Origin of the sequence: Pseudomonas sp. UBA7530, from assembly GCF_002479365.1 — a bacterium.
GTDB lineage: Bacteria > Pseudomonadota > Gammaproteobacteria > Pseudomonadales > Pseudomonadaceae > Aquipseudomonas.
On record NZ_DLMS01000001.1, the window covers coordinates 54,268 to 282,582 of the forward strand.

General features: G+C 62.8%; 204 protein-coding genes, 4 tRNA genes and 1 pseudogene (2 of these 209 cut by a window edge). 108 read left to right on the top strand and 101 right to left on the bottom strand.

The window, feature by feature from the left end; all coding sequences use genetic code 11:
• Positions 1 to 383, top strand: the 3' portion of a protein-coding gene (locus tag B2U07_RS00290; RefSeq protein ID WP_275545142.1) for a DUF3429 domain-containing protein. Its footprint begins 85 nt before the window's first position; 383 of the gene's 468 nt are visible here — the last part of the coding sequence; its start codon lies beyond the left edge, outside the window; its stop codon occupies positions 381 to 383.
• On the opposite strand, the gene B2U07_RS00295 is transcribed toward B2U07_RS00290, so the two are convergent.
• The 4 genes from B2U07_RS00295 to B2U07_RS00310 are packed head-to-tail and all read right to left on the bottom strand — an operon-like array spanning position 351 to position 3,775.
• Positions 351 to 902, bottom strand: a complete 552-nt coding sequence (locus B2U07_RS00295; RefSeq protein WP_275545141.1) for an AAA family ATPase — start codon at positions 900 to 902, stop codon at positions 351 to 353. The genes B2U07_RS00290 and B2U07_RS00295 overlap by 33 nt on opposite strands.
• A complete protein-coding gene (gene pnuC / locus B2U07_RS00300; RefSeq protein WP_275545140.1) occupies positions 899 to 1,468 on the bottom strand; it encodes a nicotinamide riboside transporter PnuC in 570 nt (189 codons plus the stop codon). Before pnuC ends, B2U07_RS00295 begins: the two co-directional genes overlap by 4 nt.
• A gap of 50 nt (positions 1,469 to 1,518) precedes the next feature.
• Positions 1,519 to 2,133, bottom strand: a complete 615-nt coding sequence (locus B2U07_RS00305; protein WP_275545139.1) for a hypothetical protein — start codon at positions 2,131 to 2,133, stop codon at positions 1,519 to 1,521.
• Between the two features lie 7 nt (positions 2,134 to 2,140).
• Positions 2,141 to 3,775, bottom strand: coding sequence for a methyl-accepting chemotaxis protein (locus B2U07_RS00310; protein WP_275545138.1), 1,635 nt, complete (start codon positions 3,773 to 3,775; stop codon positions 2,141 to 2,143).
• Positions 3,776 to 4,026: 251 nt separating this feature from the next.
• Between B2U07_RS00310 and B2U07_RS00315 the strand changes: the two genes are divergently transcribed.
• Positions 4,027 to 4,857 (top strand): undecaprenyl-diphosphate phosphatase, encoded by an 831-nt coding sequence (locus tag B2U07_RS00315; RefSeq protein WP_275545137.1) that lies wholly within the window; start codon positions 4,027 to 4,029, stop codon positions 4,855 to 4,857.
• Entirely contained in the window at positions 4,836 to 5,576 is a 741-nt protein-coding gene (locus B2U07_RS00320; RefSeq protein ID WP_275545344.1) for a DUF1294 domain-containing protein, read from the top strand. The genes B2U07_RS00315 and B2U07_RS00320 overlap by 22 nt, the downstream gene beginning before the upstream one ends.
• On the opposite strand, the gene B2U07_RS00325 is transcribed toward B2U07_RS00320, so the two are convergent.
• Complete coding sequence (locus B2U07_RS00325; protein WP_275545136.1) at positions 5,562 to 5,915, bottom strand: MmcQ/YjbR family DNA-binding protein; 354 nt, start codon at positions 5,913 to 5,915, stop codon at positions 5,562 to 5,564. The two genes, B2U07_RS00320 and B2U07_RS00325, sit on opposite strands and share 15 nt — an antisense overlap.
• 11 nt (positions 5,916 to 5,926) lie before the next feature.
• Complete coding sequence (locus B2U07_RS00330; RefSeq protein ID WP_275545135.1) at positions 5,927 to 6,715, bottom strand: AadA family aminoglycoside 3''-O-nucleotidyltransferase; 789 nt, start codon at positions 6,713 to 6,715, stop codon at positions 5,927 to 5,929.
• Between the two features lie 117 nt (positions 6,716 to 6,832).
• On the opposite strand from B2U07_RS00330, the gene B2U07_RS00335 reads away from it, so the two are divergent.
• Positions 6,833 to 8,689, top strand: coding sequence for a diguanylate cyclase (locus B2U07_RS00335; RefSeq protein ID WP_275545134.1), 1,857 nt, complete (start codon positions 6,833 to 6,835; stop codon positions 8,687 to 8,689).
• A 69-nt stretch (positions 8,690 to 8,758) separates the two neighbouring features.
• On the opposite strand, the gene B2U07_RS00340 is transcribed toward B2U07_RS00335, so the two are convergent.
• The 4 genes from B2U07_RS00340 to B2U07_RS00355 all read right to left on the bottom strand — a co-directional run bounded on the left by B2U07_RS00340 (position 8,759) and on the right by B2U07_RS00355 (position 15,687).
• A complete protein-coding gene (locus B2U07_RS00340; protein ID WP_275545133.1) occupies positions 8,759 to 10,147 on the bottom strand; it encodes an efflux transporter outer membrane subunit in 1,389 nt (462 codons plus the stop codon).
• Positions 10,144 to 13,323 (bottom strand): efflux RND transporter permease subunit, encoded by a 3,180-nt coding sequence (locus B2U07_RS00345; RefSeq protein ID WP_017360948.1) that lies wholly within the window; start codon positions 13,321 to 13,323, stop codon positions 10,144 to 10,146. The genes B2U07_RS00340 and B2U07_RS00345 overlap by 4 nt, the downstream gene beginning before the upstream one ends.
• A 27-nt stretch (positions 13,324 to 13,350) precedes the next feature.
• A complete protein-coding gene (mexE, locus tag B2U07_RS00350) occupies positions 13,351 to 14,589 on the bottom strand; it encodes a multidrug efflux RND transporter periplasmic adaptor subunit MexE (RefSeq protein WP_017360947.1) in 1,239 nt (412 codons plus the stop codon).
• 183 nt (positions 14,590 to 14,772) lie between these two features.
• Positions 14,773 to 15,687, bottom strand: coding sequence for a LysR family transcriptional regulator (locus B2U07_RS00355; RefSeq protein WP_232106201.1), 915 nt, complete (start codon positions 15,685 to 15,687; stop codon positions 14,773 to 14,775).
• A gap of 217 nt (positions 15,688 to 15,904) precedes the next feature.
• Between B2U07_RS00355 and B2U07_RS00360 the strand changes: the two genes are divergently transcribed.
• The 3 genes from B2U07_RS00360 (at position 15,905) to B2U07_RS00370 (ending at position 19,231) form a co-directional block, all read left to right on the top strand.
• The gene (locus tag B2U07_RS00360; RefSeq protein ID WP_296275404.1) at positions 15,905 to 16,927 is read left to right on the top strand and encodes a zinc-dependent alcohol dehydrogenase family protein; all 1,023 of its coding nucleotides are present in this window, start codon (positions 15,905 to 15,907) and stop codon (positions 16,925 to 16,927) included.
• Positions 16,928 to 16,985: 58 nt separating this feature from the next.
• A complete protein-coding gene (locus tag B2U07_RS00365) occupies positions 16,986 to 17,876 on the top strand; it encodes a chemotaxis protein CheV (protein ID WP_275545132.1) in 891 nt (296 codons plus the stop codon).
• 491 nt (positions 17,877 to 18,367) lie between these two features.
• A complete protein-coding gene (locus tag B2U07_RS00370) occupies positions 18,368 to 19,231 on the top strand; it encodes an AraC family transcriptional regulator (protein WP_296270222.1) in 864 nt (287 codons plus the stop codon).
• Positions 19,232 to 19,274: 43 nt separating this feature from the next.
• Here the strand turns inward: B2U07_RS00370 and B2U07_RS00375 are convergent, their stop codons facing one another.
• On the bottom strand, positions 19,275 to 20,480 hold the full coding sequence (locus B2U07_RS00375; protein WP_275545130.1) for an NAD(P)/FAD-dependent oxidoreductase: 1,206 nt from the start codon (positions 20,478 to 20,480) through the stop codon (positions 19,275 to 19,277).
• Between the two features lie 121 nt (positions 20,481 to 20,601).
• Here B2U07_RS00375 and B2U07_RS00380 point away from each other — a divergent pair, with 121 nt between their 5' ends.
• Complete coding sequence (locus B2U07_RS00380) at positions 20,602 to 22,101, top strand: PLP-dependent aminotransferase family protein (protein ID WP_275545129.1); 1,500 nt, start codon at positions 20,602 to 20,604, stop codon at positions 22,099 to 22,101.
• A 36-nt stretch (positions 22,102 to 22,137) separates the two neighbouring features.
• Here B2U07_RS00380 and B2U07_RS00385 read toward each other — a convergent pair whose 3' ends face one another.
• Positions 22,138 to 23,391, bottom strand: coding sequence for an OprD family porin (locus tag B2U07_RS00385; RefSeq protein WP_275545128.1), 1,254 nt, complete (start codon positions 23,389 to 23,391; stop codon positions 22,138 to 22,140).
• A 118-nt stretch (positions 23,392 to 23,509) separates the two neighbouring features.
• Between B2U07_RS00385 and B2U07_RS00390 the strand changes: the two genes are divergently transcribed.
• Positions 23,510 to 23,650: a hypothetical protein gene (locus B2U07_RS00390; protein ID WP_275545127.1), complete on the top strand. Its 141-nt coding sequence runs from the start codon at positions 23,510 to 23,512 to the stop codon at positions 23,648 to 23,650.
• Between the two features lie 85 nt (positions 23,651 to 23,735).
• On the opposite strand, the gene B2U07_RS00395 is transcribed toward B2U07_RS00390, so the two are convergent.
• Genes B2U07_RS00395 through imuA form a run of 3 tightly spaced genes read right to left on the bottom strand, consistent with a single transcriptional unit; the run spans position 23,736 to position 28,835 of the window.
• Positions 23,736 to 26,804: an error-prone DNA polymerase gene (locus B2U07_RS00395; protein WP_275545126.1), complete on the bottom strand. Its 3,069-nt coding sequence runs from the start codon at positions 26,802 to 26,804 to the stop codon at positions 23,736 to 23,738.
• Positions 26,801 to 28,210 carry a Y-family DNA polymerase gene (locus B2U07_RS00400; protein WP_275545125.1) on the bottom strand — a complete coding sequence of 470 codons (1,410 nt, stop codon included), beginning with the start codon at positions 28,208 to 28,210 and terminating at the stop codon, positions 26,801 to 26,803. Before B2U07_RS00400 ends, B2U07_RS00395 begins: the two co-directional genes overlap by 4 nt.
• Positions 28,211 to 28,217: 7 nt before the next feature.
• Positions 28,218 to 28,835, bottom strand: a complete 618-nt coding sequence (gene imuA, locus B2U07_RS00405; RefSeq protein WP_275545124.1) for a translesion DNA synthesis-associated protein ImuA — start codon at positions 28,833 to 28,835, stop codon at positions 28,218 to 28,220.
• 187 nt (positions 28,836 to 29,022) lie between these two features.
• Between imuA and B2U07_RS00410 the strand changes: the two genes are divergently transcribed.
• Complete coding sequence (locus B2U07_RS00410; RefSeq protein ID WP_275545123.1) at positions 29,023 to 29,349, top strand: hypothetical protein; 327 nt, start codon at positions 29,023 to 29,025, stop codon at positions 29,347 to 29,349.
• Positions 29,346 to 29,765 (top strand): DUF1810 domain-containing protein, encoded by a 420-nt coding sequence (locus B2U07_RS00415; protein WP_275545122.1) that lies wholly within the window; start codon positions 29,346 to 29,348, stop codon positions 29,763 to 29,765. Before B2U07_RS00410 ends, B2U07_RS00415 begins: the two co-directional genes overlap by 4 nt.
• Positions 29,766 to 29,768: 3 nt before the next feature.
• Here B2U07_RS00415 and pdeM read toward each other — a convergent pair whose 3' ends face one another.
• From pdeM to B2U07_RS00440, 5 genes are all read right to left on the bottom strand, one after another.
• Positions 29,769 to 30,449 (bottom strand): ligase-associated DNA damage response endonuclease PdeM, encoded by a 681-nt coding sequence (gene pdeM / locus B2U07_RS00420; RefSeq protein WP_275545121.1) that lies wholly within the window; start codon positions 30,447 to 30,449, stop codon positions 29,769 to 29,771.
• A 10-nt stretch (positions 30,450 to 30,459) separates the two neighbouring features.
• A complete protein-coding gene (locus tag B2U07_RS00425; RefSeq protein ID WP_275545120.1) occupies positions 30,460 to 33,069 on the bottom strand; it encodes a ligase-associated DNA damage response DEXH box helicase in 2,610 nt (869 codons plus the stop codon).
• A complete protein-coding gene (locus B2U07_RS00430; RefSeq protein ID WP_275545119.1) occupies positions 33,069 to 34,727 on the bottom strand; it encodes an ATP-dependent DNA ligase in 1,659 nt (552 codons plus the stop codon). Before B2U07_RS00430 ends, B2U07_RS00425 begins: the two co-directional genes overlap by 1 nt.
• A complete protein-coding gene (locus B2U07_RS00435; protein ID WP_275545118.1) occupies positions 34,724 to 35,731 on the bottom strand; it encodes a ligase-associated DNA damage response exonuclease in 1,008 nt (335 codons plus the stop codon). Before B2U07_RS00435 ends, B2U07_RS00430 begins: the two co-directional genes overlap by 4 nt.
• Positions 35,732 to 35,875: 144 nt before the next feature.
• Positions 35,876 to 37,003 (bottom strand): hypothetical protein, encoded by a 1,128-nt coding sequence (locus tag B2U07_RS00440; protein ID WP_275545117.1) that lies wholly within the window; start codon positions 37,001 to 37,003, stop codon positions 35,876 to 35,878.
• Between the two features lie 399 nt (positions 37,004 to 37,402).
• On the opposite strand from B2U07_RS00440, the gene B2U07_RS00445 reads away from it, so the two are divergent.
• Both B2U07_RS00445 and B2U07_RS00450 read left to right on the top strand, forming a co-directional pair.
• Positions 37,403 to 38,449 (top strand): GlxA family transcriptional regulator, encoded by a 1,047-nt coding sequence (locus B2U07_RS00445; RefSeq protein WP_296276264.1) that lies wholly within the window; start codon positions 37,403 to 37,405, stop codon positions 38,447 to 38,449.
• 469 nt (positions 38,450 to 38,918) lie between these two features.
• Positions 38,919 to 39,248, top strand: a complete 330-nt coding sequence (locus tag B2U07_RS00450; RefSeq protein ID WP_296275412.1) for a hypothetical protein — start codon at positions 38,919 to 38,921, stop codon at positions 39,246 to 39,248.
• A 315-nt stretch (positions 39,249 to 39,563) separates the two neighbouring features.
• Here the strand turns inward: B2U07_RS00450 and B2U07_RS00455 are convergent, their stop codons facing one another.
• On the bottom strand, positions 39,564 to 39,746 hold the full coding sequence (locus tag B2U07_RS00455) for a hypothetical protein (protein ID WP_254347793.1): 183 nt from the start codon (positions 39,744 to 39,746) through the stop codon (positions 39,564 to 39,566).
• Positions 39,746 to 39,925 (bottom strand): hypothetical protein, encoded by a 180-nt coding sequence (locus tag B2U07_RS00460; protein ID WP_254347792.1) that lies wholly within the window; start codon positions 39,923 to 39,925, stop codon positions 39,746 to 39,748. The genes B2U07_RS00455 and B2U07_RS00460 overlap by 1 nt, the downstream gene beginning before the upstream one ends.
• Positions 39,926 to 40,048: 123 nt before the next feature.
• Between B2U07_RS00460 and B2U07_RS00465 the strand changes: the two genes are divergently transcribed.
• The 8 genes from B2U07_RS00465 to B2U07_RS00500 all read left to right on the top strand — a co-directional run bounded on the left by B2U07_RS00465 (position 40,049) and on the right by B2U07_RS00500 (position 45,542).
• On the top strand, positions 40,049 to 41,179 hold the full coding sequence (locus B2U07_RS00465) for a phage/plasmid replication domain-containing protein (protein WP_296275419.1): 1,131 nt from the start codon (positions 40,049 to 40,051) through the stop codon (positions 41,177 to 41,179).
• Entirely contained in the window at positions 41,176 to 41,487 is a 312-nt protein-coding gene (locus B2U07_RS00470) for a hypothetical protein (protein ID WP_254347788.1), read from the top strand. The genes B2U07_RS00465 and B2U07_RS00470 overlap by 4 nt, the downstream gene beginning before the upstream one ends.
• A complete protein-coding gene (locus B2U07_RS00475; protein WP_296275422.1) occupies positions 41,484 to 41,837 on the top strand; it encodes a hypothetical protein in 354 nt (117 codons plus the stop codon). Before B2U07_RS00470 ends, B2U07_RS00475 begins: the two co-directional genes overlap by 4 nt.
• A gap of 202 nt (positions 41,838 to 42,039) precedes the next feature.
• Positions 42,040 to 42,252, top strand: coding sequence for a hypothetical protein (locus B2U07_RS00480; RefSeq protein ID WP_296275424.1), 213 nt, complete (start codon positions 42,040 to 42,042; stop codon positions 42,250 to 42,252).
• 11 nt (positions 42,253 to 42,263) lie between these two features.
• Complete coding sequence (locus B2U07_RS00485) at positions 42,264 to 42,488, top strand: major capsid protein (RefSeq protein WP_024308264.1); 225 nt, start codon at positions 42,264 to 42,266, stop codon at positions 42,486 to 42,488.
• Positions 42,489 to 42,625: 137 nt separating this feature from the next.
• Positions 42,626 to 44,047 (top strand): virulence factor TspB C-terminal domain-related protein, encoded by a 1,422-nt coding sequence (locus B2U07_RS00490; protein ID WP_296275427.1) that lies wholly within the window; start codon positions 42,626 to 42,628, stop codon positions 44,045 to 44,047.
• Complete coding sequence (locus tag B2U07_RS00495) at positions 44,047 to 44,352, top strand: DUF2523 domain-containing protein (protein WP_254347781.1); 306 nt, start codon at positions 44,047 to 44,049, stop codon at positions 44,350 to 44,352. Before B2U07_RS00490 ends, B2U07_RS00495 begins: the two co-directional genes overlap by 1 nt.
• Before the next feature lie 2 nt (positions 44,353 to 44,354).
• On the top strand, positions 44,355 to 45,542 hold the full coding sequence (locus tag B2U07_RS00500; RefSeq protein ID WP_296275431.1) for a zonular occludens toxin domain-containing protein: 1,188 nt from the start codon (positions 44,355 to 44,357) through the stop codon (positions 45,540 to 45,542).
• A gap of 287 nt (positions 45,543 to 45,829) precedes the next feature.
• On the opposite strand, the gene B2U07_RS00505 is transcribed toward B2U07_RS00500, so the two are convergent.
• The 4 genes from B2U07_RS00505 to B2U07_RS00520 all read right to left on the bottom strand — a co-directional run bounded on the left by B2U07_RS00505 (position 45,830) and on the right by B2U07_RS00520 (position 51,113).
• A complete protein-coding gene (locus tag B2U07_RS00505) occupies positions 45,830 to 48,670 on the bottom strand; it encodes a hybrid sensor histidine kinase/response regulator (protein ID WP_275545096.1) in 2,841 nt (946 codons plus the stop codon).
• A gap of 347 nt (positions 48,671 to 49,017) precedes the next feature.
• Positions 49,018 to 49,566, bottom strand: a complete 549-nt coding sequence (locus tag B2U07_RS00510; protein ID WP_275545095.1) for a peroxiredoxin family protein — start codon at positions 49,564 to 49,566, stop codon at positions 49,018 to 49,020.
• Positions 49,567 to 49,578: 12 nt separating this feature from the next.
• Entirely contained in the window at positions 49,579 to 50,199 is a 621-nt protein-coding gene (locus B2U07_RS00515) for an isochorismatase family cysteine hydrolase (RefSeq protein WP_275545094.1), read from the bottom strand.
• Between the two features lie 89 nt (positions 50,200 to 50,288).
• Complete coding sequence (locus tag B2U07_RS00520) at positions 50,289 to 51,113, bottom strand: hypothetical protein (protein ID WP_275545093.1); 825 nt, start codon at positions 51,111 to 51,113, stop codon at positions 50,289 to 50,291.
• Positions 51,114 to 51,406: 293 nt separating this feature from the next.
• On the opposite strand from B2U07_RS00520, the gene B2U07_RS00525 reads away from it, so the two are divergent.
• Positions 51,407 to 53,470 (top strand): PAS domain S-box protein, encoded by a 2,064-nt coding sequence (locus B2U07_RS00525; protein ID WP_275545092.1) that lies wholly within the window; start codon positions 51,407 to 51,409, stop codon positions 53,468 to 53,470.
• 151 nt (positions 53,471 to 53,621) lie between these two features.
• A complete protein-coding gene (locus B2U07_RS00530) occupies positions 53,622 to 53,960 on the top strand; it encodes a hypothetical protein (RefSeq protein ID WP_296275438.1) in 339 nt (112 codons plus the stop codon).
• A gap of 15 nt (positions 53,961 to 53,975) precedes the next feature.
• Here the strand turns inward: B2U07_RS00530 and B2U07_RS00535 are convergent, their stop codons facing one another.
• Both B2U07_RS00535 and B2U07_RS00540 read right to left on the bottom strand, forming a co-directional pair.
• Positions 53,976 to 54,374: a response regulator transcription factor gene (locus B2U07_RS00535; protein WP_275545090.1), complete on the bottom strand. Its 399-nt coding sequence runs from the start codon at positions 54,372 to 54,374 to the stop codon at positions 53,976 to 53,978.
• 78 nt (positions 54,375 to 54,452) lie between these two features.
• A complete protein-coding gene (locus tag B2U07_RS00540) occupies positions 54,453 to 55,082 on the bottom strand; it encodes a response regulator transcription factor (RefSeq protein ID WP_275545089.1) in 630 nt (209 codons plus the stop codon).
• A gap of 361 nt (positions 55,083 to 55,443) precedes the next feature.
• On the opposite strand from B2U07_RS00540, the gene B2U07_RS00545 reads away from it, so the two are divergent.
• The 5 genes from B2U07_RS00545 (at position 55,444) to B2U07_RS00565 (ending at position 60,169) form a co-directional block, all read left to right on the top strand.
• A complete protein-coding gene (locus B2U07_RS00545; RefSeq protein WP_275545088.1) occupies positions 55,444 to 55,959 on the top strand; it encodes a hypothetical protein in 516 nt (171 codons plus the stop codon).
• Positions 55,960 to 56,045: 86 nt separating this feature from the next.
• A complete protein-coding gene (locus B2U07_RS00550; RefSeq protein ID WP_275545087.1) occupies positions 56,046 to 56,870 on the top strand; it encodes an alpha/beta fold hydrolase in 825 nt (274 codons plus the stop codon).
• Between the two features lie 53 nt (positions 56,871 to 56,923).
• The gene (locus B2U07_RS00555; RefSeq protein ID WP_275545086.1) at positions 56,924 to 57,490 is read left to right on the top strand and encodes a cysteine hydrolase family protein; all 567 of its coding nucleotides are present in this window, start codon (positions 56,924 to 56,926) and stop codon (positions 57,488 to 57,490) included.
• Positions 57,491 to 57,588: 98 nt separating this feature from the next.
• Entirely contained in the window at positions 57,589 to 59,025 is a 1,437-nt protein-coding gene (locus B2U07_RS00560) for a catalase (RefSeq protein WP_275545085.1), read from the top strand.
• Positions 59,026 to 59,116: 91 nt separating this feature from the next.
• Positions 59,117 to 60,169: an aldo/keto reductase gene (locus B2U07_RS00565; protein ID WP_296275444.1), complete on the top strand. Its 1,053-nt coding sequence runs from the start codon at positions 59,117 to 59,119 to the stop codon at positions 60,167 to 60,169.
• A gap of 264 nt (positions 60,170 to 60,433) precedes the next feature.
• Here B2U07_RS00565 and B2U07_RS00570 read toward each other — a convergent pair whose 3' ends face one another.
• Together B2U07_RS00570 and B2U07_RS00575 are read right to left on the bottom strand one after the other, a co-directional pair.
• Complete coding sequence (locus B2U07_RS00570; protein WP_296275446.1) at positions 60,434 to 60,898, bottom strand: low affinity iron permease family protein; 465 nt, start codon at positions 60,896 to 60,898, stop codon at positions 60,434 to 60,436.
• A 70-nt stretch (positions 60,899 to 60,968) separates the two neighbouring features.
• The gene (locus B2U07_RS00575) at positions 60,969 to 61,466 is read right to left on the bottom strand and encodes a ferritin-like domain-containing protein (protein ID WP_296275449.1); all 498 of its coding nucleotides are present in this window, start codon (positions 61,464 to 61,466) and stop codon (positions 60,969 to 60,971) included.
• A 384-nt stretch (positions 61,467 to 61,850) separates the two neighbouring features.
• Here B2U07_RS00575 and B2U07_RS00580 point away from each other — a divergent pair, with 384 nt between their 5' ends.
• Positions 61,851 to 62,324, top strand: coding sequence for a hypothetical protein (locus B2U07_RS00580; RefSeq protein WP_296275451.1), 474 nt, complete (start codon positions 61,851 to 61,853; stop codon positions 62,322 to 62,324).
• A 172-nt stretch (positions 62,325 to 62,496) separates the two neighbouring features.
• Here the strand turns inward: B2U07_RS00580 and B2U07_RS00585 are convergent, their stop codons facing one another.
• A complete protein-coding gene (locus tag B2U07_RS00585) occupies positions 62,497 to 63,372 on the bottom strand; it encodes a manganese catalase family protein (RefSeq protein ID WP_296275453.1) in 876 nt (291 codons plus the stop codon).
• Positions 63,373 to 63,806: 434 nt separating this feature from the next.
• Here B2U07_RS00585 and B2U07_RS00590 point away from each other — a divergent pair, with 434 nt between their 5' ends.
• On the top strand, positions 63,807 to 64,151 hold the full coding sequence (locus B2U07_RS00590) for a hypothetical protein (RefSeq protein ID WP_296275455.1): 345 nt from the start codon (positions 63,807 to 63,809) through the stop codon (positions 64,149 to 64,151).
• 203 nt (positions 64,152 to 64,354) lie between these two features.
• Here the strand turns inward: B2U07_RS00590 and B2U07_RS00595 are convergent, their stop codons facing one another.
• Together B2U07_RS00595 and B2U07_RS00600 are read right to left on the bottom strand one after the other, a co-directional pair.
• Positions 64,355 to 65,317 carry a bifunctional GNAT family N-acetyltransferase/nucleoside diphosphate kinase regulator gene (locus B2U07_RS00595; protein WP_296275457.1) on the bottom strand — a complete coding sequence of 321 codons (963 nt, stop codon included), beginning with the start codon at positions 65,315 to 65,317 and terminating at the stop codon, positions 64,355 to 64,357.
• Positions 65,318 to 65,713: 396 nt separating this feature from the next.
• The gene (locus B2U07_RS00600; protein WP_296275459.1) at positions 65,714 to 66,223 is read right to left on the bottom strand and encodes a ferritin-like domain-containing protein; all 510 of its coding nucleotides are present in this window, start codon (positions 66,221 to 66,223) and stop codon (positions 65,714 to 65,716) included.
• A 281-nt stretch (positions 66,224 to 66,504) separates the two neighbouring features.
• On the opposite strand from B2U07_RS00600, the gene B2U07_RS00605 reads away from it, so the two are divergent.
• Positions 66,505 to 67,986, top strand: a complete 1,482-nt coding sequence (locus B2U07_RS00605) for an FAD-dependent oxidoreductase (RefSeq protein ID WP_296275460.1) — start codon at positions 66,505 to 66,507, stop codon at positions 67,984 to 67,986.
• Positions 67,987 to 68,009: 23 nt separating this feature from the next.
• On the opposite strand, the gene B2U07_RS00610 is transcribed toward B2U07_RS00605, so the two are convergent.
• The 3 genes from B2U07_RS00610 to B2U07_RS00620 form a co-directional block, all read right to left on the bottom strand.
• Positions 68,010 to 68,444: a PA2169 family four-helix-bundle protein gene (locus tag B2U07_RS00610; RefSeq protein ID WP_275545075.1), complete on the bottom strand. Its 435-nt coding sequence runs from the start codon at positions 68,442 to 68,444 to the stop codon at positions 68,010 to 68,012.
• A 92-nt stretch (positions 68,445 to 68,536) separates the two neighbouring features.
• Positions 68,537 to 69,001, bottom strand: coding sequence for a ferritin-like domain-containing protein (locus tag B2U07_RS00615; protein ID WP_296272468.1), 465 nt, complete (start codon positions 68,999 to 69,001; stop codon positions 68,537 to 68,539).
• A 127-nt stretch (positions 69,002 to 69,128) separates the two neighbouring features.
• Positions 69,129 to 69,680, bottom strand: a complete 552-nt coding sequence (locus B2U07_RS00620) for an ATP-dependent Clp protease proteolytic subunit (protein WP_197855706.1) — start codon at positions 69,678 to 69,680, stop codon at positions 69,129 to 69,131.
• A gap of 417 nt (positions 69,681 to 70,097) precedes the next feature.
• Between B2U07_RS00620 and B2U07_RS00625 the strand changes: the two genes are divergently transcribed.
• Positions 70,098 to 70,511 carry a CopD family protein gene (locus B2U07_RS00625; RefSeq protein WP_296275462.1) on the top strand — a complete coding sequence of 138 codons (414 nt, stop codon included), beginning with the start codon at positions 70,098 to 70,100 and terminating at the stop codon, positions 70,509 to 70,511.
• A gap of 79 nt (positions 70,512 to 70,590) precedes the next feature.
• Here the strand turns inward: B2U07_RS00625 and B2U07_RS00630 are convergent, their stop codons facing one another.
• Positions 70,591 to 71,049 (bottom strand): DUF2231 domain-containing protein, encoded by a 459-nt coding sequence (locus B2U07_RS00630; protein ID WP_197855849.1) that lies wholly within the window; start codon positions 71,047 to 71,049, stop codon positions 70,591 to 70,593.
• 147 nt (positions 71,050 to 71,196) lie between these two features.
• Here B2U07_RS00630 and coxB point away from each other — a divergent pair, with 147 nt between their 5' ends.
• From coxB to B2U07_RS00660, 6 genes are all read left to right on the top strand, one after another.
• A complete protein-coding gene (coxB, locus tag B2U07_RS00635) occupies positions 71,197 to 72,087 on the top strand; it encodes a cytochrome c oxidase subunit II (protein ID WP_197855848.1) in 891 nt (296 codons plus the stop codon).
• The gene (ctaD, locus tag B2U07_RS00640; RefSeq protein ID WP_296275464.1) at positions 72,084 to 74,615 is read left to right on the top strand and encodes a cytochrome c oxidase subunit I; all 2,532 of its coding nucleotides are present in this window, start codon (positions 72,084 to 72,086) and stop codon (positions 74,613 to 74,615) included. Before coxB ends, ctaD begins: the two co-directional genes overlap by 4 nt.
• A complete protein-coding gene (locus B2U07_RS00645; RefSeq protein WP_197855703.1) occupies positions 74,615 to 74,968 on the top strand; it encodes a hypothetical protein in 354 nt (117 codons plus the stop codon). Before ctaD ends, B2U07_RS00645 begins: the two co-directional genes overlap by 1 nt.
• Positions 74,969 to 75,425: 457 nt before the next feature.
• Positions 75,426 to 75,743, top strand: coding sequence for a hypothetical protein (locus tag B2U07_RS00650; RefSeq protein WP_197855702.1), 318 nt, complete (start codon positions 75,426 to 75,428; stop codon positions 75,741 to 75,743).
• A 103-nt stretch (positions 75,744 to 75,846) separates the two neighbouring features.
• A complete protein-coding gene (locus tag B2U07_RS00655) occupies positions 75,847 to 76,203 on the top strand; it encodes a hypothetical protein (protein ID WP_296275467.1) in 357 nt (118 codons plus the stop codon).
• A 419-nt stretch (positions 76,204 to 76,622) separates the two neighbouring features.
• Positions 76,623 to 76,952 (top strand): four-helix bundle copper-binding protein, encoded by a 330-nt coding sequence (locus tag B2U07_RS00660; protein ID WP_296275469.1) that lies wholly within the window; start codon positions 76,623 to 76,625, stop codon positions 76,950 to 76,952.
• 196 nt (positions 76,953 to 77,148) lie between these two features.
• On the opposite strand, the gene katE is transcribed toward B2U07_RS00660, so the two are convergent.
• Positions 77,149 to 79,287, bottom strand: coding sequence for a catalase HPII (gene katE, locus B2U07_RS00665; protein ID WP_296275471.1), 2,139 nt, complete (start codon positions 79,285 to 79,287; stop codon positions 77,149 to 77,151).
• 276 nt (positions 79,288 to 79,563) lie between these two features.
• Here katE and B2U07_RS00670 point away from each other — a divergent pair, with 276 nt between their 5' ends.
• Entirely contained in the window at positions 79,564 to 80,088 is a 525-nt protein-coding gene (locus B2U07_RS00670) for a DUF4142 domain-containing protein (RefSeq protein WP_197855699.1), read from the top strand.
• Positions 80,089 to 80,137: 49 nt separating this feature from the next.
• Here the strand turns inward: B2U07_RS00670 and B2U07_RS00675 are convergent, their stop codons facing one another.
• Positions 80,138 to 80,620, bottom strand: coding sequence for a CinA family protein (locus tag B2U07_RS00675; RefSeq protein ID WP_197855698.1), 483 nt, complete (start codon positions 80,618 to 80,620; stop codon positions 80,138 to 80,140).
• A 232-nt stretch (positions 80,621 to 80,852) separates the two neighbouring features.
• Between B2U07_RS00675 and glgA the strand changes: the two genes are divergently transcribed.
• The 11 genes from glgA to B2U07_RS00730 all read left to right on the top strand — a co-directional run bounded on the left by glgA (position 80,853) and on the right by B2U07_RS00730 (position 96,956).
• Positions 80,853 to 82,388, top strand: a complete 1,536-nt coding sequence (gene glgA / locus B2U07_RS00680) for a glycogen synthase GlgA (protein ID WP_197855697.1) — start codon at positions 80,853 to 80,855, stop codon at positions 82,386 to 82,388.
• A 23-nt stretch (positions 82,389 to 82,411) separates the two neighbouring features.
• Positions 82,412 to 84,142 carry a malto-oligosyltrehalose trehalohydrolase gene (treZ, locus tag B2U07_RS00685; RefSeq protein ID WP_296275472.1) on the top strand — a complete coding sequence of 577 codons (1,731 nt, stop codon included), beginning with the start codon at positions 82,412 to 82,414 and terminating at the stop codon, positions 84,140 to 84,142.
• Positions 84,139 to 86,193 (top strand): 4-alpha-glucanotransferase, encoded by a 2,055-nt coding sequence (gene malQ, locus B2U07_RS00690; protein ID WP_275545065.1) that lies wholly within the window; start codon positions 84,139 to 84,141, stop codon positions 86,191 to 86,193. The genes treZ and malQ overlap by 4 nt, the downstream gene beginning before the upstream one ends.
• Complete coding sequence (locus B2U07_RS00695) at positions 86,186 to 88,957, top strand: malto-oligosyltrehalose synthase (RefSeq protein WP_296275475.1); 2,772 nt, start codon at positions 86,186 to 86,188, stop codon at positions 88,955 to 88,957. The genes malQ and B2U07_RS00695 overlap by 8 nt, the downstream gene beginning before the upstream one ends.
• A complete protein-coding gene (locus tag B2U07_RS00700) occupies positions 88,947 to 89,201 on the top strand; it encodes a DUF2934 domain-containing protein (RefSeq protein WP_013715573.1) in 255 nt (84 codons plus the stop codon). Before B2U07_RS00695 ends, B2U07_RS00700 begins: the two co-directional genes overlap by 11 nt.
• Before the next feature lie 10 nt (positions 89,202 to 89,211).
• Positions 89,212 to 91,332 carry a glycogen debranching protein GlgX gene (gene glgX / locus B2U07_RS00705; protein ID WP_296275477.1) on the top strand — a complete coding sequence of 707 codons (2,121 nt, stop codon included), beginning with the start codon at positions 89,212 to 89,214 and terminating at the stop codon, positions 91,330 to 91,332.
• Between the two features lie 1,008 nt (positions 91,333 to 92,340).
• Positions 92,341 to 93,609, top strand: coding sequence for a zinc-dependent alcohol dehydrogenase (locus tag B2U07_RS00710; RefSeq protein ID WP_296272592.1), 1,269 nt, complete (start codon positions 92,341 to 92,343; stop codon positions 93,607 to 93,609).
• A gap of 16 nt (positions 93,610 to 93,625) precedes the next feature.
• Complete coding sequence (locus B2U07_RS00715) at positions 93,626 to 94,414, top strand: endonuclease/exonuclease/phosphatase family protein (RefSeq protein WP_197855691.1); 789 nt, start codon at positions 93,626 to 93,628, stop codon at positions 94,412 to 94,414.
• Complete coding sequence (gene clsB, locus B2U07_RS00720) at positions 94,411 to 95,613, top strand: cardiolipin synthase ClsB (protein ID WP_296275480.1); 1,203 nt, start codon at positions 94,411 to 94,413, stop codon at positions 95,611 to 95,613. The genes B2U07_RS00715 and clsB overlap by 4 nt, the downstream gene beginning before the upstream one ends.
• Positions 95,610 to 96,605: a lysylphosphatidylglycerol synthase domain-containing protein gene (locus B2U07_RS00725; RefSeq protein WP_296275482.1), complete on the top strand. Its 996-nt coding sequence runs from the start codon at positions 95,610 to 95,612 to the stop codon at positions 96,603 to 96,605. The genes clsB and B2U07_RS00725 overlap by 4 nt, the downstream gene beginning before the upstream one ends.
• Before the next feature lie 129 nt (positions 96,606 to 96,734).
• Complete coding sequence (locus tag B2U07_RS00730; protein WP_197855688.1) at positions 96,735 to 96,956, top strand: hypothetical protein; 222 nt, start codon at positions 96,735 to 96,737, stop codon at positions 96,954 to 96,956.
• Positions 96,957 to 97,012: 56 nt separating this feature from the next.
• Here B2U07_RS00730 and B2U07_RS00735 read toward each other — a convergent pair whose 3' ends face one another.
• A complete protein-coding gene (locus B2U07_RS00735; protein WP_296275485.1) occupies positions 97,013 to 99,478 on the bottom strand; it encodes a glycogen/starch/alpha-glucan phosphorylase in 2,466 nt (821 codons plus the stop codon).
• Between the two features lie 183 nt (positions 99,479 to 99,661).
• On the opposite strand from B2U07_RS00735, the gene B2U07_RS00740 reads away from it, so the two are divergent.
• From B2U07_RS00740 to B2U07_RS00755, 4 genes are all read left to right on the top strand, one after another.
• Positions 99,662 to 100,087 (top strand): hypothetical protein, encoded by a 426-nt coding sequence (locus B2U07_RS00740; RefSeq protein WP_296275487.1) that lies wholly within the window; start codon positions 99,662 to 99,664, stop codon positions 100,085 to 100,087.
• Between the two features lie 2 nt (positions 100,088 to 100,089).
• On the top strand, positions 100,090 to 101,178 hold the full coding sequence (locus B2U07_RS00745) for a DUF3182 family protein (RefSeq protein ID WP_419096312.1): 1,089 nt from the start codon (positions 100,090 to 100,092) through the stop codon (positions 101,176 to 101,178).
• Entirely contained in the window at positions 101,175 to 101,945 is a 771-nt protein-coding gene (locus B2U07_RS00750; RefSeq protein ID WP_296275491.1) for an alpha/beta hydrolase family protein, read from the top strand. Before B2U07_RS00745 ends, B2U07_RS00750 begins: the two co-directional genes overlap by 4 nt.
• Positions 101,946 to 102,010: 65 nt before the next feature.
• Positions 102,011 to 102,424, top strand: coding sequence for a CBS domain-containing protein (locus B2U07_RS00755; protein WP_197855684.1), 414 nt, complete (start codon positions 102,011 to 102,013; stop codon positions 102,422 to 102,424).
• Positions 102,425 to 102,720: 296 nt separating this feature from the next.
• Here the strand turns inward: B2U07_RS00755 and glgB are convergent, their stop codons facing one another.
• From glgB to B2U07_RS00775, 4 genes are all read right to left on the bottom strand, one after another.
• Complete coding sequence (glgB, locus tag B2U07_RS00760; RefSeq protein ID WP_275545056.1) at positions 102,721 to 104,883, bottom strand: 1,4-alpha-glucan branching protein GlgB; 2,163 nt, start codon at positions 104,881 to 104,883, stop codon at positions 102,721 to 102,723.
• Entirely contained in the window at positions 104,880 to 108,185 is a 3,306-nt protein-coding gene (gene treS, locus B2U07_RS00765) for a maltose alpha-D-glucosyltransferase (RefSeq protein WP_275545055.1), read from the bottom strand. The genes glgB and treS overlap by 4 nt, the downstream gene beginning before the upstream one ends.
• 16 nt (positions 108,186 to 108,201) lie before the next feature.
• Positions 108,202 to 110,184: an alpha-1,4-glucan--maltose-1-phosphate maltosyltransferase gene (locus B2U07_RS00770; RefSeq protein WP_275545054.1), complete on the bottom strand. Its 1,983-nt coding sequence runs from the start codon at positions 110,182 to 110,184 to the stop codon at positions 108,202 to 108,204.
• 158 nt (positions 110,185 to 110,342) lie between these two features.
• A complete protein-coding gene (locus B2U07_RS00775) occupies positions 110,343 to 110,855 on the bottom strand; it encodes an MgtC/SapB family protein (protein ID WP_197855680.1) in 513 nt (170 codons plus the stop codon).
• Between the two features lie 171 nt (positions 110,856 to 111,026).
• Here B2U07_RS00775 and B2U07_RS00780 point away from each other — a divergent pair, with 171 nt between their 5' ends.
• On the top strand, positions 111,027 to 111,407 hold the full coding sequence (locus B2U07_RS00780) for a Rho termination factor N-terminal domain-containing protein (protein ID WP_197855679.1): 381 nt from the start codon (positions 111,027 to 111,029) through the stop codon (positions 111,405 to 111,407).
• A 264-nt stretch (positions 111,408 to 111,671) separates the two neighbouring features.
• On the opposite strand, the gene B2U07_RS00785 is transcribed toward B2U07_RS00780, so the two are convergent.
• From B2U07_RS00785 to B2U07_RS00805, 5 genes are all read right to left on the bottom strand, one after another.
• Positions 111,672 to 111,872 carry a metallothionein gene (locus tag B2U07_RS00785; protein ID WP_197855678.1) on the bottom strand — a complete coding sequence of 67 codons (201 nt, stop codon included), beginning with the start codon at positions 111,870 to 111,872 and terminating at the stop codon, positions 111,672 to 111,674.
• A complete protein-coding gene (locus tag B2U07_RS00790) occupies positions 111,869 to 112,291 on the bottom strand; it encodes a hypothetical protein (RefSeq protein ID WP_275545053.1) in 423 nt (140 codons plus the stop codon). The genes B2U07_RS00785 and B2U07_RS00790 overlap by 4 nt, the downstream gene beginning before the upstream one ends.
• 71 nt (positions 112,292 to 112,362) lie before the next feature.
• A complete protein-coding gene (locus tag B2U07_RS00795; protein WP_197855676.1) occupies positions 112,363 to 112,707 on the bottom strand; it encodes a YgaP family membrane protein in 345 nt (114 codons plus the stop codon).
• A 111-nt stretch (positions 112,708 to 112,818) separates the two neighbouring features.
• Positions 112,819 to 113,985 (bottom strand): zinc-dependent alcohol dehydrogenase, encoded by a 1,167-nt coding sequence (locus B2U07_RS00800; protein ID WP_275545052.1) that lies wholly within the window; start codon positions 113,983 to 113,985, stop codon positions 112,819 to 112,821.
• A gap of 57 nt (positions 113,986 to 114,042) precedes the next feature.
• Complete coding sequence (locus tag B2U07_RS00805) at positions 114,043 to 115,179, bottom strand: carboxylate-amine ligase (RefSeq protein ID WP_275545051.1); 1,137 nt, start codon at positions 115,177 to 115,179, stop codon at positions 114,043 to 114,045.
• Positions 115,180 to 115,342: 163 nt separating this feature from the next.
• On the opposite strand from B2U07_RS00805, the gene B2U07_RS00810 reads away from it, so the two are divergent.
• A complete protein-coding gene (locus B2U07_RS00810) occupies positions 115,343 to 116,743 on the top strand; it encodes an iron-containing redox enzyme family protein (RefSeq protein ID WP_275545050.1) in 1,401 nt (466 codons plus the stop codon).
• A gap of 15 nt (positions 116,744 to 116,758) precedes the next feature.
• Positions 116,759 to 117,727: a class I SAM-dependent methyltransferase gene (locus tag B2U07_RS00815; RefSeq protein WP_296275499.1), complete on the top strand. Its 969-nt coding sequence runs from the start codon at positions 116,759 to 116,761 to the stop codon at positions 117,725 to 117,727.
• Between the two features lie 39 nt (positions 117,728 to 117,766).
• On the opposite strand, the gene B2U07_RS00820 is transcribed toward B2U07_RS00815, so the two are convergent.
• The 9 genes and pseudogenes from B2U07_RS00820 to gorA all read right to left on the bottom strand — a co-directional run bounded on the left by B2U07_RS00820 (position 117,767) and on the right by gorA (position 123,909).
• Positions 117,767 to 118,237, bottom strand: a complete 471-nt coding sequence (locus tag B2U07_RS00820; protein WP_197855671.1) for a hemerythrin domain-containing protein — start codon at positions 118,235 to 118,237, stop codon at positions 117,767 to 117,769.
• A 78-nt stretch (positions 118,238 to 118,315) separates the two neighbouring features.
• Positions 118,316 to 118,465: pseudogene (locus B2U07_RS00825) on the bottom strand (general stress protein); the annotation flags it as partial.
• Positions 118,466 to 118,577: 112 nt separating this feature from the next.
• Positions 118,578 to 119,432 (bottom strand): SDR family oxidoreductase, encoded by an 855-nt coding sequence (locus B2U07_RS00830; RefSeq protein WP_275545048.1) that lies wholly within the window; start codon positions 119,430 to 119,432, stop codon positions 118,578 to 118,580.
• Positions 119,433 to 119,458: 26 nt separating this feature from the next.
• Positions 119,459 to 120,322 carry a UTP--glucose-1-phosphate uridylyltransferase GalU gene (gene galU, locus B2U07_RS00835; protein ID WP_197855668.1) on the bottom strand — a complete coding sequence of 288 codons (864 nt, stop codon included), beginning with the start codon at positions 120,320 to 120,322 and terminating at the stop codon, positions 119,459 to 119,461.
• Positions 120,323 to 120,481: 159 nt separating this feature from the next.
• Positions 120,482 to 120,649 (bottom strand): general stress protein, encoded by a 168-nt coding sequence (locus B2U07_RS00840; RefSeq protein ID WP_197855667.1) that lies wholly within the window; start codon positions 120,647 to 120,649, stop codon positions 120,482 to 120,484.
• 112 nt (positions 120,650 to 120,761) lie between these two features.
• Positions 120,762 to 121,217: a DUF421 domain-containing protein gene (locus tag B2U07_RS00845; protein ID WP_275545047.1), complete on the bottom strand. Its 456-nt coding sequence runs from the start codon at positions 121,215 to 121,217 to the stop codon at positions 120,762 to 120,764.
• Between the two features lie 10 nt (positions 121,218 to 121,227).
• Entirely contained in the window at positions 121,228 to 121,719 is a 492-nt protein-coding gene (locus tag B2U07_RS00850; protein ID WP_275545046.1) for a hypothetical protein, read from the bottom strand.
• A 200-nt stretch (positions 121,720 to 121,919) separates the two neighbouring features.
• Positions 121,920 to 122,543: a trimeric intracellular cation channel family protein gene (locus B2U07_RS00855; protein WP_197855666.1), complete on the bottom strand. Its 624-nt coding sequence runs from the start codon at positions 122,541 to 122,543 to the stop codon at positions 121,920 to 121,922.
• A 7-nt stretch (positions 122,544 to 122,550) separates the two neighbouring features.
• Positions 122,551 to 123,909, bottom strand: coding sequence for a glutathione-disulfide reductase (gene gorA, locus B2U07_RS00860; protein ID WP_275545045.1), 1,359 nt, complete (start codon positions 123,907 to 123,909; stop codon positions 122,551 to 122,553).
• 69 nt (positions 123,910 to 123,978) lie between these two features.
• On the opposite strand from gorA, the gene B2U07_RS00865 reads away from it, so the two are divergent.
• On the top strand, positions 123,979 to 124,413 hold the full coding sequence (locus tag B2U07_RS00865; RefSeq protein WP_275545044.1) for a VOC family protein: 435 nt from the start codon (positions 123,979 to 123,981) through the stop codon (positions 124,411 to 124,413).
• A gap of 193 nt (positions 124,414 to 124,606) precedes the next feature.
• Here the strand turns inward: B2U07_RS00865 and galU (B2U07_RS00870) are convergent, their stop codons facing one another.
• Complete coding sequence (gene galU, locus B2U07_RS00870; RefSeq protein ID WP_197855663.1) at positions 124,607 to 125,446, bottom strand: UTP--glucose-1-phosphate uridylyltransferase GalU; 840 nt, start codon at positions 125,444 to 125,446, stop codon at positions 124,607 to 124,609.
• A gap of 41 nt (positions 125,447 to 125,487) precedes the next feature.
• Positions 125,488 to 126,849, bottom strand: a complete 1,362-nt coding sequence (locus B2U07_RS00875) for a UDP-glucose dehydrogenase family protein (protein WP_275545043.1) — start codon at positions 126,847 to 126,849, stop codon at positions 125,488 to 125,490.
• Positions 126,850 to 127,078: 229 nt separating this feature from the next.
• Between B2U07_RS00875 and B2U07_RS00880 the strand changes: the two genes are divergently transcribed.
• Both B2U07_RS00880 and B2U07_RS00885 read left to right on the top strand, forming a co-directional pair.
• A complete protein-coding gene (locus tag B2U07_RS00880) occupies positions 127,079 to 128,872 on the top strand; it encodes a thiamine pyrophosphate-requiring protein (protein WP_275545042.1) in 1,794 nt (597 codons plus the stop codon).
• A gap of 17 nt (positions 128,873 to 128,889) precedes the next feature.
• Positions 128,890 to 129,864 carry an SDR family oxidoreductase gene (locus tag B2U07_RS00885; RefSeq protein WP_275545041.1) on the top strand — a complete coding sequence of 325 codons (975 nt, stop codon included), beginning with the start codon at positions 128,890 to 128,892 and terminating at the stop codon, positions 129,862 to 129,864.
• A 9-nt stretch (positions 129,865 to 129,873) separates the two neighbouring features.
• On the opposite strand, the gene ligD is transcribed toward B2U07_RS00885, so the two are convergent.
• From ligD to B2U07_RS00900, 3 genes are all read right to left on the bottom strand, one after another.
• Positions 129,874 to 132,402, bottom strand: a complete 2,529-nt coding sequence (gene ligD, locus B2U07_RS00890; RefSeq protein ID WP_275545040.1) for a DNA ligase D — start codon at positions 132,400 to 132,402, stop codon at positions 129,874 to 129,876.
• A 15-nt stretch (positions 132,403 to 132,417) separates the two neighbouring features.
• Positions 132,418 to 133,278: a Ku protein gene (locus B2U07_RS00895; protein WP_275545039.1), complete on the bottom strand. Its 861-nt coding sequence runs from the start codon at positions 133,276 to 133,278 to the stop codon at positions 132,418 to 132,420.
• A 94-nt stretch (positions 133,279 to 133,372) separates the two neighbouring features.
• Complete coding sequence (locus tag B2U07_RS00900) at positions 133,373 to 133,597, bottom strand: PLDc N-terminal domain-containing protein (protein ID WP_197855657.1); 225 nt, start codon at positions 133,595 to 133,597, stop codon at positions 133,373 to 133,375.
• Positions 133,598 to 133,783: 186 nt separating this feature from the next.
• Between B2U07_RS00900 and B2U07_RS00905 the strand changes: the two genes are divergently transcribed.
• Positions 133,784 to 134,668, top strand: a complete 885-nt coding sequence (locus B2U07_RS00905; RefSeq protein WP_275545038.1) for a DUF72 domain-containing protein — start codon at positions 133,784 to 133,786, stop codon at positions 134,666 to 134,668.
• A gap of 20 nt (positions 134,669 to 134,688) precedes the next feature.
• On the opposite strand, the gene ubiT is transcribed toward B2U07_RS00905, so the two are convergent.
• Genes ubiT through ubiU form a run of 3 tightly spaced genes read right to left on the bottom strand, consistent with a single transcriptional unit; the run spans position 134,689 to position 137,031 of the window.
• Entirely contained in the window at positions 134,689 to 135,150 is a 462-nt protein-coding gene (gene ubiT, locus B2U07_RS00910; RefSeq protein ID WP_197855655.1) for a ubiquinone anaerobic biosynthesis accessory factor UbiT, read from the bottom strand.
• The gene (locus B2U07_RS00915; RefSeq protein WP_275545037.1) at positions 135,147 to 136,034 is read right to left on the bottom strand and encodes a U32 family peptidase; all 888 of its coding nucleotides are present in this window, start codon (positions 136,032 to 136,034) and stop codon (positions 135,147 to 135,149) included. Before B2U07_RS00915 ends, ubiT begins: the two co-directional genes overlap by 4 nt.
• Before the next feature lie 7 nt (positions 136,035 to 136,041).
• Complete coding sequence (gene ubiU / locus B2U07_RS00920; protein WP_275545036.1) at positions 136,042 to 137,031, bottom strand: ubiquinone anaerobic biosynthesis protein UbiU; 990 nt, start codon at positions 137,029 to 137,031, stop codon at positions 136,042 to 136,044.
• A 191-nt stretch (positions 137,032 to 137,222) separates the two neighbouring features.
• On the opposite strand from ubiU, the gene B2U07_RS00925 reads away from it, so the two are divergent.
• Positions 137,223 to 137,459, top strand: coding sequence for a DUF3079 domain-containing protein (locus B2U07_RS00925; protein WP_296275508.1), 237 nt, complete (start codon positions 137,223 to 137,225; stop codon positions 137,457 to 137,459).
• 53 nt (positions 137,460 to 137,512) lie between these two features.
• Here B2U07_RS00925 and norR read toward each other — a convergent pair whose 3' ends face one another.
• Entirely contained in the window at positions 137,513 to 139,042 is a 1,530-nt protein-coding gene (gene norR, locus B2U07_RS00930; RefSeq protein ID WP_296275510.1) for a nitric oxide reductase transcriptional regulator NorR, read from the bottom strand.
• Between the two features lie 137 nt (positions 139,043 to 139,179).
• On the opposite strand from norR, the gene ytfE reads away from it, so the two are divergent.
• Positions 139,180 to 139,863, top strand: a complete 684-nt coding sequence (ytfE, locus tag B2U07_RS00935) for an iron-sulfur cluster repair protein YtfE (protein WP_275545034.1) — start codon at positions 139,180 to 139,182, stop codon at positions 139,861 to 139,863.
• Positions 139,864 to 139,930: 67 nt separating this feature from the next.
• Here ytfE and B2U07_RS00940 read toward each other — a convergent pair whose 3' ends face one another.
• The 4 genes from B2U07_RS00940 to B2U07_RS00955 form a co-directional block, all read right to left on the bottom strand.
• Positions 139,931 to 141,115 (bottom strand): NnrS family protein, encoded by a 1,185-nt coding sequence (locus tag B2U07_RS00940; protein WP_275545033.1) that lies wholly within the window; start codon positions 141,113 to 141,115, stop codon positions 139,931 to 139,933.
• A gap of 106 nt (positions 141,116 to 141,221) precedes the next feature.
• Entirely contained in the window at positions 141,222 to 141,947 is a 726-nt protein-coding gene (locus B2U07_RS00945) for an anaerobic ribonucleoside-triphosphate reductase activating protein (protein ID WP_275545032.1), read from the bottom strand.
• A gap of 67 nt (positions 141,948 to 142,014) precedes the next feature.
• Positions 142,015 to 142,164: an anaerobic ribonucleoside-triphosphate reductase gene (gene nrdD, locus B2U07_RS00950; RefSeq protein WP_197855647.1), complete on the bottom strand. Its 150-nt coding sequence runs from the start codon at positions 142,162 to 142,164 to the stop codon at positions 142,015 to 142,017.
• Positions 142,165 to 142,195: 31 nt separating this feature from the next.
• Entirely contained in the window at positions 142,196 to 144,214 is a 2,019-nt protein-coding gene (locus B2U07_RS00955) for a ribonucleoside triphosphate reductase (RefSeq protein ID WP_296275518.1), read from the bottom strand.
• Positions 144,215 to 144,427: 213 nt separating this feature from the next.
• Between B2U07_RS00955 and B2U07_RS00960 the strand changes: the two genes are divergently transcribed.
• Together B2U07_RS00960 and B2U07_RS00965 are read left to right on the top strand one after the other, a co-directional pair.
• Complete coding sequence (locus tag B2U07_RS00960; RefSeq protein WP_275545030.1) at positions 144,428 to 144,835, top strand: antitoxin Xre-like helix-turn-helix domain-containing protein; 408 nt, start codon at positions 144,428 to 144,430, stop codon at positions 144,833 to 144,835.
• A complete protein-coding gene (locus B2U07_RS00965; protein ID WP_275545029.1) occupies positions 144,835 to 145,530 on the top strand; it encodes an RES family NAD+ phosphorylase in 696 nt (231 codons plus the stop codon). Before B2U07_RS00960 ends, B2U07_RS00965 begins: the two co-directional genes overlap by 1 nt.
• A gap of 161 nt (positions 145,531 to 145,691) precedes the next feature.
• Here B2U07_RS00965 and B2U07_RS00970 read toward each other — a convergent pair.
• From B2U07_RS00970 to B2U07_RS01000, 7 genes are all read right to left on the bottom strand, one after another.
• Positions 145,692 to 145,778, bottom strand: a tRNA-Leu gene (locus B2U07_RS00970).
• Positions 145,779 to 145,899: 121 nt separating this feature from the next.
• Positions 145,900 to 145,973, bottom strand: a tRNA-Cys gene (locus B2U07_RS00975).
• 38 nt (positions 145,974 to 146,011) lie between these two features.
• Positions 146,012 to 146,087, bottom strand: a tRNA-Gly gene (locus B2U07_RS00980).
• 67 nt (positions 146,088 to 146,154) lie between these two features.
• Positions 146,155 to 146,715 (bottom strand): CDP-diacylglycerol--glycerol-3-phosphate 3-phosphatidyltransferase, encoded by a 561-nt coding sequence (gene pgsA, locus B2U07_RS00985; RefSeq protein ID WP_197855643.1) that lies wholly within the window; start codon positions 146,713 to 146,715, stop codon positions 146,155 to 146,157.
• A gap of 33 nt (positions 146,716 to 146,748) precedes the next feature.
• Positions 146,749 to 148,572: an excinuclease ABC subunit UvrC gene (uvrC, locus tag B2U07_RS00990; RefSeq protein ID WP_275545028.1), complete on the bottom strand. Its 1,824-nt coding sequence runs from the start codon at positions 148,570 to 148,572 to the stop codon at positions 146,749 to 146,751.
• A gap of 2 nt (positions 148,573 to 148,574) precedes the next feature.
• Positions 148,575 to 149,219, bottom strand: coding sequence for a response regulator transcription factor GacA (gacA, locus tag B2U07_RS00995; protein ID WP_024308165.1), 645 nt, complete (start codon positions 149,217 to 149,219; stop codon positions 148,575 to 148,577).
• A 163-nt stretch (positions 149,220 to 149,382) separates the two neighbouring features.
• Positions 149,383 to 149,470: transfer RNA gene (locus tag B2U07_RS01000), tRNA-Ser, on the bottom strand.
• Between the two features lie 163 nt (positions 149,471 to 149,633).
• Here B2U07_RS01000 and B2U07_RS01005 point away from each other — a divergent pair.
• From B2U07_RS01005 to B2U07_RS01035, 7 genes are all read left to right on the top strand, one after another.
• Positions 149,634 to 150,302, top strand: coding sequence for a Bax inhibitor-1/YccA family protein (locus tag B2U07_RS01005; protein ID WP_197855641.1), 669 nt, complete (start codon positions 149,634 to 149,636; stop codon positions 150,300 to 150,302).
• A gap of 115 nt (positions 150,303 to 150,417) precedes the next feature.
• Positions 150,418 to 150,810: a sulfurtransferase complex subunit TusD gene (tusD, locus tag B2U07_RS01010; RefSeq protein WP_275545027.1), complete on the top strand. Its 393-nt coding sequence runs from the start codon at positions 150,418 to 150,420 to the stop codon at positions 150,808 to 150,810.
• Positions 150,811 to 151,170, top strand: a complete 360-nt coding sequence (gene tusC / locus B2U07_RS01015; RefSeq protein ID WP_275545026.1) for a sulfurtransferase complex subunit TusC — start codon at positions 150,811 to 150,813, stop codon at positions 151,168 to 151,170.
• Positions 151,170 to 151,469: a sulfurtransferase complex subunit TusB gene (gene tusB / locus B2U07_RS01020; protein WP_275545025.1), complete on the top strand. Its 300-nt coding sequence runs from the start codon at positions 151,170 to 151,172 to the stop codon at positions 151,467 to 151,469. Before tusC ends, tusB begins: the two co-directional genes overlap by 1 nt.
• Positions 151,466 to 151,801, top strand: coding sequence for a TusE/DsrC/DsvC family sulfur relay protein (locus B2U07_RS01025; protein WP_275545024.1), 336 nt, complete (start codon positions 151,466 to 151,468; stop codon positions 151,799 to 151,801). The genes tusB and B2U07_RS01025 overlap by 4 nt, the downstream gene beginning before the upstream one ends.
• Positions 151,798 to 152,781: a glycosyl transferase family protein gene (locus tag B2U07_RS01030; protein WP_275545023.1), complete on the top strand. Its 984-nt coding sequence runs from the start codon at positions 151,798 to 151,800 to the stop codon at positions 152,779 to 152,781. Before B2U07_RS01025 ends, B2U07_RS01030 begins: the two co-directional genes overlap by 4 nt.
• 85 nt (positions 152,782 to 152,866) lie before the next feature.
• Positions 152,867 to 153,868 (top strand): glutathione S-transferase family protein, encoded by a 1,002-nt coding sequence (locus B2U07_RS01035; RefSeq protein WP_275545022.1) that lies wholly within the window; start codon positions 152,867 to 152,869, stop codon positions 153,866 to 153,868.
• Positions 153,869 to 153,955: 87 nt separating this feature from the next.
• Here B2U07_RS01035 and cysG read toward each other — a convergent pair whose 3' ends face one another.
• The 6 genes from cysG to ftsK form a co-directional block, all read right to left on the bottom strand.
• Complete coding sequence (gene cysG, locus B2U07_RS01040; RefSeq protein WP_275545021.1) at positions 153,956 to 155,344, bottom strand: siroheme synthase CysG; 1,389 nt, start codon at positions 155,342 to 155,344, stop codon at positions 153,956 to 153,958.
• A gap of 169 nt (positions 155,345 to 155,513) precedes the next feature.
• A complete protein-coding gene (gene serS / locus B2U07_RS01045; protein WP_275545020.1) occupies positions 155,514 to 156,794 on the bottom strand; it encodes a serine--tRNA ligase in 1,281 nt (426 codons plus the stop codon).
• A 123-nt stretch (positions 156,795 to 156,917) separates the two neighbouring features.
• Complete coding sequence (gene crcB, locus B2U07_RS01050; protein WP_275545019.1) at positions 156,918 to 157,298, bottom strand: fluoride efflux transporter CrcB; 381 nt, start codon at positions 157,296 to 157,298, stop codon at positions 156,918 to 156,920.
• Entirely contained in the window at positions 157,295 to 158,620 is a 1,326-nt protein-coding gene (locus tag B2U07_RS01055; protein WP_275545018.1) for a replication-associated recombination protein A, read from the bottom strand. The genes crcB and B2U07_RS01055 overlap by 4 nt, the downstream gene beginning before the upstream one ends.
• 3 nt (positions 158,621 to 158,623) lie before the next feature.
• Positions 158,624 to 159,250 carry an outer membrane lipoprotein chaperone LolA gene (gene lolA, locus B2U07_RS01060; protein WP_275545017.1) on the bottom strand — a complete coding sequence of 209 codons (627 nt, stop codon included), beginning with the start codon at positions 159,248 to 159,250 and terminating at the stop codon, positions 158,624 to 158,626.
• A gap of 115 nt (positions 159,251 to 159,365) precedes the next feature.
• A complete protein-coding gene (gene ftsK, locus B2U07_RS01065; RefSeq protein WP_275545016.1) occupies positions 159,366 to 161,771 on the bottom strand; it encodes a DNA translocase FtsK in 2,406 nt (801 codons plus the stop codon).
• 194 nt (positions 161,772 to 161,965) lie between these two features.
• Here ftsK and trxB point away from each other — a divergent pair, with 194 nt between their 5' ends.
• The 4 genes from trxB to infA all read left to right on the top strand — a co-directional run bounded on the left by trxB (position 161,966) and on the right by infA (position 164,764).
• Positions 161,966 to 162,916 (top strand): thioredoxin-disulfide reductase, encoded by a 951-nt coding sequence (trxB, locus tag B2U07_RS01070; RefSeq protein WP_275545015.1) that lies wholly within the window; start codon positions 161,966 to 161,968, stop codon positions 162,914 to 162,916.
• Positions 162,917 to 162,966: 50 nt separating this feature from the next.
• On the top strand, positions 162,967 to 163,647 hold the full coding sequence (gene aat, locus B2U07_RS01075) for a leucyl/phenylalanyl-tRNA--protein transferase (protein WP_296275524.1): 681 nt from the start codon (positions 162,967 to 162,969) through the stop codon (positions 163,645 to 163,647).
• A 53-nt stretch (positions 163,648 to 163,700) separates the two neighbouring features.
• Positions 163,701 to 164,408, top strand: a complete 708-nt coding sequence (locus B2U07_RS01080; protein WP_275545013.1) for an arginyltransferase — start codon at positions 163,701 to 163,703, stop codon at positions 164,406 to 164,408.
• Positions 164,409 to 164,545: 137 nt separating this feature from the next.
• Complete coding sequence (gene infA / locus B2U07_RS01085) at positions 164,546 to 164,764, top strand: translation initiation factor IF-1 (protein ID WP_002553999.1); 219 nt, start codon at positions 164,546 to 164,548, stop codon at positions 164,762 to 164,764.
• Positions 164,765 to 164,853: 89 nt separating this feature from the next.
• Here the strand turns inward: infA and clpA are convergent, their stop codons facing one another.
• Together clpA and clpS are read right to left on the bottom strand one after the other, a co-directional pair.
• The gene (clpA, locus tag B2U07_RS01090) at positions 164,854 to 167,124 is read right to left on the bottom strand and encodes an ATP-dependent Clp protease ATP-binding subunit ClpA (protein WP_275545012.1); all 2,271 of its coding nucleotides are present in this window, start codon (positions 167,122 to 167,124) and stop codon (positions 164,854 to 164,856) included.
• Positions 167,125 to 167,153: 29 nt separating this feature from the next.
• Entirely contained in the window at positions 167,154 to 167,516 is a 363-nt protein-coding gene (gene clpS / locus B2U07_RS01095; RefSeq protein WP_275545011.1) for an ATP-dependent Clp protease adapter ClpS, read from the bottom strand.
• 231 nt (positions 167,517 to 167,747) lie between these two features.
• Between clpS and cspD the strand changes: the two genes are divergently transcribed.
• The gene (gene cspD / locus B2U07_RS01100; protein WP_275545010.1) at positions 167,748 to 168,017 is read left to right on the top strand and encodes a cold shock domain-containing protein CspD; all 270 of its coding nucleotides are present in this window, start codon (positions 167,748 to 167,750) and stop codon (positions 168,015 to 168,017) included.
• A gap of 92 nt (positions 168,018 to 168,109) precedes the next feature.
• Here the strand turns inward: cspD and icd are convergent, their stop codons facing one another.
• The gene (gene icd / locus B2U07_RS01105; RefSeq protein ID WP_197855622.1) at positions 168,110 to 169,366 is read right to left on the bottom strand and encodes an NADP-dependent isocitrate dehydrogenase; all 1,257 of its coding nucleotides are present in this window, start codon (positions 169,364 to 169,366) and stop codon (positions 168,110 to 168,112) included.
• A 357-nt stretch (positions 169,367 to 169,723) separates the two neighbouring features.
• On the opposite strand from icd, the gene B2U07_RS01110 reads away from it, so the two are divergent.
• The 12 genes from B2U07_RS01110 to B2U07_RS01165 all read left to right on the top strand — a co-directional run bounded on the left by B2U07_RS01110 (position 169,724) and on the right by B2U07_RS01165 (position 182,859).
• Positions 169,724 to 171,952: an NADP-dependent isocitrate dehydrogenase gene (locus B2U07_RS01110; RefSeq protein WP_275545009.1), complete on the top strand. Its 2,229-nt coding sequence runs from the start codon at positions 169,724 to 169,726 to the stop codon at positions 171,950 to 171,952.
• Between the two features lie 155 nt (positions 171,953 to 172,107).
• Positions 172,108 to 172,548, top strand: a complete 441-nt coding sequence (locus B2U07_RS01115) for an NUDIX hydrolase (protein WP_275545008.1) — start codon at positions 172,108 to 172,110, stop codon at positions 172,546 to 172,548.
• 118 nt (positions 172,549 to 172,666) lie between these two features.
• Positions 172,667 to 173,779, top strand: a complete 1,113-nt coding sequence (gene mnmA, locus B2U07_RS01120; RefSeq protein WP_275545007.1) for a tRNA 2-thiouridine(34) synthase MnmA — start codon at positions 172,667 to 172,669, stop codon at positions 173,777 to 173,779.
• Positions 173,776 to 174,396, top strand: a complete 621-nt coding sequence (hflD, locus tag B2U07_RS01125) for a high frequency lysogenization protein HflD (RefSeq protein ID WP_197856520.1) — start codon at positions 173,776 to 173,778, stop codon at positions 174,394 to 174,396. The genes mnmA and hflD overlap by 4 nt, the downstream gene beginning before the upstream one ends.
• Positions 174,397 to 174,398: 2 nt before the next feature.
• A complete protein-coding gene (locus B2U07_RS01130; RefSeq protein ID WP_275545006.1) occupies positions 174,399 to 175,262 on the top strand; it encodes a DMT family transporter in 864 nt (287 codons plus the stop codon).
• Between the two features lie 148 nt (positions 175,263 to 175,410).
• Positions 175,411 to 176,781, top strand: coding sequence for an adenylosuccinate lyase (gene purB / locus B2U07_RS01135; protein WP_275545005.1), 1,371 nt, complete (start codon positions 175,411 to 175,413; stop codon positions 176,779 to 176,781).
• Between the two features lie 78 nt (positions 176,782 to 176,859).
• Complete coding sequence (locus B2U07_RS01140; protein WP_275545004.1) at positions 176,860 to 178,026, top strand: cupin domain-containing protein; 1,167 nt, start codon at positions 176,860 to 176,862, stop codon at positions 178,024 to 178,026.
• Positions 178,019 to 178,444 carry a GNAT family N-acetyltransferase gene (locus tag B2U07_RS01145; protein WP_197856516.1) on the top strand — a complete coding sequence of 142 codons (426 nt, stop codon included), beginning with the start codon at positions 178,019 to 178,021 and terminating at the stop codon, positions 178,442 to 178,444. Before B2U07_RS01140 ends, B2U07_RS01145 begins: the two co-directional genes overlap by 8 nt.
• An 8-nt stretch (positions 178,445 to 178,452) precedes the next feature.
• Positions 178,453 to 179,094: a histone acetyltransferase HPA2 gene (locus tag B2U07_RS01150; protein ID WP_275545003.1), complete on the top strand. Its 642-nt coding sequence runs from the start codon at positions 178,453 to 178,455 to the stop codon at positions 179,092 to 179,094.
• A complete protein-coding gene (locus tag B2U07_RS01155) occupies positions 179,091 to 179,900 on the top strand; it encodes a secretin N-terminal domain-containing protein (protein ID WP_275545002.1) in 810 nt (269 codons plus the stop codon). Before B2U07_RS01150 ends, B2U07_RS01155 begins: the two co-directional genes overlap by 4 nt.
• A 556-nt stretch (positions 179,901 to 180,456) precedes the next feature.
• Positions 180,457 to 182,052: an isocitrate lyase gene (locus tag B2U07_RS01160; RefSeq protein ID WP_197856513.1), complete on the top strand. Its 1,596-nt coding sequence runs from the start codon at positions 180,457 to 180,459 to the stop codon at positions 182,050 to 182,052.
• 144 nt (positions 182,053 to 182,196) lie between these two features.
• Entirely contained in the window at positions 182,197 to 182,859 is a 663-nt protein-coding gene (locus tag B2U07_RS01165; RefSeq protein ID WP_275545001.1) for a hypothetical protein, read from the top strand.
• Positions 182,860 to 182,899: 40 nt separating this feature from the next.
• On the opposite strand, the gene B2U07_RS01170 is transcribed toward B2U07_RS01165, so the two are convergent.
• Entirely contained in the window at positions 182,900 to 184,288 is a 1,389-nt protein-coding gene (locus B2U07_RS01170) for a pectin acetylesterase-family hydrolase (protein WP_275545000.1), read from the bottom strand.
• A 571-nt stretch (positions 184,289 to 184,859) separates the two neighbouring features.
• Between B2U07_RS01170 and B2U07_RS01175 the strand changes: the two genes are divergently transcribed.
• The 13 genes from B2U07_RS01175 to nuoN all read left to right on the top strand — a co-directional run bounded on the left by B2U07_RS01175 (position 184,860) and on the right by nuoN (position 199,863).
• Positions 184,860 to 185,273 carry an NADH-quinone oxidoreductase subunit A gene (locus tag B2U07_RS01175; RefSeq protein ID WP_013715479.1) on the top strand — a complete coding sequence of 138 codons (414 nt, stop codon included), beginning with the start codon at positions 184,860 to 184,862 and terminating at the stop codon, positions 185,271 to 185,273.
• A 10-nt stretch (positions 185,274 to 185,283) separates the two neighbouring features.
• Positions 185,284 to 185,961 (top strand): NuoB/complex I 20 kDa subunit family protein, encoded by a 678-nt coding sequence (locus B2U07_RS01180; protein WP_013715478.1) that lies wholly within the window; start codon positions 185,284 to 185,286, stop codon positions 185,959 to 185,961.
• A 62-nt stretch (positions 185,962 to 186,023) separates the two neighbouring features.
• Positions 186,024 to 187,805, top strand: coding sequence for an NADH-quinone oxidoreductase subunit C/D (gene nuoC, locus B2U07_RS01185; RefSeq protein WP_296275531.1), 1,782 nt, complete (start codon positions 186,024 to 186,026; stop codon positions 187,803 to 187,805).
• A 2-nt stretch (positions 187,806 to 187,807) separates the two neighbouring features.
• Positions 187,808 to 188,302 (top strand): NADH-quinone oxidoreductase subunit NuoE, encoded by a 495-nt coding sequence (gene nuoE, locus B2U07_RS01190; RefSeq protein ID WP_419096303.1) that lies wholly within the window; start codon positions 187,808 to 187,810, stop codon positions 188,300 to 188,302.
• The gene (gene nuoF, locus B2U07_RS01195; protein WP_275544998.1) at positions 188,299 to 189,660 is read left to right on the top strand and encodes an NADH-quinone oxidoreductase subunit NuoF; all 1,362 of its coding nucleotides are present in this window, start codon (positions 188,299 to 188,301) and stop codon (positions 189,658 to 189,660) included. The genes nuoE and nuoF overlap by 4 nt, the downstream gene beginning before the upstream one ends.
• Positions 189,661 to 189,719: 59 nt before the next feature.
• Positions 189,720 to 192,443: an NADH-quinone oxidoreductase subunit NuoG gene (gene nuoG, locus B2U07_RS01200; protein WP_275544997.1), complete on the top strand. Its 2,724-nt coding sequence runs from the start codon at positions 189,720 to 189,722 to the stop codon at positions 192,441 to 192,443.
• Positions 192,440 to 193,432: an NADH-quinone oxidoreductase subunit NuoH gene (gene nuoH / locus B2U07_RS01205; RefSeq protein ID WP_275544996.1), complete on the top strand. Its 993-nt coding sequence runs from the start codon at positions 192,440 to 192,442 to the stop codon at positions 193,430 to 193,432. The genes nuoG and nuoH overlap by 4 nt, the downstream gene beginning before the upstream one ends.
• Before the next feature lie 11 nt (positions 193,433 to 193,443).
• A complete protein-coding gene (gene nuoI, locus B2U07_RS01210; protein ID WP_275544995.1) occupies positions 193,444 to 193,992 on the top strand; it encodes an NADH-quinone oxidoreductase subunit NuoI in 549 nt (182 codons plus the stop codon).
• Positions 193,993 to 194,152: 160 nt separating this feature from the next.
• Complete coding sequence (gene nuoJ / locus B2U07_RS01215; RefSeq protein WP_275544994.1) at positions 194,153 to 194,662, top strand: NADH-quinone oxidoreductase subunit J; 510 nt, start codon at positions 194,153 to 194,155, stop codon at positions 194,660 to 194,662.
• Positions 194,659 to 194,967, top strand: coding sequence for an NADH-quinone oxidoreductase subunit NuoK (gene nuoK / locus B2U07_RS01220; RefSeq protein WP_275544993.1), 309 nt, complete (start codon positions 194,659 to 194,661; stop codon positions 194,965 to 194,967). Before nuoJ ends, nuoK begins: the two co-directional genes overlap by 4 nt.
• On the top strand, positions 194,964 to 196,814 hold the full coding sequence (gene nuoL / locus B2U07_RS01225; RefSeq protein WP_275544992.1) for an NADH-quinone oxidoreductase subunit L: 1,851 nt from the start codon (positions 194,964 to 194,966) through the stop codon (positions 196,812 to 196,814). The genes nuoK and nuoL overlap by 4 nt, the downstream gene beginning before the upstream one ends.
• 15 nt (positions 196,815 to 196,829) lie before the next feature.
• Positions 196,830 to 198,359 carry an NADH-quinone oxidoreductase subunit M gene (gene nuoM, locus B2U07_RS01230; protein ID WP_275544991.1) on the top strand — a complete coding sequence of 510 codons (1,530 nt, stop codon included), beginning with the start codon at positions 196,830 to 196,832 and terminating at the stop codon, positions 198,357 to 198,359.
• A 19-nt stretch (positions 198,360 to 198,378) separates the two neighbouring features.
• Positions 198,379 to 199,863: an NADH-quinone oxidoreductase subunit NuoN gene (gene nuoN / locus B2U07_RS01235; protein ID WP_275544990.1), complete on the top strand. Its 1,485-nt coding sequence runs from the start codon at positions 198,379 to 198,381 to the stop codon at positions 199,861 to 199,863.
• A 110-nt stretch (positions 199,864 to 199,973) separates the two neighbouring features.
• Here nuoN and tam read toward each other — a convergent pair whose 3' ends face one another.
• Positions 199,974 to 200,735: a trans-aconitate 2-methyltransferase gene (tam, locus tag B2U07_RS01240; RefSeq protein ID WP_275544989.1), complete on the bottom strand. Its 762-nt coding sequence runs from the start codon at positions 200,733 to 200,735 to the stop codon at positions 199,974 to 199,976.
• A gap of 308 nt (positions 200,736 to 201,043) precedes the next feature.
• Here tam and B2U07_RS01245 point away from each other — a divergent pair, with 308 nt between their 5' ends.
• A complete protein-coding gene (locus tag B2U07_RS01245; protein ID WP_275544988.1) occupies positions 201,044 to 202,051 on the top strand; it encodes a TRAP transporter substrate-binding protein in 1,008 nt (335 codons plus the stop codon).
• 24 nt (positions 202,052 to 202,075) lie between these two features.
• Here B2U07_RS01245 and B2U07_RS01250 read toward each other — a convergent pair whose 3' ends face one another.
• From B2U07_RS01250 to B2U07_RS01290, 9 genes are all read right to left on the bottom strand, one after another.
• Positions 202,076 to 204,124 (bottom strand): putative bifunctional diguanylate cyclase/phosphodiesterase, encoded by a 2,049-nt coding sequence (locus B2U07_RS01250; RefSeq protein ID WP_275544987.1) that lies wholly within the window; start codon positions 204,122 to 204,124, stop codon positions 202,076 to 202,078.
• Between the two features lie 154 nt (positions 204,125 to 204,278).
• A complete protein-coding gene (locus B2U07_RS01255; protein WP_275544986.1) occupies positions 204,279 to 205,757 on the bottom strand; it encodes an efflux transporter outer membrane subunit in 1,479 nt (492 codons plus the stop codon).
• On the bottom strand, positions 205,754 to 208,858 hold the full coding sequence (locus B2U07_RS01260; protein ID WP_275544985.1) for a multidrug efflux RND transporter permease subunit: 3,105 nt from the start codon (positions 208,856 to 208,858) through the stop codon (positions 205,754 to 205,756). The genes B2U07_RS01255 and B2U07_RS01260 overlap by 4 nt, the downstream gene beginning before the upstream one ends.
• 85 nt (positions 208,859 to 208,943) lie before the next feature.
• Positions 208,944 to 212,036 carry an MdtB/MuxB family multidrug efflux RND transporter permease subunit gene (locus B2U07_RS01265; RefSeq protein WP_275544984.1) on the bottom strand — a complete coding sequence of 1,031 codons (3,093 nt, stop codon included), beginning with the start codon at positions 212,034 to 212,036 and terminating at the stop codon, positions 208,944 to 208,946.
• Positions 212,033 to 213,262, bottom strand: coding sequence for an MdtA/MuxA family multidrug efflux RND transporter periplasmic adaptor subunit (locus B2U07_RS01270; RefSeq protein WP_275544983.1), 1,230 nt, complete (start codon positions 213,260 to 213,262; stop codon positions 212,033 to 212,035). Before B2U07_RS01270 ends, B2U07_RS01265 begins: the two co-directional genes overlap by 4 nt.
• A gap of 222 nt (positions 213,263 to 213,484) precedes the next feature.
• Positions 213,485 to 213,985, bottom strand: a complete 501-nt coding sequence (tpx, locus tag B2U07_RS01275) for a thiol peroxidase (RefSeq protein ID WP_197856494.1) — start codon at positions 213,983 to 213,985, stop codon at positions 213,485 to 213,487.
• 162 nt (positions 213,986 to 214,147) lie between these two features.
• On the bottom strand, positions 214,148 to 217,828 hold the full coding sequence (locus B2U07_RS01280; RefSeq protein ID WP_275544982.1) for a translocation/assembly module TamB domain-containing protein: 3,681 nt from the start codon (positions 217,826 to 217,828) through the stop codon (positions 214,148 to 214,150).
• The gene (locus B2U07_RS01285) at positions 217,825 to 219,552 is read right to left on the bottom strand and encodes an autotransporter assembly complex protein TamA (protein ID WP_275544981.1); all 1,728 of its coding nucleotides are present in this window, start codon (positions 219,550 to 219,552) and stop codon (positions 217,825 to 217,827) included. The genes B2U07_RS01280 and B2U07_RS01285 overlap by 4 nt, the downstream gene beginning before the upstream one ends.
• 68 nt (positions 219,553 to 219,620) lie before the next feature.
• Complete coding sequence (locus B2U07_RS01290; protein WP_275544980.1) at positions 219,621 to 220,265, bottom strand: GNAT family N-acetyltransferase; 645 nt, start codon at positions 220,263 to 220,265, stop codon at positions 219,621 to 219,623.
• 131 nt (positions 220,266 to 220,396) lie between these two features.
• Between B2U07_RS01290 and xthA the strand changes: the two genes are divergently transcribed.
• The 4 genes from xthA to B2U07_RS01310 all read left to right on the top strand — a co-directional run bounded on the left by xthA (position 220,397) and on the right by B2U07_RS01310 (position 224,033).
• Complete coding sequence (gene xthA, locus B2U07_RS01295) at positions 220,397 to 221,209, top strand: exodeoxyribonuclease III (RefSeq protein ID WP_296275542.1); 813 nt, start codon at positions 220,397 to 220,399, stop codon at positions 221,207 to 221,209.
• Between the two features lie 101 nt (positions 221,210 to 221,310).
• Positions 221,311 to 222,693, top strand: a complete 1,383-nt coding sequence (locus B2U07_RS01300; RefSeq protein ID WP_296275544.1) for a phosphate ABC transporter substrate-binding/OmpA family protein — start codon at positions 221,311 to 221,313, stop codon at positions 222,691 to 222,693.
• A 161-nt stretch (positions 222,694 to 222,854) separates the two neighbouring features.
• Positions 222,855 to 223,844, top strand: coding sequence for a TerC family protein (locus B2U07_RS01305; RefSeq protein WP_275544977.1), 990 nt, complete (start codon positions 222,855 to 222,857; stop codon positions 223,842 to 223,844).
• A gap of 9 nt (positions 223,845 to 223,853) precedes the next feature.
• Positions 223,854 to 224,033: a hypothetical protein gene (locus tag B2U07_RS01310; protein ID WP_296275546.1), complete on the top strand. Its 180-nt coding sequence runs from the start codon at positions 223,854 to 223,856 to the stop codon at positions 224,031 to 224,033.
• A gap of 61 nt (positions 224,034 to 224,094) precedes the next feature.
• Here B2U07_RS01310 and B2U07_RS01315 read toward each other — a convergent pair whose 3' ends face one another.
• Complete coding sequence (locus B2U07_RS01315; protein ID WP_296275548.1) at positions 224,095 to 225,324, bottom strand: acyl-CoA dehydrogenase; 1,230 nt, start codon at positions 225,322 to 225,324, stop codon at positions 224,095 to 224,097.
• A gap of 150 nt (positions 225,325 to 225,474) precedes the next feature.
• Here B2U07_RS01315 and B2U07_RS01320 point away from each other — a divergent pair, with 150 nt between their 5' ends.
• Complete coding sequence (locus B2U07_RS01320) at positions 225,475 to 226,407, top strand: LysR family transcriptional regulator (RefSeq protein WP_275544975.1); 933 nt, start codon at positions 225,475 to 225,477, stop codon at positions 226,405 to 226,407.
• Between the two features lie 216 nt (positions 226,408 to 226,623).
• Here the strand turns inward: B2U07_RS01320 and B2U07_RS01325 are convergent, their stop codons facing one another.
• Positions 226,624 to 227,058 (bottom strand): DoxX family protein, encoded by a 435-nt coding sequence (locus B2U07_RS01325; RefSeq protein ID WP_296275550.1) that lies wholly within the window; start codon positions 227,056 to 227,058, stop codon positions 226,624 to 226,626.
• A gap of 105 nt (positions 227,059 to 227,163) precedes the next feature.
• Positions 227,164 to 228,315: the 3' portion of a transglycosylase SLT domain-containing protein gene (locus B2U07_RS01330; protein WP_296275553.1), read on the bottom strand. Its footprint extends 264 nt past the window's final position; only the last 1,152 of its 1,416 coding nucleotides appear in the window; its start codon lies beyond the right edge, outside the window; its stop codon occupies positions 227,164 to 227,166.

Genomic DNA, 228,315 nt, shown 5'->3' on the forward strand with positions numbered 1-228,315 from the left:
TGGGCATCTGGGTGATTCCCTTGGGCTGGCGACCCTTCGTGCTGGATGCCTTGCTGGATTTCTCGGCAGTGATCCTGGCCTTCATGGGTGCCATTCACTGGGGCTTGGCGATGCGCGCGGAAGAGACCGACGAGAATGCCAAGCTGCAGCTGGGGCTCTCGGTGATTCCGCCTATGCTGGGGTGGGCCGCCCTGGCTGGCGGACTGCCGATGGGGGTATCGCTGCTGATCTTCCTGTTCGCCTTCATCGGTCTGTACCTGGCCGATATGCACGCAGTACGCGTCGGGCTGGCACCGCAATGGTATCCGGCACTACGCACGCCGTTGACGCTGGTGGTGTGCCTGAGCCTGCTAGTGGCCTGGGCCAGCGTGCTGGTCAGTTGAACCGAGCAGCGCTGCGACCTGCTCAAGCGCTGCCTCGCGCCGTTCGCGCCAACTGCCGGACAGCTCGCTGAAGGGCTGGTCGTGTTTCAGCAGCCAGTCCCGACAGGCCTGATGAAAAGTCTGGCGCTCAGCCAGTTGCGGCTGGCAGCGCTGGCCATCCTCGACCCAGGGCACGCCCGCTGGGTCGAGCAGCAGATGCTGATCGTAGTGACGTGCAAGCAGCTCGATTTCCAGCCAACCTGGGCAATTGCCGAACAGAAATTGGCTCCACAGCATGTTGCTCAACAGGTGCGTGTCGAGAATCAGCAGCGGGGGGCTGGCTGCTCGCGCGGCATCCTCCCAAGTCAATTGCCCGCGGGCGATCTCGGCGATATCGGCATAGCAGGTATCGCGCTGCTGCTCGTCGATGAAGTGGCGCACATATTCGCCGACCACCACGCCACCGAAGCGCGTCTGTATTTCTTCTGCCAGCCAGCTCTTGCCGCTGGACTCCGGCCCCGTCAGCACCAGTACTTTCATGATGCGTACTGCAGGGCCGGATCGCGGCGCCAGCTCAGCCAGCCGCTGACGGCCAGGGCGGTGAAGGCGGCGTAGAGAGCAGCGGTGAGATACAGCTCGCTATACAGGAAGAACGCCACGTAGCAGAGGTCCACGACCACCCAAAGCAGCCAGCATTGCAGGCGTTTTTGCGCCATCCATAACTGCGCGACCAGGCTGAAGGCGGTCAGTGCCGAATCCAGCCAGGGCGAGCTGGCGTCTGTGTAGGTGGCCATCAGATAGCCGAGCAGCCAGGCGCCGAGCGCGCCGATCAGCAGGCCGGCGGCAACTGCGGGGAGTCCCAGGCGGCTGACCTTGCGCCCATCATGACGCTCACCGCCTCGGGTCCATTGCCACCAGCCGTAGAGCTGCAGTGCAGCGAACAGCAACTGCAGAAGCAGGTTGGAATACAGCCGCCAGTCGTAGAACAGCCAGGCGTAGAGCAGCACCATGACCAGGCCGATGGGCCAGCACCAGGGGTTCTGCCGGACGGTTAGCCAGACCGCGACGATGCCGAGCCCGGCAGCAATGAGTTCGAGCCAGGACATGCGGCGTCCTCAAGCGGGGAAAGGGTAGCGATTGTACTGATGTGGAGGGCTCAGCACACCAGGCTGTCGGCCTGCCGGTAGAGCATCAGCAGCTTGCGCGTGATGGTCTGCTGGATGTCGTCGCGTTCGAAGCTCGACAATCGTTCCAGACGCGCCAGTTGCAGGCGGTGCAGGTGAATGTAGGGCATTTGCTGGTCGAACTCGCGCAGATCGCCCTTCATCAGCACGGGTAGGAACAGATCGCCGATTTTCTTCTGGTTGCTGATGATCTGCGCCAGTGCCGGTTTGAATGGCATGGTCTTGGGCGCCGGCCCGCCATCCCTGATCTGGGTGCTGAGCAACAGCCCGGGTTTGCCCAGCACCTTGCCCGGCAGCACGCACAGGCCCGTCTTGCGAATGGCCTGGCTGTCGATGCCGTGCAGGGTGTCGTGGAACGCATAAGGGTTAGGCAGCACCACCATCTTGCGCCCGAGATCGCTGGGGAAATGCAAGCTGTAGTTGGTGTACAGCTGCCCCACCGACTCGGAATAGACGCACAGGCGGTTCTCGAACAGCTTGATGAAGCGCTCGGCCAGTTCGCGGCGGGCCATGCTGTCCAGGTCCCAGACCAGGTCCTGGTTCTGCGGCCGACTGAAATCGACCTCCTGATGTTGCATGCTGCTCATGCCTGCCTCATACACGGAATTGCCCGAGCAGGCGGTTGAGCTGGTCGGCCAGTTGCTTGAGGTGCTGACTGGCCGCACTCGACTGTTCGGCGGCTTCGGCTGTGTTGTGAGCCAGCGCCGCCGTCTGCGTGACGTTCTGGTTGATGTCTTCCACCACGTGCGACTGCTCCAGAGTGGCACTGGCGATCGAGGCGTTGAGCCCGGTCAGGTTGCGCAGCGACTGGGCGATCTGGGCAAGGCTTTCACCGGCCTGGCTGGCCTGTTCCACGGTCAACTGGGAAGCGCGGCTGCTGTCATGGATCACCTTGACCGCGGCCTCCGAGTTGCCTTGCAGGCGTTCGATCATGCCCTGGATTTCGGCCGTGGACTGCTGGGTACGTTGCGCCAGCAGCCGCACCTCATCGGCGACTACGGCGAACCCGCGGCCCTGTTCGCCTGCGCGTGCCGCCTCGATGGCGGCGTTGAGGGCAAGCAAGTTGGTCTGCTCGGCGATGGATCGGATCACTTCCAGTACGCTGCCGATCTGCGTGCTCTCGCTGGCCAGCGACTGGATCACCTCGACGGCCTTGTCGATGGTGCCCGAGAGCTGGTCGATCTGGCGCAGGCTCGCTTCGATGTTCCGCTGCCCCTGGCTGGCCTGTTCCTCGGCCGTGTGCATTTCACCGGAGGCGTGTTCGGCGTTCTTCGCTACGTCCTGCACGCCGTAGGTCACCTGGTTGACAGCGGTAGCCACCAGTTCCATCTGCTGCGCCTGCTGCTGGCTGTGGCGCTGCGCCTCACTGGAAATATCGCCGAGGCTGCGTGCGGCCTGGTCCAGCGAACCTGCCGAGTCGAGCATCTGCCGGATGACGTGGCGCAACTTGTCGGTAAAGGCATTGAAATAGGTTGCCAGCGAGGTGAGCTCGTCGCGGCCGTGGGTGTCGAGGTTGCGGGTCAAATCGCCTTCCCCGCTGGCGATGTTGGCCATTGCCTCAACCGCAGCTTGTAGCGGCCGCACGATGCTGCGGGTGATCAGCACCACCAGAGCGGCGAGGAGGAGGGCGATCAGCAGGCCGATGCTCATGGCCTTCAACGCCTGGGTCCTGAATTCCGCCTGCACGTCGTCGACATATACGCCGGAGCCGATGATCCAGCCCCAGGGCTGGAACAGCTCAACGTAGGAAATCTTCGGGACGGGGTCGCTGGCGCCTGGCTTCGGCCAGCGGTAGTCGACCTGGCCGGCGCCCTGGCTGCGGGTGATGGCGACCATCTCGTTGAACAGTGCCTTGCCGTCAGGGTCCTTGAAGCCGGAAAGGTTCTGGCCCTCGAGCTTGGCATTCATCGGGTGCATGAGCATGACCGGGGTCTGGTCGTTGATCCAGAAGTACTCCTGGCCGTCGTAGCGCAAGCCGCGTATCACTTCCATGGCCTGTTTCTGCGCTTCTTCTCGGCTAAGGCTGCCGGCACTTTCCAGACCATGGAAGTGCTTGAGGATGCCGGCAGCGCTCTGCACCACATGTTCGGTCTTTTCCGATTTGCCGAAATACAGGTCGGTGTGGATCTGGCGCAGCATGTAGGCGCCCTGCAGGACCAGGGTCAGGATGGCCAGTGCCAGGATCAGCCACAGGCGGCGGCTGATGGGAAGGCTGCGTAAGCTGTTCATGGACGAATACCTGATTGTTGTAATTGTCGGCTTCAGGGCAACTCAAGAGTGCGCGAGGCAATACTGTCACATCGCCGCATTATTCACTCTAGTTGTCTGATAGCATTTCGGCCGTTCGGTACAGAACCTGAGCAAGCACCGAGCTAGACCTACGCGAGGAACCTCCGCGGCGGGTTTGTGTCCCACGGCGGGATCTATGTTCCACGTTCTAGTTTTACGCGCAGGTGAGTCGCCGCGCTTTGGGGGATTTGATGGATATCTGGGCGGCCTTTCAGGCCCTGATTCTGGGCATCGTGGAAGGCCTGACCGAGTTCTTGCCGATTTCCAGCACCGGGCATCTGATCGTGGTGGGTGATCTGCTTGGCTTCAACGGCGAAACCGCGACAGCGTTCAAGATCATCATCCAGCTCGGCGCCATTCTGGCGGTCATATGGGAGTTCCGGGCGAAGGTGCTGGCAGTGGTGGTCGGCTTACCCAGTGACCCGAAGGCCCAACGCTTCAGCTTCAATCTGTTTCTGGCGTTCATTCCGGCGGTCATCTTCGGTCTGGCCTTCGCCGACCTGATCGAGCACTGGCTGTTCAATCCGATCACCGTCGCCATGGCGCTGATCATTGGCGGCATCATCATGCTCTGGGCGGAGAAGCGTGATCACAAGATCCAGGCCGACACGGTCGACGACATGAACTGGAAACTGGCTTTGAAGGTGGGCTTCGCCCAGTGCCTGGCGCTGATTCCGGGCACATCGCGCTCGGGTGCGACCATCATTGGCGGTCTGGTATTCGGTCTGTCGCGCAAGGCCGCGACCGAGTTTTCGTTCTTCCTGGCCATGCCGACCATGGTCGCAGCCACGGTCTATTCGTTGTTCAAGTACCGCGACATTCTGCAGATGAGCGACCTGCCGATTTTCGCCATCGGCTTCGTCAGCACCTTTATCGTGGCGATGATCACCGTGCGTGCACTGCTCAAGTTCATTACCAGCCACAGTTATGCGGTGTTCGCCTGGTATCGCATCGCTTTTGGCCTGGTGATTCTCGCTACCTGGCAGCTGCACCTGATCGACTGGAGCACGGCGCAGCCGTAATCGGCAACGAGCGCAAGGGGCGCCTGAAAAGCTGGGACGACGCCAAGGGCTTCGGTTTCATTCAGCCGGAAAACGGCGGGGCAGAGGTTTTCGCGCATATCTCGGTGATGCGTGGCGACCGGCGCCCGCAGCCGGGGGATGACGTACTGTTCATCGAAGGGCGCGACCCGCGTGGCCGGCCGCGCGCCGAACACCTGCGCCTGACCGGCGAGTTGAGCCTCGACCGCCAGGCGATCCGGCGCACGCCGAAAAGTCCCAGCCCGGCCGCTTCGGTAGCGCGAAAGACGTCCGCCAGATCCGCGCACAAGGCAGTGGCTAAGGGTTCTATCCAGAACTTCTCCGGCAAAGCGGTGATGCTCGCTTTGCTGTGCGCCTTGCCACTGCTGGGCGCACTGCAGCTATCAGGCAAGGGCCTCGGGTGGATATTGCCGCTTTATCTGCTGGCCAGTCTGCTGAGCTTCGTGCAGTACTGGCTGGACAAACGCAGCGCCCAAAACGGTGGCCGCCGCACAGCGGAAAACACCTTGCATCTGGTGGAGCTGGCCGGTGGTTGGCCGGGCGCTCTGATTGCCCAACAGGCCTTCAGGCACAAGACACGCAAGGCGTCCTATCAGACGGTTTTCTGGCTGATCGTCGCTGCACATCAGATATTCTGGATCGACCTGCTGTTGCTCGATGGCGCCTACATCGCCCGCCACATCCCCTTATTCGTCCAGTAGCAGGCCGGGTCGCAGGCGTTTGGGCAGCCTGCGTACCACCAGTTGATGCGAGCGAGTCAGCAACTGGCGCAGCTCGTCGTCGCCCAGCGGCAACTGCCGGGCGCTCATGCTGATCCAGCGAGCGCGGGCCAGATAGGGCGCAGGGCGCACGCCCGGGCGGTCGACATAGCCAAGAAACAGATCGTCATCGACCTTGAAGGCCAGGTCTTCGCCGAGGAAGTCGAGGATGGCGAACATCTTGTTGCCCGCCACCGAGAACACCCGGTTGCTGCCCCACTTGAGGTCTTCGCGAGCGCCGGGCAGGGCGAGACAGAATGCGGCGATCTGGTCGGCTGTCATTGGCTTCTCCATCATGAGCAAGTCCGTCGACTGGGCGACTGACGGTGCAGCCGTTCGATTTGGCGCCGCGCATAACCGACGAAGTCGGCCAGTGCCTGCGGTCGCTGGGCCAGGTCATCCCGCGCCTGCCCCAGATAAACGTCTCGCGCAGTTTCCAGCAGCGGCCGGTGTGCCTGGGGTAAGCGCTCGAGCAGCCAGTTGGCGGCAACGTCCTTGGCGGCGATCTCGCCGCTGCTCAGCGTCAGCCAGATGCGCGCCAGGGCCAGTATCACGTTGCACTCATCGCCCAGCCAGTCGTCCGGCCCGTTCCATTGCGCTGCGGTGTCGTGCAGTGCGCGAAACATGTCCGCCTCGGGCACCGGTTCGAACAGTTCGGCAGCCGGTGGGCCGAGCAGGCTGATACCGTGCAGGCGCACCTGGCTCAGGAGGATGGCCAGGTCATGATCGGCCATGGCGGGCTCAAAGCGACCCGCCTGCAGATCGTCGCGCAGCCATTCGCCGAACTGCAGTTCGCGCATCGGTCGGTAGCGCCAGGGGCGCACGGCGTCATGTACCAGTACCGTCACCTCCAGAGGGCGCAGGTAAACGGTGGCCGGCCAGGCCGACAACCGCAGCAGGTCCGTCATCAGGGCCTGGCGCGTCTCGTCGCTCAGCGACGTGCTGACGGTGACCAGCAGGTCGATATCGCTTCCTGGCCTTAGGCCGCCAGCGACAGCGGAGCCGAACAGGTGCACGGCCAATAGCGTATCGCCCAGGTGGTGGCGCAGGAGGGCGAGGGCGTTGATGGTCTGTGAGTGCATGATATTGGCACCATGGATCGCGACTTGGTTGTCGCTGTTCGGCCATTGTCTTGTAGACTCTGGCTCCCTGTCATCGCCTGAGCTGGGGCTCGTCCGCGTCCCAGCCGATACCTTTCCATGAATCGCCATCGCCGCTTCCGGTTCTATTTCTGGCTCATGCTGGGCTTGTTGCTGCTCCCGCTGCAGGCAGGGGCCGCGGCTGGCTCTATCGACGCTGCGCAGCTGGAGCAGGATCCCGTATCACTGACCGCTCATGTGGCAATGCTGGAAGATTCTACTCGCACCCTGACTTTCGAGGTCGTTAGCTCTGTCGATATGGCTGAGCACTTTCATCATCAGCCGGTCGACAGCGCCTCGTTTGCGCTGGGCTTTACCCATTCGGCCTACTGGTTTCGTCTTGAAGTCGGCAACTCCAGCGACCAGTCGCTGACGCGCCTGTTGGCGGTCGACAACCCGCGTATCTCCCTGGTCGATGCCTACGTACCGGACGGGCAGGGTGGCTATCGGGCCTGGTTCACCGGGGCTGATCGCCCGCAGAGCGGCAAGGCCTACGACAATCGCAACTTCGTCTTCCCGCTGCACCTGTCGGCGCACTCGCAGCAGGTGGTGTACCTGCGGGTCGAGTCGAGCATCGGTCTACTGGTGCCGTTGCAGCTCTGGTCGGCGCAGGCGTTCCATGCCTACGAGCGCGAAGACTACATGGCGCGAGCCGGTTATATGGGCATCGCCGTTGCGATGATCCTGTTCAACCTGATGCTGTTCATCGCCCTGCGCGAGCGCATCTATCTGCTGTATGTGACCTTCGTGCTGTGCGCCGTCTGCACCCTGACGATCAAGAATGGCATGGCGCCGGACTGGACGTTGTTCGGTCTGCCGCTCAACTCCAACGTGGCCTATTACTCAGGCGCATCGCTGGCGTTGAGTGGGATGTTGCTGTTCATGCGCAGCATGTTGCCGACCGCACGCCTGTTGCCGCGGATGGACCGCTGGTTGCTGGCGTTGGTGGCGCTGTATCTGGTTTCGCCATTGATCTACGCCATTGCCTTGCCGCAGGTTTCACGCGTGGCCATCGTGGTCAATCTGCTCACTGCCTTCGTGATGCTCGGCGTAGGCGTGGCCTGCGCCCTCAAACGTCAGCGCAGCGCTTACTTCTTTCTCGCGGCCTTCGGCCTGCTGATTTTGGGGGGCGCCACCACCAGCCTGCGTGCCATGGGCCTGTTGCCGACCAACGCCTTCACGGTGGACGGCCTGCAGCTCGGCTCGTCGCTGGAGATGCTATTGCTGGCCTTCGCCCTGGCTGACCGTATCAATGTCATGCGTCAGGAAAAACTGCAGGCGCAGGCGGCGTTGCTGCAGGCCCAGGAACACCTGGTGGAAACCCTGCAGCGCTCCGAGCGCGAACTGGAACACCGCGTGGCCGAGCGCACCGAAGCGCTGCAGGTACTCAATAGCCGACTGGAAACCCTCAGCCTGACCGACGCCCTGACAGGCATCGCCAACCGCCGGCATTTCGACGAGGTGCTGGCCAGGGAGTGCAAGCGCGCTCAGCGTGTCGGCGAGCCGCTGGCCCTGGCCGTGCTGGATGTCGACTGGTTCAAGGCCTACAACGACCATTACGGCCACCCGGCTGGCGATAGCTGTCTGCAGCACGTTGCGCAAACCCTGGCCGCGACCATCAGCCGCTCCACCGACCTGGTGGCGCGCTATGGCGGTGAGGAGTTCGTCTTTCTCGCACCTTCTACCGGGCTTGCCGGGGCGCAGAGCATGGCGGAGAAACTGGTGAGGGCGGTCGAAGCACTGGCGTTGCCGCACGAGCGTTCGCCGTTGGGCCACGTCAGCATCAGCGTCGGCATTGCTTCGATGCAGGGCGATGCCGGCAGTTCGGCGCAGACGCTGCTGCAACGGGCCGATGCGGCGCTGTATCGGGCCAAGAGCCAAGGCCGCAATCGCGTGGTGTGTGACGGGCAGGCATAAAAAAGCCCCAGAGCATCCACCCTGGGGCTGAGGAAAGGTCGGCAAGGCTGCCGACCGGGGAGAGACGTTTCAGGCCTGCGGTTGCCAACCACCGCCGAGCGCCTTGTAGATCGCGACAATGCCGCTGTACAGCTCGGTCTCGGCGGACGCTTGCGCATCTTCGGCGGCCAGGCGCTCGCGCTCGGCATCGAGCAGGACGAGAAAGTCCACCGTACCTTCGCGATAGCGAATCGCGGCCTGATCGGCAGCAGCGCGGCTGGCTTCGGCCTGGCGTACCAGGGAAACCAGGCGCTGCTGGCGCTTGGCGTAATCGCTGAAGGCGTTTTCCGATTCTTCCAGCGCCAGTAATACCTGCTGTTCGTACTGCGCCAGGGCGCCGTCGGCCTCGGCTTCGGCGCCGCGCAGACGGGCGCGCACGCTACTCAGGTCGAAGGCCGCCCAGCTGATGCTCGGTGCTACGCCCCAGGCGCGGGCTGCCGAGGCGCCCAGTTGCGAGCCACGACCAGCGGTGAAGCCGAGAAAACCGGAGAGGCTGACTCGCGGGAACAGATCCGCCGTCGCCACGCCAACCTCCGCAGTGGCTGCCGCCAACTGCCGCTCGGCCGCCTGGATATCCGGGCGACGGCGCAGCAGTTCGCCCGGATTGCCGATCGGCAGCGCCTTGGCGATCACCGGCAGGGGTTTGGGCGACAGGTCGATCTGCAGTTGTTCCGGGCGCTGGCCGAGCAGGGTGGCGATGCGGTTCTGCGCGCGCACCTGTTGCGCCTGCAATTGCGGCAGGCTGGCTTCGGTTGCCGCCAGTCGGGCATCGGCGCGCAACACATCGAGCTCGGTGCCGACACCGGCATCGCGTAACTGCTCGGTGATGGCGCGCGAGTCCTGCTGGTTCTTCAGGTTCTCGCGGGCGATGCTTTCACGTAGTTGCGCGCCGCGCAGGGTGCCGTAGGCGTCGACCAGTTCGGCGATCAGGCTGACCTGCAACTGGTAGTAGTCGGCCTCGGCCACTTCGATGCGCGCCTCGCTGGCTTCCAGCTGGCGCTGGATGCGACCGAACAGGTCCAGCTCCCAGGCCATGTCCAGGCCCAGGTCATAGCGCTCCTGACGGATACGCTCTTCGCTGACCGGCGGCTGCTGCGCCTTGCCGAATTCACCGCTGGCGCGGCTGGTGACGGTGGGCAGGCGGTCATTGGCCACGTCATCGCGAATGGCACGTGCCGCACGCAGGCGGTTGAACGCCACGCGCAGCTCGCGGTTGTCCTGCAGCGAACGCTGCACCAGCTGGTTCAGCGTCGGGTCGTCGAACTGTTGCCACCAGGCAGCTTCGAACCGGCTGCGGTCGTAGTCAGCCGCCTCCAGCGCGGCGATGCGCGCGGGTTCGGTAGCAGGTGCTCGGTAGTCCGGGCCAACGGCGCAGGCCGATAGCGCCAGGGTCAGGAGAGCGGGAACAAAGGCTTTCATGCATGCGACTCCTGCAGGCGGGCGGCTTTGCGGGCTTCGCGTTTTTCCACGAAGCCACGGATCAGGACATAGAACACCGGCGTCAGCAGCAGGCCGAAGAAGGTCACGCCGATCATCCCGGAGAACACCGCCACGCCCATGGCATGACGCATCTCGGCGCCGGCACCGGAGGAGAGCACCAGCGGCACCACGCCCATGATGAAGGCGATGGAGGTCATCAGGATCGGACGCAGACGCAGGCGGCAGGCTTCCAGTACGGCAGCGACGCGATCCATGCCTTCTTCCTGTTTGTCCTTGGCGAACTCCACCAGCAGGATGGCGTTCTTGCAGGCCAGGCCCACCAGTACGATCAGGCCGATCTGGGTGAAGATGTTGTTGTCGATGCCGGCCATGATCACGCCGGTGATGGCGGCGAGCAGTACGGTCGGTACGATCAGGATCACCGCCAGCGGCAGACTCCAGCTTTCGTACTGGGCAGCCAGCACGAGGAAGGCCAGCAGCACGCAGAGCGGGAAGATGAAGATCGCGGTATTGCCGGCGAGAATCTGCTGGTAGGTCAGGTCGGTCCACTCGTAGGTCATACCGATTGGCAGTTCTTCTTCCAGCAGCTTGGCGATGGCGGCTTCGGCCTGGCCCGAGCTGTAGCCCGGCGCGGCGGCACCGTTGATCTCGGCAGTGAGGAAGCCGTTGTAGTGCATCACCCGATCCGGGCCTGCGCTGTCATCGACCTTGACGAAGGTCGACAGCGGTACCATCTCGCCACGGTTGTTGCGCACCTTGAGCTGGCCGATTTGCTCCGGCTCCAGGCGGAACTGCTGGTCAGCCTGGACGTTGACCTGGTAGGTGCGGCCGAAGCGGTTGAAGTCGTTGGCATACAGCGAGCCCAGGTACACCTGCAGGGTGTCGAAGATGTCGCTGATGGCTACGCCATGGGTCTTGGCCTTTTCACGGTCGATGGCGGCATCGACCTGCGGCACGTTGACCTGATAGCTGGTGAACACCGACATCGGGTTCAGCTCCGGCAACTGGCGGGCCTTGCCCAGAATGTTCTGGGTCTGCGTATACAGCTCTTCGTAGCCCAGGTTGCCACGGTCCTGAACCTGCAGGCGGAAGCCGCCGATGGTGCCCAGGCCCTGTACCGGTGGTGGCGGGAAGATGGCGATATAGGCGTCCTGAATCTCTCCGAACTGGCCGTTGAGTTCCGCGGCAATGGCGTTGGCGGACAGGTGATCGTCCTTGCGCTGGTCGAAGTCCTTCAGTGCAACGAACACGATGCCGCTGTTGGGACTGTTGGTGAACCCGTTGATCGACAGGCCCGGGAACGCCACGGTGTTTTCCACGCCCGGATATTTGCCGGCGATCTCGCTCATGCGCTTGATCACCGATTCGGTACGATCCAGCGTTGCGGCGTCCGGCAGTTGGGCGAAGGCCACCAGGTACTGCTTGTCCTGCTGCGGTACGAAGCCGGTCGGGGTGCTGGAAAAGCCCAGATAACCGAGTGCCAGCAGGCCGCCGTAGACCAGCATGGCGATGCTGCTGCCGCGCAGGACGCGGCGCACGGTGCCGACGTAGCCACTACTGGCGCGGTCGAACATGCGGTTGAACGGGCCGAACAGCCAGCCCCCGAAGAGTTTGTCGAGCACACGCGAGAAGCGGTCCTTCGGCGCGTGATGGTCCTTGAGCAGGATGGCCGACAGGGCTGGCGACAGGGTCAGCGAGTTGACCGCGGAAATCACCGTGGAAATCGCGATGGTCAGTGCGAACTGCTGGTAGAACTGCCCGGTGAGGCCGGAGATGAACGCGGTCGGCACGAATACCGCGCACAGCACCAGGGCGGTGGCGACGATGGGGCCGGTCACTTCCTTCATGGCCTGGCGTGTGGCTTCCACCGGCGTCTTGCCCAGGGCGATATTGCGCTCGACGTTCTCCACCACGACGATGGCGTCGTCCACCACGATACCGATGGCCAGCACCAGGCCGAACAGCGAAAGGGCATTGAGCGAGAAGCCGAACAGGTGCATTACCGCGAAGGTACCGATCAGCGATACCGGCACGGCGGCCAGCGGGATGATCGACGCGCGCCAGGTCTGCAGGAACAGGATCACCACCAACACCACCAGCACGATGGCTTCGAGCAGGGTGTGCACCACCGCCTCGATGGAGCCGCGGACGAAGATGGTCGGGTCATAGACGATTTCGTAGTCCATGCCCTGTGGGAAGCTCTGCTTGAGCTCGGCCATGCGCTCGCGCACCGAGTCGGAAAGCGCGATGGCGTTGGAGCCGGGGCGCTGGAATACCGGCATGGCCACAGCTGGCTGGTTGTTCAGCAACGAGCGCAGGGCGTACTGGTTGGAGCCCAACTCGACCCGCGCGATATCACGCAGGCGGGTGATCTCGCCGTTGTCGCCGACGCGGATGATGATGTTCTCGAACTCTTCCTCGGTGACCAGGCGGCCCTGGGTGTTGATCGACAGCTGGAAGCTGTTGCCGGCATCGGCCGGTGGCGCGCCGAGGGCGCCAGCGGCGACCTGGCGGTTCTGCTCACGAATGGCGTTGACCACATCGGTGGCGGTAAGCCCGCGCGAGGCTACCTTGTTCGGGTCGAGCCACACGCGCAGCGAGTAGTTGCCCATGCCGAACAGTTGCACGTCGCCGACACCGTCCAGGCGCGCCAGCTCGTCCTTGACGTTGAGCGCGGCGTAGTTGGACAGGTAGAGCATGTCGTAGCGCTGGTCCGGCGAGGTCAGGTGCACCACCATGGTCAGGTCCGGGGAGGCCTTGTCCACGGTCACGCCAAGGCGCTGCACTTCGGTGGGCAGGGTCGGCATGGTGCGGGTGACGCGGTTCTGCACCTGCACCTGGGCGTTGTCCAGGTCGGTGCCGAGGGCGAAGGTCACGGTCAGGGTCAGCTTGCCGTCGTTGGTCGACTGCGACGACATGTAGAGCATGCCTTCGACACCGACGATGGCCTGTTCCAGCGGTGAGGCGACGGTTTCACCGATCACCTTGGGGTTGGCGCCGGGGAAGTTGGCGCGCACCACTACGGTCGGCGGCACCACTTCCGGGTACTCGCTGATGGGCAGCTGGAACAGCGAGATGGCACCGCCGATCAGGATCAGCAGCGACAGCACGGCGGCGAAGATCGGCCGCTGGATGAAGAATTGCGAGAAATTCATGGGTCTGTCCTCAAGGCGCGGGCTGGATCAGCCGCGCGGCGCGCGTGCGTCGATTTTTTCGGCGGCGATACGCGGGGCCTGGCTACCATCGACGGCCTGGCGCATACGAGCCAGTTGCTCGAGGGTGCTGTCATCGGCCATGGTCACCGGCTGCGGGTCGACGGTGGCGCCTGGCATGGCACGTTGCAGACCGTTTACGACGATTTTCTCGCCCTTGCTCAGGCCACTACGGACGATGCGCAGGCCTTCGAGCTTCGGCCCCAGTTCGATGGCGCGGTAGGCCACCGCGTTGTCTGCGCCGAGCACCAGCACATACTTCTTGCCCAGGTCGGTGCCGACCGCTTCGTCCTTGATAAGGGTGGCGGCGTAGGGCTTGCTGCCCACCAGTTTCAGGCGCGCGTACAGGCCCGGGGTGAAACGACCGTCCTGGTTGTCGAATACGGCGCGACCGCGAATGGTGCCGGTACGCGGGTTGACCTGGTTGTCGAGAAAATCCAGCTGGCCCAGATGCGGGTGGCCGGCTTCATCGGACAGGCCGAGGTATACCGGGCTGGCGCCACGAGCGTCGGCACCGGACTCGCGGGCCAATTGCACGTACTTGAGGAAGGCGCGTTCGTCGGCGTCGAAATAGGCGTAGACCTTGTCGGTGGAGACCACCGAGGTCAGCAGGCTTTCACCGGCACCCACCAGGTTGCCCTCGGTGATCTCGGCGCGGCTGACGCGGCCATCGATGGGCGCGGTGATACGGGTAAACCCGAGGTTCAGGCGCGCATTCTCCAGTTCGGCGGTAATCGCCGCGACCTGAGCCTGAGCTTCGGTAGCGGCACTGGCGCGGGCATCGGCGAGTTCGGCGGAAATGGCGTTGCTCTGGCGCAGGCGCTCGCCACGACGTGCTTCGTTGGCGGCGCGAGCCTGGTTGGCACGAGCCTGTTGCAGCTGGGCTTCGAGGCGTTTGACTTCGGCCTGGAAGGGGCGCGGGTCGATCTGGAACAACAGATCGCCTTTCTTCACCAGGGTGCCTTCGTCGAAGGCGACCTTGTCGATGTAGCCGGAAACGCGCGGGCGAATTTCGACGGACTGCGGCGCTTCGAGACGCCCGGTGAACTCATCCCACTCGTTGACCGGTTGCTCGATGACCTCGGCCACGCTGACCTTGGGCGCAGGCATTTGTGCCTGGGTCTGCGCTGCCTGATCGCAACCGCTGAGGGTAAGGACACCGGCGAGGGCCAGGGGGAATATCCAAATGTTCTTGTGATGCTGTTCCATGGGTGACTCCGCCAGTCGGATTTGTGGATGGACGGAGTCTGCTGCGAGTCTTGGAGGGCTACGAATCGAACGCCATGAAATTGAATATCATTGGGAATGATTGAGGACGGACTTACATCAATTTCGATTCATGAAGAGCGCCGATGTTCCGGAATACACCTGAACGATGGCTGTACGGGATGATCAGAGGCTGTCCGGGTCGCCGCAGAACATCTGGATGCGCGAGCGCAGCCAGCGCTCGGCGGGATCGTTATCCTGCGCGCCGCGCCAGGCCATGTGCAGTTCGAAGGCGGGTGTTTGCAGAGGCAGCTCCTCGGCGCGCAGGCCACCGGCTGCTGTCAGTGCGGCAGCGGTGTAATCCGGGACGGTGGCGACGATATCGGTTTCCGCCAGCAGACTGGCCAGGCCGTTGAACTGCGGCACTGCCAGCACCACATGGCGCTTGCAGCCGACCTTCTCCAGCTCCTCATCGATAAAACCGGTAAGGTCGCCCGCAAAGGACACCAGCGCATGCGGGCGCGCGCAGTAATCTTCCAGACTCAGCGCACCGGGCACGGTGTCGGCGCGCAGCAGTTTGGCCTTGCTGCGGCGCAACACCTTGCGCTTGGCATTGGCCGGCAGCTCCTCGGTGTAGGCCACGCCAACGGATATTTCTCCGGAGGCCAGCAGCCCCGGCATCATCAGGTAGTTGGTGCGACGGATCACCAGCACCACGCCGGGCGCTTCGGCGCGCAGGCGACGGAGCAGGGCGGGCAGCAAGGCGAACTCGACATCGTCGGAAAGCCCGATGCGGAACACTGCCTTGCTGGTAGCAGGGTCGAACTCGGCGGCGCGGCTGACGGCGGTGGAGATCGAGTCCAGCGCTGGCGACAGCAGGGCGAAAATCTCCTGCGCGCGTGGGGTCGGCTCCATGCTGCGGCCGGTGCGTACGAACAGGGGGTCATCGAACAGCGTACGCAGGCGAGCGAGCGCCGCACTTATAGCCGGCTGACCCAGGAACAGCTTCTCTGCGGCCCGAGTCACGCTGCGTTCATGCATCAGTGTCTCGAAGACGATCAGCAGGTTCAGATCGAGGCGGCGCAGATCGTTGCGGTTCATCCGGGTACCATTCGAGGGATACGGGCCTTGTCAGCACGGTCGTGCAATGAGAGCCTTTGGCCGGGCAATAGTACGGGCAGCGTGTAGCGGATGGAAAGATGCTGAATCACTGCCAGGCATGAAGACTATCGATAGAGTCTGATAGTGTCGCCGCCGCACAGCGGATAGAGTCCACAGTCAATGAAGTGTTAATCCGCGATCAAGCTCGAGGTAAGCGATGTCCCGCATGATCCGTTTCCATAAGTTCGGCGATGCCGATGTGCTCCAGTACGAAGAGGTTCCGACGCCCATGCCCGGCCCTGGTGAGGTGCTGGTGCGCGTTCAGGCTGTGGGCCTGGGCTGGAAAGACGTGCTCTGGCGGCAGAACCTGGCGTCAGAGCAGGCCAAGCTTCCGGCCGGTACCGGTTTCGAACTGGCCGGCACCGTGGCTGCGCTGGGTGATGGTGTGAGCGACCTGGAAGTTGGCACCGCCGTGGCCGGTTTCCCGGCGGGCACGCCGAACCGCTACCCGACCTGGGGTGATCTGGTGCTGATGCCCAGCCACGCCCTGACCCGTTATCCCGAGGTGCTCAGCCCGATCCAGGCCAGCGTGCACTACACCAGCCTGTTGTTCGGCTATCTGGCGCTGATGGATCTTGCCCACCTCAAGCCCGGCCAGCATGTGCTGATCACCGAGGCCAGCCACTGCATGGCGCCGCAGACCGTGCAACTGGCCAAGGCGCTGGGTGCCAAGATCATCGTTTCCACCGGCTCACCGGAGGATCGCGAGTTCCTGCGTGGTCTGGGCGCCGACAAGGTGATCGTGACCGAAGAGCAGGACCTGGTCCTTGAAGTCGAGCGCTACACCGAAGGCAAGGGCGTCGAGGTGATTCTCGACCAGTGCGCCGGCCCGCAGATGAAACTGCTGGGTGATATCGCCGCACCGCGTGGCAAGCTGATCCTGTACGGGATCAACGGCGGCAACGACACGGCTTTCCCGGCTTGCGCCGCGTTCAAGAAGCACCTGCAGTTCTTCCGTCACTGCGTGCTGGACTTCACCGGTTGCCCTGAGTTGGGCATCGAGCCGAACGACGAGGCGGTGCAGCGCGCGCTCACGCATATCAACCAGATGACCGCGGACCGTCTGCTGACGCCGGTGATCGACAAGGTGTTCGATTTCGAGGACTTCGTCGAAGCGCATCGCTACATGGAAACCTGCCCGAATCGCGGCCGTGTGGCCCTGAAGCTGGCCACGGATTAAAGTCCGCGGCCACATGGTCGCTATAACCTAGGTCTACGTTCGTTCTAAGGAAAGGTTCATGAGTCTGGTTACCGGCGACGCGCTATCGCTGTTGTTGTTTCGTCTGCATAGCGGTCGTCTGCTGGGGATCAACCTGCTCAAGGTCAACGAGATCATTCCGTGCCCGGCCTTGACCAAGCTGCCCAATCGTCATCCCAACGTACGCGGCATCGCCACCTTGCGCGGTGCTGCGATGACGGTGATCGACCTGGCGCGCGCCATCGGCGAACGTGGCGCAGCTGATGAAGATGACGGTTGCCTGATCGTCACGGAGTTGAGCCGCTCGCGTCAGGGGCTACACGTGAAGAACGTCGAACGCATCGTGCAATGCTCCACCCGCGACGTGCGTCCGCCACCTGCCGGCTCGGGTAATCGCGCCTTCATCACCGGGGTGACCCAGATCGATGGCGCCATCGTGCAGATTCTCGATATCGAGAAGGTCCTGCACGATATCGCGCCGGCCCTGGAAGAAGCGCCCGTCGGCCTGCTCGAAGGCCAGGATGCCTGCCTGCTGCAAGGTCGCCGCGTGCTGCTGGTCGACGACTCGCAGGTGGCGCTGCAACAGACCCTCAACGTGCTGCGTCAGCTGGGCTTCGATTGCACGGCGGTGCGCAGCGGTCAGGCCGCCTTGCAGCAGCTGCATGAATATCATCAGGCCGGGATGCCCTTCGAATTGCTGGTCTCGGATATCGAGATGCCTGAACTCGATGGCTACAGCCTGGTTCAGGAAATTCGCCGCAGTCCCGACATCGCCGAGACCTATGTGCTGCTGCACACCTCGCTGGACAGCACCATGAATACCGAAAAAGCCCGCTCAGTCGGTGCCAATGCGGTGCTGACCAAATTTTCCTCGGTCGATCTCAGCCAGGCTTTGCTCGACGCCTTCCGGCAAATGAGCGGGCAGCACTAGGCACGCCCTGCGGCGCAACTGCCGCCTGACCAGCTAGAGCCGTATATTTCCAAAATTGGTCGCGCGCAGGCCGTGAGCGGGCATGTGCTTTGGGCCAATGCGCCTCGCTGACCACTCGGCTAAGGAGCACGGAAGTCTTCGAGGCATAGTGGGCATGAGGTCAGTAGAAGTGCGACGGCATCCTCAAGGCAACAGGGCATGACCGAAGCGTGACCCGGAGAGTCGCCACCTTTTTCCAGCGCATGCCGGAACGGGCCGAAATGCAGGTCCGGTCGGGTGAGGGCGCGCCACGATGAGCTGGCCTGATCCACGTCAGAACACCACTGCGTCACGGAATTGATACAGGTCAATAAAATTCTTTGCTTCGGCATTAATCCAGTTGGAATTTTTGTCGATGGAGCTGTCTATCAATCGACGGCGGTTGCGGTTCTCCTGGGCTGTAACTGGTTGACTTCTCTATGTAAAAGATCCTTATCAGGTCATTCCCGAAAATGGATGTTCTTTCCGAGTTCTTCGAGCGCACGAGCCTTCAAGGGCGACTGTTATTCGCCGGCCCGGTAGACGGCACCCTGGTGCTGGATAAACCCCCAGGCATGGCCTTCATTCACGTGGTCGAGCGCGGCGCACTGGATATGGTGCATTCCGACAAGCCCCGCGTCGCGATCGATCAACCCAGCGTGTTGTTCTGTCCCAGCTGTTGCTGCTACAAGCTGCGCGCCCACGAACCAGGTGGCGCAGATCTGATCTGCGCCTCGTTCCAGTTCGGGCGTTACGGTCAGCAGCCTTTCGAACTGGGCCTGGAGGAAACCCTGGTGTTTCCACTGAGTGCCCTGGAGCAGCTGGGGCCGGTGATCGGTTCGCTGGTCAACGAGTTCCGCACGCCGGCACCCGGGCGCAGCAAGGCGCTCAACCTGCTGTTCGAATATGTATTCGTTCTGCTGGTACGCCGTGCGGTGAACGAAGGGCGCATCACCAGGGGGCTGCTTTACGCCCTGCAGGACAGCCAACTGGGCCCGGCGCTGATCTGCATTCATCAGGAACCGCAGTTGGCCTGGAGCGTCGAGCGCCTGGCCGAACTGGCGAAGATGTCGCGGACCAAGTTCGCCGCGCTGTTCAACGAGGTGATGGGCATGACGCCGATGGCCTACGTGACGGCCTGGCGCATGAAGGTGGCGCAGGATCTGTTGCGTGAAGGAATGCCGATCAAGGTGATCGCCGACGCGGTGGGTTACAGCTCACAAGCGTCGTTCTCGCGCACCTTCGCCCAGCAGATCGGGCAACCGCCCGGCGAGTGGCTGCGCAGCGAGGGGCTGGAACTGCCGGCCAAGCTGCAGGTGCAGATCTACCGCGATTGACCTTGCAGGCCCAGGGCGACTGACGCCCTGGGCTTGGCATCGCTCAGGCGACGACCGGAATCAGCGGGTCAGCGGCGGCCAGTGCAATTTCGCGTTTGGCTTCCGGCGGATAGATCCACTGGGTGTTGATTTGCGTCTTGAGCTCTTTGCCTTCCTTGCCAGTCAGCACTACCTTGCGCTCCCAGCCTTCGGTGAACACCGCGCCCCAGGCGCCCAGATCCAGGCAGGTGACGTACTTGGGCTGACTGTAGGGAATCGGCTCCACGCCCAACAGATCGGCTACTGCGTTGTTACCGGATGAGCGGCCGAGGGCGATGGCGTGCTGACAGGTCATCAGCGCATGGTTGCCCAGGTCGTCCACCGCTGCGTAAGCCGTATCGCCCGTGGCGTAGATGGCGTCCTGGCCCAGCACCTTGAGGTTGCGGTCGACATGCAGGCGGCCAAAGGCGTCACGCTCACCGTCGACTTGCTGCGTCAGCGGCGAGGCTTTCACACCGACAGTCCAGACTACGGTGCTGGCCTCGATTCGCTCGCCATTGTCGAGCTGCACACCCTGTTCATCGACCATCGAGACCGGGCTGCCGAGCTTCCAGGTCACACCGAGCGTATCGCTGGCTTCGGCGATCACTGTGGCGATCTGCTCGCCCATGGCGCTGCCGACCTGTTTGCCCATGTCGACGACAATGACGCGGATATCGGCCTCGTCACCGAGGATGGCACGCAGGCGCGCCGGCATCTCTGTAGCTGTTTCGATGCCGGTGAAACCACCGCCCACCACCACCACGGTATTGCGCGCCTGGCTGCTTGGCTGATGACGCAGTCCTTGCAGATGGGCCTCGAGCTTTTGCGCGGACTCCAGGCTGTCAACATCGAAGGCAAAACGGTCGATGCCGGCGAGGGGCGGACGGGCAACCTGGCTGCCCGATGCGAGGATCAGCCGGTCATAAGCCAGTGTCGACTGCTCGCCGCTGGCGCTGCGGTAGAACACCTGCCTGTTCTGCGCATCGATACGGGTGGCGCAGCCCTGCACGAACTGCACGCCGACTGCATCGAACAGCGGACCGAGCGGAGCCACGGTGGTCGCCAGGTCGGTTTCGTAGAAGCGCGGGCGCACGCGCAGTTCGGCTTGCGGTGCGAGCAGGGTGACCGCGATGTCGAGACGCTGATGCTGGTCAAGCAGGCGAATGGCGCTCAGTGTGCTCCACATGCCGCCAAAGCCGGCGCCGATGATCAGGATTTGCTGTTTCATGTCGTGGGTGTCCGTAGTGAGGAGATGAGGTTGGCTGACTACGGAGCGGATTTTGCCGCTGGCTTGGATCAAGGTATTGATCCATTATCTATGCAAATAGATGATCCACTTTGGAGCTGACATGCCACGCGAGAAAGCTGCGCCGCAGGTTGTGTTTCTGCCGCTGGGAACTCCGGAAGCCGGCGTCAGCCTGCAGAGTTGGCTGTACGAGTCACTACGCGGCGCCATTCTGAGCGGGCGCCTGCCAGCTGGCAGCAAGCTGCCCAGCACTCGCTCCCTGGCCGAGCACTATGGTCTTGCGCGCGGAACGGCGCAGGCGGCTTACCAGCAACTGCTCTCCGAGGGCTATCTGCAGGCGCGGACCGGCAGCGGTACCCGGGTCAGCGAGGTATTACCCGACCCGACGCTGAATGCAGGCTACGTGCGGCGTAAAGTGGTCGCCAGGGGCGAGCAGGAGCGTGATGTACCGCAGACGCCATGGCTGAACAGGCTGGCCGAGATCGAGCCGATCTTCTCCCGGCGTACTACGCCTTCCGGCCAGCGGCCGTTCTTTCCGCACCGGGGTGATATCAACGCCTTCCCCATCGATCTATGGCGCAAGCTGCATACGCAACAGTTGCGCAGTTCGCGGTTGACGATGCTGCTCGACGGTGACCCGGCGGGCTTGCCCGAGCTGCGCGAAGCCATCGCCGGCTACCTCGCCATTGCGCGCGGAGTACAGGTGTCACCGGAGCGTATCCTGGTGCTTGGTACCGTGCAGCAGGGGCTGGATATCTGCCTGCGATTGCTGGCACCAGGCGACTCTCAAGTCTGGATGGAAGACCCTGGCTATCCTGGCGCACGGCAGTTGATGGATATTTCCGGCGTGAACCGCGTGGATGTGCCGGTGGATCGTTCCGGCCTCAAGGTGGACGAGGGGCTGCGCCTGGCGCCGGGCGCTCGGTTGGCTTATGTCACGCCGTCACGTCAGGCGCCGCTAGGCGGTGAGCTGTCACCGGCACGACGTCTGGCCTTGTTGCGCTGGGCCGCGGAGCAGGGCAGTTACATCTTCGAGGACGACTACGACAGCGAATACCGCTTTATCGCCAAACCCATTCCCGCATTGCGTTCGATGCCGGGCGCCGAGCAGTCGGTCATCCTCGCCGGCACCTTCAGCAAGCTGCTGTTTCCCTCGATTCGCCTGGCCTATCTGGTGGTGCCCGAACACCTGGTCGAGAGTTTCACCCGTGCCGCGGCGCTGATGTCGCGACATGCCAACAGCCTGGCTCAAGCAGTGCTGGCCGACTTCATTCATGAAGGGCATTTTGACCGCCATGTACGGCGCATGCGCAAGATTTACGCAGCGCGCGCCGAAGCCTTCGCCGAAGCGGCGCACAGGCATTGGCGGGGGCTGATCGAGGTACCGGAAATCCGCGCGGGTATGGACATCGCCTGTCGTCTGCAGGTCGTGAACGAGCAGGACGCCTTCACCCGTTTGCAGGCGGCAGGCATCGACGTGCTGCCGCTGGCGAGTTACCGCGTCAATGCGCGGGCGCCAGGTCTGGTGATGGGCTTCGCACCCTACGAGGAGAGGGCAATCGAAGAGGCGGCCCAAGCTGTCGCTCGGGCCTTGCGCAGCTGATTGAGGGCTGCCCCGGCCAGGCCGGGGCAGCGACCATCAGAGGATGCTCAGCGGGTATTCGACGAATGCCCGAATCTCGTTGAGATCCGGCCCTACGTCGGTGCTGGAGCGGTAGATGGAATTGCGCAGGCGCAGGTGCAGGTCCTTGGCAGCGCCGCTCTGGATGGTGTAGCCGATCTGGTTGAAGATCTCGCGCTCGGTACCGTTGTTGTCGCTGCCGGTATCGATGTTGTCACCGCGTACGTAAGCGAACTTGTAGCGCAGGCCTGGCACGCCGTACTCGGCGAAGTCCAGCTCATAGCTGGCCTGCCAGGAGCGCTCGTCCTTCAGATTGAAGTCCGAGTAGTAGGAGTTGGCCAGGTAGATGCTAGCGCCGCCATCGCCGTAGTCATAGGCAAAGCCGGCATCGCCGCTGTTGCGCTGATGGGCGACGATGAAGGCATGGGCGCCGATGCTGTACTTGGCGGCCAGGCTCCAGATGGTGTTGCGGTCACCCTGGCCGTCACCGCCGAGGTCGACAGCGGCCACCGAGCCGGTGTCGTACTTGGTGCGATAGATGTTGAAATCGAAGTTCAGCGCCTGCTCCGCAGCCAGTGCCAGGTTGTAATTGACGTTGGCGTAGTAGCGCTTGTACATGTCCTCGAGGTCGGCGTGATAGACCGCCAGACTCAGGTCATCGCTGACAACGTAGCTACCGCCGAGCACGTCGATGCTCTTGAGGCGATTGGGGTCGCGCGCCGGGTCGCCCATCGGACTGTCGGCGGTGAAGCGACCGGCATTCAGTTCCAGCCCCTCGATCTCATTGCTGGTCACCAGCGTACCCGTGAACGACTGCGGCAGCAGGCGGCTGTCGTCATGGCCCAGAACGGGCAGGGAAGGGAACTGGTTGCCGTACTTGATCACGGTATTGGAAACGCGCAGCTTCACCGCGCCACCGGCCTGGGACAGATCGTCCACTGGGCGGCCCTCGCTGTCGGTGTCGAAGAAGGCGCGATAGTTGCGACCACGACCGCTGTCGAGCTTGACCCCGAGCAGGCCGAAAGCGTCGACACCGAAACCGACGGTGCCCTGGGTAAAGCCGGACTCGAAGGTGGCGATGAAGCCCTGGCCCCAACTCTTGGCGTCGTTGGTGTTGTCTTTGTAATCACGGTTGAAATAGGCGTTGCGCAGCAACAGATCGAGGCTGGCGTCCTCGATGAAACCCTTAGTTTCGGACTGGCTGCTGGCGTGCGCCAACTGCCCGCCCAGCGCGAGGCTGCAAGCCAGCGCGAGACAGTGTTTCTTGTGCATGGGTGCTCCCGGTGTTGGTGTGCTGTTCTAAACGCGCCTCACAGCGAGGTAAGGCCCGGCCCAGAGGGCGCGCTTAGAGTTATCACCCAGCCTGCCGATGCACTATTCAAGCTGATCGATGATCACTATCAACGACTTCGATGCGCCGTTGCGCTCGATCGACGATAGGCTTCGCCCCGATGAAGATTCCAGGGCGGCGGTTGTTGCATCACTCCCGGACGCCGTCGCCCAGGCTCTCCACTTCATCTCCTTTGGTTAAGACGACTTGTGGCCGCCTGGTGATCCAGCGCGGCCTTTTTTTTGTCTTTCTCGGCCCGCCATGCAGGGTGGGCCAGGCAAGTGACTTAATGAAAGTCGCGGCTGCGTATGTCCAGTCCGGTCAGCATCGCTGTCATGTCCGTCAGGCGCCCGGCGATCACATGGAGCACGCCATCCTGCGTTTCCAGATGGCCGTCGATGCGCAGCATCTGCGACTGCACCAGGACTCGCCGCTGGCGCTCGGCCAGGTCATGCCAGACGACCACATTGACCATGCCGAACTCATCTTCGAGGGTGACGAAGATGACGCCGCTGGCGGTTTGCGGCCTTTGCCGGCCGATCACCAGGCCGGCGATGCTGACCGGGCGGCCGTGCTCGACCGCCTGCAGTTCACGTGAGCTCCGGCAGCGCCGCGCCCTTAGCGCCTGACGCAGCAGAGCCAGTGGATGCGCACCGAGGGTGGTGCCGAGCGTCGCATAGTCGGTCAGCAGATCTTCCCCTTGCGATGGGGCAGGCAGGCCCGGAGCGTCTTCATTCGGCGCAGATACACCGGCGAACAGCGGTAATTGTTCCTCGACGCCAGCCACCGCCCAGCGCGCCTGGTAGCGGTGGCCAGCCAGGCCGCCGAGCGCGCCGGCATCGGCCAGTCGCTCGCGTGCCGAGGCATCCAGGCGTGCGCGCACGCTGAGGTCCTCGACATCACGGAATGCACCTGACAGGCGCGCTTGTTCGATACGCCGTGCGTCGTCTTCGCGCATGCCACGAATCATCCTCAGCCCCAGGCGGATGGCCGGCTCGCCATGTTCATCTGGCTCCAGGCTGCAGTCCCAGTCGCTGTAGCGCACATCAACCGGGCGCACTTCGACGTCATGCCGCCGCGCGTCCTGCAGCACCTGATCAGGGCTGTAGAAACCCATCGGCCAGCTATTGACCAGGGCGCAGGCGTAGGCCGCGGGCTCGTGACATTTCAACCAGCAACTGGCGTAGGCGAGCAGGGCAAAGCTGGCGGCATGCGACTCGGGGAAGCCGTAGCTGCCGAAGCCCTCGATCTGGCGGAAGATCCGTTCGGTGAACGCCTGCGTGTAGCCCTTTTCCAACATGCGCGAGGTGAGTCGCTGGCGATGCGGTTCGAGGCCGCCATGGCGTTTCCAGGCAGCCATGCTGCGGCGCAGTTCATCCGCCTCGCCGGGTGTGTAGTCGGCAGCGACGATGGCCAGTTCCATGACCTGCTCCTGAAACAGCGGCACGCCGAGGGTGCGCTTGAAGACTGGCTTGAGTTCATCGGAGGGGTAGTCGATGTCCTCTTCGCCGTTTCGCCGGCGCAGATAGGGATGCACCATGTCGCCCTGGATCGGCCCTGGACGGACGATGGCCACCTGGATCACCAGGTCGTAGAACTCCTTCGGGCGCAGGCGCGGCAGCATCGCCATCTGTGCGCGGGACTCGATCTGGAATGCGCCAATGGTGTCTGCGCGGCTGATCATGGCGTAGGTGGCCAGATCGTTTTTGGGCAGGGTGGCCAGGGTCCACTGCGTGCCGCGGTAGCGCTCGATCAGGCCGAAACAACGGCGCAGCGCGCTGAGCATGCCCAAGGCCAGCACGTCGACCTTGAGCAGGCCGACCCTGTCCAGATCATCCTTGTCCCACTGGATCACGGTGCGCTCGGCCATGGTCGCGTTTTCCACCGGCACCAGCGTGTCGAGTGCGTGCTCGGATATGACGAAGCCGCCCGGGTGCTGCGACAGGTGCCGGGGAAAACCGATCAGCTCGCCGGTCAGGATCAGCACGCGCCTGAGCAGCGGATTCTGCGGATCGAAGCCAGCTTCCAGCAGGCGCTCGGCCGCTGGCGGGCCGCTGCTCCAGCGGCCACAGCAGTCAGCCAGCGCATTGACCTGATCCGGCGGCAAGCCAAGGGCCTTGGCGACATCGCGTATCGCCCCGGCGCCATGATAGGTGTTGACCACGGCCGTGAGCGCCGCACGCGTTCGCCCGTAGCGGCGAAACACGTACTGGATGACTTCCTCGCGGCGCTCATGCTCGAAATCGACGTCGATATCCGGTGGCTCGTTGCGCTCGCGGGAGAGAAAACGCTCGAACAACAGCCGGTTCTCGGTGGGGTCCAGCTCGGTGATGCCGAGCGTGAAGCAGACGCTCGAATTGGCCGCCGAACCCCGGCCCTGGCAGAGGATGTGCTGCTCGCGGGCGAAGCGGACGATGTCATGCACGGTCAGGAAATAGCTTTCGTATTTCAGCTCTGCGATCAGCGCCAACTCGTACTCGATCTGCGCGCGGGCGGCGGCCGGCACTCCTCCTGGCCAGCGCTCGGCGGCGCCACGCTCCACCAGAACGCGCAGCCAGGAGGTGGGGGCATGACCTTCTGGAACCAGTTCGTGCGGGTAGTAATACTTCAGGTCTTTAAGGACGAAGCAGCAACGTTCAGCAATGCACAGCGATTGCGCGAGCAGCTCGGGCGGATACAGCTCGCCCAGCTCCTCAAGTCGGCGCAGATGTCGCTCGCCATTGGCGAATAGATGGGCGCCAGCCTCGGCCACGGGCAGATGATGACGGATGGCGGTCATGCAGTCCTGCAGGGCGCGGCGGCCACGGGCATGCATGTGCACGTCGCCACAGGCCACCGCCGGCAAGTGGTGTGTGGCGGCCAGGTCGAGCAGGCGCTGCAGGTGTGCGCTATCGTCCGCGCCGCGATGCAGTTCGACGCCCAGCCACAGGCGCTCGGGGAACACCGAGCGAAGCCAGGGCAGGGCGGTGATGTCGCCTGCGCTGAGCCAGATGGCCAGCAGGCCATCGAGTGGTGTCACGAAATCTTCGTGCAACAACCGATAGGTGCCCTTTGCCGCCCTGCGTCGCGCCCGGGTGATCAGGCCGCATAGCGCCTGATAGCCCACCAGGTTCTCGGCCAGCAGCACCAGCTTCGGGCCTTTCTCGATCTGCACTTCGCTGCCCACGATCAGCTTTATGCCGGTTTTTTCCGCGGCCTCCCAGGCGCGCACGATGCCGGCCAGGGTGCACTCATCGGTGATCGCCAGGGCGCGATAACCCAGCCTCGCCGCACGCTCGAACAGCTCCTGGGCGCTGGATGCGCCGCGCTGGAAGGTGAAATTCGACAGGCAATGGAGTTCGGCGTAATCGCTCATGCGAACCACCCGTGCAGCAGCAATGGCCCATCATTGCCGACCGTGCGATACGCCCAGCCGCGCTGGCCGGCACGGGTCTGCACTACGTAATAGTCGCGGCGCACATCCTCGCCGTCCCACCAGCCGGACTCGATGCGCTCGGGGCCGGCGAGGATGCGTAGCGAGGCCTCGTGCAGCGGCTGGGCTTCGCTCAGCAGCCAGCCGGGGCGCGGGCCGCTGGGTGGCAGCTCGGGGCTGGCCGATTCGTTGATCCAGGCGCGCTCGGGGCGGTGATCGGCTCTGGCACCCAGGCCATGCAGGGCGTCATCACCGAGGCGTGCCCTCAGCCGCTCGCGTAGTTGCTCCCAGGGCTGGCTCTGTTGTGGGCGCTCATCGAACAGTTGCTGATGCTGCGGCGCAAAGACTGGCAACTCCCGCGCCACCAACCGCACGGCCAGCACCGGTGCCGGTAGTTGCTGGTGTTCAAGGCGGCCGCGCGTCAGCTCGAACAGCATGCCGGGATCACGCTCGGCGCTGAGCAGGCCCACCTGCACCTGCGTATCGGCACCCGTGCGGTGTTCCAAGTGCAGGACGAAACGCTGCACGCCACTGTCACGCCCGGCCAGGTAGGCGGCTAGGTCGGCCGTCAGTCGGCGCAACGGGAACAGCAGCGCCTGATGGGATTCCACCTCGAAATTCAGCTCGATGCGGGCATCGAATACATCCGCGGGCGTATAGAAATCCAGCGCCAGCGGGCGCTGGCCAAGCAGGGCATCGAGATGGCCCAGCACATCGGCAGGAAAGCGCCTGGCCAGGCTGTCACGCGGCAGAGCCAACAGCTGCCACAATTGCCTGAGGCCCATGCGGTTGAACGCCGTGGTTGTCGCCGGGGAAAGCCCGAGTCGGTCCACCGGCAGCGAATCGAGCATCTGCCTGAGCTTCTGCCCATCGCTCGCCATCAGGCCATCACCGATATTGACCAGCACCCGCGCAGCGGCCGGATTCGGCGCGACGGCAATGCGGTGCTGGAAGGCCAGCGCCGATAGCTCGGCGCGCAAACGTGCCTCGAAGCGCGGCCAGGGGCCGAACAGCCCCAGGCTCGATTGCACCTCCAGCAGCAGGCAACGCGGGTAATGCAGGCTGACCTGGGCGCTGAAACCATAGGCCCAGGCGGCCAGAAACTGCTGCCAGCGCTCGATGGCCGCGAGGTCGTATTCCGCACTGGCGAAGCCGCGCGTCAGCGCCTGCGCCGTCGTCAGCGACTGGCCGGGTTTCAGCCCCAGGGCGCGGGCCGCCGGGTTGACGGCCTGCAGCACGCGCCGTTGTGGCGAGCCAGTAAGCAGCGCCAACGGCTCGTCGGGATTGGCGCGGTGACGCTGCACGCCGTCCATGGCCAGTTGCGGCAGCAGGATGCAAGCCCAGAGCATGGCAGGCTCAATGCCAGGCAAAGGCGAGCGGCCGCGCAGGCGGTAACCCGCCGCGGCACTTGATCACCCGCACTTGTGCCGGCTGGCTTTCGAGCACCAGGCGCAGCGCCGCGGGTGACGGGTTGGCAGCCTCTGCCTGCGGCCGATAGGCGAATGCCAAGGTTTGCCCGGTCGCGGCGGCCACCTGCAGGCGCCTCAGGGCGCGGTCATCGGCCTGGCGCAACCAGCTCAGCACCGCGCCACAACTGCCCGAGCGCAGGCATTGCTCGGCCGCCCACAAGGCGTCGCGGCCCTCGGCCTGGATGATGCTCAGTTGGCGCAGATCGATGCCGGCCTGAATCCAGGCCTGAGGGTAGGGCAGGTGGGGCGGGGCGACCAATACGACCCGCTCGCTGGCGGCCGTCAGCCTGGCAAGGGTCGGCCACAACAGGCTCAGCTCGCCGATGCCCGGCACGGCTGTGAGAATTTCGCTGAGCGCAGCCGTGGGCCAGCCGCCACCGGGCAGTGCGGCGTCGAGAAAACGGTGTCCGGTTGAGAAATTGGCGCTCGTTGGCGATGAAACGGCCTGACCTCGCCATACACGGCGAGCGTCGATCAGCCGGTCGAGCACAACCACGGATGACATGGGCAATGACCAAAAATACTGTATATAAATACAGTATTGTGTTGGCCGTCGTAGAGGTCAAGGGCTGAGCAGGGCAGTCCGTCGCCGTCCATGGTCGAGCGCGATGCGATAAGTGGTCGTCCAACGTGACAGAACATCGGAGGGGCGCACCTGTCAGCTAATAGGTCACCCTTCAGGAAGAGTTGCCATGAAAGAACAAACCGACAACAACCTCCACGACTGGCAGCGCTACGCGTCGCTTGGTAGTGGTCTGGCGCTAGTGGGCGCCGGTTTACGACGCGGCGGATTGCTGGGCCTGGCGGGCGCCGCGCTGGGCGGGTGCCTGTTGGCTCGCGGCCTTGGCGGGCATCACGAGGTCAAGCGCGCGCGGCTGGCCGACCCACTCGGGCCAGGTGCCGAAAAGGCCCATTATGCGCATATGCCGCTGGATTCCGAAGTGCACAGCCCGGACTTCGCCACGCAGGGCGCGCTGCCCGATACCACACCGATGGGGCACGAACGGTCAAGGCCATGAGCGCTTCGTTCGACCTGACGCGGTTCGTCGAGGCGCAGCAGCGCGATTATCGCCAAGCCCTCGATGAGCTGTGTGCCGGGGCCAAGCGCAGCCACTGGATCTGGTACGTGTTTCCGCAGCTGCGCGGCCTGGGCCGCAGTGAAATGGCCGAGCACTACGGCATCTCCGGCCTCGACGAGGCGCGGGCCTACCTGGCGCACCCGCTGCTCGGCCCGCGCCTGGAAGATTGCGTGCGAGCGCTGCTGTCCCATCGCGGGCGCCCGGTGCGGCAGATCATGGGTTCGCCGGACGACCTCAAATTGCGTTCGAGCATGACCCTGTTTCAGGCCGCCGCGCCGACGCAGCCGCTGTTCGCCGAGGTGCTGCAGGCGTTCTACGACGGTGAGCAGGATGCTGCGACCTTGCAGCGCCTGTAAGCCTCAGGACTCGCTGCGGCGGACGGGCCAGATACCGCCGTCGCCGACCACCAGGATGCGCTGATCGGGCTCTGCGCGGAAGGTCATGGTGCCGGTGAAGCTGCCGAATGCCGGCAGCAGGCTGACCTCATCGCCCAGTACGAAACAGGGCAGGCGCAGGCGTTGTCGGCCCCGGCCACGCAGCGTGTAGGCCGGGTGCACGTGGCCGGCCAGCACGTGGTGCGTGGTATGCGCGCGAGGCTCGTGCTGCAGGGCGAAGGGGCCGAGCAGTAGCGGTTCTTCCACCACCTCGATGGCCAGCGCGGCAGGCGGGTCGCCGGCCCGTTTGTCATGGTTGCCGCGCACCAGAGTCATGGTCAGCCCGGAGTGGCGCGCGCGCCACTCGGCCAGCGCTGCCAGGGTGGCCGGCGTGCGCGAGCCGGGGGCGTGAAGAAAATCGCCAAGAAAGATCAGTTGCCGGCAGTCGAAACGCTGCAACAGGGCGTCCAGCCGCTGCAGATTGGCGGCGGTGGTGCCCTGGGGCACCGGCTGGCCCAGGGCACGATAGGCGGCGGCCTTGCCGATGTGGATATCGGCGATCAGCAGCGCCTGCTGCTGCGGCCACCAGATGGCCTTGTCCGCCAGCAGCCAGAGTTCGGCGCCGGCCAGTTGCACGCTGTGATAATGGGTAGGGGCTTCGGTCATTGAGTCTCTATCAGCGGCGTTTTTTCGGGCGCTGCGCCGGTGGCCGGGGCAGGCCGTCCTTGCCCTGACGCGGGGAGCGGCCTTTGCGCGGCGCTGGGCGCTCGTCGTCGATGGCGAATGCCGGGTCCTGATAACCGCCTGGCCCAGCGGCCTGTTCCAGATCGGCGACCATGCGCCGGATACGGTCGGCGAGTTTCTCCGAACTCAGGCTTTCGCGGAAGCGCTCCACCAGCAGCGGGAAGGCGAACGGCGTGGCGCGCTTGACCGTGCGGATATCCAGGCGGCGAGACTGCAGGCGCTGCAGGGTGTGCTGCAGGCGCTGCACGTCCAACTCCTGCCGCAACACTTCTTCCTGGGCCTGGCTGAGCAGCAGGTTGCCCGGGTCGTATTGGCTGAACACGTCGAAGAATAGTGCGCTGGAGGCCTGCAGCTGGCGGGCGCTCTTCGGCGCGCCGGGGTAGCCGCTGAACACCAGGCCGGCGATACGGGCAATCTCGCGAAAACGCCGGCGCGCCAGTTCACCAGCGTTGAGGCTGGCGAGTACGTCGGGCAGCAGATCGTCCGTGCTGAACAGCTCGGGCGTGAGCCGCGCAGCAAAATCCACCTCACTGGGGCACAGCAGCTCCAGGCCATAGTCATTGACCGCAATGGAAACACTCAGCGGCTGTTCGCGGGCCAGGCGCCAGGCCAGCAGGCTGGCCAGCCCCAGGTGCACCGAGCGGCCGGCGAAGGGGTAGAGGAACAGGTGCCAGCCTTCGCGGGATTTCAGCACTTCCGCCAGCAGGGTGGTTGCGCCGGGCAGTGCGGACCAGGCCTGTTGCACGTCGAGCAATGGACGCAGCAGCTGCATCTCAGGGCCAGGGTATTCAGCCCGGGCGGCGGCATCGAGCTTGGCCAGCACGGCGTCCGCCAGTTCGCTGGAGAGCGGCATGCGCCCGCCATTCCACCGCGGGATCGCGGCCTTGCGGCTGGTGGCGCGGCGCACGTAGACGGTCATGTTTTCCACCCGCACCAGTTCCAGCGTGCGACCAGCGAAAAGGAAGGTATCGCCTGGGCGTAGGCGGGCGATGAAGCCTTCCTCGACGCTACCCAGCGAGCCTCCACCACCGCCTTTGCTCCAGTATTTCACCGCCAGGCTGGCGTCACTGACGATGGTGCCGATGCTCATGCGATGGCGCCGCGCCAGGCGCGCATCGGGCACCTGCCACAGGCCGTTGGCGTCCGGCTCAGCACGACGGTAATCGGGATAGGCAGTCAGCGAATGGCCGCCGTGGCGGATGAAGGCCAGCGCCCATTGCCATTCGTCCTCGCTGAGGCTGCGATAGGCCCAGGCGCTGCGCACCTCGGCCAGCATGGCATCGGCCTGGAAGCCGCCGCCCAGGGCCATGCTCACCAAGTGCTGGACCAGCACGTCGAGCGGCTTGTCCGGCGAAAGCCGCGCCTCGACCTTGCGCTCGGCCACGGCGGTTTGCGCGGCGGCGGCTTCCAGCACTTCCAGGCTGTGGGTGGGCACCAGGGTGGCGCGGGATAGGCGGCCCGGGGCATGGCCGGAGCGGCCGGCGCGTTGCATCAGGCGGGCCACGCCCTTGGGCGAACCGATCTGCAGCACCCGTTCCACCGGCAGAAAATCCACTCCCAGGTCCAGGCTGGAGGTGCACACCACGGCTTTCAGCCGGCCTTCCTTGAGCGCCAGCTCGACCCAGTCGCGCACCTCCCGCGACAGCGAGCCGTGGTGCAGGGCGAGCAGGCCGGCCCAGTCCGGACGCGCCTCGAGCAGCGCCTGATACCAGGTTTCAGCTTGCGAGCGGGTGTTGGTGAACACCAGGGCGGTGCTGCTGGCGTCCAGCTCCTCGACCACCTGCGGCAGCATGCGCAATCCCAAGTGCCCAGCCAAGGGGAAGCGCTCCAGTCCGGGCGGTAGCAGGCTGTCGATGCGCAGGTCCTTGGCCAGCTTGCCCTGGACCAGGCGCCCGGTCGGCATCAGCACCTCACGGGCATGCTCGAGGTTGCCGAGGGTGGCTGACAGCGCCCACACCAGCAGCTCCGGGTGCCACAGGCGCAGGCGCGCCAGGGCCAGTTGCAGCTGCACGCCGCGCTTGTTGCCGAGCAGCTCGTGCCACTCGTCGATCACCACCATGCGCAGATGGGCGAAGGCTTCGTGAGCATCGGCGCGGGTCAGCAGCAGGGTCAGGCTTTCCGGCGTAGTGATCAGGGTGCTGGGCAGCTTGCGGCTCTGCCGGGCGCGTTCGGCAGAGCCGGTGTCGCCGGTGCGTAGGCCGATGTTCCAGGGAATCTGCAGATCATCCAGGGGCGCCTGCAGGGCACGGGCGGTATCGGCGGCAAGGGCGCGCATCGGGGTGATCCAGAGTACGGTCAGCGGCGCCATGACCGGCTTCTTGCGGCGCGGGCTAGCCATGCCGGCGGGCGTGGGCGTGGCGAAACGGTCCAGGGCCGCGAACCACACCGCGTAGGTTTTGCCGGCGCCGGTGGAGGCGTGCAACAGGCCCGACTCGCCGGCCTTGACCGCCTGCCAGACTTCCTTCTGAAAGGCGAAGGGCTTCCAGCTGCGCTGGGCGAACCAGGCGCCGGACAGACTGCGACGACGAACGGGTTGGTCCATCAGAGCAGGCCCTGCAGCGTGGCCAGGGTGTCGGCGTCCTCCACCTGCTTGTCGGTGCGCCAGCGCAGCATCCGCGGAAAGCGCACGGCGACGCCGCTCTTGTGCCGTTTGGACAGGGCGATGCCCTCGAAGCCCAGCTCGAACACCAGGGTCGGGGTGACGCTGCGCACCGGGCCGAATTTCTCCACGGTGGTCTTGCGGATGATCGCATCGACCTTGCGCATCTCGTCGTCGGTAAGCCCGGAGTAGGCCTTGGCGAAGGGCACCAGCACGCGCTCGCCAGGCGTGGAGTCGTCCCACACGGCGAAGGTGTAGTCGCTGTACAGGCTGGCCCGGCGACCGTGGCCGCGCTGGGCATAGATCAGCACCGCGTCGACGCTGAACGGGTCGATCTTCCACTTCCACCACAGGCCAAGATCGCGGGTGCGGCCAACTCCGTACAGGGAGTCGCGGCGCTTGAGCATCATGCCTTCTACGCCCAGCTCACGGGAGGCTTCGCGCTGGCGGGCAAAGTCCTGCCAGTCGCGGCCGGTGAGTTGTGGCGAGAGCTGCAGGCGGGCATCGTCGACCTCCGCCACCAGCAACTCCAGCCGTGCGCGGCGCTCGTCCTGGGGTCGGCTGCGCCAGTCTTCGCCACGCCACTCCAGCAGGTCGTAAGCCAGCAGCGCAGCGGGCACTTCTTCCAGCAGTTTCTTGCTCAGAGTCTTGCGGCCGATGCGCTGTTGCAGCAGGGCGAAGGGTTGAATGCCGAACACCGCGTTACTGTCGGCGGCAGGTTGCTTCCAGGCCACCAACTCGCCATCGAGTACGCTGCCGTCCGGCAACGCCTCGGCCAGTTCGTGCAGCTCCGGGAAGCGCTCGGTGATCAGCTCCTCGCCGCGGGACCACAGCCACAGGCGACCGTCGCGCTTGACCAGCTGCGCGCGGATGCCGTCCCACTTCCATTCCACCAGCCAGTCGCTGGCCGGGCCCAACTGAGCATCGAACTGCTCCAATGGCTGCTGCAGCGGATGGGCGAGGAAGAAGGGGTAGGGCTGGCCACCGCGCTGGGCGTGCTCGTCCTCCGACTCGGCGGCGATCAGTGCCAGGTAGCGCTGTGCGGACGGCCGATGCGACAGATCGGTGTAACCCACCAATCGCTGCGCCACGCGCTTGGCGTCGATCCGCGCCAGGCCAGCCAGGGCACGGGTCACCAGCAGTTTTGAGACGCCGACGCGGAAGGCGCCGGTGAGCAGCTTGAGGCTGACCATCAGGCTTTGTCGATCCAGCTGCGCCCATAAAGGTGGCAGGCGTTCGGCCAGTTCCGCGGGCGGCAGGCCGCGCAGGGGCAGCAGCCGTTCTTCCAGCCACCAGGCCAGGCCCTCGTCCGAGGCGTGCGGGGATTCGGGCAGGAGCAGGGCGATGGTTTCCGCCAGGTCGCCAACGGCCTGGTAGCTCTCCTCGAACAACCAGTCGGACAGGCCGGAAAGCCGGGTGGCCAGCTCGCGCAGCACCCGCGTCGGCACGACCTGACGTGGGCGGCCGCCGGCCAGAAAATACACCGCCCAGGCCGCATCGGCTGGCGGCGCTTCGGCGAAATACTCCTGCATGGCCTGCAGCTTGGCGTTGCTGGAGGTGGTGGCGTCCAGCCGGGCGTAGAGTTCGGCGAAGGCTTTCATGAGGTCGGCTCCACGTCGTCTTCATCGCCGTATTCGGTCTGGAAGGCGCGGGCATCGAGACCTTGCTCGCGCAGGTGGCGTACCAGCACGTTGACCTGGCCGTGGGTAACCATCACCCGTTCGGCGCTGGTCTGTTCGATGGCCCACAGCAGTCCAGGCCAGTCGGCGTGGTCGGAGAGGGCGAAACCGCGGTCCACGCCGCGCCGCCGGCGCGTGCCGCGCAGCAGCATCCAGCCGCTGGCGAAGGCGTCACTGTAGTCGCCGAAACGGCGCATCCATGTGCTGCCGCCGGCCGAGGGCGGGGCGAGGATCAGCGCCTGGCGCAGCAGCGGGTCATTTTTGGCGATATCACCGGCGTAACGAGTGGCCGGCAGATGCACGCCGCCGGCGCGATACACCTCGTTCAGCGGCTCGACGGCGCCGTGCACCAGGATCGGGCCGATGCTGGCGTCGATGCCGTGGAGGATGCGCTGGGCCTTGCCGAAGGCATAGGCGAACAGCACGCTGGCCTTGCCGGCCGCAGCATTGGCGCGCCACCAGGCGTCGATGCCGGCGAATATCTCGGCCTGGGACGGCCAGCGGTAGATTGGCAGGCCGAAGGTGGATTCGCTGATGAAGGTGTGGCAACGCACCGGCTCGAATGGCGCGCAGGTGCCGTCCGGCTCGACTTTGTAATCCCCGGAGGCGACCCAGACTTCGCCCTGGTATTCCAGACGCACCTGGGCAGAACCGAGCACGTGCCCGGCGGGATGAAAACTCAGGGTTACGCCGTGGTGCTCGAGCCGCTCGCCGTAGGCCAAGGTCTGCAGGCGGATATCGTCGCCCAGGCGTGAACGCAGAATGCCTTCGCCAGGTGCCGCCGCCAGATAGTGCCCATTGCCGCGGCGGGCGTGATCGCCATGAGCATGGGTGATGATCGAGCGTTCCACTGGCCGCCATGGGTCGATGTAGAAATCACCGGGCGGGCAGTAAAGACCTTCGGGACGGGCAACGACCAGATCCATGAATTCCCCTTGGCGCATTGTTGGAACTTAGAGCGACAGGCAGGAGATTAGGTTCGGATTTCAGGCACGGCCAGGATCGCCATGCGTCGCTGCGGAGGATCGACATAGGCCGCACTGTTTCCAGTGCGGCCTCTTGGCTGCGCATCAGGAGCGCAAGGGAACGGCCACTTGCGATTTGAACAGTCGCGTACGGATGTCCTTGGCCAGCATCAGGAAGAGCAGGGCAAACCCCACATAACCGTTGATCACGTAGACGACATTGATCAGGCGGTCGAAGGGGATGGTCAGGCCGACGACGGTGCCGATCACTGCAAGCGATACCAGCAGGATACGATGACGCGGGCTGTTCTCGTCCGGGGCGAAGCGTTTTACCGGCGCCCACAGCAGTGGCGCGGCGGTGGTGAAGATGGCGACGAACACGATCAGCGCGAAGCCGAACGCCAGAGCTGGATGAATTTTGGCGATCAGCGCCAGGGTGGGAATCTGCGCGCCGGCCACGTCACCGAGGTGGGCAGCCAGGCCCAGCATCATGGCCAACACGGCCAGGCTGAACATCACCGCGCCCAGCGTCGCGCCCCAGCAGGCTTCCTTTCTGCTGGAGGCCGACTTGCCCAGGTTGGTCATGAACGCGGCCAACCACATCATGCAAAAGCCGACATAGGACGCGCAGGCGATGAACCAGTTGCTGCTGGCCTGCATGATGGTGCGATCGGTTACCAGCGGCTCCAGTTCAGCCAGGTAGTTCTCCAGCCCGCCGGGCGCCATGGCATAACTGATGACGCCGATCAGGATCGCCAGAACGCTCAGCAGTGGGCCAATCAGACCGATGATTTCCACCAGGCGCTTGAAGCCGAAGAGCAGCGTCAACAGGGCAAGGCTGCCCATCACCGTGCCGCCGACCCAGTTCGGCCAGCCGAACTGCTGATGCAGCGCAGCCCCAGCGCCGGCAATCATTACCCAGAAGGACATGAACAGGAAAACGACCGAAAAATAGTCGAAGAAATTGCCGATCAGTCTGCCGCAGTAATACTGATAAATACTTTTAGGCTCGTTGAACTGCTGTTCATAGCCGGCGCTGACGAAACTGAGATTGACGTAGACGAACAGCAACAGCATGAGCGCAACGCTGGCGATGCCGCCATAACCGTATGCGACGAAGTACTGCATGATCTCCTGGCCCGTGGTGAAGCCAGAGCCCACCAGCAGGGCGATCAGTGCTCCAGCGGTCAGAATTACGCGCATAAAGCGCACGGGATTGTCGTTCCGGGACATAGATATTGCACCTTGTATTCTTGGTCTTGTTGAGGCGGCAGTGACGGAAGTGGTCTCAGTGCAGGAAGCACCGGACGCTTCGTTTAAGGGCTTTGCGGGTTCCTGGCAGCTGAGATGCTGGAACAGTAAGTGCGGGGCGTCGTTTTCGGTGCGACTGCAAGCGGCATTAATTCGTCTGGTTGCGACGCAGCATCGGAGTCGTGACGCTGAAATAGTTCCGATTTGCCGAGTGCGCGCGAATCGGGAAGAATCCCAAGCCAGCAATGTTCTCGATGGCCGCCAAATGAATAGGCAGAGGAGGGTGCGCTTAGGCGATGGCCCCATTGGGGAAGTGTCTCGAGCATGCCGCTTCTGAAAACAAGTCAAATAACAACCGGTTCGGAAAACGTCTTGAAAGTGTTGCCAAAACGTAGCTTCAGCGAAGCCATGCAGGGGAAGAACCTGCGTTTCGTAGATGACAGGAAACAGACGGTCAAACAGGCCCGGGTAGGTTTTCTGTTACTCGAGCATTTCTCCTTGCCGGCCTACACCCAGGCGCTCGATACCATGGTCACGGCCAACCTGATCAGCCCCGGCTGTTTCGCTACCGAGTCCTACAGCCTGACTGGCGAATCGGTAACCAGCGATCTGGGGCTGGTGATCTGTCCTGGCGCGCAAATTCAGCTGTCCAACATGGCGGACATGGATCTGCTGGTGGTATGTGGCGGCCTGCGTACGCCACTGAAGGCGTCGCCGGCACTGAGCGCCTTGCTGCACGGCGCGAACAAACAGTCGGTAGAACTGGCCGGGTTATGGAATGGCGCCTGGTTCCTGGGGCAAGCCGGGCTACTGGATGGTCACAAATGCGCGATCCATCCGGAGCATCGCGCCGTGCTGGCAGAAGTGGCCAAAAACAGTCAGGTGACCAGCGAAAGCTACATGGTCGATGGCAATCGGCTGACAGCCGCCAGCCCGAGCGGAGCCTTCCATATGGTGATGGAATGGATTCGCAAGCGGCATGGCCGGGAACTGGCCGATGGCATTACCGACATCCTAGCCTTCGAAGAATCGCGCTACCGCCGTGCACGTCCGTCGCTGCACGACAAAATGAGCGAGCCGCTGCGCAATGTGGTGCAGCTAATGTCCGCCAATATCGAAGAGCCGCTGAGCCTGAGCCAGATTTCCGAGTATGTCGGGCGTTCCAGGCGGCAAATCGAGCGGTTGTTTCAGGATCAGATGACGACTACGCCGGTGCGTTACTACCTGGAGCTGCGCCTGACCGAAGGGCGACGCCTGCTGCAGCATTCCGATCTGCCGATCCTCGATGTTTCCCTGGCTTGCGGATTCGTCTCATCGAGTCATTTCAGCAAATGCTACACAGAGTTCTACGGTTATCCGCCATCAAAGGAAATGCGCCTCGGTAACGTCCGTTCCTCGAAAGGCGAGAAACCTGGGGTTCGCACATAACGCATTATGGTTAGTGCTTCGCATAATGGATATCAGATTCATGGTGAATGACGTCCGGAACATCGCGCAGCTCCGGGCGGCATTCAGCCATAATCTGGATTATGCGATGCCTCTCCCTCGAAATTCCCGAACGCCTCATTAAGCAAGCTGAGCTGTACGCCCCGGGCCGCAAGGGCTCTGATGCTGTCTGCTATCTCCTTGAAGACTACCCACGGCTTGTTGGCGACCTTCGCCAGCTGCATAGCCGTGTTCGCCAGTTGGACGACGAAGGTGCCGAGCTGGATGACCTGTTGGCCAGGCTCAAGGCCATTGCTGTTCAGATAGTCGACTTGTAGCTGCTAGCAAAAACTCTCGATGCTCGATCGCTCCAGGGCGAAAATTGCTAGCAATCCATGGCCGTGAACTGCTAGCATTTCTTCACCTGGTCGGCGCCGCCGGCGGGACAAATTGCTAGCAGGGAGAAACCAGCATGTCAGGCAAAACGATCACTATCCGCGACCCCGAAACCGATCTTATTCGCCAGATCAAGCTTTTGACTGGCAAGGGCACTGCCAGCCAGGCGTTCATCGCTGCAGCTCACCGAGCTATCAGCCTGCAGGATCAGGTTCAGGATATGCGTGACGAAATTCGACGGCTTGAGGAGACCGTTGCGGTCTATCGTCAGACCTTGATGGAAGCCCACACGGCGGCTGTTCGTCTCGCTGAGGTAGCTGGCCAAGGCGATTTGCTGCTGCCTTCGAACAATCCGCTTCGCCCTGGCTATCGGCCGAATCCTCGGCTTCGTCATCACACCGATTGAGCTAGCACTTTTCGTCCTCGAGCTGCTGCACCAGGGCGAATATTGCTAGCAAATTTTCCTGCAGGCTCCTTCCAGGATCTCGCCAGGTGCTACCAATTTCGGCTAGTGCCTGGCACCCCAGGCCACCCCCTTCACTGTCCAACCCGCTTTTCGCTCTAGTTGGCGTGCTCCTTCATGCGCGTGAGGAACACCCGCACATTTGCGATGGGCGCGCAGCGGCCAGTTGCGAAGCAATGCTTTTTCAGCGCCTGGACCGGCGCCGGGAGGGGTGGGGGTGCTGTAACACCCCCACTTTGGTATGGAATCCCATACTTTTTACTTCGAGCCTACCCATTTTTCATAGCTGCCTTTGGGCTGCTCGAAGCATGAGAATGCTGCGTTTTCGATCCAGCCCTTCATTCTCTCTGCCGATCTCTCGCACTGCTTCTTTTCTTCGAACGGCGCAATGAAGACGGCCTGTTCGCTCCCCTTTATGGCGAACCACAGTATCCATTCCATCAGTCCTTCCCCTTCACCAGCTTTTCAAAATCAGCCTCTGTGATCTCTTCCAGCCCTTTGAGGATGAGCCATCTGAGCATCTGCGTCTCTTTCACGGATCGCTTTGTGGCAATTGTTGCCTTAACCGCTGCCTGCTCCACTTTCCGCCAGGTTTCATCATCAATGTGCTTGGTTGGCACGGACCGTCTCCCGTCAATTTTCTGGTATCGAATTTTAGGCTTATTTTCTAAGACCCTTGACATTGAGATTCTCAGAAACTAATTTCCGCGCAGAATCTAATTTCTTAGAAGCTGAGAAGCGGCATGTTTTTCGATTGGATCAAGGCCTATCAGGATTATGACTACGACCTTCCCCAGGTCGGCGATGTCATCACCCGTCGCTTTGATGCTGAGACAGAGGCGCTTCTCTCTACTTCTGTTCCCGCCTTCTTCGCCGAAGGCAGCTACTGCACCACGTTCCGCATCCACGTCTGTGGCCGCCGTATCACCGTCGATGGCAACCCGTCGCGTATCAACCGGCTCGACAACGTGTTTGGGATCGACAGTCTCGACGGCTGCTTCCGCGTGATCAACGCACTGCTTGCTGAGTACGGTTTGCCACCCCTGACCCGGTGCACCAGTGTTCAGCGCTTGCAGGACGGGTCGGCCATCGCGAACGGCGCCGTGTTCCAGCGCCTTGACCTCACTTCGAATTTCTATGTGGGGCAGGGCAACGAAAGGGCGTATATGCGCGCCATTTCATCCCAGCGTTACCGCAACTCGATTGCGTATCTCTACCCGGACGGCAATACCTGCGTCTGGACACCCAAGGGCGGTGAGAAGGCCGGCCGCTTGGTTTACCCGGGCAACTACGCCAAAGCAGCCGAACTCGACGCGCACCTCTTGCCCAAGGTGAAACGCACGTTCGGTGAAGAATCTGACGAATACCGGTATGTCCGGGACCTGCGCGACTGGTGTGCCTCGGTCGGCATGGTGCGCTCCGAGATCAAGTGTCGATCGGAGTTCTTGAAGAGGGAGGGCCTTTCGTTCTGGGGCCTTTTTGATGAATCCAAGCTAGTGGAAATCCACAAGGGGTTCCTTATGGTCGGCAACCGACTGGAATTGACCAACTATGACGAACTGACCATTGCGCAACAGCTTGTTGCCGAAGGCATCTGCAAGAACACGAAAGCGGCCTATACCACGTCGCAATACGTGTCTCTGTGGCGTGCTGGCCAGACCTTCGACTTCGAAAAATCAGCCGTCAAGACGCACCGTGCGCGCCTTCGGCAGCTCAACATCGACATCAAGGTGCCTTACGACCAGACCCGCCACGGGACTGTGTTCACGTTCACTCGCAACGTTCGCGAGGTGGAAGTCACCTTCGCCGCTCAGGTGCCTGCGTTCTACCGGCACGCGGTCGTTCCGCGCCATCTGCAACTGGTGGCCGCATGACTATCCGCAAGGTCAGCCAGCAGGGCATGAGCCTTTCTGTCAGCCAGCGCCGTCGCCTCGCGCTTCAGCAGCTCGTCCGGCCTGCTGCCTACAAGATCGCCGATCCTGACGAGCTGAATGCTCGTTTCCCGCTGGTTGTCGGCCCACCCAAGCCACCGGCGCCTTTGCCGGTACCGGAACGCGATAACGCCTATTGGCTGCTCGTCGATTCGTTCAAGAAATACGGTCGCTTGATCCCTGAAGACTCTTTCACTGGCACGCCCTGGTTGGGTGCTGCTTTCGGCTATCCACAGGAGAACTACCTATGAAAATTTTGCGCGGCTTCGTTAAAGGCGTCGTCAACCGTGGCACTGAAGAAAAGCCTTGGTGCTATGTCGGTATCGAGACCGTCAGCCAGGACCGTGACGGCTTCGACCAGGTGAACCTGGTCAAATTCATGGTTGCCGGTAACCAGTTCAAGGAAGGCTTGCAGAACGCCTACCGCAACCTGATCGGCACCGAAGTGTTCGCCCCGTACAGCGACGAAATCGACTACTTCAACAACAAGGCCCGCATTCGCTATTCGCTCCAGGGCATCCCGCTTCGCTTGCAGGAAGTCACCCGCGAGCGTCCCGCTGTAGCGTCCGCTGCCGCCCAGCAGCCCGCCAAAACGGCCTAAGGGGAGGGCGGCCCATGCTCGTTCTAGATCGCGTTCTCTGTGACTGCTGCGGCGATGACATGGGCCAGCTCAATGGCGGTGTCTGCACAAGTCCCGGCGCCCTGGTTGATATGACCAAGCCGCCTTATTTCGCGGTATGTCCTGAGTGTTATTTGGACGCTGCCGAATATCTGCAACTTCCCGCACCTCGGGAAGCTGCTTAATGAATTTTCTGGCATGTAACGGAACTTGGGTTGCCAATGTCGAGGGTTTTAGTTGCGACGGCGAACTTGTTTCCGTTCCACGTCAGGAACTCGCCACCATGTTAAACGATGGTGGTGCCACTCCAGAGGAATGGGGCGCTCTTTACGATATCACCATGCAAATCTTTGTATCGGTGTTCGTGTTCCTCTGTATCAAACGCCTATTAAGGTAAGGAAGTCTGCTATGAAAAAGATGAATGCTGTTCGCAAGTTCGGTTCCAAACTGTCCGCTCAGGTCGCTGTCGGCGCTGTTCTCCTGGGCGGTGCTTCCGTCGCCCTGGCTGACGCTGCCGCTGCTGTGACCGCCATGGAAGCCAAGTCCGGTGATATCGATGCTATCGGCTGGGCTGCTGTCGGCCTCTGCGTCGCTGTGGCTGTCTTCACCTACGTCAAGCGGGCTGCTCGTTAAGGTTCGCCCAGCCATCCGGCCCACTTCGGTGGGCCTTCTTGTTTTAGGGCTGAACAAATGAATATTACGCCTGATGTTTACGTGATCATTGTTTCGACCATTGCATTGGCCGCTTTACTATTTGGACGGCTCTAACCATGAACAAGCATTTATTCTCCAGCTTCTTTGCCGCCTGCCGTCGTCGGTTAGACCGACGGAGGAGGTCAACCGTCGTCGGCTGCGGCGCTTTTATTATTTTTATTCTCTTTTCATCCAATTCTTTTGCTGAGGATTATTATTGGCGTATTGAGAGCACCTCCACTGATCGCTATCCTTCTGCTCTTTCTGCTTGTGTTGCTGCCGTTGATAACGTTCCTACCTCTAATGGATATTGGCGTTATTCCGGCATGACTAAAGTTACTGATACTCGTTATACATGCCTTGGTAATCGTTATTCAAATGGCTCTTCAACTCCTAACATTGTTAACTCTAATCGCGTTCAGGTTTACAGGTTCGGCGACTCCTGCCCTCCTGATCACACTTTAAACACTACTGACCCCGCCAAGCCTACCTGCCTTCCTCCTGAAAAGGATTGTTCCGCCGAGAATGGTAGCCCTATTCTCACTCGGGGTTCTAATGGCCCTGTTATTGAGTCTGGCGGTCGTAGATACGTTAGTTCTAGCCCTCCTTCTAGCGCTTGCGTAGATAGTTGCACTTATGTCGCTGATAGCTCTGCATCCACAAGTTGTTATTTTGTTCCCGGCTCCACTGACACCGGGTTTTGTAATTACATTCTCAAAGGTAATGGCCAGTCTTGCTCTGGTTGGGACTGGGATGCTCCCGAGACTGGCGATCCTCTTAATTCCCCTGATACGCCTGATGTTCCACCATCTGATCCCGACGATCCCGGCTGTGACCGTATTCCCGGCTATGTCTGGTCTGGCACTACCTGCGTACCTGAAAACCCTGATGGTGGCGATGATGGCGACGGTGAGGGTGACGGGGAGGGCGATGGCTCTGGTGATGGCGGCGGCTCAGGTGATGGTGACGGTGGCGGTGAGGGCGATGGCGACGGCTCTGGTGACGGCGATGGTAACGGCGATGGTAACGGCACGGGGGACGGGGATGGCTCTGGCGATGGCAACGGCGAATGTGATCCATCAAAAGACCCCAGCTGCGCCCCTGGTAGCGTTTCCGGCCCTGGTTGTGATCAGCCCCTGGTTTGCACCGGCGACGTTGTCAGTTGCGCGATATTGAAGCAGCAAAAGGACATGCGCTGCCATGCTGAAGAGCAGGCCGACTATGAGTCCAAAAAGACTGATATCGATAGCTTGTTCCAGGGCGACAAGTTTGAGATCGATGAGCAAAACGTCGACGTTCCCAGCTTTGTTGATCGCGCCACTACATTCCTTCCACGCACTTGCCCAGTTGATCAGCGCATAAGCGTTAGTAGTGGCTCTATCTCTATGTCCTATGAGCCTCTTTGCGTTCTTGCGGAAGGCTTCTCTTGGATATTTGTAGCGTTCACAACTGTCTTCTGCGCCATATACGTCGGCGCTGCCTTTGGAGGTAATGAATAATGCACTTCTTCTATTGGGCCATGCTGCTTATTCAGATCGTCGTTCCTCTGATCAAGATGGCGCTAAAGGCGCTTGGCATTGGCGCTGTTGCCTATGTCGGCATCAACATCGTTATTGATCAGGCTCACCAATACGTTCTATCGCAGATTGGAAGTGCCCCAGGTCCTGCACAAGCATTGCTTGGCATCATGAAATTCGATGTTGTTATTAACCTTTGGTTTGCTGCCATTACAACTCGACTTGTCCTTAATGGCATGAACAAGGTTTCGGGTAAGAAGAAAAACTACGGCGTTCTTGAGGCTTAATCATGATCTATCTGCACACTGGTCTCCCTGGTCACGGTAAGACGCTCAACACTATCAAGGAAGTTGACGCCGCTGGCGTTGAGCAAAACCGTCCTGTCTATCATCACAACATCAACGGCCTCGATCCTTCAAAGTTAAAAGGGGAGTGGTACCCATTCGACGATCCGCACAAATGGTATGAGCTTCCTGATAACGCCATTATTGTTATCGACGAATGTCAGCACTTTTTTCAGCCTCGCGACGTTCGCAAGGAACGCCCTGAATATATCGCCAAGTTCCAGACCCATCGCCACCAGGGTTTTGATATTCACCTGATCACGCAAGACTTTCGTTTTATCGACGTCGAGGTTAGGCGTCTTGTTGGCAATCATGTTCACTATTGGCGCCCGTTTGGCATGAACAAGATTGCCCGTTATGAGTATGAAAAGTGTTCAGACTTCGAAAAGGTTGCTGATCGCGCATTCGCCAAGAAGACTTATCCCACCCTCGATAAGAAGTTTTTCGGCGCCTATAAATCTGCTGTAGGGCATCACGTCAAAGCCAAGTTACCTATGAAGGTCTACTTGATTGCTTTCGTCCTGGTCATCGTCGCTTTCAGCTTTTACCGGGCTTACGGCAAAATCAAAGGCGGTGACCAAGCGGCACAGCCCGCTGAATCTCAGCCTTCTATCAAGGAAACTGCTGCCGGTGCCATCAGCACGATTACCGGTGGCCTTGGCTTCGCGCCAAAGCCTGAGTCTGGCAGCTCAGGCCCCCTGACTACCGCTCAATATGTTGATCGCCAGGTGCCTCGCATACCCGATATACCATCGTCTGCGCCGATCTATGACGACTTGACCAAGCCTGTTGCTTATCCGCGGCTTTACTGCGTTTCCAGTCGAGACCCTAACCTCGTCGACCGTGCCAGGTCGCGCCGTCAGCAAATCGAGTTCATCGGCGGCATGCCCACTACGTGCCAGTGTTATACCCAGCAGGGCACGCGCTACAGCACCAGTTTCGACTTCTGCCTGAGCGCGTCCACTGATGGCTATTTCGATCCAGCCATCGCTGATCGGGGCCCTGGTAACATGCAGGTCCAGCAGCAGCCGCAGATTCAGCAGGCCAGCTATCAGGCCCCAGTTAACGCGCCAGTTGCTGAGTCTGTTCCTATCACTGTCGTAGGCTCGTCGAAGCCTGGCTGGAACTGGTGAGGCCATTCCCATGTTTGAACTTGATCACCTCGTTGTCGCTGGAATCATCATCCTTGCCTCAGGCGTCTTTATCCTAGGCTTCGCATAATATATATTATGTTAAATTGCATATGGAAAGGTCCTCCCGAGTGCAGAATGCTTCCCGAGCCCTTCGCCCAAGTAGATGAATCCGTTCCTCTGTCATTACTCGATCCCATAAACCACACCTGACAACTGCCGTGAGATTGGATATCCAATCCCTTGTTAGAGATGGCTGGAACCCTACTGATCGCGCCCTCAGATCGGGCCTACTCGGCAGCCATCAGCTCTTGAACTCTTGTAATGAGTGAATCCACAGAGAATGGCTTCGTGATCACCTGCATTCCAGGTTGGAGTTGCCCATTACCGACGGCAGCGTTTGCTGCATACCCTGTTATGAACAGCGTCTTCAGGCCGGGGCGAAGCTCTCTGCCGGCGTCAGCCATCTGCCGCCCGTTCATGCCCCCTGGAAGACCCACATCGCTGATCAGCAGATCGATATGCACATCGGAGCGCAGCATCTTCAGACCGGCAACACTATCGGCTGCCTCAATGACCGAATAGCCACGCTCACTCAACGCATCGACCAACAGCATGCGAATGGTCGGCTCGTCATCGACGACAAGTATCGTTTCGCCTAGCTCTGATAGCTCTACGGCATTCGAGTAGAGCTCTTCCCGCTCCGCATCAACGCTGCCGAAGTATCTTGGCAGATAGATGGTCAGGGTCGTCCCGACACCGACTTTGGAGTGGATACGTGCCTGCCCTCCTGACTGTTTCGCAAAGCCATAGATCATCGATAGCCCGAGGCCGGTGCCGTGCCCTATCGGTTTCGTCGTGAAAAATGGGTCGAAGGCTTTAGCGATAACGTCTGGTGCCATGCCGAAGCCCGTGTCTGTGACGCTTAGGGCAAGGTACTGGCCCTCGGTGAGATCATGTGTTCGCGCAACCTCGCGGTCCATCCAGCGGTTGGCCGTCTGGATGGTTATCCGGCCCCCGTCAGGCATCGCGTCCCGTGCATTGATGCACAGGTTGAGTAGCGCGTTCTCGAGTTGGCTACTGTCGACCTTCACCGGCCAGAGTTCAGCCGTTCCAAGCGTTTCGAGCGTGATGCTCGGGCCTACCGTTCGCTGTATGAGCTCGGTCATTCCCAGCAGCAGCGCATTCACATCCGTGGGGCGCGGGTCGAGCGTCTGCCGGCGCGAGAATGCCAGGAGTCGGTGTGTCAGCGCGGCCGCGCGCCTGGAGGCTCCCTGAGCCGTCAGTATGTACTTCTCGAGCTCGCCTAATCGGCCTTGAGCAATACGTACGCTCATCATTTCCAGGGAACCGGAAATGCCCGCCAGCAGGTTGTTGAAGTCGTGAGCCAGGCCACCTGTGAGCTGACCCACTGCTTCCATTTTCTGCGACTGGCGAAGTTTCTCCTCGGCTTGCATCAGCTCTGTGGTGCGTTCTGCAACGCGCTGCTCCAGGGTATCGTTGAGCGCCCTCAACGCCGCCGTTGCTCGGTCTCGCTCATCCATAAGCGCCCGACGCTCCTCCACATTGATCAGCACGCCCGGGAAGTTCTGGGCGGTGCCGTCATCGGCGAGTTCGACACGCCCGTTCGCTTCGATCCAGTAATACCTCTGGTCCGCACGCCTAACTCGGTACTGGTGAGAGAAGGCGCCGCCACGAGCGATCACATCGTCGATGGCTGAGATCATTCCTTCTCGGTCATCGGGGTGAACCGTCGCGATAATTTGCTCAAGGCTTAGCCCCTTGAAACCCAGTGCCGGGTCGAGTCCAAAAGCCTCGGCAAATGCTTTGTCCACCGTGAAGCGGTCGGTTGGCACATGCCAATGCCAGGTGCCAATGATCGCCCCTGCTGCCAGGGCGAGTTGAACGCGTTCGATATTCTCGTGGGCAAGCGCCTCGCTGGCTTTTAGACGCTCCTGAGCGTTGCGCCTCGCAGTGACGTCATTGAAGAAGATGCCGAGCTGTCTCTCAGTGGGGTCACCCACCGGCACAGCCTTGACGTCAAACCAGCGCTCGAAGGTATTGGCGTAGCTTTCAAAGGCCAGCGGCTCTCGTGTTTTGGCGACATGCCCGTAGGTGTCAAACCAGAATTGTTCCAGTTCAGGGGCATATTCGGTCACCCACTTGTCACGCAAGTCGATACCCGCCTCACGTTCAAACGCCGGATTGACCTCGATGAAGCGGTAGTCGACGGGATGATCCTGGGCATCGAACTTGACCTCGACGATGGCGAACGCCGTCTCGATCGTCTCAACGATTGTTCTGAAGCGCTCTTCGCTTTTACGTAAGGCCGTTTCCGATTTTCGCCTTGATGTCAGGTCGAGCATCGCCCCGATCATGCGTAGTGCTTTGCCATCAGCGTCGCGGATTACATGGCCTCGGTCGAGTACCTCAGCGTAGGAGCCGTCATTGCGTCGAAAGCGGTACTCTTCACTCCAGGAGTTGCCGTCCCCATCAATTACAGCGTGGATGGAGTTGTATATGCGCTTCTTGTCGTCTGGGTGAATGTGCTCCAGCCACCAGTCGCTGGAAGTCTCCGATGCCAATAGCGAGTAGCCATAAGCATCGGCGAGCGCGTCATTCCACAGGACTTGATTGGCTGCCAGATCCCAGTCCCAGATAGCGTCGTTGGTCGCTTTGGCTGCCAGACGATAACGCTCCTTCGTTTCCTCCATCGCGCGACTATCGAGGTGTTCCTTTGTACGATCACGCAAAATTGTCATGAAACCGAGATGTGCGTGCTTTTCCGAGTACAGCGGCATGGTTTCGCCAGATACCCAGATCGACCGACCGTCCTTGCGCAGGTGCCAACGTTCGTTCGAGGCATAACCGAATTCGATTGCCTGCTGCATTTCGGATTCGACAAGGCCGTCATCTCGATCCTGAGCGGTATAGATACGCGCCACGCTCTCGCCGAACATCTCCTCCGTACTCCAGCCCATCACATGCACGGCTGCCGAGTTCCAACCGGTAATGGTGCCGGCTGGATCAGTCAAGATGATCGCGAAGTCCACAGCACTGTCGAAAACGGCTTCCTGACGCGCTGCGTCCTGAACGGAGCCTGATTGCTCTGCTCGGCGGCATTCATCCACCTCAGACTCTACGCCGGCTCGTCTAAGGGCCGCGCGCAGGCGCTCATTTTCGGATTCGAGCTCCTCACGGGTTAGGCTTTTCAGAATATGGCTCTCGATAACAGCGCTACAGGCGCAGATCCCGCAATCCACTCATCATAAGCAAGTCGAGCGTTTCTGGACCCTGTTTCACAGGTTGGTGACTGGTGCCGGTAACCTTACCGGACAATTGCGATTGGCAACACCGCGCGTGCCCGGCAATCATTCTTCGCTACCAGCACTTTTCAGCATTGACCCTGGAAAGGCTCGGCCATTGCCGCTGCTGCAACAACCGCTGAACGGCTTCCACCAAGATCTACCCATTACATTCAAGGTGCGCAGACACCATCCGCACATCCCGACGCCTGCTCAGCTGTAGTCAACGGTTCCCCTTCGTTCAAGACGCCAGCTTCAGCAATCAACCATGCGATCTGGGCTCCTAGCTGCAACTCATTGACGCGCCCGAAGTAGTGCTGACGAATGCGCCCTTGCTTGTCTATCAGCACCATGCTCGGGGTACCGTGCATTGCATAGGCCCGCATGGTCAGGGGTGCAGAACCCCGAGGGTCCGGGAGGTCGACGGCGACTGGAAAGGTGATGCGGTACTCGTATAGAAACGCCTCGAGAGAGACGGGGGTCATTGCCTGGTGGTGTTCGAATACCGTGTGCAATCCGATGACGGCAACCTGCTCGGACGGAAAGGTTGCCTGGACCCGCTGAGCTTGCGGCAGACCTTCGCTCACACACCCTGGGCAAAGCATCTGGAAGGCCTCCAGGACAATCACCTTGCCGCGCAGACGCTCCAGGCTAAGGGGTTCGGAGGTATTGAACCAGCGCTCTACCTGCCAAGCCGGCGCCTGGCTGTACGACTCAGTCATGGTTGTTACTCCTTATCCAAGGGCAACGATGAGCTCGCTTGTCGTGGCGATCACATGTGCATAGGTTGGACCGTTGATTTCATGGGCGGCATGCATTGCCTCGCTCGAGAAAGCGGCAGTTGCATCGCGCACCAATGTCACGTGATAACCCAGTTCGGCGGCCCACTTTCCAGTCGATTCAATGCAGGTATTGGCCAGCATGCCGACCAACACGACCTTCTCCACCCCCAGCTGCTTCAGCTGGAAATCCAGGTCGGTATTGGCGAAACCACTTGCGCCCCAATGCTCCTGCACAACGATGTCCCCAGGCTGAGGCTGAAAATCGGGATGCCACTCCCCTTCCCAACTATCCGCCGCAAACACTTGCAGTTGTCGAGCTCCTAGCTGGTAAGGGCTAGGATGCTTCCACATCAAAAAGTCGCCAGGACGCGCGCGGTGATGCGGCACGAAGAGCACCTGGATGCCCGCGGCACGTACTGCCGCGACCACGTTTCGCAGGTTCTGCAGCGTGCCAACCGCATCCGCTACCAGCTTGGCCTCGCCACTCAACTTGCCGCCTTCGCTGAGAAAGTCGTTGTAAGGGTCTACCAGCAAGAGAGCGGTTCTTTCTCGGGCGTAGATGGGAAGGCTCATGACAGACTCCACGAGATGAGGATCGAGCCAGGTGCAGCAGGTGATCACCCCTGCTGGTTGGCGCCGCTATGCGGCTGCTGGCTCAGACCTTAAGGTTGCTGTTTCCAGGTGGCGGGCAAAGACAGATCGCCAGAAGCCACATCCCAGACGCCAGATACGCATAACAGCGGGTTGTGCAGATCGGCATTGACCTGCAGCGCAGCGCTCACCCCGTCGTAGTTGAAGCTCTCAGGGAAACCCACCGCTTTGAGCGGCACTCGGATCTGCGCGGCATTTTCCTTGACGCTCAGATCGTAGCCGGGGGAGTCGATATAAATCGGCGCGCCGGGCCAGGTCGGCGGCAACTTGGGCTTGGCACCTTCGGGGATGTCACGCACCTTGAGCCCCGATGGGCCGCAGGTTTCGTCCTTGGTCAGTACCACCCAGTGCGAATGCCACAAGCCGCCGTCGTTGTCATTCTTGCCGTCGCCGTTCTCGTCGAGCTGCGGGGTGTCGTCGAAGTCCGGATGGGAAGTCAGGGCCAGGGCGAGAATCCCGGATTTCTCTTCAAAACCCACCGCACCGCTATCCAGGCTGGTCGGCCAGACGTAACTGTAGACCTCGGCGCCGGCGAAGCTGCCCTTGGGCGACGGAATACGGCTGCCGGCCTTGCCGTCGACCAGTTGCTCGAAGACCAGCATGTCGCCGTCACGTGAGACGCGGGTGTGCACCAGGTCGAAGGCGGCGTCGACCTTCGCGGTCTTCTCGCTGTGGATGCCTCCAGGCTCATGAGCCAGCGCGCGCGCTGCGAAAACGGCGACAAGCGTCATCATCAAGAACGTGGCCAGACCATGCTTTTGCGGCGTTGATTGGGATGGGTCAACGCGGCGGCTGAGGTTTTTTTCGCTGGCCAACGCGGTACGTGAAGTATTCATGCTCGGCTCCTGCTAGTTAAATATTCCGGGATTGATTAGGATTTCTGGATACGAATATTTCCGCACTCCCAAAGCCCCTACAGCTGCCAGGCCTCGAATTATTCGCTGGAGATCAGCGAGTAGCATTTCGAACCTGTGTTCACTGGCAGTGCGTGAATGGATAGTGAGACGCCCCGATACAGCCCGCCATCAGACCGGCGGACATTCAGCTCATATCTTGGTATGAGCCACGTTGGCATCAGCGACAGGTAGACGCGTGCGACGCACGCCAAATCCCTACAGGACGGTGCGGCATGATCGATGATCGCGAACTGACGTCAGACCTGGGCTCGGACATTCTCGAGCTGATCCACGAGAGCATTTTTCTGCGCGATCTCGAGGGGCGCATTCTCTACTGGAACAAAGCCAGCGAAGAGCTATACGGCTGGAGCAGCGCCGAAGCGTGCGGGCAGATAGCCCACGACCTGCTCACCTCGCAGCCCGCCGCCTCGATTCTCGAGTTCGAAAGCCAGGTACGCTCAAGTGGCCGCTGGGATGGCGAACTACAGCGCATCAACGCGGCGGGTGAGCATGTGTTGATCGAAGCGCGCTGGTCACTGCGTCTCGATGCTCAGGGAAATACCATCGGCATCGTCGAAACGGGCCGGGACATCACGGCACGACGCGCCACCGAGCTGACCCTGGTGGAAAGCGAGTATCGATACCGCAACCTGTTCCAAGCCATGGCCGCATCATTCTGGGAACTGGACTTCACCCAGGTCGGGGCAATGGTCAAGCGCCTCTTCGCCAGCGGAGTGAAGGACCTGGGCAAGCACTTCAACGACCACCCCGAACTGGTTCGCGAGATGATGCGCGCGACCCGCGTGCTGGACATCAATGAGCAGACGGTGGCGCTATTTGGTCGTGGCGATAAGCAGGAAATGCTCACCTCGGTCGAGCCATTCTGGCCCGAAGCGAGTACGCAGGTATTTGCACAGAGCATTCTTGCCGCCGTATCCCGCAAGCTCAGCTACGTCAAGGAAACGACCCTGCGCACGATCGACGGCCGCGAGTTCGATGCGCTGTTCACCGCCTCCTTCCCGCCGGAGAACATGCAAAAAGGCATTCTCATGGTCGGGGTCATCGACCTCTCTGCCCGCAACCAGGCGTTCGCGGCCCTTGAGCAGAGCGAGTTCCGCTACCGCAACCTCTTCGAGGTGATGGCAGTGTCGTTCTGGCAATTGGACTCGAGCGGTCTCAATCAGTTATTTGCCGAGTTGCGTCAACAGGGTGTCAACGATCTCTCGACCTATATCGACGAACATCCGGAATTCGTCGAAAAAGCCATGTCCGCCAGCGTGGTCATCGATGTCAATCAGCGTACGTTGACGTTATATGGAGCAAAGGACCGCGCCGAGATGCTGGGCCCGGTCACCCGTTTCTGGATTCCGGGCCAATACGATGCCTTCCGACGCAGCATCGAGGCCGCTTATCGCGGTGAGTCAGGCTACCTTACGGAAACCAAGACCCGCGCCCTCGATGGCCGGGAAATCGACGTACTGTTCTTCGTCACCGCACCGCCGCAAATGCGCGCCAAGGGCATGGTCCTGGTCGGCAACATCGATATAGGCGAGCTTGTCACTTCGCGTATGGCGCTCGATAGCATGCAAGCGGACCTGATGCATGCCGCACGTGTATCGATGCTTGGCGAGCTGACGGCGTCCATCGCTCACGAGGTCAACCAGCCTCTGGCTGCCATCGCTACAAACGGCGAAGCCGGTCTGCGCTGGCTCAACCGCCCCGAGCCGGAAATCGGCGAGGTCCACGATCTGACGGTACGCATGGTGGCCGATGCCCGCCGTGCCTCTGACATCATTGCGCGCATCCGCACCATGGCCAGCCATCAAGCCCCTCAGCGGGTAACCTTGCCATTGAACAATGTGGTCAAGGAAGCCGTGCAGTTCCTCCGCCACGAGCTGCAGGCGCAGAACGTCGAGCTGTGCCTGGCGCTGACGCCGAACCTGCCGCGCATACGCGCCGATCGCACCCTGTTGCAGCAGGTGATCGTCAACCTGGCGGTTAACGCCATGCAAGCGATGGCTCATGCCCAGACTGCCTCACCGAAGTTGACCATCAGCACGACGAGCCTGGATGCCTCCAGTATTGAGCTGTTGGTTGAGGATAACGGTCCCGGTATCGCCAGCGACAACCTCGACCGACTGTTCGACAGTTTCTTCACCACGAAGAAGACCGGCATGGGCATGGGGCTGCCGATCTGCCGCACGGTGGTACAGAGCCTGGGGGGCAGCATCTACGCGGGTAATAATGCGCTGGGCCCCGGAGCGCGCTTCAGCGTAAGCCTGCCGACGGTTAGTTGATCCCGCCTCTCATACCATGGTTTGCAGGTGGCTATGCCCATCGATGATTGGCGTCCGCCTCTGCTCCCGCGATCATCGAACATGACCGGTATAGGCCGGCAGCAACCCTCGCGGTATCCCCCAGACAGGGAGCACATCGATGAGCAGGCAAGTGAAAGGCAGATTTGGCCTCGGCAAGCTGTTATTGATCCAGGCCACGGCACAGCAGACGGCCACCCTGCACGAACAATTGCTAGCTGCGGCCACAGCCACTCTTCGCTTGCCCGGCTGCATGGTTTGTCAGCTTCATGCCAGCAGGCGCAGCGCACGGCACTGGATCATGCGGTTTGAATGGCTGGATCAGCAGGCGCTGCAGCTCAGCATCGACAAGGTACTTGAGCCACTGCTACAGCAGCTATTCGACAGTGGCGCGCTCAGTGCCTTGCAGGTGTTCGGCGGGCCAGATGCGTTCCCGCCAGCGGATGTTCTGGACGATGTCGAACCGATATAGCGCACCTGTCAGCCATTATCTTTCGCCTTCCGGCTCCAGGGCCTTGCCCACGCACTTGAGCAACGAATCTGCCGCGAATGGCTTCTGCAGCAGGCAAACCGCCCCGCTCTCCCGCGCCCGCTTGTGAATATCGCTTTCGGTACGGGCCGTCATCAATACCACCTTCGCCTGACCATTGGCGGCAATCAGCTTATGCGTCAGATCGATGCCGCTCATGCCAGGCATCTGTATATCGGCGACAACGCAGGCGAAACGTGACAGGTCGCCAGAGCCGAGAAAGTCCTCGGCATTGGCGAAAAATTCGGTGATGTAACCCATCGAGCGCAGCAGACTGGAGGTCGCCAGTCGCAGCGATTCATCGTCATCAATGATGGAAATCAGGTCATGCGGCACATCTACATCCTCGATGCGCACCGGCCGGCTTGTGCCTACGCGGCGCGACTTTCAAAAACGTGCCCGGGCGCTGGCCCGGTCTGAAGCCATACGCAAAGCTCACAGACTTCCGTCCGCCTTGAGCTGCAGCGCGCTGGCCATCTTCACCAGGTCGGCCAGCGAGCGCGCCTGCATCTTCTGCATCGCATGCCCCCGGTGGATTTTCACGGTGATCTCACTGAGGCTCAGGCTGGCTGCTACCTGCTTGTTCATTTTCCCGGCAGTGACCAGCGCCATGACCTGACGCTCGCGCAGGCTGAGACTGGCGAAGCGCTCATGCAGCTTCGCGACTCCACGCCCCTGCTCGCGCTGCATACGGTCCTTGTCGATGGCGGCTGCCACCGCATCGAGCATGTCCTGGTCACGAAAGGGCTTGGTCAAAAAGTCCACCGCGCCGGCCTTCATGCTGCGCACCGACATGGATATATCGCCATGGCCGGTCATGAACACGATAGGGATCGGGATGTTCATCTCGAGCAACTGACTCTGGAAGTCCAGCCCGCTTTTTCCTGGCAGACGCACGTCCAGCACCAGGCAAGACGGACAATCAGGGCGCTCGGCATTGAGAAAGTCCTGGGTCGATCCGTATTGCTGCGTGGCCATGCCTACCGAGCGAAACAGACTGTCGAGTGCCTGTCGCAGGGATTCATCGTCATCGATGATGTGCACCAGCGAAAGCGGGTTGGGCATCAGGTGCTCCTTTGAAGGTGCGCTGGGATCTGTACCTGCATTCTAGTCAGCAGCCTTGCCAGATGGACATCGCCAACTGGGGCGTTACGCCAGACCATTGGTTCAATCGCCTCATACCTAGGTATAGGTGCGCGCCTATTCAGCGGCCTACGGGCGTGCCTGTAGCCGTTCCGATAGCTGACTCATACTTAGATATAAGCGGCAGCGACCCTTCGTAGAATGGTTGCCCGAAGCCCGCGTTCCTATAGTCGATCTCACCAGGCCAACAGTTTCGACCGGCCTGACAAGACGGCACTTCCGTGCAGTTGCCACTGGCATACGGAGCCCTCACCAGCGGTTTGTCTGCATGAGGAAAAGGAACATGGCCACTTCACTGTCCGCGCTCGGCATCATCCACACCACGCTGAGCCTTCTGCCCGTCATCGCCGGCGCCTACGCCTTCCGTCAATACGGACGCATCATTCCCGACGTGGCCAGCGGCCGCTGTTATCAGTTCGGCCTGTTCGCCTCGGTGGTCACCTCCTTCGGCCTCTCCAGCACGGGTGGCTTCACCACCGGGCATGCCCTCGGCCTGATCGCGCTGGCGGCCATCGCCGTCGGCCGCAGCGCGCAGCATATGTGGCGTTTGGGTAAGGCTCGTGAATACTTGCAGGTCAGCGCCATGAGCTTGAGCTACCTGGTGCTGATGATCCCCGGACTCAACGAATCGCTTTCGCGTCTGCCGGTTGGCAATCCCATCGGCAACGGCCCCGAATCACCGCAAGTGAAGGTCGCGGTGTTAATCGCTGTACTGATCTTCCTGATCGGCCTGAGCTACCAGCTGCTGCGCCTCCGCGGCCAGCAAGCGCACCTGCCACAAGCCGCCTCCCATCCCTGACCCACCCATGCGTGCGCCGACCATCACCCATGATCGGCCTGCCCGCTGCTTTGCCTGTGATACCTCAAACGAAAAAGGAGAAGACCATGAGCACAATCACCACTCGCGACGGCACCGAGATTTACTTCAAAGACTGGGGCAGCGGCCAGCCCATCGTCTTCAGTCATGGCTGGCCGTTGAACGCGGATAGCTGGGAATCACAAATGATCTTTCTGGCCAACAACGGCTACCGCGTGATCGCCCATGATCGCCGTGGCCATGGCCGCTCCAGCCAGCCTTGGGACGGCAACGAAATGAACTGCTACGCGGACGACCTCGCAGAACTGATCGAAACGCTCGACCTGCAGGAAGCGGTGCTGTTCGGCTTCTCCACCGGCGGCGGCGAGGTTACCCGCTACATAGGTCGCCACGGCACCAAACGCGTGGCCAAAGTCGGCCTGATCTCTGCGGTCCCACCGCTGATGCTGAAAACCGAGGCCAACCCCGGCGGCCTGCCGCGCGAAGTGTTCGATGGCATTCGCGCAGGCTCCCTGGCCGACCGTTCGCAGTTGTACAAGGACATCGCCAGCGGTCCGTTCTATGGCTACAACCGCCCAGGCGCCAAGCCCTCCCAGGGCGTGATCGATGCGTTCTGGATGCAGGGCATGATGGCCGGACACAAGAGTGCCTATGACTGCATCAAGGCGTTCTCCGAGACCGACTTCACCGAAGATCTGAAGAAATTCGACGTGCCCACCCTGATCCTGCATGGCGACGACGACCAGATCGTGCCGGTGGATGCGGCCGCCCGCGCCTCGGCCCAGCTGGTGCCTCACGCGAAGCTGGTGATCTACCCCGGCGCTCCGCATGGCATCACCGATACCCACAAGGATCAGCTCAACAACGACCTGCTGGCATTTGTGCGCAGCTAAGCACTCGTATGCCCGCCGCAGTTTGGCGGGCCACCTCGAATAGGAGAAACGCAATGAACGGCAAGCAAGCACTGATCGTGGTGGATATTCAGAACGACTATTTCCCTGGCGGCCTGTGGACCCTGAGCAAGGTCGAATCCGCTGCCGCCAAGGCGGCTCAGGTCATCGCCGTATTCCGCGAGCGTGGCGACCTGGTGGTGCATATCCGCCACGAGTTCACGAGCCAGGACGCCCCCTTCTTCCGGCCCGGCAGTGAAGGCGCACAGATTCATCCCAGCGTGCTCAACCACCCGGGCGAGCCGGTCGTACTCAAGCATTACATCAACTCGTTCCGCGAGACCGAGCTGAAGCAGGTGCTCGACGAGCACGGCGTAAGCGAGGTGGTGGTAGTCGGCAACATGAGCCACATGTGCGTGGACGGCATCACCCGCGCCGCCGTCGACTTCGGCTACCAGACCACCGTGCTGCACGACGCGTGCGCCACCCTCGATCTGGAGTTCAACGGCGTGAAGGTGCCGGCCGAGCAGGTGCATGCAGCCTTCATGGCGGCGCTGCAGTTCGGTTATGCACCGGTCATCTCCACCGCCGAGTACCTCGGTCAGGCCCGCAGCGCTGCATGAGGACTCATTGCTGAAGGCGGACGAGTCGTCGGGTTGAGACTTGTCCGCTACAGCAGCGGGCCGTCCCAGCCGCCATTGCTTATTCGAAGGAGCAAAAAATGAAGAAGCTCACTACCGCCTCCGGCGCTCCAGTCGTAGATAACCAGAACATCCAGACCGCTGGTCCGCGTGGCCCGGCGCTGTTGCAGGACGTGTGGTTCCTGGAAAAACTCGCCCATTTCGACCGCGAGGTAATTCCGGAGCGGCGCATGCACGCCAAGGGCTCTGGCGCCTACGGCACCTTCACCGTGACCCAGGACATCAGCCGCTACACCCGCGCCGCGCTGTTCTCCCAGGTGGGCAAGCAAACCGACATCTTCGTGCGCTTCTCCACCGTGGCCGGTGAGCGCGGTGCTGCTGACGCCGAACGGGATATTCGCGGTTTCGCCATCAAGTTCTACACCGAGCAGGGCAACTGGGACCTGGTGGGCAACAACACGCCGGTGTTCTTCCTGCGCGATCCACTGAAGTTTCCCGACCTCAACCATGCGGTGAAGCGCGACCCGCGCACCGGCATGCGCAGCGCGCAGAACAACTGGGACTTCTGGACCAGCCTGCCGGAGGCGCTGCATCAGGTCACCATCGTCATGAGCGACCGCGGCATTCCCGACGGCTACCGACACATGCACGGTTTCGGCAGCCACACCTTCAGCTTCATCAACGCGGCTAACGAGCGGCACTGGGTCAAGTTCATCTGGAAGAGCCAACAGGGCATTCGCAACCTCAGCGACGCCGAGGCTGGGCAGGTGGTGGCCGGCGACCGTGAGAGTAGCCAGCGCGACCTGTACGACAACATCGAACAGGGCAACTTCCCATGCTGGACCTTCTACGTGCAGGTGATGCCGGAGCAGGACGCCGGCCGCTACCCCATCAACCCCTTCGACCTGACCAAGGTCTGGCCGCACAAGGATTACCCACTGATCGAAGTCGGCGTACTGGAGCTCAATCGCAACCCGGAGAACGTCTTTGCCGAGGTCGAGCAGGCCGCCTTCAACCCGGCCCACGTGGTACCCGGCATCGGCTTCTCGCCGGACAAGATGCTCCAGGGGCGACTGTTCTCCTATGGCGATGCGCAGCGCTATCGGCTCGGCGTCAACCACACGCACATCCCGGTCAACGCGCCGCGCTGCCCGTATCACAGCTACCACCGCGACGGGCAGATGCGCGTGGACGGTAACCAAGGCGCGCGCCTGGCCTACGAGCCCAACAGCTTCGGAGAATGGGCCGAGCAACCCGAGTTCGCGGAGCCGCCGCTGACGCTGGAAGGCGCTGCCGATCACTGGAATCACCGCGTCGACGAGGACTACTACTCGCAGCCCGGCGCGCTGTTCCGCCTGATGTCGCCAGCGCAGCAGCAATCGCTGTTCGACAACACCGCGCGGGCAATCCGCGGCGCCTCGCAACAGGTGATAGAACGGCACATCGGCAACTGTGGCAAGGCCGATCCGGCCTATGGTGCCGGGGTTGCCGCCGCTATCGAGCGGCTCGGCCATTAATCCGTGACTTCCTTGCATGAGGGCGGCGCGACGCCCCCTCATGCTTTTTTACATGCGATGGCCGCCTTTATCGGCCATCAGGAGGACTTCCATGCGTTACAGCACCTTCGGCCGGCGCACCGGCCTACGCGTATCCGAGCTCGCTCTGGGCACTGGCAACTTCGGCACTGGTTGGGGCCATGGCGCCGAACGCGACGAAGCCCGGCAGATTTTCGACGGCTATGTCGAAGCCGGTGGCAACTTCCTCGACACCGCCAATGGCTATCAGGCGGGCCAGGCGGAAACCCTGCTCGGAGAGTTCATCGCATCCGACCGCGATCATTTCGTTCTTGCCACCAAATACACCATGGGTACGACGCCAGCGGCCGGCATTTCCCAGCTCGGCAACAACCGCAAGAACATGGTGCGCGCAGTAGAAGAAAGCCTGCGCCGCCTGAATACCGACCATATCGATTTGCTCTGGGCACACATCAGCGATGAGCTGACGCCGATGGAAGAAATCATGCGCGGCTTCGACGACCTGGTGAGCGCCGGCAAGATCCACTACATCGGCCTTTCCAACTTCCCCGCCTGGCGTGTCTCGCGTGCCGACTTGCTGGCTGAATTACGCGGCTGGGCGCCTGTGGCCGGCATTCAGCTCGAATACAGCCTGGCGGAGCGCAGTGCCGATCGTGAGCTGATACCCATGGCGGAGGCCTTGGGCCTGGCCGTCACGCAATGGTCGCCGCTGGCAGGCGGCCTGCTGACGGGCAAGTACCGCAGCAGCAGCGAGGACAGCCGTGCAACCAAGTTGGGCATGCTCGTGCATGCTGAAAGCGGCGCCAGGGAAACCGCGATCATCGACACGCTGATCGATGTCGCCAGCAACATGGACAGCACGCCGACCCAGGTGGCCGTTGCCTGGCTGCTACACAAGGCCCGGCAGTCGAGCACCAGCTTGATCCCAATCCTCGGTTCGCGCACTCGCGCGCAGTTGGACGCCACGCTTGGCGCGCTCGATCTGACATTGTCCCAAGCGGATTACGCACGCCTGAATGACGCCAGCGCGATTGCCCTTGGCGTACCGCACGAGCAAACCATGGAGATGCAAGCCTCTCTGACGGGAGGGTGTCACCTCGAACGTGCCAAGATCCCGGTCGCCTAGCCGATGGGTCGCCTGGCCGCTCGCAACGAATCAGTGTCGCGAGCGGCCAACTTGGCCTAGGCATCAATCGCTCAGTGCCAGCCACTGCGCCACGCGCGGTTATCGCTCCGCGCTGTCCACCATCACCGGTTCTTTCACTCTTATGTGAGTGCAGCGCGGCGAAGTGGAAACCTGACAGGCAGTCCAATCGTGCAGCAGGAGTATGAGCTTGCCGTTCGGACCGTCCTTGTTCACCAGGGCGAAAATCAGTTGCGCAACGCTGTGCTACTGAGGCTGTTCATTATCTTTGCTTTCGTTGTCGGCGCCGGCCTTCCCTTCGCTGTCATCGCCCGCCCGCGACAGCTCATCGAGAAGCTTGTTGATTCGTGCGCCTTTAGGACGGTCTTCACTGAAAAGAGCGGCGTAGTGCTTTCGCAGCGACCGAAGTTCCCCAGCCGAGAGTTCGTCCAGATTCAGCAGCGCGTTGTGGGCGTCCTTGGTCGTGCGCAGCAATTCATCCAGCTTGATGTGGAGCACGTCGTTATCGCGGTTCTGGGTGTTTTGAATGAGGAAAACCATCAGAAACGTGATGATGGTTGTTGTCGTGTTGATGATCAGCTGCCAGGTATCGTTGAAGTGGAAAAAAGGACCACTACCCGCCCACACCAGCAATAACAGGATTGCTACAAGAAAGATTCTATGGTCGCCAGACCATCGCGATAACACCTGGGCAAATTGAGTAAAGGTCATGTCCAATTCTCCAAGCACTGCTCAAGTCCAAGCGCAGGCGACCGTTGGGTCGCCTGCCTGCCGGCCGGATTCAGGAGCTCATCGTCGCAGCCTGGTTTCCACCCTGCTCAGCGATCTTGCTCAGTTTTTCATCGGTCGCTTTTTCTTCAGCCAGTGTCGCCTTGAGCAGCGAAACCGCTTCCTTCAGGCCCAGATGTTTGGCCATGGCGATCAAGGTCCCGTAGCTGGCAATCTCGTAGTGCTCGACCTTTTGCGCTGCGCCGATCAGACCTGCGTCCAGCACTGCGCCCTTCTCGATTTCGTCGATCAGTTCCTTGGACTCCTCGACCAGACCTTCCATGGCGACGCATTTCATGCGCTTGAGCTTGAGACCGGAGGCCTCGACAAGCTGGTCGATACGCTCGATCTGCCCTTGAGTTTCTTCAAGGTGAGCCTTGAACGCGTCGGCGAGCAGCGGGTTGGTAGCCGCTCGTGCCATGCGCGGCAGTGCCTTGGTGATCTGTTTCTCCGCGCTGTAAACGTCGGATAACTCATGAATAAAAAGATCTTCAATCGTGGTGCGAGCCATGTTGATCTCCAGCTGATATTGGAAAGAAACGAGAATGTCCCGTTTTTGCAGCTTGCTAAGAATCGACTGCGGACGCTCGGTCGAGGTTCATGCTTTCTGCCAACCATCAGCTGAATCGAGGATGGATGGAAAAGAGTGGAACGCCCTATTCGGAGCGGCCGTCCTAACCTCACAGCTGGACTTCGAATGTTCTGTTTTAGGAGTGGTTACGTTATGCGGATTGCCTGCCTTGGCTGGGGCTCGCTGATGTGGAAACCGGGAGTGTTACCCGCACAGTTGCCTTGGCGTCACGACGGGCCGGCCTTACCCATAGATTTCGCACGCGTGGGCGATGGAGGTGAGCTGGCAGCCGTGATCTGCCCTACAGCGCCTTTCACGAAGGTCATGTGGACCGTGCTCAGCACCGGTTCTCTAGCCGAAGCCCGCGAATTTTTACGAGCACGTGAACAAATTCCCTCGCATCAGCCATGGCTGGTGGGAGACACCGTCACCTATGACCCCTCTCAACGCTTTCGCGCGCAAATTGCCAGGTGGGCGCGCCGCAGGGGGATCGATGCGGTGGTGTGGACGGCCTTGCCGCCTCGTTTTGATGGAGACATCAACCGCACACCGAGCGAGAAGGAAGCCGTTGAATATTTGGCGGCACTACCTGCGGCCAAAGCCGCCCACGCAGAGTTGTATATACGCTCCGCTCCCAGGTTCATATCGACGGGAATTCGCGAAGCTATCGAGCAACAACTTGGATGGTACCCATACGAATCCGCAGCTAGAGATTGCCGCTACCTGAAAGGCGGCTGCGCTGCCGTCACGAGTTGCAGCGATGTATCGCCAATAATGCGAAAAGCCGTTTCAAGCTGAGAATCCGCGTCGCCGCACATTCCCAAACAAGCTTTGACCCGCCCGACTGCTGCTTCAGTCCAGCCTCCGGCTCGATTCGGCTGGTCGCCGTTTAGCGGCTGCGATTAGCGCAGCAGGCATTCAGATAGCGCAGAGGGCCTGCTCCAGGCCCCCTCCACTAACGACTGCAGAGCTATTTCTTTGTGACCCCGGAGCCAATATCGGCGCCGGTAAGCGGGTCTGCCGCTGGATCCGACAGAGTGCGAGCAGCCATCTGGGCCAGGACTTTGCCGTCCTTGTCCGGCAGTGCAACGGTTGCCATACCATCCCCACCATCTACTGCCGGGCTTGGCGAATCCACGTAGATCCAATCGCCGCCCTGATTCCACGAACCTCGCATCTCGCCTTCGCCCTGCGACATGTTGAAGTACGTATTGGTGAACTCTGGCAGGCCCGGAAGCTTCCCCTGCGGGAAGTTGGGTCGCATCGAGTGGAGCGCCTTCTCAAAGGACTTCTGATGTGCCAGCTCTCGCGACATTAGAAAGCGCAGAGCGTCTTGAATGCCTGGATCATCGGTTACGTTGATCAACCGCTCATAGACGATCTTTGCACGCGCCTCGGCAGCGATATTCGAGCGTAGATCAGCGGAAGGCTCACCAATCGAATCGATGTAGGATGCAGTCCATGGCACGCCTGCGGAGTTGACCAGCGCCGGCCCACCGCCATACAGCAGCGAGGTAATGTGCGAATCATTACCGCCGCCAGTCAGCGATCGATAGAGCTCCGCCTCCGCCTCGACACCCTCTGCCAACTGGCCCTTCGCGCCCTTGTTCAACATGCCAACGATGGTACCGATGACCTCGAGGTGGCTCAGCTCCTCCGTGGCGATGTCCATCAGCATATCCTTGCGACCTGCATCATCTTCAGCCAGGCCTTGGGTGAAATAGCGCATCGCGGCGGCAAGTTCACCTTGCGGCCCGCCGAATTGCTCCAGCAATAAATTAGCGAGACCAGGATTGGGGCCAGCCACCCGAACGGTGTACTGGAGCCGCTTGTTATGTACAAACATTGGGCTACCTCTCACGGTTGTTTTCGCTTACGTCCTTATCGCGGCAAGCCGTCCCTGAATGAACTTGACTGTTCACTTTTCTAGAGAAGCGCCCCTTCCGAATAGTTCAGCATGTCGGCTTAGCGGTGTCGTGAGAGACCGTCCATCCATTGTTTTGAAATTAGATTGGTCTGGAAGCGGACCGCAGCAAGTGTGAGCAGCCCTAAAGGCGTCTGGCAGTGACTGAAAGACGTCACATCCGTCACTAAAGCGCAGCGGGAGCGACATTGTAATATGCATGATAGCCTTATGGCACACAGTGCATTTTGCACCATGAAATCAAGATAAAAATCAAAAATAGCCATTAAAATCAATGGATTAGCATTAAACGAAATCTTGGCATGCCTACTGCTCATGTGCCTGTATCAATACAAGCACAAAGGAGGGTTCATGCCGTGGAAAACGCAATCAACTATTTGCGCAAACACCTGCCGGAACATGAGGTAGCACTCAAGGCGCGACCTGATGGAAAGCTGCTGATGTCGCTTAGCCAGAACGGCACGAGCATTTACATGAAGGCTATTAATCCCTGTGCTTTAGTAAGTGACAAGGATTTAAAAACGATAGTTGATGAGTTCAACCTCACCCGGGAAATGACTACCGGGAATATTCAATGGGAAGATGTCGGCAAAAAGATACTTCAATCCCCCCTTCCCACGTTCAGTGGTAGCCCAATCAATCCCACCGCCGCCAAGATGCTTTGGAAAAAACGCCAAGCGATGGCTCTCGCAGCCCGCTAGGCGGCTAGCAACCGCAGCTTCGGGTTCGAGGCTGTCGCCTACGACCTGCGCTTATGGCCGAAAGCGGCGACGCCGGGGGAGCGCAACGCAGCCCCCGCTATCGCCAGCACATATTTGGCTGATGCACCGGGAACCGCTTAACCAGTCAGTTTTTTTCCGATCATGGTAGGACTTGGCGGACGGACACCGAGCCCAAGGCGCAGTTACAGGTGGAAATCGCCCGCCGCCTCCGGCTGGTAAAGCACTTTCCTGATCTCGATTCGGCGGGTTCGATCAGAAATTCGCCAGTCGATGGCATCTCCCTCCTGATAGCCGAGGATGGCGGCCCCGATGTCGGAGCACACGGAATGCTTGCCGGCGTTCCAGTCGGCGTCTTCAGGATAAACCAGGGCCACTTCGATCTCTTCATCGTCCAGCTGCAGCAAGGCCCTGGAATTCATCGTCACGACATTGCCCGGCACCTGCTGAGGTTCGACCACAACGGCTCGCTCGAGCTCATGTTCGAGTTCGACAACGGCCGGGCCCTGTTCGAGCGCGATCAGGCTCTCGAGCCTGGCCTTGTCGAATTCCGTGATGTAGATCGCAGGGGCATTTTTAAAGGCATCTTCACGCAAGAACTGCAGATAGCACCCCGCCGTCATGGAGAACGTCTTCAATGTCGAGGTTTCGCTCTCAAGCACAAAGCCGCTGCGCATGAAGGCCTTGTGCGAACGCAGGTTATCCGGGTGGATCTTGGCGATCAGCTTTTCCGCCCGCATGTCGAGAAACGCCAGTTTCATGCCTTCGAGGATCGTGCGGGTGCCAAGGTTCTGGCCCCACTTTTCGCTGTCTCCGATGGCCAGGACTATTTCGCAATCCGAGCCGGTCTTGATCAGACGGACAAAGCCCACCGGGGCATCATGGCGGTCGTAGGCCATGAAGAATCGGCCGCCTCGGTTGAATAGATGAGTCAGGATCGGCAACTGAGTCCGATCGATGGCTTGTTCGATGGAGCGGGCAACATGACGCGAGTCACTCAGATAGCAAGTGACGCGCTCATCCTCCAACCACTCCATCAGCGTCAGCGCGTGTGCCCGAGTAATTTCAGGGCACAGCGAAATGAAAGGCTCGTTCATCTTCACCACAGACCAATTCGAAGAATGAAAGCCCTTCATGGCTATGGCCATGACGGTTCTTTCAGCAACCGGCTACTTTAAGCCATAACGCGAATAATGCCGAACCGTCCGCGTACCTTTCTTCCAAATCGTTCTCTTGGTCGTGGTGCCGACTCAACCCGATCGCTATAGCGGCAGCGCTATCGCTTGGGCCTGGCGAAGGTGCGTAATCAGCGATACCGAGCGTCCCCCTATCGGAGCGACAGCGCGGCGCTGATCGCCAAGCTCCACGCAGCCATATCCCCGCCGCCGAGGTATCGGGATATGAGCTACAGCGCAGCAGCGCGGAGGGGCCGAGGGCCCTACCACGCTGCAAGATCAACGACTTTCACCTGCGACCACCATGACCGCATGCTGCTCAGCAGGCAATCATGGTGCGCTAGGAGACCGTTACTGCCAAGCGCTCGCTCAGCGCTTGGCTTCCTGGTCAGGTGATGCACTGCGCTGGAGAAACGCAGCGGTTATCTGCGGCAGATGCTCTTTGAGCCAATCCGCCATCGCCACTTCCTGCTGGAGGATCTGCTCGCAGGCGGTCTGGGTCTGGGTGTCGCCGGCCTCTCTGGCGGCGGCGATCAGCACGGTGTAGGCAGCGATTTCCATGTTCTCGAACACGTAGCCACTCATCGCGCCCTTGACCACCTCGTCGCTGACGGTCATGCCGGCAACCGCCTGGCCGAACGCCATGACCTTGGCGGACAGATCCTTGAATGTCGATGGGCTGCTGCCCAGGCGCTGCAGGCAGGACTCCAGCAGTTCGCGCTGACCGCGGGTCTCGTCGATGTGCTGAACGATGCGCGCTTTGAGATCGGGGTAATGTTCCAGGCGCTCGGATTGGGCGGTGAGCATCTTCTCGGCTTGCTGCTCCATGGCGTGAGCATCGCGCAGCCAATCCAGCAGGTTGTCGGTAACAGTGGACATGGGGGCATCTCCTGTCGGTCTGGTCGTACCGCCCTCCTCTGGCACCGCTTGAGAACGGACCGGGCAGGACAGTCGTGGCAAGGTTCTGGGTAAGGGTTATCGCGATTGCGTTGGCCCTCGTTACTGAGGAGTCGCCGCCGGCTGCGCCAGTTCAGATTATTTGCCGAACCCATGGATGAGCGGCGTGACAGGATGTTGACCAGCGGGCAGAAAGGTTGAACCGCGCTGCGTGACCGGGTTTCTACACGGGAACCTACCCCTGCAGAAACGAGGAAGTGTCCATGACCGCGCTATCTGCCAAACCCGGCTGCTGCTGGCCCGCCTCCGTGCCCGATATCGATTTTCCCAGCCTCTCCGGGCATTGCGAATGTGAGGTCGCGGTCGTCGGCGCCGGCATCGCCGGCCTGAGTACCGCGCTCGCGCTGTGCGAGGCCGGCAAGTCGGTGGTGGTACTCGAGGCGAGGAAGGTCGGCCGTCAGGTGACCGGTTTGTCGACCGCCAAGGTCACTACGCAGCACGCATTGATCTACCGCGACCTGATCGACAAGGCTGGCCGTGCAACGGCGCAGTCTTATGCAGACGCCAACCAACAGGCATTGCAGCGCATCGCTGACTGGGTCGAACAGTACGCGATCGACTGTGATTTCCAGCGACGCTCGGCCTATGTCTACGCAGTGAGCGAGCAGCAGAATACCGCTTTAAAGGCGGAAGCCGAGGCCGCTCGTTCGCTGGGGCTACAGGCGCAGGTGCTGGAGCAGGCGCCGCTGCCGTTCGCCACTTCCGGCGCGCTGGAGTTTCCCCAGCAAGCGCAGTTCAATCCGGCCCAATATCTGCTGGGTCTTGCACAAGCAGTGCAGGCCAAGGGAGGGCGTGTCTTCGAGGGCACTCGCGCGACCAGCTTCGAACATCATGAGCGCTGGCAGATCGGTTTCGAGGGCGGTGTGCTCAGTGCCGACAAGTTGGTGATCACCACCCATATGCCGGTGAAGACACCCGTGGACTACATCAGCCCGACACAGCCGCGTTGCCACGTCGCCATCGCCTTTCGTCCGAGCACGGAGGAGGTGCTGGAAGGCATGTTCATTGCCGCCGATGAGCCCACGCACTCCATCCGTATGGCGCAGGACGCGGACGGGCCGCTGATTCTGGTACTTGGCCCGCGTTTCAACACGGGACAGGACGCTGACGTGGCACAGCGTTTCGTCGAGCTGGAAGAGTGGGCGCGGCAACACCTGCCGGTGGCAGAGGCCGTCTGGCGCTGGTGCAACGAGGATTATGACACCCCCGACCGCATGGCTTATGTCGGCGAACCGGATGCCGAAAAGGCGCCCGGCCTGTACCTTGCCACCGGCTTCAGTGCCTGGGGCATCACCAATGGCACCGCCTCCGGCATCGGCCTGGCACAGCAGATCACCAGTGGCCGTTGGCCCTGGGGCGCGCTGTTCGATCCCAAGCGCAAGGCTGGCGAGGATCTCAACCAGAGCAGCGACAGCCATACCCTGATCGATGATGCGCAGGCACTGCAGCCTGGCCAGGGCGGAGTCGTCAGTCGTGGTGATGAGAAGCTGGCAGTGTGGCGCGACGATGACGGTGCGCTGCATGCGCTGTCGGCGAAGTGCACGCACATGGGCTGCGCGGTGACTTGGAACAATGCCGATCGCACCTGGGATTGTCCATGCCACGGTTCCATTTTCGAGGCCGACGGCCAGGTCAGGCACGGGCCAGCCTGTGAGCCACTGGCGAAGCGGCCGCTGCCGGACTGAGCCGCCCTTTACTGCACCTTTGGCTACAGCCGCGCGCGGATCAGTCTTTCGAATTCGATGCTGCGGCTGTTGTGCTCCTGCAACTGCTGACGAAACTCCGGAGCCAACTGCTCCGCTAGCAATTGCTCGAAACCGTGGCGAATTTGCTTTTCCGTGCGCAATGCGGCCCGCAGGCGGGCGCGTCCGCGCTCGGGCAACAGCGAGGCGGTCAGACTGTTCCAGGCGTGGCGAAACACGCCGGGCACGCTTGGGTGCTCAGCCGGCCGGCCGCCATAGGTAAGAATCTGGTTGTGCAGGCAGTCCATCAGCATTACGCACTGCTGTTCGCGCTCGCTGAATAGCCGCTGCTGCTCGGGTGTGCCGATGCTGCCTGCGAGGCGTCGATAGCTCAGGCTGGCATCGTGACTGGTCATCAGAAGGTGGTTGAGCTGGGTGATGGTCTTGTCCAAGGTCGGCATGCGTTGCGCCTCCCCTACGCTTGCTGACGCATTTGCGGATAGATCAACCGGGTGCGCGCGTCGATACGCGGCACCCGGTAGTCGGGCCAGGATCAGCTCTTGGCGCGGGCCGCGTCACGCATGGCCCTGACCTCGTTGTGGTTGCGCAGCACGCCCTGATACTGCCGCTCCACCAGGGTACGGATCTGCGGCGGCAGATTCTGGGTCAAGGCTTCGCTGTAGCGCTCTTTGGCGACGTCCTCGCCACGCTCGGCTTCGTTGAGGATCGCCTCCTCATCCTTGCCAGTGATCAGTGATTTCAGGTCGACCCAGCGACGGTGCAGGTCGGCGCTCATGCTGGTGCTGTCCTCGGGCTGTCCGCCCAGTTCCAGGACGGTACGCTGCAGCTCTTCCGCCGCCTCGGCACACTGCCGCGAGCGTTGCGAGAACAGTTGCTTCATATCCGGTCGCTTGACGTCTTCGGCGCAGACCTTGAAGCCCTCTTCACCGTCCTTGCAGGTTTCGATGAGCTTGTTGAGGGTGCGTACCAGGTCTTTGCGATCGTCTGTGAGATCCATAAGTCGCCTCCGGGCCGGCTAAACGGCCATTGCTTGATGGTATGTCCCTTGGCGGGGCCTACATGGATTCCGACGTCAGGGCTTCGCTGATCGTTCAGAGAATATTCCAAGCGGTAGAGAAACCGGCTCACGTATGCACGCACCAGTTGACCGCTTCGGCCGGCATGCCCAGGCAGTCTTCACGGTGGATCACCCCCGCCGCCAGCGCTTCTTCGACATTGAGGATGCGCGGCGCGGACATCAGGCACTGCAGCACGTCGAGCGGCGCCTCGGCCCCCGTCGTACGCTCGGCGACGATATCGGCGTAGAGCTGCAGATCGTAGTCCAGGCTCATCGCATATTCGGACATGCGCGCATGGTCCACGGCGCCATTGACCGTCCAGTGGAAGGGGTGAAACAGGAATTTGCTGTGCGGGCACGCCGTGCGCGTTTCTCCGGCGAGAAAGATGATGTTGCCCATCGATTCCACGGTGCCGAGGTTGTGCGTCTTGACCGGTACCGGCAGCGAGATGAGGAAGTTGTAGAGGGAGAAGCCGTAGCTGCACTCCCCGCCCATGGTGGCGATTTTCAGCACCAGTTCATCGGCGCCCTGATGGACGGCCTGGCTGCATTTGTCGATCAACTGACCACAGGTGTAGGAATTGATCGGTGCGGTGAAATGCACGACGTGAGTTCTCATGTTTTCCTCCTTTGCCAATGAAGCGCTTTGCGAGGTTTTCTCTTGAAGTGAGTGAAAACTCATCGTCGGGTTTCAATTTTTCTGCCGGCGGCTGTTTGTGACGAACCGCATGGCTTTGGCGAAAAAGCTTGAACGTGAGGGCGGTGGCGCAACTCTGTTTGTTTCAGGGGCAGCTTGCCAGGTGTTGCACCTGGCCGGCGCAGTCGCGCCAAATCGAACGAGCATCTCTGCTTCCCCCGGACCGCCGCACCGTCTCCCTCCTTCTCCTTGCGGCGGTTCCTTCTTTTTCATCCGGGAGGCGAACGCGGCTCGTCCAGGAGAGCAGCCGAACTCAGACACCGTCAGGCAGTCACACAGTCGTGGCCTGCCCCACCAGGGCCATGTGCTCGAAACGAACGGACGCACGGGAAAGCATCGATGCCACTGCTCAAACTGCTGCATTTCATGGCGCTGATCGGCTGGTGCGGCGCGCTGCTGTATCTGCCCGCGATGATCGCCGCCGGTACACGCAGCAGCGACGACCTCTTCTATCGCGACCACGGCCAACTCACCCGCTCGATTTTCAACCTGATCGCTACGCCAGCGGCGTTGCTGGCCATCGGCTCGGGCACGGCGCTGTTCCTGCGCGACTCGATCTTCGATGCCTGGCTGATCGCCAAGCTCACCACCGTCGCCGGCATGGTGCTGTGTCATGCCCTGTGCGGCGTGTTGATCCTGCGCATCGAGCGCGTCACCGACCGCGCCCTGCGCCGTGACTGTCTGTTGATCGGCCTGCTGCTGGCCTTCCTGATCAGCGCCACGCTGTGGTTGGTGCTGGCCAAACCTTTCTGACCACGGAGTACCCGAGAACATGCATGACCTGCCCCGCTCCCTCTACCACCCAGTGGCCGGCAAGCAGGGGCCGAGTCGTTCAGCGTGTATCTACACCCACGCCGTGTTCGTACACCAGGCGCCCGCCCAGGTAAGCCGCCAGCCCGATCAGGGCAGCGGTCAGCAGCGACAGGTACAGCGCCCAGCGTTCCATGCCCTGCTCCGGACCGGCGTAGCGCAGCAGCCAGTTCAGCGATGCCAGCGACAGCATCATCACCGCGATGATGGCGTGGCACCAGGCGGTGATCTTGCGCCGGATGCTGCCGACCGTGAGCAGATCGACCAGCCCCGCCATGCTCGCCACCCAGCCACCGAAGGCGCCGACGCCCGCGAGCCAGAGACTGGCGCGCGCCCAGAACGGATCGGCCAGCAGCAGATAGGCGATGTCGGTCGCCACCAGGCCCAGCAGCGCCGCCACGGGAAAGTGGATCATCATCGGATGCAGCGGATGCCCGGCGATAGCTGCGCGACTGACGATAACTTCCTTTATTTCGGCCATCCCGGCCTCCCTGAACAGATCAATGATGAGGTTGAACAGCAGCGTCATTGGCTGACGCCCTGTTTCAAGTTGACCACGCTGACGCTGGCAGTTCCGTTTCTCGTTGCCTGCGAGGGGCCACAATCGGCGCTCGACCCGGCCGGACCGATTGCGCACGAGGTAGCGATCCTGTGGTGGGCGATGTGCGCTTTCGCCACTCTGGTGCTGATCGTGGTGACGGCGTTGTGGGTGCATGCCATGCGCCGCAACAGCCCGCAGGTGGACGACGCCCGGGCACGTCAGCTGACGTTGCGCTGGCTGATCGGCGGCGGCCTGTTGCTGCCGACCCTGAGCATTCTGGTGTTGCTGCTGTTCGGCATTCCCATCGGCCAACGCATGCTGCCCTTGCCGTTGAGCGGCGAGCAGCCCTTGCGCATCGAGGTGATCGGCCATCAGTGGTGGTGGGAGGTGCGCTACCCGGACAGCGGCGTGGTCACCGCCAACCAGCTGCACCTGCCGGTCGGTCGCCCGGTGGACCTCGACGTCACCAGCGCCGATGTCATCCATTCCTTCTGGGTGCCGCGCCTGGGCGGCAAGATCGACATGATCCCTGGCCGGGACAACCGCATCCGCCTGCAGGCCGACCGCCCCGGCATTTTCCGCGGGCAGTGCTCGGAGTTCTGCGGAACCCAGCACACGCACATGATCCTCGACGTGCAGGCTCATGAAGAAGAGGACTTCGCCAACTGGCTGCAAGCCCGCAGCGACTGGCAAGCCAGCGCCCTGCCCGGCCCTGCCGGCGAAGCCTTCGCGGCTCGCTGCGGCCAGTGCCACCGGGTAGCGGGCGTCAGCGAAGGAAATCGCGCCCCGGACCTGAGCGATGTCGGCGCGCGATCGATGCTTGGCGCCGGCGTGCTGAACAACGAGCCGGGCGCACTGTTGCACTGGCTGCAGGAGCACCAGCGGCTCAAGCCCGGCAACGCCATGCCGCTGCACGACGACCTCGACCCCGACCACCTCAGTGCCATCGCCGACTGGCTGGAGACCCTGCACCCGTGAGTACGCCAAGCAACCAGCGCGTTGCCGACCCCGAGCAACTGCACAATCAGTTCAACGAAGTCTGGGGCAACCCGCGCGGCTGGAGGTCGCTGACCATCGTCAACCACACTACCGTCGGCATTCGCTTCATGCTCACCGGGCTGGGCTTTTTCCTGTTCGGCGGCCTGCTGGCGATGCTGGTGCGTACGCAACTGGCGATACCCGGCTACGAGTTCCTCGAACCGGACATCTACAACCAGGTGTTCACCATGCACGGCACGGTGATGATGTTCCTGTTTGCCGTACCGATGATGGAGGGCTTGGCGGTCTACCTTATTCCGAAGATGCTCGGCGCCCGTGACCTGGTATTCCCGCGGCTATCGGCGCTGGGCTACTGGTGCTACCTGTTCGGTGGGCTGATTCTGTGCGCCAGTCTGCTGCTGGGCATCGCGCCCAAGGCCGGCTGGTTCATGTACACGCCGCTTTCCAGCGCGGTGCATACCCCGGGGCCGAACTCGGACTTTTGGCTGATCGGCATCACTTTCGTGGAAATCTCCGCGGTGTCGGCGGGCGTCGAGCTGGTGGTGTCGATCCTGCGCACCCGTGCCGAAGGCATGGCCCTGAACAAGATGCCGATCTACGCCTGGTACATCCTGGTCATGGCCATGATGATAGTGGTCGGCTTCCCGCCGCTGATCCTCGGCAGCATCCTGCTCGAACTCGAGCGCGCCGTTGGCCTGCCGTTCTTCGAGGTGGCGCGCGGTGGCGACCCGATTCTCTGGCAACACCTGTTCTGGCTGTTCGGCCATCCCGAGGTGTACATCATCTTCCTGCCGGCGGCCGGCATCGTCTCGACCCTGCTGCCGGTGTTCTGCCAGCGTCCGCTGGTGGGCTATCGCTGGGTGGTGCTGTCGGTTCTCACGACCGGCTTCATCAGCTTCGGCTTGTGGGTACACCATATGTTCACCGTGGGCATTCCGCAGTTGGCGCAGGTGTTCTTTTCCGCTGCGAGCATGCTGGTAGCGATCCCGACCGGCGTTCAGGTCTTCGCCTGGATCGCCACGCTGTGGGTCGGCAAGCCGCGTTACCACGTGCCGATGCTGTGGCTGGTGGGCTTTCTGGTGATCTTCGTCTGTGGCGGCCTGACCGGCGTGATGCTGGCCCTGGTGCCCTTCGACTGGCAGGTGCACGACACCCACTTCGTGGTAGCGCACATGCACTACGTGTTGGTGGGCGGCATGTTCTTCCCGCTGTTGGCCGGCATCTATTACTGGCTGCCGCACTTCTCCGGACGCATGCCGTCGGAGCGCCTCGGCAAGTGGGGCTTCTGGCTGGTGTTCATCGGCTTCAACGTGACCTTCCTGATCATGCACTGGACCGGGCTGATGGGCATGCCGCGGCGGATCTATACCTACCAGTCCGGCCTGGGCTGGGATCTGCCGAATCTGATTTCCTCGGTGGGCAGTTTCATCATGGCCATCGGTATTGCCACGGTGCTGCTGGATATCGTCCTACACTTTCGCTTCGGTCAGAAGGCGCAGAACAACCCCTGGGATGCGGATACCCTGGAGTGGAGCACGCACCTGCCACCCAGCGCCTACAACTTCGTCAGCCTGCCGCCGGTACGCACCCGTCACCCGATGTGGGAGTACCCTGATCTGGGCGAACGCATCGACAACGGCGAGTTCGCCCTCACCGTGATCGACCATGGTCGGCGGGAAACCTGGGGCGTCGAACCGCTGACCGGCAAGGTGCGCGAGATCATCCACCTGCCCGGCAACAGTTGGCTGCCGTTCGCCGCCTCGGCCTTCATCGCCATCATGTGCCTGGGGCTTTTGACCAAGTTCTACTGGGTCGCGCTGGCCGCGTGCATCATCGCGGTGGCGGTGCTGCTGCGCTGGAGCTGGGAGAACGGCGCGCACCCGCTGGCGGCGCCGGATGCCCGGGTGCAGCCCGGAGAGCCGCCGCTGCACTCGCGTACCTGCGACGGACCGGGACTCTGGGGCATGGGCGTGACCCTGCTGGCCAATGGTGCACTCTATCTGGCGCTGTTGTTCGGCTGGTTCTACCTGTGGACCGTGTCGCCGAACTGGCTGGTCCCTGACGAGCCGGTCATCGACCAGCGCCTGCTGCTGGTCAGCGCCGTGCTGCTCAGCATCGCCGTTCTCTGGCAGCGCCCGGTGCTGCGCCGCCTGCGTCAGAGTGAGGGTGAGCCGGCCACGCTGATCACCTGCTTTGCCGGCGTGGCGCTGCTCGGTGCACTGCATGCCGGGCTGCTGCTCTGGGCCCTGCTGACAGGCGATCTGGCGCCACGTGTCACGGCACACGATGCGGTGATCACCGTGATGCTCAGCTACAGCCTGGTGCACGGCGCGTTGGCAGCCATCCTCAGCGCATTGCAGGCGTTGCGTGTGCGCTATGGCTATGTGTGCAAGAACACGCCATACGAGCCGCTGGTGGTAGAGCAGCTCTGGCAGTACAACTTGGCGGTGATGTGGATCACCTACTGCAGCGTAGTGCTGTTCCCACCTGCCTTCGGAGGTGCGTGATGCAACCGTTACGCTCGCCCTACAACCCGATCCACATCCCGCTCGGGCTGGTGCTCTGGAGCCTCTGGTTCGTTGCGATCTATGGCGGTCTTTCGGTGGGTTGTGCGTTTGTGCCGCCAGACCCTGCACAAGGGCAATGGACCTGGCTGAACGGGCTGCTCGCCCTGCTTAGCCTGGTTACCGCGATTGCACTGCTCCTGCTGGCGCGCCTGTTTCAGCGCGCCGCCAGGCGTGACCGCGCGACCCAGTCCGAGCGTTTCGTTGCCCGTATTGCCGCCGGTATCAACCTGATCGGCGCCATCGCTACCGTCTTCGTCGCCCTGCCGACGCTTAGCCTGCCGCCCTGCCTGTGAGCGTTTTGCCGGGCTGTTCACCACACTGCCGCTGCGATGGATCGGTAAAAAGCGTCCGCCCATGGAGATCCCGGGCTTGGGGGTTGAGGCGCCGCCAGTGACAAAACACTGAACCCTTTATCGCGATTTCTTAAAGCGCGTTAACTTTTTGTACAAGTTTTATTTGGGGTTCCAGTCGATTCGACGAAAGCGTGTCGTGCATTTGGTTCAGTTTATTTTTTCTGTCACCGCGGGCCAATTCGCTCGTTGGCCTGATGCAAGATGCTGTATGCAAACAATAAACTCAGCCTTGAAATTTTCATGAATAAACCCCATCGCAAATGAATTTTTCCAAGCGCAAATTTGTATAACTTGGGTAGATGATGTCAATTTGGTTTTTATTTATACCAATCGTCCCAAGTGTTGGTATGCCATAGATACGGCGCTATGTTTCATGGGTGTCTTTAAGGAGGAACTCATGAACCATGACTTGGAAAGCATCAGGTCGGCGTTAGCCAATTATGAAATTGATATGACGCCAAGACCGGACGGCAGCATCGTGCTGACCGTCGCCCATAATGAACGACAGCTCGTTCGCGTTCTCGATGGGACTTGTCCCACCCAGGAGTTGATCCGGCTGATCCATTTCGATATGACTTTGGAGGAAGATGGCGAGTCGATAAGCGAAGCGGTCAAGCATTGTAACGCCATGCAATTGCCAACCTACTCGCGCGAGCCGATTTTCCGCACGCGCTCCTCCCGCTTGTGGGCTATGAGAAAGCTCACGAAGGAATGAGGATACACACGTGCCCAGATGCAAGGATTCAGCAACGATTCGGAGCAAGCCCGAAGATCTGATGGGAAGAATCAGAAGGCATATGCCCTATCGGCACCAACTGATGTACGAATGGCCCTACATAGCCGGGGCGACATGCCTGGTGGTGTTGTTGATCTGGCAACCCTTTCAGCCGCCGACGTTGGCGGTGATGTTCTCGCCGGCGACACCCACGCACAGCGCTCAGCGCTCGCTTCAGGAGATCGATTCGAACTGCTATCAGGTGCACAGCGAGGCGTTCAGCGGCCAGCCCTGCGAGGATTGTGACAAGAACGGGCTCACTGCTACCTCTTCCGAGTTCCAGTTCAGCCGATCGATACTCACCTGCTGGGATGTAAATCGCGACCCGTTGCGCCCTAGCACAGCGGACAGACCCGATAACATGATGATCGAAGTGATGAAAACCAATCACTCCTTCTAGTCGCCCCTGGCGCTCTCGGCTGGTATTTCCAGCCACCCTGCCTTCTCTCCTCTTTATTCTCTCGTATCCAATTTGTTTTTTTTGATCGAATGATCAAGTCTCAATCGATACTTATCGACGCCTTTCGCAATGGTCGGCCGTAAATCAGTCGTGGCTATTTACTTTTTCATTACAAATAGTGCCGCTATTTATAGGTAATAGGCATTTATTGCCGGCTGAGATACAGGCGAAAAAAATATTGGTATTTGCGGAATGGACGCCCTCTCGCGCATGTCGAATAACTAACGCTGACATGACGGTTCGACATTTTCTCTATTACTAATAGCTACTTAGGTGTCGTAGAGTTTATTTTCCGAGGAAAGTTACCTTTATTGGCGCGCCATAATACCTGTACATAAATTGTTTGTGGAGGCACGAAGATGATAGATACGTACAATTATCTCGATCATATGACCGCCTATAGCAGTTGCGCCAACGCGTGCGAGCAATGCGCTGCTGCTTGCCTCAGCGAAGGAGACGCCGGCCATTATCGCTGCATCGAGTTATGCCGTGATTGCGCGGACCTGTGTCGCCTTACCGCGACCCTGATGTTGCGCAACAGCCCCTATGTCGCTGTGGCCAGCCAGCTGTGCCGCATCGCCTGCTTGGCCTGCGCAGAGGAATGCGTGCAGCACGCCAGCCAGCATTGCCAGGAATGCGCGCGTACCTGCCAGGTGTGCGCGGAGGACCCATTGCTGGAGCCAGCCTGAAATGAACGGGAAAACGTCGGAACAAGCCCGCAAAACACCGGTGCCGCGCCCCGCTCAGGGGCTGCTTGACGATCCGGGGAACGAAGACCCGGGCTCGCAACTCGATGCACCGGTGCCGCTGCGCCCCTCGACCAGGTCGCAGCGGCAGAAGAAGCCCCGGCCTGACGCAGGCGAACCGCGTTAGGCCGGGCGTGGTTCAGGCCGGAATGCTCTTGGCGCGCATCTCCCGCGCCCAGATGCGATGCTGCTTGAGCGCCGTCTCGAAGCGCATGTACAGCGGATCGAAGCTGTCACCGCCGAGCATCCCGTCGTCCTCGTCCAGGCCCAGCATCGCCGCCAGCTGAGCGGCATCACCACTGAGCGCGATGGGCTTGAGGTGCTTGTAGGCTTCCAGCAGGTAGTGCTTGGCCACGCCATCGTCCTGCAGCGTCTTGAGAACGTACTCGCCACCCGGCACAAACACCGCATCGACGGTAATCGACGGTTCCGAAGCGAAGCTGCCGTCAGGCTGCATGGGCTGACTGTCGGAGTCCTTCACCGCCGCCGCTGAAGGTGCAAGGAGTTTGGCCACGGCACCGGCACCTTCGAGCATCTTCTTCAGGCTGGCGACTTCGTCAGCCTTGCAGCCGGGCGTCAGCAGAACTGCGACGCGGCGCCCGCGAATATCGCCGGGCAGCAGATTCATCTGGCTGAGCGCGGGCGACGTCTGCGCTTTGTCGTCCAGCTTTGGCGTCGAGGTGCTGTCCAGATCGATGCCCAGGTTTTGCGCGACGCGCAACGCCAGCAGCGGATCGATATGGGCAAGGATTTCCTTCACCTGACGCTCGCGAATGTACAGGCGCTCGACTTTCGACAACTCGAAACTGTAGGCATCGACGATGTGCTGCTGCTCGGCCTCGCTCATGCTGCGCCAGAACAGCGTGGCCTGGGAGAAGTGGTCGGCGAAGCTGGGCGAGCGCACGCGGATCTTGGTGCCGTGCAGCGGCTCGGGATAGGAGCTGTAGCCGCCACCGCTGGGCGCCGGCGGCGTCTCGCGCGGCCAGTTGCCGTCGATCGAATTCGGCTCGTAGGAGGCGCGGCCACGGTTGATCTGCTGCCGGTGCGGCGCGTCACGCTGGTTGTTGTGGAACGGACACAGCGGCCGATTGATCGGGATTTCGTTGAAATTGGGGCCGCCAAGACGCAGCAGCTGGGTATCGGTGTAGGAGAACAGTCGGCCCTGCAGCAGCGGGTCGTTGCTGAAATCGATGCCCGGCACCACATGCCCGATGTGAAACGCCGCCTGCTCGGTTTCCGCGAAGAAGTTGTCCGGGTTGCGATTGAGCACCATGCGCCCGACCACACGCACCGGCACCAGCTCCTCGGGCACCAGCTTGGTCGGATCGAGCAGGTCGAAGCCGAAGCTTTGCGCATCCTCCTCGTTCATCACCTGCAGGCCCAGTTCCCATTCCGGGTAGAGGCCGCGCTCGATGTCTTCCCACAGGCCGCGGCGGTGAAAGTCCGGGTCCTTGCCGGCGAGTTTCTGCGCTTCGTCCCACACCAGCGAGCAGACACCGGCCTTGGGCCGCCAGTGAAACTTGACCAGCTTGCTCTGGCCCTCGGCGTTGACCAGGCGAAAGCTGTGCACGCCAAAGCCCTGCATCGAGCGATAGGCGATGGGAATGGCGCGGTCGGACATGGTCCACAGCACCATGTGCGCGGACTCCGGGGTCAGCGAGACGAAGTCCCAGAAGGTGTCGTGAGCCGACGCGCCGGTCGGGATCTCGTTGTGCGGCTCGGGTTTGACCGCATGGACGAAGTCGGGGAACTTGATCGCATCCTGGATGAAGAACACCGGCATGTTGTTGCCGACCAGGTCGAAGTTGCCCTCCTCGGTATAGAACTTCACGGCGAAGCCGCGCACGTCGCGCACCGTATCGGCCGAACCACGCGGCCCCTGCACGGTGGAGAAGCGCACGAATACCGGGGTGCGCTTGCCGGCTTCGCTGAGGAAGTTGGCGCAGGTCAGGTCGGTCGCCGGGTCGGTCACCTCGAAGTAGCCATGGGCTGCCGAACCGCGTGCATGCACCACACGCTCGGGAATGCGTTCGTGGTCGAAGTGGGTGATCTTCTCGCGCATGATGAAATCTTCCATCAGCGTCGGCCCACGATCACCCGCGCGCAGGCTGTTCTGGTTGTCGGCGATGCGCACGCCGGTGTTGGTGGTCAGCGCCTCGCCGGTGGAGTCTTCGCGAAATTGCTCGAGCTGTTCGAGCTTGGCGTTGCTGTTGCTTCTGTCGAGCGTATCGCTGCCGGCCATCTGGCTGTTCCCGGCGGTTTTCGGTTGCTTGCTCATGGGCTACTCCCGGCTGTTGGAGGCGCGCACAGGCCGTGCGCTTGATTATCGGTGACCATGTCTGGCATGGCGGCCACGCAGGCGACCACGCGTCGCCACGGGTAATTTTTGAGGCAAGCTGCGGCTGTTCCGTTCGACTTGAATTTTTCGCGACGGCCGGCGAAGTCGGGCCGTTTCGCTTGTGACGGCATGCTATAGCCAGAGCAAATTTGCCCTGAACTTCGCCTTGCTTTCGGCCTTCTACCCAAGTGCACACCCACCCTAGGAGGATCGAACATGCAAGCATCCAAACCACTGGCCTGGCTGGCCGCTGCCGCTTTCGCCATTTGCGCAGCCAGCAGTCTGCACGCTGCCAACGAAGCTGAATCGATCGATAGCGACGACTTTGTCGAGGAGGCGTCGGCGAAAGGTGTCGCCGAGATCGAAACCGCAAAACTGGCGCTGGAAAAATCCCAGAATGAAGCGGTCAAGGGCTTCGCGCAGATGATGGTCGACGATCACCGCAACGCGAATCAGAAGCTGGCTGATCTGGCCAAGAGCAAGGACCTGGAAGTGTCCGATGACGCCGAGTTGCTCAACCAGGCCAAGGCCATGGTGCTCAAACTCCGAGGCGAGGAGAGCTTCGACAAGGCCTATATGAACAATCAGGTGGTCGCTCACCGCGAAACCATCGAGCTGTTCCGCCGTGGTGTGAATGCCGATGATGCGGAAATTGCCCAGTTTGCCCGCGAAACGCTGCCCAAGCTGGAGCAGCATCTGAAGAAGGCCGAAGAAATCAACGGTCAGCTACCGGACAATTGATTGTTCGTGTGCCGGGCTGCTGATGCAGCCCGGCAATACGCTATCAGCGTCAAACCTGGCGCAACCGTTCGTAGTAGTACGACAGTTGCATCAGCGCATAGCGCGCCGTCTCCTCGCGCACTTCGTTGCGGCTGCCGCTGAACTGAACCGTCTCGCTGACGATACCCTGGTGCTGATCGAGTCGAATCGCACAGGCGATGCACTGCACCCCATCCATATCCCCTTCCGCTTCCGCCAGTCCGGTGTTGGCCAGGACGATATCGGCATCGCTGCGCTGCAAGGCGCCGAGCGCCATTTCCCGCGCCACTTCCTCGCTAGTCAGGCCAAAGCGCTCGATGGTCTCCGGGTTGACGCCCAGGCAGCGCTGTTTGGCCTGGGGCGAATAGGTAACGAATGCGCAGTCGAGGACCTGGCCGCTACCGGGCACGTCCGCCACCAGCGAGCTGATCAGCCCGGCCGTGCAGGACTCGGCGGTGGCCAGGCGCAGCTTGTACTTGCTGAGAAAATTAACCACCTGCTCGATGCTGTGCATCTGCCCTTCTCCTTGATGCTACCCATGAAGCTCTGTGGAAGCGTCAGCAGTGGGCAAAGTTCAACCTTTCACGTTGCGCTTGCCTGGTAAAAAAAGGTCGAACCTTTGTCGCATTCACCCCGTCAGGAAAAGGGTAAGGGGGGAGATTGTCGATCATGCTCATTGCACTCCTCCAAAAGGCCCTCGCCCAGCAGGCGAGTCGTCCTCAGGTCCAAACCAAATGGAGAGAGACATGGCAAGTGCTGCAGCCTCCGCACATATTCCGTCCACACCTACCCTCTGCGCCGCAGCCAAGCCCTCCTTGCAGATGCACAGTGAGCATCCCGAGCGTAAGCGCGTACTGTTCGTGACCTCGGAGTTCGCCGACCTGATCAAGTGTGGCGGGTTGGGTGACGTATCCGCCGCGCTGCCACGTGCATTGTCGCCACAACATGACATGCGCCTGCTGATTCCCGGCTATCGCAAGGTCGTGGAAAGTGGCCGGCCGATCCGCATCGTCGGGCAACTGCCGGGCGTGGCCGCCCTGCCGCCCTGCCAGATCGGACGCATGGATCTGGCCGATGGGCTGATCGTCTACGTTCTGCTCAACCATGCGTTGTACGAGCGCGACGGTTCGCCCTACGTCGATGCGCAGGGGCGTGACTGGGCCGACAACCACATTCGCTTCGCCCGCCTTGGCCTGGCCGCTGCGGAAATCGCATCGGGCGATGCCGGTATCCAGTGGCGCCCGGAGTTGGTGCACGCCAATGACTGGCCGGCAGCGATGGCCCCCGCCTATATGGCCTGGCGCCAGGTCAGCGCTCCCGCCGTGCTGACCATTCACAACCTGGCCTATCAGGGCCTGTGCGACATGCGCTGCGCCAGCGAGCTGGCGATACCGGAGTCGGCGTGCGGCGTCGATGGACTGGAGTTCTATGGTCAGCTGTCGTTTCTCAAGGCCGGCATCGCCTATGCCCAGCACGTGACCACCGTGAGCCGCCGCTATGCCCGGGAAATCACCACGCCGGAGCAAGGCTGCGGCCTGGACGGCCTGCTGCGCGCCAAGGTGCTGGTCAATCAGCTCAGCGGCATTGCCAATGGCATCGACGAAAGCTGGCAGCCCGAGAGCGACCCGCATCTGCAGCAGGGCTTCAGCGCCGGTGACTGGGCCGGCAAGCAGGCCAATACCGAATACGTGCAGCGCTGGCTGAATCTCGATGCCGATGGCCCGCTGTTCGCCGTGGTGTCGCGCCTGGTGCAGCAGAAAGGTATAGATCTGACGCTGCAAGTGGCCGAACACATCGTCGCCCGCGGCGGCCGCATCGGCGTGATCGGTCAGGGCGAGCCGGCGCTGGAGGCCGCCATGGCGGAGCTTGGCCGGCGTCATCGCGGACGTATCGGCGTGCACATCGGCTTCAACGAGAGCGATGCGCGGCGGCTGTATGCCGGCAGCGACTTCCTGCTCATGCCTTCGCGCTTCGAGCCCTGCGGCCTCAGCCAGATGTATGCGCAGCGCTACGCCTCGCTGCCCATCGCGCGCTGCACCGGCGGACTGGCCGATACCATCGAGGACGGCGTCAGCGGTTTTCTCTTCGATGAGCCGCACGTCGATGCCTACCGCGAAGCGATCGACCGCGCGCTGCAGGTCTTCGAGCATCCCGAACTGCTGGAGGCCATGCGCTGCCACGCCATGCGCTCGCCGCTGTTCTGGCGCCAGTCGGTGCAGCCCTATGACCGATTGTTCCAGCGCCTGCTGAGCCAGGTCAGCGCCCGCCGGGCCCTGCGTTGATGTACAGCCATGGAGCCCGGCCAATGGCCGATGGACGCGTGCGCTTCGCCCTCTGGGCGCCGAGCAGCAGCCGCGTGGAACTGGAACTGCAGGACGGTGGGCTGCAACCGATGCAGCCGCAGGAGGATGGCTGGTTCGTGGCGCTGTTGGAGTGTCCGGCCGACTCCCGCTATCGCTATCGCATCGATGGCCAGTGGTCGGTACCCGACCCGGCCTCGCGCCGCCAGGTCGAGGATGTGCATGGCTTCAGCCAGGTGGTCGACCATTCGGCCCATGTCTGGCATCACCACGACTGGAATGGCCGGCCCTGGCACGAGACGGTGCTGTACGAGCTGCATGTCGGCCTGTTCGGAGGTTTTCAGCAGGTCATCGAGCATCTTCCGCACCTGGCCGACTTGGGCGTCACCGCCTTGCAGCTGATGCCGCTGAATGCCTTCTCCGGCACGCGCAACTGGGGCTACGACGGTGTGCTGCCCTTCGCCCCGGCCAACGCCTACGGTACACCCGAAGAACTCAAGCAACTGATCGACAGCGCCCATGCCCATGGCCTGATGGTATTCGTCGACGTGGTCTACAACCACTTCGGCCCGGACGGCAATTACCTGGGCGTGTACGCACGACAGTTCTTCCACGAAGAGCGCACCACGCCCTGGGGCGCGGCCATCGATTTCAGCCGACCGCAGGTGCGCGACTTCTTCTGCGAAAACGCCCTGATGTGGTTGCTCGACTATCGCGTCGACGGCCTGCGCCTGGACGCCGTGCACGCCATCGACGATGACGACTTTCTCAAGGCGCTGGCAGCGCGCGTACGCTCGGCAGTGCCGCAGCAACGCCAGGTGCATCTGGTGCTGGAGAACGAGCACAACGCCGCGCACCTGCTGCGCGATGGCTTCGATGCGCAGTGGAACGACGATGGCCACAACACCCTGCATGCGCTGCTCACCTTCGAGAACGAAAGCTACTACGCCGATTACGCCCAGGCGCCAACGCGCAAGCTGGCCACCTGCCTGGAGCAGGGCTTCGTCTACCAGGGCCAGGCCAATCGCCACGGCCAGCCGCGCGGCGAGCCTAGTGCCGACCTGCCGCCGAATGCCTTCGTCCTGTTCCTGCAGAACCATGACCAGGTGGGCAACCGCGCCTTTGGCGAGCGCCTGACGCTGCTCGCCGACAGCGATGCGCTGAAGGCCGCCACCGTACTACTGCTGCTGTGCCCGATGGTGCCGCTGCTGTTCATGGGTGAGGAATGGGGCAGCAAGCGGCCGTTCCTGTTCTTCACCGATTACCACGATGAGTTGGCCAACGCGGTACGTGAAGGTCGGCGCAACGAATTCGCCGACTTCTCCCAATTCAATTCGGCGCACAGCCGCGAGGCCATTGCCGACCCCAATGCCGAGGCCAGCTTCCAGCGCTCGCAGCCGGACCTGACGCCAGCGTTGGAGCCCGAGCAGCGCGAGTGGCTGGCCTTCTATCGCGGCCTTTTGCAAGTGCGCCACAGCCGCCTGTTGCCAGGCCTACAGGAGGCCCGCAGCCTCGGCGCGCAAGTGCTGGGCGACGGTGCCGTGCTGGCGCGCTGGCGCCTCGGCAACGGCCCGGCGCTGAGCATCGCCATCAACCTGGGCAGCAGCACCACTGCCCTGCCCGCGACGGCCATGCACGGCGAGCGCCTGTACACCTTTCGTATCGATGACGCCGACCTGCGCCAGGCGCAACTGCCGCCGCGCAGCGTTCTGGTCACCCTGGAGCCCGCCCGATGAGCGATCAATTGCTGGCCGAACTGGCTCAGGCCGCGGACCTCAGCATCGACTGGGTCGACGCCTACGGTAAGCCACAAAGCGTAACTCCGGAGGCGCAGCGCAACCTGCTGGAGGCGCTGGGCTACCCCGCACAAAGCCCCGAGCAGATACGTGAAAGCCTGACCTCGCTGGTGCACCGCCAGCATGTGCCGGAAGATTCCAACCTGCTCCTGCAGGACCAGGGCCTGCCTCTGGCGCTGAGCCTCTACCCTGCCGAGAGCCCCTACCGCTTGACCGACGAACAGGGCAACGTCAGCGAAGGACGACTTGACCAAGATGGCCGCCTGCCGCCCCAGCAGCAGCTTGGTTATTACCAACTGGAAATTCGCGACACCCGACATGCGCTCGCGGTGGCGCCACAAGCCTGCTTATCGGTACAGGAACTGTGCGGTAAACCGCGTATCTGGGGCCTGACCGCCCAACTTTACGGCCTGCGCCGTGCTGGCGACGGCGGGCTGGGCGATACGCTGGCCGTGGCGGACCTGGCCCGCCATGCCGCCAATCACGGCGCCGACGCCATCGGCCTGAGCCCGGTGCACGCGCAATTCAGCTCCGATCTGCACAGCTACGGCCCCTACTCGCCGTCCAGCCGGCTGTTCTTCAACACCCTCTACGCCGCGCCGGTCACCCTGCTGGGTGAGGAGCGCGTCAGGCGTGCCATCCAGGCCGCCGGGCTGCAGGGTGAAATGACGCGCCTGGAGGCGCTGGAACTGATCGACTGGCCGTCCGTGGCGCAGGTTCGCACGCGTCTGCTACGGCAACTGTACGAAGACTTTCGCCAGGCCCCCGCCCCGCTGCGGGAACGTTTCGAGGCATTTCGCGCCGCTGGCGGCGAAGCGCTCGAGCAGCATTGCTGCTTCGAGGCCATCCATGCGCAGCGCCTGCGCGAAGGCAGCAGCGGCGACTGGCGCACCTGGCCGGACGAACTGCGCAGCCCGAACCAGGGCGCGGTGACCCGTTTCGCCCTCGAACAAGCCGATGAGCTGCGTTATCACGCCTTCTGCCAATGGTTGATCGCCCATGGACTGGAAACGGCCCAGGCCACGGCCAGTGGCGCTGGCATGGGCATCGGCCTGATCGCCGACCTGGCCGTGGGCGCCGATTGCGCCGGCAGCCAGGCCTGGTCGCGTCAGGACGAGCTGCTGCCCCGGGTCACCGTCGGTGCGCCACCGGACGTGCTCAATCGCCAGGGGCAGAACTGGGGCGTCGCCGCCTTCTCGCCGCAGGGCCTGCGTCAGCACGGCTTTCGCGCCTACATCGAAATGCTCCAGGCCAACCTTGCGCATGCCGGCGGCATCCGTATCGATCATGTCATGGGGCTGCAGCGGCTGTGGGTGATCCCCCAGGGCGCGGAATCCCAGCACGGCGCCTACCTACGCTACCCGCTGGACGACCTGCTGCGCCTGCTGGCCCTGGAGTCGCACCGCCATCGCGCGCTGGTCATCGGCGAAGACCTCGGCACCGTGCCCGAGGGCCTGCGCGACAAGCTCGCCGCACGCAATATCCTCGGTACCCGAGTGCTGCTGTTCGAGCAGGACGACCTCGGTTTCGTCCCGGCCGATCGTTGGCCGGACAACGCCCTGGCGACCACCACCACCCATGACCTGCCGACGATCAAGGGCTGGCTCGCCGGCCGCGATCTGGAATGGCGAGTGCGCGCCGGCCAGCGCGACGCCGAGCTGCTGGAAGGCGACCACGCCGAGCGTGCCGGCGAGCGTGTGGCGCTGCGCCAGCTGTTCGAACGCCAAGGCCTGGTAACCGGCAGCGATGACGATGCCGGCCTGCAAGCCTGCATCGAACATATCGGCCGTACCCCGGCGCCATTGGCGCTGTTGCCGCTGGAGGATGCCTGTGGCCTGGAGCAGCAGCCCAACCTGCCCGGCCCTGGCGACATTCACCCCAACTGGCGGCGCCGCTATCCACTGGCAGTCAGCGAGCTGCTGGAACAGCCGGCTACCAGCGAGCGCCTGGCCACTCTCGACGGCGCACGCCGGGAGGCTGGCAATGACTGAGTTGCGCGCCACGCTGCGTCTGCAGCTGCACAAGGACTTCACTCTGTACGACGCGGCTGCGCAGGTGCCCTACATGGCGCAGCTGGGGATCAGCCACCTGTACGCTTCGCCGATTCTCACGGCCCGCCCCGGATCGCAGCACGGCTACGACGTGATCGACCCGAGCCGGATCAACCCCGAGCTGGGCGGCGAAGACGCACTGGTCAAGTTGGTGGAAGCCCTGCGCGCCCATGGCATGGGGCTGATTCTGGATATCGTGCCCAACCATATGGCCGTCGGTGGCGATGGCAATCCCTGGTGGCTGGACGTGCTGGAATGGGGGCAAGGCAGCCCCTACGCAGCGTTTTTCGACATCCAATGGCAATCCCATGACCCGCTGCTCAGCGGCCAGCTGCTGGTGCCCTTCCTGCGCAGCGACTACGGCGAGGCGCTGCGTGATGGCACCCTGGAGCTGCACTTCGATGCCGAGCGCGGACGCTTCCATGCGCAGCACTTCGAGCATCGCCTGCCGCTGACGCCCGCCAGCTACGCCAGCATCCTGCGTGGCAGCGATGATGCCGACTTGCGCGAGCTGGGTCAGCGCTTCGCCCGCCTGGGCAATGATGACGCCAGCCGCGCACAGGCCGCACAGCTGTCTGTCGAACTGGTCGCCCAGTCTGAAAAGGTACCGCCTCTGCTCGCCAGCTTTCAGGGCAATGACGAAGCGGCGCAGAAACGCCTGCACGCACTGCTGGAACGCCAGCATTACCGCGTGGCCAGCTGGCGTACCGCGGCGGACGACATCAACTGGCGGCGCTTTTTCGATATCAACGAGCTCGGCGCACTGCGCGTCGAGCATCGCCAGGTGTTCGAACAGACACATGCCAAGGTTTTCGAACTGATCGAGCGCGGCCTGGTCGACGGCCTGCGCATCGATCACATCGACGGCCTGGCCAATCCGCGTGCCTATTGCAGTCGGTTGCGGCGCCGCGTCCGCCAGCTGCGCGGCGATGCGCCCTTCCCGATTTTCGTGGAGAAGATTCTCGGCGCCGATGAGAGCCTGCCGCAGGAGTGGCCGGTGGACGGCAGCACCGGCTACGAATTCATGAACCAGGTGTCGCTGCTGCAGCACGATCCGCACGGCGAGCTGCCACTCAGCGCGCTGTGGCAAGCGCTCAGCGGCCGGCCGACGGCGTTCGAGGAAGAAATCCAGCAGGCGCGCCGGCTGGTGTTGGAGGGCTCGCTGGCCGGCGATCTGGAGGAAGTCGCCCAGCGCCTGCTGCATGTCGCGCGCCACGATATCGCGACGCGCGACCTGACCCTCGGCGCGATCCGCCGGGCGCTGCGCGAGCTGATCGTGCATTTCCCGGTGTATCGCACCTATGCCCAGGCCTGCGGCCGCTCGCAGCAGGACCGGCGTTTCTTCCAGCAGGCGCTGGACGGGGCACGGCAGACCCTGGCCGAGGCCGACTGGCCGTTGCTGCCGCATCTCGACGACTGGCTCGGCGGCGCCTTCCTGCGTGCCATGCCGCCCGGCCGCGCGCGGCGCCTGCGTGCCCAGGCGCTGACGCGCTTCCAGCAGCTGACCTCGCCGGTGGCCGCCAAGGCCGTCGAAGACACCGCGCTGTATCGCGCAGGCGTGCTGCTCTCGCGCTATGACGTGGGCTTCGATGCCGAGCATTTCAGTGCCAGTGCCGAACATTTTCACCAGGCCTGCGCCGAGCGCGCAGCGCAGCACCCGCTCAACCTGCTGGCCACCGCCACCCATGATCACAAGCGCGGCGAAGACTGCCGCGCGCGCCTGGCGGTGCTCAGCGAGCGCGCCACCTGGTATGCCGAGCGGGTCAAACACTGGCATCGCCTGGCACAACCGCTGCGCAGTCGACATCTGCAGCAAGCGCCGGATGGTGGCGAAGAGGCGATTCTCTACCAGGCATTGATCGGCAGCTGGCCGCTGGGGCTGCAAGCGGATGATGATGCGGGCCTGGATGCCTACCTGCAGCGTCTGCTCGGCTGGCAGCGCAAGGCGTTGCGCGAGGCCAAGCTCAACAGCGCCTGGAGTGCGCCGAACGACGACTACGAGGCCGCCTGTGCGGACTTTCTGCGGCGCCTGCTGTGCGAACCCTCAGGGCTGGCCATGCGCGGGGAGCTGGTCAGCGCGCTTGCAGCGCTGGCGCCGGCCGGTGCGCTGAACAGCCTGGTGCAGTGCCTGCTGCGCCTGACCACGCCCGGCGTGCCCGATCTCTATCAGGGATGCGAGTTCTGGGATTTCAGCCTGGTCGACCCGGACAACCGCCGCCCCGTGGATTTCCCCGCGCGACAGGCTGCCCTGCACGCCGAGGTCACGCCCGAGGCCAGGTTGGCCAACTGGCAGGACGGGCGCATCAAGCAGTGGCTGATCCGCCAGACACTGGCCTTGCGTGCCGACTGTCCGCTGCTGTTCAGCCAGGGCAGTTACCGCCCGCTTGGCGTCACCGGTGAGCACGCCGCTCAGGTGCTCGCCTTCCTGCGCAGCCATGGCGACGACCACCTGCTGGTCATCGTCCCACGGCTGGCCGCTGGCCTGCTAGGCGAGCACCCGGTGCCGCACGTACCGCCACAGCGTTGGGGCAACACCAGGGTCGTATTGCCCGAAGAACTGCATGCCCGGCAGGCAACGGGTCTGCTTGGCGACTGCCAGGTCGCCACGGATCAGGGCATCGCGCTTGCCACTGCACTGGCCAGGTTTCCAGTCAATCTGCTTCGTATCACCCCGTCATTACAGGAGCCACGCCATGATCGATGAACAGCGTATCCGCGAATTTGCCTTCCAGATCTGGGAGTCCGAAGGTCGTCCCCATGGCCAGCATGAGCGCCACTGGAAAATGGCCAGCAAACTGGCCGAAGCCGAGGCGCAGGCCCAGACTCCGGCAGCGCCCAAGCCGCGGCGTATCAGCAAGCCGAAGACGGTGCCGCTGAGCGAAGCCGAACAGCCGGCATTGCTGAAGAAACCCCGTGCTCCGCGCACACCCAAGACGCCGAAAGCCTGAGATCGCCACCATGCGCAAACAACAGCGCTCACGCGTCACCGAAGGCAGGCCGTTCCCGCTGGGCGCCAGTTGGGATGGCCTTGGGGTCAACTTTGCCCTGTTCTCTGCGCACGCGACGCGCGTCGAGCTGTGCCTGTTCGACGAACAGGGCAAGACGGAAATCGAGCGCATCGAACTGCCGGAATACACCGACGAGATCTGGCATGGCTATCTGCCCGACGCGCGTCCCGGGCAAGTCTACGGCTACCGCGTGTACGGCCCCTACGAGCCGGAGGCCGGGCACCGCTTCAACCCCAACAAACTGTTGATCGACCCCTACGCCAAGCAGCTGGTAGGCAAGCTGCAGTGGTCGGAGGCGCTGTTCGGCTACACCATCGGCGACCCGGACGGTGATCTGAGCTTCGACGAGCGCGATAGCGCGCCCTTCGTCCCCAAGTGCAAGGTGATCGACCCGGCCTTCACCTGGGGCGAGCAACCGTCGCCGCGCATCCCCTGGGACAGCACGGTGATCTACGAGGCCCACCTGCGTGGCCTGAGCATGCGCCATCCGGCGGTGCCCGACTCGCATCGCGGTACCTGCGCGGCGCTGACCAACCCCCAGCTGCTGCGCTACTTGCGCGAGCTGGGCATCTCCAGCCTGGAACTGTTGCCGGTGCACGCCTTCGTCAACGACCAGCACCTGCTGGAAAAGGGCATGAACAACTACTGGGGCTACAACAGCATCGGTTTCTTCGCGCCCCACCCCGCCTACCTGGCCAGCGGCAAGATCAGCGAGTTCAAGGAGATGGTTGCCCACCTGCACGCGGCCGGCCTGGAGCTGATTCTCGACGTGGTCTACAACCACACCGCCGAGGGCAACGAGCGCGGCCCGACCCTGTGCATGCGCGGCATCGACAATGCCAGCTATTACCGTCTGATGCCCGACGAGCGCCGCTATTACGTCAATGACACCGGCACCGGCAATACCCTGGATCTGAGCCACCCCTGCGTGCTGCAGATGGTCACCGACTCGCTGCGTTACTGGGCCACCGAGATGCGTGTGGATGGCTTTCGTTTCGACCTGGCCACAATCCTCGGGCGTTACGCCGACGGCTTCGACGAGCGCCACAGTTTCCTCGTCGCCTGTCGCCAGGACCCGGTGCTGAGCAAGGTCAAGCTGATCGCCGAGCCCTGGGACTGCGGCCCCGGCGGCTATCAGGTCGGTGGCTTCCCACCCGGCTGGGCGGAATGGAACGACAAGTTCCGCGACAACGTGCGCGCCTTCTGGAAAGGCGACGAAGGCGAACTGGCCGCGCTGGCCAGCCGTCTCACCGCCTCCGGCGACCTCTACAACCAGCGCGGCCGGCGCCCGTTCGCCTCGGTCAACTTCATCACCGCGCACGACGGTTTCACCCTGCGCGACGTGGTGTCTTACGACCACAAGCACAACGAGGCCAACGACGAGAACAACCAGGACGGCACCGACCACAACATCTCCTGGAACCACGGCTGCGAAGGCGAGACGGATGATCAGGACATTCGCCAGTTGCGCCTGCAGCAGATGCGCAACCTGCTGGCCACCCTGCTGTTCGCCCAGGGCACGCCGATGCTGCTGGCCGGCGACGAGTTCGGGCGCACCCAGCACGGCAACAACAACGCCTATTGCCAGGACAACGAGCTGAGCTGGGTCGATTGGGCCATCGACGAGGAAGGCCAGGCGCTGACCGCGTTCTGCCAACGCCTGATCGCCCTGCGCCGCAGCTACCCTATCCTGCGTCGCGGACGCTTTCTGGTGGGCCATTACAACGAGGAGCTGGGCGTCAAGGACGTCACCTGGCTGGCCCCTGGTGGAGAGGAAATGACCGAGGCGCACTGGCACGACGGCGAGGCGCGCTGCATGGGCATGCTGCTCGACGGTCGTGCCCAGCCCACCGGCATCAAACGCAGCGGTGCCGACGCCACCCTGTTGCTGCTGCTCAACGCACATCACGACGGGCGCAGTTTTCAACTGCCGGAAGTGGCTGGCGGCAAGCACTGGATCTGCCTGCTCGACACCCACCGCCCGGATGAAGCCGGAGAGCAGCGACCGCTCTACAGCGAGACCCTCGAGCTGACTGGCCGCTCCCTGCAACTGCTGGAACTGCAGCGCTGAAACGGCAGCCATGGATGGCTGGCCGGTAAGGTTCTTCGCATTTAGCGGGAGAGACGTTAGGCACCGGACTGGCAAGTTTGTGTGCCTATCGCTTACTGACTTAGCAATATTCATTACCGCGTGCACTGAGCGTTTCGGTTGCGCCCCTTACGGGCGCCACACCTTGATTCGCTGCGCTCACCCTTCGGGCCAGCCTGCGGCTGTTACTCCGCTTCGCTACGTTTCGTTGCTTGCCCAAGAAAGGTGTGCCAAAGAAGGGCACCCCAACATCCGGGTTTCGCTACGCGAAACTACCCTCGCTCCGGCGCCGCTCCGGGGGCCGGCTTACAAGGGCCATCCCTGGCCCTTTAAGCGGGGCCGCCATCGGTATTTCGCCGCATCCATGCGGCTCGCTCCCCTATGCAACACCTCCATTCGGCCTCCTAAAGGGGAGTTGGGCGCCGTCTGTGAGATCGCGCTTCAAGAGCAAAAGCCAAACGCTACCGACTTTGATCTTGCGGAGATGTCGCAAGCTCGCGAAATGGTTCCCCTTCAGGAGGCCGAGTGGAATCGCCGCGTAAGGGGTTGAGCGACATGGATGTCGCGAGAGCCGTGATGGGCCAGGGATGGCCCTTCACGGCGTGCCCCTGGAGCGGTGATGGAACGAGGGAACCCCGGCGCAGCCGGGGCCGTATGTAGGGGTGTGTTTCTTTGCTTACTTTCTTTGCACAAGCAAAGAAAGTAAGTCGCCCGTAAGGGGCGAAACCCATCAGGACAGGCGGCGCGCTAACGAATAGTGCCAAGTCATCGACAGCTAACACGTAATTGCCAGTCCGGTATCAACCCGCACCTTTCCCAAACCATCCGAACCCAAAAAAAGCCTGAACCCTGCTTTCCTCCCTCGACTCGAAAAACAAAGACATCGGATAAACCGTGACGCCAACTTTCAGCGTACACGGTGCATCCCATGGCAGAGACCCAGCTGATAGTCACAGGCTGCGGCCATCTGACCGACAACGGGAGACGATCATGAAAGCAGTGGTATTCCACGACATTGGCGATATTCGCCTGGACGATGTGCCGGAACCCGAGGTGCAGGCCAGTACCGATGCGGTCATTCGCATCACCGCCTCGGCCATCTGCGGCACCGACCTGCATTTCGTACGTGGCACCGTAGGTGGCATGCGCAAGGGCACCATCCTTGGCCATGAGGCCGTGGGCATCGTCGAAGCGCTGGGCAGCGACGTGCGCAACCTGAACATCGGTGACCGCGTCGTGGTGCCCTCCACCATTGCCTGTGGCAACTGCAGCTATTGCCGCGCTGGCTACTATGCCCAATGCGACGAGGCCAACCCCAACGGCAAGCAGGCCGGCACTTCCTTCTACGGCGGCCCGGAAATCACCGGCGCATTCCATGGCCTGCAGGCCGAAATGGCGCGCATTCCCTTCGCCAACATCGGCTTGGTGAAGCTGCCCAGCGAGATCAGCGACGACCAGGCCATCCTGCTCTCCGATATTTTCCCCACGGGGTACTTTGGCGCCGAACTGGCCGAAGTCGGCAGCGGCGATACCGTCGCCGTATTCGGCGCCGGGCCGGTCGGCCAGTTCGCCATTGCCAGCGCCAAGCTACTTGGCGCTGCGCGCGTGTTCGCCATCGATCATCTCGACGATCGACTGGACATGGCCCGTCGCCAGGGCGCCGAGGTGATCAACTTCGACCGTGAAGACCCGGTCGAAACCCTGCGCCGGCTGACCAATGGCATCGGTGTGGACCGCGCCATCGATGCGGTGGGCGTCGATGCCCAGTGCCCTGCCCACGGCCACTCGCCACGCCAGCCCGAAGGCCACGAATGGCAGCCCGGCGACGCCCCCGAGCAGGCCCTGCAGTGGGCCGTCGACGCCCTGGCCAAGGCCGGCACGCTGGGCATCATCGGCGTTTACCCGCAGCAGGCGCGCGATTTTCCTATCGGCCAGGCGATGAACAAGAACCTCAGCGTCAACATGGGTAATTGCAACCATCGCCGCTACATCCCGCAACTGATCGAGATGGTCCAGGCCGGTCGCATCGACCCGGCAAAGATCCTTACCCAGGTCAAACCCATGAGCGATGCCATCGAAGCCTTCAAGGCCTTCGACCGTCGTGACAGCGGCTGGATCAAGGTGCAATTGCAGCCGGCGAAGAACGACGCCAGCCACGGCAGCGAAGAGCGGGTGCATGGCGACGCCATTTTAGATCGCGTGATTGCCGAAGCAGATCCGCTCGGCGAGTCACGCTCGAAGAAGCCTGGCAGCCTGTGAGCGAGCGGGGCCGAAAATGAACAACACCATTGCCAAACCGGAGGTGATCATCGACCGCGTGACACCGGTCAAGCGCCTGCGCGTGCTGACGATCAACACGCACAAGGGCTTCACCGCACTAAACCGTCGTTTTATCCTGCCGGAGCTGCGTAGCGCCGTGCAGGCCACCGGCTCCGACCTGGTCTTCCTGCAGGAGGTGCTCGGCAACCATGCGCTGCACGCCAAGCGCTTCCACGACTGGCCAAGCGTGCCGCAATACGAATTTCTCGCCGACAGCATGTGGCCGCAATTCGCCTACGGGCGCAACGCCGTATACCCGGACGGTCATCATGGTAACGCCCTGCTCTCGCGCTTCCCCATTCTAGAACACCACAACTTCGATGTGACGGTCAGCGGCACCGAGCAGCGCGGCCTGCTGCATTGCCGCCTCGACGTACCGGGGCACGACGCCGTGCACGCGGTGTGCGTGCACCTCGGCCTGCGCGAGGCGCATCGCCGTCAGCAGATCGGCCTGCTGCTCGACCTGCTGGCGACTTTCGACCCCAGCGCCCCGGTGATTCTGGCTGGCGACTTCAACGACTGGCGTTTGCGTGCAGACGAGCAGTTGGCACCGCACGGCCTGCGCGAGGCCTTCGAACATCGGCACGGCAAGCCGGCGCGCAGTTTTCCGGCACGCATGCCGCTGCTGCGCCTGGATCGTATCTATACCCGCAACGCCACGGCGCACGAGCCGCAGGTGTTGTCTACCCGGCCCTGGTCGCATTTGTCCGACCACGCGCCACTGGCAGCGGAGATTCATCTGTGAGCGGCATGTGGCGAGACGGCAACCATCTGCGCCTGTTGATCAATGGCGAGGGCTATTACCCGCGGGTGTTCGAATGCATTCGCGCGGCGCGCGTCGAGGTACTGCTGGAAACCTTCATCATCCGTGAAGACAAGGTTGGCCTGGAGCTGCAGGAAGTGCTGATCGAGGCGGCGCGGCGCGGTGTGCGCGTGGTCATCGCCGTGGACGGCTACGGCACCGCCGACCTGCAAAATGAATATGTGGCGGCAATGACGCGCGAAGGGGTGAAAATCCATGTCTTCGACCCCGCCCCGCGGCGTTTCGGCATGCGCACCAACCTGTTCCGCCGCCTGCATCGCAAGATCGTGGTGATCGACGGCGAGCGAGCCTTTGTCGGCGGGATCAACTATTCGGCCGACCACCTCGGCGATTATGGCGAGATGGCCAAGCAGGACTACGCCGTGGAGGTGACCGGGCCTATCGTTGCCGACCTGCATACCTGCACGCTACGCCTGTTGCGCCCCGCCCTGGCTGGACCGAGCCCGGTACAGGCCAACACGCAGGAGACCGGAGACGCTCGCATTATGCTGCTGGAGCGCGACAACGAGCGTCACACCACGGATATCGAAGATGAGCACTTGCGCGTCTTCGAACTGGCGCGCAAACGCATCGTGATCGCCAATGCCTATTTCTTTCCGGGTTATCGCGTGCTCCGCGCCTTGCGCAATGCAGCGCGACGCGGCGTGCAAGTGACTCTGATTCTTCAGGGACAGCCGGACATGCGCTGGGTGCAGGTCTTCTCGCGCCTGCTTTACAACTACCTGCTGCGTGACGGTGTGGTGATCTACGAATACTGCCAGCGCCCGCTGCACGGCAAGGTGGCATTGGTGGATGACGTGTGGTCCACGGTGGGCTCGAGCAACCTTGACCCACTGAGCCTGGCGCTGAATCTGGAAGCTAACCTGGTGATTCAGGACCGGCCCTTCAACCAATACCTTCACGACCATTTGCTCGAGCTGTCTGCCGCGCATTGCAAGCGCATCGAGCTCGAACGCGTGATACGCGGCTATTGGTGGCGCGCGCCTCTGGTGTTTCTGTGCTTTCACTTTTTGCGCCGCTTCCCCGCGATCTCCGGCTGGCTACCGGCGCATCGCAAGACATTGAAACCGCTCGAGCCTGTCGACAAGGCCAGCGGCTATGAAGAGGAAAAGACCGGATGAATGGCGCTCAGAACAACCCCTGGATGCGCTGGGGCAAACGTGCACTCACCCTGTTCTTTCTGCTGGCGGTGCCGGTGCTGCTGTACATGCTGATCCGTAACCTGGACTGGGGCGAAGTGCGTCAGTCGCTCAGCGATTACAGTGCCCAGACTCTGCTGGTCGGTGTATTGATCGTTCTAGCCAGCTATCTGGTGTTCAGTGGCTACGACTTGCTGGGTCGTCATTACAGTCGCCATCACCTGCCGGCACGCCAGGTCATGCCGGTGGCGATGGTCTGCTATGCCTTCAACCTCAATTTCACCACATGGATCGGCGGTGTGGCGATGCGCTATCGGCTGTACATGCGCCTGGGGCTGAGCGCCTCGACGGTGACGCGCATCCTCAGTCTCAGTCTGTTGACCAACTGGACCGGCTACATGGCCCTGGCCGGGGTGATCTTCTCCCTGCGGCTGGTGCAATTACCGGATAACTGGGCGCTCGGCGTCACAGGGTTGCAACTGCTGGGCTTCGGCCTGCTGGGCGTAGTCAGCGCCTATATCGGCATCTGCGCATTCGCCACGCAGCGGGTATGGCACTTCCGTGAGCGCTCGATCAAGCTGCCGTCGCTGAAAATGGCGCTGCTGCAGCTGTGCCTGGGTGCGAGCAACTGGTCGCTGATGGCGGCGCTGATCTTCTGGCTGTTGCCGGAGGGTGCGTCTTACCCTTCCGTGCTCGGCGTGTTGCTGATCAGCTGCATGGCTGCGGTAGTGGCACATATCCCTGCCGGACTGGGCGTACTCGAGGCGGTGTTCCTCGCCATGCTGCAGCACCAGTACGGCCAGGCCAGCCTGATCGCCGCCCTGCTCGCCTATCGCGTGCTCTATTACCTGCTGCCGCTGCTGGTGGCCAGCGTCGCCTACCTGGTCCTGGAAAAACGCGCGAAAACCTTGCGCAAGCGTGGCGAACAGGCGGTCGAGGAACCCAGCCCGGTCAGCGCAGGTAATACACCGTAGTGACGCCTGCGCCGCGCGCTGCTCCCTCCACCGGAGCGTGCCGGCATGCGCCACCCGACGGATGACGGGAACTCGCAGGCGAGATGGGTTGGTCTATCTCTCATCATTCAGCAAAACCGGAGACATACCATGGCCAAGCCATTGCATCTGATCAGCTACATCCTGCACAACCAGCCCCATAGCGTCGAAGTCGAATCGGACCGTGAGCAGCTTACGCCAGACCAGGCGCGCTTCTACCTCAGTGCCCTGCACACCTTCGAATGGCCCAACGAATTCACCGATGTACAGGTCACACGCATTCTGCATCCCAAGAAAGGCGCCCCCACTCCAGCGCACCGCGTGCAGCGCTGAAAGCCTGTTCAACGTCTTGCCGCGCCTCGTTGCAAGACGTTGACCAGGCCCGGGCCTCAGTCCCCTTCACGCGTCGGCAGCGGCACCTGCCAGATATCTCTGGCGTATTCGGCGATGGTGCGATCGGATGAAAACCAGCCCATACGTGCGGTATTGAGTACCGCCGAACGCCACCATTGCTCAGGCCGCTGCCAGCGTTGATCGACCTGGCGCTGCGCCTTCCAGTAGGCGTCGAAATCGGCGCAGACCATGAAGCGATCTTCGTAGAGCAATGAGTCCACCAAGCCCACGTAGCGCGCCGGATCATCCGGCGAGAACACCCCGGCGCGGATGGCGCCAAGCGCGGCTTCCAGACGTTCCGAGTCAGCCACCACATCGCCCATTTCCAGGCCCAGGCGCTGCCTTGCGGCGACCTGCTGGGCGGTCATGCCGAAGATGAACATATGCTCCTCGCCAACCTGCTCGCACATCTCCACATTGGCACCGTCCAGCGTGCCGATGGTCAGCGCGCCATTGAGGGCGAACTTCATGTTGCTGGTGCCTGAGGCCTCAAGCCCGGCCGTGGAAATCTGCTCGGAGAGATCGGCGGCAGGAATGATGGTCTCGGCCAGGCTGACGTTGTAGTTGGGTATGAACACCACCTTGAGCAAGCCGCGCACGGTGGGATCGTCATTGATGGTGCGGCTGATGTCGTTGGCCAGTTTGATGATCAGCTTGGCCTGGCGATAACTGGCCGCTGCCTTGCCGGCGAAGATCTTCACCCGCGGCACCCAGTCGGTGGTCGGGTCGTTGCGGATGGCCTGGTACAAGGCCACTGTGTGCAACAGGTTGAGCAACTGGCGCTTGTATTCGTGAATACGTTTGACGTGCACGTCGAAGATGGCCGTGGTGTCGAGGTTGATCCCCAGCAACAGCCTGACCCGCTCGGCCAGCGCCTCCTTGCTGCGCTGTCGGCATAGCGCATATTCATCGCGAAAGTCCTGGCGCTCGGCGTAGGGTTCGAGCGCCTTGAGGTGCTCCTCGGGGCGCTGCAGCACCGGCTCGCCCAGGGCATCGACGAGCAGATGGGTGAGCCCCGGATTGACCTGAAACAGCCAGCGGCGGAAGGTCACGCCATTGGTCTTGTTGTTCACCCGGTCCGGATAAAGCCGGTGCAGGTCACGGAATACCGTGTCGCGCATCAGCCGCGTATGCAGTGCGGACACGCCGTTGATACTGTGCGCACCGAGAAACGCCAGGTTGCCCATGCGCACGCGACGGCCGTGGTCTTCCTCGATCAGCGATACCGCGCGCAGCAGGCGAAAATCGTGGATGTCCTTGGCGCGCAGCGCATCGATATGCTCGGCGTTGATCAGGTAGATGATCTGCAGGTGCCGTGGCAGCAGACGCTCCATCAGCGCCACCGGCCAGGATTCCAGCGCCTCCGGCAGCAGCGTGTGGTTGGTATAGGCGGTGGTGGCCACCGTCAGCTGCCAGGCTTGCGCCCAGGGCATGCGATGGTCGTCCACCAGCAAGCGCATCAGCTCGACCACGGCGATGGCCGGATGGGTGTCGTTGAGCTGGATCGCCACGTGCTGCGGCAGGCTCTGCAGATCCTTATGCAGGCGCAGATGGCGTTCGAGCAGGTCCTGCAGCGAGGCGGAAACCAGGAAGTACTCCTGACGTAGGCGCAGCTCCTGGCCAGCCTCGGTATCGTCGGCCGGATAGAGCACGCGCGAGATGCTTTCCGCGCGGACCTCGCCGGCCACCGCGCCGAAGTGATCGCCGGCGTTGAAACGATCCAGCTGCAGATCCTCCTCCGCGCGTGCACGCCACAGCCGCAGGGTATTGACCGATGCACCGCGCCAGCCCACCACCGGCGTGTCGTAGGCAATGGCGCGCACGCTCTCCTGCGGCTGCCAGTGCAGCCGCGTGGTGCCGGTGCCGTCGTCCAGCGTCATCACCCCGCCGCCAAAACCGATGCGGTAGGCCACTTCCGGACGCTCGAACTCCCAGGGATTGCCGAAATCCAGCCAGGTTTCGGTCTGCTCTGCCTGCCAGCCGTCGATGATCGCCTGACGAAACAGGCCATGCTCATAGCGGATACCGTAGCCGTGGGCGGCCAGGCGCAGCGTTGCCATGCTCTCCATGAAGCAGGCTGCCAGACGCCCGAGGCCGCCGTTGCCCAACGCTGCGTCAGGTTCCACCAGGCGAATGCGCTCGAGCTCAACTCCAAGCTCGCCCATGGCCTGGCGGGCGACATTGAGCAGGCCGAGATTGCTCAGGTTGTCCATCAGCAAGCGGCCAATGAGAAACTCCAGAGACAGGTAATAGATACGCTTGGCGCCCTGACGCTCGACCTGGGCTGAGGACTCTTCCCAGCGGTCGATCATGTGGTCGCGAGTGGCCAGGGCCAGCGCTTCGAACCAGTCATGGTCGAAGGCGGTGCTCGGGTCCTTGCCCACGGCGTAGCGCAGCTTGGCCAGAATGGCGGCCTTGAACTGTGCTACGGCGCTCTCGGCCTCGTCGTGCGGTTCGCTCATCTGCATCCCCTCGCGCGCGTGGCGTTGATAACAGCCGAAGCGATACGTTCGGCTTTTCTTTGTGGCCTTCGCAACGGCCATGAGTTCCGGTTTTTTCTGCCCGCGGCCACTGATCAGATAGCCTGAACTTCGACTTGGCGATTCCCCTCACAACTCATGAACGCCATTGTCAAGGAGAACATCATGCGAGCCATCATTCCCGGCCTTCTGGTCGGCGCGCTAGCGGCCGGCGACGCATTGGCCGAGGCCTGCCATGTCAGTGCCAGGGCTTCCAGCGACGCCATCGCGGAGGTTGCCCAGGAGTTCTGCTACGAATTCACCGGCACGGACGAAGGCGCCATCGACTGGTCGTGCCATAACGAAACCGACGACATGATCAATACCGAGCAACGCAAGGTAGCCAGCTGCGCCGAGGCCAGGCTGGGCACCTGCGAAGCAGCACTGACCCAGGAAACCCTGAGCAACTATCGCTCCCGCGACGATGACCAGGGCAAAGCGCGCCCCGCCGTGCCCAACGAGGCCAAGGTGGTCACTCATTACTACCAGGCGGGCGACCTCAAGCAGGTACGCATTGACTGCGAAAGTGCCGGCGGCACTTGGCGCGATTGATGATGGGTAATTACAACGGCTTGCTCCTGCTGCCTGGCACCGTCCGGCATATGGACCACGAACGCACGGTACAGCGTCTGCTCGGCGAAAAGCTGGCAAAACTACTCGGTTGTCCCTTCCTCGGTCCGCACCAGCCGGGCACCCAGATTCGCGGCCACCACTATTTCCTGCCCGAAGACACGATGGTCGGCGATGTCGCAGCGCTGGGCATCGATGGACCTGAGGATTTCTTCGGCGGGCAGGTCGAACACGCCTTTCTCGCCACCAAGGCCATCAGCCACCCAAGCCTCGACGCCCCTCGCCACCTGCCTGTGGGCTGGTCCGAGCGTTTCGCCCGGCAGGTCGAGAGCGTCACTTTGCAGGGCTTCAGCGTTTTTGATCTGGAGGACGCTGCCGAGGCAGGGCAACGCCTGTTGCGCGATGGGCCGATTCGCCTGAAGCCGGTCGACGGCACCGGTGGCCGGGGTCAGCAGGCAGTGCGTTCGCGTACCGAGCTGGACAACGCACTGGCGGCGCTGGATGAGCAGCGTGTGATGGAACAGGGCCTGGTCCTGGAAGAAGACCTGCAGCAGCCCACTACCTACAGCGTCGGCCAGATCCGGGTGGCGGGCGTCACCTTGAGCTACCACGGCACCCAGCAGCTGACCGATGACGGCCAGGGCAATCAGGTCTATGGCGGCTCGCAACTGACTCTGGTGCGCGGCGACTACCTGGCTCTGATGACATTGGATCTGCCGCGCGCCGTGCGCCTCGCTGTACAGCAGGCGCGCATATTCGAACTGGCGGCGCTGCAGGTCTACCCCTCGATCCAGACCTCGCGGCGCAACTACGACGTGGCGCAGGGGCTGAATGCGCAAGGGCAGTCACGCAGTGGCGTGCTGGAACAGTCCTGGCGCGTCGGCGGTGCCAGTGCGGCGGAAATCTTTGCCCTGGAGGCATTCATGAATGACGCGCAACTGCAAACGCTACAGGCCTCGACCCATGAATATTATCGGGACGTTCCCCCGCCAGCGGGCGCGATCTGTCTCTATCACGGACAGGACAGCAAGGACGGCCCGCTGACCAAGTACGTCAAGGTAGGCCCGTTATGAGCGCCTGTAGCCAGAGCCTGGACATTCTGGTGGAGGATCAGCACATCGCTGGCACCCTGCTGACACCCCCGAATAAGGTGCCCGGTGTGCTTTTCGTACACGGCTGGGGCGGCAGCCAGCAACGCGATCTGGCGCGTGCCCGTGGCATCGCCGGGTTGGGTTGCGTGTGCCTGACCTTCGATTTGCGCGGGCATGAGCGCAACATCGAGGCGCAGGAGCAGGTATCGCGCGAGGACAATCTGGCTGACATCCTCGCCGCCTACGATCTGCTGGCTGCACACGAAGCGGTTGACCCCGATTGCATCGCAGTGATCGGCACCAGCTACGGCGGCTACCTCGCCACCCTGCTCAGCGTGCGGCGTCCGGTGCGCTGGTTGGCTCTGCGAGTGCCGGCGCTGTACTGGGACGAGCAATGGCAACTGCCCAAACGCAAGCTGGACGTCGCGCGCCTGGCCGAGTACCGCCGCACGCCGCTGAGCGCGCAGGACAATCTGGCGCTCGGCGCTTGCTCCGAATTTCGCGGGGATGTGCTGCTGGTGGAGTCCGAGCACGACGATTTCGTCCCGCACACCACGCTGATGAGCTATCGCAACGCCTTCGACAAGGCGCACTCGCTGACCCACCGGACCATGGCCGGCGCCGACCACGGGCTCAGCGAGGACCGCCACCAGCAGGCCTATACACGCATCCTGATCGATTGGGTCAGCGAGATGGTGGTAGGCGCACGGGTAGGCGACTACCCACACCATCTGGTGCGCTATTCCTGAATCGCCGTGATCTCGCCGCGGTTCATCTCGGGCATTCGCCCTTTCAACTGCCACAGGAGACACCGATGAAAATCAGCAAGATCATGACTCGCAACGTTCGCACCCTCGACCCCGAGCGCAGCATTCGCGATGCCGCCAAACTGATGGCCGATATCGACAGCGGTGCATTGCTGATCAACGAGGGCGATCGGCTGATCGGCATGGTCACCGACCGCGACATCGCCGTGCGCGCGGTGGCCGCCGGACTGGACGGCAATACTCCGGTACGTCAGGTGATGAGCAGCAACGTGCGCTATTGCTTCGATGACGAAGATGTCGAGCATGTGGCCGCCAACATGGCGGATATCCAGGTACGTCGGCTGCCGGTGCTCAACCGCGAAAAACGCCTGGTGGGCGTGGTCTCGCTGGGCAATATCGCCTCCGGCCATAGCCGCATGGCCAACGACACCGTGCTGCGCGGCGTGACTTCCGCTCACTGACCCACCTTTTTGGGAGGGGCTTTAGCAGGCCGCTGAAAAACGTAGGCGAGGCAGGCAAGACAAGGCAAAAACGGCCGAAAAAGCGCAGTTTACGTGCTGTAAATGAGCATTTTGACTGGGCTCGCACGCGAGGCCGTTTTTAACGCGGTATTGCCAACGCAGGTAGTTTTTCAACAGCCTGCTAGCCGCGATTGGCTAAACCTCTCCCACTATGAGCCCGGCGCCTTGTTGGGCCGGAGCATCATCACTCCCACGTTACATCTCGCTCTCTGTGGGAGGCGCTTCAGCGGCGACGCTTATTGCGCCGGTCGCAGAATCAATGTGCCCAACGGCGGCAGCTGCAGATTCAACGAGTCGGTCTGGCCGTGAGCGGCCATCTGCTCGCTGTGCAGTTCGCCCTGCGTGCCGGCGCCCGAGCCGCTCCAGCGGCGCTCATCGGTATTGAGCAGCACCTGCCAGCGGCCGGCGTGCGGCACGCCGATGCGGTAGCCGTCGAGCACCTGCGGGGTGAAGTTGTGCACCACCAGCAGCGGCGCGCTGCCCTCGCCGCCCCTGCGTAGCCAGGCGAATACGCTGTTGCGCGCGTCATCGCCAATCAGCCACTGAAAGCCGCTGTCCTGATCGTCGAGGCGATGCATCGCCGGCTCTGCGCGGTACAGGCGATTCAGTTCACGTAGCAGCGCTTGGGCGGCCGCATGCTCGGGATACTGCAGCAGGTACCAGTCCAGTTGCTGGTCGTGGTTCCACTCGCGCCACTGGCCGAACTCGCAGCCCATGAACAGCAATTTCTTGCCCGGGTGGCTCCACATCAGCGCGAGAAACAGGCGCAGGTTGGCGAATTGTTGCCAGCGATCGCCGGGCATGCGCCCGAGCAACGAGCGCTTGCCGTGCACCACCTCGTCGTGGGAGATCGGCAGGATGAAGCGTTCGGAAAAGGCGTAATGCAAGCCGAAGGTGATCTGATGGTGATGGTGCAGGCGGTACATAGGGTCCTGCTGGATGTAACTCAGGCTGTCGTTCATCCAGCCCATGTTCCATTTGTGGCTGAAGCCCAGGCCGCCCTGCTGCACCGGGCGGCTGACTCCGGGCCAGGCGGTTGATTCCTCGGCGATCACCAGTGCGCCGGGCACTTCGCTGTGCACCACTTCGTTGAGATGCTGGAGAAATTCGATGGCCTCCAGATTCTCGCGCCCGCCGTGGCGGTTGGGAATCCACTGCCCCGCTTCACGCGAATAGTCGCGATAGAGCATCGAAGCCACTGCATCCACGCGCAGGCCGTCGACGTGGTATTCGCGCAGCCAGTACAGCGCGCTGGCCAGCATGAAACCGTGCACCTCGGTGCGGCCGAGGTTGTAGATGCAGGTGTTCCAGTCCGGGTGAAAGCCCTCGAACGGGTGCGCGTACTCATACAGCGCGGTGCCGTCGAACTCGGCCAGGCCGTGGGCGTCGTTGGGAAAGTGTCCCGGCACCCAGTCGAGGATCACGCCGATGCCTGCGCGATGGCAGCTATCGACGAAGGCGGCGAAGCGCTGCGGGCTGCCGAAACGCGCGGTGGGCGCGAACATCGACAGCGGCTGGTAACCCCAGGAGCCGCCGAACGGATGTTCCATGATCGGCATCAGCTCGATATGCGTGAACCCCATGTCCTGCACGTAGGGAATCAGCCGCTCGGCCAGCGCGTCCCAGTCCGGTGCCTGATCGTCCTGCCACTGCCAGGAGCCGGCATGCAGCTCGTAGATCGCCAGAGGTGCCTGCGATGCCTGGCGCTGCTCGCGCTCGCTCATCCACTGCTGGTCCTGCCAGGCGAAGCTCTCGCCCTGCGGCACCTTTGAGGCGGTGGCCGGAGGCGTCTCGGTGGCCTGCGCCATGGGATCGGCACGCAGCGGCAGCACGCCGTTCGGGCCGAGGATTTCGTACTTGTAGCACTCGCCCGGCTGCAGGCGCGGGATGAACAGCTCCCACACGCCCGCCGGGTAGCGCAGGCGCATGGGGTGGCGGCGGCCGTCCCAGCTGTTGAAGTCGCCGACCACCGACACCCGCCGTGCATTGGGCGCCCAAACGGCGAAGCGCACGCCAGGCACGCCTTCATGCTCCACCGGTGCGGCACCCAGACAACGCCACAGCTGACGGTGATTGCCCTCGGCGAACAGGTAGAGGTCGGTGTCACCCAGCAGCGGGCCGAAGGCATAGGGATCTTCGGTTTCCTGCACGCTGCCTGGCCAATGGATGCGCAGGCGGTAACGCTGCGACTGGGGCAGCTGCAGCTCGAACAGGCCCTCCGGGTCGCTGCAGTGCATGCGCCCCAGTGGCGAGCCATCGCTGGCCAGCAGGTCGACGGCATCGGCACCCGGCTGCCAAACCCGTACCAGGGTCTCGTCGCCCTGCGGATGTGGCCCGAGGAAGCTGAACGGATCGCCGTCCTCGGCGCGTTGCAGGCGCTGCACTCTGATCTGATTCAAGTTCGCACTCCAGGTAGTTGATGAGCGAGATCCACCAGTCCCTGCAGCGGGACATCGAGCCAGTCGGGGCGGTGGCCGCTTTCGTAGACGATTTCATAGACGGCCTTTTCCAGGCAGAACAGGTCGAGGGCTGCGCCCTCGCCGTCGCGTTCGTACCATTCGTGAGGCAGCCCGTTGGCGGCCAGGCGATAGGCATCGAGGAAGGCCTTGCACGACTGCTCGCGGTAGCGCGCCACGACGCCGCGCACCACCTGCTGGGCATCCACCGCGCCGTCCACGCCGCCGACATTGCGTTGCGCTACCGCAGCCGCGTAGTCGAAGGAGCGCAACATGCCGGCAACGTCCTTGAACGGACTGTGGCGCTGGCGTCGCTCCTCCAGCGAGCGGTTGGGCTCGCCTTCGAAATCGATGATGTAGGCATCGCCCTGCACTACCAGCACCTGGCCCAGGTGCAGGTCGCCATGCACGCGGATGCGCAGGCCGCCTGCGGCTCGCGTCGCCAGGCGCTCGACCGCTGCCAGCAAAGGCGTTTCCCTGGCCAGCAACCAGTCGGCCTGGTCGGCAGTCACCGGACTCAAGCCGTCACGCTGTTTTTTCAGCGCCTGCAAGGCGTCCCGCAGTTGCGCAGCAATGGATTCGGCCCAGCGGGCGCTGTCCTGCTCGCTGCTGAGCTGGTAGCCGAAATCCGGACTTTCCACCGGCCGCGCCAGCACTGCGTGCATTTCGCCAACGCGCTTGCCGAGCACACCGGCGAATTTCTCCAGTTCGCTAAGTGCATCGACATCGGGATCGGCGGTACCACCGGCCAGTTCGTCGCGGATCGCCCGGTCGAGGGTATTGAGCGTCCATTGCCAGGCGTCGCCCTGGTTGTCCAGATACCGTTGCGCCACCATCAGGGTATGAGGCTGGCCGTCCTCGTCGACCCGTACCACCTCGCCGAGAAAAGGCGCGACATTGGCGTAACCGTGATCGCTGAGAAAACGGCCCATCTCCACTTCCGGATGGATGCCGGCAAAACCGCGGCGCAACAGCTTGAGCAGCACCTGCTCGCCGATCAGCGCCGAGCTGTTGGACTGCTCCGCGGAGAGCAGCTTGACGTCGCTCTTGTCGAGGTTGTCGAGCGCCAGTAGCGCTGCCTCGGCGCGGAACTGCAGTTCTCCGCCGCTGGTGCGCAGTACTGCCTGTTCGCGCAGCAGGCGCAGCACTTGCTGGCTGAACTGCGGCAGGCTGAAGGCATCGGTCAATAGCTCGACGTGGCGGCCGCGGCGCAGACGAGCCAGCGCCAGTTGCTGAGGCAGGTCGTTGCCCTCGGCGCGCTCGGGCACCGCGGCAAGCGGCAGGCGGTAGTGCTCGACGCCGGCCGCGCCGGTCACCTGCACCTCGGCCAGCAGCGGCGCATTGGCGCCCTCGGCCAACGGCATCACGTACAGCAGGCTGACCGCGGCGGACGGTTGCTGCTCACCCGCGAACCAGCGGCGCTTGGGCAAATAAAGCGGCAGCGACTCACGTTCCAGCGTCTGCCGCGCACGCCCCTCCATCACTTCGCTCAGGGTACGGCCGAGCACCAGGGTCTGCAGTTCAGGCATACGTTCGACCGGCTTCAGATGCCAGCTGGGCATCTGCGAGGCGTCGGCCAGGTAGAACCAGTAGAAACCGTACGGCGGCAGCGTCAGCAGGTAGGTGAGCTGGCCTATGGGCGGGAACGAGGCGCCGCCGATCATCTCTACCGGCACCCGATCACAGTAGTCGGCCAGCTCCAGCTCGACGGCCTGCGCCGCACTGGACAGGTTGGCCACGCAGAGGATCTGCTGCTCATTGCCATCCTCGCCGCGATGCGTGCGCAGGTAGGCGAGAATGCGCCGGTTGCTCGGCGCCAGCATGGTCAGCGAGCCACGGCCAAAGGCCTTGTGCTGGTTGCGGATGGCGAGCATGCGCCGTGTCCAGTTGAGCAGCGAATGCGGGTCGCGCGCCTGCGCCTCGACGTTGATGGTCTGGAAGCCATACAGCGAATCCATGATCGGCGGCAGCACCAGGCTGGCCGGGTCGGCACGGGAAAAGCCGCCGTTGCGGTCCACCGACCATTGCATCGGCGTGCGCACGCCGTCGCGGTCGCCAAGGTAGATGTTGTCGCCCATGCCGATCTCGTCGCCGTAGTACAGCGTCGGCGTGCCAGGCATCGACAGCAGCAGGCTGTTGAGCAGCTCGATGCGCCTGCGGTCGCGCCCTACCAGCGGCGCCAGACGCCGGCGAATGCCGAGGTTGATGCGCGCGCGGCTGTCGGCGGCGTAGTAGTTCCACAGGTAGTCGCGCTCATCGTCGGTGACCATCTCCAGGGTCAGCTCATCGTGGTTGCGCAGGAAGATCGCCCACTGGCAATTGGGCGGGATTTCCGGCGTCTGGCGCAGGATGTCGGTGATCGGAAAGCGATCTTCCTGGGCGATAGCCATGTACATGCGCGGCATCAGCGGGAAGTGGAAGGCCATGTGGCACTCGTCATCTTCACCGAAGTACGGTCGGGTGTCCTCCGGCCACTGGTTGGCCTCGGCCAGCAGCAGGCGATCCGGGTAACGCGCGTCCAGTTCGGCACGGATGCGCTTGAGCACGGAGTGGGTCTCCGGCAGGTTCTCGCTGCTGGTGCCGTCGCGCTCGATCAGGTACGGGATGGCGTCCAGGCGCAGGCCGTCAACGCCCATGTCGAGCCAGAAGCGCATCACACCGAGCACGGCTTCGAGCACCTTGGGGTTGTCGAAATTGAGGTCCGGCTGGTGCGAGTAGAAACGGTGCCAGAAGTACTGGCCGGCCACCGCGTCCCAGGTCCAGTTGGACTTCTCGCTGTCGATGAAGATGATCCGCGTGCCGGCGTATTTTTCGTCGCTGTCGGACCAGACGTAATAGTCACGGGCCTTGGAGCCCTTCTTCGCCCGGCGCGCACGCTGGAACCAGGGGTGCTGGTCCGAGGTATGGTTGATCACCAGCTCGGTGATCACGCGCAGGCCGCGCCGGTGCGCCTCGGCGATGAACCGCCGGGCATCGCTCAACGAGCCGTAATCCGGATGCACGCCGCGGTACATGGCGATGTCGTAGCCATCGTCACGGCGTGGCGACGGGTAGAACGGCAGCAGCCAGAGGGTGTTGACGCCGAGGTCGGCGATGTAGTCGAGCTTGTCGATCAGGCCCTGAAAGTCGCCGATGCCGTCGTTGTTGGCGTCGAAGAACGACTTTACGTGGACCTGGTAGATTACCGCGTCCTTGTACCACTGCGGGTCGTTGAGAAAGGTCTTGCCGGCGCTGCGCTTGGCCATGGTGCTACTCCGTTGTTCAGCCTACGGTCTGGATTCGCCAGATGCCGAATGGCAGGTGCCAGGGTTCGATACGCATCCACTGCACCTTGCCGTGCCAGGTCCAGCGGTGACCGTTCATCAGGTCTTCGCCGTGCAGATCGGCGTCGTCAGGCAGGCCCAGCTCCCACAGCGGCAGTTCGAAATGCGCCTCCTGGGCGTGGTGCGGATCGAGGCTGACGGCGATCAGGATGAAGTTGCTCAGATCCGCGGTGCGCTTGCCGAAGTAGAGGATGTTGTCGTTCCACGCGGTGTAGGCCTGGAAGCCCAGGTGGGTCTGCAGCGCCGGGTTCTCGCGGCGGATCTGGTTGAGTCGGGCGATCTCGGCGTTGATGTTGCCGGGTGCCTGGTAGTCGCGTGGGCGCAGCTGGTACTTCTCCGAATCGAAGTACTCCTCCTTGCCCGGCACCGGCTCGGCCTCGCACAGTTCGAAGCCCGAATACATGCCCCACAGCCCGGAACCCATGGTCGCCAGCGCGGCGCGGATGAGAAAGCCGGGGCGGCCACTGCGCTGCAGGAAATACGGGTTGATGTCCGGCGTGTTGACGAAGAAGTTCGGCCGGTAACAGTCGCGCCAGGGCGCCTGATTCAGTTCGGTCAGATAGGTCTCCAGCTCGGCCTTGGTGTTGCGCCAGGTGAAGTAGGTGTAGCTCTGGCTGAAGCCGAGCTTGCCCAGACGCGCCATCATCGCCGGGCGGGTGAAGGCCTCGGAGAGGAAAATCACCTCGGGATGGCGTTCACGCACGTCGGCGATCAGCCACTCCCAGAATGGCATCGGCTTGGTGTGCGGATTGTCGACGCGAAACAGCGTAACGCCCTGCTCCACCCAGCCCAGCACCACGTCGCGCAATGCCAGCCAGAGATCAGGCATGGCCGCTTCGGCATAGAACTCGACGTTGACGATGTCCTCGTACTTCTTCGGCGGGTTCTCGGCATGGCGAATGCTGCCGTCCGGCCGCCAGCTGAACCAGCCAGGGTGCTGCTTGAGCCAGGGGTGATCGGGCGAGCACTGCACGGCGAAATCCAGCGCTACTTCCAGGCCGTGGTCGCGGGCCACACGGACCAGCTGACGAAAATCCTCGAGGCTGCCGAGCTGCGGGTGCACAGCCTCGTGGCCGCCCTCCTCGCTGCCGATCGCATAGGGACTGCCTGGGTCGTTGGGGCCGGCCTTGAGGCTGTTGTTCGGCCCTTTGCGGTGCGCCCGGCCGATGGGATGGATGGGCGGAAAATACAGCACGTCGAAGCCCATTCGGGCGATTTCTGGAATACGTGCATGCACGTCGGCGAACGTGCCGTGGCGCTGCTCGTCGCCCAGCGAGCGGGGAAACAGCTCGTACCAGCTGGCGAATTCGGCCAGGCTGCGCTCGACGTCCAGCGGGTAGTTCGGCGTGCGCAGCAGGTGCGGACGATACTCGGCGCGGCGCATCAGATCGTTGACAGACGGGTCGATCAGCACGGCTTCGCGCTCGGCCTGTGACTGCGAGGCCTCCATGCGCTCGATCAGCGCCGCCAGTTCGGCACGCAATCCTTCCGGCGCCTGCGCGGCGATGCGCCGAACCAGATCGGCGCCCTCCTGCAGTTCCAGTTCCACCGGCACGCCGGCGCCAAGCTTCTTCACCAGCTCCTGGCGGAAGCTGGCGTACACGTCCAGCCAGGCTTCTATGGCAAATTCGCCGCGGCCCTGCTGGTCGATGTGCAACGTGGCGCTCCAGCGGTCATTGCCCAGCGCCTGCATCGGCGTGCGCTGCCAGGTGGCTTCGCCGTTGGCGCGCCACAAAAGGTCGGCGGCCAGCTGCTCATGGCCGTCGCTGAAGATCACCGCACTGACCGGCTGCGGCCGGCCACACTGGCATTTGCTGGCGAAGCGGCCACCCTCGATGGTTGGTTGAACCGCTTCGATGGCCAGCCGAGGCTGGGCGATGGCGTGAGTAACGGTCTGGTCGGCATGCTGCGGGGACGGCATCTTTCCTGGCTCCTCTACGCCTGGCGGACGTTTTCAAGGGATTGGTGAGCAGGCCATGAGCCGCGAGAGAGACGCTGGGCCTGCATGAAATACCGAGGCCGTAGCCGCGAGAAAAGTTCAGGCAGTTTTTGCCCGGTCGAAGCGTTCATTGCCTGTGCTCATGGCCTGGGATCGTTCTCGTCATCCGGCTTGACCTTGACGTTCGGATCGACCATCAGCGGCATAAGATGCAGCACCACCAGCACGACCACCGTGGACAGCACCGCAGTGGCTTCCCGACCAAGGCCGACGGCAACGCCAATGGCCGCCGAAGCCCACAGGCCGGCTGCGGTGGTCAGGCCTTTGACGTCGGAGATGTTCTGCCCCTTGAGAATGGTGCCCGCGCCGAGAAAGCCCACACCGGCAGCGATACCCTGAATCACCCGGCTCATGGCGTCGGCTTCGGCGCCGTCCTGCTCCAGGGCCATGACGAAGATCGCCGCGCCCAGGCACACCAGCATGTGCGTGCGAATGCCGGCGGCCTTGCCCATCACCTCGCGCTCGTAGCCGAGCAGGCCACCGAGAACCATGGCCAGGACCAGGCGCAACGTGGCGCGGGTGATGTGTTCCACCTGGCCAAGGTCGGAAAATTCCTGCACCAGGGTGGTAAGAATTCGCTCAAGGATGTCCATATGCGTCAACTCTGCAGAAGCGTTCCTGTTCTGAGCGAAGAAAGCGCCAAGAGGTTCGCTTGATCCGCGCCGCCCGGTTATCCGAAACGGGGAACCAATCGCCCTGCCGTGCATTCATTGCGAATAGGCGCCATGGGCAATTCCGCTGCATGGCGAATCGGGAGAACGCTCATGCCACGTGGCAGCAAAGACAAGTACACCGAGAAACAGAAGCGCAAGGCCGAACACATCGAGGACAGCTACAAGGATCGCGGCATCCCGCAGGATGAGGCCGAGGCGCGGGCCTGGGCCACGGTCAACAAGCAGTCCGGTGGTGGCGACAAGGCTGGCGGTTCCGGACGCAAGACCAGCGCGGCCAGCAAGAAGGCAGCACGTAGTTCATCGGCACATCGTGCGGCGGCCACCCGTGAAGGCAAACCGCGGCCGGGCCAGCGCCTGGAGGCGATGAACAAGACCGAGCTGATGGACCTGGCGCGCAAGCGCGACATCGCTGGCCGCTCCAGCATGCGCAAGGACGAATTGCTGCAGGCGCTGCGCAAGCACGCTGCCTGAAGGCGGCGCGCAGTGGCAGCAGTTTGGCGGTATTTTCAGCTATACCCGGCCCGTCTCCCAGGTATGGGAGACGGGATCAAACGCGCATGACTCTGATCGAACGGTGCTAGTTTCAGCGCCCTCTATGAAAAGCACCGACGCTCATTGAGGCGTCGTCAAAAACGGATTCGGATTGCTCGCTCGTAAATTCGAATGCGAGCCCGTCCGTTTTTCACCTGCTTTGTGCATCGCCTGACCCGTGCGCGACGGCTTCTCGAACAGAAGCTAGGGAGTTTGCTCCCGTTCACGCGCCACCCGCTCGCCGCAGTCGCAGCCAGCGCTCTGGCACTGCACCATGCCTTTGGGATGGCGCTGCATGCAGGCCTCGCAGCAGTAGACCAGATCATCGCCCGCAACTTCGTGCACCCAGTCGCGGGACTCCGCCGTGCAATCGCAGTGTGGACAGGCGCAGGTAGGTGCGTTCATGGCTTGCGCTCCTCGTCGGTGGGTACCACCTCGTCGCTCCAGGGTTTGCCGTCGAGTGGCGCCGAGCGTGCCAGCTCCGCTTCGTCGAGGCCGAAACCGCCACCGACCTCGGTCTCGTCGACCACGCTGAGCTCTTCATCGTTGGCGCCATCGCCGCCGCGCTCGAATGGTGAGCGCGCGCCGCTGTCGTCGATCAGGGTATCCGGGCTCATATCATCGAGGCTTACGTTGTCCTCGTGCTCGCTTTCGCCGAGCGTTGCGGCACCGGTCAGGCCGATTTCCTCCTCGCTGCCGGACGACGCACGCGCAGTCTGCTGCAACGAGGGCTCGCCCGTACCGAGACTGTCTTCGTCATCGGTGAAGTCCAGCGCCTTTTCATCGATCTGTTCCTGGGTTGGACCTGGGGTGGTGTCTTTCATGGATGCCTCCTTCGATCGACAGGTGTCACGTGTGGCGACGGCGCACTAGCGCCATCGCCCGTACGCTCGGCTTATGGCGAGATCGGGTCGCTGGCCGGGAAGGTTTCCTCGACGGCATGGTCCAGGCGGCTATCCTGGCGCCCTTTCAAGGTATCCACTTCCTTCTGCAGGCGCGGCAGTGCGGCGCGCAGTTCGGCTACGCGCTCGCGCAGGCACTCCAGTTCGGCTTTGGGGTCGCTGATCAGCCCCTTGACTACACAGTGCCCACTCAGCCCACGCTGCAGCAGCGCGGCGCCGCCAAGGGCCTTGAGCACACCCGAAGTCCCGCCCTGGCAGACACCAGCGACGATGGCAGTAGCGCCTGTAGCGAGCGAGATGGCGCGTTCGATACGAGGGACGTTTTGGGTCAATGACATGGCATTTCTCCTGATGGTTGCATGACGAAGGCCAATTGCGGCGCCCGTGAGATTTAGAAGGCCTATCGGGCGCCAAAGGTTCAGAGAATCGGGCCAGCGGTCGATTCCGGCTCAGGGCCGCAGAATCACCTTGCGGCATTGCTCGCGCCGCGAGTCGAACAGGCGATAACCCTCGGCCGCATCGGCCAGCGACATGCGGTGACTGATGATGATTTCCGGGTTCAGCTCGCCCCGCTGGATATGCTCCAGCAATGTTGGCAGCAACGGGTGAACATGGGTCTGGCCCATCTTGAACGTCAGCCCCTTGTCGAAGGCGTCGCCGAACAGAAAGCCGTGGATGAAGCCTGCATAGACGCCCGGCACGCTCACCGTGCCGCCACGGCGCACGGCCGCGATGCACTGGCGCAGCGCCACGCCGCTGCTGGCCTCCAGCTTGAGCGTGGTCAGCACGGTTTCGGTAAGACTGCCCTTGGCTTCGAAGCCCACCGCGTCGATCACCGCATCCACGCCGCGGTGCCCTGGCGTCTGCTCGATGATGGCGCTGGCCGGGTCGTCGACCTCGTCGAAGTTGATCGGTATCACGCCATAGGTCTGCTGGGCATAGGCCAGGCGGTAATCGTGATGATCGACCATGAAGATCTGCTCGGCCCCGAGCATGCGCGCGCAGGCAGCGCTCATCAGTCCCACCGGGCCGGCCCCGTAGATCGCCACGCGACTGCCGGGCTTGACTCCGGCATTGACGGCCGCCTGGTAGCCGGTGGGCAGGATGTCGGTGAGGAACAGCACCTGCTCGTCATCGAGCACGTCCGGCACCTTGAACGGCCCGGTATTGGCCTTGGGCACGCGTACCAGCTCGGCCTGCCCGCCCGGCACGCCGCCATACAGATGGCTGTAGCCGAACAGTGCCGCGCCTGACGGAATCTGCTTCTTGTTGAGAATCGCGCCGCGCCCCGGGTTGGTGGTTTCGCAGGCCGCATGCAGGTCCATCTGGCAGAAGAAGCAGTCGCCGCAGGCAATGACGAAAGGCACGATAACCCGGTCGCCCTTGCTGACTGCGGTGACTTGCGGGCCGACCTCCTCGACCACGCCCATAAACTCGTGGCCGAAGATATCGCCCTCCTTGACCTGCGGAATCTTGCCGCGATACAGGTGCAGATCCGAGCCGCAGATCGCCGTGGCGGTAACTCGCAGAATGATGTCGTCGGGCTGTTCGATGATCGGGTCAGGTACCCGTTCCACCCGTACATCGTGACTGCCGTGATAGGTCAATGCTTGCATGAGGCTTCTCCCGGATTAGGCATGTGTCTAGTTCCGAAATCGCTGCCGGGCAGATGTTCAGGCTATCTGCCGAACGTCCTGCAGGGATGTCTGTTGCATCAGCGTGTCCACCACTTCACGCACGGCTGCTCGATGCTCTGCGCCGCCGCTGCGGGCGCGGCGATAGAGGCCAAGCTGGGCTTCGGCGCTGCCGCCGATACGGGCCAGCTTGCGCGCGTGGGCCATGATCCAGCGCTCCTCGGGCGCGATCTGCTCGGCGATGCAGGCCAGCACCTGATCCAGCCAGGCGGCGAACGGCAAGGTGTTCTGGCTACGCGGTTCGATGAACAGCCCGCGCAGCCCGCGGCGCTTGGCCCGCCAGCGATTTTCCAGGGTGAGGATGCGTGTCAGCGGGTCGTCGAACCAGTCATGGTGTGGGGCATCCAGCGCGTGGCCGAGCATGGCGCGGAACAACCCGGCGATGCACAGGGCATCCTGCAGTTGCGGACAGGCGTCGGCGATGCGCAGCTCGAGCGTGGGAAAGCGTAACGACGGGCGAATGTTCCACCACAGGTTGACGGCCGAGCCGATGCAGTCGGTAGCGGTCATCACCTTGAGGTAGCGCTGGTATTCGGCGTCATCGCGAAAGTGATCGGGAATGCCCATGCGCGGCCATTCATCGCAGACGGCCTGGCGGTAGCTCATCAGGCCGCAGGGCCGGCCATCCCAGAATGGCGAGGATGCACTCAGCCCCAGCAATAGCGGCAGCCAGGGCGTCAGGCGGTTCATCAGACGGATGCGGTCGATACCTTCAGGCACACCGACATGCACATGCAGGCCGGCCAGCACGCTGCGGCTGGCGACGATGCGGTAATCGTCGAAAATCGCCCGATAGCGCGCCATGTTGGTCGCCTGCACGCTACGCCATTGCCCCAGTGGATGGGTGCCGGCAGCGAGGATGCCACAGCCGAATTCGCTGGCCTTCTCGGCCATGGTGCGGCGCGCCTGGCCGAGAAAGTTGCACGCCTCTTCGAGGCTGGTGAGCACAGGCGTCACCACTTCGAACTGCGCGGCGAACATCTCGCGCGTCACGCACTGGCCCAATGCGCGACGGCTGGACACGGCAAAGGCCTCGACCCCCTGCTGCGCCACGCAGCGACTCGCCAGGTCGGTCAGAAAGTACTCCTCTTCGATGCCGAACGTGCTCGTGGTCATGACCCGCCTACTCCCAGAACTCCTGCAGTTGAGGGGTGGCCGGCGGCCTGGGTTCAACCTGTTTGATGCAGCGCCGAGCGAAGCGAATTTAGGTGGAATCTTTATCCAGGCAGAGCCCTCCTAAACAGAACATGGCCCCCCGTTTTTTCAGGAGACTTGACCCATGTCGATCGCCAGTTTCATCGACACGCCTGCCGCACAACGGATTTCCTTCGCTCCTGCCACTGGTCCCTGGCAGAGCCTTTATCGCCAACTGCTGGACGAACCCGAACCGGGGCACCCGCAAGCCAGGGAATTCATCCAGCAATGCCTGGGTGAGGTCGCGCAGCTGCCCTGCGAACTGCCGGCCAGCCCTTATGAGCTGGCTGCCTGGTCGTTGCGTCGGCATCAAAGCGTGACTGCCGATTACGCCCGTTACCTCGAAGGGCGACGCTCGGGTCAGGGCCGCCGTTTCTTTCCACGCAAGGCGCATGCCCTGCATTTTCTCCGCGCGGTCGCGCCAACCAAGCTGGTCGACGGCGCCTGGCTCTACGGCGCCCTGCCCCACTGGCGCGATTACCGCGTGTATCCGCTGGTGCAGACTTACCTGGAAGAGTTGGGCGAAGGCGCGCCCGCACAGAATCATGTGCTGCTCTACCGGCAGCTGCTGGCCAGCCAGGGCTGTGAAGATGCGCTGGAACTGGACGACGCGCTGTATCGCCAGGGCGCCATCCAACTGGCCCTTGGGCTGCTGGTCGACGAGTTTCTGCCCGAGGTGATCGGTTACAACCTCGGCTATGAGCAATTACCGCTGCACTTGCTGATCAGCGCCTTCGAGCTCAACGAGCTGGACATAGACCCCTATTATTTTCAGTTGCACGTAACCATCGACAATGGCTCCAGCGGCCATGCCGCCAAGGCGGTGCAAAGCGTGCTGGACAACCTGCCACGAGTTGGCGACGCGCAGGCTTTCTACGAGCGCGTGATGCGCGGCTATCTGCTCAACGATCTGGGCATCGGCTCCACCGCCGTGATCGACGGTTTCGATCTGCAGCAGCAGGTACTGCAGATGCTCGAAGGCAAGCGCAAGGTGGCCAGCCAGGTGCATTCCGACTACTGCCGCATCGAGGGCCGTACGGTGAACCAGTGGCTGGGCAGCTCCGGCAATGTCGCGGGCTTTCTCGAGGCGCTGCAGCGCAATGGCTGGATACGACGCGACAAGGATCCGGTCGAAAGCCGTTTCTGGCGTCTGGTAGAGGGCCAGGGCGCAGCGATGTTCGGTGTCTTCAGCCCCTACGAGCGCCAGTTGCTGCAAGACTGGATATCCGGCGACTGGCAGCAGGCCGAACAGCGCTCGCCGTTTCGTGCGCGCCGGACAAGCCAGGCTGCCACATCGTCCGGTGCCGGTACGCAACGGGGCGAACTGGATCGCGAGCGGCGCGACATGCTCCGGCAGTTGCAGGGCATGGATGCTTATCGACGCGAATGCCGCCTGATCGAGTTGCAGTCGCCGGCCCAGCACTGGACCAGCGCCGGCCTGGCCGCCACCCGTACCTTCACGGCGATGATGCGACAGCCGCGCTGATCAAGGAGCTCGCACATGCCCGAACAGACCTTCGACACCCCGCAAACTGAGGCGCTGCTACATCTGGGCGCCCTGCTACGCGCGCGCGGCTACCACTTCGTCACCCCGACGCCGCTTACCCATCAACGGGTCAACCAGCGCGCAGGCAATGCGCCGGCAAACGACCTGCGTGACGTATTCGGCTGGAGCCGTCCCTTCGCCGAGGGAACGCTGGACGAGGAAATCGTCGAGGCCATGCGGGAAGCGCAGGTGCTGCAGCCTCAGGCTCAGGGCTGGATCAGCCTGGTGCGCTTCTCCAGCCTGGGCGACGAACTCTACGTGCACTCGCGCTTCCCCACCGAGGAAAGCGACGCGGTGTTCTTCGGCCCTGACACTTACCGCTTCACCCGTTTGCTGCGCGATTACCTGGCGCACGCCAAACAGCCGTTGCGGCGCATCGCCGATATTGGCTGTGGTGCCGGCCCTGGTGCGATAACCGCGGCGCAGTTGCGTCCGGAGGCCGAGGTCCTGGCGCTGGATATCAATCCCAGGGCTCTGGCCATGACCTCGGTGAATGCGCGCCAGGCCGGTATCGATAATCTTCACGCACAGAGCAGCGACCTGCTTCGCGATGTGCCGGGCCAGTTCGATCTGATCATCGCCAACCCGCCGTACATGCTCGATCCACAACAGCGCACCTATCGCCACGGCGGCGGCAAACATGGCGCCGGGTTGTCCCTGGCGATCTTCGATACGGCGATGGAACGCCTGGCCCCGGGTGGTACGCTGCTGCTCTATACGGGTGTGGCGATCTTCGCCGGCGAGGACCCCTTGCTCAATGCCATCCGCCTGTCGCTGCGCGACACCGGCTGGGATTGGGATTACCAGGAGCTTGATCCGGACGTGTTTGGCGAGGAGTTGCAGAAACCCGAATATGCTGAGGCCGAACGTATCGCCTGCGTGGCGTTGCGGCTGACCTATCAGCCCAATCTGCGCCAGCGCTAAGCCGGCGCCTGCCAGACGCAGGCACCGGCCCTTCTAGGCTCAGGCTGCGTTGGCCTGAGCGCTGCTCTTGAGGGACTTGCGCAGCACTTCCATCGACTCGCCCAGTTCCTCCAACTGCTGCTTGCTCAGCAGCTTGCGGGCCTGCGGGAACATGTCGCGCTCCTCTTCCTCGATATGGTGTTCAAGCAGTTCCTTGAGCACTTTGACCCGGCCGGCGAACTCGATGGTCGAAGGCGGCGTTTCCTTGATGTCGGGCAGTACCAGCGCCTCCACGGCGCGGTGCTCTTCCTTGGCCTCGACGGCCAGCACGGCGTCATCCTTGCTGCCGGCCTGCCTGAAGGCCGGATAGAATATCTGCTCTTCGAGCTCGGTATGGATCTTCAATTCCTGCTCGATCTTGCCCAGTAGTTTCGTGCGTGTCTGCACCGCTCGCTCGGTGGTTTCCTCGAGCTTGCTCAGCAGGTCCTTGACGGTTTCGTGGTCCTTTTTCAGCAGTTCGATGGCATTCATCGTCTTGCTCTCCTCAGGTCTACTAATCACATCATTACAAAAGCCCGGGCCCGCTCGAGGCGGGCCCAGGCGGGACGATCACGAGTCGCGACCGCTTTGGCTTTTCTGGCCACCCTTGCGCCCGGCCTCGGACGCTCTCTGACGGTCATTGGCGAAGTTGCCGCCGCTGTTGTGACCACCCTTACGGCCGGCTTCGGAAGCCTTGGCCCGATCATTTGCGAAGTTACCCGGATTTTTATTGGTCGCCATTGCTGGTACCTCCTGAGAGTTTTTCGCGAGGCGTTATTGCCCCTACATGAATTCAGGCAGGGGCTACGCCGAGTTGTTCAGGCTTTTTTCATCAGCCATTGACCACACTGCCGCCGTTTACGTGAAGCATCTGGCCCGTGACATAAGACGCGTCGTTACTGGCCAGATAGACGAATGCCGGCGCCACTTCTGCAGGTTGTCCCGGGCGCCCCATTGGCGTCTCCGCACCGAATTCGGAGACCTTTTCCGCACTGAAGGTAGAGGGAATCAGCGGCGTCCAGATCGGCCCTGGTGCGACACCGTTGACGCGGATGCCGCGCGGCGCCAGGTTGATCGACAGCGACCGGGTGAACGAGGTAATCGCACCCTTGGTGGACGAGTAGTCGAGCAGCATCGGGTTGCCCTTGTAGGCCGTCACCGAACTGGTGTTGATGATGCTCGAGCCCGGCTGCAGGTGCGGCAGCGCGACCTTGGTCAGGTGGAACATGGCGAAGATGTTGGTGCGGAAGGTCTGCTCCCACTGCGCCTCGTCGAGTGCTTCGAGGTTGTGCTCGGGGTGCTGCTCGCCGGCATTGTTGATGAGGATGTCGAGACGTCCCCACTTGGCGATCACCGCATCGACCACGCACTGACAGAAACTGCCATCACCGACGTCTCCCGCCACAGCCATGGCTTCGCCGCCGTGCCGGTTCACTTCGTCGAGGGTTTTCTGCGCATCCTCGTCCTCGTTGAGATAAACCAGCGCGACCTTGGCGCCTTCGAGGGCGAAGTGCACGGCGACGGCGCGGCCGATGCCGCTGTCGCCACCGGTGATGATCGCCACCTTGCCGGCCAGCTTGCCAGCGGCGCGGTAATCGTCAGCGAGGTACACCGGTTCGGGATGCATGGCGTGCTCGACGCCAGGTTGCCGCTCCTGATGCTGAGCGGGCAAAGTCTTGTCGTTCATCTTCACTCCTCCCTTCGGCTAAGCGTTCAGACCGCCTTCAGACGCGGGCTGGCCATCACCGGGTGGGTTTTATGGCGATTCTCGAAACAGAAGTTGGTAGCCTGCACATAGCCTTCGGCCGAACCGCAGTCGAAGCGGCGACCCTTGAACTTGTAGGCCAGCACACAGCCCTGCTGCGCCTGTTTCATCAGCGCATCGGTAATCTGGATCTCGCCGCTCTTGCCTGGCTCGGTCTGTTCGATCAGTTCGAAGATATCCGGGGTGAGGATATAGCGGCCGATGATCGCCAGGTTCGACGGCGCATCTTCAGGGTTGGGTTTTTCCACCATTCGCTCGATGCGGAAGATGTCGTCACGCAGCGCTTCGCCGGCGATCACGCCGTAGCGCGAAACCTCCTCCATTGGCACTTCCTGGATGGCCACGATGGAACAGCGGAACTGCTCGTAGAGCTTGACCATCTGGGTCAGTACGCCGTCGCCCTCCAGGTTCAGGCACAGGTCGTCGGCAAGTACCACGGCGAACGCCTCGTCGCCGATCAACGAACGGCCGGTGAGAATGGCATGGCCAAGGCCTTTCATTTCGATCTGACGGGTGTAGGAGAAGGTGCACTGGTCGATCAGGTGGCGTACGCCGCTGAGGGATTTTTCCTTACCGGTATTGGAAATCTCGTGCTCCAGCTCATAGCTGATATCGAAGTGGTCTTCCAGCGAGCGCTTGCCCCGACCGGTAACGATGGCAATTTCATGCAGCCCGGCTTGCAGTGCTTCTTCGACGCCATACTGGATCAACGGGGTGTCGACTACCGGCAGCATTTCCTTGGGCATCGACTTGGTAGCGGGAAGAAAACGGGTGCCGTAACCGGCGGCGGGGAACAAACATTTCTTGATCATGGTTTCTGTACCAGTTGAGAGACTCGGTACTAGAACTTGACCTGGCTGAAGTCTTTGCAGTTCAAGGAATTTCGCGCGATTGCCGTTTCGCTGCGAGCGCTGTGTTGCGAGTGAGGGAAAGGAGGCCCGTAGCGGGCCTCCCCCAGGCTACGCAATCACTCAACTGCGGCCTCCACCGTGGCTGTTCTGGCCACCTTTGCGGCCAGCCTCGGAGGCTTTCTGACGATCATTGGCAAAGTTGCCGCCGCTGTTCTGGCCGCCTTTCTTGCCTGCTTCGGAAGCTTTTTCACGATCGTTGGCGAAGTTGCCAGGGTTCTTGTTAGTCATCTCGTTTCTCCTCAGTGATGGGCAAAATTGCCCGTGCACTGACTTGGAGGAAGGGCCCTGCGAGGACGTTCAGGCTATTTATCCGCCTCGCTCGGCAATCACTGACGAGCGGTCATGTGGATTTTTCGTCAGGCCGCTGGATGATGGAAATCTTGCCGTTACGCTCGACGATCGCGTAGCGAATCTGGTCCAGCCGCTCTAGCCCGCTCTCTCGCGCCGATTCCATGATGTCGTCGAGGGTCAGGCGCGCCTTGTTCATACGCCACTGCATCGGCACGCCGTCTTCGACGATGATGATCGGCGATCCATCGAGCAGGTGCGCCAGCCATTCGTTGCGGCGCTTGAGCAGCGAGGCACCGACGTCCAGCGCGATCAGGGTCGCGACCACCAGAATCATGTTGGTGAGGGAGAAATCATCGCCCAGCAGCGCCTGCTGCGTGGCCTCGCCGATGATCAGCAGCAGCACGAAATCGAAAGTGGTCAGTTGCGCCAACGAACGTCGGCCAGATAGCTTGAACAGGATCAGCAACGCCAGGTAGACGGCGCCAGCACGCAGTACCGCGTCCATGAGATTCTCCTCAGGGGTAGATGAACTGGTTCAGTTCGACCTGCTGGCCGCCCGCATGGAGCGTCGAGCGATAAGTTCCCACGCCGTCGGCGGTGAGGCGCAGGCTGACGACGATGCGTTCGGCCTCGCCAGGGAAGTCGAGAATCAAACCGCCCGCCCCATCGCTGGCACTGCGTCTCGGGACGGGCTGGATCGCGTCGATGGAAAAGCCCTCCAACAGTTCGCCGGCGATATGCAGCTGTGGCGTGCCCTGCAGGCTCACCTTCAGCGGCGAGTGCGCGCCGTTGCGTGCGAAACGCTGGTATTCGACCTGCAGTGCATCCTGCCCGCCACCAACCTGGACATCGCTGAGCGGTCCCTTGGAGAACAGCCCGGCCAGTGCCAGAGCCATGAGCAGCAACAGGCCATACCAACCCAGGCGTTCGATCTTCCAGCCACGGACCTGCAGGGCCATGTTCTCCTGTACGGGGGCGCTGCGGCTGCTTTGTTCAGGTAGGTGCATGCTGGTTTCCTCCTGAAAACTACGACCTGTCATCCGTGGCAAATATCAGAAGAAAATTTTACTTGCTGCCAGCAGGCCGGACGCGCGTTGCGCGGGTCCCAGCTGAAGTTGTGGCAGGCTTCAGGTCAATTGCCTACCGGCAAACGCCATATGAAAAAGCCGGCGGCGCCATTACGCACCGCCGGCCCTGCGAGGGATGTTCAATGCCGGTCGAGCAGATGGAAGCGCGGCAGACCGAGATGCCAGTGAATCGCCGCCAGCCGGGCTGCCAACACCACGAACATCGCTGCGGCAGTATCCAGCCAGTGCGGCGTGCCCAGGGCGCGCAGACCGATGAAGGTAAGCGCGCCGGCGATGCAGGCGGTGGCGTAGATTTCCTTCTGGAAGATCAGCGGGATCTCGTTGCACAGCACGTCACGAATCACCCCGCCGACCACGCCGGTCATCACCCCCATGATCACCGCGGTGCTGATCGGCGTGCCGTTTTGCAACGCCAGCTCGGTGCCGTACACGGTGAACACGGCGAGACCGAAGGCATCGGCGATCAGCAGGCCTTTCTCGTGAATCGGCCGGGTCATGCGCACCCAGGCCACGGTACCCAATGCCGCCAGGGAGGCGACGAGGATGTAGGTGTCGTCGCGAATCCAACTGACCGGATGATTGTCCAGAATCAGGTCGCGCAGGGTGCCGCCACCCAGGGCGGTAACGATGGCCATCACCAGTACGCCGAACAGGTCCATGGACTTGCGTCCGGCCATCAGCGCACCGGTGATGGCGAACACTGCCACGCCGAACAGGTCGGCGACGTAGAACAGCGTTTCCATGAGGCCCTCAGCGGCTGACCGGCGTACGTAGCGTAACGAATTCCTCGGCGGCGCTCGGGTGCACGCCGATGGTCTCATCGAAGATCTGCTTGGTCGCACCGGCCTTGAGCGCGATGGCCAGACCCTGGACGATTTCGCCCGCCTCCGGGCCGACCATGTGGCAGCCGAGCACACGGTCGTTGTCGGCATCGACCACCAGCTTCATCAGGGTGCGCTCCGGGTTCTCGGTGAGCGTCAGCTTCATCGGACGGAAGCGGCTCTCGAAAATCTTCACCTCGTGCCCGTCTTCGATGGCCTGCTCTTCGCTGAGGCCAACGGTGCCGATGTTCGGCAGGCTGAACACTGCGGTGGGAATCATCCGGTAGTCCAGGGGACGATATTCCTCCGGCTTGAACAGCCGACGCGCCACGGCCATGCCTTCGGCCAGCGCGACCGGTGTGAGCTGCACGCGACCGATCACATCGCCGAGGGCGAGAATCGACGGCGTGGAGGTCTGGAACAGATCATCGACTTCGATGTAGCCGCGCTTGTCCAGCTTGACCTCGACATTCTCCAAACCAAGGTTGTCGAGCATCGGGCGCCGGCCGGTGGCGTAGAACACGCAATCGGCCTCCAGTACGCGGCCGTCCTTTAGCGTGGCGGCGAGGCTGCCGTCGGCCTTGCGATCGATGTTGGCGATGTCGGCATTGAACTGCAGGTCCAGGCCTTTCTTGCTCAGCTCGTCGCGCAGGTGCTCACGCACCGCGCCGTCGAAGCCGCGCAGGAACAAATCGCCGCGATACAGCAGCGAGGTCTGCGCGCCCAGGCCATGGAAGATCGAGGCGAACTCCACGGCGATATAGCCGCCGCCGACCACCAGCACGCGCTTGGGCAGTTGCTTGAGGAAGAAGGCTTCGTTGGAACTGATGGCGTGCTCGCGACCAGGAATGTCCGGAATCTGCGGCCAGCCGCCAGTGGCGATGAGAATGCGCTCGGCGCTGTGGCGCTGGCCATTGACCTCGACGGTGTGGGCATCGACGATGCGCGCATGGCCCTCGAACAGACTGACGCCGCTGTTGGTCAACAGATTGCGGTAGATGCCATTGAGGCGCTCGATCTCGCGGTTCTTGTTGGCGATCAGAGTCGGCCAGTCGAAATTCGCCTCGCCCAGCGACCAGCCGAAACCCGCGGCCTGCTCGAAGTCTTCGGCGAAATGCGCGCCGTACACCAGCAGTTTCTTCGGTACGCAGCCGACGTTGACGCAGGTGCCGCCGAGGTAGCGGCTCTCGGCGACCGCAACGCGAGCACCATAACCAGCGGCGAAACGCGCCGCACGTACGCCGCCGGAACCGGCGCCGATCACGAACAGATCGAAGTCGTAACTCATGAGGTATCTCCTTGGCAGATGGGGAGCATACCGTAAAGGCTAGCGCTAAGCTGGAAGCAGGAGGTGGATATGCGCCCTACCCTGACTCATCTCGCCCTGCACGTCCCCGATCTCGATGCCTGCATCGCCTTCTACGCGCAGTTCTGCGGCATGCAGGTGATCCACGAACGCCCCGGCAAGGGCACACGCATCGTCTGGATGGCTGAACCGGGCAAGGAGCATCAGTTCATATTCGTCATCATGCCCGGCGGCCAGGACCGCAACCTGGCCGCCAACGACTACAGCCACTTCGGCTTCGCCCTGGGCAGCCGCGAGGAAGTCGACCGCATCGCCGCCCTGGCCGAGCGCGAAGGCTGCCTGATCTGGGCGCCTCGGGACGAGCCCTACCCGGTTGGCTATTACTGCGGCCTGCGTGACCCGGCCGGCAACTACGTGGAATTCAGCTACGGCCAGCCGCTCGGCCCCGGCTCGGAGCAGATGCCCGTTCCCAGGTACGGTCAGTGATTCGAGCACAACAGCTTCGCGGACAAGTCCGCTCCCACAGGGTATGAGCTGTCAGCTCAATCTGCTCCCGTGGGAGCGGACTTGTCCGCGAAAAAACATTCGGTCCGGTAAAGCAATGAAGAACGCCGCGATCATGCAAGACAATCGCGGCGTTCTCTCGACTGACGGACCCGAGTACTGACCTGGCGGCGTATCAGAACGCCTTGCCGGTCTTGTACAGATTCTCGAAGCAGAAATTGGTCGCGTCGATGTAACCCTCGGCGCTACCGCAGTCGAAACGCTGCCCCTTGAACTTGTACGCCATCACGCAGCCCTGCTGGGCCTGGCGCATCAGCGCGTCGGTGATCTGGATCTCACCGCCCTTGCCCGGCGGCGTGCTGCGGATCAGGTCGAAAATGTCAGGGGTGAGGATGTAGCGACCGATGATCGCCAGGTTCGACGGCGCGTCCTCGGGCTTGGGCTTCTCCACCATGTTGCTGACGCGGTAGATGTCCTCGCGGATCATCTCGCCGGCGATCACACCGTACTTGGAGGTTTCGTCCTTCGGCACTTCCTGGATGGCGACGATGGAGCAACGGAACTGTTTGTACAGCTTGACCATCTGCGCAAGTACGCTATCGCCTTCAAGGTTCAGGCACAGGTCGTCGGCCAGGACCACGGCGAAGGGCTCGTCACCGATCAGCGGCTGGCCGCAGAGGATGGCGTGGCCCAGGCCTTTCATCTCGACTTGGCGGGTGTAGGAGAAGCTGCACTCGTCGATCAGACGGCGGATACCAACCAGGTATTTTTCCTTGTCGGTGCCCTTGATCTGGTGCTCGAGCTCGTAGCTCACGTCGAAATGGTCTTCCAGCGCGCGCTTACCGCGACCGGTGACGATGGAAATCTGGTTGAGGCCAGCCTCCAGTGCCTCTTCGACCCCATATTGAATCAGTGGCTTGTTCACCACCGGCAACATTTCCTTCGGCATTGCCTTGGTAGCAGGCAAAAAGCGCGTGCCGTAACCGGCAGCGGGGAACAGGCATTTCTTGATCATGGGACTCCCTAATGGGGATGGTTGGATGCGCAGTCAGTCTATCAAGCCGCGCTAGCCTTACAACTGCCGCTTGCAGGCCGGCCGATGCCACGATAGAGAAACCCCTGCTCGGCCAACTGGCCGGCATCGTAGATGTTGCGCCCGTCGAACAGCACCGGCATACGCATCATGCCGCGTATGCGCGGGAAATCCGGCTGGCGAAACTGCTTCCACTCGGTCACCAGGACCAGCGCATCCGCGCCCTGGGTGACGGTGTAAGGGGATTCGCTCAGAAGCAGTTGCCCCGACTCGACCGCCGACGGATAGCGCGCCGCGACAGCGGCCGCAGCCGCCGGATCGCAGGCCTGCACCCTGGCCCCGGCGATCAGCAGCGCCTCGAGCAGCACCAGGCTCGGCGCTTCGCGCAGATCATCGGTACCGGGCTTGAACGCCAGCCCCCAGAGCGCGACGACTCGCCCCTGCAGATGACCGTTGAAATGTTCGCGCAGGGCCTGGAACAGCAGCGTCTTCTGCAGCGCATTGCGCGCCTCGACCGCACGCAGGATGCCCGGCTCGATGCCCTCGTGCTCGGCGGTGCGGATCAACGCCTTGACGTCCTTGGGAAAGCACGAGCCGCCGTAGCCGCAGCCGGCATAGATGAAGTGCGTACCGATGCGCCGGTCACTGCCGATGCCGCGGCGCACTTCCTCGATATCGACGCCCAGGCGCGCACAGATGCCGGCCATTTCGTTGATGAAGGAAATCTTGGTGGCCAGGAAGGCGTTGGCCGCGTACTTGCTGAACTCGGCCGCGCGCACGCCCATGCACAGCAGGCGGTCGTGGTTGCGCAGGAACGGCGCATACAGCCTGCGCAGCAGCTCACGCCCGAGCTCGTCGTCACAGCCGACGATGACCCGATCAGGCCGCATGAAATCCTCGACCGCAGAGCCCTCCTTGAGAAACTCCGGATTGCTGGCAACGGTTACTCGTGCTCGTTTGCCGCGACGGGTCAGGCCGGCGTTGATGCGCTGCTCGACGCGTTCGGCGGTACCCACCGGCACGGTGGACTTGTCGACGACCAGGCAGGCATGGTCGAGCCGCTCGCCCAGATCATCGGCAACCGCCAGCACGTGACTGAGGTCGGCCGAACCGTCTTCACCACTGGGTGTACCCACCGCGATGAAGATGACCTCGACGCGGCGGATTCCGGCCTGAAGCTGCGCGGTAAAGCTGAGCTGCCCCGCCGCCAGCTGCGCCCTGAGCAACGCCTCCAGGCCCGGCTCGTAGATCGGCACCTCACCTTGCGAAAGCCGCGCAACGCGCTGCGGATCGCGCTCGACGCAGACCACCTGGTTGCCCATCTCGGCCAGGCAGGTCGCCGTCACCAGCCCCACGTACCCCGCTCCTATCACGCATATCTGCATCGCAGCATCCTCCAGGCGTTTGCTGCGATTGCAACCAATCACGGTGGCAGTGATGTGACGATATGGCGAAGCGATGATGACAACGGCAGCCGCCCGCACTGACCACAGGTCAAACAGGAGAAACTTCCGCCGCTGCTTCACGTCCACCCTAATCAGCGGTCATGACAGCGGTAGCCGCCTGGTTACCGCTGCCTCGTCTGGCCGAAACTCGATTTAACGGAGGGTGCAAATGGCCACGACAGTCGGAGATTTCATCGTCGAGCGGCTTTACCAGTGGGGTGTACGGCGCATCTACGGATATCCCGGGGACGGCATCAACGGCGTGTTCGGCGCGCTCAGCCGGACCAATGGAAAGATCCGTTTCATCCAGGCCCGCCACGAAGAGATGGCTGCCTTCATGGCTGCGGCAGATGCCAAGTTCTCCGGCCAGCTGGGCGTCTGCATCGCCACCTCGGGCCCCGGCGCTACACATTTGCTGACCGGCCTCTACGATGCGCGCATGGACCATATGCCGGTGCTGGCGATTACCGGCCAGCAGGCGCGCACCGCGCTTGGCGGGCATTACCAGCAGGAGCTGGACCTGGTCTCGGTGTTCAAGGACGTCGCCGGTGCCTTCGTCCAGCAGGCCAGCGCACCGGCGCAGGTGCGTCATCTGATCGACCGCGCCATCCGCACCGCCGTCGGTGAACGCAGGGTGACGGCGATCATCCTACCCAACGATCTGCAGGAGGCCGAATACGCCGAGCCGCCGCACAAGCACGGCACCCTGCACAGTGGCATCGGCTACCGCCACCCGCGCGTCGTGCCCTATGAAGCGGACCTGCAGCGCGCTGCCGAAGTGCTCAACAGCGGCAAGAAGGTCGCCATACTGGTAGGCGCCGGGGCGCTGAATGCCGGCGATGAGGTATTCGAAGTGGCGCAGAAACTCGGCGCCGGCGTGGCCAAGGCGCTGCTGGGCAAGGCCGTGCTGCCTGACGAGCTGCCCTGGGTCACCGGTTCCATCGGCCTGCTCGGTACGGTGCCGAGCTACAAGATGATGGAGGAATGCGACACCCTGCTGATGATCGGTTCCGGCTTCCCCTACTCCGAGTTCCTGCCGGAAGAAGGACAGGCGCGTGGCGTGCAGATCGACATCCAGCCCGACATGCTCAGCCTGCGCTATCCAATGGAGGTCAACCTGCAGGGCGATGCCGCCGAGACCCTGCGCGCCCTGCTGCCTTTGCTGGAGAACAAGGCGGATGACAGCTGGCGCACCACCATCGAAGGGTGGCGCAGCGACTGGGACCAGACCCTGGAAAGCCGCGCCATGGTGTCGGCCAACCCGATCAACCCGCAGCGGGTGGTCTACGAGCTGTCGCCGCGCCTGCCCGAGCGCGCCGTGGTCACCTGCGACTCCGGCTCCTGCGCCAACTGGTATGCCCGCGATCTGAAGATCCGCCGCGACATGCTCTGCTCGCTGTCCGGCGGCTTGGCGTCGATGGGCGCGGCGGTGCCTTATGCCATCGCCGCCAAGTTCGCCCATCCGGATCGTCCGGTGGTCGGCCTGGTGGGTGACGGCGCCATGCAGATGAACAATCTGGCTGAGCTGATCACCGTGGCCAAGTACTGGCGCGAGTGGCAGAACCCGCAATGGGTGCTCGCGGTGTTCAACAATCAGGACCTCAACCAGGTCACCTGGGAGCAGAGGGTGATGGAAGGCGACCCGAAATTCGAGGCTTCGCAGAACATCCCCGACGTGCCCTACCACGCTTTCGCCAACTCCATTGGCCTGCTCGGCCTGCTGATCGAGCGTGAAGAGGACGTCGGCCCGGCCTGGGAGCAGGCTCTGGCTGCGGATCGTCCGGTGCTGCTGGAATTTCGCACCGATCCGGATGTCCCACCGTTGCCGCCGCATATCAGCCTGGAGCAGGCCAAGCAGTTCGCCTCCACCCTGCTGCAGGTCGACCCGGACCAGCGCGGCATCCTTGCGCAAACCGCCAAGCAATTGTTCGGTTCGCTGCTGCCGGGTAAGCACAAGAAGTGATCCTCGAGGCTGTTTGAATGAAAAAAGACGATTGCCCGGTGGTGGTGATCTGCGGGGCCAGCGCCGGTGTCGGCCGGGCCACCGCGCATGCTTTCGCTGCCGCGGGCTATGCCGTCGGCTTGCTGGCCCGCAGCGAGGAAGGATTGGCAGCAGCGACATCGGAGCTGCAGGCCTACGACGTCCCGACCCTGGCGATCAGCGCGGATGTGGCCGATGCCAATGCCCTGGCGCTGGCGGCACAACGTTTCGAGGCCGAACTCGGCCCCCTCGACGTCTGGGTCAATTCGGCGATGGTCACGGTGTTCGCTGCGATCGAGCAGTTGACGCCAGAGGAAATCAGGCGCGTTACCGAGGTGACCTACCTCGGCGCCGTACATGGCACCCTGGCGGCGCTACCGCTGATGCGCACACGGAATCGCGGGGTGATTATCCAGGTCGGTTCGGCACTCGCCTATCGCGCCATCCCTCTGCAGTCGGCCTATTGCGCAGCGAAGTTCGCGCTGCGCGGCTTCACCGACTCGCTACGCTGCGAACTCATTCACCAGCGCAGCGAGGTCAAGGTCTGCATGGTGCAGCTGCCGGCGATCAACACGCCGCAGTTCGACTGGGCGCGCAACAAACTGGGTCAACGCGTGCAACCCGTGCCGCCCATTCATGACCCCGGTGTCGCAGCGCGCGCCATTTTCAGCGTCGCGAATGCACCTCCACGGGAACTCTGGGTCGGCCTGCCCACCGTCAAGGCCATCATCGGCAATCAGTTCTTTCCGGGCCTGCTCGACCGTCTCCTTGCGCGTCGCGCCTGGCAAGGCCAGCTGAGCGAGGGCCAGTCAGAAACGGCAGGCGACAACCTTTTGGAAAGCATCGATGGTCTGCACGAGGTGCGAGGACGCTTTACCCGCAGGTCGCGCGGACACGCCCTGGCCCTGAGCTCGGCACGAGTGACCGCCCTGCTGGGAACCTGCGCAGCCTTACTGGTGTTGTTGCTGATCTGACGGCGCAGATCATGGCGCTTCGGCGCCGAGCCGGTCCCACATGGCGCGGATCAGGCGCTGGCGGTTGGCATACCCATCCCACGGGTCATGGCGCAGCCCGTCCAGACGCTGCTGCAGATTGGCGACCGTCCACTGCTGGGCGCTGCGCAGGCCGTCAAGCTCGTCCCGGGCGATCGGCACCGAAACCGGCAGGCCGGGACGCGCGCGCACCGAGTAGGCCGATACCGTACTGGCACCGCGACCGTTGCGCAGATAGTCGATGAAGATTTTCCCCACTCGGTTCTTAGGCCCCGACGTCGCGGTAAAACGCTCGGGTAATTGTTTGGCCATGAACTGCGCCAGGGCCTTGGCGAAGCCCTTGACCGTATCCCAGTCGGCGTGCCGGGCAAGCGGCACGATGATGTGCATGCCTTTGCCGCCGCTGGTCTTGAGAAAAGCCTGCAGGCCCAGCTCGTCGAGCACGCTCAGGGTCAGCCGGGTCGCCTCCAGCATGCTGCGCCACGGCAACGCCGGGTCCGGGTCGAGATCGAGTACGAAATGATCGGGCGTTTCGATGCGGTCGCTGGTAGCGCCCCAGCGGTGAAATTCGATGCAGCCCATCTGCGCTGCACCGACCAGGGCCGGCACGCTGTCGATTTCCATCAGCCGCGCGTGGCCGGGGTCCAGCTTGGGGTCGAGGTGTTTGATGTTGGGGATCGCCAGGCGCTCGGCATGCTTCTGGAAAAATTGTTCCCCCTCTACCCCGTCCGGCGCCCGCACCAGCGACACCGGCCGGTTGCGCAGGTACGGCAGCAACCAATCGGCGATATCCGCATAGAACTGGGCCAGCTGCAGTTTCGTCGTGCCGCTTTCCGGGTCGATCACCCGCTGCGGATTGCTGATCGGCACGCCGGCCACTACCGGCTTGGCGGATGACTTGCGCGAACTTTCTGCCTTCTTGGTTTGTTTCTCCGCTGCGGCGCCTGGCGCACGCGGATGCTCACGAACGATCTGCGCTGCCGGCTTGTCACTTCGCAAGGCGATGAAGCTGGCTTGGCGCACGATGCCTTCACGCGTCCATTCGGCGAACTCGACTTCACCGACCAGTTGCGGCTCGACCCAGCTCACACCGCGGGCCTGGGCAGCCGTCAGTTTCCGCTCGAGTGGCGATTTATCTCGTGCCAGCTTGCGCAATTGCTCATGCAGGGTCTTGAGCGACGCTTCCCCGAACCCGGTGCCGACCCGCCCGGCATAACGCAACCCCTCCGCCTCGTTCACCGCCAACAACAGCGCGCCGAAGCCGCTGCGGCTGCCCTGCGGCTTGGTGTAGCCGACGATGACGAACTCCTGGCGCAGGCGGCATTTGAGCTTGATCCAGTCGGCGCTGCGTCGCGACACGTAGAGGCTGCCCGAGCGCTTGCCGATGACGCCTTCCAGCGACATGGCGCAGGCGCTCTCGACGATGTCCCGGTGATGGGCGGTGAAGGCCTCGGAGAAACGCAGCGGGCTGCGCCGCGTGCTGCCCAAGGCAGTCTTGAGTTGGGCGCGCCGAGTTTCCAGGGGCTCCTCGCGCATGTCCTCGCCGTTGAGAAACGGCGCATCGAACAGGTAGTAGATGAGATCGTGGCTGCGGCCGATGTCGAAGGCGTTCTGCAGTTGCTGGAAGTCCGGCAGGCCTTGCTCATTGAGGGCCACGACCTCGCCGTCGAGCCAGCTGTCGCTCAGGCCCAGCTTGGCCAGAGCCTTGGCCTGCTGTGGCAGGCGCTCCGTCCAGTCATGGCCATTGCGGGTGAACAGACGCACTTCATCGCCGCGCACTCGCGCCAGGATTCGATAGCCGTCGAACTTCACCTCATACAACCAGTCGCCTTCGGGCGGACGCTCGGCTAGGGTCGCCAGTTGCGGCGCCAGGCTGTCAGGGAACTCCGCCTGCGTCTTGCGACTCCCTGCCGGCTTGGCCGGCGCCTTGCGCTTGGCCGTTTTGCTCGGACCACCGACCAGCGCGCCGCTGATCACGCTTTGCGGCTGCGCCTCGACGATGTCGTACTCGTCGCTGGGCCGCGCGGTGTCGTCGCGCTCCTTGATCAGCAGCCACTGCTCCTTGTCGCTGCTGCCGCGTAGCCGGGTGCGCACCAGCGTCCAGTCCCCGGCCAGCTTCTCGCCCACCAGGGTGAACTTGAGCTTGCCGGCCTTGTAGGCGGCCGCCGGATCGCCTTGGGGCTGCCAGATGCCATGGTCCCAGACGATCACGTCGCCCGCACCGTAGTTGCCCTCGGCGATGCTGCCCTCGAAGCTGGCGTAATCCAGCGGGTGATCCTCGACATGCACTGCCAGGCGCTTTTGCGTCGGGTCCAGGCTCGGCCCCTTGGGCACCGCCCAGCTCTTCAGGGTGCCGTCCAGCTCAAGGCGAAAGTCGTAGTGCAGGCGGCGCGCATCGTGCTTCTGCACCACGAAGCGCAGCGCACCGGCCTTGCTGCGGCGCTTGCGCGGTTGCTCGCGGGGTTCGCTGGTCTGCTCGAAATTGCGTTTGCGGTTGTATTCGCTCTGCGCTCTGGCCATGGTCGGTATCCCGGCTTATTTGCGTGCAGTCTTGGGGCTCTTGCGTGGGGTGCGGGCCTTGGGCTTGGCTTTCGACTTGCTATCGGGCTTGCCACCCAGGCTGCGTTTGAGCAGTTCGGTCAGGTCGATGACATCGGCGCTGCGCCGCTCCTCCTCGCCCTCGACACGCTCGACGTTCTCGATCTTGCCAGCCTTGGCCTTCTTCTCCACCAGCGCCATGATGCGATCCTGGAAGCTGTCCTGATATTCCTCAGGCTGCCAGTCGCCGCTCATGTCCTTGATCAGGCGCTTGGCCATGTCCAACTCGCTTTTGGCCAGCTTGGGCTTGGTTACCGAATCATCCAGCTCCAGCGTCTCCAGCCCACGCACTTCGCTCGGCCAGCGCAGGATCACCAGCACCATTGCCGAGTCGATCGGCATCAGCGCCGCCAGGTGCTGGCGGGTGTGCAGCACCACATGAGCCAGGGCCACCTTGTCGGTGCTGCTCAGCGCTTCGCGTAGCAGCGCATAGACCTTTTCACCCCGACGATCCGGCGCCAGGTAATACGGCTTGTCGATGTGCTGCAGGGGAATCTGCACGCTGTCGACGAAGGCGAAGATATCGATGGTCTGCGTCGATTTGGGGTGCGCTTCGCGAATCTCTTCTTCGCTGAGCACCACGTAGCGGCCCTTCTCGTAGGCCACCCCCTTGACGATGTTTTCCTTGGTCACTTCCTTGCCGGTGACCTTGTTCACCCGCTTGTAGCCGACCGGGTCCATGCTGCGCTTGTCCAGCCAGTCGAAATCCACGCCCTGGGTCGATGTGGCCGACACCAGGGCAACGGGGATATGAACCAGACCGAAACTGATGGCGCCTTTCCAGATGGCCCTAGGCATGGCGTTCGTCTCCGTACTGAGCGTGGCCGGCGCAAATGGCCGGCGCCGTCGAACTCTCAACGGTCATCTGACCTTCCTCTTCTCACCCGTGCCGTTACTTGCTGTGCTCCGGCGAGGACGGCGGCGGGCTCATGCCACGCGGCCCGAACAAGCCCCACAGGCCCAACCCCAGTATCGGGAACAGCACGATCACCAGTGACCACATGGCTTTTGTCTCTACACCCTTGTCGCTGCGAAAGACGCTGACGATGGCCCATAGGTCGAGCAGGATGATGATCACGCCGAGCGCAATGAATAGCAGACTGATTTCACCGGACATCTCGAAATTCCTCCGCGCAGGTCCATACAGTTGTGTCCGCGCCCAGAGCCTGCGGTTCAGAGAAAATTCGCTCGAATGATTGGCTCCGGCCAGGCATCGAATGCCACATGCGAGCTATGAGGTGATGCCAATGAGCTTTTTCGTTCTGCCCCAACAGCGCTGCCCACGCCTGTGGCGGGTGGCGCCATGAGCGATGTCCGCATCGGTATTTCCGGCTGGCGCTACGCGCCCTGGCGCGGCGACTTCTACCCCAAGGGGCTGGTCCAGCGGCGTGAACTGGAATTCGCCTCGCGTGAGGTGAACAGCATCGAGATCAACGGCTCGTTCTACGGCCTGCAGACGCCCGAGCGCTACAGCAACTGGGCAGCGCAGACGCCCGATGACTTCGTCTTCAGCGTCAAGGCACCGCGCTTCATCACCCACGTGCGCCGTCTGGTCGACATCGACGAACCGCTGGCCAACTTCTTCGCGTCCGGCCTGCTGGGGCTGAAGGAAAAACTTGGCCCCATCCTCTGGCAGTTTCCACCCAGCTTCCGCTTCGACGAGGAGCTCTTCGCCGAATTCGTCGCCAAACTACCGGCCGATACCGACCAGGCCCGCAGCCTCGCCCGTCACGCCTCCGCCCGACTGCACGTGGCCGGCTACCTGGACGCCGCAGCGGATCGCCCATTGCGCCATGCCGTGGAAATCCGCAATGCCAGTTTCTGCGATCCGGCGTTCATCAAACTGCTACGCCAGCACGGCATCGCCCTGGTGGTGGCGGACACAGCGGGTAAATGGCCTTATACGGAGGACATTACCGCCGACTTCCTCTACCTGCGCCTGCACGGCGATGCCGAGTTGTATGTCAGCGGGTATTCGCCTGAAGCCCTGCAGCATTGGCAGCAGCGCATCGAAACCTGGACCGCCGGCGGGCAACCCGGCGATGCCCGGCTGATCGACGAGGCACATAAACCCCGCCGAACGGCGCGCGATCTTTACTGCTACTTCGATAACGACGTAAAGGTCCGGGCTCCCTATGACGCGCGCGACCTCCAGCAACGGCTGCAGCGAAGCGCAGAATCAGGCTGACAGCGCGCGGTCATCCTCACTCAGTGCACGGCTTCGCCAATCGCCTGGATCAGCTGCCAGGCTCTGGGGGATAGCTCCTGCGGTTCGAGCGCGTCCAGCAGATTCTTCACGGCCAGCCCCAGGTCGGTGTCGCCCTCGATCACCAGGTGACGGCGAAAGAACAGGGTATCCGGATCTTCCCGGCGGCTGGCCAGTAGAAGGAAGTCGCGCCAACTGCCGCGAATGGTCACGTCCACTGCCTCTCGGCGCCGTACCAATAGCTTGGTGCCGACGCAGCTCACGCACCAGACCAGGCCCAGGTCGCTGATTTCGATGCGCAGCCAACGGCCCGCCAGCAGATCGAACGCACCCTCGGCCAGTGGCTTGGCGAACAACCGGGCCGCCGCGCTTTCGATCAGCCGGCGCTGTACGGCAAAGGGGACGTATTGCCCGAGTGGCAATAGCGGCGTGCCCAGTTTCACCAGTCGTTGGGCCAGGGTCATGAGTTCAGCCCCTGCGCCGTCAGCATGCCCGGAAGGCCATGCCAGTAACCGTTGCAACCACTCACTGCCAGGGGCGGCAGGCCTCCGTCGCGCACCGCGGCGAAATCCCCGATTACCTGCGCCATACCTTCACTACGCGGGCTCAGGCGCAGGACGTCCACCCCGCTATCGGCAAGGGCCGGGTAGTCGGCCAGGAGATTGCTGACCTCTGCAGACAGGGTCTGGATGCCATTGAGGGTGAACAACGGCTGCGCCTCCTGGCTGAGCAGCGCGATGCCCTCGGGGTAGTTCTGGCAGCAGAACTGGCAGTCATCCTTGGGCCGGTTCTCCGCCCGCGCCGTGAAGCAGCGCGCCGAGTAGGCCAGTGGTAGATGGCCGTAGGCGAACAGCTCGACTTCCGGACGTTCTATCTGCAGGGCATCGAGTTGTTGCAGGCAATCGTGCAGCAGTTGTCCGGAGCACTCCACGGGTGGAACCCAGCGTTGCAGCCCGCACTTCATCAGCTCGTGCAAGGCATGGGCGTTGTACAGGTTCAGCGCCGGCCCGGCGACGAAAGGCAGGCTTCGCTCGGCGAGCAGCTGTACCGCCCCCATGTCGTTGGCCTCTACCCGCAATTCGTCGTTGTCGCAAAGGCGGCGCAGGCTGGCCAGTTCGGAGGCTGCCTCGACCAGCGCCAGGCCGGACAGCACCAGCTCGGCGCCGGTGCATGTGCGCAGTTCGCGGGCCAGTTGCAGCCAGTCGTCCAACGACAGCGCGCGGCGCTTGGAGCAAACCGTTTCGCCCAGGTAAATGATATCGAGCGGTTGTTCGGCCATCTCGGCATAGAAGTCCAGCAGCTTGCTGCGACTCCAGTAGAACAGGACGGGGCCCAGACTCAGTTTCATAGCTTCCTCATTGCCAGGATCGATGATAGGCGCCAAGCGTGGTCTGGCTGCCTTCGGACAGCCGCGCCAGGTCCTCGCGCCAGCGTTCCTGGACGACGAAATGGCCTGCGGCATGGGCATCCAGCGCTTCGCGCCAGACCCGAGTAACCTGCTCGACATACGCCGGACTGCGCTGGCGTCCCTCGATCTTCACCGCGGCGATGCCCATCTCGGCCAACTGCGGAATCAGATCGATGGTGTTGAGGCTGGTAGGCTCTTCCAGCGCGTGGAAGCGCTGACCTTCGACCAGGAAGCGCCCCTTGCACAGGGTCGGATAGCCAGCCGGCTCGCCCTGCGCATAACGGTCGATCAACACGCCGCCCAGACGTGAATTCAGGCCCTGGGCATCTTCCTGCCAGCGCACGGCCTTGGCCGGCGAACAGACGCCGCACAGATTGGGAGACTCGCCGGTAACGTAGGACGACAGGTGGCAGCGCCCCTCAGCCATGATGCACAGGCTGCCGAAGGCGAAGACCTCCAGCGGCACGCTGCTCTTTTCCGCGACCTGGCGCACCTGGGCCAGCGACAGTACCCGCGGCAGCACGGCCCGGCGAATGTTGTAGCGCTGCTGGTAGAACGCCAGCGCAGCAGCGTTAGTGGCAGAGCCCTGCACCGAGAGGTGCAGGTTGAGGTCGGGATGATGGCGACTGGCATAGGCCAGCACACCCGGATCGGCGGCAATCAGCGCGTCCACTCCGAGTGCGGCGGCCTGGTCCACGGCGCGCTGCCAGCGCTTCCAGCCCTGCGCCTGCGCGTAGGTGTTGACCGCGACATAGAGCTGACGGCCGCGCTGCCGGATGAGCTGCAAACCCATGTCCAGCTGACGGTCATCCAGATTCAGGCCGGCAAAATGACGGGCGTTGGTGTCATCGCGAAAGCCCACGTAGATGGCATCCGCCCCCTGATTCAGCGCGGCCTTGAGGGCGGGAAGACTTCCCGCGGGACAGACCAGATGCATGATTCGACTCCTGCTTCGACAGCGAGGCGCCACTCTAGGCGACGCATCGCAGCGGTCGCCTTGACTGCGATCAAGTCGGTCCGGCCGTTGCCTCACGGCGCCGAATGCGCCGAAACTTGATATCGATCAAGGCCGCCACAACTGGCGCCACTAGGCTTGAGAGGACGACAAGCCAGGCAGGAAACGCTGAAATGGCCAAGAAGTTTCCCTTGCACCCGAGCCGCCCCGATCGCATCTGCTGGGGCTGTGATCGATATTGCCCCGCTGATTCGCTGGCCTGCGGCAATGGCGCCGACCGCACCATGCACCCGGTCGAGATGCTCGGCGATGATTGGTATGAGCACGGAGATTGGGGGATGGACATTGCGGAAGCGAAAGAGAAAGCCCCTGACGATGTCACCCAGGTGCGCCTGGTGTCTCTGGAATAAAGCCCTTGCGGTCTAGCGCTGCGTAAATGCAGTGCATCACCTGCTGTTCGCAATCAAAGAAGGTTCAAACGCCTTGCCAGCTTGCGCAGATTGCTCGGATCGACGGCCAGCGCCCGGGCTGTGGCGGCCCATTTGCCGCCGTGCTCGTCCAGCGCGTTGCGGATCAGCTCTCGCTGATAGCGATCCACACTCTGCTGCAGGCTCTCGCTGGATATCAGCGCTGGCGTTGCAGGGGCGCTTGCCTGCAGCGCGACCGGCCCCTCCAGCCCCAACCAGGAAGCACCGATACTGAGCAAGGCGGTACGCGACTCGGCCTGGCTCAATACCTTGAGCGCAGCCCTGCTGATCACATGCTCCAGTTCGCGCACGTTGCCTGGCCAGCAATAGCCCAGCAGCGCTTCCTCGGCATCGGCCGACAGGCGCAGGCAGCGCAGGCCCAGGCGCGCGCGGTTGAGCTCGAGAAAGTGCCCGGCCAGCAGCAGGATGTCTCTGCCCCGCTCGCGCAAAGGTGGGATATGCACCGGGTAGACCGACAGACGATGATAGAGGTCGGCCCTGAATCGCCCCTCACGAACCTCTTCCCACAGCCGTCGGTTGGTTGCAGTGATTACCCGGACATCGACATGTCGCGTGCGGTCCGAGCCCAGGCGCTGGATCTCGCCATTCTGCAGGGCACGCAGCAACTTGGCCTGGATCGACAGCGGCAGCTCGCCGATCTCGTCGAGAAACAGCGTGCCGCCGCTGGCGGCCTCGAAGCGCCCGGGGCGATCCTGCGTGGCGCCGGAGAACGCGCCGCGCACATGCCCGAACAGCTCGCTTTCCGCCAATGTCTCTGGCAGCGCTGCGCAGTTCACGTACACCAGCGGCTTGCGCGCACGAGGCGAATGGGCATGCAGCCAACGGGCGAACAGTTCCTTGCCGACGCCGGTTTCGCCCTGCAGCAACACCGGCAATTCGGACTCAGCCACCACGCCGAGTTCGTCGAGCAACTGGGTGAGGATTGGGCTGTCGCCCAGAATCATGCCCGCCGCCTCGTCACCCTCCTCGCCCGGCTCACTGCGTACCAGACGCAGGCTGCGAATCTCGTTCTCCAGTCGACAGGTCCGCAGCGCCGCCTCGATCAACAGGCCATAGCGCTGCAGCCGTTCGCCGGCGCGGCGGTCGAAGGTGCCGGGGCGCAAGGCATCGAGCGTCACCGCGCCCCACGTACGACCATCGACCACCAGGCTCATGCCCATGCAGTCGTGCACCGGTAGCGGCTCGTCCGGGCTGTGCTGCAACAAGCCATCGTAAGGATCGGGCAGCTCGCTATCGGCCGGAAACTGTACCGGCGCGCGCTGCTCCATGATCCGCGCCAGACGCGGGTGCCTGGCAACTGCGAAGCTGCGCCCCAGAGTTTCGTGGCTGAGCCCGACCGCAGCCTGAGGCCGCAGGTTGTCGCCATCCAGGCGCAATAGCACCACCGCACTGCAGGCGAAGACTTCACGCAGGCTGACCACCAGCCGCTGCAGGCGTACAGCGCTGGGCAACTCGCCTGTCAGGTCGGCGAGCAAGGTGTTCTGCAAGGGAGTGAAATCTACCATTTCGGGTGCCCCGGACCTGATTCGTGGCGGGTAGATTAGACCTGTAAGCCGCGCGAGCCCTTGATTGCCGTCAAGTCTTGCCCCGGCACGGTGTTTGCGATGGGCACAGGCACAAACCAGCCTGAAAGGAGCCACGCATGGCCAGCCAACTGCTCGACCACACCCTCGGCCACATCGCCTGCAACATCCCCGGTGCAACCCGGGTTCTCCATGAATTCCACCTCGATTTCTGCTGCGGCGGCCAGAAGAGCCTGCGCCAGGCAGCACAGGAGCGCGGCATCGATGCCGAACAGGTACAACGGCAGCTGCTTTCGCTCGACGGCGAAATAGGGAATGAAAAAGATTGGCGCACGGCGCCGCCGGAGCAGCTTATCGAACACATCCTGGAGCGCTACCACGGCGTCCATCGCCAGCAATTGCCGGAGCTGATCCGCCTGGCCGCCCGTGTCGAACAGGTGCATGGCGGCCGTGAACACTGCCCGCTGGGCCTGACGGACCTGCTGATGAATCTGCTACAGGAACTGGAAAGCCACATGCAGAAGGAGGAGCAGATTCTCTTTCCGATGATCCAGCGCGGCGGTGGTGTGATGCTGGGTGCGCCGGTTTCGGTAATGCGCTATGAGCATGACCAGCACGGCGATGCCCTGGAGCGCCTGGTGGCGTTGACCAACGGCATGCAGCCGCCCGCCAACGCCTGCAACACCTGGCGAGCGCTTTACGGTGGGCTGGATGAACTACGCCGCGACCTGATGCAGCACATCCATCTGGAGAACAACCTGCTGTTCCCCCGCGCGTTGGGTGAGCCGGTCTGCTATCAATAAGCACCTGCCGCCGCGCGCCCCAAGCAGGGGTGCGCGGCGGCAGTGAGGTCACTTGTTTTTCTTGCCCCTAGCCCGGATGACCATCGACACGCGGCCGACACAGCATGGGCCCGTAGCAGTAAAGATACTGTGCAAAGGCCAGGCTCCAGGCCAGGGCTGCCAGCCAGAGCGCCGGCTGGTAGGCGAAGGACACGCCAAAGACCCTGACCAACGCGGCCAGATTGAGCGCGACGAAGGCGATGGCGAAACCGCGTGGCAACTGTAGCGCACGCCCCGTGTGGCCCAGCGACACCCGTGCCAGCATGGCCAGGATCAGGCCGCCCATGGCACCGATGGTCAGCCCATGCAATGCCTGGCTGAAGGACAGCGGAGCGCCCAACTGCGACGCCGCAAGCGCAAGGCAAGCCACCACCAGCCAGGCATAAGCCAGGTGCAGCGACCACAGCAGCGGCACCCGCAGCAGACCGGCATCGAACCAGCGGCACAGGCGAATGCCGTGACCCAGCCCCAGAGCCAGCAGCAGGATCGCGGAGAACCAATGAGGCTGCAGCAGCAGTCCGGCAGCAGTGAGCACTGCCATTAGCACGCTGCCGACCAGCAGGGCCATATCCAGCCAGACCCAGGGCTGCACCGCCTCTGTCCGGCCCAGCCCCCGTTGGGTGAAGAAGGGAATCACCCGCCCGCCGATCACCGTCATCATCGCGGCCACCAGCCAGATGGCTGCCAGGCAGCCCTGGCGTTGCCAGGTCTCGTGCCCGAACACCACGCCGAACAGACTGAGCAGATCCGCCGCAGCCAGCAATGCAAGCACCAGCACGATCGGGTAATTGCGCCGCTGGCGTACCGCCCAGAGCAGCCGGGCCATGACTACCGCGACCGCGAGTAGAAACGCCACGTTGGTCGCCAGTAGCAACCAGGCCGAAGGCAGCCACCAGCTCAGACGTCCCAGCAGCCAGAGCGCGACCAGCCAGCCCAGCGGCCTGCCCGATAGGCTCGGTCGCCCCGTCCAGGTCTGCACCGCGGTCAGCAGGAAGCCCGCGATGATGGCCCCGGCGAAGCCGAACGTCTGCTCGTGGCGGTGCCAGGCCAGCCAACCACCCTGTGGCTCGGCGATAGGACCGCCGTAGAGCGCCACGATCCACAGCGGCACGGCCAATACGGCCAGTCCCGCGCCGAACAGAAAGAAGGGGCGAAAGCCCAGGCGCAGGATCGCCGGAATCGCCAGGGCCTTGCGCTTATCGGTAATCAGCATGTTGCCTCCTCCCCCGCCCGGATCGAGGCGCAGGGGTTACTAGAATGTCGGGGCGTTGGTATTCGAGCGGCCCCATGGTGTTTCCGGCAGGCTTTCAGCAATTGGCCTAGGCCGCGCGCAGTTCGAAACGTTCGAACAGTTGCTCGAAATAAGGCCAGAGTTCTGCCGCCTGCGGTGGGGTGGCAGCAGTACCCAACTGCTCGTCGAGCATCCGCTGCGAGCGAGCCAGTTGCACTGCGAAGCGGCGTACGCCTTGAGCCGCCAGGCGTTCGCCCAAACGCCGCAGGTGCCGGCAATCGAACAGCCCCCAATGCACCGTGGTGCGGCATTCGTAGCTCACACCGCTTGCCAGCAGCAGCTCCAGGCTTTTCCAGTTGGCCTGGCCGCTGCCGCTGACGCCGGTGATCAGGGCCGCCTCTTCCTCCAATGCCTTGACGTCGAAACCGACCCAGTCGCAATGCGCCAGTGCGCGTCCGAACGAAGCCGGTTTGATCCCGGCGCTGTGCAAGCCGACCTTGAAACCCAGCTCGCGCACCCGACGCATGGCCGACGGCAAGGCCAACTGCAGCGTGGCCTCGCCACCGGAAAACACGACCGCCTGCAGCAGTCCCTGGCGCTGCTGCAGGAAATCCAGCACCTTGGCCCAGCTCCAATCGGTGTTCGTTGCACCGCAGCGGATCAGCTCCGGGTTGTGGCAATAGCGGCAGCGCCATGCGCAGCCCTGGCAGAACAGTACGCAGGCCAGGTGATCGGGGTAATCGAGGGTCGTCATCGGCTGCAATCCGCCAATGCGCAACGCTTGGTGGGTAGGATGCAAAGGGGTTGCAGGCATGGCCGTCGCTCCGGGCATGAAGATGACGAAGCCCGGGCCATGGCGATGGCCCGGACTCGCGGCGCAATCAGCGTGGCTCGACGAAATGCTGGCGCTCGCGATGCTCCGACTGCTTGCCGAGGTTGAATGCCGTCACTGGGCGGTGGTAACCCATCACCCGGGTCCAGACCTCGCAGCGCTGACGCTGGGCTTCGGGAAGTTTCAGCTGTGCATTCATGGTGTCGCTCCTTGTGGTGGGTAATAGCTCTTCAGCCGCCGCAGGCGCCGCAGCACTGCTGTTTCTGCAGCAGCGCCTCGTCGCACTTCGGGCAGAACTCATGTTCACCGGCCAGGTAACCGTGCACCGGGCAGATGGAAAAAGTCGGGGTTATGGTCAGGTACGGCAGGCGGAAGCGCGACAGCGCCGTGCGCACCAGTTGCTTGCAGGCCTGCGCCGAGGAAATCCGCTCGGCCATATACAGGTGCAGCACGGTGCCGCCGGTGTACTTGCATTGCAGCTCGTCCTGCAGGGCCAAGGCCTCGAAGGGATCGTCGGTGAAACCGACAGGCAGTTGCGAGGAGTTGGTGTAGTAAGGCGCCTCGACCGTGCCAGCCTGGAGGATATCGGGGAAGCGCTTCTGGTCCTCCTTGGCGAAGCGGTAGGTAGTGCCCTCGGCCGGCGTCGCTTCGAGGTTGTAAAGGTGACCGCTACGCTCCTGGAATTGCACCAGGCGCGCCCGCACATGATCGAGCACATGCAACGCCAGCTCACGACCCAGCTCGGTTTGCATGCCTTCACGGTCATCGCTGAAGTTGCGCAGCATCTCGTGCAGGCCGTTCACGCCGATGGTGGAGAAGTGATTGCGCAGCGTGCCCAGGTATCGCCGGGTGTAGGGATAGAGCCCTGCATCCATGTGGTGCTGAATGACCTTGCGTTTGACCTCCAGACTTTCGTACGCCATGTCCAGCAGCGCATCCAGGCGCTGTAGCAGGCCGGGCAGATCCTGCCGATGGCGATAGCCCAGGCGCGCGCAGTTGATGGTCACCACGCCAAGAGATCCGGTCTGCTCCGCCGAGCCGAACAAGCCGTTGCCGCGTTTCAGTAGCTCACGCACGTCCAGTTGCAGGCGGCAGCACATCGAACGCACCTGATTGGGCTGCATGTCCGAATTGAGGAAGTTCTGGAAGTACGGCAGGCCATAGCGCGCAGTCATGTCGAACAGACGTGTGGCGTTGTCGCTGTCCCAGGGGAAGTCGTGGGTGATGTTGTAGGTCGGGATCGGGAAGGTGAACACCCGCCCTTTCGCGTCGCCCGCCATCATCACCTCGATGTAGGCGCGATTGATCAGCTCCATCTCGCCCTGCAGGTCGCCGTAGCAGAACGGCATCTCATGGCCACCGATCACCGGCACCTGCTCGCGCAGATCCTCGGGGCAGACCCAGTCGAAGGTCAGATTGGTGAAAGGCGTCTGTGTCCCCCAGCGCGACGGCACGTTGAGGTTGTAGATGAACTCCTGAATGGCCTGGCGGATTTCGTCGTAGCTCAGGCCATCCTTGCGCACGAACGGCGCCAGGTAGGTATCGAACGAACTGAACGCCTGAGCGCCGGCCCATTCGTTCTGCAGGGTACCGAGGAAGTTGACCATCTGCCCCAACGCGCTGGACAGATGCTTGGGCGGCCCTGCCTCGACCCGCCCCGCGATGCCATTGAAACCCTCATGCAGCAACGTGCGCAGCGACCAACCAGCGCAGTATCCGGCCAGCATGTCGAGGTCGTGGGTATGCAGATCGGCCTCGCGGTGCGCCCGGCCGACCTCCTCGCTGTATACCTCGTCCAGCCAGTAGTTGGCCGTCACCTTGCCGGATACGTTGAGGATCAGCCCGCCCAGTGAATAGCCCTGGTTGGCGTTAGCCTGCACACGCCAATCCTCGCGTGACAGGTATTCGTTCATCGACGCAGCCACATCGATCAGGTGCTTGCGGTCTCGTCGCAGACGGCCATGCCGCTCGCGGTAGACGATATAGGCGCGTGCGGTCTGATAGTAACCGGCCTCCATCAGCACCTGCTCGACCCGGTCCTGGACCTGCTCCACTTCCAGGCTGCGGAACTCCACCAGACGTGCCATTACCGCGTCGGTCAGCGCCCTGGCCTCAATCGCCGCGAATTCCCCCGTTGCCTGGCCAGCAGCGGTGATCGCACGCTCTATCTTGGCGGCCTCGAAAGGCACTTCCTGGCCGTCGCGCTTGAACAGCGACTGCGGTCGGTAAGGAACACGCTCCTTATACATCCAGCACCTCCTGGCACATCATCTAGTTTAAAAATAGAGAAAGAACACAAGATGATGTGGAATCTACGCTTCGGAGGCCGGTTTAAAATTGATCGTGATCAAGTTTGTCGGGCGCTGGCGGTCACCTCCTTTCGATTGATAAGGTCAAGCAAATTTAATCCAAAGACAAAAATATGCTATAAATTGATCCACAGACGCAAAGAAGAGTTCTATATGACTGCTACAGCCCTCCAGGTTCAGGACTTCTCGAAAAGCCAGTGCGCAGCCGGCCTGCGCGCGGCGTTGAACATTCTCGACAAGTGGAAGGCCTCAGCCGAACAGGCCTGCCGAGTGCTACGAATCTCCCGCAGCACCTACACTCGCGCCAGTCAGAAGGACTCGTCCTGGACGGTAAACCTGGACTCCGATCAGATGCAGCGCATCAGCCTGGTGCTGAACATCCATGCTGCATTGCGCGTGGTGTTCGACAACCCCGATAACGTCTACGGCTTTGCCCTGATGGAGAACCACAACGAGTTCTTCAACGGCCGCACGCCAATGGAAGTCATGGCGCAAGGCGACATGATCTCGTTGTACGAGACGTTCCGGCGCATCGACACCCTGCGAGGTGCTCAGTGGTAATGCTCAGCGACCTACCGCTGCTGGATGATGAGCCGGTGCAGGCCTATCGTCTGGTCAACTCCAAGTTCCCGCCCATCGCCCTGTTCGATGATGTCGCCGACGCAGAGGACTTCGAAGCCCTCTATCAGATCCAGGCGCTGACCAATCCACGACTGCAGAACGAGATTGGTCGCCTGGAGCTGATCCCGCGCGATCAGATTCCCTTCGGCATTACCGGCTGCTCGTACGCGACGGCCCCCTTCACTCACGTCAACCCGGCTGGCTCGCGCTTCAGCAACGGCAGCTTCGGCGTGCTGTACCTGGCGGACAGGATGGATACCGCCATTGCCGAGGTGTGCTACCACCAGGAAAATTATTGGTCGAAGGTACCGGAACTCAACTATGAGCGCTTCGTCTTCCGCGGGCTAACAGCCAACTTCAGCGAAGCCGGGTTGAGAGACGCGACGGTCGTGCCGCTGTCGGACCCCATCTATGCGCCAGGTGACTATGCCCACTCCAACCAGCTGGGGACCGAGGCCAAAAGCGCAGGATGCATGGGCCTGCGCTATCACTCGGTGCGCTCTGCCGGCAATATCTGCTGGGCGCTGATGACGCCGCGCCCTGTGACCTCGATCATCCAGAGCGCGCACTACGAAATGATCTGGAGCGGCCAGGTGATCAGCGTCAATCAGATCACGACGTTGATTGGCGCCTAGGTTTGCCGGATATGGACAAGCAGAACGCCTTGGTCGCCATTAACCCGCGCCAAACCACTTTTCGCCAATTTCAGAATGGGAAATAAGAGACCGCCATAAATGACAAAACCGGCCAGAGTGCCGGTTTAGATTGCTTATAGAGACAGAGAGAAACAGATGAATGGTGCCCGAACCCGGACTTGAACCGGGACGACCTTTCGGTCGAGAGATTTTAAGTCTCCTGCGTCTACCGATTTCGCCATTCGGGCGGTAGCGCTGTGCGAAGGGCGGACTATATACAGCCCTCCGCGTCCTCGCAAGGCGTGCAAAAGCACAGCTGCGAGAATGAAAAAGGCCTCGTAAATCATGGATCTACGAGGCCTTTAAGATTGGAGGCTGAGGTCGGAATCGAACCGGCGTTCACGGATTTGCAATCCGGTGCATAACCACTCTGCAACTCAGCCATGAAGCAAACGAGCCGCCTTGGCGACTCGTGTAAAACTGGAGCGGGAAACGAGACTCGAACTCGCGACCCCGACCTTGGCAAGGTCGTGCTCTACCAACTGAGCTATTCCCGCTTGTCTTGTCGACGGGCGCCATTCTATAGAATCGAACCGCGCCGTCAACCCTTTGATTCAAAAATACTTATTTCTTTTCCGAGGTAGTGCTGAGGTGCGGCCAGGCCGCCAGCAGGTACTGCAGCATCGACCACAATGTCAGCACCGCCGCGATCACCAGCAGGATATATCCGACCACCACCCAGAAGGTGAACACAGGCGGATTACCAAGGAGGATGACCAACGCCAGCATCTGCGCCGCGGTTTTCCATTTGCCGAGGTTGGATACTGCCACGTGCGCCCGGGCTCCTAGCTCGGCCATCCACTCTCGCAAGGCCGACACAACAATCTCACGACCGATGATGATCGCCGCAGCCAGGGTCAGCCAGAGATTGGAATGTTCGGCAGCCAGCAGCACCAGCGCTACTGCCACCATCAGCTTGTCCGCTACCGGATCGAGGAAGGCGCCGAAAGGCGTACCTTGCTCCCAGCGACGCGCCAGATAGCCGTCGAGCCAGTCGGTCGCGGCAGCAACGGCGAAGACGCCGCTGGCCGCCCAGTAGCTCCAGGAGAATGGCATGTAGAACAGCAGGATGAAGACCGGAATCAGCGCGACCCGGAGCACGGTAAGCAAGTTGGGGATATTCATCGGCACAACTAGGCTGCGAAGTGAACGGGCATTCTACTCACTGTGCAGAGTGTCATAAATCAACTCGGCGAGCTTTTTACTGATTCCCGGCGCTTTGGCAATTTCTTCGGCGCTGGCGCGGGAGAGTTCCTGTAGACCACCGAAGTGATTGAGCAGTTCACGCCGCCGCTTTGGGCCGATCCCGGCGACCTCTTCCAGCGTCGAGGTACGCCGCGTCTTGCCTCTGCGTGCGCGGTGCCCGGTGATCGCGAAGCGGTGCGATTCGTCACGAATCTGCTGGATCAGGTGCAGTGCCGGCGAGTTGCCGGGCAAGGTGAACTCATGCTCGGCATCGTTGAGGTAGAGCACTTCGAGACCGGGCTTGCGCGTCGTGCCCTTGGCCACGCCAAGCAGGATCAGATCCGGCACCGCCAGCTCCTGCAGCACCTCACGGGCCATCGCCAGCTGGCCCTTGCCGCCGTCCACCAACAGCACGTCAGGCAGCTTGCCTTCGCCATCCTTGATCTTGCTGAAGCGACGTGTCAGGGCCTGGTGCATGGCAGCGTAGTCATCGCCGGCAGTCACGCCCTCGATATTGAAGCGGCGGTAGTCGGACTTTAGCGGCCCTTCGGGGCCGAACACCACGCAGGAAGCGACCGTCGCCTCGCCGCTGGAGTGACTGATATCGAAGCACTCCATGCGCTGCGGCGGCTCGTCCATTTCCAGCACGGTCGCCAGCGCCTCGAAGCGTTCAGCAAGGTGCTGCCGGTTGGCCAGGCGAGCAGCCAGCGCCTGTTCGGCATTGGTGACGGCCAGTTGTTGCCAGCGCGCTCGCGTGCCACGCACGCGCAAGCTGATGCTGAGGCTGCGCCCACGCAGCGATTCGATGGCCTCGATCAGGGTGGCGAAGTCTTCATGCTGCACGTTGACGATCAGCTCGCTGGGCAAATCGCGCTCGGCGTTGCCCAGGTAGTACTGAGCGAGGAAGGCCATCAGCACATCGCCGCCCTCCTCTTCAATCGCCACCTGCGGGAAGAAATTCTTGCTGCCGAGCACGCGGCCGCCGCGCACGCTGATCAGGTGCACGCATGCGCCGCCCGGCGTGAGCATTACGGCCACCACATCGACATCGCCGCTGCCGCCTTCCATGCTCTGCTGGTCCTGTACGCGCCGCAGCATGGCGATCTGGTCGCGCAACTCGGCAGCGCGTTCGAACTCCAGGGCCATTGAGGCCTTTTCCATGCTGGCAGAGAGTTCCTCGCTCAATGCATTGCTGCGGCCGTCGAGAAACATTACCGAGTGGCGCACGTCTTCGGCGTATTCCTCCGGGCTGACCAGGCCGACGCAGGGGCCTTTGCAGCGTTTGATCTGGTACTGCAGGCAGGGGCGCGTACGGTTTTTGTAGTAGCTGTCCTCGCACTGACGAACCAGAAAGGTCTTCTGCAGCAGGCTCAGACTCTCGCGAATCGCCAGGGCGCTGGGGTACGGACCGAAATAGCGCCCCTTGGCTTTCTTGGCGCCACGATGGATGCCGAGGCGTGGGAATTCGCCGTCAGAGAGGAATACATAGGGATAGGACTTATCGTCGCGCAGCAGGATGTTATACGGCGGCCGCCATTCCTTGATCAACGTCTGCTCTAGCAGCAGCGCCTCGGTCTCGTTGGCAGTGATGGTGGTTTCGATCTGTGCGATGCGTGCGACCAGGGCGGCCGTCTTGGGCGCCTGACCGGTCTTGCGGAAATAACTGGCGAGACGCTTCTTGAGGTTCTTCGCCTTGCCGACATAGAGCAGGCGAGCCTCGCCATCGAACATGCGATAGACGCCAGGGCGACCGCTGCAGGTCGCCAGGAAGGCACTCGAATCGAAGGATGCAGACATCTTCAGCTGACGGCGTCGACCATGCCGTGGCGTACCGCAAGCAGGGCCAGCTCGACGTCGCTGGTAATGGAGAGCTTCTCGAAGATGCGGTAACGGTAGGTGTTGACCGTCTTCGGCGACAGGCACAGCTTGTCCGAGATGTTCTGCACCTTGTGGCAGTTGGCGATCATCAGTGCGATCTGGATTTCGCGCTCGGACAGAAGATCGAACGGCGAGCCGCTGGTTTGCGGCTGGAAGGATTTCAGCGCCAGTTGCTGGGCGATCTGCGGGTCGATGTAGCGCTGGCCGGCGAACACCAGGCGAATGGCCTGCACCATTTCATCCAGCGCGGCGCCCTTGGTCAGGTAACCGGCGGCGCCAGCCTGCAACAGGCGAGTCGGGAATGGATCTTCCTCGCACACGGTGACCGCGACGACCTTGATATCGGGGTGGCTGCGCATCAGTTTGCGAGTGGCTTCCAGGCCGCCGATGCCAGGCATCTTGACGTCCATCAGGACCACATCGGGCTTGAGTTCGCGAACCTTGAGAAGGGCCTCTTCGCCGGTGCAGGCTTCGCCCACCACTTGCAGACCATCGATATCGGCCAGCATGCGGGTGATGCCCGTGCGAACCAGATCGTGATCGTCGACTACCAGGACCCTAATCAATCGCCACCTCGTTGCACCTTGTCAGCCACCGTGCAACGACGGTGAGGTTGAACTTGCCGGCCACCTTAGCAAAAAGCCAGGCACTGACCTAGCTTGGCGCACAGCAGTCAAAAAGCAAGCGCCAGATTAGGATCAGAAATCGCGTCAAGGCAATAGGGAGAATTGGCGGAAGCGGTGAGATTCGAACTCACGGATAGTTGCCCATCGACGGTTTTCAAGACCGTTGCCTTAAACCACTCGGCCACGCTTCCAAACGCTGAGCAGGGAGGATGAGATTTCAACCTCCGCTGCAGTGCGGGCGGCAATCTTACCGGAACGCAACACACTGTCAAACTCTCTGTCTTGGCACTTGGATTGGCTCTGTTATGATCCGGGCATTCGATTATCGGATCCTCGTGCCACAGGAGCGTCGCCATGCAAGAGCGAGACTACGTACTGAACCATTCGCAGGCCGACCAGCTGGAAGTCAGCAAGGTCTTGCGCAACACTTACGGCCTGCTGGCCATCACCCTGGCTTTCAGCGGCCTGGTCGCCTTCCTCAGCCAGCGCGCCAATGTGCCCTACCCGAACTTCTTCGTGGTACTGATCGGCTTCTATGGCCTGTTCTTCCTCACCTACAAGCTGCGTGACTCGGCCTGGGGCCTGGTTTCCACCCTCGCCCTGACCGGCTTCATGGGCTACACCCTCGGACCGATCCTCAACCGCTACCTGGGCATGGCCAACGGTGCCGAGGTGATCAGCTCGGCGTTCTCCATGACCGCGCTGGTGTTCTTCGGCCTGTCCGCGTACGTGCTGACCACCCGCAAGGACATGAGCTTCCTCAGCGGCTTCATCACCGCCGGTTTCTTCGTCCTGCTCGCCGCCGTACTGGCCAGCTTCTTCTTCCAGATCAGCGGTCTGCAACTGGCGATCAGCGCCGGCTTCGTGCTCTTCTCCTCGGTCTGCATCCTGTTCCAGACCAGCGCCATCATTCATGGCGGTGAGCGTAACTACATCATGGCCACCATTAGCCTGTACGTGTCGATCTACAACCTGTTCATCAGTCTGCTGCAGATCTTCGGTATCATGGGCGGCGACGACTGATCACGGTTCGTCCCCCTTGGAGCCCGCTTCGGCGGGCTTTTTCTTGCGCGTGATTCTTTGTTTGCCGGGCACCCTGGCCTTATCATTGCCGCAGTTTTGCCTCGCCGGACACTCCATGAAGTTTGCCATCGCCCTGTTCGCCGCTCCTCACCAGCCTGCCTCGCGGCGCGCGCTGCGCTTTGCCCAGGCAGCGTTGGCTGGCGGCCACGAGATCGTTCGCCTGTTCTTCTATCAGGACGGCGTGCACAGCGCCGCCAGCAATGTCGTGACCCCGCAGGATGAGCTGGACCTGCCCCGAGATTGGCGCGAGTTCGTCTCGAGCAACGGGTTGGACGCCGTGGTGTGTATCGCCGCGGCACTGCGGCGCGGCGTGCTGAACGCTGAAGAGGCGCAGCGCTATGCGCGCCCGGCAGCCAATCTGCAAGCGCCCTGGGAGCTTTCCGGCCTCGGCCAGTTACACGAAGCGGCGCAGCAGGCCGACCGACTGATCTGCTTCGGAGGCAACTGAATGAACAAGTCGCTGCTGATCATCAGCCGCCAGGCGCCCTGGAGCGGCCCTGGCGCGCGCGAGGCGCTGGACATCGCGCTGGCTGGCGGTGCCTTCGATCTGCCCATTGGCATGCTGTTTCTCGATGACGGCGTCTTTCAGCTCAACGCCGGGCAGCAGCCTGGCCAGTTGCAGCAGAAAGATCTCGGCGCCAACCTCCAGGCCCTGCCCATGTTCGGCGTAGAGAGCCTGTACGCCAGCCAGCGCAGCCTCGTCGAACGCGGCCTTGGCGACGCCGAATTGAACCTGCCGGTAGAGCGCCTCGACGACGGCGCCCTGACCGCCCTCCTCGATCGTTACGACCAGGTGATCACCCTCTGATGGCCACCCTGCACATCCTTTCCCATTCGCCTTTTGCCGACAGCCGCCTTGCCAGTTGCCTGCGCCTGCTGGGCGGCGCCGACGCGCTGCTGCTCAGCGGCGATGCGGTATACGCGCTGCAACCCGGCACCGCCAACCTGCAAGCGCTGCAGCTGATGCCCGCCAGCGTCATGCTCTACGCGCTGGAAGAAGACCTTGCTGTGCGCGGCCTGCAATCGCCCGAGCGCGTGCAGGTCGTGGATTACCCGGCATTCGTCGAGCTCTGCACCCGCTACGCCAAGGTCAACAGCTGGTTATGAACAGCTTGAACGTCGGCGGACGTGATATCGCCCTGGACAAGGATGGCTACCTGGTCGAGCGACAGGACTGGTCGCGCCCCGTTGCCGAAGCGCTGGCCGCTGCAGAAGAACTGCAACTGACCAATGAGCACTGGGAAATTCTCGACCTGCTGCGCGCCTTCTACGATGAGTTCCAGTTGTCGCCGGCCAACCGCCCGCTGATCAAATACGTGGCGCTCAAGCTCGGCCCCGACAAGGGCAACAGCCTGCACCTCAACCGCCTGTTCAAGGGCACGCCCGCCAAACTCGCCGCCAAGCTCGCCGGCCTGCCGAAACCGACCAATTGCCTATGAACCTGATCACGCCCGAAGAACACCCTTTCGCCCAGTTCGTGCGCACGCTTGGCAAGGGCAAGCGCGGTGCACGCGGCCTGACTCGCGAGGAAGCCCGCGAAGCCATGGGCATGCTGCTCGACGGCAAGGTCGAGGACACTCAACTCGGCGCCTTCCTGATGCTGCTGCGGCACAAGGAAGAAAGCGCCGAGGAGCTTGCCGGTTTCACCGAAGCCATCCGCCCACGACTGGCCGCGCCCGCCATCCAGGTCGACCTGGACTGGCCCAGCTACGCCGGCAAGAAGCGTCACCTGCCCTGGTATTTGCTGGCGGCCAAGGCGTTGGCCGCCAGCGGCGTGCGCATCTTCATGCACGGCGGCGGCGCGCATACCGCCGGGCGCCTGTATACCGAGCAGCTGCTGGCAATGCTGGATATCCCCTGCTGCCGTGACTGGCAAAGCGTGGCAGTCGCGCTCGACCAACACGGCCTGGCCTACAGTTACCTGGGTGACTGGATGCCAGCGCTGCAGCGCATGATCGACTTGCGCAACACCCTCGGCCTGCGCTCGCCGATTCACTCCCTGGCGCGCATCATCAACCCGCTCGGTGCCAGCTGCGGACTGCAGAGCATCTTTCACCCCGGCTACCAGGCCGTGCACCGCGAGGCCAGTCGACTGCTGGGCGACGAGGCCATCGTGATCAAGGGCGAAGGTGGCGAGATCGAGGTCAATCCGGACGTGGCCTGCCATCTGTACGGCACGTGTAACGGCGCGGACTGGGACGAGGAATGGCCAGCGCTCTCGGCACAGCGCCACGTCAAGCCCGAGCGGCTCGATCCGGACGTACTGGGCGCGTTCTGGCGGGGCGAGCAAGAGGACGCCTACGGCCACCTGGCCGTGATCGCCACCATGGCCACCGCACTACGTGGGCTGGGCATGGCCCGCGATGAGGCTTTCCAGCAAGCGCAGCAACGCTGGGATACACGCTTTCAATCTAACTGATCGATCTTTTCAGCCAGATTTTTCCACCTTTCAATCAACTTCATAACGCTAGACTTGAGGTTCATTCAGAACGGAGGCAAGCGTTATGGGCTTGTTGATCGATGGACGCTGGCATGACCAGTGGTACAACACCGGCAACAGTGGCCGCTTCCAGCGCGAAAGCGCGCAACGCCGCAACTGGGTAACCGCAGACGGCAGCCCTGGCCCCAGTGGCAACGGCGGCTTCAAGGCCGAAGCGGGCCGCTATCACCTTTACGTTTCGCTGGCGTGCCCTTGGGCGCACCGCACGCTGATCCTGCGCAAACTCAAAGGCCTGGAATCGCTGATCGACGTCTCGGTGGTCAGCTGGCTGATGCGCGAGCATGGCTGGACCTTCGACCGTGAAACCGGCTCCAGCGGTGACCACCTCGACAACCTGAGTTACATGCACCAGCGCTACACGACCGACGACCGCAACTACACCGGCCGCGTGACCGTACCTGCGCTGTGGGACAAACAGAGCGGCGGCATCGTCAGCAACGAATCAGCGGAGATCATCCGCATGTTCAACAGCGCATTCGACGGCCTGACCGGCAATAACCTGGACTTCTACCCCGAGCCGCTGCGCGAACGTATCGACCAGCTCAACGAGCGCATCTACCCGGCGGTGAACAATGGCGTCTACCGCGCCGGTTTCGCCACCACTCAGGAAGCCTACGAAGAAGCCTTCGACGAGCTGTTCGCCATGCTCGACGAACTGGAATCACTGCTCGATGAGAATCGCTACCTGGCAGGCGAGTACCTGACCGAAGCGGACATTCGTCTGTTCACCACGGTGATTCGCTTCGATGCCGTCTATCACGGGCACTTCAAGTGCAACCTGCGGCGCATCGAGGATTACCCGAACCTTTCCAACTGGCTGCGCGAGCTGTATCAGTGGCCGGGTATCGCCGAGACGGTGGACTTCACTCATATCAAGTCGCACTACTACGCCAGCCACGCCACCATCAACCCGACCGGGATCATTCCCAAGGGGCCGCTGCAGGACTTCACGCGTGCGCATGATCGCCAGCGTCTGCCCGGCAAAGGTGTGTGGCAAGAAAGCTGAGAGCTAGGTCGTAGGGTGGATGACGCTTTTTCATCCACCGATGCCCAGCCGCGGTGGATCGATGAAGCGCGATCCACCGTACCTGCGTCAGATGCCGCCCTGGGCGCCTTCGAACCAGGCCAGCTTGTCCCGCAGGGTGACCACTTCCCCGACGATCACCAGGGTGGGCGCGTGCACTTCATGCTCGCCCACCAGCTCCGGCAAGGTTTCCAGCGTGCCGGTGAAGACCCGCTGATTCTGCGTGGTGCCCTGCTGCACCAATGCCGCCGGCGTTGCTCCTGAGCGGCCATGCGCGATCAGTTGCTCGCAGATACCCGGCAACCCTACCAACCCCATGTAGAACACCAGCGTCTGGCCGGGCGCCACCAGATCCTTCCAGGGCAGGTTGCTGCTGCCGTCTTTCAGGTGACCGGTCACGAAACGCACCGACTGCGCGTGATCGCGATGAGTCAGCGGAATACCGGCGTAGGCCGCACAGCCAGACGCAGCGGTGATACCTGGCACGACCTGGAAAGGAATGCCCTCCACTGCCAGCTGCTCGATCTCCTCGCCGCCACGGCCGAAGATGAATGGATCGCCGCCCTTCAGGCGCAGCACGCGCTTGCCCTGGTGTGCCAGATCGATGAGTAGCTGGTTGATCTGCTCCTGTGGAACAGCGTGATCGGCGCGGCGCTTGCCGACATAGATACGCTCGGCATCGCGCCGGCACAGCTCGATGATCGCAGGCGCCACCAGGCGGTCGTAGAGCACCACATCGGCCTGCTGCATCAGACGCAGGGCACGGAAGGTCAGCAGGTCGGGATCGCCCGGGCCAGCGCCGACCAGATAGACCTCGCCCAGCGCACGTGGCGCCGCACCGGCCAGACGTTCCTCCAGCAGACGCTCGCCCTCTTCCGGCTTACCGGCAAACACGCTCTCGGCGATCTGCCCCTGGAAGACGTCCTCCCAGAACACCCGGCGCTGCTGCACATCGGGAAACAGTTGCTTGACCCGCTCGCGAAAGCGTTTGCCCAGGTTGGCCAGTTGGCCATAGGTGGCGGGAATCCAGGTTTCGATCTTGGCGCGGATCAGCCTGGCCAACACCGGCGCATCGCCGCCGCTGCTGACCGCGACGATCAGCGGCGAGCGGTCGACAATGGCCGGGAAGATCACGCTGCACAGCGCCGGCGCGTCCACCACATTGACCGGAATGCCCAGCGTCTGGGCCTCGGCAGAAATCTGCGCGTTGAGCGGTACGTCATCGGTGGCGGCGATGACCAGAGAGATGCCTTGTAGATCGCTGCTCGCATAGCCGCGCAGAAAACAGCCCTCGGCCCCGGCCAGCTCCTGAAGCTCGCTACGAATCTCGGGCGCCACGACGCGCAGACGTGCTCCGGCATCGCTCAGCAGGCGTGCCTTGCGCAGTGCGACCTCGCCACCGCCGATCACCAGTACCGGGCGATCCTGCAGCTTGTGGAACAGCGGAAGGAATTGCATGAGTCGTGCCTCGTAAGCGGAAGGTGAGCGGCAGGAACGCAAGGTGTGCCGTGCGCGCCACTGATGGACGCCGGTCCCGGGCGCGCCGTAATTACGGTGCCCATCGCCAGCCTGCCGCCCAAAAAACGAGGCGGCTACTGCCACCCCGTATCGTGCAAAACGATCAGGCTTAGCCGATCACCTCGATGCCGCCCATGTAAGGCTTGAGCACCTCGGGCACGCGGATGCTGCCGTCAGCCTGCTGGTAGTTCTCCAGCACTGCCACCAGGGTGCGACCAACTGCCAGACCGGAACCGTTGAGGGTGTGTACCAGCTCCGGCTTGCCGGTTTCCGGGTTGCGGTAACGTGCCTGCATGCGGCGCGCCTGGAAGTCGCCGCAATTGGAGCAGGAGGAAATCTCGCGGTACTTGTCCTGGCTCGGCACCCAGACTTCCAGGTCGTAGGTTTTCACCGCAGAGAAACCCATGTCGCCGGTGCACAGCGCCAACTTGCGATACGGCAATTCCAGCAGTTGCAGCACGCGCTCGGCGTTGGCGGTCATGCCTTCCAGCGCTTCGAACGACTTGGACGGCTCGACGATCTGCACCATCTCCACCTTGTCGAACTGGTGCTGGCGGATCATGCCGCGGGTATCGCGGCCGGAAGCGCCGGCTTCACTGCGGAAGCACGGCGTGTGCGCGACGAACTTCAATGGCAGCTGTTTGGCATCGAGAATCTCGCCGGCGACGATGTTGGTCAGCGAAACTTCGGCAGTCGGGATCAGGTACAGATCGGCCTGGTCTTCACGACGGATCTTGAACAAGTCTTCCTCGAATTTCGGCAGCTGGCCGGTGCCCTGCAGTGCCGGGGCCTGCACCAGATAAGGGGTGTAAGCCTCTTCGTAGCCGTGATCACCGGTGTGCAGGTTGATCATGAATTGCGCCAGGGCGCGGTGCAGGCGCGCGATGGGGCCGCGCAGCAGAGCGAAACGTGCGCCGGACAGCTTGGCGGCGGTTTCGAAGTCCAGCCAGCCGTGCTGTTCGCCGAGGGCGACATGATCCTTGACCTCGAAATCGAAGGTGCGCGGCGTGCCCCAGCGCGCTACCTCGACGTTGCCGTCTTCGTCGGCACCGACCGGCACGGAGTCGTGCGGCAGGTTGGGGATGTTCAGCAGCAGGTTGTCCAGCTCGCTCTGGATGGCGTCCAGCTCACGCTTACCGGCTTCCAGGTCGCTACCCATCTGATCGACTTCCGCCAGCAGCGGCGCGATGTCTTCTCCGCGCGCCTTGGCCTGACCGATGGACTTGGAACGGCTGTTGCGCTCGGCCTGCAGTTGCTCGGTGCGCACCTGCACCGACTTGCGCTGACTCTCCAGGGCCTCGAAGCGAGCGACGTCGAGGGCGAAGCCGCGGGTAGCGAGGCGTTCGGCGATTTCGGAGAGTTGCGTGCGGACGAGTTTGGAATCGAGCATGTTCGGGTCTCAAGACAACGGCGAAATGATGATGGCCAGCACTGTGGCGCGGGTTGTGGAGTGTAAAGCCTTAGCAGGCTGTTGAAAAACCACCTGCGCTCTTTTCAACAACCTGCCGGCAGGTCAGGCCGCCAGACGAGCCAGGCTCAAACCAGCCCAGGCCGCCAGCAGGCCGCCGATGATGCTGAACGCCAGGTAGCCGAGCGCTTCGAGCGCGCGCCCACCCTCGATCAGTTTCATGATTTCCAGGCTGAAGGATGAAAAAGTGGTGAAACCGCCGAGCACGCCGGTAATCAACCCGGTGCGCAGCTCCAGTGGCAGCTCGGTACGCGTGAGAAACAGGCCTGACAACAAGCCGATCAACAGGCAACCAATGACGTTGACGGCAAAGGTGCCCAGATAAAAATGCCGCGGCCAATTGGCGGCGACCCAGCTGGAAAGCAGAAACCGCAGCACCGAGCCAGCAGCGCCCCCGGCGGCTACGGCAAGCGCCACGCGAATCATGGCGCTCTCCTTCGCCTCGGGCTTGCGGCATCCAGGTTACGCAAATGCTGCAGCTTGTCGCGAATCTTCAGCTCCAGGCCACGCGGCACGGGGTCGTAGTACTGACGCGACTGCAGGTTCTCGGGGAAGTAATCCTCGCCCGCCGCGTAGGCATCCGGCTCGTCATGGGCATAGCGGTACTCATCGCCATAGCCGAGCTGCTTCATCAGTTTGGTCGGGGCATTGCGCAGGTGCAGCGGAACCTCCTGCGAACCCTGCTCGGCGGCATCACGCATGGCTGCCTTGAAGGCCGTGTAGACCGCATTGCTTTTCGGCGCGCAGGCCAGGTAGACGATGGCCTGGGCCACGGCCAGCTCGCCTTCCGGGCTACCCAGGCGCTCCTGCACGTCCCAGGCATTGAGGCACAGGGTCAGGGCACGCGGATCGGCATTGCCGATATCCTCGCTGGCCATGCGCACCACGCGCCGGGCGATATAGAGGGGATCGCAGCCGCCGTCGAGCATGCGTGCGTACCAGTACAGTGCGCCGTCCGGACTGGAGCCGCGTACCGACTTGTGCAGGGCGGAAATCTGGTCATAGAACGCCTCACCGCCCTTGTCGAAGCGACGGCGGCTGTCGCCCAGCAGATTCTGCAGCAGCTCGACGCCGATCTCGCCATCGTCTTCAGCCAGGTCCGCGGCGTTCTCGAGGAAGTTGAGCAGGCGACGACCATCACCATCGGCGGCAGCCAGAAGAATCTGGAAGGCGTCGTCCGGCAGGCTCAGGTGGCGATCGCCCAAACCTTTCGGATCGCTCAGGGCGCGATTGACCAGCTTGCGCATGGCCGTTTCATCGAGACTCTTGAGCACATAGACGCGCGCGCGCGACAGCAGCGCGTTGTTCAGCTCGAAAGAGGGATTCTCGGTGGTCGCGCCGATGAAAATCAGCGTGCCATCTTCGACGTAAGGCAGGAAGGCGTCCTGCTGGCTCTTGTTGAAGCGATGCACCTCGTCGACGAAGAGAATGGTGCGACGGCCGTACTGCGCGGCATGTTGCTGGGCCACCTCGACAGCCTGACGAATCTCCTTCACGCCGGACAAAACGGCGGAAATGGTCTCGAAATGCGCATCGGTGACCTTGGCCAGCAGCCGCGCCAGGGTGGTTTTGCCTACCCCGGGCGGCCCCCAGAAGATCATCGAGTGCAGGGCGCCCTGCTCCAGCGCCTCACGCAGCGGTTTGCCCGGCCCCAGCACGTGCTCCTGGCCGACGTATTCATCCAGACTGGTAGCACGCAAACGCGCAGCCAGGGGCTGCGCGACGGGTTGGCGACCGAACAGATCCACGCGTTACTCCTGGATGACGTCCGCGCCTTCCGGAATGTCGAAAGTGAACTGGCCGTCATCGACCGGCTCGTTCATCTTCACATTGAGGAACAGGATGTTGGTGCGCTGGCCGATGCTGTCGATCAGCTGCATGTCGTTGAGTACGCGGTTGCGGAACGACAGGCGCAGGCTGTCGAACAGGCTGTCCTTGGCCTTGGGCTTGAGGATGAAGTCGACCACGCTGCCGCCTTCCTTGTAGTCGATCTCGAAGTTCTCGCGAATCTGCGACACATCGCCGGACAGCAACAAGGCCGGGGTGTGGGTCAGGCGCTGGTCGAGGGTCTGGATGGTCACCTGTTCCAGGTCCGGGTCGTACAGCCAGACCTTTTCACCGTTGGACACCAGCAGTTGCTCCATCGGCTGGTCGGTGTGCCAGCGGAACAGGCCAGGGCGCTTGAGCATCAGCTCGCCGGCGGTTTCCTGCAGCTGGGTGCCGCTGGCATCCAGAGTCAGCTGGGAAAAACGGGCATTGATGGTCTGCGCCTGGTTCAGCAGTTCGGTCAGGCGCTTGGTGGCCGCCTCTTCGTCAGCCTGGGCGGTTAGCAGGGTAAAGCTCAGAGCGGCCAGCATCAGCAGGCGAATAACACGCATATAAACCCCTTGAGTCCGTATGAGAATGACGGGGCGGCTCCGCACCCCGTACTGCTCGGCAGCACCTGAGCTGCCGTGAATCCTGTAGACCGCCAATTCGGCGGTTTATCCGCGATCAGTCGCGCGATGAACCAGGCGCGAGCACCTCGCGCGAACCATTGGTATTCATCGAGCTGACCACACCGGCCATTTCCATCGCTTCGATCATGCGCGCGGCGCGGTTGTAGCCGATCTTCAGCTTGCGCTGCACGGCGGAAATGGAGGCGCGGCGGCTTTCCAGCACGAAATTGACGGCCTCGTCGTACAGCGGATCTTCCTCGCTGCCCTCGCCGCCTTCGCCACCGCCGCCTTCGAAGCCGCTGCCGCTCTCCTCGACGCCGGCGAGAATGTCCTCGATGTAATCCGGCGCACCGCGCTGCTTCCACGCCTCGACCACGCGATGCACCTCGTCATCGGAGACGAAGGCGCCGTGCACGCGGATCGGCAGGCCGGTGCCGGGCGGCAGATAGAGCATGTCGCCGTGACCAAGCAACTGTTCGGCGCCACCCTGATCGAGAATGGTGCGCGAGTCGATCTTGCTCGATACCTGGAAGGCCATGCGGGTCGGGATGTTGGCCTTGATCAGGCCGGTGATCACATCGACCGACGGACGCTGGGTGGCGAGAATCAGGTGGATACCGGCGGCACGGGCCTTCTGCGCAATACGCGCGATCAGCTCTTCGACCTTCTTGCCGACGATCATCATCATGTCGGCGAATTCGTCCACGACCACCACGATGGTCGGCAGCGTTTTCAAATGCGGCGGCTCGTCTTCCATCGACTCGCGCTTGTAGAGCGGATCATGCAGCGGCGTGCCGGCCTCGATGGCGTCCTTCACCTTGCGGTTGAAGCCCGCCAGGTTGCGCACGCCCATGGCCGCCATCAGCTTGTAGCGACGCTCCATCTCGGCCACCGACCAGCGCAGGGCGTTGGCCGCCTCCTTCATGTCGGTGACAACCGGACACAGCAGGTGGGGAATGCCTTCGTAGATCGACAGTTCGAGCATCTTCGGGTCGATCATGATCATCCGCGCCTCTTCCGGCGTGGACTTGAACAGCACCGATAGGATCATCGCATTGACGCCCACCGACTTACCGGAGCCGGTGGTACCGGCTACCAGCAGGTGCGGCATCTTGGCTAGGTCGGCGATGACCGGGCGCCCGCCGATATCGTGACCCAGCGCCAGGGTGACCGGCGACTTGGCATCGTCGTACTCGCTCGAAGACAGCACTTCGGAGAAGCGCACGATCTGCCGATCCTCGTTGGGCACCTCGATGCCCACGGTGGTCTTGCCGGGAATCACCTCGACCACGCGCACACTGACCATGGCCATCGAACGCGCCAGATCCTTGGCCAGGTTGGAGATGCGGCTGACCTTGACTCCGGCCGCGGGCTGGATCTCGAAACGGGTAATCACCGGGCCGGGATGCACGGACTCGACCACAACGTCGACACCGAACTCCTTGAGTTTGATCTCCAGCAGGCGCGACATGGCCTCCAGCGACTCGGGCGAAAACTGCTTCTGCTTCTTCTCGGCGACGTCGAGGATGGAAATCGGCGGCAGGCTGCCTTCGACAGCGGTATCGACGAACAGCGGCGCCTGCTTTTCCTTGAGTACCCGTTTGCTCGGCTCGGCCGCTTTCGGCGGCGCGGGCGGGGTGATCACAGGTGCCGGGCGCTTCTCGCGCTCGCTCATGTGCTTGCTCAGCGACTCTTCGCGCTCGATCAGGCGCTCCTTGACCTTGGCCTGCTCGCGACGGTCGGACACCACCGGCGCGGCCACCTCGGTGACCCGTTCATCCAGCTCGCGCAGCTGGATTTTCATCTGCTTGCGCTCGTTGCGGGCGTTCCACCAACCGGTGATGGCACCGTGAATCAGCTCGATCAGATCGAGGGTGATCTTGCCCGTGAGATCCATTACACGGAACCAGGACAGGTCGGTGAATACGGTCAGCCCGAACAGGAACAGCGCCAGGAACAGCAGCGTGCTGCCCTCGATGTTGAGCGCATCCTTCGCCAGCTCACCCAGGCTCGCGCCCAGCATGCCGCCACCGGAGCCTTGCATTCCGGCAGCCGGATCGAAGTGAATGTGGGCCAATACGGCGCCGGAAAGGATCAGGAAAACCAGGCCGATGCTGTGCCAGGAAAACAGCCAGCCATTCCAATGCCAGGGTTGATTGCGGGTGCGGAAGACCTGCCAGGTCTTGGCGGCCAGCAGAAGCGGGAAGATATAGGCGAAGTAACCCAGAGCACCGAACAGCGCACTGGAGAGCCAGGCGCCAATGCTGCCGCCGGCATTGATGATGCGCTCGACCTGTACGCTGTTGTCCCAGGCGGGATCCGACACGTTGTAGGTCAACAGTGCCATCAGCAGATACAGGAACATCGCACCCAGGGCGATCAATGCGCCTTCCTTCAGCCGATACTGAAGTTTCTGGCGCCAATCGGTGATCTGGGTGGTGGGATTCTTCAAAACAGCCATTTCCTGCGCCCCTGGCGCGTCCATCTGATGGTTAACCGCACAAGCGGCCTATTGTAGGGTGAGCATGACGAGTAGGCCAATCAGCGTGCTCCCGCACCTGCCCTGCTTCGGTGTAGCATAGCCGCCAGCAGCTTCCATGCGGCTCAATTGGAGCACGCATTCTCTTTTGTGACAAAGGCTTATGGGGTTTTTTTATGAGCGAAGTCAAGCATTCCCGCCTGATCATCCTGGGTTCCGGCCCAGCCGGTTACAGCGCAGCGGTTTATGCCGCGCGTGCCAACCTAAAACCCGTTGTGATCACCGGCATCCAGCCTGGCGGCCAGCTCACCACTACAACCGAAGTGGACAACTGGCCGGGTGACGTCGAAGGCCTCACTGGCCCGGCACTGATGGAGCGCATGCAAAAGCACGCCGAACGCTTCGACACCGAGATCATCTACGACCACATACATACTGCCGAGTTGCAAAGCCGCCCCTTCGTACTCAAGGGCGATAGCGGCACCTACAGCTGCGACGCCCTGATCATCGCCACCGGTGCCAGCGCCCAGTACCTCGGCCTGCCTTCGGAAGAAGCCTTCGCCGGCAAGGGCGTCTCGGCCTGCGCCACCTGCGACGGCTTCTTCTATCGCAACCAGGTGGTCGCCGTGATCGGCGGCGGCAACACCGCCGTCGAAGAGGCGCTGTACCTCTCGAACATCGCCAAGGAAGTGCATCTGGTACACCGCCGCGACAAGCTGCGTTCGGAGAAGATCCTGCAGGACAAGCTGTTCGACAAGGTCGAGAACGGCAACATGCGCCTGCACTGGAACCACACCCTGGATGAAGTGCTCGGCGACCAGAGCGGCGTGACCGGCGTACGCCTGAAAAGCACCCTCGACGGCAGCAGTAAGGAGCTGGATCTGGCCGGCGTATTCATCGCCATCGGCCACAAACCCAACACCGAGCTGTTCGTCGGCCAACTGGACATGCATGACGGCTACCTGAAGATCAAGGGTGGCAGCGAAGGCAATGCCACCGCCACCAGCATCGAGGGCGTATTCGCCGCCGGCGACGTGGCTGACCACGTCTACCGCCAGGCCATCACCTCGGCTGGCGCTGGCTGCATGGCCGCACTGGACGTCGAAAAGTTCCTCGAAGACCATTGATGCCAGGAGGGCGGACGACGTCTGCCCTCCCCTCCTCCGGGCTCTGACGCATGCTGACCTGGCTGCAACGCGACTCACTGGATTTCCCTCCCCTGGCCAAAGCCATGCACGAGCCGAATGGCCTGCTCGCCGCTGGCGGCGACCTGAGTGCAGACCGCCTGGTCAGTGCCTACCGCCACGGCTGCTTCCCCTGGTTCCAGGACGGGCAGCCGATTCTCTGGTGGTCGCCAGATCCGCGCACCGTTCTCTTTCCCGATGAGCTGCACGTCTCCCGCAGCCTGGCCAAACTGCTGCGCCAGCAGCGCTACCGCATCACCTTCGATCAGGATTTCGCCGCCGTCATCGCCGCCTGCGCCGAGCCCCGCGCTTACGCCGACGGCACCTGGATCACCCGCGGCATGCAGGAGGCCTATCTGCAGCTGCATGAACGCGGCATCGCTCATTCAGTCGAGGTCTGGCTGGAAGACGAACTGGTCGGTGGCCTTTATGGCCTGGCCATGGGCCAGCTGTTCTTCGGCGAGTCCATGTTCAGCCGCGCCGACAACGCGTCCAAGGTCGGCTTCGCTACGCTCGTCGGCAAGCTGCAGCAATGGGGTTTCGTGCTCATCGACTGCCAGATGCCCACGCAGCACCTGCATAGCTTTGGCGCTAGAGCCATACCGCGCGCTCGTTTCGCCGACTATCTGCAGTGCCATCTCGACCTGCCGAGCCAAGCTGACTGGCTTGCCTAGTCGCGCAGCCAAGCCTGGCTTACACTCTAGGCAGGCTTTTTCGAGATTTCGCCATGACCGAGCTGGCCCGCCTGAAGTTCTACGCCACTCAACCTCATCCTTGCAGCTATCTGCCGGAAGAACAGGCCACCACCCTGTTTCTCGACCCCAGTCAGCCCATGGACGTGCTGGTCTATGCCGAACTGTCAGAGCTGGGCTTTCGCCGTAGCGGCGATCACCTCTACCGCCCGCATTGCCAGCAATGCACCGCCTGCATCCCGGCGCGCATCCCGGCCGCGCGCTTCACGCCCAACCGGCAACAGCGGCGCATCCTCAAGCGCAATGAAGATATTGTCGTTCACTGCGTACGCCCGGCGTTCACCGAGGAGTATTACGATCTCTACGTACGCTATATCGAGCAGCGCCACGCCGACGGCGACATGTACCCGCCCAGCCGTGATCAGTTCTCCACCTTCCTGGTGCGCGACCTGCCCTTTTCACGCTTCTACGAATTCCGCCTGCACGGCCGGCTGGTGGCGATTGCCGTCACCGATCTTCTGCCGAATGGTCTGTCGGCGGTCTATACCTTCTACGACCCTGCCGAAGAGCGCCGCAGCCTGGGCCGTTTCGCCATTCTCTGGCAGATCGGCGAGACCGCACGCCAGGGGCTGGGCGCCGTCTATCTCGGCTACTGGATCAAGAACTGCCGCAAGATGAACTACAAGACCCAGTACCGCCCGATCGAACTCTTCGTCAATCAGCGCTGGACACTGTTGACCTAGCCCCTGCCAACACCGTCCGGCCAGCTCGACAATCCAAGCCCCTTGGCGCAGCCCCCTGTTTTCGGGCACAATGCACGCCGCTTTTGCCTGGCGCCAGTTGCACCGGGCCATTTCCTGGATACCGAGGGCTTTACTGCATGTCGAAAGAAGACAGCTTCGAAATGGAAGGCACTGTCGTCGACACCCTGCCCAACACCATGTTCCGCGTGGAGTTGGAAAACGGGCACGTCGTTACCGCGCACATCTCCGGCAAGATGCGCAAGAACTACATCCGCATTCTCACTGGTGACAAGGTGCGCGTTGAGCTGACGCCTTATGACTTGAGCAAGGGTCGCATTACCTACCGCGCCCGTTAAGCCAAGCACCAAACGAAAACGCCCGGCATATGCCGGGCGTTTTCGTTGGCTCACCGAAAGCCACAGGCTTTCAGTGAGCAACCATTCGATCAGGCGACCTCCGCCGCCGTCTCGAACTCGAAGCTGGGTTCGCCATCCTTGATGTCGACGTGCACCACGCCGCCATGCTCGGCCAGTTCGCCGAAGAGGATTTCCTCTGCCAGCGGACGCTTGATCTTGTCCTGAATCAAACGTGCCATCGGCCGTGCGCCCATCATCACATCGTAACCACGTTCGGCCAGCCAGCTGCGCGCCGCGTCGCTGACCTCCAGCGTGACACGCTTGTCTTCCAGCTGCGCCTGCAGTTCGGTAAGGAACTTGTCGACGATGCTCTTGATGACTTCGTGACTCAGGCGGCCGAACTGGATGATGGTGTCCAGGCGGTTGCGGAACTCCGGCGTGAAGCTCTTCTTGATGACTTCCATGGCATCGGTGGAGTGATCCTGCTGCGTGAAACCGATCGATGCACGCGATGCGGTTTCCGCACCGGCGTTGGTGGTCATGATCAGGATCACGTTGCGGAAGTCCGCCTTGCGCCCGTTGTTGTCGGTCAGCGTGCCGTGGTCCATAACCTGCAGCAGCAGGTTGAAGACTTCCGGATGCGCCTTCTCGATCTCATCGAGCAGCAGCACGCAGTGCGGCTGCTTGGTGATTGCCTCGGTCAGCAGACCGCCCTGATCGAAACCGACATAACCGGGCGGCGCGCCAATCAGGCGTGAGACGGTATGGCGTTCCATGTACTCGGACATGTCGAAGCGCACCAGCTCGATGCCCATGGCCTTGGCCAACTGCCGCGCAGCCTCAGTCTTGCCCACGCCGGTGGGACCGGCGAAGAGGAAGGAACCGACCGGCTTGTCCGGCGCCTTCAGGCCCGCACGCGACAGCTTGATAGCGGTAGCCAGCGAATCGATGGCGGCGTCCTGACCGAATACGGTGAGCTTCAGATCCCGCTCCAGATTACGCAGCAACTCCTTGTCGGAGCTGGAGACGTGCTTCGGCGGAATGCGCGCGATCTTAGCGACGATGTCCTCGACCTGCGCGACATCGATCCGCGCCACACGCTTGTCTTCCGGCTGCAGGCGCTGGTAAGCGCCGGCCTCGTCGATCACGTCGATGGCCTTGTCCGGCATGTGCCGGTCATTGATGTAACGCGCAGCCAGCTCGGCCGCGGCCCGCAGGGCTTCGTCGCTGTACTCGATGTGGTGGTGTTGCTCGAAACGTGCCTTGAGCCCCTTGAGGATGCCGTAGGTGTCGTCCACCGACGGCTCGACCACGTCGACCTTCTGGAAGCGCCGAGCCAAAGCGCGGTCCTTCTCGAAGATGCCGCGAAATTCCTGGAAGGTGGTGGAACCGATGCAGCGAATCTCACCAGAGGACAGCATCGGCTTGAGCAGGTTGGACGCATCCATGACCCCGCCCGACGCGGCGCCGGCACCGATGATGGTGTGAATCTCGTCGATGAAGAGGATGGCATGCGGACGCTTGCGCAGCTCGTTGAGCAGCGCCTTGAGGCGCTTCTCGAAGTCGCCGCGGTACTTGGTGCCAGCCAGCAGCGCGCCGAGATCAAGCGAATACACGACGCTGTCGGCCAGCAGATCCGGCACCTGCTCGTCGACGATGCGCTTGGCCAGGCCTTCGGCGATGGCAGTCTTGCCGACGCCGGCCTCGCCTACCAGCAGCGGGTTGTTCTTGCGCCGGCGCGCGAGAATCTGCGCGACGCGCTCGACCTCGTGCTCACGCCCGACCAGCGGATCGATACGCCCCTGGCGGGCCAGGTCGTTGAGATTGGTGGCGTAGGCATCCAGCGGATTGCCGGACGCGGAAGACTCGCCGCCCTCCTCATCCTGCATGTCCTGATCGTTTTCATGGTGCTCGCCATGTCCCGGCACCTTGGAGATGCCATGGGCGATGTAGTTGACCACGTCGATACGGGCGACGCTCTGCTGCTTGAGCAGGAACACCGCCTGACTTTCCTGCTCGCTGAAGATCGCCACCAGCACGTTGGCGCCGGTTACTTCTCGCTTGCCGGAACTCTGCACGTGGAACACCGCACGCTGCAGCACACGCTGGAAGCCCAGGGTCGGCTGGGTTTCGCGGTCTTCATCGTGCTGAGGGATCAATGGCGTAGTGGAGTCGATGAACTCCTGCAGATCATGGCGCAGCTTGTCGAGGTTGGCCCCGCAGGCCCTTAAAACGCTGGCCGCCGCCTCGTTATCCAGCAAGGCGAGCAGCAGGTGCTCGACCGTCATGAACTCATGACGCTTGGCACGGGCCTCCTTGAAAGCCAGATTGAGGGTGACTTCGAGCTCTCGATTCAACATAGCTTCACCTCATACCCAAGTGGCCGGCGTTAACCGTCCTTCTCTATTTCACAGAGTAGCGGATGCTGACTTTCCCGCGCGTACTGATTGACCTGCATCGCCTTGGTCTCCGCAATATCGCGGGTGTACACACCACACACCGCACGCCCTTCTGTATGGACGGCCAGCATGATCTTGGTCGCCAGCTCCCGGTTCATGCCGAAAAATGTTTCAAGCACTTCGACGACGAAATCCATCGGGGTGTAGTCGTCATTGAATAAGACCACCTTGTACATCGGTGGTGCCTGCAATGCTGGCTTGGATTCCTCAACAGCAATACCAGAGGAGTCATCCTCATGCTCTGCCGGGTGATCCTGATTGAATGTTAGTCGAATCTGGCTACTTGCATGCATGCTGAAATTAGAGGTTCAAGGCCGGGCGAACGGGGATGCTAGAGGGATTTTGACTGACTTCTCAGCCATCCGCCGTATAGCCTTGACTAACGGCAAAAGGGTGTTACAACAAAAGAATACCCATCAGCGGGTATCAGGGATTCCACGCCTTCGCCCAGCCTGGTTGGTTATCGCGCGGAATCGAAGTGGATGATACTCCAGAGATGGAGTCCTTTGCAGAGGGATATCAGCATGCTCAGCGGTAAGGTCAAGTGGTTCAACAACGCCAAAGGTTATGGATTCATCTTGGCCGACGGCCGAGATGAGGACCTGTTCGCCCACTACTCGGCCATCCAGATGGACGGATACAAGACACTCAAGGCCGGCCAGCCGGTCCGCTTCGAAATCGTGCAAGGCCCCAAAGGACTGCATGCGGTCAATATCAGCGCAGCTAGCGCCACTCAGGATACCCCCGTGGCGGTCACCCAGACGCAGAGTATCGAAAGCACAGTCGAAGCTTGAGCATTCCAGCGCCACGGCCTTATCAAGGCGCGAGGTGCCGGATACGAGAAGGCCGGTCATGTGACCGGCCTTCTTTATGCCTCTGAATCAGCTTACATATGGCTGATCATCGCATCGCCGAATTCGGAGCAGGACATCAGCTTCGCCCCCTCCATCAAACGCTCGAAGTCATAGGTCACCGTCTTGGCGGAGATGGCGCCGTTGGTGCCTTTGATGATCAGGTCGGCGGCTTCCCCCCAACCCATGTGGCGCAACATCATCTCGGCGGAAAGGATGACCGAGCCGGGGTTGACCTTGTCCTGACCGGCGTACTTGGGCGCCGTGCCGTGAGTCGCCTCGAACATGGCCACCGAATCGGACAGGTTGGCGCCGGGCGCGATGCCGATGCCACCGACCTCGGCTGCCAGCGCATCGGACAGATAGTCGCCATTGAGGTTAAGCGTGGCGATGACGTCATATTCAGCCGGACGCAGCAGGATCTGTTGCAGCATGGCGTCGGCGATCACATCCTTGACCACGATGTTCTTGCCGGTGCGCGGATTCTTGAACTGCATCCACGGACCGCCATCGAGCAACTCGGCGCCGAATTCCTCGCGAGCAATCTCGTAGCCCCATTCCTTGAAGGCACCTTCGGTGAACTTCATGATGTTGCCTTTGTGCACCAGGGTCACCGAACTGCGGTCATTGTCCACCGCATACTGCAGCGCCTTGCGCACCAGGCGCTTGGTGCCGGCCTCGGAAACCGGCTTGATGCCGATACCGCACATGTCGGTGAAGCGGATCTTCTTGACGCCCATTTCCTCAGTGAGGAACTTGATGACTTTCTCCGCCTCAGGGCTGCCAGCCTTCCACTCGACGCCGGCATAGATGTCCTCGGAGTTCTCGCGGAAGATCACCATGTCCACGTCACCCGGCTTTTTCACAGGGCTGGGCACGCCCTCGAACCAGCGCACCGGGCGCAAGCAGACATACAGGTCGAGCTCCTGGCGCAGGGCTACGTTCAATGAACGGATGCCACCACCCACAGGCGTGGTCAGCGGGCCTTTGATCGAGACCACGTAATCACGCACGGCCTCGAGGGTTTCTTTCGGCAGCCAGGTGTCCTGATCGTAAACCTGGGTGGCCTTCTCACCGGCATAAACTTCCATCCAGGATATCTTGCGAGCGCCGCCATAGGCTTTTTCGACGGCAGCGTCGACCACCTTGATCATCACCGGAGAAATATCGACGCCGATACCATCACCCTCGATGAACGGGATGATCGGATTGTCTGGAACGCTCAAGGACATATCGGCGTTGACGGTGATTTTGTCACCGCTGGCTGGCACCTGGATCTTTTGGTATCCCATGCTGGACTCCATCTCGTGGTTAGACAGTGTGCATCCCCGAGAGTAGCGCAAACCGCTCGACGAGACACATGTGCAAAGGTCTTATGCAACTGGGCATTCTGCGGCGAGGCGCCGCAGTGGTATACTGCTTAGGTGACTAACGAGTCATAAGGGGCGGCCTGTCCGGAACCGGATAGCAGCCTCTTGAAGCCGGCGGGGATACACCATCGTCCGCCGGATCGAAACGTTCGACACTCTACGGGTGCATCCAACATCACCGCGGCGAGTCCTCGACCCGGCTCCACCATCCCGGAGTTCGCGCCACACGCGCAGGTCGAGTTTCTATGCGCGCTCAGCAAAGAAGAGAGTTAACGCTAAATGTCCACCCCTTCGAAGATCATCTATACCTTCACCGACGAAGCCCCGGCCCTTGCCACCTATTCGCTTCTGCCCATCGTGGAAGCCTTTGCCGCCTCGGCTGACATCTCCGTTGAAACCCGCGACATCTCTCTTGCTGGGCGAATCCTGGCGAGCTTTGCCGACCGTCTGGACGCCGACAAGCGCATCGATGACGACCTGGCCAAGCTGGCTGAGCTGACCCTGCAGCCTGACGCCAACATCATCAAACTGCCGAACATCAGTGCCTCCGTCCCTCAGCTCAAGGCCGCCATCGCCGAGCTGCAGGCCCAGGGCTACAACATCCCGGACTTCCCGGAAGATCCGCAGAGCGAAGAAGACAAGGAAGTGCGTGCGCGCTACGCCAAGGTACTGGGCAGCGCCGTCAACCCGGTTCTGCGTGAAGGCAACTCCGACCGTCGCGCCCCGGCCGCGGTCAAGGCCTACGCCCGCAAGCACCCGCACAGCATGGGCAAGTGGAGCATGGCTTCGCAGTCCCACGCCGACTACATGCGCGGCGGCGACTTCTTCTCCAGCGAGCAGTCGATCACCATGGCCAAGGCCGGTGACGTGCGCATCGAGTTCGTCGGCCAGGACGGCAAGGTCGAGGTCAAGAAACAACTCGCCCTGCAGGAAGGCGAAGTGTTCGACAGCATGTTCATGAGCTGCAACAAACTGCGCGCCTTCTTCGAGAAGACCCTGCAGGACTGCAAGGAAACCGGCGTGATGTGGTCCCTGCACGTCAAGGCGACCATGATGAAGGTTTCCCACCCGATCGTCTTCGGCCACGCCGTCAGCGTTTACTACAAGGACGTGTTCGACAAGTACGGCGAGCTGTTCAAGGAACTGGGCGTCAACCCGAACAACGGCATCAGCAGCGTCTACGACAAGATCAAGTCGCTGCCCGCCTCGCAGCAGGAAGAAATCCTGCATGACATCCACGAGGTCTACGCTCATCGCCCTGAAATGGCCATGGTCGACTCGGTCAAAGGCATTACCAACCTGCACATCCCGAGCGACGTGATCGTCGACGCTTCGATGCCTGCGATGATCCGCAACTCCGGCCAGATGTGGGGCAAGGACGGCAAGCAGAAAGACACCAAGGCCGTCATGCCTGAGAGCACCTACGCTCGCATCTATCAGGAAATGATCAACTTCTGCAAAACCAACGGTGCGTTCGACCCGACCACCATGGGCACCGTGCCGAACGTCGGCCTGATGGCGCAGAAGGCCGAAGAATACGGCTCCCACGACAAGACCTTCGAAATGACCGCCGACGGCACCATGCGCGTCGTTGCCGCCGACGGCACCGTGCTGATGCAGCACGAGGTAGAAGCCGGCGACATCTGGCGCGCCTGCCAGACCAAGGACGCGCCGATCCGCGATTGGGTCAAGCTGGCCGTTACCCGCGCTCGCCAGTCCGACACCCCGGCCATCTTCTGGCTGGACCCGGAGCGTGCTCACGATCGCGAGCTGCAGAAGAAGGTCGAGCTGTACCTCAAGGACCACGACCTGACTGGTCTGGACATTCGCATGATGGGCTACAACGAAGCCATCCGCGTATCCATGGAGCGCATGATCCGCGGCCTGGACACCATCTCGGTGACCGGCAACGTACTGCGTGACTACCTGACCGACCTGTTCCCGATCATGGAGCTGGGTACTTCGGCCAAGATGCTGTCCATCGTTCCGCTGATGGCGGGCGGCGGCATGTACGAAACCGGCGCCGGCGGTTCTGCACCCAAGCACGTACAACAGCTGGTCGAAGAAAACTACCTGCGCTGGGATTCCCTGGGCGAGTTCCTGGCCCTGGCCGTGTCGCTGGAAGAAACCGGCATCAAGACCAACAACGCCAAGGCCAAGGTGCTGGGCAAGACCCTGGACCAGGCTACCGGCAAGCTGCTGGACAACAACAAGTCCCCGGCGCGCAAGGTCGGCGAGATCGACAACCGTGGCAGCCACTTCTACCTGGCGCTGTACTGGGCACAGGCCCTGGCCGAGCAGAACGACGACGCGGCGCTGAAGGCTCACTTCGCCCCGCTGGCCAAGCAGCTGACCGAGCAGGAAGCAGCCATCGTTGCCGAGCTGGCTGCCGTACAGGGCAAGCCGGCGGAAATCGGTGGCTACTACCGCTCCAACCCTGAGCTGACCAGCAAGGTGATGCGCCCCAGCGCCACCTTCAACGCTGCTCTGACTGCACTGAATGCCTGATAAGGCTTGAGTGTCAGAAGAACCCCGGCCTGGTGCCGGGGTTCTTTATTTATGGATATGGACAATCTTTGTAGGAGCGAGCTCTGCTCGCGAAAAGCTTCGCGAGCAGAGCTCGCTCCTACAGAATCACGCTGATCGTTTTTTGGAGCACCGAAATGGACTGGCAACCCCATATCACCGTGGCAACGGTGATCGAAGACGATGGCTGCTTCCTCTTCGTCGAAGAATTCAAGGCCGGCCGCATGGTGCTGAATCAACCAGCCGGACACCTGGAGGCCAACGAGTCGCTGCGTGAAGCCGCAGTGCGCGAAACACTCGAGGAAACCGGCTGGGACGTGGAGCTGACCGCCCTGCTCGGCATCTATCTCTATACCGCGCCGAGCAACGGCGTCACCTATCAGCGCGTGTGCTTCAGCGCCCGCCCCGTGCGCCATAACCTCGAGCGCGAGCTGGATAGCGACATCAGCGGCATCACCTGGCTGACGCGCGACGAGCTGGCCGCACAACCCGAGCGCTGGCGTAGCGAGCTGGTACTGCGCTGCGTCGACGATTATTTGGCAGGCGTCAGTGGGCCGCTGGAGCTGGTGCGTAACTAAGCGTAGCCCGGATGAAATCCGGGGATGCCTGTCGCGCTCTTCCCGGATTTCATCCGGGCTACGGGTACAGGCTTTCTGGTAGACTCGGCAGTTTTTCAGGCTTCACTCGCAGACTCCCATGCAAGCACCTAGCACCCAACGCGTGATCGTCGGCATGTCCGGCGGCGTCGACTCGTCCGTTTCCGCCCTGCTGTTGATGGAACAGGGCTATCAGGTCGAAGGCCTGTTCATGAAGAACTGGGACGAAGACGACGGCACCGAATACTGCACCGCCATGGACGACCTGGCCGACGCCCAGGCCGTATGCGACCGCATCGGCATCAAGCTGCACACCGCCAACTTCGCCGCCGAGTACTGGGACAACGTGTTCGAGCATTTCCTGGCCGAATATAAGGCCGGACGCACGCCGAACCCGGACATCCTGTGCAACCGCGAGATCAAGTTCAAAGCCTTCCTCGACTACGCCCTGAGCCTCGGCGCCGACCTGATCGCCACCGGCCACTACGTACGTCGCCGTGATATCGACGGCCGCACCGAACTGCTCAAAGGCCTGGACCCGAACAAGGATCAGAGCTACTTCCTGCATGCCGTCGGCGGCGAGCAAATCGCCAAGACCTTGTTCCCGGTCGGCGAGCTGGAAAAGCCGCAGGTACGCGCCATCGCCGAGAAATACGAGCTGGCCACCGCGAAGAAGAAGGACTCCACCGGCATCTGCTTCATCGGCGAGCGCCGCTTCAGCGACTTCCTCAAGCAGTACCTGCCGGCGCAACCGGGCGATATCGAAACCACGGAAGGCCAGATCATCGGCCGTCATCATGGCCTGATGTACCACACCATCGGCCAGCGCCAGGGCCTGGGTATCGGCGGCCTCAAGGACGCCAGCGACGATCCCTGGTACGTGCTGCGCAAGGACCTGACACGCAATGTGCTGATCGTCGGCCAGGGCAACGAACATCCCTGGCTGTTCTCCCGCGCCCTGCTCGCCTCGGACATCTACTGGGTCAACCCCGTGGACCTGAGCACTCCGCGCCGCCTCACCGCCAAGGTGCGCTACCGCCAGAGTGACCAGCATTGCACCCTGGAGAAAACCGAAACCGGCTATCGCGCCGTGTTCGATGAGCCGCAACGCGCCGTAACGCCGGGCCAGTCCGTGGTGTTTTACGACGGCGAGGTGTGCCTAGGCGGCGGCGTGATCGAAACAGCAGAAGCCTGGTACGAGGACGCCCGATGAGCCCGATGCAGGAACAGCTGGTCGCCCTCGGCGCCGTCTTCGAAGCCGCTTCCCTGGCCGACAAGATCGCCCGCACCGGCCAGGTCAGTGAAGCCTCGATGGGCTGCATGCTCGGCAGCCTGCTGGTGCGCGATCCGAAAACCACACTGGACGTCTACGGTGGCGACGATCTCAACCTGCGTGATGGCTATCGCGCGCTGATCAGCTCGCTGGAGCGCAACCCGTCCGCCCTGCAGCGCGAGCCGCTGCGTTATTCCCTGGCGATGATCGGGCTGGAACGCCAGCTGGATAAGCGCAGCGACATGCTGCAGGTGATGGGCAGTCGCCTGGACCAGATCCAGCAACAGGTCGAGCACTTTGGCCTGGTTCACGACAACGTCATCGCCGCCTGCGGTGGCCTGTACCAGGACACCATCAGCACCTTCCGCCAGCGCATCCAGGTGCATGGCGACATGCGCTTCCTGCAGCAGCCGAACAACGCCGCGAAGATCCGCGCACTGCTGCTCGCAGGCATTCGCTCGGCGCGCCTCTGGCGTCAGCTTGGCGGCCACCGCTGGCAGTTGGTGTTCAGTCGCGGCAAGCTGCTCAAAGAACTCTACCAACTGACGCGAAACTGACCATGGAGCCCGCCAGCCGCAGTGTCAAACCCCTCCAGGGTGCCCTGCTGCTAGCACTCTCGGCGCTGCTGTTCGCCTTTACCGGGGTCGGCATCCGCGAGATCTCCGTCAGCGTCAACAACGAGTCGGTGGTGTTCTTCCGCAACCTGGTCGGCGTGCTGTTCTTCCTGCCCCTGCTGCTGGTGCGCGGGGTCCGCCCGCTGCGCACGACCCGCCTGAAATCTCATCTGTGGCGCACCACATACGGCTTGGCGGCGATGTACTGCTTCTTCTACGCCATCGCCCATCTGCCGCTGGCTGACGCCATGCTGTTCACCTACTCGGCGCCGGTATTCACGCCACTGATCGCGCACATCTGGCTCAAGGAGCCGCTAACCCGGCGCATGCTGATCAGCAGCCTGATTGGCCTGTGTGGCGTACTCTTAGTGGCCAAACCCAGCGCCGCGTTATTCGAAGGCCCTGCCCTGATCGGCCTGGCGGCTAGCCTGCTGGCGGCCTTCGCCTTCGTTTCCATCCGCGAAATGAGCGACAGCGAGCCGGCCACCCGTATCGTCTTCTATTTCTCGCTGTTCAGCGCGTTGTTTTCCGCCATCCCGCTGACCTGGAGCTGGCAGCCGCTGGACGCCAACCAGCTCGGCTGGCTGCTGGGTATCGGCCTGCTGGCCACCGCCAGCCAGGTGATCATGTCGCGCGCCTACGGCCTGGCGCCGCCCGGGCTGATCGGCCCGGTCGCCTACCTGGCCATCGTCTTCGCCGGCATCATCGCCTGGCTGCTCTGGAACGAGACGCCAGACAACCTCTCGCTGCTCGGCGCGGCACTGATCTTTGCCGCCAGTCTGTTATCGGTCGCAAGACGCAGGGCATAGGCGGTCATGCGCCGGTTTTCATGTATGATATGCGCCCTTTTCGTCAGAGGTCGTCCAGGCACCTGAGCTAGAGCCCGCTTCATCGAAGCCGGCGCGATGCACAGAGACCCCGGATGGCTTTTCAGCCCGACAGCTCGAGAACGCCTACATGCAGCTTTCCTCGCTCACCGCGGTTTCCCCCGTCGACGGCCGCTACGCCGGCAAAACCAGCGCCCTGCGCCCAATCTTCAGCGAATACGGCCTGATCCGCAGCCGCGTACTGGTCGAAGTGCGCTGGCTGCAGCGCCTGGCTGCCCACGAAGGCATCCCGGAAGTCGCGCCCTTCTCCGCCGAAGCCAACGCCCTGCTCAACGAGCTGGCCGAGAACTTCGCCGTCGAGCACGCCGAGCGCGTCAAGGAAATCGAGCGCACCACCAACCACGACGTCAAGGCCGTGGAGTACCTGCTCAAGGAGCAGGCCGCCAAGCTGCCTGAACTGGACAAGGTCAGCGAGTTCATCCACTTCGCCTGCACCAGCGAGGACATCAACAACCTGTCCCACGCCCTGATGCTGCGCGAAGGCCGTGACCAAGTGCTGCTGCCGCTGATGAAGCAACTGGCCGACGCCATCCGCGAACTGGCGGTGAAATTCGCCGATGTGCCGATGCTGTCGCGCACCCACGGCCAGCCGGCTTCGCCGACCACCCTGGGCAAGGAGTTGGCCAACGTCGTCTACCGCCTGGAGCGCCAGATCGCTCAGGTCGCTGCCGTGCCGCTGCTGGGCAAAATCAACGGCGCCGTGGGCAACTACAACGCCCACCTGTCGGCCTACCCGAGCATCGACTGGGAAGCCAACGCGCGCCAGTTCATCGAGGGTGACCTGGGCTTGACCTGGAACCCCTACACCACCCAGATCGAGCCGCACGACTACATCGCCGAGCTGTTCGACGCCATCGCCCGCTTCAACACCATCCTGATCGACTTCGACCGCGACGTCTGGGGCTACATCTCCCTCGGTTACTTCAAGCAGAAGACCGTAGCGGGCGAGATCGGCTCCTCGACCATGCCGCACAAGGTCAACCCGATCGACTTCGAGAACTCCGAAGGCAACCTGGGCATCGCCAACGCGATCTTCCAGCACCTGGCCAGCAAGCTCCCGATCTCCCGCTGGCAGCGCGACCTGACCGACTCCACCGTGCTGCGCAACCTGGGTGTCGGCTTCGCTCACAGCGTCATCGCTTACGAGGCAAGCCTCAAGGGAATCAGCAAGTTGGAGCTCAATGCGGGGCGTATTGCTGAAGATCTGGACGCCTGCTGGGAAGTGCTCGCCGAGCCGATCCAGACCGTGATGCGCCGCTACGCCATCGAGAACCCGTACGAGAAGCTCAAGGAGCTGACCCGCGGCAAGGGCATCAGCCCCGAGGCCCTGCTGGCCTTCATCGACGGCCTGGACATGCCGGCCGCCGCCAAGGAAGAGCTCAAGCAACTGACCCCGGCGCGCTACATCGGTAACGCCGTGGCCCAGGCCAAGCGTATCTAACAGTTTTCAGCCACGAGGACGCCCGGCTGAGCCGGGCGTTTTTGTTTTAAGGTTTTTATCCATTTCAAGGGCTTAGCGATGAATCCTGATACTCCGCTGCAATTGCTGGGTGGCCTCACAGCCCGTGAGTTCCTCCGCGATTACTGGCAGAAAAAACCGCTGCTGGTGCGCCAGGCCATTCCCGACTTCGAAGGCCCGATCAGCCCGGACGAACTGGCCGGCCTAGCGCTGGAAGAAGAAGTCGAGTCGCGCCTGGTGATCGAGCACGGCGAACGCCCCTGGGAGCTGCAGCGTGGCCCGTTCAACGAAGACACCTTCCAGGACCTGCCCGAGCGCGACTGGACCCTGCTGGTGCAGGCCGTCGATCAATTCGTCCCGGAAGTGGCCGAGCTGCTGGAAGACTTCAAGTTCCTGCCCAAGTGGCGCATCGACGACCTGATGATCAGCTTCGCTGCCCCCGGTGGCGGCGTCGGCCCGCATTTCGACAACTACGACGTATTCCTGCTGCAGGCCCACGGCCATCGCCGCTGGCAGATTGGCCAGATGTGCGATGCCGACAGCCCGCTGCTCCCCCACGCCGATCTGAAGATCCTGGCCGAATTCGAACCAACTGATGAGTGGGTACTGGAGCCCGGCGACATGCTTTATCTGCCGCCGTGCCTGGCCCACAACGGCATTGCCGAGGATGATTGCATGACCTATTCCGTGGGCTTCCGCGCGCCGAGCGCCGCCGAAGTGCTGACCCATTTCACTGACTTCCTCGGCCAGTTCCTGCCCGACGAAGAGCGTTACAGCGACGCTGACATCCAGCCGAGCGAGGACCCCCACCAGATCCAGCGCGACGCCCTGGAGCGTCTCAAGGCCCTGCTCAACGAACACATGAGCGACGAGCGCCTGCTGATGACCTGGTTCGGCCAGTTCATGACCGAGCCCAAGTACCCGGAACTGGTCGCCGGCATCGAAATCGAGGAAGACGACTTCCTCGGCGCCCTGGAAGATGGTGCGATCGTCATCCGTAACCCCAGCGCACGCATGGCCTGGTCGGAAGTGGGTGAAGACCTGGTGCTGTTCGCCAGCGGCCAGAGCCGCCTGGTGTCGGCGCGCTTGCGCGAGCTGCTGAAGCTGATCTGCAGCGCCGACGCGTTACATGTGGAAAACCTCGGTGCCTGGCTGGCCGACGACGAGGGGCGTACCCTGCTGTGGGAACTGGTCAAACAGGGCAGCCTGGGATTTGCCGATGAGTGAGATCACCGTCCGTGTCGCGGACTGGCATAAGGACATCGCCGAGCTTCGCCGCATCCGCGACAGCGTGTTCGTCGCCGAGCAATCGGTACCGCCGGAGCTGGAGTGGGACGCCGAAGATACCGAGGCCGTGCACTTTCTCGCCGAGGAAGGCGACTACCCGGTTGGCACCGCACGCCTGCTGCCGGATGGCCATATCGGTCGCGTCTCGGTGCTCAAGGACTGGCGCGGCCTCAAGGTCGGCGAGAAACTGATGCAGGCGGTGATCGCCGAAGCGGAAAAACGCGGCCTGCATCAGCAAATGCTCACTGCCCAGGTGCACGCCACACCGTTCTATGAAAGGCTAGGCTTCAGGATTGTCAGCGACGAATACCTCGACGCCGGCATACCGCACGTGGATATGGTGCGCACCAGCCAGTAGAGACCCAGATGAACGAAAAAGACGCCCCGGTCGAACCGAGCGATACGCCAGAAGCCACTGAGTTGGCGGCCATCGAATTCGAGTCGCCGGGGCGTTTTGCCGTGCACAACCCCGAACCCGTCACGGCGGACGCGGCGCAATGGGAGCCGGCGCCGTTCGTCCTCGGCCAGCATGAGCACCTGGAGCGCTTCAGCAAGCCGCAGGAGGCGCGCGCCCACGTTCTGGCATTGATCCAGCAGGCCCAGCGCAATCTGTGTCTATATACCGACGATCTCGAACCCTGGCTCTATCACCACAGCAGCGTGGAGCAGGCCTGCACCCGTTTCCTGCTGAACAGCCCGCGGGCGCGCCTGCGCATCCTGCTGCGCGATCCAACCCGTGCGGTGAAGGAAGGCCATCGCCTGCTCGCGCTATCGCGTCGGCTGTCCTCCAACTTGCATATCCGCAAACTCAACCCGGACTACGCCAGCGATGAACTGGCCTTCCTGATCGCCGACGACAGAGGGCTGCTGTTGTGCCCGGAACTCGATCAGCAGTCCGGCTACACCCTGTACAACGATCCGGCGCGCGTGCGCCAGCGTCAGGCCCAGTTCGACCAGGCCTGGGACACCAGCATTACCGACCCCGACCTGCGGAGCTTCCTGCTATGACCCTGCGCACGCTGTTCGCCGCCCTGCTTCTCGGCCTGTGCCTGCCTTTGCAAGCCGCTACCGAGGTGATCCCGCTGAACTACCGCACCGCCGACGACGTAATGGGCGTGGTGCAGTCGATGCTCGGCAACGAGGGCAAGGTCAGTGCCTACGGCAACCAGCTGGTGGTCAATGCCTCACCCGCCAAGATCGGCGAAGTTCGCGTGCTCCTGCAGCAGCTCGACACCCGTCCGCGCCGCCTACTGATCACCGTGGAAAGTACCGACAGCAACTACCAGAACGACCGTGGCTATCGGGCCGATGGCACCCTTAGCGCCGGCAATGCCGAAGTGCAGGTCGGCCGTGGCGAAGTCAACGGTCGCGACCAGGTACGCATCATCCGTCGCAGCACCGACAGCCGCGGCGGCGGCACCCAGCAGGTGCAGGCCACCGAGGGCTATCCGGCGCTGATCCAGGTCGGTCAGAGCGTACCGCTGACCAGCACCAGCACCGGCCCGTACGGCCAGGTGTACCAGGACACCCAGTACCGTGACGTGACCCAGGGCTTCTACGTAACGGCCAGCCTCTCCGGCGAGCTGGTGCATGTTTCCATCAGCAGCCAGCGCGACCGGATGAATGACCACCGCCCCGGCGTGGTCGACGTGCAGAGCACCGACACGCGCGTCAGTGGTCGCCTGGGCGAATGGATCACCCTCGGCGGCGTCAGCGAGCAAACCAGTTCCAGCGGCCGTGATGTGCTACGCCGGCACACCACCCAAGGCCGCGAAGACATGTCACTGCGCCTCAAAGTCGAAGCCCTCGACTGACGTCCCCGACCAAAGTCGAATGCCCTTGCGCCCTAGGTACGATGGACAGGCCGCGTAACCCGAAAAATGCCTGAAACGCCCGGGCCATGGGCTGCCGCGCATGACCAATCAGTCGCCGAATGAATATGTAGTAGTTTTGAAAAACCACTACAAAACGTTTGACGAAGTATTTTCCCAGAGGCATGATGGCCTCGCTCCCGCTAGCCAGGGGTCCTGAAAAGGATCTCCAGATCGTTCACGAAGTACTTCGTAGCGGTCCGTGTCCCAACAGCCCACAAGGCCGTACGACGAGGTTGCGACTGGAACGAAGTTGTCCTGAGGGACGGGGAAGCGTTTAGCGTCAAACAGATCGATGATGTAGCAGGTGCCGAGGTTTCCACGAGCCAAGGGCCCCAGACGAAGTTTTCGAACTGTTCGCCACACCCCCTCCTCGCGGTCAATCCTCGCCCAGCCGTTTCCTTGCCGTCAAAGTGGAAGCCTCTCGCAGCCGCTGCATCCGTGCACGCATTGCGTGGGTAGTCGGTGCTCAACCAACACATTCTTTGAAGGATTGACCATGTCCGCATATCAAAACGACATCAAGGCTGTAGCCGCTCTGAAAGAGACGTTCGGCAGCAGCTGGAGCGCTATCAACCCCGAGTCCGTCGCCCGTATGCGCGCTCAGAACCGCTTCAAGACCGGTCTGGAAATCGCTCAGTACACCGCTGACATCATGCGCAAGGACATGGAAGAGTACGACGCCGACTCCTCCGTCTACACCCAGTCCCTGGGCTGCTGGCACGGCTTCATCGGTCAGCAGAAGCTGATCTCGATCAAGAAGCACCTGAAGACCACCAACAAGCGCTACCTCTACCTGTCCGGCTGGATGGTCGCTGCCCTGCGCTCCGACTTCGGCCCGCTGCCGGACCAGTCGATGCACGAGAAGACTGCCGTATCCGACCTGATCGAAGAGCTGTACACCTTCCTGCGTCAGGCTGACAGCCGTGAGCTGGACCTTCTGTTCACCGCCCTGGATGCCGCTCGTGAAGCTGGCGACCAGGCCAAGGCTGCCGAGATCCAGAACCAGATCGACAACTTCGAGACTCACATCGTCCCGATCATCGCCGACATCGATGCTGGCTTCGGTAACCCGGAAGCCACCTACCTGCTGGCCAAGCGCATGATCGAAGCCGGTGCCTGCTGTATCCAGATCGAAAACCAGGTTTCCGACGAGAAGCAGTGCGGTCACCAGGACGGTAAAGTGACCGTTCCTCATGCCGACTTCCTTGCCAAGATCGCTGCCGTTCGCTACGCCTTCCTCGAGCTGGGCATCGACAACGGCGTCATCGTCGCACGTACCGACTCCCTGGGCGCCGGCCTGACCAAGCAGATCGCCGTGACCAAAGAGCCGGGCGACCTGGGCGACCTGTACAACAGCTTCCTCGATTGCGAAGAAGTGTCCGCTGCCGATCTGGGTAACGGCGACGTCGTGATCAACCGCGGCGGCAAGCTGCTGCGTCCGAAGCGCCTGCCGTCCAACCTGTTCCAGTTCCGCAAGGGCACTGGCGAAGACCGCTGCGTACTGGACTGCATCACCAGCCTGCAGAACGGCGCCGACCTGCTGTGGATCGAAACCGAGAAGCCGCACGTTGGCCAGATCAAGGCCATGGTCGACCGCATCCGCGACGTCATCCCGAACGCCAAGCTGGTGTACAACAACAGCCCGTCCTTCAACTGGACCCTGAACTTCCGTCAGCAGGTGTTCGACGCCATGGTTGCCGAAGGCAAGGATGTTTCCGCCTACGACCGCGCCAAGCTGATGAGCGTCGAGTACGACGAGACCGAGCTGGCTCAGGTAGCCGATGAGAAGATCCGTACCTTCCAGCGCGATGGTTCCGCTCACGCCGGTATCTTCCACCACCTGATCACCCTACCGACCTACCACACTGCTGCTCTGTCCACCGACAACCTGGCCAAGGGCTACTTCGCCGACCAGGGCATGCTGGCCTACGTGAAAGGTGTTCAGCGTCAGGAACTGCGTCAGGGTATCGCCTGCGTCAAGCACCAGAACATGGCTGGCTCCGACATTGGCGACAACCACAAGGAGTACTTCGCTGGCGAAGCTGCTCTGAAGGCGAGCGGTAAAGACAACACGATGAACCAGTTCCACTAAGAACGGTTCCCTGCTGCGGACCACGCATCCGCAGCAGACTTTTTGCCTAATCCGCCCCGGCTCTGCTGGGGCTTTTTTTCGTCCTGCATTTTCCCTCACGCCCCACAGCTCCTAAGCTCAGACGACGCCCTTTGGAGTCGCCCCATGCCCTCACCACGCCAAGCCCTGCTATTAGGCAGCTGCCTTCTGGTCGGTAGCGCGACCCTGACCTGGTATTGGCAACGCCCCACCGCTCAGGAACCTGTCATCGTCGATTCCGAGCAGAGTCAGGCGCCTGCAGCCATCCAGGACAGCGCCCCGCCAGCGTCGACGGACCTCAGCACGGAGCAACGCCAACTGCTGGCAAGGCCTGAGGTTCGCCAACAGGAGCGGCGCCTGGAATTTCATCAACGCTATAGAGCCTTCATCGAGCAGGCAAAGCAGTTCGATGAAGGCAGCCGGGAAGCTCAGGCGCAGGCGCTGAGCGAAGGGCTCGACGCCATGGAACAACAGGGAGAATTGGCATTGAGCGAAGCCCTGCTGCTGCAGATTGCCCTGATCAAGGCCGTCAGCGACGACGAAAACGAACAGAAGAGACGCGCCGAGGCGCTGATCGAGCGCTACCGGGCCATAAGCGCCGAACGCGAAGCCAGACTGGCACAGCGATCAGACCCGGATTTCGACCGTTACAAGGCCGAGGAAAAGCGCATCGTCGAGGAAGTCCTCGCCCTGCAGAACATCCCCGACGGGCTGACTCGCGACCAATATCTGCGCCAGCGCCTGCAACAGGCCCGCGAACGCAACTACCGGCAAGCTCCAGACAGTTGAGTATGGTGGCAAAGCTGTTCGTCACCGCGCCCGCTGACCATCAGAGCAGTTGATCGAGCAGGTAATACAGGAGGTTGAACGGCTTGTTGCGATCGGCCACATCGCTGCTTTCGGAAGCGTCGAGCACCTGTCCGCTGCCGTCCAGTACGCTACCGATGAAGTTGTCCAGTTGCAGGTTCTGCTCCTGAATATCGGCGTTGGCGAATTCGATGATGCTGGTGCAGTGGCTTTCGTTGACGTCTCGAAACTGTGGGAAGTAGCCGCCGACATTGCCCAGGTTGGCCAGTTGGCTGCGCAGACGCGTGGTATCGGTCGCCCAGCGCTGCTTGATCAGCGCCTCCCTGGCGGCCTGATTCGGCGCATTGACGATCTCCGGATAGAAACGCTCGTAGGAATAGGATGAATAGTTCAGGTCCTGCCAGAAATGCGTATGCCCCATTCGATCTCCCGGCAGGTTGCTCGAAAGCGCCGGATACAGAGTGCCCAGGTCGTTGCTGTTGAAACCGGGCAAGCGCGTCTGCAGGTACTGCAGCGGCCCCTCGGTGGCATCGAGGCCCCAGGCCTGACGAATGAAGGCCTGCAGCGGATAGGACGGATATGCCTGATTGTCGCCAGCCAGCGCGGTGTACACCGGCCCGGAGTCGTTGATCAGGTAACCGCGATCCGGGGCGATGTCCTGGCGCAGGTTGGCGTAATTGGTCAGGCTGCCCGCACCGCCGGCACTGCAACCGGTGGTGAGCATCTGCGTTGGCCGCGGCAGGTTGTCCTTCAGCCACCCTGCCACCGCGCGCATGTTGCGCAGGCCGTTGTGGTGCCACACCAGCGGCGGGTTTTCACCCTGCGGGTCCTGGTAGACCGCCACCTTGTCGCCGGAGTAGATATCCCCCGTGCAGTACGGCACGTAAACCATGTTCCAGTTCTGCGTCTTTACCCGCGTCCACGGGTGCAGGCGCACGACGAAGGGGCTTACCAGGCTGGCGCCGAGGTTGAGCAGGGACATGTAGTCGTCGGCGATGCCATCTGGGTTGCGCGCGCCGCGTATGCCGCTCTGGCCGCTGCAGCTGGCATAGTCCCAGCAAGCACCGCCGCCCTCCAGGTAAACGATGGTATTGCGCGTGTTCGGCACACGATTGATAAAGAATTTGTAAGGCGAGCCGTTGCCACACACCGCACCGGTTTGTGGCGCCATCTGGATCGTCTGCCAACCGTAATAGTTGCTAGGGTTGAAGCCGCTGGCGAAACCGCTCGGGTTGGCCAGTAGCGGGTATGGCCCGACACGTTGCGCGGGCGTCACCGGGTTATCGGCCTTGGGCGGCGAAACCAGATTGCTCAACCCCTGCCAGAAGCTGTAATCGCCCAGCTCCGCGCTGGCAGGCGCGCTCAGGGCGAGCAGCATGATGGCTGGGACAAGACGCGACTCGACAGGCATGGCAAACCCCTCATGTTGTTATGCGTACGAAGGGCCGGCATACCCAGGCTGGGGTAACTTCGCAGATCCAACGGGTGGTGGGCACTGCATGATTGGTACATCGCTTTTATCGATTCATGCACGCTAGTACAGGATCGGCGTAGCGGCCTCTCCCAGGGGATGACATTTGGTGATAAATCGCGGGCCGCTTTATGCGCTGAGGGAATTTTCCGTCGCGGCCAGTGCTTTGGGCCAAACACCAAAGGTGCAGCTGAATACGCATCTCGGCGGGGATAATCACGCAAGAAAATGATGCACATTAGGCGGATGAATGGCCGATGAATTGCCATACCAGCGTGCTTGGCTATAGTCCTGACGGCAGAGACGATGCTACTCGCGGCTGATTTGCATCATTGCGACAAATCGGTCAGAAGCTCGACACAACGGGCGAAAGTGCAGGATAATTTGCTTTGAAAAATTTACTTACAGTTACCTTGCACATAGTATTGTATACACACTTTGCGTCAGCGCCCTCGACGGCGCCTGGCCACTACTAAATTAAAAGCCGTTCCTTAGTTCAAGGAGTACCGGCATGCCTGATGCTGTAACGACCATGTCCCATAACTGGGCCTTCGCTGTTTTCTTGCTGGGTGTCTGCGGGCTCATCGCCTTCATGCTCGGCGTTTCCAGCCTGCTTGGCAGCAAGGCCTGGGGACGCAGCAAGAACGAGCCTTTCGAGTCGGGCATGCTTCCCACCGGCAGCGCGCGTCTGCGCCTGTCAGCCAAGTTCTATCTGGTCGCGATGCTCTTCGTGATCTTCGACGTTGAAGCCCTCTATCTCTTCGCTTGGGCAGTCTCGGTGCGCGAAAGCGGCTGGGCGGGCCTGATCGAAGCTACAGTTTTCATAGCAATTCTGTTGGCAGGTCTTGTCTATCTTTGGCGTATCGGCGCGCTCGATTGGGCACCGCAGGGACGTCGTGAACGGCAGGCGAAGCTGAAACAATGAGGCTTTGGCGATGCAATACAAACTTACTCGGGTCGACCCGAATGCGCCCAACGAGGCGTATCCGATCGGCCAGCGGGAGGTCGTCTCCGACCCGCTGCTAGAGGATCAGGTTCACAAGAACATCTACATGGGCAAGCTCTCGGACGTGCTTAACGGCGCGGTCAACTGGGGGCGCAAGAATTCCTTGTGGCCGTACAACTTCGGCCTGTCCTGCTGCTATGTGGAAATGACCACCGCCTTCACCGCCCCGCACGACGTGGCGCGTTTCGGTGCGGAAGTCATTCGCGCATCACCCCGCCAAGCCGACTTCATGGTCATCGCCGGCACCTGCTTCATCAAGATGGCGCCGGTCATCCAGCGCCTCTACGAGCAGATGCTGGAGCCCAAGTGGGTTATCTCCATGGGTTCATGCGCCAACTCCGGCGGCATGTACGACATCTACTCGGTCGTTCAGGGCGTGGACAAGTTCCTCCCCGTGGACGTCTACATTCCCGGCTGTCCGCCCCGTCCGGAGGCGTTCCTGCAAGGCTTGATGCTGCTGCAGGAATCCATCGGCCAGGAGCGCCGCCCGCTGTCCTGGGTCGTTGGCGATCAAGGCATCTACCGTGCCGAAATGCCTTCGCAGAAGGAACAGCGACGCGAGCAGCGAATCGCCGTTACCAACCTGCGTAGCCCCGACGAAGTCTGAGCCGATGCTTGCCTGCGCAAGCGTCACGCCACTTTCTACGTTGATCGACAGCGACCGAGACCATGACTCAAGACACCGTTGTGTCCATACCGCCTTACAAGGCTGACGACCAGGACGTCGTCGCCGAATTGCACGCCCGTTTTGGCGACGACAGTTTCACCCTGCAAGCGACCCGCACCGGCATGCCGATACTCTGGGTTGCCCGTGAGCACCTTATTGAAGTGCTCACCTGCCTGCGCAACCTGCCGCGCCCCTACGTGATGCTTTACGACCTGCACGGCGTCGACGAGCGCTTGCGCACCCAGCGTCGCAGCCTGCCGGACGCCGACTTCACGGTGTTCTATCACCTGATGTCGCTGGAGCGTAATAGTGACGTAATGATCAAGGTCGCCTTGTCCGAGCGCGACCTCAACCTGCCCACCGCCACCGGCATCTGGCCCAACGCCAACTGGTACGAGCGCGAAGTCTGGGATCTGTACGGCATCACCTTCACCGGCCACCCGCACCTGAGCCGCATCATGATGCCGCCTACCTGGGAAGGTCATCCGCTGCGCAAGGACTACCCGGCGCGCGCCACCGAATTCGATCCGTTCAGCCTGACCCTGGCCAAGCAGCAGCTCGAGGAAGAAGCCGCACGCTTCAATCCCGAAGACTGGGGCATGAAACGCGGTGGTGAGCACGAGGACTACATGTTCCTCAACCTCGGCCCCAACCACCCCTCCGCCCACGGTGCCTTCCGCATCATCCTGCAGCTCGACGGCGAAGAGATCGTCGATTGCGTACCGGAGATCGGCTACCACCACCGTGGCGCCGAGAAGATGGCCGAACGCCAGAGCTGGCACAGCTTCATCCCCTACACCGACCGCATCGACTACCTCGGCGGGGTGATGAACAACCTGCCCTACGTGCTCTCGGTGGAGAAGCTCGCCGGCATCGAAGTGCCCGCCCGTGTCGACTTCATCCGCGTGATGCTCGCCGAGTTCTTCCGCATCACCAGCCACCTGCTGTTCCTCGGTACCTACATCCAGGACGTCGGCGCCATGACCCCGGTGTTCTTCACCTTCACCGACCGCCAGCGTGCCTACAAGGTGATCGAAGCCATCACCGGCTTCCGCCTGCACCCGGCCTGGTACCGCATCGGCGGCGTCGCCCATGACCTGCCGCGCGGCTGGGACAAGCTGGTCAAGGAATTCGTCGACTGGCTGCCCAAGCGCCTCGACGAATACGAGAAGGCCGCGCTGAAGAACAGCATCCTCAAGGCACGGACCATCGGCGTGGCGCAGTACAACACCAAGGAAGCGCTGGAGTGGGGCACCACCGGCGCCGGCCTGCGCGCCACCGGTTGCGACTTCGACCTGCGCAAGGCACGCCCCTACTCCGGCTACGAGCACTTCGAGTTCGAGGTGCCACTGGCCGCCAATGGCGACGCCTACGACCGCTGCATGGTGCGCGTGGAAGAGATGCGCCAGAGCATCCGCATCATCGACCAGTGCCTGAAGAACATGCCGGAAGGCCCGTACAAGGCCGACCATCCGCTGACCACGCCGCCGCCGAAAGAGCGCACGCTGCAGCACATCGAAACCCTGATCACCCACTTCCTGCAGGTTTCCTGGGGCCCGGTCATGCCGGCCAACGAAGCCTTCCAGATGATCGAGGCGACCAAGGGCATCAACAGTTATTACCTGACGAGCGACGGCAGCACCATGAGCTACCGCACCCGGATTCGCACCCCCAGCTTCGCCCACCTGCAACAGATCCCCTCGGTGATCCGCGGCAGCATGGTGGCGGATCTGATCGCCTACCTGGGCAGTATCGACTTCGTCATGGCCGACGTGGACCGCTGATCATGAACACGCTAATTCAGACCGACCGTTTCACCCTCAGCGAAAGCGAGCGCTCAGCCATCGAGCACGAGATGCACCACTACGAAGACCCGCGCGCCGCCAGCATCGAAGCGCTGAAGATCGTGCAGAAGCAACGCGGCTGGGTGCCGGACGGCGCTGCTGACGCCATTGGCGAAATTCTCGGCATCCCGGCCAGCGACGTCGAAGGCGTGGCCACCTTCTACAGTCAGATATTCCGTCAACCCGTCGGTCGTCACGTGATTCGCGTGTGCGACAGCATGACCTGCTACATCGGCGGCCATGAGTCGGTGGTCAGTGAGATGCAGAAGCAACTTGGCATCGGTCTCGGCCAGACCACCGCCGACCAGCGTTTCACCCTGCTGCCGGTGTGCTGCCTGGGCAACTGCGACAAGGCTCCGGCGCTGATGATCGACGACGACACCTTCGGCGATGTTCAACCTGACGGCGTCGCCAAGCTGCTGGAGGAGTACAAATGAAGATGTTGACCTCCATCGGCCCAGCCAACCGCATCGCCCGCAGCGAAGAAACCCATCCGCTGACCTGGCGCCTGCGTGACGACGCCCAGCCGGTGTGGCTGGAGGAATACCAGCAGAAGAACGGCTACACGGCCGCACGCAAGGCACTGACCGAGATGGCCCAGGCCGACATCGTGCAGACCGTCAAGGAATCCGGGCTCAAGGGTCGCGGCGGCGCAGGCTTCCCCACCGGGGTGAAGTGGGGCCTGATGCCGGCCGACGAATCCATGAACATCCGCTACCTGCTGTGCAATGCGGATGAGATGGAGCCCAACACCTGGAAAGACCGCCTGCTGATGGAGCAGCTGCCGCACCTGCTGGTGGAAGGCATGCTGATCTCCGCGCGCGCCCTCAAGGCCTACCGCGGCTACATCTTCCTGCGCGGCGAATACGTCGACGCCGCCGCCAACCTCAACCGCGCCATCGACGAAGCCAAGGCTGCAGGCCTCTTGGGCAAGAACATCTTCGGCTCAGGCTTCGATTTCGAGCTGTTCGTGCACACCGGCGCCGGCCGCTACATCTGCGGCGAGGAAACCGCGCTGATCAACTCGCTGGAAGGCCGCCGTGCCAACCCGCGCGCCAAGCCGCCCTTCCCCGCTGCCGTCGGCGTGTGGGGCAAGCCGACCTGCGTCAATAACGTCGAGACCCTGTGCAACGTGCCGGCCATCGTCGGCCAGGGCGTGGAGTGGTACAAGGGCCTCGCCCTCCCGGGCAGCGAAGACCACGGCACCAAGCTGATGGGCTTCTCCGGCAAGGTGAAGAACCCCGGCCTGTGGGAACTGCCGTTCGGCATTACAGCGCGCGAACTGTTCGAGGACTACGCCGGCGGCATGCGCGACGGCTATCGCCTCAAATGCTGGCAGCCCGGCGGCGCCGGCACCGGTTTCCTGCTGCCCGAGCACCTCGAGGCGCAGATGTACGCCGGCGGCATCGCCAAGGTCGGCACGCGTATGGGCACCGGCCTGGCGCTGGCGGTGGACGACTCGATCAACATGGTCTCCCTGCTGCGCAACATGGAAGAGTTCTTCGCCCGCGAGTCCTGCGGCTGGTGCACGCCGTGCCGCGACGGCCTGCCATGGAGCGTGAAGATTCTCCGCGCCCTGGAGCGTGGCGAAGGCACCCGCGAGGACATCGCCACCCTGCTCGGCCTGGTCAACTTCCTCGGCCCGGGCAAGACCTTCTGTGCTCACGCGCCAGGCGCCGTGGAGCCGTTGGGCAGCGCGATCAAGTATTTCCGTGAAGAGTTCGAGGCCGGAATGGCCCAGGCCGGTGTGGCCAAGGTGGCGACTACGCCCCGCATGCCGGCAAGTGCGAGCTGAACAGACGAATTCCCTTAGCCAGCCGCTTTTATGAAGCGGGTAAACGAAGACTTAAAGAAATGGCCACTATCCACGTAGACGGCAAAGATTTCGAAGTCGATGGTGCAGACAACCTCCTGCAGGCCTGCCTGTCCCTCGGACTCGATATCCCCTACTTCTGCTGGCATCCGGCGCTGGGCAGCGTCGGCGCCTGCCGCCAGTGCGCGGTCAAGCAGTACAACGACGAGAACGACACCCGTGGTCGCATCGTCATGTCCTGCATGACGCCCGCCACCGACAACACCTGGATCAGCATCGACGACGAGGAATCCAAGGCGTTCCGCGCTAGCGTCGTCGAATGGCTGATGACCAACCACCCGCACGACTGCCCGGTGTGCGAGGAAGGTGGTCACTGCCACCTGCAGGACATGACGGTGATGACCGGCCACAACGCCCGTCGCTATCGCTTCACCAAGCGTACCCACCAGAACCAGGAACTCGGCCCCTTCATCGCCCACGAGATGAACCGCTGCATCGCCTGCTACCGCTGCGTGCGCTATTACAAGGATTACGCCGGCGGCACCGACCTGGGCGTCTATGGCGCGCATGACAACGTGTACTTCGGCCGTGTCGAGGACGGCACGCTGGAAAGCGAGTTTTCCGGCAACCTGGTGGAGGTCTGCCCGACCGGCGTGTTCACCGACAAGACCCACTCCGAGCGCTACAACCGCAAGTGGGACATGCAATTCGCCCCGAGCATCTGCCACGGCTGCTCCAGCGGCTGCAACATCAGCCCCGGTGAGCGCTACGGCGAGCTGCGACGTATCGAGAACCGCTTCAACGGCTCGGTGAACCAGTACTTCCTCTGTGACCGTGGCCGCTTCGGCTATGGCTACGTCAACAATGCGGATCGCCCGCGTCAGCCGCTGCTGGCTGGCCAGGCCATCGGCATCGATGCCGCGCTGGACAAGGCCGCCGAGCTGCTCAAGGGCAAGCGCGTGATCGGCATTGGCTCGCCGCGCGCCAGCCTGGAATCCAACTTCGCCCTGCGCGAACTGGTCGGCGCCAGCAACTTTTACAGCGGCATCGCCGCCAGCGAATTGGCCAATATCCGCCTGATCCGCGACATCCTGCAAAACGGCCCGCTGCCGACGCCGACCCTGCGCGATGTCGAACTGCACGACGCCATCTTCGTCCTCGGCGAGGACCTGACCCAGACCGCCGCACGCATGGCCCTGGCCCTGCGCCAGGCGGTCAAGGGCAAGGCCACCGAAATCGCTGCCGGTGCGCGTATTCAGGACTGGCACATGGCGGCTGTGCAGAACGTCGCCCAGCACGCCCTGCACCCGCTGTTTATCGCCAGCGTCGCGGAAACCCGCCTCGACGATATCGCCGAGCAGTGCGTGCACGCCGCACCGGCCGACCTGGCCCGTATCGGTTTCGCCGTGGCCCACGCCATCGACCCGAGCGCACCGGCCGTCGATGGCCTGGACGCCGAAGCCGGCGAACTGGTGCAGCGCATCGCCGATGCCCTGATAAATGCCAAGCGCCCGCTGGTCGTTTCCGGCGCCTCCCTGGGCGACAAGGCCGTGATCGAAGCCGCCGCCAATATCGCCAGCGCGCTGAAGAACCGCGAGAAGAACGGCTCGCTGAGCCTGGTGGTACCCGAGGCCAACAGCCTGGGGCTGGCACTTCTTCTGGATAAAGAGCAGGGCGGCGAGTCCGTCGATGCCGCACTCGATGCTCTGAGCAACGGCCAGACCGATGCCGTCATCGTGCTGGAAAACGACCTGTACCGCCGCGCCGATGCGGCCAAGGTCGACGCCGCGCTCAGCGCCGCGCAAGCGGTGATCGTCGCCGATCACCAGCGCACCGCCACCAGCGAACGCGCCCATCTGCTGCTGCCGGCGGCCAGCTTCGCCGAAGGCGACGGCACCCTGGTCAGCCTCGAAGGCCGCGCCCAGCGCTTCTTCCAGGTCTATGAGCCGAGCTACTACGACGCGGGCATTCTGATCCGCGAAGGCTGGCGCTGGCTGCACGCGCTGCACAGCACCCTGCAGGGCAAGGCCGTGGACTGGACGCAACTGGACCAGGTCACCGCGGCCTGCGCCGCCAGTAATCCGTTGCTGGCGGGCATCAAGGACGCCGCGCCGATTGCCTCGTTCCGCATCAAGGGGCTCAAGCTCGCCCGCGAGCCGCACCGCTACAGTGGTCGTACCGCCATGCGCGCCAATGTCAGCGTGCACGAGCCGCGTCAGCCGCAGGATCAGGACACCGCCTTCGCCTTCTCCATGGAAGGCTACGCCGGCAGCAAGGAAGATCGGCAGCAGATTCCGTTCGCCTGGTCGCCGGGCTGGAACTCGCCGCAGGCGTGGAACAAGTTCCAGGACGAGGTCGGTGGTCACCTGCGTGCCGGCGACCCCGGCGTGCGCCTGCTCGAAGCCGCCGGTAACGTCCTGCCGTGGTTCGCCGTGAACGCCGCGTTCAACCCGGCAGCCGGCACCTGGCAGGTGGCGCCGCTGCACCACCTGTTCGGCAGCGAGGAAAACTCCGCGCGCGCCAAACCGATTCAGGAGCGCATGCCCGAGCCCTACGTGGCCCTGGCCCGCGATGAAGCGGCACGCTTTGGCGTGAACGACGGCGCGCTGCTGGCCCTGCGCGTCAACGGTCAGGCACTGCGCCTGCCGCTGCAGGTGCGTGATGATCTGGCCGTTGGCCTGGTCGGCCTGCCGGTCGGCTTGCCAGGTATTCCGGCAGCCGTCGCCGGCGCCAGCGTGACCCTGCTGCAGGAGGCCGCGCAATGAGCTGGTTGACGCCCGAACTGATCGAGATCGTCATCGCGGTACTCAAGGCCATCGTCATCCTGCTGGTGGTGGTGGTCTGCGGCGCGCTGCTGAGCTTCATCGAGCGCCGCCTGCTCGGCTGGTGGCAGGATCGCTACGGCCCCAACCGTGTGGGGCCGTTCGGCATGTTTCAGATCGCCGCCGACATGATCAAGATGTTCTTCAAGGAGGACTGGACGCCGCCGTTCGCCGACAGGTTCATATTCATCCTGGCACCGATGATCGCCTTCTCGGCGATGCTGATGGCCTTCGCCATCATCCCCATCACCCCGACCTGGGGCGTGGCGGATCTGAACATCGGCATCCTGTTCTTCTTCGCCATGGCCGGCTTGTCGGTCTATGCCGTGCTGTTCGCCGGCTGGTCGAGCAACAACAAGTTCGCCCTGCTCGGTGCCCTGCGCGCTTCGGCGCAGACGGTGTCCTACGAGGTTTTCCTGGCCCTGGCGCTGATGGGCGTGGTGGCGCAGGTCGGCTCGTTCAACATGCGCGACATCGTCGATTACCAGGCGCAGAACCTGTGGTTCATCATTCCGCAGTTCTTCGGCTTCTGTACCTTCTTCATCGCTGCCGTCGCCGTGACTCACCGTCACCCATTCGACCAGCCGGAAGCCGAGCAGGAGCTGGCCGATGGTTACCACATCGAATACGCCGGGATGAAATGGGGCATGTTCTTCGTTGGCGAATACGTGGCCATCGTCACCGTGTCGGCGCTGCTGGTAACCCTGTTCTTTGGTGGCTGGCACAGCCCGTTCGGCATCCTGCCGCAGATTCCGTTCTTCTGGTTCGCGCTGAAAACGGCCTTCTTCATCATGATCTTCATCCTGCTGCGCGCGTCGATCCCACGCCCGCGCTATGACCAGGTCATGGCCTTCAGCTGGAAGTTCTGCCTGCCGCTGACCCTGATCAACCTACTGGTGACCGGCGCCGTCGTGCTGGCCACGGCCCAGTAAGGAGAAAAGCAATGTTCAAGTACATCTGGGACGTGCTGGTCGGTACCGGCACCCAACTGCGCAGCCTAGCCATGGTCTTCAGCCATGGCTTTCGCAAACGCGACACCCTGCAATACCCGGAAGAGCCGGTCTACCTGCCGCCGCGCTACCGTGGCCGCATCGTCCTGACCCGCGACCCCGACGGCGAGGAACGCTGCGTCGCCTGCAACCTTTGCGCCGTGGCCTGCCCGGTGGGCTGCATCTCGCTGCAGAAGGCCGAGACCGATGACGGGCGCTGGCACCCGGAGTTCTTCCGCATCAACTTCTCGCGCTGCATCTTCTGCGGCCTGTGCGAGGAAGCCTGCCCGACCACTGCGATCCAGCTCACGCCCGATTTCGAGATGGGCGAGTTCAAGCGTCAGGATCTGGTGTACGAGAAGGAAGACCTGCTGATCAGCGGCCCCGGCAAGAACCCGGACTACAACTTCTACCGCGTTGCCGGTATGGCCATCGCCGGCAAGCCCAAGGGCGCCGCGCAGAACGAGGCCGAGCCGATCAACGTCAAGGGGCTGTTGCCATGAGCCAGGGTCATGGGTTTTCCCGCCCTGTAGGAGCGAGCTCTGCTCGCGAACGCAGACAACGCCAAACGCTTCGCGAGCAGAGCTCGCTCCTACGGCTTTGGCGTCATATCCCGAGATATGCCGCTGCTTCTCATGAGGCGAGCGGAGTGAGGAGTTTCTGATGGAATTCGCGTTCTACTTCGCCGCCGGCGTGGCGGTGGCATCGACGGTCGGAGTGGTCACCAACACCAACCCGGTGCATGCCCTGCTCTATCTCATCGTCTCGCTACTGGCGGTGTCGATGGTGTTCTTCGCCCTCGGCGCCCCCTTTGCCGGCGCGCTGGAAATCATCGTCTATGCCGGCGCCATCATGGTGCTGTTCGTCTTCGTGGTGATGATGCTCAACCTCGGCCCGGCTGCCGCCGAGCAGGAGCGCAAGTGGATGACACCCGGCATCTGGGTTGGCCCGGCGATTCTCAGCGCCCTGCTGCTCGGCCAGTTGCTCTATGTGCTGCTCAACCACGTCAGCAACGCCCATATCGGCCACACCACGGTCGAGGCCAAGGCCGTCGGCATCAGCCTGTTCGGCCCTTATCTGCTGGCGGTGGAGCTGGCTTCCATGCTGCTGCTCGCCGCGCTGGTCGCCGCCTACCACCTGGGCCGCCACGACGCCAAGGAGCCAAACGCATGACCGGCATTCCACTCGAGCACGGCCTGGCTCTGGCCGGCGTGCTGTTCTGCATCGGCCTGGTCGGTCTGATGGTGCGGCGCAACATCCTGTTCATCCTGATGAGCCTGGAAGTGATGATGAATGCCGCCGCGCTCGCCTTCGTCGTTGCCGGTGCCCGCTGGGGCGCGGCTGACGGCCAGGTGATGTTCATTCTGGTGATCACCCTGGCAGCCGCGGAGGCCAGTATCGGCCTGGCGATCCTGCTGCAGCTGTATCGCCGCTTCAACACTCTGGATATCGACGCTGCCAGCGAGATGCGCAGATGAACCTTCTAGCCCTGACTCTATTCTTCCCGCTGCTCGGCTGGCTGCTGCTGGCCTTCTCGCGCGGACGCTTCTCGGAAAACACCAGTGCGCTGATCGGTGTGGGCTCCATCGGCCTGGCCGCCGCCAGCGCCGCCTGGGTAATCGCCGCGTTTCTCGGCAATCCGCCGGCCGGCGGCGCCTACAGCCTGACCCTGTGGCAGTGGATGAATGTCGAAGGCCTGGCGCCGAGCTTCACCCTGCATCTGGACGGCCTGTCGGCAACCATGCTCGGCGTGGTCACCGGCGTGGGTTTCCTGATCCACCTGTTCGCCAGCTGGTACATGCGCGGTGAAGAAGGCTATTCGCGCTTCTTCGCCTACACCAACCTGTTCATCTTCAGCATGTTGCTGCTGGTTCTCGGCGACAACCTGCTGGTGCTGTTCTTCGGCTGGGAAGGCGTGGGCCTGTGCTCGTACCTGCTGATCGGCTTCTACTACAAGCACGTGCCCAACGGTAACGCGGCGCTCAAGGCGTTCATCGTCACCCGCGTCGGCGACGTGTTCCTGATGATCGGCATGTTCTTGCTGTTCATCAATCTCGGCACCCTGAACATCCAGGAGCTGATGGTGCTGGCGCCGCAGCAGTACGCGGCCGGCGACGCCTGGCTGTGGCTCGCCACGCTGATGCTGCTGGGCGGCGCGGTGGGCAAGTCCGCCCAGTTGCCGCTGCAGACCTGGCTGGCCGACGCCATGGCCGGCCCGACCCCGGTGTCGGCGCTGATCCACGCGGCGACCATGGTCACCGCCGGCGTGTACCTGATCGCCCGTACCCACGGCCTGTTCCTGCTGACCCCGGAGATTCTCGAACTGGTCGGCATCGTCGGCGGCGTGACCCTGGTGCTGGCCGGCTTCGCCGCGCTGGTGCAGACCGACATCAAGCGCATCCTCGCCTATTCGACCATGAGCCAGATCGGCTACATGTTCCTGGCGCTGGGCGTTGGCGCCTGGGATGCGGCGATCTTCCACCTGATGACCCACGCCTTCTTCAAGGCCCTGCTGTTCCTCGCCTCCGGTGCAGTGATCCACGCCTGCCACCACGAGCAGAACATCTTCAAGATGGGCGGGCTGTGGAAGAAGCTGCCACTGGCCTACGCCAGTTTCGTCGTCGGTGGTGCGGCGCTGGCCGCCCTGCCGCTGCTGACCGCCGGCTTCTACTCCAAGGACGAAATCCTTTGGGAAGCTTTCGCCAGCGGCCACAGCGAGCTGCTCTACGCCGGCCTGGTCGGTGCCTTCCTGACCTCGATCTACACCTTCCGCCTGATCTTCATCGCCTTCCATAGCGAGCAGAAGACCGAGGCACACGCAGGCCATGGCATTGCCCACAACCTGCCGCTAATGGTGCTGATCGTGCTGTCCACCTTCATCGGCGCCTGGATCACCCCGCCGCTGGCCGGTGTGCTGCCGCAAAGTGCCGGCCATGCCGGTGGCGAGGCCAAGCACAGCCTGGAACTGCTGTCGGGGCTGATCGCGGTGAGCGGCATCGTCATCGCCGCCCTGCTCTTCCTCGGCCAGCGCCGCGTTGCATCCGCCGTGGCGCAGAGCGCGCCGGGTCGCCTGCTGAGCGCCCTGTGGTTCGCTGCCTGGGGCTTCGACTGGCTCTACGACAAGTTGTTCGTGCGCCCCTACCTTGCGCTCTGCCACCTGCTGCGCCGCGACCCCATCGACCGCAGCATCGGCCTGATTCCGCTGCTTGCGCGCGGTGGCAACGCCGCACTGGTGCGCAGCGAGAACGGCCAGGTGCGCTGGTACGCCGCTTCGATCGCCGGGGGCGCCGTGCTGGTGCTCGCCGCCATCCTATTTTTGAGTTAAGGAAAACAGCCTGTCATGATTCTGCCCTGGCTAATCCTGATCCCCTTCATCGGTGGCCTGCTGTGCTGGCAAGGCGAGCGCTTCGGCCACGTTCTGCCGCGCTGGATCGCCCTGCTCACCATGGGCCTGCTGTTCGGCCTGAGCCTGTGGCTGTGGGTCAGCGGTGACTTCACCCTGGCGCCGGCGCCGGACGGCGGCCCGCGCTGGGCCCACGAGTTCGTCATCGACTGGATCCCGCGCATGGGCATCACCATCCACCTGGCGATGGACGGCCTGTCGGTGCTGATGGTGGTGCTCACCGGCCTGCTCGGCGTGCTCTCGGTGCTCTGCTCGTGGAACGAGATCCAGCACCGCGTCGGCTTCTTCCACCTCAACCTGATGTGGATTCTCGGCGGCGTGGTCGGCGTGTTCCTCGCCGTCGACCTGTTCCTGTTCTTCTTCTTCTGGGAAATGATGCTGGTGCCGATGTATTTTCTCATCGCGCTCTGGGGTCATAGCGGCAGCGACGGCCGCACCCGCATCACCGCCGCCACCAAGTTCTTCATCTTCACCCAGGCCAGCGGCCTTGTGATGCTGGTGTCGATCCTGGCCCTGGTGTTCGTGCACTTCAACCAGACCGGCGTGCTGACCTTCAACTACGCCGACCTGCTGAAGACCGAACTGGCGCCGGGCACCGAATACCTGCTGATGCTCGGTTTCTTCGTCGCCTTCGCGGTGAAGTTCCCGGTGGTGCCGGTGCACTCCTGGCTGCCGGACGCCCACGCCCAGGCACCGACCGCCGGCTCCGTCGACCTGGCCGGCATCCTGCTGAAGACCGCCGCCTACGGCCTGCTGCGCTTCGCCCTGCCGCTGTTCCCCAATGCCTCGGCGGAATTCGCGCCCATCGCCCAGTGGCTCGGCGTATTCGCCATCATCTACGGGGCACTGCTGTCGTTCGCGCAGACCGACATCAAGCGCCTGGTGGCCTACTCCAGCGTGTCGCACATGGGCTTCGTGCTGATCGCCATCTATTCCGGCAGCCAGATCGCCCTGCAGGGTGCAGTGGTACAGATGGTTGCCCACGGCCTGTCCGCTGCTGCGCTGTTCATACTGTGCGGCCAGCTGTACGAGCGCGTGCACACCCGTGATCTGCGCCAGATGGGCGGGATCTGGGCGCGCATGCCTTGGCTGCCGGCCATCAGCCTGTTCTTCGCCGCCGCCGCGCTGGGCCTGCCGGGCACCGGTAACTTCGTCGGTGAATTCCTCATCCTGATCGGTAGCTTCCCCAGCGCGCCCTGGGTCGTGGTGCTGGCTGCCAGCGGCCTGGTACTCGGCTCGGTGTACGCCCTGGCGATGATCCACCGCGCCTACTTCGGCCCGGTGCAACAGGAAGCGCCGCTGCCGGGCCTGAAAGCTCGCGAGCTGGCCATGGTGCTCGGCCTTGGCGTGCTGCTGATTCTGCTTGGCGTTTACCCGCAACCGGTGCTCGATACCTCTGCTGCCAGCATGCATGGCGTACAGCAGTGGATGGCTGGCGCCCTCGATCAACTCGCCTCGGGCCGGTAAGGGTAAGGATTAGAGACTCATGGAACATCACGCTGTCGAATTCACCCTGCAACACCTGATCGCCCTGCTGCCGCTGCTGGTGACCAGCCTCACCGCTGTCGTGGTGATGCTGGCGATCGCCGCCAAGCGTAATCACACGGTGACCTTCATCCTCTCGGTCGCGGGCCTGAATCTGGCGCTGCTGTCGCTCATTCCAACGCTGGACGTGGCACCACTGGAAGTCACCCCGCTGCTGCTGATCGACAACTTCGCCTGCTACTACATGGCGCTGGTGCTGGCCGCCAGCCTGGCCTGCATCACGCTTATTCATGCCTACCTGGGAGGTGAGTCGGGCAAGGGTTACCCACGCAACCGCGAGGAACTCTACCTGCTGGTGCTGCTGTCGGCTGCCGGCGGTCTGGTGCTGGTCAGCGCGCAACATCTGGCTGGTCTTTTCATTGGCCTGGAGCTGCTGTCGGTGCCGACCTACGGGATGATCGCCTACGCCTTCTTCAACAAGCGCTCGCTGGAAGCCGGCATCAAGTACATGGTGCTGTCCGCCGCTGGTTCGGCCTTCCTGCTATTTGGCATGGCGCTGCTGTACGCCGAGTCCGGCAACCTGGCGTTCGTCGACCTGGGTGTCAGCCTGGCACGCGAGAGCAGCCAACTGGTGCAGATCGGCATCGGCATGATGCTCATCGGCCTGGCCTTCAAGCTGTCGCTGGTGCCCTTCCACCTTTGGACACCGGACGTCTACGAAGGCGCGCCGGCACCGGTGGCGGCCTTCCTGGCCACCGCCAGCAAGGTGGCGGTATTCGCCGTGCTGCTGCGCCTGTACCAGATATCCCCGGCCATGAGCGGCGGTTGGCTGAGCGACCTGCTGACCCTGATCGCCATTGCCTCGATCCTGTTCGGCAACCTGCTGGCCCTGCTGCAGAACAACCTCAAACGCCTGCTGGGTTACTCCTCCATCGCCCACTTCGGCTACCTGCTGGTGGCGCTGATCGCCAGCAAGGGCCTGGCCGTGGAAGCGGTGGGCGTTTACCTGGCCACCTACGTGCTGACCAGCTTGGGTGCGTTCGGCGTGATCACCCTGATGTCCACGCCCTACAGTGGCCGCGATGCCGATGCACTGTACGAGTACCGTGGCCTGTTCTGGCGGCGCCCTTACCTGACCGCCGTGCTTACGGTGATGATGCTGTCGCTGGCCGGCATTCCGCTGACGGCAGGCTTCATCGGCAAGTTCTACGTGATCGCCGCCGGTGTCGAGGCGCAGCTGTGGTGGCTGCTCGGCGCCATGGTGCTGGGTAGCGCCATCGGCGTGTTCTATTACCTGCGGGTGATGGTCACCCTGTTCATGCGCGAACCCAACATGCATCGCCACGACGCCCCCTTCGACTGGGGCCAGCGCGCCGGTGGCATCATGCTGCTGGTGGTCGCCCTGCTCGCCTTCATCATCGGCGTTTACCCTCAGCCGTTGCTGGAACTGGTGCAACACGCCGGACTGGTTGCCCTGGCGCACTGAACGAAAAGCCCCGCAGATGCGGGGCTTTTCGTTTAAGGATCGCGGCTAAGCCCCTCCCACCAGTCACCACAAACCTGTGGGAGGGGCTTTAGCCGCGACAGCTTGCTGCGCTAGCGCCGAGCAACCAGGAACAACCGCGGGAACGGCAACAACACCCGGCCATCAGCCTGCGCCGGATAGGCCTCGGCGATCGCCTCTTGGTAACGCGCCAGAAATGCCACCTGCTGCTCAGCATCCAGCGGTTGCAGGAACGGCAATAGCGCCGTGGACTTGAACCACTCCACCACCGCCGCGGCATCGTCCAGCACATGGAAATAGGTCGTGCGCCAGATGTCCAGCTCGCTGGCATGCGCGCCGAGGATGTCGTAATAGGTCTGCGCACTGTGCCGCTCGGCATGACGCACCTGACCGATACGTGCAGCCCAGGGCTCATCGGCCGCCACTTCACGGGCCAGCCGATGCGCCGGCTCCTGCAGGTTGTCCGGCGTCTGTATCGCCAACCAGCCGCCGGGCGCCAACTGCGCGAGCAAGCGCGGATAGAGCTGCGCGTGATCGGGCAACCATTGCAGTGAGGCGTTGGCCAGGATCAGCTGCGGCGCGCGCTCGGCCTGCCAGTGCTGGATATCTGCCAGCTGGAAGCTGACCTGTGGCAGGCGCTCACGCGCCGCGCGCAGCATGTCTTCGCTGCTGTCGATACCGATCACTCGCGCTTGTGGCGCATGCGCCTGCAATACGCCAGTGGAATTGCCGGGGCCGCAGCCCAGATCGACGGCCAGTTCGATACCATCGCGAGGTACCGCCGCCAGCAGGTCATGCACCGGGCGAGTACGCTGGCGTTCGAAGAGAGAATACTGCTGCGCGGACCAACTCATTCGGGCACTCCTGCGTTCAGACGAGGAGACAGAATAACAGGCGAAGACAAGTCGCCTGCGCACCGGCAACTTTCCGCTCCCCGCCCGCCTGCACATGGCGGTTATCCGCCACCCGCTGTGCGCCAGATCACATGCTTTTTAACGACCCAAGCAGGCTGGCGGAAAATCGCCACAATGGCATAACCCTTGCCATGCAAGACCCAGCTCGGAGCTGTCCGGGGTGCTGCCTATCCCCGACAGAACAGCGGAGCGACCAACACGAGGCGCCTGCCAAGGCACCGCAACCGATAAGAAGAAAAGGAAGCAGTATGTTCAATCCAGTCCGCGCCCTGGCCGCTTGCGCCCTGGCGTTAGCCTCTTTCGGTGCCGCCACGGCACTGGCCGATGAACCTATCCTGATCAAATTCTCCCACGTCGTCGCCGATGGCACCCCAAAGGGCCAAGGCGCGTTGATGTTCAAACAACTGGTGGAAGAGCGTCTGGGCGGCAAGGTGAAGGTCGAGGTCTACTCGAACTCCAGCCTCTACGGCGACGCCAACGAGCTCGAGGCGCTGCGCAACAACGAAGTGCAGCTGCTGGCGCCCTCGCTGGCCAAGTTCGAGCAGTACACCAAGCAATTGCAGGTGTTCGACCTGCCCTTCCTGTTCGATGACATCGAGGCGGTCAACCGCTTCCAGAAACGTTCCAAGGGCCGCCAGCTGCTGCGCTCGATGGAAGATCACAACATCGTCGGCCTGGCCTATTGGCACAACGGCATGAAGCAGCTGTCGGCGACCCGCGCGCTGCATACGCCCGGCGACGCCAACGGCCTGAGCTTCCGCATCCAGCCATCAGGGGTGCTGGAGGCGCAATTCCGCCAGGTCGGCGCCAGCACCCAGAAACTGCCCTTCGCGGAAGTGTTCAAGGCGCTGCAGAGCGGCCAGGTGCAGGGCGCGGAAAATCCCTGGTCGAACATCTACAGTCAGAAACTGCACGAAGTGCAGCCCTTCATCAGCGAAACCAACCATGGCGTGCTGGACTACATGCTGGTGAGCAACTCACGCTTCTGGTACGGCATCCCGCATCAGATGCGCGTGGAGCTGGAAGCCATCATCGATGAAGTCACCTACGCGGTGAACAAGCAGGCCGAAGCCGCCAACCAGGCCGACCGCCAGCGCATCATCGAGTCAGGCCGTAGCCAGCTGATAACCCTCAGCAGCGAAGAGCGCGAAGCCTGGCGCGACGCCATGCGCCCGGTGTGGCAACAGTTCGAATCGGTGATCGGTAGCGACGTGGTCAAGGCCGCACAAACCGTAAATCGCAAGCAGCGCGATTGATGGCGGAAATCCGCCAGATATCGTTCAACTGGCAATTTGTTCGGCGGGCAGTGGAACGCCGAGCAAAAAGCCCTGCAGCGAATCGCAGCCGAGTTCGGTAAGAAACGCCTGCTGCTCGGGCGTTTCCACGCCTTCGGCGACGATGCGCAGGTCCAGCGCTTGGCCCAGGGCGACAATGGCGGAGACGATGGCGGCATCGTCGCCGTCATGCTGCAGATCCCGCACGAAGCCCCGGTCGATCTTCAGTTCGTTGGCTGGCAAACGTTTGAGATAGAGCAGACTGGAATAGCCGGTACCGAAGTCGTCAATGGCGATGTCCACGCCCATCTCGGCAAGCTGTTCGAGTATCTTCTGGCTGGTGCCCACGTCATGCATGGCGGTGCTTTCAGTGATTTCCAGGGTCAGGCAGTTGGCCGGCAGCGCATGTTTGGCCAGGGTCCGGCGCACGGTTTCGACCAACTCGCCGTGGCAGAACTGCAGCGCAGAGAGATTCACCGCCACACGCCAGTGGTGGTGGCCCTGGTCGTACCAACAACGCATCTGCCGACAGGCTTCATCCAGCACCCAGTCGCCAATCGGAATGATCAGACCGGTCTTCTCCGCCAGACCGATGAAGCGTACCGGTGCCAGCATGCCCTGCGTAGGGTGTTGCCAGCGCAACAAGGCCTCGGCACCGAGCATGCCGCCGGAGTCGCTGGCGAACTTGGGCTGGTAGTGCAAGCGCAGCTCACCACGTTCGAGGGCGACACGCAGATCCTGCAGCAGTTGCAATTGTTGCCGCGCATTGGTGTTCATCGAACTCTCGAAGAAGCTGTAGCCATTCTTGCCAAGGTTCTTGGCGTGATACATCGCCGCGTCGGCATTGATCAATAGCTCCTGCTGGTCGAGACCGTCCCCAGGGAACAACGCGATGCCCACGCTGGTGGAAACCCGCAATTCATGGCCGTCGACATCGAAGGCCTGGTTGAGCAGCCCCACCACATGGCTGGCAAGGTTTGCCGCGTCTTCTCGATGGCGGAGATCGGCCAGCAGCACGAACTCATCGCCACCGATGCGCGCCAGGCTGTCGTTGGCGCGCAGATGAGCACGCAGACGTTGAGCCACGGCTACCAGCAACTGATCGCCAACATGGTGACCGAACGCATCGTTGACCGGTTTGAAACCGTCCAGGTCCATGAACAGCAAGGCAAAGCACCCACCGTTGCGCTGTGTCTGGAGGATGCTTTGGCCAATGCGGTCTTCCAGCAGCAGGCGATTGGGAAGCTTGGTCAGCGCATCGTGTAGTGCCAGCTGGGTCAGTTCGGCATTGGCCTGGGCCAGCGAATTGTTCAACAGCTCCGTACGCACCTCCAGGCGCGCATCGAGCACCGAGGTCAGCAATGCGATGGTCAATACAGCAAGGGTGGTGACGATCACCAGGCTGGCCAGCCAGGCGCTGTCGAGGCCGCTGAAGGCGGCCCCACAAAAACTCCCCTCGGGAAAATTAGCCGCCGCCATACCGGTGTAGTGCATACCGATGATGGCCAGCCCCATGATCACAGCTGCCCCGGCACGCAGTAGGCGGATATGACGCCCGCTGCGGCGCAAGCGGAAGGCGATGAACAAGGCCGCTCCGGAGGCCGCGACGGCGATCAGCAAAGACAGTGCGAACAGCAACGGGTCATAGACGATGCCCGGCTGCATGCGCATTGCCGCCATGCCGATGTAATGCATGGCCCCGATGCCGCCCCCCATGGCCAAAGCGCCCAGCGCAAGATGCCAGGCAGGCAGCTGTGGCTGACTCACCAGCCACAGCGCGAAGCCCGAAGCGAGCACGGCGATGGCAAGGGACAACAGGGTAATGGTGAGGTCGTAGCCAAGGTCTATCGGCAGGCTGAAGGCGAGCATGCCCACAAAATGCATGGACCAGATGCCGATGCCCATGGCCACCGAGCCGCCACCGATCCATAACAGGCGCGCCCTGCCACTGGCACTGGCGATACGCCCCGCGAGGTCGAGGGCGGTGTAAGACGCGAGAATCGCCACGCACAGCGAGAGGAAAACCAGGGCGGAATCGTAACTACCAATCAGCATCGAGGACTCTGCGCAAAAAAGACGCACGGCCGAAAGGCGTATCCGCCCGACATCCCTGATAGCCAGTTGCGATCACTTAAGATTTAGATTGCGAATCTTAGCGGAAAATTTAGCTCACCGGTCAGGTTATGAATATGACCGGCAAGGCATCGCCCTACCGATCATGGCTAGCGTCGCTCTCGTGCAGTTGCCCAACCTGCCAGCCGCCACCCAGCGCAGCAATCAGCTGCACGCTGGCCGTCAGGCGACTGCCCAGCAGCGTGAGGTTGCTGCGCTCGTTGTTCAGCGCCGTGGCCTGGACGTTGACCACGCTGTTGAAATCGACGGTACCGGCGCGGTACTGGTTCTCGATCAGGCGCAGCGACTCGCGCGCCGCCTCCAGCGCCTCCTGCTGTACGCCGCTCTCCTGCTCCAGCACGCGCAGCTGCACCAGGTAATCCTCCACCTCACGGAAGCTGTCCAGCACGGCCTGACGGTATTGCGCCACGGTCTGATCGTAGGCGGCTTCGCTGCGCTCCAGCTCCGCACGCCGCGCGCCACCGTCGAACAGGTTCAAGGCCAGTTGCGGGCCCAGTGACCAGAAACGATTGGGCACTTCGATCCAGTCGGCGAAGCTGCTACCGCGATAGCCACCCGTGGCCGAGATCGTCAGATCGGGGAACCAGGCCGCTTCGGCGATGCCGATCTGCGCGTTGGCTGCCATCACCCGACGTTCGGCGGCAGCAACGTCAGGACGACGTTCGAGCAACTGCGAAGGCAGCGCCACGGGCACTTCGGGCAGCGCCGGCAGGCTATCGCGCGGTGCGATGGAAAGCTCTGCCGGGCTGACCCCGACCAGCACGGCAATGGCATGTTCGAGTTGCGCGCGCTGCCACTGCAGGTCGATGGCCTGCGCCTGGGTGCTCTTGAGCTGCGTAGTGGCCTGAGCCACGTCGGACCTGGGCACGATGCCGGCGCGGTACTGGTTTTCGGTCAGACGCAGCGAGCGCGCATAAGCCGCCACGGTAGCGTCCAGCAGGCGTTTCTGCTCATCGAGGATGCGCAGTTGCAGATAGTTCTGCACCAGTTCGCTCTGCAGGCTCAGACGCGCTGCGGCGAGATCGGCGGCGCTGGCATCGAATTCGGCGCGACTGGCTTCAAGGCCGCGGCGCAGCTTGCCCCAGATATCCAGCTCCCAGGCTGCGTTGAGGCTGAGGTCGTAGCTCTTGGAAATCCTCGATGCACCCGAGCCGCTGACGGTGACGCCATCGGCGGTGCGGATGGTGCTGTCGCCACCGCCCTGCCCGGCCCGGGTCACGCCGGCGTTGCCGGACAGCGTCGGGTAGAAGCTGGCCCGCGCACTGCGTACCAGCGCGCGCGCCTGGCGGTACTGGGCCTCGGCAGCCGCCAGGTTCTGGTTGGAAACATGCAGACGCTCGACCAGCGCATCGAGCTCGGCGTCGCCATACAGCGCCCACCAGTTGCCGCGCTCCAGCGCGTCTGCCGGCGCCGCACTCTTCCAGCCGTCGACCTGCTTGAACTGCACGGGCGCCGTCAGCTCGGGCCGCTGATAGTCCGGCCCCAGGGCGCAGCCCCCCAATACGCCAGCCAGCAGCAGGGAGACGAGTGTTCGGGCGAAAGGAGCTCGGTTCATAGCGGATTTTCCAACGAGGCATCGGTGCGCACGCCGCGCCAGCGGTTGACGCGATGACGCAGGCGGTCGAAGTAGAGGTAGATCACCGGAGTGGTGTAGAGCGTCAGCACCTGGCTCAGCACCAGGCCACCGACGATGGTGATGCCCAGCGGCTGACGCATTTCCGACCCTTCGGCGGTGCCCAGCATCAGCGGCAAGGCGCCAAGAATCGCGGCCAGGGTGGTCATCATGATCGGGCGGAAACGCAACAGACAGGCCTGACGGATGGATTCCTGCGGGGTCAGGCGCTCACCGCGTTCCAGTTGCAGAGCCAGGTCGACCATGAGGATGGCGTTCTTCTTGACGATACCGATCAGCAGGAACAGGCCCAGCAGCGAGATCAGGCTGAATTCCATGCCTACCAGCTGCAGCGCGAGCAAGGCACCGACCCCGGCAGACGGCAAGGTGGAAAGAATGGTCAGCGGGTGCACGTAACTCTCGTAGAGCACGCCCAACACCAGGTACACCACCACCAACGCCAGCAGGATCATCAGCGGCTGGTTGTCCTGCGTCTGCTGGAAGGCGGCGCCAGTGCCACCCAGCGTGCCCTGCACCTCGGTCGGCAGGTTGAGCTGGGCGATGGCCACGTCGATGGCCCGGGTCGCCTGATCCAGGCTGACGCCCTCGGCCAGGGAAAAGCCGATGTTCTCCACGGCGAACTGGCCCTGGTGGCTGACCCGGTCGTTCTCCAGGCTGCGCTCCCAGCGGGCGAAGGCCGAAAGCGGCACGCGCGCACCATCGTCGGTGATCAACTGGATCTGGTCCAGCGCTTCGGGATGCTGCGCGTACCTGGGATTGATCTCCATCACCACGCTGTACTGGTTCAGCGCCTGGTAGATGGTCGAGACCTGGCGCTGGCTGAAGGCGTTGTTCAGCACCGCGGTGATCATGTCCATGTCCACCCCCAGGCGGCGTGCCGTCTCGCGGTCCACTACCAGGCGAATCTGCTGCGCGCCCTCGGTTTCCCGCGCGTCGATACCGGTCAGTTCGGGCAGCGCGCGCAGCGCCTCGCGCACCCTCGGCAGCCAGGTGCGTAACGAATCGAGGTCATCGGACAGCAGCATGTATTCGTTTTCCGAGCTGCGCCCCTGGCGCCCGCCTATCTGCAGATCCTGGTCCGGCATGAGGAACATGCGTCCGCCAGGCACCTTGGGCACCGTGTTGCGCAGGCGGTTGATCACGTCCTGTGCCGAGTCGCTGCGCTGGGCAATGGGCTTGAGGCGCACGATCATGAAGGCGTTGTTGATGCCCCCGCTGCCGCCGATGAAACCGGCCACGCTTTCCACCGCAGGATCGGCCAGCACCGCGTTGCGGAAGATCTCCATCTTCGGCTGCATGACCTGGAACGACATGCCGTCGTCGCCGCGGATGAAACCGATCAACTGGCCGGTGTCCTGCTGCGGCATGAAGGTTTTCGGCACGCTGACGAATAGATAGACATTCAGCGCGATGGTGGCGAGAAAACTCAGCAGCATCAGCAACGCATGACGCAGCGCCCAATCCAGGCTGCGCGCGTAGACGGCCAGCACCCGCTCCTGCACGTGATCGCCCCATTGCTGCAGGCGGCTGCGCGATTGCTCTTGCTCGGGCTTGAGCCAGCGCGCACAGAGCATCGGCGTCAGCGTCAGCGACACCAGCAGGGATATCACCACCGCCACTGCCAAAGTCAGGGAGAACTCGCGGAACAGGCGCTCGATGATGCCACCCATGAACAGGATGGAGATGAACACCGCGACCAGCGAAAGGTTCATCGACAGCAGGGTGAAGCCCACTTCGCGTGTGCCTTTGAGCGCTGCCTCCAACGGAGGCTCACCATTGCGGATGTGCCGCGAAATGTTCTCCAGCACCACGATGGCGTCGTCCACCACCAGGCCGGTGGCGATGATCAGCGCCATCAGCGACAGATTGTTCAGCGAGAAGCCCAGCAGATACATAGCGGCGAAACTGCCGATCAGCGACACCGGCACCGCCAGCGCCGGAATCAGCGCCGCACGCCAGCGGCCGAGGAAGGCCAGCACCACCAGAATCACCAGGCCCACGGCGATCAGCAGGGTCTGCTCGGCTTCATGCAGGGTGGCGCGGATCACGGGCGAGCGATCCATGGCCACCTCCAGCTTGACGCTGGCTGGCATCACCTCGCGCAAAGCCGGCAGCTCGGCGCGAATGTCGCGGATGGTCTGCAGGATATTCGCCCCGCTCTGGCGGTTGATCACCAGCAGCACCGCCTCTTTATCGTTGTAGAAACCGCTGTTGTAGCGATTCTCGACGCCATCGGTCACGGTCGCCACATCGCCCAGGCGCACGGCGGCGCCGTCCTGGTAGCGAATGATCATCGGCATATAGTCGGCGGCCTTGGCCAACTGGTCGCTGGCCTGCACCTGCCAGCGGCGCTGCGGGTCTTCCACTGCGCCCTTGGGTTTCAGCGCATTGCTGGCGGCGATGGCCTGGCGCACTTCGTCCAGGGCGATGCCGTACTGGTCGAGCAGACGCGGCTCCAGCGCCACCCGCACCGCTGGCAGCGAACTGCCGCCGACCTGCACCTCGCCCACGCCGGTGACCTGCGACAGCTTCTGCGCCAGGATGGTCGAGGCCACGTCGTACAGCTGGCCCTTGTTCAGGGTATCGCTGGTCAGCGAGATGACCATGATCGGCGCTTGCGAGGGGTTGATCTTGCGGTAGCTGGGCATGGTGCGCATGCCGCTGGGCAACAGCTCGCGCGCGGCATTGATCGCCGCCTGCACCTCGCGGGCCGCGGTGTTGATGTCCTTGTCGAGATCGAACTCGACCATGATCCGCGTGCTGCCCTGGCTACTGCTGCTGTTCATCTGGTTGACGCCGGCGATGCTGCCCAGCGAGCGCTCCAGCGGCGTGGCCACCGTCGACGCCATGATCTGTGGACTGGCACCCGGCAGGTTGGCCTGCACGGTGATCACCGGAAAGTCCATGTTCGGCAACGGCGACACCGGCAGCAGGCCGAAGCTGACGCCGCCCAGCAGCATGATCGCCAGGCTCAGCAGCAGCGTCGCCACTGGCCGGCGGATAAAGGGGGCGGAGAGGTTCACGCCGCGCCCTCTGTGGGAGCGAATTTATTCGCGAAACGGTCTGGAAGGATCGCGAACAAGTTCGCTCCTACACGGTAATTGCCGTTCATACCGCCACCCCTGCCGCGCTACGTCCCGTCGCCCGCCGCGACAGGCGATCGAAGTACAGGTAGATCACCGGCGTGGTGAACAGCGTCAGCACCTGGCTGACCAGCAGACCGCCGACCATCACCAGCCCCAATGGCTGACGCAGCTCGGCGCCGGAGCCCGACGCGAGCATCAGCGGAATGGCCCCGAACAACGCCGCCAGGGTGGTCATCAGGATCGGCCGGAAACGCAGCAACGCCGCCTGGTAGATCGCCGGCTCGGGCGCCATGCCCTGGTTGCGCTCGGCCTCCAGGGCGAAGTCGATCATCATGATCGCGTTCTTCTTGACGATGCCGATCAGCAGGATGATGCCGATGATGGCGATCAGGCCCAGGTCGTTGCCCGTCAGCAGCAGCGCCAGGAGTGCGCCGACACCCGCCGATGGCAGCGTGGAGAGGATGGTGATCGGGTGGATATAGCTCTCGTAGAGCACGCCGAGCACGATGTACATGGTGACGATGGCAGCCAGGATCAGCAGCAGGGTCGACGACAGCGAGGCACGGAAGGCCTCGGCAGCGCCCTGGAACTGGGTGTTGATGGACAGCGGCAGGCCGATTTCCTGCTCCACCCGCTCGATCACCTCAACCGCCTCGCCCAGCGACACGCCCGGCGCCAGGTTGAACGACAGGGTCACTGCCGGGAATTGGCCGATGTGGTTGATCAGCAGGCTGGCCGGACGCTCCTCGATGTGCGCCAGGGATGACAGCGGCACCTGCTGGCCTTCGCCGGTAGCGACGTGGATCTGGCGCAGCGCGGCCAGGCCGATATGCCCGCCATCGCGGCTTTCCAGCACCACGCGGTACTGGCTGGCCTGGGTGTAGATGGTGCTGATCTGGCGCTGGCCGAAGGCGTCATACAGCGCGTCGTCGATATTGCCGACGCTGATGCCCAGGCGCGCGGCAGCGTCGCGGTCGATATCCAGGTACACCTGCAGACCACGGTTCTGCAGGTCGCTGGCCACATCGGTCAGCTCGGGCTGTTCGCGCAGTGCCTCGACCAGGCGCGGCGTCCAGTCTTCCAGCAGTTGGCTGTCAGGCGACTCCAGGGTGAACTGGAACTGGGTGCGGCTGATGCGATCCTCGATGGTCAGGTCCTGCACCGGCTGCATGAACAGCTCGATACCGGGAATCTTCGCCAGCTCCGGGCGCAGCCGTTCGATCACCTCACTGGCGGTGACATCGCGTTCGGCATGAGTCTTCAGGTTGATCAGCAGGCGGCCACTGTTGAGCGTCGGGTTATCGCCATCCACGCCTATCGACGAGGACAGGCTGGCCACCGCCGGATCACGCAGGATCACATCAGCCAGACGCTGCTGGCGTTCGCTCATGGCGGCAAAGGAAATCGACTGAGGCGCCTCGGAAATGCCCTGGATCACCCCGGTGTCCTGCACCGGGAAGAAGCCCTTTGGCACGACCAGGTACAGCAGCACGGTCAAGCCCAGCGTCGCGATGGCCACCAGCAGCGTCAGCGGCTGATGCTTGAGCACCCACTGTAGCCAGACGCCGTAGCGCTCGATCATGGCATCGATGACGCCACCGGCAGCCTGATAGAAGCGCCCTTCGTTCTCCGCTTTCTCCGCCTTGAGCAGGCGCGCGCACATCATCGGCGTCAGGGTCAGCGACACCACCAGGGAGATCATGATGGCCACCGCCAGGGTGATGGCGAACTCGCGAAACAAGCGGCCCACCACATCGGCCATGAATAGTAGCGGAATCAGTACGGCGATCAGCGACAAGGTCAGCGAAACCAGGGTGAAGCCGATCTGCCGGGCGCCCTTGAGCGCGGCATTGAGGGGTGTTTCGCCCTCCTCCAGATGGCGCGCGATGTTCTCCAGCATGACGATGGCGTCGTCGACCACGAAACCGGTGGCGATGGTCAGCGCCATCAGTGTCAGGTTGTTGATGGTGAAGCCGGCCAGGTACATCACGCCGAAGGTGCCGATCAGCGACAGCGGTACGACGATCGACGGGATGACGGTCGCCGATAGCTTGCGCAGGAACAGGAAGGTCACCATCACCACCAGGGCGATGGCCAGCAGCAACTCGTGCTGCACGTCGCGCACAGCGGCGCGGATGGTCTGCGTGCGGTCGGTAAGCACCTTGACCTCGACGCTGGCCGGCAGGCCCTCGGTCAGGTGTGGCAGCAGGGTCTGGATACGGTCGACCACATCGATCACGTTGGCACCCGGCTGGCGCTGCACGTTGACCAGCACCGCCTGATTGCGGTTGGCCCAGGCGGCCAGGCGCTCGTTCTCGGCGCCATCGATGATCTCAGCGACGTCCTTCAGACGCAGCGCGGCGCCGTTCTCATAACTGAGGATCAGCTCGCGGTATTCGTCGACGGATTTCAGCTGGTCGTTGGCATCGAGCTGGGAAACGCGTGTCGGCCCATCGAAGTTGCCCTTGGGCTGGTTGACGTTGCTGGCGGTGATCAGGCTGCGCACGTCGGCCAGGCTCAGGCCATAGGACGCCAGCGCCTCGGGGTTGACGCGAATGCGCACCGCCGGACGCTGCCCGCCGGCCAGGGTCACCAGGCCGACGCCACTGGTTTGCGCGAGCTTCTGCGCCAGGCGGGTATCGACCAGATCATTGACCTGCGGCAGCGGCAGCGTCTTTGAACTCACCGCCAGGGTCAGCACTGGCGTGTCGGCCGGGTTGACCTTGTTGTACACCGGCGGTGCCGGCAGATCGCCCGGTAGCAGGTTGCTCGCCGCGTTGATCGCCGCCTGCACCTCCTGCTCGGCCACCGCCAGGGAAACATCCAGGTTGAAGCGCAGGGTGATCACCGAGGCGCCACCGGAGCTGGTCGAGGACATCTGCTTGAGCCCCGCCATCTGCCCGAACTGGCGCTCCAGCGGCGCCGTCACGGCGCTGGTCATCACATCCGGGCTGGCGCCTGGGTACAGGGTCAGCACGCGGATGGTCGGATAGTCGACTTCCGGCAGCGCCGACACCGGCAGCAGGCGATAGGCGATCAGGCCGCTGAGGAAGATCGCCACCATCAACAGCGTGGTGGCGACCGGCCGCAGGATGAACGGGCGCGAGATGTTCATGCGTCGTTCCGTGCGCCAGCGCGGCCCGACTCGCCCTGTTCTCCAGCCTCGCTCGTCTGCGCCGCCTGCGGATCGACTACCTGCACTTCACTGCCGTCACGCAGGCGATCGGTGCCCTCCAGCACCAGCCGCTCGCCGGGCTGAACGCCGTCGGCAACCATGCTGCGCTCGGCATCGCTGGCAATGATGCTGACGGGACGGATGCTCACCTTGTTGTCGCCGTCTACCGCATAGACGAAGGTGCCGCGGGTACCGAACTGCACTGCAGCCGACGGAATGATGGTGGCCGCCTCGCGGGTATCCACGCGCAGGCGCACGTTGACGAACTGGTTGGGGAAGAGCATCTGCTCGGCGTTGTCGAAGCGCGCCTTGAGCTTGACCGTACCGGTGGCGGTGTCGATCTGGTTGTCCAGACTCTCCAGTACGCCCTCGGCCAGCTTCAGGCGCTCGCCGCGATCCCAGGCTTCGACCGCCAGGGTCGCGCCGTCGCGCCTGCGCTGCAGCACCGCAGGCAGGTCGCCCTCGGGGATGGTGAAAATCACCGAAATCGGATCGGCCTGGGTGATCACCACCAGCGGCGTGGTGTCGCCGCTGCTGACCAGGTTGCCGATATCCAGTTGGCGCAGGCCGAGGCGCCCGGCGATGGGAGCGCGAATCTGGGTGAAGTCGAGGTTGAGCCTGGCCGTGGCGACGTCCGCCTGGTTGCTCTGCAGGCTGCCGCGGTACTGATTGACCAGTGCCTGCTGGGTGTCGAGGGTCTGCTTGGCGATGCTGTCTTCGGCGTACAGCCCCTTGTAGCGCTGCAGATCCAGTTCGGCGTTCTTCAGTTGCGCCTGATTCTCCTGCAGCGCGCCCTGCGCCTGCTGCAGCGCGACCTGATAGGAACGCGGGTCGATCACCGCGAGCAGATCGCCGGCCTTGACCTGCTGCCCCTCTTCGAACAATACCTTGACCAGCTCGCCGTCGACCCGCGAGCGCACATTGACCGTGTTGTAGGCGGTCACCGTGCCCAGTGCCTTGAGCTCGATGGCGAACTCGCCCTGCACCACTTCGGCCACACGCACCGGCACCGGCCCCATGTCACCGAAGCGGCCACGGCCCATCTGTTGGGACTGCGGCTGACTTGGCCAGAACCACCACAGCAGGAGTAGCAGCACGGCGAGCAGCGTCAGGCCGATCAGCCATTGGCGGGAGGTGCGGGAGGCATTCGAGGAGGTGCTGGACATGGCAGGAAACGGATCACTTCTTTTAGGAGTCGGAACGATAAGCACTGGTCGGCTGCAAGCAAAGCCTATTTACCGGCTTTTTACTCTCTTCTTACGTAACCACTGTTTATCGCGGGGCCTGAACGAGACGCTCTGGTCTGCGGCTTCTGAAGCCGCACGCGGCTTTTTGCGCCGACAAATGAAAACGGCCTGCATGGCAGGCCGTTCGGTGTTTCCTGAATCTTACTTGAGTACGGCCAGGGCCGCGGCGTAGTCCGGCTCGTGGGCGATTTCGCCAACCAGCTCGCTATGCAGCACCTTGTCCTGCTCGTCCAGCACCACCACGGCACGCGCGGCCAGGCCGGTCAGCGGGCCGCTGGCAATCGCCACACCGTAGCTCTTGAGGAAGTCGGCACCACGCAGGGTGGACAGGTTGACCACGCTTTCCAGGCCTTCGGCGCCGCAGAAGCGCGCCTGGGCGAACGGCAGGTCGGCAGAGATGCACAGCACCACAGTGTTGTTCAGCTGGCTGGCTTCGGCGTTGAACGTGCGCACGGAGGTGGCGCAGGTCGGCGTATCGACGCTCGGGAAGATGTTCAGCACCTTGCGCTTGCCGGCCAGGCTGGCCAGGGTGACGTCGCTCAGGTCGCCAGCGACCAGGCTGAACGCCGGCGCCTGTTGACCGGCCTGCGGCAGTTGGCCGTCGACCTGCACCGGATTGCCTTTGAGAGTGACTTGCGCCATGGGAGTTTCCTTATCGTTCAGAGAGTTGAAGGGCAGATGTTAGACAGGGGCAACGCCCCATCGAATGGCAGGTCACGGCCCGACCAAGGCTCCAGCCTAGCGCAGAAGCGGCGTCGATACACCCGCGGCCCAGTAGGGATTTAGCCAAAGCTCGCACCGCCATCAGAAATCCCGCCGGTAGAACAGATCGAGCGAACTGGCCAGACCGCTGGCGGCCTCCAGGTACAGGCGTCGGGTCAGCTCGTAACGCAGGGCGATGGTGTTGGCTGGCTCGAATACGCCGACGCCGTAACGCAGGCTCAGGCGCTCGGTAATACTGCCGCTGGCCACCACGCTGGTGGTCACGCCGCTGCCCTCGGTATCGAGCTGGAAATCCTGAATCCCCAGGCTGTTGGCCAGGCCGGTAGTAATCGAACTACTGCCGGCCAGGCCGAGTGCCAGCGCCGCCTGGCCGAGCATGTTGTTGTCACCGCTGCTCTGCCCCAGCGGCCGCCCCAGCACCAGATAGGACAGCGCCTGTTCCTGGCTCATCGCCGGCTCGGCGAACACCGTGGTGCTGGGCTGCTCGGCATTACCGGAAAGGCGTATACCGGCCACGACATTGTCCACCTTGCGAATCGCCTCGACATCGAGGAACGGCTGATCGATCGGTCCGGTGAACAACAGCCGCGCACGGCGAATGGTCAGGCGCTGGCCGTAGGCACGGTAGCGACCATTGGCCAGATCCAGCTCACCACGGGTATCGAGGTTGTCGCCGATATGCACGCGCCCGCGCAGGTCGGCGGTCAGACCGAAGCCGCTGAAGGCCAGCTTGTCCTGCCCGACTTCGACGTCGACATCCATGGCGATGCCCAGACCCTGTTCGGTCTCGGGCACTTCGCGCCCGACCACCCGCGCGTCGCCGGATACCTTCACCGTCGATGGCGGCAGTTCACGGACGCTGATCAGCCCGCGTGGCACACCGACCTTGCCACTGACCGCCAGGCGCTGGGCACGCAGCTGCAATTGCAGATCGGGTTCCACTTCCAGCTCGGCATAGGGCTCGACCTTCACCGGCAGGCGCTGCCCCTGCAGTGACAGATCGCCGCTCAGGCCTTCGGCCCAGGCAATTTCACCGCGCAGGCTGCCGCGGCCCTGCTCGCCGCTGCGCCAGTCGCCGGACAGCTGCACCTGCTCACCCGCAATCAAGGCCTGCACCTGCAAACCCTCCAGGCTCACCGGCAGTTCGCTGCCGGACAGCTCGCCACCGTCAAGGCGCAGTTGCCCGTTAACCTGCGGTGCCAATAGCTGGCCGCTGATCGTGCCGCTGCCCTGCAGCGTGCCTTGAAGCCGTTCCGCCATGGGCACGAAGGGGCGCAGCACGGCCAGGTCGAAGCCGCTCAAGCGAAACTCGCCATCGACCGGTTTATTCGCCGGACGCGGATCGATGCGCGCCTGCAACAGCAGTTCGCCCAGGCGAGCGCTGACGAAGCGCAGCTCACTGTCCACCCGCTGCGGGCGCAGCGTGCTGTTCAGGCGCAGGCTGTCGTAGGGGAAATCCAGCCACTGCTCGTCATCCGGCTGGCGAATGCGCAGGGTGCCGCCGCCAGCATCGAGCGTGACCTGGCCGTTGGGGCCGCTGTCGGGCAGCTCGACCTTGAGCTGTCCATCCAGGCGCCCCTGCCAGGCGAAATCCTCGGGCAACCAGGGCTGCAGGCTGGCCAGCGGGAAGTTCTCCAGGCGCCAGTCCAGGCTGGGCTGCGGCATCAGCCGCTGTTGCCCGCCGCAGAGGCTGGCATCGCCGGATTGCCAGCAATGTGCACCCAGGTTCAGCCGGCCGCTGGCCAGGCGCTCCAGGCTCGCGGCCTGCTGCAGCTGCCAATCCTGCCCGCCACTCTGCACGCGACCACTGGCAATGCGCCCGCGCCAGTCGCCCTGCTCGCTCAAGTTACCGTCCAGCGCCAGCGCCAGTTGCAGCAGCGGGCCTTGCAGGTCGATGTCCAGCGCCTGGCGACGCTGATCGCCACGGCCCTCGGCCTGCAGGCGGCCAAGATAGGTTTCGCCGATACGGATACCGCGCAGGTTCAGGTCGATGCGCGCCTGCTGGCGAGCATCCAGTGTCGCGTCCAGCTGCAGCCGACGCAGGCTGGGGTCGCCGAACGCCAGACGCTCACCGGTCAACGCCAGTTGCCCTTGCGGGGCCTGCAAGCTGCCGGCCAGCGAAAGCGTACCTTGCATCTGGCCCTGCAGGCCGGGCCAGAGTTGCCCCAGGCGCGGCAAGGCCAGCTCCAGCTGGCCGCGCAGGCGCTGATCCAGCGCGCCCTGCCCGCTGACCCGATTGTCGCCCAGGCGCACCAGCAGGCGCTGCAGCTGCCACTGTTCTCCACTACCGGCGCCCTGCACCTGCAATTGCGCCGGCTGGCCACGCAGGCGGCCATTGAGGTAGATATCGGCCTCGGCCTGCAGCTTACCGGCGTTGAAGCTGCCCGAGGTGCTCAGCGGACCAGCCAGATTGCCCGGCATTTCCGCCAGCCAGTAACCGGGGTCGAGGGCGCTGAGCTGCAACATGGCCTGCCAGTCGATACCTTCGGCAAAGCCCAGCTTGAGCACGCCTTCAGCGCGGCCCTGACCGGCCACCAGTTGCAGTTGCGGCAGGCTGACCTGGCCCAGATCGCCACTGACCGGGCTGCTCAGGCTGAAATTACCCGCTGGGCCCTGCAGTTGCGCAGCGAAGTTGCCCAGGTAGTTGCCCCCGCTATAGCTGACTTCGGCCTGCATGGCGCGCAGTGCCACCGGCGGCGGCTCGTCCATCGGGTAGAGACGCTGCCAGGGAAAATCCAGCCAATCCAGCTGCGCATCGATGGTGAGCGCTTCGCTCCAGGCCAGCTTGCCCTCGACCTGGACATGCTGGGCTTCGGCCTGGATACGCAGCAGTTCGATATCCGCACCGGCGGCATCGACCCGCCCTTTCAGTTGCAGCGGCATCGGCACCTGTTCGGCGGGCAGGCTCGCGGTGCCTTCGACGCGATAGCCGGCCGCCAGATCGCCTTTGGCATGCAGTTGCAGGTCCTGCAGGCGCAGGGTCGGCGGCAAGGCATTGCTGGCCTGGAAGTCGCGGCTGGTCAGGCGCAACTCGGCCGGCAGATTCTCGGCCAGGGCCTGCACCTTGCCTTGCAGGCGTGCGTCGAGATAACCACTGCTATCCGCGTCGATCTCCAGGCTGCGCTGCAGCTCGCCGCCGACCTGCAGCGCGACCTGCCAGGGTTTGCCGTCGACTTCCGGCAACTGCAGGCGCCCACTCAATGCCAGCGGCCAGTCGCCATGCGGGGTCAGGCGACCGCTGGCATCCAGGCGCAGGTCATCGCGCTGCAGGGCCAGACGCTGCAACTCGACGCCCTGCTCGTTCCAGCTGGCGATCAGTTCTAGATCGCTCAGTTGCGCCTGGCCGTCCAGGCGCAACTCGCCCAGCTGGATATCGCCCAGTTGCAGGCGCAGCGGCAGATTCAGGTCTGGCAGGCTGAACGGCTCGTTGCTTGGCTCAGCGCTGGGCGGCAGGTCGAGCGCCGCCTGCTGCAAATGCAGGCGGTCGATGCACAGCCTCAGGCGCAGCAGGCAGGACGGCGACCAGGCCATTTCCAGTTGCTGCAGCTCAACACGCGTCGCGTCCTGCTGCCAGAGCAGCGCATCGGCCTGCCAGGCGCCGCCCAGGCGTCCCTGGAAGTTGTCGGCTTGCAACCCCGGCACCTGCGCCAGCAGCCAGCGACTGCCACCTTGGGTACCAAGCAGCACCCACAGCGCAGCGGCGAACAGCAGCACCAGGCTGAACAGGCCGATGGCCAGCCATTTCAGCACACGCCGGATCATAGTTCAGGCCCCATGGAGAAATGCAGCCGCACGCCGCCATCGTCATCCAGTGCATGGGCAAGATCCAGACGCAGCGGGCCGACCGGCGACACCCAGCGCACGCCGAAACCGACACCGGTCTTGAGAGTGGGGAAATCCAGCGAGTTGAACGAATTGCCCTGGTCGATGAAGGTCGCCAGGCGCCACTTGTCGGTGAGGCTGTACTGATACTCGGCACTGGCCGCGAACAGGTAGCGGCCGCCGATCTTGTCGCCGCGATTGTTCTCCGGCGACAGGCTCTGGTAATCGTAGCCGCGCACGCTCTGATCGCCGCCAGCAAAGAAGCGCAGCGACGGCGGCACCGCCGAGAAGCCATTGGTTTCGGTCCCGCCGAACTGCACGCGACCGAGCAGACGATGATTGTCAAATACCGTGGTCAGGCCCTTGAGCATGACGTTGCCGTGCAACACATTGGCGTCGGACAACACGCCTTCTACGGCGCCGCGCAAGTCGAACTGCACGCGGTAACCCTGGTTCGGATCGAGACGATTGTCGCTGCGCAGCCGCGAGTAACTCACCCCCGGCATCAACAAGGTGCTCAAGCCGGAATCGTCGCCCAGGCGGTATTCCTCGCGCTGCCATTTCACCGACAGCACGCGCTGCCAGCCACCGGGGCGCTGGCTGTGCCACTCCGGGCCGAGGGTGAGCAGACGGCTCAGGCTGTCGTTGCTGGCCAGCTCTTCATATTGATAGCCACCGGCCAGGCGCAGCTTGTCGGTCAGCGGTGGATCGCCGGGAATGTCGTACCACAGGCCGACGTTCTGCCGGGGGGCGGAGAGCTCGGTTTCCACCCCGTAGCTGTGCCCCTGCGGGTTGCGCCAGTGACGCGTCCAGTTGGCGCGCAGGCGCGGCCCGACATCGGTGGAGAACCCCAGGCCCAGGCCCATGGTACGCGGCTCGCGTACCTGCAGCGCCACCGCTACCGGGATGCGCAACTGATCGGCCTGGGTGGGGATGGCGTCGACCCTTACCGACTCGAAATAGCCGCTGGACTGCAGCGCCTGATACAGCTCGGCAATCAGCTCGGAATCGTAGGGGGTGTCCGGGTCGAACGGCACCATGCGTAGCAGCAGTTCTTCATCGAACGGGAAGTCGCCGCTGAAAGCGATATCGCCCAGGCTGTAGCGCGGCCCGCTGCTGAACACCAGCTCGATGTCGGCCACGCCGGCAGCCGGATCGATCTGCAGACTCTGGCGGGTGAATCGGCCGTCGAAGAAACCGTAGCGCGAGGCCTGATTCTGAATCAGCCGCTTGGCATCCTCGTAGCGTCCGTGATTGAGCACCGAGCCTGGCTGCAGGCGGCTGGCGTTGGGGACGCGAAAGGCCGACAGCTCGCTGGCCGGCCCTTCGATGCGGATGTCGACGTTGCGCAGGCGAACGCGCTCGCCCGGCTCGACTTCAAGTACCAGACGCGGTGTTTCGCCCTCTTCGATACGGCTGCGAATGCGCGCTTGGTAATACCCCAGGGCCTGAACCGCCTTGTCCGCTTCGTTCTCGGCGATACGCCGCAAACGCCGCAACGACTGCGCGTCACGCCCATCGAGGCTGCCGACGTAACCTTCGATATTGGCCTTGAGGGCCGCATTGTTCGGGGTGATCCGTACGTCCAGCTCGCTTGCAGCGAAGGCCCCCGTACTGATCAGCAGCAGCGCCAGGCTGCGCTGGAGATGTCCATATACGCTCATGGCGAAGGATGCTACCACGGCGCACAGCCCACGCCAGAGCCGCCACGCTTCTGCCAGACAGCCGGAGTTCAGGCGCTGGCCCGGACCACGGGTTGCGGGTTGGGGTGGAAGAATACGTGCTCGACCACCGGGCCAATGGCCAGCTCACCGACTTCCTCGTAGCCCTGACGCCGGTAGAATTCCAGGTAGCGGGCATCGCCAGTGTCCAGCACCACACCTTGCGAGCCGCTGTCCTGCGCGCACCAGTCGTGCAGCGCCTCGAGCAGTTGCTCGCCGCGATGCTGCCCCTGGAACTCCGGGTGAATGCCCAGCAACGGCAGCACGTGATAAGGGCCTGGCGGCAGACAGGCGAGCACCGCATCGTGGTACTCCAGATAGCGTTTGGTGCAACCGAAGCCGGTGCTCAACAGCATGCGCAGGCGCCAGCCCCAGCTCTCGGTGATATCCAGGCGCCGTTGCGGCGGCGCGATCAGTGCTGCGCCGATCAGACGGTCGTCGATCAGCAGACCGATGGCCGGCAGATCCTCGGCGAAATGCTGCTGCACCAGCTCGCGAATCGTCGCGCGCACGCGCTGGTCGAAGCCGGGGCGTTCGGCCTCGAACAGGTAGGCGAAGGTCGGCTCGTGGCGATAGGCGTGGTAGAGCAGCGAGCGAACCTCGCGGGCGTAACCACCATCGAGCATGCGCACTTCAGCTGGGGCGTTATGGGGCATGGTGGACCTCAACTCTAGTTATTGTATGGAGCGTCACAGCCAACTTAGCACCGCCGCCCGGCACCTGCCAGGCGCTGGCCGCCAGCGCCGAGGATCGGCTAGCATCGCCTTTTGCCCAGGACCCGCTGCCCATGAAAATCGTCTCCTTCAATATCAATGGCCTGCGTGCGCGCCCTCATCAATTGCAGGCCCTGATCGAGAAACACCAGCCGGACGTGATCGGCCTGCAGGAAACCAAGGTGGCCGACGACCAGTTTCCGGAAGCGGAGATCCGCCAGCTCGGCTATCACGTGCACTACCACGGTCAGAAGGGCCACTACGGCGTCGCCCTGCTCTCGCGCCAAGAGCCGCTGAGCCTGCACAAGGGCTTCCCCGGTGATGGCGAAGACTCCCAGCGACGCTTCATCTACGGCACCTTCGCCGACACCAGCGGCAACCCCGTCACCGTGATGAACGGCTACTTCCCTCAGGGCGAGAGCCGCGACCATCCGGTGAAATTCCCGGCCAAGCAGCGCTTCTATGCCGATCTGCAGCAATTGCTGGTGGAGCGCTTCGACCCGCAGCAGGCGCTGGTGGTGATGGGCGATATCAACATCAGCCCCGAGGATTGCGACATCGGCATCGGTGAACCCAATCGCCTGCGCTGGCTGAAAACCGGCAAGTGCAGCTTCCTGCCGGAAGAGCGCGAATGGCTGGCGACCCTGAAGAACTGGGGGCTGGTGGACAGTTTCCGCCACCTCAACCCCGAGGTGAACGACCGCTTCAGCTGGTTCGACTACCGCAGCCGAGGCTTCGAGGACGAGCCCAAGCGCGGCCTGCGCATCGACGTGATTCTCGCCAGCCAGCCGCTGCAGGCGCGCTTCAAGGACGCCGGCATCGACTATGACCTGCGCAGCATGGACAAGCCGTCCGATCATGCGCCGATCTGGCTTGAGCTGAACTGAAGCACGGGCGCGTGCAGATGACGCGCCCTGTCACAAGACTGCAACCTGACTGACTTAATCTGCGCGGCACCTTGTCCCACCCACTAGAAGGTGCCTGCCGCATGCCGCGCGCCCTGTCCGCCGACCGCGACCTCTGGGGTCGTACCCTGTCTCTGCTACTGATCGGTTTCATCTGCTACGCCCTGCCCCTTTCCGTTTTCGCTGCCGCTCTGCCCGCTTCCGAGGGCAACCGGGCGGTGCTGCGCATTCAGGGTTCCAATACCATTGGTGCCAAACTCGCCCCGGAGCTGGTCAAGGGACTGTTCGAGGCGCAAGGCCTGCAAGACATTCGCAGCGAAGCCGGCACCCGGGAAAACGAACAGCGCGTGCTCGCACGCCGGAGCGATGGCCGCCAGGTAATCGTCGAAGTGGCCGCCCATGGCTCGGGTACCGGCTTCACCTCACTCAAGGATGGCAGCACCGACCTGGCCGCCTCGTCGCGACCGATCAAGGACGGTGAAGCTGTCAGCCTGGCAGCGCTGGGCGACTTGCGCAGCCCGCAGAGCGAACAGGTCATCGCCATCGACGGCCTGGCGATCATCGTCCACCCGTCCAACCCTGTCGGCACGCTGAGCGTCGAGCAGATCGCGCAACTGTTCTCTGGCGAGATCGACAACTGGGCGGCGCTCGGCGGTAAACCTGGTAAGGTCCACCCCTACGCGCGCGACGACAATTCCGGTACCTACGACACCTTCAAGGAGCTGGTGCTGGCGCCGGGCGGACGCAGCCTGACGGCCAGCGCGCAACGCTTCGAGTCCAGCAATCAGCTGTCCGACTCGGTCAGCGGCGATCCCAACGGCATTGGCTTCATCGGCCTGCCCTACATTCGCCAGGCCAAAGCGGTTTCCATCGCCGCCGGCGATTCCCAGCCGATGCCGCCGAGCACCACGCTGATCGCCACCGAGGACTACCCGCTGGCGCGCCGCCTGTTTCTCTACAACGATCCGCAGTTGAGCAATCCCTGGGCGCGCGCGCTGATCGACTTCGCCCACAGCCCGCGCGGACAGGCCATCGTCGACGCCAACGGGTTCATCGCCCAGACCGTCCAGGCAGTGAAGGTCGCCGCAGACGCGCAGATGCCGGCCGATTACAGGCAACTGGCGCAGCAGGCGCAGCGGCTTTCGGTGAACTTCCGTTTCCAGGAAGGCAGCGCGACGCTGGACAACAAGGCCCACCGCGACCTACAGCGCGTGCTTGATTACCTCAAGCAGCACGACAAGCTGCAGCACAAGGTGGTGCTGGTCGGTTTCGGCGACCCGAAGAGCGACCCCGAGCGTGCCGAACTGCTGTCGAAACTGCGGGCCATGGCGGTGCGCCGCGAGCTGGCCAAGCAGGGCGTGCTGTTTCGCGAGATCACCGGCCTGGGCAGTGAGCTGCCGGTGGCGGCCAACGATCAGGACAACGGCCGCATCCGCAATCGCCGCGTCGAAGTCTGGGTTTACTGACACCAGAAAATATTCCTCTCCGGGGGCTTGGCAGTCTGTCGACGCGGCGTTAGCCTTTGCACCGCGTGACGCCGGGCCCCTCTGGCGGTGAGCATTCTCACCGTGATGTCGGAGTCACTGAGTGGATTTCTTTCAACTCAGGCAGACATAAGGGAGGGCTCATGGACGCTCTACTTGCCTTTTTGACATCCCCCATCTTCGGTACACCCGGCTGGTTCTGGCTGGCCTTCCTCGTACTGATCATCACCCTTCTGGTGCTCGACCTCGGCGTGCTGCATCGCGATCAGCATGAAATCGAGATGCGCGAAAGCCTGTTGCTGTATTCCGGATACTTCAGCGTCGGTGTCGCCTTCGGCGGCTGGATCTGGTGGCAGCTCGGCGGCACCAAGGCGATGGAGTACTACACCGGCTTCCTGGTGGAACAATCGCTGTCGATGGACAACGTCTTCGTCATGGCGATGATCCTCGGCTACTTCAACATCCCGCGTAAGTACCAGCATCGTGTGCTGTTCTGGGGCATCCTCGGGGTCATCGTGCTGCGCGCGATCATGATCGGTCTGGGCACGGCCCTGGTGCAGCAGTTCGACTGGATCCTCTACATCTTCGGTGCCTTCCTGCTGTTCAGCGGCATCAAGATGCTGCGCAGTGGCAGTGATGAAGAATCGCATCCGGACCTGGCGCAGAACCCGGTGATCCGCTTCGTGCGCAAGCACATTCGTGTCACCGACGACCTGCATGAAGGCAAGTTCCTGGTGCGCCTGAAGGATCAGGTCAGCGGCAAGCCGCTGCTGTACGCCACCCCGCTGCTGCTGGCACTGGTGCTGATCGAACTGGCCGACCTTGTGTTTGCCGTGGACAGCGTACCGGCCGTGCTGGCCATCTCGCAGGATCCGTTCATCGTCTACACCTCGAACATCTTCGCCATCCTCGGCCTGCGCGCGCTGTACTTCGCCCTGGCCGCGCTGATGCACCGCTTCATCTACCTGAAGTACGCACTGGCCCTGGTGCTGATGTACATCGGCGGCAAGATTTTCCTGCACGACCTGATCAAGGTTCCCGCCCTGCTCTCACTTGGCGTAACCTTGGGCCTGCTGGCCGGCGGTGTGCTGCTGTCGCTGCTGAAAACCCGGGACAAGGCCAGCGCCACCTGAGGAGAGGCGATGCGCGAAGTCTGCATAGAACTCATCGAGCGCCAGGGCCAATGGCTCTGGCAGGTACGATTCGCGCGTCGCGCACTGACCTTCCAGGAAGAACTGGCGGCACGCACCTTCGCCGCGCAATTGCATATGCGCCTCGGCTGGCTGGGCCAGGCGCAGCGCTCGGACGATAGACTGCCCTGACCTTGCAGATATAAAAGAAAGAGGCCCGCATCAGCGGGCCTCGTTTCTTTCAGTCACTGGATCAGCGGCTGGCCTTCATCACGTCACGCGGCACGTATTTGCCGATCTCGTACTTGCCGATGGCGGCGCGGTGCACCTCGTCCGGGCCGTCGGCCAGGCGCAGAGTACGCTGCATGGCGTACCAGTAGGCCAGCGGGAAGTCGTTGGAAACCCCGGCGCCGCCGTGCATCTGGATCGCCCGGTCGATCACCTTCAACGCCACGTTGGGCGCCACTACCTTGATCTGGGCGATTTCGCTGGCGGCGATCTTGTTGCCGACGGTATCCATCATGTAGGCCGCGTTCAGCGTCAGCAGGCGAGCCTGGTTGATCTCCATACGCGAATCGGCGATGTGGTCGATATTGCCGCCCAGGCGCGCCAGCGGCTTGCCGAAGGCGGTACGGCTCACGGCGCGCTTGCACATCAGTTCCAGGGCACGCTCGGCCATGCCGATCGAACGCATGCAGTGGTGGATACGCCCCGGGCCGAGGCGCCCCTGGGCAATCTCGAAACCGCGCCCCTCGCCGAGCAGCACGTTCTCGTAAGGCACGCGCACGTTCTCGAACAGCACTTCGGCGTGGCCATGCGGGGCATCGTCGTAGCCGAATACCGGCAACGGACGCAGCACAGTGACACCTGGCGCGTCCATCGGCACCAGGATCATCGAGTGCTGCTGATGGCGCGGCGCGTCCGGATTGGTCAGGCCCATGAAGATCATCACCTTGCAGCGCGGGTCGCAGGCGCCGGAAGTCCACCACTTGCGACCGTTGATGACCCACTCATCGCCCTCGCGGCGAGCGTTGGCCTGCATGTTGGTGGCATCACTGGAGGCCACGCCTGGTTCGGTCATGGCGAAGGCGGAACGAATCTCGCCAGACAGCAGCGGCTCCAGCCATTGCTGCTTCTGCGCCTCGTTGCCGTAGCGCACCAGCACTTCCATGTTGCCGGTGTCCGGTGCGGCGCAGTTGAAAGGTTCCGGCCCGATCAGCGAGCGGCCCATGATTTCCGCCAGCGCGGCGTATTCGGTATTGGTCAGGCCCGCACCGTAGTCCGATTCGGGCAGGAACAGGTTCCACAAACCTTCGGCTTTGGCCTTGGTCTTCAGCTCTTCCATGATCGCGGTCGGCTGCCAGCGGTCGCCCTCGGCCACCTGCTGCTCGAACACCGCTTCAGCCGGATAGACGTGCGCTTCCATGAATGCGCTGACGCGTTCACGCAGCTCTTGAACCTTCGGGGAATAGGCGAAATCCATGGGGTTACCTGTTTTGTGACAAGGGGTGAGAGGTTGTGGAAATGATGCTAGAACAGCGCTTAAGATTTATCGAACCTATTTTCAGCGTGTATGAACATTCATAACCGATATATGATCGATTGATATCGACGCCCCTGGAGCACTACCGGCATGAACCTGACCAAGGTGGATCTGAACCTCTTCATCGTCTTCGACGCCATCTACACCGAGGCCAACCTGACCCGTGCCGGACAGATCGTCGGCATTACCCAGCCGGCGGTGTCCAATGCCCTCGCCCGCCTGCGCGAAACCTTCAACGACCCGCTGTTCGTGCGTACCGCTCAGGGCATGGTGCCGACGCCCATGGCGCAGAACATCATCGGCCCGGTGCGCAACGCCCTGCAGCTATTGCGCGTTTCCGTGCAGGAAAGCCGTACGTTCAACCCGCAGCAGGCCGGCAAGACCTACCGCATCAGCATGACCGACCTTTCCGAGCAGATCCTCCTGCCGCCGCTGTTCCAGCGCCTGCGCCGCTTGGCCCCAAGCGTGTGCATCGAGAGTTTCCTGGCCAAGCGCCGCGAAACCACCAAGGAGCTGGCCGCCGGCCGCCTCGATTTTGCCGTCGACGCGCCGCTCAACACCGACCCGCAGGTTCGTCACGTCAAGCTGCTGGATGATCACTACGTCTGCGCCATGCGCCCCGGCCACCCGCTGGCCAAGGAAAAGATCAGCCTCGACGAGTACCTGTCGTTCTCTCATATCCACATTTCCAGCCGCCGCAGCGGTCTCGGTTACGTCGACCTGGCGTTGGGCAAGATGGGTATCCAGCGCAAGATTGCCCTTCGCTCGCAGCATTACCTGATGGCCAGCAGCGTGATGCAGCAGACCGACATGGTGATGACCGTGCCGGCGCGCTTCGCCCGCCGTCACAATCTGCACCACGTGGCGCTGCCGGTCGGTGACGTGCCGGCCCTGGAAACCCACCTGTACTGGCACGAGAGCACCGACCAGGACCCAGCCAACCGCTGGATGCGCGAACAGATGATCGAGCTGGCGCAGCAGGTTACCGCGCAGGAGAAGAAGGCCGAGCAGGCGCCGGCCTGATCATCTACGCGCAAAACGTTTCGCGGACAAGTCCGCTCTCACAAGAGCAAGGCAGCCACTGTACCTGTGGGAGCGGACTTGTCCGCGAATGGGTTGCCCCCCGACAAAAAAACGCCGCGAACCTTCATCAGGTTCGCGGCGTTTTCGAGTGTGCAAAGGGGTTCAGGTCACTTCACCTTTACGATGGCGTCACGCCCCAACCCGTGCCTGGCCTGATCAGCGGGCGAGCTTGCTATCGATCGACAGCTTGCCGGCACCTTCGAACACCAGTGCCACGCTGATGGCCAGCAGCGCCAGGGCGAACTCATAGCCGTTGTTGCTCATGAAGAAGCCGTTGGCCAGGTGCACGGTGAAGATCGCCACCAGCATGGTCACCGCCAGCACCGCCGCCGCCGGACGTACCAGCAGGCCGATGATCAGCGCCACACCACCAAAGAATTCGGCACTACCGGCCATCAGCGCCATCAGGTAGCCCGGCGCCAGGCCAATGCTTTCCATCCATTGTGCGACACCCGCCAGGCCATAACCGCCAAACCAGCCGAACAGCTTTTGCGCACCGTGAGCGGCGAACGTGATGCCGGCGATAATGCGCAGTACGGTGATACCGAAACCGGCCTGGCTGGCGGTGATGCTTTTGATCAGGTTGTTCATTGCAAGGCTTCCTTTGGTGTGTGGGTTGGATGGCGCACAGAATATCCAATTTATTCGATAATAAAATAGCAAAATACCGGTTATATAAATCGAATTTATAGATATTTAATTGGCCGTCAGACGCCGCCCCTGCGGTTCCAGCAAATAGCGCTCACGGTCATAAGCAAGGTAGTACTTATTCACCGCGTTCACATAGCTCACCACACCCATTCCCATCTGTTCCATGGCCACACGCTCGACCTGAAAGAACCATTGATTGGGATTGAGTCCCCGCCTGCGCGCCTCGGCGCGCAGGCTCTGCACCCGTTGCGGGCCCAGGTTGTAACCAGCCAGCACGAAAGCCATGCGTTCGCGTTCGTTGAGCTGCGGGCTGTTGAAGAAGTTGCGCCGAATCATCGCCAGGTACTTGCTGCTGGCCTGAACGTTGCCGTTGAGGTTCTGGATGTTGCTCACCCCGACACTGCGCGCCGCTGCCGGGGTGATCTGCATCAGCCCGGTCGCACCGCTCGCGCCGCGCGCCGATGGGTTCAGGGTCGACTCCTTGAACGCCAGCGCAGCCAGCATCAGCCAGTCGAAGCCCTGCTGCTCGGCATGCTGCTGCAACACCGGGCGCACCTTCTCCAGACGCTGCCGCTCGGCGCGCCCCAGCGGCGAGTGCACCTTGTACAGACGGCGATAGACGCGCTGGAATGCCGCATCCTGGTCGGCCGGAGACTGATAGCCGTTGAAGAAGCGGTCGATGCTGGCACGCAGCATCGGCGCATCCGGGCGCACGAACCATTTCATGTCACCGTCGCGTGCCAGAACCAGATGCCTGTCGACGCGCAGCCTGGGCATGACCTTGGCCCAGCGCTCGGCGATCGGCAGTTCCACCGCGGTACGCTCGAAGATGCCGGCCTGGACCATCTCCAGCACATCCTCGACCGCCAGGGTAGGATCGACCCACTCGACCACTATCGGTGGCAGCTTGCGGTCGGCAAGTTGCCGGTTGATGCGGCGCAACGCCTCCCCCACAGCGCTGCCAGCCGGCAACGACAGGCTGCGCCCGGCCAACTGCTCGAGGCTGCGGTAATGTCGGTTGCCCTGCTTGGACACCAGCACCAGCGGCACTTCGCGGCGAATCGCCGTGCTGGCACTGACATCGTGCCCGGTCCGCACATCGAGCAACTCGCCAGGCGCGACCAGATCACCCTCGCCGCGCTGCAATGCAGCGAGCAACTGATCCTTGGCCTTAGGGATGATCTTCAACGTGAGGCT

Bases quoted from the DNA above. Each gene is read 5' to 3' on its own strand.
- B2U07_RS00815 (WP_296275499.1), top strand. From the start codon at position 116,759: ATGCCCGAACAGACCTTCGACACCCCGCAAACTGAGGCGCTGCTACAT.
- nuoH (WP_275544996.1), top strand. From the start codon at position 192,440: ATGAGCTGGTTGACGCCCGAACTGATCGAGATCGTCATCGCGGTACTC.
- B2U07_RS01115 (WP_275545008.1), top strand. From the start codon at position 172,108: ATGGACTGGCAACCCCATATCACCGTGGCAACGGTGATCGAAGACGAT.
- lolA (WP_275545017.1), bottom strand. From the start codon at position 159,250: ATGCGTGTTATTCGCCTGCTGATGCTGGCCGCTCTGAGCTTTACCCTG.
- B2U07_RS01300 (WP_296275544.1), top strand. From the start codon at position 221,311: ATGCCGCGCGCCCTGTCCGCCGACCGCGACCTCTGGGGTCGTACCCTG.
- B2U07_RS01285 (WP_275544981.1), bottom strand. From the start codon at position 219,552: ATGAGCGTATATGGACATCTCCAGCGCAGCCTGGCGCTGCTGCTGATC.
- B2U07_RS01280 (WP_275544982.1), bottom strand. From the start codon at position 217,828: ATGATCCGGCGTGTGCTGAAATGGCTGGCCATCGGCCTGTTCAGCCTG.
- B2U07_RS00555 (WP_275545086.1), top strand. From the start codon at position 56,924: ATGAACGGCAAGCAAGCACTGATCGTGGTGGATATTCAGAACGACTAT.
- B2U07_RS00785 (WP_197855678.1), bottom strand. From the start codon at position 111,872: ATGAACGCACCTACCTGCGCCTGTCCACACTGCGATTGCACGGCGGAG.
- B2U07_RS00710 (WP_296272592.1), top strand. From the start codon at position 92,341: ATGAAAGCAGTGGTATTCCACGACATTGGCGATATTCGCCTGGACGAT.
- tusD (WP_275545027.1), top strand. From the start codon at position 150,418: ATGAAGTTTGCCATCGCCCTGTTCGCCGCTCCTCACCAGCCTGCCTCG.
- cysG (WP_275545021.1), bottom strand. From the start codon at position 155,344: ATGCAATTCCTTCCGCTGTTCCACAAGCTGCAGGATCGCCCGGTACTG.
- uvrC (WP_275545028.1), bottom strand. From the start codon at position 148,572: ATGTCTGCATCCTTCGATTCGAGTGCCTTCCTGGCGACCTGCAGCGGT.
- malQ (WP_275545065.1), top strand. From the start codon at position 84,139: ATGAGCGATCAATTGCTGGCCGAACTGGCTCAGGCCGCGGACCTCAGC.
- B2U07_RS00865 (WP_275545044.1), top strand. From the start codon at position 123,979: ATGCGCCCTACCCTGACTCATCTCGCCCTGCACGTCCCCGATCTCGAT.
- B2U07_RS00390 (WP_275545127.1), top strand. From the start codon at position 23,510: ATGATCACTATCAACGACTTCGATGCGCCGTTGCGCTCGATCGACGAT.
- serS (WP_275545020.1), bottom strand. From the start codon at position 156,794: ATGCTCGATTCCAAACTCGTCCGCACGCAACTCTCCGAAATCGCCGAA.
- B2U07_RS00810 (WP_275545050.1), top strand. From the start codon at position 115,343: ATGTCGATCGCCAGTTTCATCGACACGCCTGCCGCACAACGGATTTCC.
- B2U07_RS00550 (WP_275545087.1), top strand. From the start codon at position 56,046: ATGAGCACAATCACCACTCGCGACGGCACCGAGATTTACTTCAAAGAC.
- B2U07_RS00895 (WP_275545039.1), bottom strand. From the start codon at position 133,278: ATGCCTAGGGCCATCTGGAAAGGCGCCATCAGTTTCGGTCTGGTTCAT.
- nuoN (WP_275544990.1), top strand. From the start codon at position 198,379: ATGGAACATCACGCTGTCGAATTCACCCTGCAACACCTGATCGCCCTG.
- ytfE (WP_275545034.1), top strand. From the start codon at position 139,180: ATGGCCAGCCAACTGCTCGACCACACCCTCGGCCACATCGCCTGCAAC.
- icd (WP_197855622.1), bottom strand. From the start codon at position 169,366: ATGGGATACCAAAAGATCCAGGTGCCAGCCAGCGGTGACAAAATCACC.
- B2U07_RS00585 (WP_296275453.1), bottom strand. From the start codon at position 63,372: ATGTTTGTACATAACAAGCGGCTCCAGTACACCGTTCGGGTGGCTGGC.
- B2U07_RS00425 (WP_275545120.1), bottom strand. From the start codon at position 33,069: ATGGACCAACCCGTTCGTCGTCGCAGTCTGTCCGGCGCCTGGTTCGCC.
- B2U07_RS00700 (WP_013715573.1), top strand. From the start codon at position 88,947: ATGATCGATGAACAGCGTATCCGCGAATTTGCCTTCCAGATCTGGGAG.
- B2U07_RS00385 (WP_275545128.1), bottom strand. From the start codon at position 23,391: ATGCACAAGAAACACTGTCTCGCGCTGGCTTGCAGCCTCGCGCTGGGC.
- B2U07_RS01150 (WP_275545003.1), top strand. From the start codon at position 178,453: ATGAACGAAAAAGACGCCCCGGTCGAACCGAGCGATACGCCAGAAGCC.
- B2U07_RS00380 (WP_275545129.1), top strand. From the start codon at position 20,602: ATGCCACGCGAGAAAGCTGCGCCGCAGGTTGTGTTTCTGCCGCTGGGA.
- B2U07_RS00470 (WP_254347788.1), top strand. From the start codon at position 41,176: ATGACTATCCGCAAGGTCAGCCAGCAGGGCATGAGCCTTTCTGTCAGC.
- B2U07_RS00775 (WP_197855680.1), bottom strand. From the start codon at position 110,855: ATGGACATCCTTGAGCGAATTCTTACCACCCTGGTGCAGGAATTTTCC.
- B2U07_RS00855 (WP_197855666.1), bottom strand. From the start codon at position 122,543: ATGGAAACGCTGTTCTACGTCGCCGACCTGTTCGGCGTGGCAGTGTTC.
- glgX (WP_296275477.1), top strand. From the start codon at position 89,212: ATGCGCAAACAACAGCGCTCACGCGTCACCGAAGGCAGGCCGTTCCCG.
- B2U07_RS00330 (WP_275545135.1), bottom strand. From the start codon at position 6,715: ATGCACTCACAGACCATCAACGCCCTCGCCCTCCTGCGCCACCACCTG.
- B2U07_RS00630 (WP_197855849.1), bottom strand. From the start codon at position 71,049: ATGGCCGAAATAAAGGAAGTTATCGTCAGTCGCGCAGCTATCGCCGGG.
- B2U07_RS00575 (WP_296275449.1), bottom strand. From the start codon at position 61,466: ATGGCTCGCACCACGATTGAAGATCTTTTTATTCATGAGTTATCCGAC.
- treS (WP_275545055.1), bottom strand. From the start codon at position 108,185: ATGGCCAAGCGCAGCGCCGGCAAGACCTTTCTCAACGACCCGCAGTGG.
- nuoM (WP_275544991.1), top strand. From the start codon at position 196,830: ATGATTCTGCCCTGGCTAATCCTGATCCCCTTCATCGGTGGCCTGCTG.
- B2U07_RS00360 (WP_296275404.1), top strand. From the start codon at position 15,905: ATGTCCCGCATGATCCGTTTCCATAAGTTCGGCGATGCCGATGTGCTC.
- B2U07_RS01155 (WP_275545002.1), top strand. From the start codon at position 179,091: ATGACCCTGCGCACGCTGTTCGCCGCCCTGCTTCTCGGCCTGTGCCTG.
- B2U07_RS00600 (WP_296275459.1), bottom strand. From the start codon at position 66,223: ATGTCCACTGTTACCGACAACCTGCTGGATTGGCTGCGCGATGCTCAC.
- hflD (WP_197856520.1), top strand. From the start codon at position 173,776: ATGAGCCCGATGCAGGAACAGCTGGTCGCCCTCGGCGCCGTCTTCGAA.
- B2U07_RS00945 (WP_275545032.1), bottom strand. From the start codon at position 141,947: ATGCCTGCAACCCCTTTGCATCCTACCCACCAAGCGTTGCGCATTGGC.
- B2U07_RS00755 (WP_197855684.1), top strand. From the start codon at position 102,011: ATGAAAATCAGCAAGATCATGACTCGCAACGTTCGCACCCTCGACCCC.
- B2U07_RS00295 (WP_275545141.1), bottom strand. From the start codon at position 902: ATGAAAGTACTGGTGCTGACGGGGCCGGAGTCCAGCGGCAAGAGCTGG.
- clpA (WP_275545012.1), bottom strand. From the start codon at position 167,124: ATGTTGAATCGAGAGCTCGAAGTCACCCTCAATCTGGCTTTCAAGGAG.
- B2U07_RS00745 (WP_419096312.1), top strand. From the start codon at position 100,090: ATGGGTAATTACAACGGCTTGCTCCTGCTGCCTGGCACCGTCCGGCAT.
- B2U07_RS00475 (WP_296275422.1), top strand. From the start codon at position 41,484: ATGAAAATTTTGCGCGGCTTCGTTAAAGGCGTCGTCAACCGTGGCACT.
- B2U07_RS01145 (WP_197856516.1), top strand. From the start codon at position 178,019: ATGAGTGAGATCACCGTCCGTGTCGCGGACTGGCATAAGGACATCGCC.
- B2U07_RS01270 (WP_275544983.1), bottom strand. From the start codon at position 213,262: ATGTCCAGCACCTCCTCGAATGCCTCCCGCACCTCCCGCCAATGGCTG.
- B2U07_RS01165 (WP_275545001.1), top strand. From the start codon at position 182,197: ATGCCCTCACCACGCCAAGCCCTGCTATTAGGCAGCTGCCTTCTGGTC.
- B2U07_RS00625 (WP_296275462.1), top strand. From the start codon at position 70,098: ATGCCACTGCTCAAACTGCTGCATTTCATGGCGCTGATCGGCTGGTGC.
- gorA (WP_275545045.1), bottom strand. From the start codon at position 123,909: ATGAGTTACGACTTCGATCTGTTCGTGATCGGCGCCGGTTCCGGCGGC.
- B2U07_RS00520 (WP_275545093.1), bottom strand. From the start codon at position 51,113: ATGAATACTTCACGTACCGCGTTGGCCAGCGAAAAAAACCTCAGCCGC.
- B2U07_RS01110 (WP_275545009.1), top strand. From the start codon at position 169,724: ATGTCCACCCCTTCGAAGATCATCTATACCTTCACCGACGAAGCCCCG.
- B2U07_RS00415 (WP_275545122.1), top strand. From the start codon at position 29,346: ATGAGCGCTTCGTTCGACCTGACGCGGTTCGTCGAGGCGCAGCAGCGC.
- B2U07_RS01160 (WP_197856513.1), top strand. From the start codon at position 180,457: ATGTCCGCATATCAAAACGACATCAAGGCTGTAGCCGCTCTGAAAGAG.
- B2U07_RS00570 (WP_296275446.1), bottom strand. From the start codon at position 60,898: ATGACCTTTACTCAATTTGCCCAGGTGTTATCGCGATGGTCTGGCGAC.
- B2U07_RS01140 (WP_275545004.1), top strand. From the start codon at position 176,860: ATGAATCCTGATACTCCGCTGCAATTGCTGGGTGGCCTCACAGCCCGT.
- B2U07_RS00395 (WP_275545126.1), bottom strand. From the start codon at position 26,804: ATGAGCGATTACGCCGAACTCCATTGCCTGTCGAATTTCACCTTCCAG.
- glgA (WP_197855697.1), top strand. From the start codon at position 80,853: ATGGCAAGTGCTGCAGCCTCCGCACATATTCCGTCCACACCTACCCTC.
- B2U07_RS01315 (WP_296275548.1), bottom strand. From the start codon at position 225,324: ATGGATTTCGCCTATTCCCCGAAGGTTCAAGAGCTGCGTGAACGCGTC.
- B2U07_RS00440 (WP_275545117.1), bottom strand. From the start codon at position 37,003: ATGTCCCGGAACGACAATCCCGTGCGCTTTATGCGCGTAATTCTGACC.
- B2U07_RS00790 (WP_275545053.1), bottom strand. From the start codon at position 112,291: ATGAAAGACACCACCCCAGGTCCAACCCAGGAACAGATCGATGAAAAG.
- B2U07_RS00820 (WP_197855671.1), bottom strand. From the start codon at position 118,237: ATGAATGCCATCGAACTGCTGAAAAAGGACCACGAAACCGTCAAGGAC.
- imuA (WP_275545124.1), bottom strand. From the start codon at position 28,835: ATGTCATCCGTGGTTGTGCTCGACCGGCTGATCGACGCTCGCCGTGTA.
- mnmA (WP_275545007.1), top strand. From the start codon at position 172,667: ATGCAAGCACCTAGCACCCAACGCGTGATCGTCGGCATGTCCGGCGGC.
- B2U07_RS01250 (WP_275544987.1), bottom strand. From the start codon at position 204,124: ATGCTGATTGGTAGTTACGATTCCGCCCTGGTTTTCCTCTCGCTGTGC.
- B2U07_RS00845 (WP_275545047.1), bottom strand. From the start codon at position 121,217: ATGGACGCGGTACTGCGTGCTGGCGCCGTCTACCTGGCGTTGCTGATC.
- B2U07_RS00915 (WP_275545037.1), bottom strand. From the start codon at position 136,034: ATGAAACTGAGTCTGGGCCCCGTCCTGTTCTACTGGAGTCGCAGCAAG.
- B2U07_RS00780 (WP_197855679.1), top strand. From the start codon at position 111,027: ATGCCACGTGGCAGCAAAGACAAGTACACCGAGAAACAGAAGCGCAAG.
- purB (WP_275545005.1), top strand. From the start codon at position 175,411: ATGCAGCTTTCCTCGCTCACCGCGGTTTCCCCCGTCGACGGCCGCTAC.
- nuoJ (WP_275544994.1), top strand. From the start codon at position 194,153: ATGGAATTCGCGTTCTACTTCGCCGCCGGCGTGGCGGTGGCATCGACG.
- B2U07_RS00880 (WP_275545042.1), top strand. From the start codon at position 127,079: ATGGCCACGACAGTCGGAGATTTCATCGTCGAGCGGCTTTACCAGTGG.
- crcB (WP_275545019.1), bottom strand. From the start codon at position 157,298: ATGATTCGCGTGGCGCTTGCCGTAGCCGCCGGGGGCGCTGCTGGCTCG.
- B2U07_RS00510 (WP_275545095.1), bottom strand. From the start codon at position 49,566: ATGACTGAGTCGTACAGCCAGGCGCCGGCTTGGCAGGTAGAGCGCTGG.
- B2U07_RS00695 (WP_296275475.1), top strand. From the start codon at position 86,186: ATGACTGAGTTGCGCGCCACGCTGCGTCTGCAGCTGCACAAGGACTTC.
- B2U07_RS00410 (WP_275545123.1), top strand. From the start codon at position 29,023: ATGAAAGAACAAACCGACAACAACCTCCACGACTGGCAGCGCTACGCG.
- B2U07_RS00965 (WP_275545029.1), top strand. From the start codon at position 144,835: ATGCTCAGCGACCTACCGCTGCTGGATGATGAGCCGGTGCAGGCCTAT.
- B2U07_RS01035 (WP_275545022.1), top strand. From the start codon at position 152,867: ATGGGCTTGTTGATCGATGGACGCTGGCATGACCAGTGGTACAACACC.
- treZ (WP_296275472.1), top strand. From the start codon at position 82,412: ATGGCCGATGGACGCGTGCGCTTCGCCCTCTGGGCGCCGAGCAGCAGC.
- B2U07_RS00725 (WP_296275482.1), top strand. From the start codon at position 95,610: ATGAATGGCGCTCAGAACAACCCCTGGATGCGCTGGGGCAAACGTGCA.
- B2U07_RS01305 (WP_275544977.1), top strand. From the start codon at position 222,855: ATGGACGCTCTACTTGCCTTTTTGACATCCCCCATCTTCGGTACACCC.
- B2U07_RS00455 (WP_254347793.1), bottom strand. From the start codon at position 39,746: ATGGAATGGATACTGTGGTTCGCCATAAAGGGGAGCGAACAGGCCGTC.
- B2U07_RS01175 (WP_013715479.1), top strand. From the start codon at position 184,860: ATGCCTGATGCTGTAACGACCATGTCCCATAACTGGGCCTTCGCTGTT.
- infA (WP_002553999.1), top strand. From the start codon at position 164,546: ATGTCGAAAGAAGACAGCTTCGAAATGGAAGGCACTGTCGTCGACACC.
- B2U07_RS01290 (WP_275544980.1), bottom strand. From the start codon at position 220,265: ATGCCCCATAACGCCCCAGCTGAAGTGCGCATGCTCGATGGTGGTTAC.
- B2U07_RS00795 (WP_197855676.1), bottom strand. From the start codon at position 112,707: ATGTCATTGACCCAAAACGTCCCTCGTATCGAACGCGCCATCTCGCTC.
- aat (WP_296275524.1), top strand. From the start codon at position 162,967: ATGCTGACCTGGCTGCAACGCGACTCACTGGATTTCCCTCCCCTGGCC.
- B2U07_RS01180 (WP_013715478.1), top strand. From the start codon at position 185,284: ATGCAATACAAACTTACTCGGGTCGACCCGAATGCGCCCAACGAGGCG.
- B2U07_RS00650 (WP_197855702.1), top strand. From the start codon at position 75,426: ATGAACCATGACTTGGAAAGCATCAGGTCGGCGTTAGCCAATTATGAA.
- B2U07_RS00900 (WP_197855657.1), bottom strand. From the start codon at position 133,597: ATGTCCGGTGAAATCAGTCTGCTATTCATTGCGCTCGGCGTGATCATC.
- katE (WP_296275471.1), bottom strand. From the start codon at position 79,287: ATGAGCAAGCAACCGAAAACCGCCGGGAACAGCCAGATGGCCGGCAGC.
- B2U07_RS00370 (WP_296270222.1), top strand. From the start codon at position 18,368: ATGGATGTTCTTTCCGAGTTCTTCGAGCGCACGAGCCTTCAAGGGCGA.
- B2U07_RS00740 (WP_296275487.1), top strand. From the start codon at position 99,662: ATGCGAGCCATCATTCCCGGCCTTCTGGTCGGCGCGCTAGCGGCCGGC.
- B2U07_RS00450 (WP_296275412.1), top strand. From the start codon at position 38,919: ATGTCAGGCAAAACGATCACTATCCGCGACCCCGAAACCGATCTTATT.
- B2U07_RS00670 (WP_197855699.1), top strand. From the start codon at position 79,564: ATGCAAGCATCCAAACCACTGGCCTGGCTGGCCGCTGCCGCTTTCGCC.
- B2U07_RS00955 (WP_296275518.1), bottom strand. From the start codon at position 144,214: ATGTATAAGGAGCGTGTTCCTTACCGACCGCAGTCGCTGTTCAAGCGC.
- pdeM (WP_275545121.1), bottom strand. From the start codon at position 30,449: ATGACCGAAGCCCCTACCCATTATCACAGCGTGCAACTGGCCGGCGCC.
- trxB (WP_275545015.1), top strand. From the start codon at position 161,966: ATGAGCGAAGTCAAGCATTCCCGCCTGATCATCCTGGGTTCCGGCCCA.
- B2U07_RS00840 (WP_197855667.1), bottom strand. From the start codon at position 120,649: ATGACTAACAAGAACCCTGGCAACTTCGCCAACGATCGTGAAAAAGCT.
- B2U07_RS00375 (WP_275545130.1), bottom strand. From the start codon at position 20,480: ATGAAACAGCAAATCCTGATCATCGGCGCCGGCTTTGGCGGCATGTGG.
- tusC (WP_275545026.1), top strand. From the start codon at position 150,811: ATGAACAAGTCGCTGCTGATCATCAGCCGCCAGGCGCCCTGGAGCGGC.
- B2U07_RS00560 (WP_275545085.1), top strand. From the start codon at position 57,589: ATGAAGAAGCTCACTACCGCCTCCGGCGCTCCAGTCGTAGATAACCAG.
- B2U07_RS01025 (WP_275545024.1), top strand. From the start codon at position 151,466: ATGAACAGCTTGAACGTCGGCGGACGTGATATCGCCCTGGACAAGGAT.
- B2U07_RS00715 (WP_197855691.1), top strand. From the start codon at position 93,626: ATGAACAACACCATTGCCAAACCGGAGGTGATCATCGACCGCGTGACA.
- ftsK (WP_275545016.1), bottom strand. From the start codon at position 161,771: ATGGCTGTTTTGAAGAATCCCACCACCCAGATCACCGATTGGCGCCAG.
- B2U07_RS00490 (WP_296275427.1), top strand. From the start codon at position 42,626: ATGAACAAGCATTTATTCTCCAGCTTCTTTGCCGCCTGCCGTCGTCGG.
- B2U07_RS01245 (WP_275544988.1), top strand. From the start codon at position 201,044: ATGTTCAATCCAGTCCGCGCCCTGGCCGCTTGCGCCCTGGCGTTAGCC.
- nuoL (WP_275544992.1), top strand. From the start codon at position 194,964: ATGAACCTTCTAGCCCTGACTCTATTCTTCCCGCTGCTCGGCTGGCTG.
- B2U07_RS00430 (WP_275545119.1), bottom strand. From the start codon at position 34,727: ATGAAAGCCTTCGCCGAACTCTACGCCCGGCTGGACGCCACCACCTCC.
- B2U07_RS01030 (WP_275545023.1), top strand. From the start codon at position 151,798: ATGAACCTGATCACGCCCGAAGAACACCCTTTCGCCCAGTTCGTGCGC.
- galU (WP_197855668.1), bottom strand. From the start codon at position 120,322: ATGATCAAGAAATGTTTGTTCCCCGCCGCCGGTTACGGCACCCGTTTT.
- mexE (WP_017360947.1), bottom strand. From the start codon at position 14,589: ATGGAACAGCATCACAAGAACATTTGGATATTCCCCCTGGCCCTCGCC.
- B2U07_RS00495 (WP_254347781.1), top strand. From the start codon at position 44,047: ATGCACTTCTTCTATTGGGCCATGCTGCTTATTCAGATCGTCGTTCCT.
- norR (WP_296275510.1), bottom strand. From the start codon at position 139,042: ATGGTAGATTTCACTCCCTTGCAGAACACCTTGCTCGCCGACCTGACA.
- B2U07_RS00610 (WP_275545075.1), bottom strand. From the start codon at position 68,444: ATGCCGACCTTGGACAAGACCATCACCCAGCTCAACCACCTTCTGATG.
- B2U07_RS00805 (WP_275545051.1), bottom strand. From the start codon at position 115,179: ATGACCACGAGCACGTTCGGCATCGAAGAGGAGTACTTTCTGACCGAC.
- B2U07_RS00960 (WP_275545030.1), top strand. From the start codon at position 144,428: ATGACTGCTACAGCCCTCCAGGTTCAGGACTTCTCGAAAAGCCAGTGC.
- B2U07_RS00885 (WP_275545041.1), top strand. From the start codon at position 128,890: ATGAAAAAAGACGATTGCCCGGTGGTGGTGATCTGCGGGGCCAGCGCC.
- tpx (WP_197856494.1), bottom strand. From the start codon at position 213,985: ATGGCGCAAGTCACTCTCAAAGGCAATCCGGTGCAGGTCGACGGCCAA.
- B2U07_RS00615 (WP_296272468.1), bottom strand. From the start codon at position 69,001: ATGGATCTCACAGACGATCGCAAAGACCTGGTACGCACCCTCAACAAG.
- nuoK (WP_275544993.1), top strand. From the start codon at position 194,659: ATGACCGGCATTCCACTCGAGCACGGCCTGGCTCTGGCCGGCGTGCTG.
- B2U07_RS00675 (WP_197855698.1), bottom strand. From the start codon at position 80,620: ATGCACAGCATCGAGCAGGTGGTTAATTTTCTCAGCAAGTACAAGCTG.
- B2U07_RS00500 (WP_296275431.1), top strand. From the start codon at position 44,355: ATGATCTATCTGCACACTGGTCTCCCTGGTCACGGTAAGACGCTCAAC.
- nuoC (WP_296275531.1), top strand. From the start codon at position 186,024: ATGACTCAAGACACCGTTGTGTCCATACCGCCTTACAAGGCTGACGAC.
- B2U07_RS00850 (WP_275545046.1), bottom strand. From the start codon at position 121,719: ATGCACCTACCTGAACAAAGCAGCCGCAGCGCCCCCGTACAGGAGAAC.
- B2U07_RS01320 (WP_275544975.1), top strand. From the start codon at position 225,475: ATGAACCTGACCAAGGTGGATCTGAACCTCTTCATCGTCTTCGACGCC.
- B2U07_RS00315 (WP_275545137.1), top strand. From the start codon at position 4,027: ATGGATATCTGGGCGGCCTTTCAGGCCCTGATTCTGGGCATCGTGGAA.
- B2U07_RS00800 (WP_275545052.1), bottom strand. From the start codon at position 113,985: ATGCAAGCATTGACCTATCACGGCAGTCACGATGTACGGGTGGAACGG.
- B2U07_RS00875 (WP_275545043.1), bottom strand. From the start codon at position 126,849: ATGCAGATATGCGTGATAGGAGCGGGGTACGTGGGGCTGGTGACGGCG.
- B2U07_RS00480 (WP_296275424.1), top strand. From the start codon at position 42,040: ATGAATTTTCTGGCATGTAACGGAACTTGGGTTGCCAATGTCGAGGGT.
- clpS (WP_275545011.1), bottom strand. From the start codon at position 167,516: ATGCATGCAAGTAGCCAGATTCGACTAACATTCAATCAGGATCACCCG.
- B2U07_RS00525 (WP_275545092.1), top strand. From the start codon at position 51,407: ATGATCGATGATCGCGAACTGACGTCAGACCTGGGCTCGGACATTCTC.
- nuoE (WP_419096303.1), top strand. From the start codon at position 187,808: ATGAACACGCTAATTCAGACCGACCGTTTCACCCTCAGCGAAAGCGAG.
- B2U07_RS00310 (WP_275545138.1), bottom strand. From the start codon at position 3,775: ATGAACAGCTTACGCAGCCTTCCCATCAGCCGCCGCCTGTGGCTGATC.
- B2U07_RS00735 (WP_296275485.1), bottom strand. From the start codon at position 99,478: ATGAGCGAACCGCACGACGAGGCCGAGAGCGCCGTAGCACAGTTCAAG.
- pnuC (WP_275545140.1), bottom strand. From the start codon at position 1,468: ATGTCCTGGCTCGAACTCATTGCTGCCGGGCTCGGCATCGTCGCGGTC.
- tusB (WP_275545025.1), top strand. From the start codon at position 151,170: ATGGCCACCCTGCACATCCTTTCCCATTCGCCTTTTGCCGACAGCCGC.
- B2U07_RS00905 (WP_275545038.1), top strand. From the start codon at position 133,784: ATGAGCGATGTCCGCATCGGTATTTCCGGCTGGCGCTACGCGCCCTGG.
- ubiU (WP_275545036.1), bottom strand. From the start codon at position 137,031: ATGCATCTGGTCTGTCCCGCGGGAAGTCTTCCCGCCCTCAAGGCCGCG.
- nuoF (WP_275544998.1), top strand. From the start codon at position 188,299: ATGAAGATGTTGACCTCCATCGGCCCAGCCAACCGCATCGCCCGCAGC.
- B2U07_RS00620 (WP_197855706.1), bottom strand. From the start codon at position 69,680: ATGAGAACTCACGTCGTGCATTTCACCGCACCGATCAATTCCTACACC.
- B2U07_RS00565 (WP_296275444.1), top strand. From the start codon at position 59,117: ATGCGTTACAGCACCTTCGGCCGGCGCACCGGCCTACGCGTATCCGAG.
- B2U07_RS00770 (WP_275545054.1), bottom strand. From the start codon at position 110,184: ATGCCGTCCCCGCAGCATGCCGACCAGACCGTTACTCACGCCATCGCC.
- B2U07_RS01130 (WP_275545006.1), top strand. From the start codon at position 174,399: ATGGAGCCCGCCAGCCGCAGTGTCAAACCCCTCCAGGGTGCCCTGCTG.
- B2U07_RS00515 (WP_275545094.1), bottom strand. From the start codon at position 50,199: ATGAGCCTTCCCATCTACGCCCGAGAAAGAACCGCTCTCTTGCTGGTA.
- B2U07_RS00655 (WP_296275467.1), top strand. From the start codon at position 75,847: ATGTACGAATGGCCCTACATAGCCGGGGCGACATGCCTGGTGGTGTTG.
- B2U07_RS00400 (WP_275545125.1), bottom strand. From the start codon at position 28,210: ATGCTCTGGGCTTGCATCCTGCTGCCGCAACTGGCCATGGACGGCGTG.
- B2U07_RS00595 (WP_296275457.1), bottom strand. From the start codon at position 65,317: ATGGCCATAGCCATGAAGGGCTTTCATTCTTCGAATTGGTCTGTGGTG.
- B2U07_RS00730 (WP_197855688.1), top strand. From the start codon at position 96,735: ATGGCCAAGCCATTGCATCTGATCAGCTACATCCTGCACAACCAGCCC.
- B2U07_RS00545 (WP_275545088.1), top strand. From the start codon at position 55,444: ATGGCCACTTCACTGTCCGCGCTCGGCATCATCCACACCACGCTGAGC.
- B2U07_RS01310 (WP_296275546.1), top strand. From the start codon at position 223,854: ATGCGCGAAGTCTGCATAGAACTCATCGAGCGCCAGGGCCAATGGCTC.
- B2U07_RS00465 (WP_296275419.1), top strand. From the start codon at position 40,049: ATGTTTTTCGATTGGATCAAGGCCTATCAGGATTATGACTACGACCTT.
- tam (WP_275544989.1), bottom strand. From the start codon at position 200,735: ATGAGTTGGTCCGCGCAGCAGTATTCTCTCTTCGAACGCCAGCGTACT.
- B2U07_RS00605 (WP_296275460.1), top strand. From the start codon at position 66,505: ATGACCGCGCTATCTGCCAAACCCGGCTGCTGCTGGCCCGCCTCCGTG.
- B2U07_RS00340 (WP_275545133.1), bottom strand. From the start codon at position 10,147: ATGAAAGCCTTTGTTCCCGCTCTCCTGACCCTGGCGCTATCGGCCTGC.
- B2U07_RS00580 (WP_296275451.1), top strand. From the start codon at position 61,851: ATGTGGACCGTGCTCAGCACCGGTTCTCTAGCCGAAGCCCGCGAATTT.
- nrdD (WP_197855647.1), bottom strand. From the start codon at position 142,164: ATGAATGCACAGCTGAAACTTCCCGAAGCCCAGCGTCAGCGCTGCGAG.
- B2U07_RS00485 (WP_024308264.1), top strand. From the start codon at position 42,264: ATGAAAAAGATGAATGCTGTTCGCAAGTTCGGTTCCAAACTGTCCGCT.
- B2U07_RS01080 (WP_275545013.1), top strand. From the start codon at position 163,701: ATGACCGAGCTGGCCCGCCTGAAGTTCTACGCCACTCAACCTCATCCT.
- B2U07_RS00345 (WP_017360948.1), bottom strand. From the start codon at position 13,323: ATGAATTTCTCGCAATTCTTCATCCAGCGGCCGATCTTCGCCGCCGTG.
- B2U07_RS00305 (WP_275545139.1), bottom strand. From the start codon at position 2,133: ATGAGCAGCATGCAACATCAGGAGGTCGATTTCAGTCGGCCGCAGAAC.
- B2U07_RS00750 (WP_296275491.1), top strand. From the start codon at position 101,175: ATGAGCGCCTGTAGCCAGAGCCTGGACATTCTGGTGGAGGATCAGCAC.
- B2U07_RS00365 (WP_275545132.1), top strand. From the start codon at position 16,986: ATGAGTCTGGTTACCGGCGACGCGCTATCGCTGTTGTTGTTTCGTCTG.
- B2U07_RS00435 (WP_275545118.1), bottom strand. From the start codon at position 35,731: ATGGATCTGGTCGTTGCCCGTCCCGAAGGTCTTTACTGCCCGCCCGGT.
- B2U07_RS00355 (WP_232106201.1), bottom strand. From the start codon at position 15,687: ATGAACCGCAACGATCTGCGCCGCCTCGATCTGAACCTGCTGATCGTC.
- B2U07_RS01005 (WP_197855641.1), top strand. From the start codon at position 149,634: ATGCAAGAGCGAGACTACGTACTGAACCATTCGCAGGCCGACCAGCTG.
- B2U07_RS00925 (WP_296275508.1), top strand. From the start codon at position 137,223: ATGGCCAAGAAGTTTCCCTTGCACCCGAGCCGCCCCGATCGCATCTGC.
- nuoI (WP_275544995.1), top strand. From the start codon at position 193,444: ATGTTCAAGTACATCTGGGACGTGCTGGTCGGTACCGGCACCCAACTG.
- B2U07_RS01170 (WP_275545000.1), bottom strand. From the start codon at position 184,288: ATGCCTGTCGAGTCGCGTCTTGTCCCAGCCATCATGCTGCTCGCCCTG.
- B2U07_RS01265 (WP_275544984.1), bottom strand. From the start codon at position 212,036: ATGAACATCTCGCGCCCGTTCATCCTGCGGCCGGTCGCCACCACGCTG.
- B2U07_RS01255 (WP_275544986.1), bottom strand. From the start codon at position 205,757: ATGAACCGAGCTCCTTTCGCCCGAACACTCGTCTCCCTGCTGCTGGCT.
- B2U07_RS00830 (WP_275545048.1), bottom strand. From the start codon at position 119,432: ATGAACGACAAGACTTTGCCCGCTCAGCATCAGGAGCGGCAACCTGGC.
- ligD (WP_275545040.1), bottom strand. From the start codon at position 132,402: ATGGCCAGAGCGCAGAGCGAATACAACCGCAAACGCAATTTCGAGCAG.
- B2U07_RS00335 (WP_275545134.1), top strand. From the start codon at position 6,833: ATGAATCGCCATCGCCGCTTCCGGTTCTATTTCTGGCTCATGCTGGGC.
- B2U07_RS00325 (WP_275545136.1), bottom strand. From the start codon at position 5,915: ATGACAGCCGACCAGATCGCCGCATTCTGTCTCGCCCTGCCCGGCGCT.
- B2U07_RS00940 (WP_275545033.1), bottom strand. From the start codon at position 141,115: ATGCTGATTACCGATAAGCGCAAGGCCCTGGCGATTCCGGCGATCCTG.
- B2U07_RS00660 (WP_296275469.1), top strand. From the start codon at position 76,623: ATGATAGATACGTACAATTATCTCGATCATATGACCGCCTATAGCAGT.
- B2U07_RS00540 (WP_275545089.1), bottom strand. From the start codon at position 55,082: ATGCCCAACCCGCTTTCGCTGGTGCACATCATCGATGACGATGAATCC.
- pgsA (WP_197855643.1), bottom strand. From the start codon at position 146,715: ATGAATATCCCCAACTTGCTTACCGTGCTCCGGGTCGCGCTGATTCCG.
- xthA (WP_296275542.1), top strand. From the start codon at position 220,397: ATGAAAATCGTCTCCTTCAATATCAATGGCCTGCGTGCGCGCCCTCAT.
- ubiT (WP_197855655.1), bottom strand. From the start codon at position 135,150: ATGACCCTGGCCCAACGACTGGTGAAACTGGGCACGCCGCTATTGCCA.
- B2U07_RS00645 (WP_197855703.1), top strand. From the start codon at position 74,615: ATGCAACCGTTACGCTCGCCCTACAACCCGATCCACATCCCGCTCGGG.
- galU (WP_197855663.1), bottom strand. From the start codon at position 125,446: ATGATCAAGAAATGCCTGTTCCCCGCTGCCGGTTACGGCACGCGCTTT.
- nuoG (WP_275544997.1), top strand. From the start codon at position 189,720: ATGGCCACTATCCACGTAGACGGCAAAGATTTCGAAGTCGATGGTGCA.
- B2U07_RS01325 (WP_296275550.1), bottom strand. From the start codon at position 227,058: ATGAACAACCTGATCAAAAGCATCACCGCCAGCCAGGCCGGTTTCGGT.
- cspD (WP_275545010.1), top strand. From the start codon at position 167,748: ATGCTCAGCGGTAAGGTCAAGTGGTTCAACAACGCCAAAGGTTATGGA.